The organism is Chryseobacterium sp. SIMBA_029, from assembly GCF_046535275.1.
Classification (GTDB): domain Bacteria; phylum Bacteroidota; class Bacteroidia; order Flavobacteriales; family Weeksellaceae; genus Chryseobacterium.
Window position 1 is genome coordinate 1 of the sequence record NZ_JAWRXA010000010.1, and the last position, 200,167, is coordinate 200,167.

The window sequence follows — 200,167 nt, forward strand, 5'->3', positions numbered from 1 at the left end:
CATCCCTTTTTATTCTAAATTTACCGGAGAGACCGGGAAGATTATAATAGTAGAGGTCATCAAATTCATTCTTTTGATAAAACACTGCTCCCGCATTATCATAGCATTCATCCAGCCCCATAATAATCTTTTTGTATATTACTCCTGCACCGAAAAATGACCAACCACTTCCCACATCACTAGCAAGCTCTTCATCATCAGCAAGTTCTGAAGCATTTCTTATATTATAACTCAAATTAAGTGGCCAGCTGATTCCACCGTCTGAAATAGGAGCATTTAAGAGTGAGATTCCAATATCAGGAAGACCTGTGGCCAACGATATTGGAACATCGGAATACTGGGACATCGAAGCCATAGAAGGCGAGGCTATCGGAGTAGTTACCACATCTCCCACGCTCGATTGTGCATATGCTTCCTGTATTCCAAGAATCAGAAAAAGGGAAAGTAGACCAATTTTTATATTATTTATTTTCATTATTTATTTCTTAATCAATTTTGCACTAGCGGTTTTGTTTGTATCCGTCTTTATCACCACCAGATAAGCTCCCTGAATCAAATTCTGCGTATTGATTTTGGTGATTTTGTTTCTGGTGTTTAGTGTTTGGAGCTGTCTACCGCCCATATCATACAGGGTGATATCCGCTTCTTTGAAATCAAAGCCTGTTTCTACATAGGCATAATCGGAAACCGGATTCGGGTAGATTTTGATTTCCTGTTTTTCGATCAACTTGTCGATCTGACTGTCACCAAGCTTTACAATTTTCCAGTTCTCTTTTCCGAGTTCCTCGGCACTCGTTCCTGCCAGTATAATGGAACCGTCTCTGTTGAGTTTGAGATCAGATAATCTTTCTTCTTTCTTTCTGGATTCTCCTTTTACATATTTTCTCCACTGCTCATTGCCATCCTGATTTAAGTACAGCATCCAGAAGGTCTCATCATCACCTTCTATTCTGCCTTCTGCCTGAGTGTACCCACCGAGTAGAATTCCTTTTGAAGATTTATCATCAGATGAATGCAGGACACTCATTCCCATCAGCACATCTCGATTTTTGAAATTATAGGATTTTTGCCATATCTCTTCACCTCTTTCATTCAGTGAAATCAACCACAAATCGGTTCCTTCTTCAATTCCAACAGATTTGTTACCTGATCTTTCGGATCTGGATTCTCCACCGATAATGTATCCGTTTGGGGTCAGGGCTAAAGTTCTCAAATGATCATCTCCTTTTCCACCATAATTCTTTTCCCATTCAACTTTCCCATCTTTATTGAATTTGATGATCCAGTAATCTCCTTCACCAAAGTTTTCGGTCTTCTTTGAACCTCCGATATTGCTTCTGGAGTAAATCCCTAACAATGCACCTCCGTCTTTCGTTGGAATCATCTTTTCAACTTCATCAAGCCCTTTCCCGCCTAAAATTAATTGTGACAGTTCTTTTCCGTTTTTGTCGAGTTTTATAATCAAAACATCTTTTGAGCCATATCCTTTAGCCGAATTTTGTACATTTCCGGTAACAAAAAATCCTAAATCTGTGGTTTGAATCACGGATCTTGCTTCTTCATCAGAAGAACTTCCCAATGTTTTTTGCCAAAGCTCATCTCCGAATTCATTGATGCGAATCAGCCAGATATCAGAACCACCTTTGGAATCATCTTTTTTATCTAAACCCCTGTTTGAATATGAAGTTCCTGAGAGTAAAAACCCTCCCTCCTGAGTCGCAACGGTTGAGGATAAAAAGTCATGGTTATTTCCTGAAAAATATTTTTCCCAAACCTGATCACCTTGCTGATTCAGTTTTACTAAATGAAAATCGTAGCCGTTGTTTTGCTTGTTGTCTTGTAGTTTATTGCTCTGAATCGAACTTCCTGTAATAAGGTATTGCTGATCGATGGTGGTGGTAACCTGGCTTAGAAAATCCTGTGTCGAGGATTTAATGTCCTTCTGCCACAATACTTCCTGGGCAGATATACCCAAGACCGTGCACATTGAAAGTACACTCGTGTAGAGTTTTCTCATCTATTTTGTGTTTTGAATTTAATGATAGTTTTTATTATTATAATCTTGCAAATTTAACACTTTTTAGTAATTATTCTGATTGTACTTAAAAGATTTAATGTAATTGTATCACTATTTGATCTAAATTGTTATAATACAAAGGTATTTCAGCAAAGCGACAGATCTTGTCGTGTTATAAATAGTTCTTGAATCATTAAGATTTTTCTTTGTTAAAGTACTTTTTCAATCTATCTGTAATAGAAAAGTTAATGTAGTAGAAGAGACGTTTAGAGATTATTGTGATGTCGCATTGAGTGGACTGTTTTGGCTGCCGATGGCGTTTAGTCACTGGTCGTTTAGAATAGTTATTATTATCTACAGTAATAAAATTGACGCTGTAGTTATTTTATTGCTAAAACAGTACAATATGAATACTCTCCTAAAAAAAGCAAGAATGCCCTTTTTATTACTCCTACTTCTATTTTTTGGGAATTTCCTGGCACAAAGTACCGCTGACAGCATCGATATCTTCTGGAGGGGAAATGAGGTTACGGACTATAGGGAGAAGATTGCTACCTTTACAAACCTGAGCAGGTAGATTGGGAGGGTAGTAGAGAAGATAGGTTTAAGTAGGGATAAGCTCAGGGAGATGGGTGCTTTGGAGCCGATGCTTAAAGGCTATGGTAGATGGAGAAGTTAAAGGCAGGGGAGACGATGTATATTCATGGGCTTATGGATAGGAATGGGAAGACATATCAGAGGAATATTAGTCGTGATTAGGGTATTGAAGACAAAACAAGATCATATCATTAGCCTTTTTTTCGTAACATCTCCTTTTTTCGATTAACTAATGAACTGAAGGAGCATAATGAGAGTTTTGAAATATCGATATCCCATGACGTTTTATTTTGATTATCAATAACCAGCGTTCTGTCATTCATATCAAATTTCTCTACAAAACAATAATAAAGCAAACGGGAAATCATTAGCAGAGTTCTTTTCTTCTTTCGATTGAGCCTTATATAAAGATACTGGGTATCATCTTTACCCATTAAATTAAGAGACATTATCTGTTCTTCACCGTAAAAAATGTTATGATCAGAAGTCCAGCCACTCAATCGTTTTATTCTTCCTTTATCGGAAATCATATACCGATGTTCAAATCCAGGTATGGGCTTCCAATGTTCCTCCGGAAGATTTTTGAGTGAAAGATTCAGACACGCTGGAGGATTGTCTTTATCAATGGAAGGCTTGCCTAACTTTTCCCACAGAGAATGGTTCAGTATAGGGTCTGGATTAAGTACTTGATTTAATGTCTTCCATAGAAAATCTTCTTTTTGGGGAGGATAGTCTTTTAAAAACCACCGAAAGCCACCTGCAGTAAAACTTTTCTTTTGCAGGACATATAAAATATTTCTGCAACCAAGACCAAGAGCCTTATCTGCGGCGTAAATACTTTCGAAAGTCTTTACCCAATCACCTTGGACCGTATATTGACTGACCGGTTTCTGGTATTCAATATTTCGGTTTTTTACGCGGTTTCTTTCAACTGCCTTAACAGATTTTTCTCTGCTTGACAGCAGTTGCAAATTTTTATAATGCAGATGAACACTATTACCGTCTTTATAGGAAATAGCAACGGAAGTGTTTTTTAGATTGAACTTTTCCACAAAATAATAGTAGACCAGGCGGGCTACAGACTTATTATAATGGATACCTTTTAATGAAAAACTGCATTGTACACGATAAAAAGATTGATTAAGATATTTATTAAAATACTTTTTGAATGACGGCTTTTTAATCAGTTCATATTCTTTCCGGAAACTGCCATTGGGGAACTCTGTCCAACGCTCAAGACTTTTCACACGTCCGAAATTGGAAATGGCATAACTATCAAAATCCTGAATAATCTTCCATTCTTCTCCGGGAAGATTTTTTAGGGAAGTATTGTAAAGAACTTCATTTAAGTAGGGGTCTTCTATGTCTGGCAGTGTCTTCATAGATTGAAAAATTTCTTTTATAACTGTTTCTTTTCTGTAAGCTAAAGTTTTGATAGAACAAAAATAAAAATTACGTTCCGGAAAAACAGGGAATGTGGTAGTGTGGAAAGTTACGTTAATTGAGAGTTTAATCGTATAACTTACTGAATGGAGTTTTTGGAACCATTATTTGGGAGTATTAAAGATTAGTCTTTTCTAATGTTTTTTACTAACTTTCTTTGTCTATTGTAACATCAAAAGGAATTCTGGTTGGTGGATTCTTGATGAAATAATCTTTAATACAGGCATTTTTGAAATATTTATTTATAAATTTTAGGTTGCTATATAATACGACAGATTTTGTCGTTGTGCGGGTATACCTTATATTATTGGGGAGAAGCATAAAAAACTCAGGTAAGTGATAAAATTTATATTTAATCTTATAGTAGAGACTTGCAGGTGTGTTCTTAAGTCGGGTGACGACTACTATAGATCAGCAGTATCTTATTACAGGAAGTAGTATTCAAAGCAGTAAGCTGTTTTTGTCATATAAAGCATAATCTATTCAGATATCCTCCATAGTCCTTGTTTGGAATAGATACGGCTCTTTCTGAACGATTTGAAGCTATTTGTATGTATTATAATATGGCTTGTTATGCAATATATATATGTACAATTCATGAATTAATTATGAATCTATATAAATAAGACATTCGAGATATCATAAGTGTTACATCGTGAGCCAGATAGTACTGTAGATATCTTGAATTATAATGAGAAAAGCTATAAACAGAAGTCAGCTCAAATAGAGCGATATACTAAATATGTTTATACAATCAGCCCGGATAGATTGTCTGTTTATCCGGGCAGGCTGAAGTTTAAATAAAAATTAATCCTTAAGCAGGACAGATAGGATATCCTCCGTTTGGACATTTTAATGTACAGTCCCTTAGGACATAGCCACCATTGGAAAGTCTGCAAACTCCCTGTACATTACCTCCGGCAATACTTTTCAATTGTTCTCTGGAAAGGCTTTTTTGATTTCTTAAATTTTTCATTGTACTATTTTTTGGTTAATAAATATGTTAATTATTGTGGGCATACCACTGCCGGGCATGCACTAAGGGTTGGACACCGGGGGATCCCGGCAGGAGGGCAGCATTCATATGAACATTCTTTGACAGTGATATTCATTCCATTGCCCATAACATTTTTTAAATACTCTCTTGAGAGTACTTTTCTGTTTTCTGATTTTTTCATTTTAAGATTTTTAGGTTAGTTATGATTTACGGATAATTACTTATTTTTCTATCATGTATTTTGATCTTTTTGGAGATTTGATTCGAATGAATAATCAGTACTGTTGGAGTAAAGATCATATTATAATTGATTAATAATGCTTTACTTTCTAAAGAATAAAGACTGAAAAACCTTTGAATCAAATTTTTTACTACCAGATTTATGAAGCTCAGTCAGTATACTTTATAACATCAGCTTTCTCATAAGCAGAAGCCGTTTTTTCTTCGGTAAAATAAACACCGGAAAAGATAACAGCATCGGCACCTACTGATTTTGCCTTTTCCATGATTTTTTCTTTTGCCTTATTGTCTTTGTTTCTTGCAATTGTAATAATCCTTCCAACTGTTTTATACGGATGGGCAACATCTTTTTCCTTATAATAAACATCAATTTTGTCTGAAGGTTTATTCGTTTCTCCGGTATAAGAAATGGTGCTGCAGGATATCAGTACTGAAAGCAAAGTAAAAGTGAGAATGTGATTGATTTTCATATCTTTATTTTTAAAATTATTTTTGTCCAACCGAACGAGACGGGATCAACAAAATCTGTCTTTTTTTGAATATGCCTAAGGCTTTTATCAGAAAAATAAGTTGAAAGTATCTTTTGCATTAAGTAATGCAACTACTTTTGGAGACCATGTGTTGAGAAGTATGCATACCGTTACTTTTTGCTTTGGAAAATAATAGGATTTACCGCCAAAGCCAAATACGTGTCCGTCATGACCCAGGGCCACTCCTTGGTTGGTATCCAGTTTCATTAATCCCAACCCATACTGTTTATTGTATTTTAAGTCTGGTTCAAGGCGATCAGGATCATTATCCACAAAAGTCTGAAGCTGCTACATTGAAGCAGGAGAAAGTATTTTATTCGTTAACAGGTTCTCCAAAAATTGAGCTACATCAGAAGATGTTGAAATCATTCCGCCGTCAATTGCTCCTTCACCTCCGATTCCGTTATTATCTATATGAGTTACTTCAGTCACTGGCTCAGCAGCGGTTTCAGCATAATAGGATCGGGTGAGCTGATCCGGAAGCAGAGTACTTGCTGTCGTATTTTTCAACCCTAAGGGGGTAATTATTTTCTCGGTAATTACCTGATAGGGAGGTTTTCCCGTTACTTTTTTTATAACCAGAGAAAGCAGAAGATAATTGGAATTGCTATAATATCCCTTTCCAACCGGATCATCGGCAGGTTTATCATAGATCAGCTGAAGAGTCTGCTCTGCGGAATAATTGACAATACTTCCATCAAAAACACCGGGGGCGATATCCTGTAAATAATTCCGGATTCCTGCTCTGTGATTAAGGCACTGCTCAATGGTTACCTCATTAGCATTGGCAATACGGTCCGTAATAGTGTGGGGGAGATATTTATTGATTTTATCCTTGATATTCAGGAGACCTTCTTCCTGTAATTTCAGAATAGTTGTGGAGGCAAACATTTTCGTCATGCTCCCGATGCGGAGCCTGTTATTGGCAGACATCCTGATACCTTTTTCCCTGTCGGCCAGTCCGCCTGAACCGCTCCATGTTCCTTCGGGGGAAGTTACTGTAATGTTGACGCCCACAGCGCCGGCCGCTATAAACTGATCAACGATACGCTGATATTTTTTTGAATTTGGGTGCTCGGTGGGCACATCAATAGATTGATCATCCCTGCAGGAATTCATTGTAACAAAAGCAACAGTCAGAACTGTTAGAAACCATAGTTTTTTCATAGGAAAATTGTAAAGAGTTAGTATTAAATTAAACTGAAACAGATAAATTTCTCTTTTATGGTATTCTTTTATATTTTCTTAAAATATCGATCACAGGCTGACGGGGAAGGGCATACGATTTATTTCCATTGACACCTTCCATCGTTTCAGCCGCTAACATTGCGTTAATGATTGATTCTTCAGTGGCCTGTACAGTGGCTTCAAAAAGAGGATCCATTAAGTCATTGGGAAGTGATTCTACTCGTGAAAGGTTCTTTCTCTGGAAAGCAGTAGGATTAGCTGTTGAAAAAGCAATAAAAATATCTCCTGAGCTATTCATTCCATATCCACCTACTTTACCAATCCCCAGAGGAACTCTTGAGGCAAGACGTTTTAGCTGGTGCGGCAGCAATGGCGCATCTGTAGCGATAACTACGATAATAGAGCCATCACCCTCTTTCCTATAAGATTGAGAAGGCAGTTTTAATTCGCTGCCCACTGTATTCTCCAGTTCTTTTCCTACTGGTACACCAGCAATAGTCAATGATTCCTTCCTGCCAAAATTGGTCTGCACCAGGGCACCGACGGTATAGGCAGAATTTCCAATTTTCACAATCCTTGATGAAGTTCCTGTTCCTCCTTTGAAACCAAGACACATCATCCCGGTACCACCGCCTACATTTCCTTCTTCAATTTTACCGGATTTTGCAGTATTCAACGCCTCGTAAACATTGCTTTCTTTTACCTGAAAACCATAAATGTCGTTTAAAAAGCCATCATACGTTTCTGCAACAACAGGATACGTATACCACCAGTCTTCTTTATACCAATGCTTTTCAATAAACCATTTGAGAACAGCATCGCGCACAAGACCTACACTGTTGGTATTGGTAATCATAATAGGCGTTTCTAAAAATCCGGATTCTGTTATCCAGGTTGTTCCTGTCATTTCACCATTTCCGTTAAGTGAATACCAGTTGGCAAAAACAGGATTATTATTCCTTCCTCTGGGTAAAATGGCGGTAACACCTGTTCTCACTGGTCCTTTACCTATGTTATTTTTACCTTGTCCTGAAATAATAGTACTATAACCGACTTCAACTCCCTTTACATCTGTTATTGCATTAAATTCACCTGCTGTTCCGCCCAACGGAATTCCCATATCCCTGGCTCTTAATTTCTGGCCAAATGTTAAATTTTGCATATATATTAATAAAAGAAATAATGTTATTTTTTTCATAAAACGAATTTATATAAGATCTAAATCACTAAAAATATAGGAGAATCTATATGTGATTTTTTTTAATTTGTTAATTTTATTTGAAGATCGAATGATGATCGCTCTTAGCTGAGAAACTGTAAAAGTTCTTTTATAAATACCTCTGGATTTTCTTCAACGACCCAATGTGCTGTTTTAGGAATGCGTACTGACGTAACATTTTCTGCTACTTCTTCCATCATTTCTTTCATAAAAGGTCCGCTTGTGCTTATCATCCCACCAACAGCCAGAACGGGAATGGAGAGTTTACCATTTTTTGCCATGCTTTCTTTATTGTCCAGTATGTCTTGGTCAAATGAACGATAAACTTCCAGGCCGGCTTTCATAGCCCCAACTGAAGAATAAGCCTTACTAAAAATATCTATATCTGTTTCAGTAATGGCAGCGGTATTATAAATACGATAGTTGAAAAAGTATTGTAAATATTGCCGTTCACGACCAGCAATCAACATTTCAGGCAGGTCACATACATTATGGAATGCAAAATGCCACACTCTGTGATCTGTTCTTATTTTGTCAAATATTTTGGTGCCGGGTAAAGGAGCGTCTATTACCACCAGGTGAGATACGGATGTTCGGTATTGCTGTGCATAAGCATATGCAACCATTAATCCTATATCGTGTCCTATAAGGACTACCGGAACATCTATCTTCAGATGTTCCTTTAACAGCTGGTGAATATCACTGGCCATAGTGCGTTTATCATATCCGCCCGCAGGTTTCCAGGAATCTCCGGCTCCGCGATAATCCAAGGCAATAACACGAAATCCCTGATTAACCAATACAGGTATTACAAATCGCCATTCCCACCATGTTTGCGGAAAACCATGTATCAGAACAATTATATTCTCTCCATTTCCTGCTTCTGCATAATGTATACGTAATATACTGCTGATAACTGCCATCCCATGATTCAAGCTAACATCACCAGGTAATTCTTTATCTTTCATATTCTTATAGGTATGTTTCATCATTAAATTTTTATCTTTACAAAGATCTGGTGAGGACATTTAAATCAGACTATCATTTCGATAGAAGTAGCTGCTTCAAACTTTCGAATCAATGTTTTTTAATTATTTTATTTCGATATGCAATTAGATAAACTACACTACGCAATTTTAAACGAACTACAATTAAACGCCAGAGCGAGTAATGCTGAAATAGGCAGAAAAATAGGACTCACAGCTCCGGCTGTTGCAGAACGAATCAGAAAGTTACAGGAAGCAGGAATAATAAAAGGGTTCTCTGTTGTTATGGAGTATTCTAAACTTGAATACTTACAAAATGTATTGATTACAGTAAAGCTACAACCCAATATGGTCCCGTCTTTTTTAAAAGAGACTGAAAAAATAGAAGGGATTATAAAAATGTTTCATACCACGGGGGATTACTGTTTCTTTTTACATATGTTTCTGAAATCTACACAACAGCTTACTTTAGCTCTGGATCAGTTAGGTAAATTTAGTGAAACAACCACTTATTCTATTCTGTCGGTGCCTATTGATCACAAACCAATTACTTTTAAGTAGTGTTGACCCCATCAAAGAAATAAGACTAAATGAGGAGTAGAAATTTTTTTCTTATCAGTGATTTACAATAATTATTTAATTACAACAAAACTTTCTTTAACAAGAGTTTTGTAATAGTGGTGCGAAACTGCAACGTTCAACGGTATTTTTCAATAAAAAAACGAATCCTAAAGAATTGCTTGAAATAGATTTGTCAAATATTGATTATTCCCAAGTTTATAGAGACAGCAATACTATATTATTGAAAATGTATTGGGAAATTGGTCAGCTTACAATTATATGTTACATAGTAAGACTAAGCTGTGTTATATTTTTATTACAGGAAACATGTTTTCTTTTATTATAGATTAGATCCTGTGTATTAGTTTAAGTTTTCTGAAACACGATAACGCCGATCATTGTCAAGTAATGCCCTGGCTTACCGAATAATTGATGGATGACTATTGCTCTATAACTTGGTTTGCTTATACAGTATAGTTATGGAAAAGGAAAATAATAATGAACTGAGTGCGGTAGAAAAACGACGGGATACGCTACTTGTATTACATCACACTAGTAATACCATTGGAATGGTTGAGGGAGTGGATCAAAATGGAGAATTGAAAGACAGTAGTCTTAAAGAGGTACGTTCTGATCAGATAGTTCATTTGGATACAGAAGATAGGCCCTTTGCTCAAATGTTTAGTGAATTCTATCATCAGCTGAAAGACCCTGCTGATTTTTCATTTTTTAAGGTAACTGAGTATGAAGCTCATCAGACAGCTGTAGACTTGCAGCAGTATGTGGATCAGGCTTCAAAGGAGGAGAAACAACTGCTTAAGGAGTATGAAGTTTCTATTGATGCTGTAGAGGCTCATAGGGATCTTCTGGACGGAAATGAGGCTATGGACCATAGGGTAGAAGATCGCTACCTGTACAATCCTGAGCAGTTGGATTGGGCGATGATGGAGAAGGTTGGTTTGAGTAGGGATAAGCTCAGGGAGATGGATGCTTTGGAGCCGATGCTCAAAGGATATAAAACACCTATGCTCATTCCGGTGAAAATTAATATAGGCTCAGTAGCAACCCAGATGGAGGCTCGGCTTTCACTTCGGGTGACTCATGCAGGGAATTTAGAAGTCAGGTTTTATCCGGTTAGAAAAGTTCCTGATTTCACTGAGACTTTTTTAGGGCATGAGTTTACTGGCGAAGACCAAAGAAACCTGATGGAGAGTGGGAATATGGGACGGGTAGTGGATTTGGTATATCCTATCACGGGAGAAAAGATTCCTTCACTGATTTCCAGAGACAGGCTGACAAATGACCTGATAGCAGTTAGAACAAATGAGATGAGAATTCCACTGGTGATTAAGGGAGTGACTTTGAATGAAGAGCAGAAAAAGGTTCTTAGGGAAGGGAAGGTCCTGTTTATTGAAAATATGCTTTCCTCTAGGGGAACGCTCTTTAATGCAGCAGTTCAGTATAATGCGGATAAGCGGTACGTGGAGTTTTTGTTTAAGAAAAATAGTAGGAGTCTTAACGTCGGAGAGTTGAAGAGTGGTTTTAAGGTGGAGGTTCCGGGGATATTCAGAGGGAAGAAACTTAAAGTATGGCAGATGGAGAAATTGAAGGCAGGGGATACGGCGTATGTTGATGGGCTGGTGGATAGGAATGGAAAGAAATATCAGGGGTATTTGAGGTTTGATAGAAAGGTGGGGAAGTTTGAGTTTTCGTTTAGGAATGTTTGGAAGAAGGAGGAAGACTTTAAGAAGGCTTCCGGAAAATCGAAAGGGAGGAGGTTGTGAGGGGAAACTTTTCAATTTATATTTTATTTTACGACACGTTCTGTCGCATTACCGTTATAGCTTTGAAAAAATAGATTATGAAACTTAAAGCTACTATAAGGGAAGAAATTCATCCTGATGATAAAAGTATCATCGTAGAATTTCAGGGTGATGAAAATAAACGGCATTTCGAGTTGCAGTGTACATTCAATCCGTATCAACAAGGACTTCGTAAATGGGATACCTGGGAATTTAAAATACGCCTTGAATCAGAAATATTTATAGATCCTAAGACAGAGGATAAATCATATTTTACCCACTTATTTTGTGATCAGGCTACTGAAGTAAACTCACCATACATAAAGAGCCTATCTGTGGGTAGATAGGCTCTAAAACATAAATAGTTGAAGTAAAATTCAACTCTATAAATTTTACAGATTTTTCTTTATAATGGGAAAGGTATAAGTGTATGGAGGGCTTGATAGGAAGATAGTGAAGTTGAAGTAAGCTATCATATTATTGTGTTTGACCACACGTAAGGCATATTCCGTCCATGTCTATCACATTACCTTGACAATTTTTTTTGTTGCAATCTGATCTTTCTATTTCATTATCAAAATTGCAGTTTATACAGTAAACAATTGTTGAAAAAGGTTTATTGGGGTGAAGAAATGCCCATTTACTATATAAATTTCCATCTTTTGATTTTACTTCATGCAAGCAAGTAGGACAAAAATATCTTCTTCCGATTATATTAAAATTGACAAACTTTTTTAGTTGTTTAATACCAATAGTAGAATCAAGGAAATCCAAATATTTATATGATTGGATACTCTCAAAATTCCAATCATAATATCCAAAAAGAGGATTTGACTGAACCCAAGTTTTTATATCATTAAACCATTGATCCTTTCCAAAAAAATAAGTATAAGCTTTTAGGATATCATGTATAATATTACTGGGGTCACTTAAAATAGGGCTAGTTCCATGAATTGCTTTATTTCTAGTTTGCCTGATATCTTCAATAAATTGTATTGTTTCTAACTCTATTATATCACTACTTACAGCACAAAATGTATGCAGTAGATTTTCTCCGGCTATCGTAAACATTGTATTAAAATCTTTATTAATACTATCGGGCAGAGTTGGCCAATCAGATCTCTTTTGCTCCAGAAGCAAGTATGGGGAATTTTTAACAATAACACCTTTCATATATGCTTCAATTCCTTGATGTAATAAGATGAGTGACATTTTTAAAGTTACTTTGTTATGCTCCCAAACTTCATTTAGTGGGACTTCCTCGTATCTATTTTCATCGTCATATTCTTTATAGGAACTATAAATTTGAAAAACCAATTCAAATGCTTGAATAAGGCATTCTTTTGTAACTTTTTCAAAGTCCTCATAACTCGGTACATTGCTAATCATGATCTTAGAATTTTAAATATGTATCCGCTAAAAATGTATTAGTGAAATACTTCCTTTATGGGTAGTTTAAGAACTGCTGGCTTGAATTTTATGATCATACACGAGAAATTTTGAAAGTATTCCCGAAGGTGTTTTAGCTTTGTTATTAAGTATCCCGGTATTTGCAAAGACTATAAAATTATCCTTGGCTCTTGAAACTGCTACATTAAGCATATTGGGTTTGTTATTTCTATCAAAAAACATAGTGCCTTTATCCTCATCTCCATATACCATTGAAAATAAAACCAGAGGCCTTTCTGCTCCTTGTAGAGCATGAACAGTCCCAATTTTAAAATCATCTGTTTTAAACCCTGCCTGTTTTAGCGCAGTTTTTAAATTGTTTTTTTGTCCGGTAAAGGGAGTTATAATGCCGACAGCCTCTTCAACCGGTCCATATTTTTCTTGAATGTCTTGTTTATTTTTTATTAACCAATCCACAATTTCTCTGACCTCATTGGTGTTAAATCTGCTGCCATTTTCATTCTTTGTAGACTGGCCATCTACATGAATGCAGTACATAGGCGGAAACAGCAGATCCTTTTTTGCTTTGCCTCTCAGGGGGATGAGCTGCCCGTCATAAGCCAGTACGTTGCAGTAGTTAATGATTTCGTCATAGCATCTTCTATGTTCAGTAAGAAGAACTCCTTTTTCATGTACATTAGGCTCCTTAAACCCGCAGGCGTTTTGAGCCATTTTCATAATACTTCCAGTTGAAGAAAGAAAGCCTTTAGGATCAAATTCTTTCTCATAGATGGTATCATCATAGTCCTGAATGATTCCATTCTTTTTTAGGTTGCCAATATCAATTTTATGGGTTACATTCCATACGGGCTCTATCTGCTTTATATCTCCTACAATAACAGCCTGTTTGGCCAAAGCAAATGTTGCGATGCCAACTTCTGGAGAAACCTGGCCCGCTTCATCAACAATTAAAAGGTCAATAAAATCGAAAAGTGGGGGATTATCATACAGATTCTTACCATCATCGGCTTTTTTGAAAAACTTATAAAAGCTGAAAAACTTAGGTGCCATGTAAAAGGTACTTACAAAACAAGGGGTAAGCATGGCATGCCTTTGCCATCTCATCATCATGGGATCTTTTCCTTTTCCCTCAAATGATGAGTCTAAAAGACTGCTTTCAAGTTCTAAAAGATATCTTCCCTCCCAATAATGCAAAGCCAGCTGAAAGGCTTTATGACGCAATGAAATGTCGAGTTCATCGTAAAAGCAGTTGGCACTTACTTTTTTGTTTATTTTTAAGAACTCAAAATCCCAGTATTCCTCTTCTGTTCTTGGAGGGTTACCTTTAATCTGATTTTTGTTTTTCCATTCTTTCCAATTCTCTATGGAGCTGACAATACTCTTAGCCAATTTGATTTTGGAATCTATTTTTTCAAGAAGTAAGTCTTTCTTGAATACAAAAGCTTCAGGGAGTACAATCAGGAAGTCTCTCAGAATTATTTTTATCTCAGAAGCCCGGCTTTTTAATGCGGATTTTATTCCCAAAAAGCAAAAGAATTTTCTTAAGAATGGTTCATTGTTAAAATATGAAATAATGTCCTGTTCATTTTTCATGAGATCTTGGATGTCATTCTTGAGAATATTGTCATTTAATATCCCTTCCTTATAGTAATTTGAAAGTTTCGGGTTACTGAGAAGATAGTCGAATGTAAAAATATTTTCAGATTGTAAGTAGGCTTTCCACTTAATTCGAGAGTCTTTAAGGCTCTGTTCGATTGTAGAAATCTCTGATCGTAGTTTCTGTGTTACAGTACTGATGTTAAGGATAGACGAATTAAAATAAGCCTTACTTTTGTCTAAAAAATATTCTTTAGCCTTTTGCAGAAACTCTACATTTTCTATAGCATCAAAAAGGCCGTCTCCGCTTAACTTTTTGTAATTGATTCCTTTTAACTCAGCTTCCTTTTTTCTTGTAGAAGGTAAATAAGTAGCATAGCCATCAACATCCGGAATCCATCTGCCCTGTAGTTTTCCTTCTCTGGTATTGGACCTGGAAAAGCTGTCTATAATATTGGTGACCGCCTGGTTGTTGGTAGAGCAGGCAAGAATAACCGGAGCTTCTTTTTCTCGGAGTGCACTTTCAACCATTTTATTGGCAACAATGCTTTGCAGTAAGGTTGTTTTTCCTGTGCCTGGCGGGCCATTGACTGCAAAAACTGTATCGCTGGTGATTAACAGCGTATTGAGACTTTTTCTTTGTGAAATTGAGATCGGGAAGTCAAAACCCATCTGTCCGAGATGGAGCTCATTGGAGTCAATTAAATCAGGAACTGCAACAGGAGGCTTTTGATGATCGTTTTTTAAGGTAATAAGCGATTGTAAAAGCTGTGGAATATTCTTTTGACTGAGAATCTTCTCATAGAGTTCTATGATTCCTATAGCTGCATTCATTTCGTCTTGTGGAAGAAGTACTATGGCATTGAAAATTGCTTCATAAGATTCTGTGCGGTATTCAGAGAGATTCTGATGGATGACACTTTTAAATATATCTTTTACGTAATCGATATACTCAGTATATTTTGTGTAGTTCTCTTTTCCTAAAGTTGTCGCCAGATCAACATCTTCAACAGTACCAAATATAAATTCAGTTCTTTCATCAGCAAGGGGTTCAAGATATTTCCTTTGAAATAAGGGAAACATTTCATCAGGAATGTAAAGCTTACCATTTCTGTCCAGGTATGCGGAAAACCAAAAAGGAAATTTAGGCTTATTATCTTTTAAATGGACCAGATGATCGGATACAGGTTTAAGTTTGAAAGGAGCAATTACCACGAATAAATGATTTATAGCTATCCACTCTTCACTATCTTTACTTTTAATTCCTTTCTTTTCATTGATCCTTTTTTCTTCAAAATCAATGAGTGCATTGACTTTTTGAAGATCAGTAATAGATTCTTGTTCTATTTTAAAATCTTCGATTTCAAAATGTTGGTTGCCGTCAATTTCAATATGGGTAGTAAGAGAGTCTGATAAATTCTTTTTCCAGTAGGTCAGCCATTTAATATATTCCTGATTCATTTGTGATGGGTTGGTTATTAATAATCATATCCAACTAAATTAAAACATTTATATTAAATGGTTTTATGGGATTCCGTAAAAATGCACTTCATGATAAATAAGACTGGAACTGTGATAGATTAAAAACTTTTATTCTGAAAAGGTAGAAGAAACCGGAAATGTCGAAACACTTCGTTTAACTTTCTTAGAAAATCACAAAATGATGATGTAAAGAAAAATGCCCCGAAGATAGTCGAGGCTCTAAATGTTTTCACAACGGAATAATCCTTATTGTGAATTGCTTTTCAAAATTATTGATACAAATATAGACGAAAAATTCTTTAGTTGATTTACGGGAAACCTCATTTTTAATAAATTTTTTCTTTCTATTTTTATGTATTAGGAAAAACAAGATAACTATGATTAAAAATATACTTGGATTAGACTTGGGTGTTTCATCAATTGGATGGGCTGTTGTTCAGGAAGATTCTAAAAATCCTGAAAATAACAAAATTATCAAACTAGGTGTTCGTGTAAATCCATTGACCGTTGATGAGCAGTTAAATTTTGAAAAAGGAAAACCAATTACAACCAACGCTGGACGAACTTTAGCAAGAGGAGCAAGAAGAAACCTTCAAAGATTTAAATTAAGAAGGTATAATCTGATTGAGGTTTTAAAGAAAAATAATATCCTTAAAGAAACCGATTTGCTTACTGAAATTGGAAAAAACTCGACATTTCAAACTCAGGAAATGAGAGCTATATCGGCAAAGAAAAAAATAGAACTTTCTGAATTTGCAAGAGTTTTGCTTTTAATCAATAAAAAAAGAGGTTATAAAAGCAGTCGTAAATCTAAAAATGAAGAAGAAGGACAGATTATCGATGGAATGGCTGTTGCAAAAAAGCTATCTGAAGAAAATTTAACACCGGGAGAATATTCTTACAAAATTTTACAAGAAGGTAAAAAACAATTACCGGATTTTTATCGTTCGGACTTACAGTCAGAATTTGAGAAAGTATGGAATTTTCAAAAACAATTCTATCCGGAAATTATCAATAATGATCTTTATAAAGAATTACAAGGAAAGAATAAAAATGCGACTTGGGCAATTTTAAAAGAACCATTTTCTCTTGTTGGCATTAAGCAAATCGGAACGATGCAGGAGAAAAAAATAGAAAAATATCTTTGGAGAAGTGAAGCTGTGAAAAAACAATTAGATTTTGAAAGTCTAGCCCTTGTTTTTCAGGAGGTTAATAGTAATCTGAATAATTCAAGTGGTTATCTCGGCGCTATCAGTGACAGGAGCAAAGAATTGTATTTCAGTAATCAGACTGTTGGCGAATATTTATACCAACAATTGAAAATAAACCCACATACAAAACTTAAAAATCAGGTTTTCTACAGACAAGATTATTTGGATGAATTCGAAAAAATATGGGAAACTCAATCAGAATATTATAATGAATTAACCAAAGAATTAAAGGAAGAAATTCGCGATATTGTTATTTTTTATCAAAGGAAACTTAAATCTCAAAAAGGATTAATCAGTATTTGTGAGTTTGAAAACAGAGATATTGAAATAACAGAAAATGGAAAAACAAAAAAGAAAACAGTTGGTTTAAAAGTAGCCCCCAAGTCTTCTCCATTATTCCAAGAGTTTAAAATTTGGCAGGTTCTTAATAATTTAGAGTTTCAAAATATAGAATCTAAGGAAATTTTCCCTCTTGATTTAGATTTTAAACGATCGATTTTTGATGAAGTTAATATCAAGGGAAAGCTTTCAGCAAAGGATGTTTTAGATATTGTTGGATATTCTGGTAAAGAATGGAAAACTAATTGTAAAGATATTGAAGGTAATAATACCAATGAGAATTTATACAATGCTTTCCTGAGAATTATAGCGAACGAGGGAATTGAATTTCCAAAAGAATTTAAATTAACTATTGATGATGAAATTAAAGTTTCTAAGATAAACTCTTCTGCGGAAATCATAAAATTATTCGTCAAAGAAAAATTATCACAATTAGGAATCAATATTTCTATTTTGGATTTTAACCCTGAATTGGACGGAAATGATTTTGAAAAACAAACTTCCTATCAACTTTGGCATTTGTTGTATTCTTATGAAGGAGATGATTCTCCTTCCGGAAACGAAAAACTGTATGAACTTTTAGAGAAGAAATTTGGTTTCAAAAAAGAACATTCCATAGCATTAGCTGAAATTGGTTTCCCTAAAGATTATGGGAGCTTAAGTTCTAAGGCGATGCGAAAGATTTTTCCTTACATCAAAGAGCATAACTATAGCGATGCTAGTAATTATGCGGGTTATAATCATTCTAAAAATTCATTGACCAAAGAACAATTAGAAAACAGAGTTTTAAAAAAGGAATTGGAAATTCTTCCAAAAAATTCTTTAAGAAATCCTGTGGTTGAAAAGATTTTGAATCAAATGATAAATATTGTAAATGAAGTATCTAAAGAATATGGAAGACTTGATGAAATAAGAATAGAGCTTGCAAGAGAGCTCAAAAATAATGCGGACGAACGTGCTAATATGACTTCAGAAATCAATAAGGCAACAACACAACACCAGAAATATGCGGAGATTTTGAAACGAGAGTTTGGTATAAAAGCTCCTTCAAGAAATGATATAATTCGTTACAAGCTATACTTAGAGCTGGCAAATAATGGCTTTAAAGATTTGTATACTGATGTGAAAATTGAAAGAGAAAACTTATTTACGGATAAATACGATATAGACCACATTATTCCGCAATCTCGATTCTTTGATGATAGTTTCTCCAATAAAGTTTTAGTTCCACGAGGAGCCAATCTTAAGAAGGGAAATTTTACAGCTTTTGATTATCTTGAAATTGAAGGTAAAGAGAGATTAGAAAAATTCCTCAATATTATCAAAGAACTTTATGACAAGGGAGTTATTACCAAAGCTAAATATGCAAAACTTCAGAAAAAAGGTGCTGAAATAGGAGATGGTTTTATCGAAAGAGATTTACGAAACACCCAATATATAGCCAAAAAAGCCAAAGAAATACTTTTTGGAATAACTAATTCTGTAGTTTCCACTTCGGGAAGAATAACGGATAAACTTCGGGAAGATTGGAATCTTGTAAACACAATGAAAGAACTTAATTTGGAAAAATATAGAAAATTAGGTCTAACGGAAACGATTATTAATTCAAAAGGAGAGGAGAAACAAAGAATCATAGACTGGACCAAAAGAAACGACCACCGGCACCATGCAATGGATGCTCTGACAGTTGCTTTTACAACGCATAATCACATTCAATATTTGAATTATTTAAACGCGAGAAAAGATGAAAAACATAAGGAACATCAAAATATTTTTGCTATCGAAAATTTAATTACTAAAGTTTTTGAAAAGAAAAGTGGTTCAAAGGAAAGAAGGCTTATTGAACCCATTAAAAATTTTAGAATTAATGCTAAAAAACATTTGGATGAAGTATTGATTTCTCATAAAGCTAAAAATAAAGTCGTTACCAAAAATATCAATAAAGTTAAGAAAAAAGGAAGTGTAGTTTTAAAAACAGAACTTACGCCAAGAGGGCAGCTTCATAAAGAAACTATTTATGGAAGTTCAAAGTTCCTTAAAACCAGAGAAGAAAAAATTTCGGGAAAATTCGATTTAGAAACTATTAATAAAGTTCAGAATGAAAAAGTTAGAAATCTATTATTAATGAGATTTCATGAATTCAGCGGAGATCCTAAAAAGGCATTTACAGGGAAAAATATGATTTCAAAAAATCCAATATTTCTTGATGAAGAGAAGACTGAGCAATTATCTGAAACGGTCACTTTAGCTTGGTATGAAACAGGTTATACTATCAGAAAAGTTATTAATCCGGATAATTTTAAAGATTATAAAAATATTGAAAAGGTTACTGATAAACGAGTTCGTGATATTTTAACAGAAAGATTAAAAGAGTTTAACGGAAATTCTAAAGAAGCTTTTTCAGATTTGGATAAGAATCCAATTTGGCTTAATAAGACTAAAGGGATTATTCTGAAAACAGTTACGATAAACGGAATTAATAATGCTGAAGCTTTACATTATAAAAAGGATCATTTAGGAAAAGATATTTTAGATGAGAGTGGAAAGAGAATAGCTGTTGATTTTGTAAGTACGGGAAATAATCATCATGTAGCTATTTATGAAGATGTAGAAGGAAACTTCCAGGAAAGAGTAGTAAGTTTCTATGAAGCTGTTGAAAGAGTAAATCAAGGTCTTACCATTATTGATAAATATTATAACCAAGATTTAGGATGGAAGTTTCTTTTTACAATGAAACAGAATGAAATGTTTTTATTTCCTTCTGAAGATTTCAATCCAAAAGAAATTGATTTGTTTGATGAAAAGAATCTGGGTTTGATTTCTAAGAATTTGTTTAGAGTACAGAAGTTTACAATAAGAGATTACTTCTTTAGACATCATTTAGAAACTACTGTGGAAGATAGTTCTAAACTAAAAGGAATTACTTGGAGAAGAGAAGGGTTGAGCGGGCTAAAAGGAATTTTAAAAGTACGACTGAATCATTTGGGTAAAATAGTTCAAGTAGGAGAATATTAAAATTTTAAAAATATGATTACCCGCTCAATCTATATAGGCAATCCTGCATATCTAAAGCTTAAAGATGAGCAGATGAAAATTTTTTGCCCAGAAACAAAAGCTGAGAAGGGGAGCGTTCCTGTCGAAGATCTGGGATTATTGATGTTGGATCATTTTCAGATTACCATTTCACATAATTTAATTCAGAAAATGATGGGAAATAATGTTGTTCTGATTAGCTGTGATAATCATCATTTGCCACACGGAATGATGTTGCCAATTTATGGACATACAGAACATTCCGATAGGGTAAAAGATCAACTGGAAGCAAGTGAGCCTTTAAAAAAACAACTTTGGAAACAAACCATAGAATGTAAAATTGAAAATCAGAAAAATGTCTTAGTAAAATTAGGGAATTATTACGAACCAATGATTGGGTATCAAAATAATGTGAAGTCCGGCGATATTACTAATATGGAAGGAATTGCTGCTCAACATTATTGGAAATATTTGATTAGTTTGGATTTTCTTAGAGAGCGTTTTGGTGATTTTCCCAATCAGTTTTTCAATTTTGGGTATTCTGTTTTGAGGAGTATTGTGGCAAGAGCAATTGTTGAGACGGGTTTATTACCTGTTCTTGGCATTTTTCATAAAAATAAATATAATCCTTACTGTCTTGCCGATGATATAATGGAACCTTATCGTCCGTTTGTTGATTTATTGGTAATGCAGTGGTTGGTGACAAATCCTACAACAGAAGAATTGAATAAAGAATTTAAAGCTCATATTCTTCAAATCGCCACAAAAGATATAAAAATTGATGATAAAATTAGACCATTATTAGTGGCAGTAAAAACAACTGTAACTTCACTTTATAAGTGTTATACAGGAGAAAAACGTCTTATTTCTTATCCTGAATTACTATGAATGCCGAAAGGTTTAATGCTTACCGAATTATGTGGGTTTTAGTATTATATGATTTACCAACAGAGACTAAAGCCAATATGAAGGATGCGAATCGCTTTCGGAAAGCTTTAATCGATGATGGATTTACATTATTTCAGTTTTCTATGTATGTTAGGCATTGTCCAAGTCGTGAAAATGCTGAAGTTCATATTAAAAGGGTAAAATTTATGTTGCCAAAAGCGGGGAAAGTCGCTATAATGTCCATTACCGATAAGCAATTTGGTGACATTGAAATTTTCTTTGCTAGAAATAAAGAAGAACCACCTCCAACTTTTCAACAGCTTGAATTATTCTAAATTTTGAATCCTAAAAACAAAAACAATCTATTGAAAATCAGTAGATTGTTTTTTGAGGCTGTGACTAATCACGAAGATAATAATTTTTGAAAGCAATTCACAACATAATACAGATTACACTAAAACACCAAATTGCTGTGACTAATCACGAAGATAATAATTTTTGAAAGCAATTCACAACGGGACATCTAATACAATAAAATCATCATAGGCTGTGACTAATCACGAAGATAATAATTTTTGAAAGCAATTCACAACTAACTGGATGATGTATGGCGGCATTTTATCGCTGTGACTAATCACGAAGATAATAATTTTTGAAAGCAATTCACAACCGAACAGGAATTACACTATCTCAATAAATGGCTGTGACTAATCACGAAGATAATAATTTTTGAAAGCAATTCACAACACAATGACCAATAGCTCATCAGCTCCGTTGGCTGTGACTAATCACGAAGATAATAATTTTTGAAAGCAATTCACAACATCCTATAGAGAATTAAGATTATTAAAACGGCTGTGACTAATCACGAAGATAATAATTTTTGAAAGCAATTCACAACCCGTATTCTCTCCATTGGCTTCCGCTTTTGGCTGTGACTAATCACGAAGATAATAATTTTTGAAAGCAATTCACAACACCTAAAACCTGATTAAATGTTTTGATTTCGCTGTGACTAATCACGAAGATAATAATTTTTGAAAGCAATTCACAACTATCCCTTCGTGTATGATTAGTTCGTTTGCGCTGTGACTAATCACGAAGATAATAATTTTTGAAAGCAATTCACAACTCTATGGGCTTCGTTGTATACTCGCCCGTCAGCTGTGACTAATCACGAAGATAATAATTTTTGAAAGCAATTCACAACACGCCAGCGCCAACGCCGATATATACAATAGCTGTGACTAATCACGAAGATAATAATTTTTGAAAGCAATTCACAACGCACGCGCTTTGCATTATATGTAACGTAAAGCTGTGACTAATCACGAAGATAATAATTTTTGAAAGCAATTCACAACGGGAATGTACAAGCGGATGTTTGAGTTTCCGCTGTGACTAATCACGAAGATAATAATTTTTGAAAGCAATTCACAACAATGAGGGTGGTTGTAGCACTTCAGGAACTGCTGTGACTAATCACGAAGATAATAATTTTTGAAAGCAATTCACAACAGACTTAATGTTTCACCCGTAAATATAGGCGCTGTGACTAATCACGAAGATAATAATTTTTGAAAGCAATTCACAACAATAGCTGTATTAGAGTTATTAACACTAATGCTGTGACTAATCACGAAGATAATAATTTTTGAAAGCAATTCACAACAAAATTGGAAGTATGGCCACAATGACGATTGCTGTGACTAATCACGAAGATAATAATTTTTGAAAGCAATTCACAACCAGGCACAAATTATCCAAATGCAGGAAGCCGCTGTGACTAATCACGAAGATAATAATTTTTGAAAGCAATTCACAACCGGAAGCTTCACCTCTAGCTCTGGCGGCAAGCTGTGACTAATCACGAAGATAATAATTTTTGAAAGCAATTCACAACCCGGGCATCTATTAACATATCCTTTATAAAGCTGTGACTAATCACGAAGATAATAATTTTTGAAAGCAATTCACAACAGTTTAAGAATTCACTTTCGTATTTGCTTGGCTGTGACTAATCACGAAGATAATAATTTTTGAAAGCAATTCACAACTATATCTTTTTGCATCTGAACACTTAACCAGCTGTGACTAATCACGAAGATAATAATTTTTGAAAGCAATTCACAACCACATCAATAATTGACATATTGAGTTTTATGCTGTGACTAATCACGAAGATAATAATTTTTGAAAGCAATTCACAACAATTAGTTAATAACTGTTGAATTATTTTGAGCTGTGACTAATCACGAAGATAATAATTTTTGAAAGCAATTCACAACCATGTCGGCGGACGTTAACGAAGTATTAATGCTGTGACTAATCACGAAGATAATAATTTTTGAAAGCAATTCACAACATAATTATCTTTTACAGCAATCGGCCTATTGCTGTGACTAATCACGAAGATAATAATTTTTGAAAGCAATTCACAACTTGTCGAACCATTTACCGGGGCGCTTCCGGGCTGTGACTAATCACGAAGATAATAATTTTTGAAAGCAATTCACAACACATTTGTACAACAAAACAACAACGAATTAGCTGTGACTAATCACGAAGATAATAATTTTTGAAAGCAATTCACAACAATGGAAACTATAATCTCACTAACAACAAGGCTGTGACTAATCACGAAGATAATAATTTTTGAAAGCAATTCACAACAGATAATCTATACTTTAATTTCGGCACTTGGCTGTGACTAATCACGAAGATAATAATTTTTGAAAGCAATTCACAACGACCTGCGAAACATAATTGGCAACCCCATAGCTGTGACTAATCACGAAGATAATAATTTTTGAAAGCAATTCACAACATAATTTCTATTCTTTTATGATTTCTGTTTGCTGTGACTAATCACGAAGATAATAATTTTTGAAAGCAATTCACAACGGAGTGTAGGTTTTACCTTTCATCACCAGAGCTGTGACTAATCACGAAGATAATAATTTTCGAAAGCAATTCACAACCACCGTTTCAACGCAGGCAAAAAACTAAAAGCTGTGACTAATCATGAAGATAATAATTTTTGAAAACAATTCAAAACTATTTGTTGTCTTACACCTTTTTAATATAAAAGGATGCTACCAGCCTTATAAAGTCCATTCAAAGAATACTTTATGCTTGGGATAAATCATTATGATTTCTATTCCCATTTTAAAATATTTATTTTTTAAAACGGTGGTATTTTGAGATTTTACAAGATTTGAAAATCATATCTTATTTTTTAAATTTATTTTCTCAAAATCTCGTATCATTAATCAAAGTTTCATAAATTTACTTCACATGAGTTTTATGTAACAAAATATGAAAATAGGATATGCCCGAGTCTCAACGAGAGACCAAAATCTGGATTTGCAAATTGAGGCTTTAGAAACAGCAGGCTGTGAGAAAATTTATCAAGAGAAAATTTCGGGTGCAACGAAAAGTCGTCCAGAACTTGATAAAATGATTGAACAGTTTAGAGAAGGAGATGAACTTTACGTTTGGCGATTAGACCGATTAGGAAGAAGTTTAAAACATATAATTGATATGGTTTTAAGTTTAAATGAGAAAGGAATAATTATAAAAGGTCTTGTTGATGGTGTAGATACTTCTACAATTAATGGACGCCTTTTTCTAAATTTAATGGCTTCTTTAGCTGAATATGAAAGAGAATTAATAAGAGAAAGAACCAATGCAGGTTTGCAATCTGCTAGGGCAAGAGGAAGAACTGGAGGAAGACCAAAGGGTTATACAAAAGAAACAATCTCGAAACTTTTGATTATGCGTATTTTTTATAAAGATCCAACCAAAACTCCAGAAGAAATTTATAAACCACTTGGACTAACAAGGGCAACATTTTATCGGTATGCTAAAGTTCTTGATAATCATACTGATGAAGAAATAAAAAAAATGGCAATTAAAAAATAATGGAAATGAAGTCATTTAACCCCAAAAAGATTGTAGATAAAAGACCAAATATTGAGGAACTAATTGAGGAATCTTACAACAACGTTTTTGGAATAGATTTAAAGAAAATTCACCGTTCAAAAAAGCCTCATTACGATAATGAAAAGCAACTTATCCAAGAGATAAATGAAAATGGGCGGATTCTCTTCGAAGATGGGATTAGTGAAAGATTTGAATTAATAAATTATAATGGACTTAATTATTTAGTTGGCGATAAAACAGCATATCCATGTTCAGATATCATAAGGACTGGAAATGGTAAGAATTGGGTTATTTGTTTTGCATTACCAAATAAGCAGAAAATCCACGGAGAAACGGATATTAGAAAGTCAGGAATAATTCTTAATTACTTTTCTGAAATTACAACAAAATTTAAAAGTGAAGAAGAGTTTAGATCCTTCCTTCAGGCAGTTGAATTTACATTTTCTGAAAATGATTGGTTTAATAAAAATACCTTTGTTCTAAATCATTACCGGAATGTAAAATTTTGGAACAAAAGAGAAAAGATTGATAATATTTTTGGTGAAGGTTTGGTCTCACCTAGAAAATATTTGACATATGTTATTTATAAGAAAGAGAACTTAAAGACAGAAAAGATTATTCATTCGCTTTTGCGTAGTTTATCTTCTAGTACTAAAACAGTAATTAATAGTGAAGAGTTTATAACTTTTCTAAATCAATTGAACCTAGAAGAAATTGAAGAATTTTTTTGCTTAGATTATTTACGTAACCATGCTAAAGTTGATGAAATTTCCTATACTTTGTTGGGAGATATGTTAGTCATTAATTCTGGTTATAAAAGAAATTTTATAGATTGGGACAAGAAAATTTATAGCTCTGACGATGTTAAAAAAACTTTTTACTCTCGGCTAATGAATAATTACAGGAGCTTAGAAAATCATATCCGCCAAGAAAAAGGCTTTGACGAAGTTGGAAGTTATGTTATGGAAAAGCATTTGCTAAATCTGCTTACCATCGAATTTCCTACTTACAGATTCATTAGCCAACATTCTCCGGAATGGTTAAATGGGCAGAGGTTCGACATATTTATAAAAGAACTAAATATTGCAATAGAATATAATGGTATTCAACATTTTCAACCTATAGATTTTTTTGGAGGAAAAGAAGGTCTAGCCAAAACACAATTTTTAGATAATCAAAAACGTGAAAAATCTTTAAAAAAAGGAGTAAAAATCTTTAATATAGATTATAATCAGGACTTTAATAATAGTTTTTCAAAGCTCATTATTTTACTTAAAGAACTTTAAAACGAAAACCGTATCAAACATTAAATTTATAATATGAAGAAAAATGAACTGCTTAAGGATTTAAAATTTTTTTTAGAACCACACCCAGTCTTTGAAGGTTCTGACGAAGACATTTACTCTGTCAAAAAAAATTTAAAGATCAAATTGTTGATGGATGGAGGATTCATTTTTGATTTACACCCTTTGAATTTTGAAATTAATTTTAATACTATTAAAACTGGAATTTTAGTGATTGCTGATAGAAATAACGGGAGCGTGCTTAGAGTTTTAACGAAAAATATTATTGGTTTTGAATTACTTAGAGAATCTGATTTTAAAGGTGATTTAAATGAATTATTTGCACTAAAGGATCACCAAAAAAATTAAATCTCAAAAAACGATAAATAACCTTACTTTTCAAAAAGTAATATTACTCAAATAAATGGAATTAAAACATTACGCAACAACTACACCAGAGTTACTTGAAATTTATAAATCCTTATCAAGGAAAACACTGATTTCATTTACATCAATAAATCACTATTTGTATGTTGAGAATGACTGTAGAACTCATTTCTATAATTGTATTACCTCTGAAATTGAAACCGCAGTACTTCTAGTTGATTTATTAGTTGAAAATTATCCTAACATCCCAGTTTTACAAAAACTTAATTTTCAAACTGAAGAAGAAATGAATAATTTTTTAAATAATAAATTAAGCGTCATTGCTAATAATATTAGAGAAAATCTATTTCACCGTATATTTTTAAGATTTGAAAGCTTTGCGAGAATTATAGCGAAAGATCAAAGAAAAGAAGAATACTCACTACTCGAAACTCTTAAAAAATTAACTACACATCTAAATATTGATTCAAAGTATCAAGACTTTGCAACATTATTGATTTACACTAGAAACACAGTTCACTTTGAGGGATATCACACAAAAGTCAGTACTAATGTAGATTATAATGGTGTAGAATATCAATTTTTACAAGGCAAACCTCTAGCGTTTTTTAATATTAAGTTTGTAGTCTATCTAATTGAAGAGATAGATCGTTTTGTATTAGCAATTATTAATTCCGATATAATTAGTAAGAAAGTTTTTATCGAGCACATTTCAACAGGAATAACCAATAACTTTATTGATTAGCAAAGTAACTAATCTCAAAAAAGGATTGTAATAAATTAAAAGTCTGATAAACAATGAAATCTACAAAATTTATTTTTTTATTTACCGGGATTCTATTTCTAATAGTTATGTCTTTTAAATCTATAACTTCAACAATAGTTCGAGATGATTTTAAAAAGTTTTATGATAAATATGAAGTAGAAGGATCATTTATAATGTATGACCAAAAGAATGATCGGTATACCATATATAATCAAGATCAAATGTCTAAACCGTTTACACCTGCTTCTACATTTAAAATATGTAATTCACTAGTTTCATTAGAGACAGGGGTTGTAAAAGATGAAAACGTTATTCTTAAATGGGATGGAGAAAAAAGAGCACTTGAGGCATGGAATAAGGATACTGATATGAGGAATGCCTTTAAGAATTCTACAGTATGGTATTATCAGGAATTAGCAAGAAGAGTCGGTGAAGACCGGATGAAGAAGTGGCTCAAAAAAGCTAATTATGGTAATACTGATATTACGGGGCAAATTGATGCTTTCTGGTTATCCGGAAACCTTCGAATAACACCTGGTCAACAGATTGATTTTTTACGCAGGCTTCATGATAATAATCTTCCCTTCTCACAACGTTCTATGAATATTGTGAAAGATATCATGATTGTAAGCGATACGCTGAACACAGTTACCAGGGCAAAACCCGGCGCCGGCAAACAGGGAGCGCAATATGTGGGATGGTACGTAGGTTACGTTACAACTCAGGATAATGTATATTATTTTTCAAATTGTATACAGTCAATGGAAAAAAGATCAGACTTTGGAAAAGCAAGATTTGAAATTCTTAATGATATTCTTAATGAACTGAAAGTTTACCAACACAAATAAAATATAATATTTATCTCTCCAATACTTTAGGATAAAGTCTAAATGAAGTCTCAAAAAACGATGAAAAAATATATTTTTTTATTAATTGTAAATGTTTTATTTAACTGTAGTAAGGAAAAAATTAACCAAACTGAGAAATTGCCAACTTCTAAATCAGTTAACACTGTAACGGATTTTTATTCCTTTAAAAATATAATTCCGGAAAGTGATTTTGCTTATGATATTAAAATCACGGATATTAATTTTAAGTCAGTTCCTAAAGTCTTTGAAATTACTAAAGAAAAATATGGTATTACTAAAAATGAAGATGGTTTATTACTTAGTATTAGTTTTGATATTACTAATCCATACGATAGGGAAATGAATACTCCATTTCCTAATTATTTTGAAATTACTGCACCTGAATTTGAAAGTTTAGATAAGTTCATTTATGGTAAAAGTTGTCGTTGTCATATTAATAACAGTTTTTCTATTACAGACAATAATAAAAAACCTTTAAGTGAGTTTTCAAAATACACAGATGCATCAATTGGAAGACAACTATTAGTTAACTTTAAAGCTAAAGAAACAAAACATTTAATTATTAATTTCGAAGAGCCATTTCCTAAAACTATCAATGAAGTTACATTAATTGGTTTCAATAAACATTTTAGAGTTGAAAAAGACTATTATAATTTAACAGATGAAGAGAAAGAAATTTTCTTGGCAGACAAAAATTTAAGTTATGGTTTAAAAATTAATGTCAAGGAAAAAAAGATTGTGGATTTACTTGAATTTTAATAGTCTCAAAAAACGATATAAAAAGTAAAACAAAGTTTATTAACAGAGTATTGTCTTCATGAATTTTGGATTACTCCAATTTTTTTTGACTTCTTTGTACATAATTAAAATCTCAAGAAACGATAAAATCAGATGTTATGGAAAAGAGTTTGGATTTGTTAATGCAGGATATTGTTTTCTTAATTAAAAGAAGTTTAGAAAATTCATTCTATTGTGAAAGTTTAGACCTTTGCCAATCTATACACGTAAATATCTCAAGGGAAGCTTTAATTCAAAACTATTCAGATAATGAAATTAAAGAAGCATTTGAAAATCTGTATAGACTGTTTTTTAATGAGGTTAAATGTAATTGTAAGCCTACAACAATAGCAATGTTAAGGTTGATTGATATGATTTCTTTTTCAGAAACAACAATTTATTTTACTACCTACCAATTTTATGTAAATAAGCTTTTTAAAGTTGATTTTTGTCTAAAAAAGATTATAGATTGATAAACTTTCCTGTTTTTCAGTTAATTAAAAATTAAAATTATTTTCTTATTTCAATTCTTTGAGAAGTATTATTTGAATGCACATAGCGCCATAAATATAGAACTCCTATAATAATAAAAACGTAAGAAAGCCATTTTAGTAAATGTTCGAAAAACCTGATAAGAATTGATTTTTCGAAACTTGAAAAACCCTCAACTCCTGAAGCATTTCTTCTATAAAATTTTCTACGATAAATCCAATATTGAAATAGCAGTCCGAGCAGTAAAGCAATTAGTCCAATGATTAAAAGAGTATTCATACTTTAGAATGGTTTTATATTTCATCAGGATAAGTAATATAATAAATATAAGAATTTTATACTAGAATTACGATATTATAAAAAGCAAATTCGCTAACACAATAAAATCTACATTATTATAGGTATAGCATTATCAATAGTCTTTATGTAACTATGAAGATTATAATGAAACCAAAGAAGGATACAAAGAAACAGAGACAGTTCTGTTACAATGTTCAGATTGATATTATAAAGTAATTAGTAAATAAAAGAAAGCTCTGACTATAGTCAGGATTGAATTTTTAATATATTTTTTTCGAATTCTAAAATATCCTTGTCAGAAATTCTATTGTATTGTTCACCAAAATCTTTCATAGTGAAACCCATTGATTCAACAATTAAAATTATTGTAATCATTGTTGATTTTTTCTTGCCACTAAAGGCATTGGTAACTGTTGCCTTTCTAATATCTGCACTTGAGTTTGTAGCAATTTTTTCATAGCTATTAACTAAGTCTTCATTTTCTACATTTAAATCAGTGAAATTTTTATTACGCCTCAGCAGTAGGCGCAACGTAATTGCTACTTTGATCATAATGATTTTTTCAGATTCCTTATACATAGCTGCAATTAAGAAATAATCATAATTTTATTCGGTACGCTTTTGTTTACCAATTTTATTTTTATTATATTTGTAAAATAGGTTACAATAAATGTAGCTTTGCGATACTTCAACGAATATTAGAAGCTATTGCTTAGAACCTCGGTTTGGAAACTGGTAATTTTTAGCATACGAGAGGATAAGCAGGAAGCTCACGACCTAGGCGTGGGCTCTCTTATCTGTATGCAGGGTATACCAGTACCTCAAACCGGATATTGTAGAGTTCCACGCCGTTTTATTTCCAATGCAGTCCGCTTTTCTCTACAATTAATTCTAAGCCGCTTCCACAAAATATAGTATCAAACTGCATGATACAATAGGAATGTACAACCTATTGCGGCTTTACAGCTTTCACGGGAACACAAATTTCATTCATATTTCAATTGATGGGCTTAGGGCAGGAGGTGATGCCGTGTGCTTAGACTTCCTCCCAAGCCTTCATCAATCAGAGATTTTAAAACTAAGTAAAACAATAGATTTTTAAGAAACAGAAATTGTAGAGTAGAGGTAACCATAGAAACATAAAAAGAGAAAAAGCCCTTTCCGCACCAGAGTTTATTCGAATTTACGCTGTGCAGGAAAGAGCCTAAGTGCTTAATTAAATTAAACTTTTCAAAAGTATGAAAAAAAACTTTTGCAGCCTAGGCCATATTCAGTTGGCTTTTGGCTTCACATTGCTGGCCTTTGGGGTAGTAATAGGACAGGTGCGCGAGATTTCGGGTACGGTCACAGAGAATAATCTGCCTGTTCAAGGAGTCTCCGTATTTCAGCAGGGGAGTGATGCAGTAGCATTGACCGGGGCTTCCGGGAAGTATGTGGTGCGGGTTTCAGGAGAAAATCCGGTGCTTATATTCCGTCATCCGGAGTATGGGGAGCGGAGAATGTCTGTTGGAGTGGGGACGGTGCTGAATGTTTCGTTGTCTTCAGCTGAGAAAACAACAGCGACAAGTGTAGGGGAGGTGGTGCTTAATGCGGGCTACTATAAAGTGAAAGACCGGGAGAGTACAGGGAGTATTGCCAAGGTTTCGGCCAAGGATATTTCCAATCAGCCAGTAGGGAATGTTTTGTCCGCAGTGCAGGGTAGAATGGCCGGAGTCAGCATTACGCAGGGAGGGGGAATACCCGGAGGAGGGTTTGATATACAGATCAGGGGAAGGAATAGTCTGCGGACCACGGCCAATAGTGAAATAGACGGTAATCAGCCTCTGTATGTGATTGACGGGGTTCCTGTGGGTGGGGATATGAAGTCGGAGTTTTCAACCCTGGTGATTCCGCTTCGGAGTATTAATCCTTTGAACTCTATTAATCCTAATGATATAGAGAGTATTGAGATCTTAAAAGATGCAGATGCTACGGCCATTTATGGTTCCAGAGGAGCTAATGGGGTGATACTGGTGACCACTAAAAGTGGGAAATCAGGGAAAACGGAACTGAGTCTGAATACTAATTATGGACTCAGTAGAGCCATGATCGGGCTTAAAATGATGGATACCCGGCAGTATATAGGAATGCGGAGGCAGGCCTATGCGAGTGACGGGATTACTTCGTATCCCGCTTCGGCCTATGATATCAATGGAAAATGGTCTTTGGATCGGTATACCAACTGGCCTGAAAAGCTGATTGGCAATGTGGCTGCCTCTTCCTCGGTACAGCTGTCGCTTAAAGGAGGAAGTGAGACCACAAGCTTCTTACTGAGCCTGGGACGCAATGAACAGGCTACGGTCTTTGCGAAAGATTTTAGCTATACCAGCCATACGGTATCAGGTAATATCTCCCACCGGTCTGAGGACAGGAAATTACAGATGATGCTTTCCAATCAGTTCTCGCTTCAGAAAAGTAATGTACTTAATGAAGACAGTACCCAGAAGTCTCTGGTGCTGGCTCCCAATGCGCCCGAACTGTATAAGCCGGATGGAAGCCTGAACTGGGAGAATAATACCTTTACCAATCCTGTAGCGGTATATAACAGTACCTATACCAATGAAAACATGCAGTTCCTGAGCAACCTTAACGCTCAGTATGAACTGCTTCCCCATACATTCATAAAGCTTAATGGAGGGATTAATTATACAGCTTTTGAAGAGTGGTCTCTGCGGCCCAATACAATTTATAATCCGGCCTTTGTGACGGGACAGTCAAGCTTTTATTCCAGTGCTTCTAAGAGCAATAACAACCGGTTTTCCTATATAGTGGAACCGCAGTTGGAATGGAATTTTAAAAGAACAAGGCATGAGCTCACGGCGCTTTTGGGAGCCAGCATACAGATGGAGGAGAATGCAAGGGAGTCCATGAGGGGGAGTGGATTTGAGAGCAATGCGTTTCTACATAATATCGGCGCGGCGCAGACCAAAACCATTGCTGATCAAATAACTACGCAGTACCGGTATGCGGCTGTATTTGGAAGGTTTAATTATCAGTATAAAAACAGGTATATTCTCAATATCACAGGTAGGCGTGACGGAAGCAGCCGCTTTGGAGAAAACCGTAAGGTGGCCTCATTCGGAGCCGTAGGAGGGGCGTGGCTGTTTTCTAAAGAGAGCTTCTTTAAGAGCAGATCATGGCTGAGCTTTGGGAAACTGAGAGGAAGTTACGGGATTACGGGAAGTGACAATATAGGGGATTATCAGTATCTGGATAACTATTTAGTTTCTGAGTATATCTACAATTCAGTGACAGGGCTGGTGCCTTCAAGGCTCTACAATCCGGAGTACAGTTGGGAAAAGACCCGTAAACTGGAAACAGCTCTGGAGATGGGATTCTTTAAAGACCGGGTGAATCTTAATGCATCATGGTACCGGAATATAAGTTCCAATCAGCTGGTAGGCTATCAGCTTCCTTCCATTACCGGATTTACTTCTGTTTTGGCCAATATGGATGCTGTAGTGGAAAATAAAGGCTGGGAATTTGAACTCAGTGCAAGGCCTTTTTCAGGGAAGTCTTTGAAATGGTCTTCAGGTTTTAATATCAGCTTTCCAAAAAATACGCTGTTGTCATTTCCGGGTCTGGAGGGATCACCCTATGAAAACAAGCTGGTGGTGGGGATGCCTGTGTCGGTAGTAAGGCTTTTTGAGCTGGAGGGTATAGATCCCAAGACAGGGCTGTACCGGTTTAAGGATGTTAACGGGGATGGGAAGATCACAGCTCCTGAAGATAATAAAGTGATGGAGAATATAGGGGTTCGTTACTTTGGGGGCTGGAGCAATACGCTTCAGTACCGTAACTGGGATCTTTCCGTGCTGTTTCAGTTTGTGAAGCAGCGGAATCTTAATTATAACAGTTCCATGCCTCTGCCGGGAGGTATGTTTAATCAGCCGGTAGAAGTGCTGGATGTATGGTCACCTGATCATCCTTCAGGATATTATATGCCTTACAGTACCGGAACCGTAGGAAATCAGAATACGGCTCAGGACAATTTCAGGAACAGTACGGCAAGCGTTTCGGATGCATCGTTTATCCGTCTTAAAAATATTCAGCTGACCTATACATTGCCGCTACAGAGCAGGGTGGTGAAGAATGTGAAAATATATGTTCAGGGTCAGAATCTCCTCACGTGGACGAAATACTTCGGGATGGACCCTGAGTTTACAGCAGGGGGCTTCCTGCCTCCTTTAAGAACCTTTTCTTTTGGCACACAGATTAATTTTTAAAACCGGAAATCATGAAATTATATAGAATCATTGATATCATCAATATGCTTGTTGTAGGTATAGTACTGTACCTGCTGACGGGCTGTGAAAATATGCTGGAGGTGGATACGCCTTCGAATCAGCTGGATGCAGGCCAGGTGTTTGAGAACGTGCAGACGGCCAATGCAGCCTTGGCAGGGCTTTATGCCAATATATGGGATAACTCTCCGCTCTCGGGGGGATCGCAGGGAAGTGGAGTACTGCTGGGCAGCTATACGGATGATCTGGTCTGTTATTATTCCTCAGGAGAAACCAGCGGAGCGCTGGATCTGTATAACAATCTTCAGATTGCATCCAATTCGGCAGTCTATATGTACTGGTCTTCGGCCTACAAAGAAGTGTATATGGCCAATGCCATAATAGAAGGGGCTGAGAAGTCAAAGTCACTTCCTGAGGCTGAAAAAAACAGGATTAAAGGGGAGGCACTGCTTATGAGATCCATTCTGTTTTTCTATCTCCAGAACGTTTTTGGAGATATTCCGATGCCTCTAACCACAGATTATAAGATCAATCAGTCTTTATCTAAAACACCATCGGTGGAGGTTCTCTCCAGACTTGAATCCGACTTTAGAGAGTCTGCTGATCTTTTGTCTGATCAGTATAGAAGTGCAGAAAGGATCTTTCCCAACCGAAAGGTCGCGCAGTTCATGCTGGGGAAGACCTATATGCTGGAAGGAAAATGGAATGAGGCTGAAGGTGTTTTACAAACCATTGTGTCAAGTCCGCTCTACACTTTTGAACAGGACATTACAAAGGTTTTTCAAAAATCTGGAACGCATATTCTGTGGCAGCTTAAACCTAAAAATACGAACGATCCTACCTTAGAGGTGCAGACCTATTATTTTTCCGGTGCAGCGCCTGGCTTATATGCTTTAAATAATGATTTGGTAGGTTCTTTTTCAGCCGTTGACAAGCGTAGACAAAACTGGGTCGCCCCAGTAACAGTCGGCCAGGATACATGGTACCGTGCTGATAAGTATAAGAACCGAGCCGCCAATCCTACTGAATATTCTGTGGTGTTTAGAATTGAGGAGGTTTATCTTCATCTTGCAGAGGTATTGACGAGGCAGAATAAACTTTCTCAGGCGCTTCCTTACATCAACTATACCAGAATTCGTGCAGGCCTTTCTGCTTTAACGGGAATGGTATCACAGCAGGCAGTGCTGGAAGAGGTCCTTTTAGAAAACCGCAGAGAATTCTTTTGTGAAATGGGGCACCGCTTTACGGATCTTAAAAGATTTGGGCGTCTAAGTACACTCACTTCAGTTAAACCCAATTGGAAGGAATACCATCATCAGTGGCCCATCCCTCAGAAAGAACTGCTTCTGAATCCTAATCTTAAACCTCAGAATAATGGATATTAAAAGGGCCGGGAAGGGATGCTTTTTTATTTTTCTTTCTGTTTTTGGAATTATTTTAAAGGGACAGGAAAGACTTGGAGTTTCAAAAGACACCATGGATCAGTGGATCGCAAAATTCTACGAAACAGATAATATTTCCATGTCTCCGGATGGGAGATGGATATCGGTGAAGAAGAGGTATACTGATCAGGACAGCATCCTGGTTTTTGATGCCTACAGTAGAGAAAGAGATCAGCCCATAGCTGTTAAGGCTTCGGTGGTTCAATGGTGCCAGGGAAACTATGCTATGCTGAGTGAGCCGGGTAAAGCGTTATGGTGGAACCTCAAAACCAGGAAGGAGATCACCTACAGGGATATTAGGCTGTCCGGACTATGGTCTCCCCGGGGGTATTGTATATTAAATAAGCGAGACCAATTGCAGGTCATGGATTTAGAGGGGAATGTTTTAGATGAGATCTCTGATGTGATGTATTATATTACCGATAAAAAGGGAAATCTTTTTGCGCAGCGAAAAACTGAAACAAGTACTGAAATTCTGAAATTTAAGGAATCAGGTTTTAAAAAGCTGGTGGAATTAAATGATCTGGAACGCATGGAGCTTTCGGATTCAGGAAAATATCTGGTCCTGTACCAACACTCAACGGGGGGCTTGCGGAGTCTTATGCTGATGGATACCGGAACGGGAACCTGGTCTTATCCTTTAGGGGAGAATGGTATCAGGGCTGATTTCTTTATCCTAAGGGAAATTGGTAATGGATCAGCTTTCCTGATTCATGCAGTTAATTACGTGCCGTACCCTGAAAAAGAAGTTGAAATCTGGTATGGAAATGACCGGGATTTGGAACGCAGAGAGCAGGGAAGAAAAATGCTTGCTAAATATTGGATTTGGAGGGCAGGCACTGATCAAGCGGTTTTAGTACATACTCAGGAAAATGAAACGGTAAGTCCCATAGGCAGTGACCGTTATGTTCTGGTCTTTCGCGGAGATGAGCTTCAGGATTACATCCACTATATTCCTGATGTAAATCTTTACCTGCAGGATACCCATACCGGTCAAAAATCCAATATAGGAAGATTCAGTTCCGGATTCATAAACTCGGAAGACGGCAGTCTGTTAGTATTGAAGACCCCGCATGGTATATGGCAGCTGCTGAATGTTAAGACCTTAAAAAAGCAGAAAATAGATGGGGAAGGACTTAAAAAACCTTATTTCAGCAAGGATTCTAAAATGGTTTACTTTGAAAGCGAAACGGGCTTATGGATCTACTCCGTAGAGTCGGGGAAACTGCTCAGAATGAGCACTGGTCAGGGAAAACCGGTTCAGATCGCCGGAGCCGGGGAACAATCACTGAGTACCGGGAACAATTCTTTGCAAAGGGTTATAGATGATAAAGGCTTACTGCTGAAAGTGAATGAGAAGGATGGAGATGCTGTATCGTATTACCGTTTTAAGAATAAAAAAGGGATGCTCCTGTATTCTTCGTCCAATAATGTAAAATCAGCCGTGTTTAACAATGATTATACAAAAATGGCTGTTTTGGAAGAAAACTTTAACGTCTCGCCACGGCTCTGGGTCGTAGACACCAGGGTACAGCAAAAGAAGCTTCTATTCGACAGCGGATTGTCGGATCAGAAAGCCGCTCTGCTCCGGCAGCAGATTATCCCTTATACAACATCCTTAGGAACACCGTTAAAAGGGATTTTATATTATCCTGCTAATTATAACCCCTTACAGGAATATCCTGTCATTGTTCATATTTATCAGAAGCAGTCAGACCAGGCTAAGAAGTACCTACTGCCCAGATATGATGAGATAGGTTTTAATATCAGAACCCTGGTAGAAAGAGGATACTTTGTCTATCTCCCGGATGTGGTGACAGAAAACGGTTCTCCGGGAACCTCCGGCCTTGATGCCGTGGAGCGTTCTTTGGAAGCATTACATAAATATCCTTTGAAGCTCAAAAGATATGGGCTCATAGGGCACTCGTTCGGAAGTTACTTAACGAATTTTATTGCCACTCATTCTGATTATTTTGCAGCCTATATTTCGGGTTCGGGAGTAAGTGACCTGGTAAGTTCTTACTTCTCATATAACAGGAATTATTCCAGTCCTCATTACTGGCAGTTGGAAACCGGACAATATGAAATAGGCAGCTCTTTTTTTGAGAATAAAGAATTGTATATGAAAAATAATCCCATTCTTAATGCGGACCGGGTAAATGCTCCCATCTTATTATGGACAGGCCTTAAAGACCGCAACGTTGTACCTGAACAGACCATGGAGTTTTATATTGCGCTTAAAAGAAGCGGCAAACGGGTGGTGGCATTACAGTATCCTTATCATGGACATGACCTGGGAATTGGTACGCCTGAGGCTAAAGATCTGACCCGAAGGAGTATAGATTGGTGGGACTACTTTTTAAAAGGAAAGTCAGATAGTCAATGGATTGATAAAGAAATGCAGGAGGATGCCAATTAACATACTTTTCACTGCTAATGTTGAATAAACACGATTACCATATAGCATAATAGATGTAATGATATTATGAGGAGTGTCATAATCCATAAAAGACAGTAGTCATACCTTTGGCTTTATATCCTATTTACTTTTTGCATTTTGAGTAAGCTCCTCTATTGTAGAGGGGCTTTTTATTTCCGGTAATTGTGATTTACCTCATAAATTTTTAGCTTTTTGATTGATAATTTTGATCTAACCAAACCTAATTATTATGAAAAACTTAGCACTATCGGTATTTTTATTATACAGTCTTACAGCATGTACAAAATCCGAAACCCAGTACATTAATAAGGATAACAAAAAAGAAACGGTGAACGACAAAGCTTCCGATACGATTCAGACGCTTGATGAAATGTCAGATACCATGAAACAGGAAAGAGACAGTGCCCATGTTAAAACCGAAAACCAGTAATTTATGACTCCTAAAGGCAGAATCGTCGTCATTCGTAGTACAGATACTAACGGTGAAGCATTGTATGGATCGGTTTCAGATCAGTTCTCTTCTGAAATTTCCGGGCTATTATCAGAACAAAAAAATGACCGGATTGAAATAATGACAACCGTAAGGAATTTACGGCATCGTTGTAGCGATTCCTATTTTAAACTATTAAAGGAAGGTCACTACAATAATATTGGATGTATTGTCATAGGTGAAAAGCAGGATCTCAATAAGTATTTCTTAAGAATATCGGAAGCTGGAGTCGTTGTTTTTGTTGGCAACACTTCTCAAATCTGTAATGCTTTACGAGGCTCGGCAATACTGGAGCTTTTAAACAAAAAATATCAGTATGAAGATAATTTTACCCTCGTCGGTATCAATACAGCAGCAATGTGCATTTCGGGGCTGATAGTAGATGAGACTGGAGTGACCAATGAAGGTCTGGGATTTATAAACAATTGTATTATTGATACAAAATTTATGCACGGAGAAAGATGTAAAAATTTAGTAAAAGCAGTTATTAGCCATAATCAATATGTGGGACTCGGGCTAAAAAGTGGAATGGCAGTACTCATTGAGAAAGGTTATAAAGCATCATGTATAGGAAGTGGATCGGTGATGGTTGTGAATGCCAAAAATGTTGAAAATAGATTTTTAAAAAAAGACACTTCCGTGTATGCGAAAAACTTAAAAGGACATATTCTTACTCCGGGCTCGGTTTTTAATCTATTCAGCGGAAATCTGATAAAAAATGATGTGTTTGAGTACAGCTTAAATTTTATAAACAGAAATACCATTCAATAATGCAACTAAAATATGTAACAATGACACCAAAAGGACAATTATTAATTATTGGCGGGAAAGAAGATAAGGCGGGAAAGAATCCTGAAATGAAAGAAGATAACAATAACTTTTCACCCCACGAAATTCTTAAGCTTTTAGCAAAATCAAAAGATGATCGTATTGAAGTTATTACGGCAGCAACTACTGATCCAGAGAGTATGCGCAAGACGTATACAAAGACATTTGAAGAGATAGGATATACTAATTTTGACTTTCTGGATATTTGCGATGACCAGACTCACACAGACTATCATCTTAAAAGAGTTGAGGCTGCTCAGACCGTATTTTTTACGGGAGGAGATCAAAATAGGATATGTAATACACTGCAGCAATCTGTTTTAACAGATCTTTTGAAAGAAAAATATTGGAATGAGGAAAATTTTATGATCGCCGGAACCAGTGCCGGAGCCATGTGCATGCCTAAAATTGTAATTATCGATGCCATCAATGGGGAAGCCATTCTTGAACATGATATCGAACTGAACTTAGGATTGGGATTAATTCATAACTGTATTATTGATACGCATTTTGTGCACCGGGCCAGATTCGGCAGGCTTGCGCATGCTGTGATTCTGAATCAGGATTGCTGGGGAGTCGGCCTGGGAGAGGATACAGCTCTTCTGATCGAGCAGGGATCCAAGGCAACCTGCCGAGGGTCCGGTATGGTATGGATGCTCAGTGCAACAGAAATTGGCAAGACCAATACTAAGAATGTAAAAAAAGGGTTTCCTATTTATGCGGAAAATCTTAAAGTTCACATCTTAACTGATCAATGTAAAATTGATTTGAATAGTAACCAATTTGAAGGTAGCTGTTCAGGAGAAGTATAAAAAAAGGAAACCAAACTGTGGCTCCTTTTTCATTCGTCACATTTGGCATATGAAATCAGTCATAAGATATTGCATTCTTCTGGCTGTATTTTTAATGAGCAAATCAAATAGATTATGGATAGTCACAAAAAATTAAATCTGAATTTGAAGATCTGGAGACAGAAAAACGCAAAAACAAAAGGGAAATTCGAACTCTACAAAGTTTCAGATATTTCTACAGGCGCATCTTTTCTGGAAATGCTGGATATTCTTAATGAGCAGTTAATCAGGGAAAATAAAGAACCTGTAGCGTTCGATCATGATTGCCGTGAAGGAATTTGCGGAATGTGTTCTTTGTACATTAACGGCAGGGCCCACGGTCCTGATACAGGTATTACAACCTGCCAGCTGCATATGAGGATGTTTAAGGATGGTGAAACGATTGTTATAGAGCCATGGAGAAGCATTGCATTCCCAGTTATTAAAGACCTGATAACAGACCGTAGCGCTTTTGACAGGATCATGGCAGCAGGCGGATTTATTTCGGTCAATACTTCAGGAAATACTCTGGATGCTAATGCTGTTGCCATTCCCAAAGATGATGCCGATAAAGCAATGGATGCTGCTGCCTGTATCAGTTGCGGAGCCTGTGTTGCCTGCTGTCCCAATGGCGCAGCAATGCTTTTTGTGGGGGCGAAGGTTTCTCATTTTGCTTTACTGCCGCAGGGAAGGATTGAGGCGAAACGACGGGTTCTAAATATGGTAAAAGCTATGGATGAAGAAGGCTTTGGAAATTGTTCGGTCATTGGAGCCTGCGAGGTTGAATGTCCTAAAAATATTTCTTTGGATAATATTGCAAGGATGAACAGAGAATATATGTCAGCATGGATAAGCACAGAATAAAATTATATGCATCAATGCTAAATTTAAAATGGTATGACAGTGATTTTAGTGACTGGAGCTACCGGAATTCTTGGTAGAGTATTAGTTTTGAAGCTTTTGAAAAAAGGTAAAACAGTTCGTGCTACAAAAAGAAATTCAAGTGATCTGGATGAGGTGAGAAGATCACTGCAATATTATACCGCAGACGCTGACCTTTTTTTTAATCAAATACAATGGATAGATGCGGATCTCAATGATAAAAGAGCTTTGCAAAAAGCATTAGAAGATGTGGTGGAAGTTTATCATTGCGCTGCAAAAGTGAGTTACGACCCCGAAGAACAAAAGAAAGTTGACAAAATAAATATTCAGGGGACTAAAAATATCATCGAATGCTGTAAATATTCGCAGGTGAAAAAGTTTCTCTATGTAAGTTCAGCAGTTATTTTTGATAATGGAAAAAAGGGGAGGCCAATCGATGAGAATTCTAGCTTTATAATCCAGACAGAAAGTACGGTATATGCGGCTTCAAAATATAAGGCTGATACCGTTGTCTGCAATGCTTTTAATCAAGGGTTAAATACGATTATTATCAATCCGGGAATGATTATCGGAAGTGGAAACTGGAAAAAAAGCAGTGGAGAATTTTTACAGACTTTTATCAATAAATTCTATACTTTCTCCGGAGGATCGGGATGTGTAGATGTGAGAGATGTAGCAGAAATAGCAATTGAACTTATGGATAAAAATCTTTTTGGAGAACGCTTTTTGGTTGTCTCAGAAAATCAAAAATACAGTAGTCTTGCTCAAATGGCAAGAGAAAAGTTTCATAAAAAAAGACCTGTTATTTTATCAAGAAAATTATTAAATTTTGGAAAAGCTCTGAATATTCTGACGGCAGGACAGATTCCCAAATTAAGATTGCTGACCAAACCCAATATAGAATTCTTAACATCTTTTCAAAAGATGTCTAATGATAAAGTAGTAAAAGCACTGGATTATAAATTCATTCCGGTAAAAGAAAGCCTTTTTTTTCATATTGATAATTTTCTAAAGGAAAACAAATGATATCACTTCACTGATAACGAGCGATGTAGAAAGTCCAGTAGGTAAAAAATAGAAGTTGGAAACAACCGTCAATAAGGTAAACCCACTTAATAATATTCCTGAAATAATAATAAAGGTCCACAAATAATAATCCAAGACAACCTAGCATTAACGTTAATACCCATGACAAAGTTCTTTTTGGAGCTAAATGTCAGATATATTAATAGCAGACAATAAGGTAAGAGTATAATACCCACTGTTTTAACCAGCCAGATATCTGTCTTTTTTCCTGTTACTGTTAAGAAACTCTCAATATGAATTAACGGCCATAAAGCAGTAAGGAAATAATAAAGCAGTTGGCAAAAAGGAAAAATTTTGAAGGTAGTCATAGGTTTTCTTAATAAATCGTATGTTATATTGCTTAATATTCTTGTTGAATCAAATTAATTGATACCCCGTACAGATGTATGGACTTCAAGCTGGTGATGTGAAAAAAGCATTTTTTATTTCTTCGGTTGAAAGTGTGATATTATATTCTGCTGTGTTTTTGCTTATATTTTATTGTTTCTGCTATAGTGGTACGTGTTTAAGCAAAAATGATTACCTCTTCTGTATACAAAAAAAGAGGTAATCTAAAAATCAATTATAAATTAAGAATTACGGCCGCTTCCTGACCCTGACCTTCCTCCTCCATGAGAGGCCTGTCCACCCATTCGGGCAATTCTGGTACGCTCAGCTTTGCTCATCGATGCAAAGCCTCTTCTTGAGGTTCCGTTCCCCGAACCAGAGCCACGGCTTGAACCTGAATTGCTGTTATTTCGTGAACTGGAGCCTCCTGATCCTCTATTAGAGCCTGATCTTCCTGAGTTTGAATTAGAAGATCTTCCACCGCCATGGGAAGCCTCACCTCCCATACGGGCAATTCTGGTGCGCTCCGCCTTGCTCATTGAGGCAAAACCTCTTTTTGAAGTTCCGTTTCCGGAACCAGAAGAAGATCGTCCCCTTCCTGAAGAACCTGAGCCTGATCTCAATCTGGAACCACCGTTGCTTCCCGAGCTCCTTCCATCTCTGTTGTCATTTTGATTATTATCCGCTTCATCATCATAGTCTTCATTATCATCATAGTCTTGATCATCATCGTCATTATCATACTCGTTTTCATAGTAATCCTCATAGTCTGAGAAATCGTCATCATAATCTTCATCTTGAGATGCATCATTAAAGCCATGATCATAACCTAATTGGTATACATCTTCAAAAGCAGATCGGTCTGAGCTGGATGTTTTGTTTTCTGAATTTCGATTGTTTGAATTTCGATTGTTCATAACTATATTTTTAAATTAATATTTGGAGATACCCAGCAGATTTCTAACTAGTATTGAAACTGCAAAAGTTTTTTAATATTTTTATTCAGCTTGTAATCAGCTTATTGTGTGTTCTCATGCGCTAAATTATAACTTTATTAGAGTGAAGGTTATGACTGAAATCACATCAAATGAAAATTATAAGGTCTGGACTTCATAATTGTATTTTTCAATAATTTCAACTAAGGTCATTGTCTGTTAAAAGAAAATTTTTATGATTTATATAACAAATGAAGAGGATGCTCAAAAGCATCCTCTTCGTTGTTAAGGTTTAAATAAGACACTTCCACACTCGGTAGGGCTTATCGGAGCACTATGAAGAGGTGTTACTCCGTCTGCTGTCCACCTGCAGACTACATTTTGAATGGTACTGCATTCCTGTCCAACCTGCACGCAGAGTCCCGATTCAGGATCCATACGATAGGTTGGGATGACGGCACTTTTGGTGCTGTTTGCTGCTTTGGTTGCAAAAGCAGCGCCTGTGCCCAGTAATACTAAAGCAGCAGGGATCATTAGCTTTTTCATAATAAAAAAATATTAAGTGATGCCTACTCTGTTGTAAGGTTTTCGGCTTCCCCTTTTAATGGCTTTCTAAAGTGATATCTGAGTAATTTTTCCCCTGAAATGATATACAGACCTTCATGGGTAATGATCATATCTTCGATCTTCTGTTTTGGGAGATAAAAGCTTCCTACGTATTCATTGCGGTCGGTTCTGTAAATGTCCACCGCTTTTCTTCCCTTTCGCAGTCTGGCAGGTTCGAATTTTCCAGGCAGTCCCGAAATATTGTAGACGAAGTTTCCATAAAATGCAGAAAGAATATTGACCCTTACCGGAGGAGCGTTCATAATGTGGGTACCGTTTGATAACTGTGCGATATTCATTTGGGCTTTAGAGATAGGATCAATGGTAGATTGTCTTTTTACACGAGGTAAGCTATCATTAATCATGATGAGTTGGTTTCTGTAGAAATAGGTGTAAAGAAACTCTCCCATCTGCTGCTGGTTTTCGGTCAGTTTGCCATCGCAGTCAAAAATACCGTCGATCTGTTTTTCTAAAACCGAAGGAAATAAATTGATATTAGCTTTCGGTCCTGTACGCAGTCGGGCGATGGTATACTCATGCGTTCTGCTGTTCTGGGTTCGAAGAATAAAGTGAGACGAATCTATTACCGCCAACTGGGAGAAGAACGCATCCCCTTTACTGATTGTTTTAGCGGCAGAATTGTTTAATATACCCCGATAAATGACAGGCACAGTTCCGTCATAAAGATAATAGTACGGGGGCTTCACTTTAATCTGTAAACTTTTGAAAGGATAATCTGAATGGTCGGGGATGATCTTGAGTGATTCCGTTGTTTTGAGGCTGTAATCGATTTTCATCAGAATTAAAGGAGTATTTCGGCTTGCTAAATAAAGACCTTTATTATCTTTACCGGCAAAATAATAGCCATCATGGCCAAGACCGGTATTTTCTCCTTCTATGATAAAATTCGGCAGAAACTTTCTTGTAAAGTTATTTTCCTTTTTGATAATATGTTCGGATTGTAGAAAGAGGGTGACCACCAGTAAGCACGATAGTATGATTACAATACCAGACGAAATGATATATTTTGTTTTCCTGGTTTGTTTACGCTTTTCAATGATAATAACAGCGGTCAATGAAAGTAAGATACAGGCAACATTGAATATCAGATGTTCAGTCCAGCCCATTTTCTCCAGGATGCCACCGCAGGAACAGGGAACAAAATCACTGTAATTCAAAATAAGATAGATATAAAGAGTAAAGGCAGTCATCATGCCTAGCGAAGCATACAGCCCCAATAACCGAAGTTTTGGAATAAGTAAAAGACCAACAATGATGAGTTCTATGAGAATGACACTGTATGATACAGGTCCTGCAAATGCGCTGAGCAAAGGTGACTGGGCAATCTGTACCTGAAAATTTTCAAAATCCAATACTTTGCTGATGCCAGCATAACAGAACAGCATAACAAAGAAGTAGGCTATGAGTAATGATATAATGTAGGTAATATTTTTCATAATAATAGCGGGTGTATGATGATTTATCCTATCTGAATGAGTTTCCAGCTGACCTTTTTACCACAATAATCCGGCATTTTGCTGCCTTTGGCGATGGGGCAGGTGGTTTTAAAATTCCCCATACTCTCCCAGATACCGCTGGCAGGACAGGGTAACCCGGTAGAACAGGTAATAATGGAAGTACAAGGAATCACTTTTTATAGATTAAGCTTGATTGAGTTATAAAACCGCCAGTCCTGTCCGTCCTTTATGGGGGGATCTTTTTCCTGCTCAGTGGTGTCAGTTTTTGAGCTTTTCTCAATATGATATGGGCTCAAAGAAATTGGGTCTTTTTGATCTTCTTCAATGCTGTCCGTTTGACGACAGCTTAATGATATTAGCAGGATTATACTGCCGATGATGGGAATGAACTTTTTCATGATTATTTTTTTTAAGATTAAAAGTTTTCCCGGCCGGGATCTGATTGAATTCATATTCCAAAATTATCTCAGTTAAAGACATGAAAAAACTGATCTGTGACAGGCTTTAAAAATTAAGACGTCCCAATTTTTAAATTTTGACAGCTATATTTTCCGAAGGACCTAACTGTTAAGCGCAAAATCTTCAATTGGAGATGAAAATCCTAAAATGAGTTTTTATTTCACATATGATTGATATAAAATGTTTAAATTTGGAAGTCATGTTTATAATATTTTTTTATGACAGCTGCTCGATTTCTTTTATTTGCTCTTTTGATTTGTTTTGTGAATTTTTTTCCGCAATCCGGAAATGAGAACTACCTGAGTATTAGAAAAAAGTATGAAAATCTGGAAAAGAATAATTCCAATGCTTTACCCCATGTGGGTGAGTATATTAAAAAAGCCAAAAAAGGAAAGGATTATTCCCGTCTGGTTCAGGGATATAAGGATGGTGTATTTTTTTCTTCCTCAGATAAACACAAAATACTATATGCTGACAGTACTATTCTGGCTGCATTAAAATCTGAGGACAAAGATTTAATAAGCAGTGCCTATCTTGGTAAAGGGATTATTTACTATTTTAATTTTAAGAAATTTGAACCCGCTCTGGATGAATACCTCAAGGCCTACCAGTATGCAAAATATTCCAGAGACAATTATCTGAAATACAAGGTGAAATACCATTTGGGAGTGGTCAAAAGTTACCTGGGATATTATCAGGATGCTTTGGAACTTTTTAATGACTGCAACCGCTTCTTTGAAACAAAATCCAAAGAACAACTCCACCCTAATGAAATTTATAACAATACAAGGGGATATTATAATACCCTGCATCAGATGATTGTATGTTATCGAAATCTAAAACAATTTAAAGTTTCGGATAGTCTGGTGAATGTGGCGCTCTCCAGAACATATGATATGGATGAATTTTCTTTGGAGCGTGGATATTTTTTTAAATGCAAAGGGCTTTTGGAATACAATCATAAAAATTATAAAACAGCCATAGCTGATCTGGGGCAATCACTGGATCCGATTTTGAAGGCGAAAGACTTTGCCTGGGCCTCTGTGGTATACTATTATCTGGGAAAAAGCTACAGTAGTTTTGATGAAGCGAAAAGTCTGAAATATCTGATGAAGGTGGATTCAATTTTTAATACCCATCATTTCATATTACCTGAAGTTAGGGCAAGTTATGAGGATTTGATTAAGAGTAGTAAAAAAGGGAAGAGTTTGGAAAAGGAGCTGTACTACACCAAACAGCTGCTAAAAGTTGACAGTGTCTTAGTTAGGGATTTTAGTTATTTGTCTCCCCGGATTCATAAAGAATATGATACCAGATTACTCATGGATAAGAAAGAGCAGCTTGAAAGGAAAAGTAAGGGAAGATTGATTTCAATGATTGTATGTATTGCTTTGGCGTTATTTTTCTTAGGAATGTTCATTTTCCGATATTATAGGGAGCAAAAGGTGCAGCGGAAATATACTGAACTCCAATACAAATTAAGTGAAAAAGGATTGAAAGCTAGTCACCATACAGACGAAAAGAAAGAAAAGCTGAAAGCGGAAGGGGAGCAGAGGAAAAGTGTCCTTACTGCTGAACAGATCCATGATTTATCGTCCAAACTTAGCCTGTTTGAAAGCAGTAATGGGTTTGTCAAAAAAGGACTGACCCAAAATAAGCTCGCCTTGCAGTTAAACACCAATACGTCGTATTTATCCATCTATATCAATGAACAAAAGAAAATGAATTTTAACCGGTATATAGGGGAGCTGCGAATTTCATATATTACCCAACTTTTAAATTCCAACAGAAAATACCTGAACTATACCATTGAAGCGCTGGCAGAAGAATGCGGGATTTCTTCGAGACAAAATTTTTCAGATCTTTTTTATGAAATCAATGGAATCAGACCAAAGGATTTTATCAGGAAAAGAAAAGAAGAACTGGAAGAAAACTGATTTGAATTCGATCAATCTATATTCATTATAATGTAGTTATGGGCTCAATAAGTAACCTGCTGACTATTTATAGTAAAAGTGAGCCCCTACAAGACATAAATGTGATTGAGAACTTTAGTAAATTCCTTATATGCTAAAGGAGGTCAACCATCAGAAGTAAAAGAGCCTCCCGGGGCACGAGAGGCAAAGTGTAATAATAGATAGAAATAAGTATGTATTAATCTGATGTAAAATTAATAGCCTTTTTTAGTAGAAACTATGATTGAGGTCATAAACGAAAAATCAATGGATATTTCGGCGGATCAAATTTAAAAAACAAAACTGAATCGGTTCTGTCACTCTAAATCTTTGTAATTTTCTGAAAAAAGAGATGGTAACAAAGACATTTTTTAGAAAAGTAGTTCAACTTCAACAAGATTTACAGCAGCAGATTGTAATGGTAACAAATGAGCATGACAATATCATCACTTTATGTGAGGTTATACTCCTGGAAATTGATCAAAGTATTAGAGAGCTTAAAAAGCTGGTGAAAATTTTCACCTTTGAATCCACTGCTGATGAGGTTATTTTTTTTAAAGAGCATAAACCGTATTTTATTTCTAGATACATCTATTATTCTAGATTATTAGATCTTGAAACATCAAAACCAATAGCCGGAGACAAAGTACTGAGGAAATTTTATGAAGCTGAACTTCTGAAATTGAAAAAGTATTACTCTGAGCAGGCAAATTTTTACACTTATTACCGACGAAAAGCAATGTACCTTGACCATAAATATTTTACCAGAGGATCTTATGATTTAAAAATGAGACTCTCCTCAAGTATGTATAATCTTGATGAAGATTTTACGACGCCACATGATCACAAAATAGCACTCATATTGGCTAATGAATTGATGGAGGTTTATTTGAGACAATGTATCCGAAATATTGGACAGAATACCAGACACAATAATGTTGTCATACCAAAACTATCATGGACTTCTTCTAAAGTTTCATTAATTGAGCTGATGTATGCACTTCACAGGACGGGTTGTTTTAATGGGGGTAATGTTGATTTTAGTGAATTGATAAGATTTGCAGAACGGTCATTGGAAATTGATTTAGGCAATTTCTACAAGACCATTGGTGAAATTAAAAGCAGAAAATATACAAAAACTAAATTCTTGGAGCTGTTGAAAGAAAACCTTGAAAAAGCTATAATGGAAGGAGAGGATTAATGTCCCATGTCAATTTTTCATTACCAACAGGTTTAACATTTTGACCGGTTCAATTTTAAAGCCTTCCATATCGGAAGGCTTTTATTTATCTGATTATCTGAATATACTTTAGCCTTATTGATAATGGTTTGATTTAGTGTGTTGTGTTTCATTTTTGACCTTAGGATAATTTCGAAACCCGTCCGGATGTTTTTTTTAATGCAGTATTGAAAGCCTCTGGAGAAGAATCATACGGTAGTACCGATAGGCTACCGAAGGAAATTCATGACATTTGCTAAACTTTGTAACAGCCATTAAAAACAAAGTATCATGAATATTGACAGAATAGAATTCATTTCCTGGATGGAAAGAATTATGACAAGATTTGACATTCTGAGTGAGAAGTTAAAAGAGAATAAAAACGAATTAAACAGCATTGACGGGGAACAGCTGCTGGATAATCAGGATGTTTTACAGCTGCTTAAAATAAGTTCCAGATCTCTGCAGCGTTACCGTTCTGATAAAAAATTACCCTATTATACCATAAGCGGTAAGTTGTATTATAAACTCTCTGATGTCCATCAGTTAATCAGAGACAGTTTTAGCATAGGTTCGCGAAAAACTTTTCCCAGAGATGCCTGAAGAATATGATGTAATAAATATTGTAATAATTTCTTTAAAAATTGAATTAAATAATTCAGTTAATTTGGTATTGTAAATTATCCACCATTAGTTTCTTCTTTTTCTGCCTTTAAACAAATCTTACATATTGATTGTAATTTTAATAAGTTAAAATTACCTGAGGACTACATCACAGAGGTAATCCCAAAGATATGGTCAAAATCTATAATCTTTTGATTGGAAAGATTTATTACATATTATTCTTATTGTAAATCATGTCTTAATATTTTATTAATTTTAAATATATTTTGAGAGCTTCTGTGATTAAGTAAATCCTGCCGAAGTATTTTTCGGGACAGATCTTTTATGCATGTTATCTTATTAGTACAAGTGTCCCCATCAAAACTTAAAACTGATCAAAGAAGTCATCTACAGACCGGGCTAAAAAGAAATAAAATAAAAATAAGGATATGAAAACCACACCTCAGCATGATGAGCGTATTGCGAAAATGATATTTGGATCTGTTTATCCGCACTATATTAAAAAAGTGGAAAGCAAGGGCAGATCTGTAGAAGAACTAGATCAGGTTATAGAATGGCTGACAGGGTTTGATAGCAAAAAACTGCAGGAATTAATCGAAGAGAAAGTGACTTTTGACACATTTTTCAAAAGAGCTGAACTGAATCCCAATGCACATTTAATAACCGGTATTATTTGTGGCTACCGTATTGAGGAGATTGAAAACCCCCTCACTAAACAGGCAAGGTATATGGATAAATTAATTGATGAACTGGCGAAAGGCAGAAAAATGGAAAAGATTTTAAGACAGTAATCAAAGACCGGAGCCATAATAAAGATCAAAATCAAATACAGTGGAGTAGATATAAGGAATCTTATAAATTGAGAACAAAACACTCAACTAATCATATAAAATAAAATGTGTAATTTGAAAAGTGTAGTTGTTGACAGTAAAGAAATTAGTGTTGTTTTTTAAGAAAAAAATCTGGTAAGAAGATTGAGACCGTACTATTGGGCAAATACATATTTTTTCGAAGGTAATGTCCGATTGTCCGTTTTAAAAATATAAGGGCTTTAAGAGAAAGCTATAACCTTTAAATCAATTTAAATCATGGAAAAAAGTAAATTACTGCGAATGGACAATGTAGGAATTGTTGTCGAATCACTTGATGAAGCCATTGCTTTCTTTAGTGAAATCGGACTAAAGCTTGAAGGACGTGCTAATGTCGAAGGCGAGTGGGCCGGTCGTGTTACAGGGCTGGGCTCACAAAATGTGGAGATTGCTATGATGGTTACCCCGGATGGACACAGTAGATTGGAGATTTCTGAATTTATCAATCCTCCTACCATCTCAGACCATCGGAATGCTCCCGTAAACTCGCTTGGCTATCTTCGGGCGATGTTTACGGTAGAGAATATTGATGAACTGGTATCCAGACTTCTCAAACAAGGTGCGAAGCTGGTCGGTGAGGTGGTTCAGTATGAAAATTCCTATCGTTTATGTTATATCCGGGCTAAAGATGGCCTCCTGGTTGGACTGGCTCAGCAGCTTACCAGTACAGGAAAGGATTTTTAATCGATAAAAGCCTTAACATCTTGTGTTAAGGCCTATTCCTTTTTGTACTCTATTAAAGCTCTGACAGTGTTCAATCTTATCTGAAAATAAGGATTAAAGAAGTTATATCTTATCAGACATTATTGAAAATCTGCTCACCAAAAAAATGCTTTATTTGACGACAATACTGATCTCACCGTTTCTCTCAATATAGATTGCCTTAATGGTATTCAAATCATCTGTCATAGCTCTCTTTCTCAATTCCTGCATCACGTCTTCTGTATGCAGCTGTGTCCTCTCCATGTTTTCAGTGATAAACTTGCCTTCTTTAAAAAGCATAATTTTATCTCCTTCAACCAATGAATAAATCGGCTGCTTTTTCCTTTGTACCAGCTGAAAAACCTGTGCAGCAGAACAATTACCGTACAGGTTAACATGACCGGAATAAAAGGGAGGTACCCACTACGGCTCGACTTAGAATGGCCCCGAGCAGCATGACAATAATATTATCAAGTGGTGAGCCGATTCCAAATGATCTTCTGCCGGAGATACGGATTAAAATCAGGGCTAGGATAAAAACGGTTATGCCACGACATATCATTTGTACTGTATTCAATGATTTTCCACTTCCCCAGAGTTCTGTTATAAAATCCATAAGCTTTCGTTAAGTAAAAATATTAAAAACAATCACTATGCCTATTTTAATAGTTTCAAAAATACTGAAACTGAGAAAATTTTTGATTTATGACCTCAGTCATAATGGCTTGAGAAAATACAAGTTAGATTTGTATATGATTAATACAGACATCATTTTGTCTGAATTGCCATCAGGCCTTCCGGAATCGGGAGGTCTTTTTAATGGAATGAAATAATGATATTTTAGTAGTAAACTCTGCCTTTAATTATTTTAATCAACTTTTCGTGCTCCATTTTTTTAAAAGTCCTGATGACGGTTTCAATCCTTAAACCGGTTAAAAAAGCAAGCTCTTTTCTTGTGTAAGGAATTTTATAGGAATAGTGCTCACCATGATTCCCCTTAATATGATTAAGTACCGTAAGCAATTGATGAGTGGCGTCTTCTGATGTTAAACTGTTTAAAAAAATACAGCTGTGATATGATCTATCTGCCAGATAATAAAGAAACTTCATCTGAATCTCAAAATCAGATTCCAGTAATTTCAATAGTTTGGAATGTTCTAATCGAAGTACTGTAGAATCCTCCATTAAAACGGCATGGACAGGATACTGATATTTCGAAAATAAAAATATTTCGCCCACTGAGTCACCCTCCTGATGAATACTTTGTATGAATTCTCTCTTTTCAGTTTGAAAATTCGTAAGTTTTACTTTACCCGTTTTGATCTGAAAATAGTAGGCAGGTGCGGTGTTCTCTTCAAAGAGGAGTTCGGATTTTTGTAATTGAATAATGTCTGCTCCAAAAGTAATGAGCAAGTCTTCTTGTATGACCATAACTCCTAATTAAACAACCTTCACATAGCTTGCCTGTGAAATAACGTACTACAAATATATTAATTAAATATTTCTTTGAATATGATTCAGATCAAAAAGGTTTCTAAATTGGCCTTATTGTACGCTTGCTAATTCCTGAAACAACGGCAACTGACCGTTAAAATGACTGGTTGTTTTTAAAGCGCAAAACGACTAACCATAATCATTTTTTTTTTGTCAGTCGTTTTAAATTATTGAAAATCAAATAAAAACAGCTAATACCGATTTAAATCACTATCTTTTTAAAAGATTTTCAAATATGACCTATGTCATATTTTATGCTTCACTGATAGGCTACCTTTGAAATATCTCATTTAATAAAAAATATGAATGCAACCCTTAGGCAAGTCGTGAAATCTAAACTTTTGGATATGAAATTTTCTTATAAAGCAAATATCTCAATGGATCTTTAGCTTGATTAGAAATTTTGTTTTTGAACTTTAAAAAGCTAAGTATTGTATAAATACTATCATATGTTGCCAGTTAGAGCGGCAAATAAATTCAGACGTTCAAAAATGCCCAAGTTTTCTACAACGGTAACGTAGAATAAAGCAAACCATAAAATTTACATTATGTCTATCCAAAACGGTCTTTTGCATTCAGTACAGGCAATTGAAGAGCACTACAGTGCTGGTGATTATATTTTTCGTGAAGAATCCACTCCGCTTTTTTATTATCAAATAGTAACAGGCGAAGTGAAACTTAACAGCTATAAGGAAGACGGTAAAGAATTTATTCAGGACATCCTTTCAGATAATTCGTGTTTCGGAGAATCAATGCTTATCCTGGGGAAACCGTATACCGTTAATGCGGTTGCCCTTACAAAATGTACTGTTCTTAAAATCAGCAGAGACCAGTTCTTTCAATTACTGCAGGAGCATCCGGATAATTTCCTCAATATGTATACGGCTCTATCAGAGAAAACCACTGAAAAATTAGTATTAATGCAGAAAATTTCAAGCCAGAATGCCGAAGAACGTTTAGTGGAACTGATGAACCAGATGAAAGAATCAAAAGAAAATAAAGAAAGATATTCATTCGAAATTCCCCATACCAGGCAGCAGCTGGCTTCACTTACCGGCTTGTCTCTGGAAACAACCATCAGAGTAATTAAAAGAATGGAGAAAGATGAAATTCTTATAATAAAGAATGGGAAAATATTTTACTAAAAAATATTTGTTTATCGTTTTTTATATATCCTGATTATTTATAGGTATTCCTTCAAATTTAAGATGAAATACTGTTCGTATACTAGAAATAAATTTTACGGTTTCTAATCTTAAGTACCTTCTCAGTTTCCATTTTCTTTACGGTTCGTATCACCGTTTCAATACGCAGACCGGTAATAGATGCCAACTGCTGCCTGGTCAGGGGAAGCTCATAGGAATACGGGTTCTGATCTTCACTTAAGCTCTTGAAATATTTTAAAATACCTTCAATTCTGACATGAGAATATTTAGAGGCGTTGTTCTGCATCAAAATAAATTTGTGATACAGACGCTCCGCAGCAAATTGCCGGACTGCTACTGCAGGCTGATGGTGTTCATTAAGAAGTTTCAGAAATTTGGCTTTAGGTACTTTTACAACAGCACCCGATGAAATGGCTATTGCACTGACCGGATAGGGTTTTTCAATCATACACAATAACTCACAAACACTTTGTCCTTTATTTAAAATACTTTGGATAAGTTCTTTACCTTCTTCTGTATGGCTTAGCTTAACAGATCCGGTAATAAGCTGGTAGTAAAACTCGGGAATATCTCCTTCTTCAAAAATGATATCAGAGGGACCGAAAGTTTCTGTAAATCCACCGTACATGGAGAGTAATTCAATATTAATAAGCATAATAAATTATTATAATACGCATCCTCAGGATACGTCGTGAAAAATATTAATCTTTTATACGGATAAACGGTAACAGATATATTTACAATATTTTAGTCATTCTAAATAGGTTCTTTTCCAAACAAAAAGCAAAAAATGTTTTGAAATTGATGTACGTACTTGCAGTTGACATTATTTCCATATATCTTAAGACCTGTCATAGGATGAACACTATGTAGGTCAATATCATACTTTAAAAATTCCTGTCCTCTTTCAAATCTTATCCTGTACTTAGAGTCATAGGTTTTAATAAATCCAAATTTTAAAAGCCAGAATTCATCTATTTCCACTGGTTTAATTAGCTTAACGGGGACTGATATTGACTGTTCTGAATTTTTTAATTTAACATGATATTCTTCATTCTCATCTTGGTATACCTCTGTAAGTGAATAGACCTTACCTCTGTATCTGACAAGATTCCGTATTGTTAATTCCGTGATTTTCATGGTGTTTTAAATTGGCTGTTTATGGTTTTTCGTACTGTACTAAAGGAAACTAAGATGTATCTTGACAAGAAGGCCTTTCAATACTCCGATGACTTACTTCAAAATTAGTCAGAACATCAATTACGTCAATATGATCAGGATCATATAGATATGCTATATGCTGTTTTTTTTAACCTGTCAGGTTTGTTTGTTTAAGGATGATCCCTAAGATGTTGTAAAATAGCTGCTGTCTTTGTATCAGGTGATCTTTCGCAATTTATGGGAAGTTTAATGAATAATAATAACCGTGATCTCACGGTTCAGCTGGTCGTAGAATTAACAGATGTTTACATGCAGAAAGAAAATGGAATTGGAGAGACTTCGGCAGATCAGTGCGGAAGCACAGATCATCAGATATGCGGATGTTAGAGATAATTCAATTGAGGTTCCCCGGAATGACCCCTCATTTTCAAGGTGTTACGTGAGAGAATGCGTGATATACTTTTTGTTTTGGATAAAGGCAATTTTGCATTACATAACAGAGCTTTAGCTCTCGTTGTTGAAAAACTCAGAGGCAATCCTGAAATCGCTGGAAAGAATTTGAAAAACTTATTTTAAAGCAATTCTTTTACAAAATATTTTGACAGGGTAATGAATGCTCCCGATAGAAAAGTATGATAGTTAGGAAAGGAAAAGTAGGTGTCCTTGTGGTACCTATTATGACCTATATCATAAATTTCAGATTCCTGTTTTTTTTAGTTTTGGCCTTTAAATAAGATAGATTTTGATATTTAGTGAACAAATACTTTTTTCGTTAGGAGCTGAGGTATTACAATATGAAGTGAATGAATTGATATTCTCAGACGGCCAAAGACCCAATTATTATTATCAGGTTAGCATGGGGGCTGTTAAACTGACAAAGGACAGAGAGAACGGAACAGAAACCATCTTAAGTATTTTCCTCAGCGGAGAATGCTTTGCTGAAACATTTCTTTTTGATAACAAGGCTTATCCATTTAATGCTGTAGCAATGGAATTATATAAAATTTTCAGGGTTCCTGGTGAAAGGTTTGTTTATTTTGCCAAAAATACTCAGGAATCGCTCTTGAAACTTTATTGTTATAATGCTGATAAACTGTCTTTCTATTAATGATTCAATGTTGAGACTCACTGAACTTTTTAGGGTTCTTAAAGCATACTATTCAAAATCTGAACCTTTTTCCTTTCAAATACCTTTTACCAGACAGCAGCTTTCATCAATTACAGCTTTACGGTTGGAAACGGTGATACGCACGGTGAAAAAAATGGAGAAAAATAAAATGGTCCGGATTATAAATGGTAAAATTTTTTACTGAAGGTTTAGTCTTGCCACACGGCAAAGAGTTAATAATAAATTTTTCTATCCCTTATCTGAAGTTTACTGAGCTTCTCGAGATTTTTTATAGTTCTTATCACTGTTTCCACCCTTAGCCCGGTCATAGACGCAAGCTGTTGCCTGGTAAGTGGAACCTCAAAGGAGTATTCGGACTGATCATTACTGAAGCTTTTATGATAATTGAGCACTCCGAGTATCCTCACATCTGCATGGGTAGAGGTATTGTTCTCCAGCATAATAATTTTATGATATAACCTTTCAGATAAAAATTTGTTGATATTCCTGGAAATCATCACATTTTCATCAAGCATTCTTTCAAAATCAACTTTAGAAAGCCTTAAAAGAGTACTGGGTTCTAAAACTACAGCATTGACAGGATACGTTTTATCCATAAAAAGTAAAAGTTCACATACACTGAGTCCTGAAGTGAGAATGGCTAGAATAGTTTCCTTGCCATCTTCATTGTAATGATTGAGCTTTATCCGACCTTTTACAATCTGGTAATAGTATTTAGGAGTACTGCCTTCATCAAATATGATGTCTGCCGGATAAAAATTTTCTATTGTTGCTCCGAAGGATAAAAGAAGGTCCTGTGAGATCAGCATTTTGATAAGGTTTAGTTGAAAATGCAATATAGTTTTAATTTTTAAATAATGGGTAAAAAGCAGGATGTTGACAACAATGAGTAGAAGTAAATATTATTTTTTATCTTAAAAACACATATTATGATCTCACTCATAAAATGAAGTGGTTGATATGAATAATTTTGGTATTAGAATTTTACAACTACTTATTTTCTAGTTAAATGATATAATATGAAAAATTCAATATTTATTATTCTTGGTATATTAATGATCAGCTGTAAAAACCAAGAGACTAAAAATGACACGCAGGCTGATTTGACCGTAACATCTTCATATGATTCGGTAAGAGTTGCTCCTACACCCCCCGCTAATCAAAACGATTCGACAACTTATCGAAAAGGTGCCGATACATTAAAGCAACCTATAAAACAGAATGATTCAATAATCCATTGACACTTTTTTTAGACCCCCATATATTCTTGGCCTTCCTATTTTGGAAGGCTTTTTTATGGTATAATACTTATCAATTCTTAATTTTTTCAGGTAATATCTGTAAACTACGAGTCGTCTGGCTCATATTAGGATTCACTCTTTCAGAAATATAGAACTACTTCTTACAGCTTATTGCCAGTACGCTTGTAACAGAATATTCAGCAGGTATTCAATGAGTGAAAGAGATTTAGTGCGTTGGATGCTGTAGTTGATTCCAGTATTAACAGCTATGCTTTTTCTGGTAATGCCTTACACACTTATTTAATGGTTATTTTTCTATAACATTAGACAAATTATGAGCCATTATGATGTAAGTCATAAAAACCAAAGTACCTGTTTTCATACTTTTGTTACTACACACCACAAAATTTAATGTTATGAAATCACGCGTCTTAATAGCCCTGATTCTGGGCTTATTTACCACTAGTTGTAAAAGAGAACAACAACCCCAACCTTCAAATATTGACAGTATGAATACAGGAGATAGTATGGTTGAGGGAACCGCTCAAATCACACCAGATTCCCTGGATAATACACTTCCTATGGACAGTACTGCCTACGATGTAGATTCTATTAAAAATAGTAAGTAATGTAAGCTCATTAGTGCATATTCATCTTTTGAAAACTGAATAGCCATATTTCCTTTCTTTGGAAATGGTTTATGCAGACTCTTATTGATTCATTTTCCACTGTATTTCAGTGGACAAAGTTCTTATATGTTAAATCCTAAAATTCTATTATGGGAGAATCATCACTACTAAACCAAACTGGAATACAGATAACATTATTACTTATGTTAATGGTGATTATTGCCAGCTTAATTATCCTGATTTTTAAATTCTTAGCTATTTATTCAAGAATACTAAGGAATAGGGAGCTTTCCGAGATCAGGAAAAAAATCGAAAATATATCTTCGGAAGAGTTAAGAGAATATGAGCAGAGAGAAAAAGAACTTAATTTTCAGCCGGCAGAAAACCAGCTATCGGGCTGCTTGCCGCCGTCTGATGAAAAAGGAATTATTAAAAATATCAACTTGGTCGAGGAACTCAGGGTATTTCCAACTAAAAGAAGAACTTCTTCATTTTTGCAATATATAAGTCCCGGACTCAGTAAACTTATTCTTTATTTCTTAGGAACGGCAATTTTTTGGCTGATCATTGGGACAACCTTTGGCCTCTATGCCGGTATCAAATACGTTGCGCCGGATGTTGAACATACCAGCTGGCTGAGTTTTGGAAGACTGCGTCCAGCCCATACAAATGCTGTATTCTGGGGCTGGGCATCTTTAGCTATGGTCGGACTATCATATTATGTTGTTACAAGGGTGAGTAACGTGGAGGTTTATAATATAAAGCAGGGTTACATTTCTTTAATACTGATCAATACTGCAGTACTGGCCGGAACAATATCTTTATTGGCGGGAGTCAATAACGGAGGGGGGGAATACAGAGAATATATATGGCCTATTATGATTACCTTTGGAGCCGGAGTGGCACTTTCTGCCCATAATCTCTTCAAGCCCGTTGTCAAAAGAATTGTCAAAGAAATTTATATCTCAAACTGGTATATCATTTCGGGATTTATGTTCATTGTCATTGTCATTGTCGTGGGTTATGTACCTATATGGCAGGATGGAGTGGGAGAAACAATTACCCAGGGGTATTATATGCATCAGGCCATTGGTATGTGGTTTATGATGATTAATCTAGGACTGATGTATTATTTCCTTCCCCAGCAGCTTAATAAGCCTATTTATTCCTACAGCCTGGGAGCGCTGGCTTTCTGGACTCATATATTATTTTATACACTCATCGGAACCCATCACTTTATTTTTAGTGCGATCCCTTGGAGGCTTCAGACTACAGCCATTGTTGCCAGTGTGGGGATGTTGATTCCCGTGGCAGCAGGAACGACTAATTTTCTTTTAACATTTAACGGAGCATGGTACCAACTTAAAAATAGTTATACACTTCCGTTTTATTTTATGTCGATTATTTTTTATTTTACCGGGTCTTTTCAGGGAACGGTAGAAGCTTTCAGATATACCAATCTGCTCTGGCACTTCACTGATTTTACAGTTTCCCATTCTCATCTGACCATGTACGGAATAATCACCTTTATGCTTTGGGCATTTTCTTACACTCTTATTCCGCGCCTCACCGGCAAGGAGCCTCCAAAGTTATGGGTAGGAATACACTTTTGGCTGGCTTTAATCGGTTTACTTTTTTATGTAATAGCATTAATGATAGGAGGAACACAGACAGGATTGATGTGGATGAAAAAAAAACCTTTCATAGATGGTGTTATTAATATGTTCCCGTTCTGGCTATGGAGAGCAATAGGGGGTACCATGATGTGGGTGGCTCATCTTATTTTTGCCTATAATTTTTATATAATGATTACCAAAGATAATGATGTGAGAATCCCACAAACTCCTGCTGAAATACTGGCAGCAAAAAAACAGCACAGCCATACTGAGATTAACACTTAAAAGAAGAATTATGTTACTATTAAATAACCATAAAATACTTTTCGGCTCAGCCCTTTTTCTCTTTGTTTTTCTTACACTTTACATCGCTGTGCTGCCTGCTCTTGATAACCAGAAAATTAATAAGCCTTTACCAAGACAGGCGAAAATATTGACAGAGCAGGAAAGGGCTGGCAAAATGGTATATATTGAAAACGGATGTGTGGCATGCTATACACAGCAGGTAAGAAATGTTGAAATGGATAACGTTTTTGGTAAAAGACCAAGTATTCCGGCTGATTTTGCGATTAACAAAAGAATGGATTTTTGGAGGAATACAGCTAATCTGATGGGAACGCAAAGGGCCGGGCCTGATCTTACCAGTGTAGGGGAAAGGCAGCCAAGTGCCGAATGGCATTTGATTCACCTTTACCAGCCAAGAGCTGCTGTAGAAGCTTCCATAATGCCGTCCTATGAATTTCTTTTTATGGAAAGGGATTATCTGCAGCCTGGCGACGTTGAAGTGAAAGTTCCTGAGAAATTCCTTAAAAATAAAAGAAAGAAAATAGTAGCTACACAAAAGGCTCTTCAGTTGGTTGCTTATCTGAAATCACTTAAACAGACCGATTACACGGATAAATCTATTGTGCCCCCATTCCTTTATAAGCAAACCAAAAAGGAAAATGGAAAGCAGTCCGGTTCATCTGATCTGCCAGATGGTGCAGAGCTTTTCACTGCCAACTGTGCTTCCTGCCATCAGGCAAATGGTGAAGGGGTGCCGGGTGCGTTCCCCCCACTAAAAGGAAGCCCCGTAGTAAACGGTGGAGATCTGGAACTTTACGTAACAATTATCATGAAAGGCTATGATCCCAGACCCGAGTTCGCTACAATGCCGGCGGTGGGAACCAATGCTAATTTTACCGCTGAAGATGTAACAGCTATCATTAATCACGAAAGAACGAGCTGGGGAAATAATTCGAAAAAAGTGACTTTGGAAGAAATAAAAGTAATCTTTGACAAAATAAAGTAACAATGAAAAATTTAATGAAAAATGTACTCAATGTGATTTTAATTTTATGGGCCAGCTATGCCATGGGATGTGATGCATGCCAGCTTCGTCAGCCGAAAGTCACTAAGGATCTTACGCACGGAACAGGACCGGAAAGCAGCTGGGACTGGTTTATTGTGGGAATTGTTATTCTGATAACAGTTTTAGCCTTTATATTTTCAGTTAAATATTTGATCAAACCGGATGAAAAAGATATAAAGCATATTAAATACTCGGTTTTCTCAGATGAAAATACGATACTATGACAAAAGATAGCAGTAAGGTATTTCTTTTTATAGATAATGACCCGCATCCCATTGCTGAATTGGAAACTCCTATTGTTTTCGATCTGGATACAAAAAAGCTTACAGATGGAGATCATCTATTAAAAATTGTAAGTCACTCTCCATCAGGAAATGAAGGCGTAAGAACAATAAATTTTACAGTTGCCAATGGTCCCTCCATAAGAATTGAAGGGTTGAAGAATAAAGATGTGGTGGATGGTACTTTATCATTGATGATCAATGCTTATGACAAAGGAAACCAGAAAAGTTTTCTCATTACCGGGAGTGAAACCCCTCAAACCATACCTTTCTGGATATGGATTATCGTAATTATTTTTGCAGGATGGGCTGTGTATTATGAAATAACGAGCGCAGCAGTGCAGTAACGTATAGAATGATGTTGCTAAGATGATCGTAAAAGTAAAAGAATTATAACATAATTATAAAAAAAATCATATGGTTATTAATGAAAAATTTTTGTTCTCAGCTGGTGCTGAAGTAAAACAATACAAGCCCGGTGATACTATTTTTCACTACGGAGCGACTCCCTACTTTTATTACCAAATCATTAAAGGAAAAGTAAAACTCAATAATTATAATAAAGATGGAAAGGAGCTTATTCAGAAAATAGTCACGGATGGCGAGAGCCTCGGTGAATCTTTACTATTTATTGGTAAACCTTACCCTATGGATGCTGTGGCATTGGAACCCTGTTCAATTATAAAGTTATGCCAAAATAATTTCTTCAGTATGCTCAATGTCTATCCGCAGTTATATTTTGACTTATGTAAAGAATTGTCAGACTGTCTGTATTATCAGTACATTATGCTTCAGGCCAATTCTTCACAGAATCCTTCAGAGAGAATAATGGGGGTGCTGGATTATCTTAAAACTTCCAAAAAGGATTATCCCCCGTTTTCTTTAAAAATACCATTTACCAGGCAGCAGATCGCAAGTCTCACAGGTCTTTGTGTTGAAACGGCCATAAGGACTATTAAGGACTTGGAAAAAAGAAAACTGATAATGATTAAAGACAGGAAAATATATTTTTAAGGATACTACTCCCAAAATTTTACGAAATATTTAACGTTTAAAGAGAATTATATGATCTAGGTCATGTTTTAAATGATATTTTAAATCTAATTTTGACATAAATTATTTAATATAATTACATTATGATTGTATAATTTGTTTTTTTTTATTTCAAAGCACACCAAAATTTAATATTATGAAATATATTACGTTACCACAAAATCCGATAGATATTTTTGCTGTTAAGTGCAGGCACTTATCTTATTGCAGATCACAAGAAAAAATCAAAAAGTCTTTTTCGAACTTTAGCTTTGTTTAAGACCAGTCTACTTCATGACAGCTCCGTATGTCAAGATAACTGTGCACTATTTAAAAAGCAGGGCTATAATAATAAATTCGTAATTCGAATTGAACAGAGTACCCAATAGCTCAACAATATCTATACAATAATGTTTGTAAAAGGTGATTCTGATCCTTTGAGAAAGCATTTCGTGTTTTTTACAGATAAATTTTTATTAAGATGACCTTTAAAATTTATTAACAGTAAAAAAAAAAATTATGATTATTAACGAAAAAATTTTAAACGCAGCTGGCGCTGGGTTAAGGCAGTACATTCCTGATGAATCTATTTTTTATGAAGGAACGGTTCCTGCATATTACTATCAAATCATTGATGGTGAAGTAAAAACAAATAGTTATAATGCAGATGGAAAAGAATTTATTCAGAATGTATTTTTTCAGGGACAAAGTTTTGGTGAATCACTGCTCTTTGGTGAGAAACTATATCCCATGAATGCAGTTGCTGTTTCCCAATGCAGTATTCTAAGATTAGCTAAGCATGATTTCTTTGATATACTCGAAAAAAATCCGGAGCTGTATCTTGATTTCTGTAAAAGCCTCTCCGATGCATTATATTACAAATATATCATGCATCAGAAAAATTCTCTGGAAAGCCCCGAAGAAAGAATTATAGGAGTAATGGACTATTTAAAAAGCTTTCAAAAAAAACAATGCTTGTTTTCCTATATGGTGCCTCTAACCAGGCAGCAGTTAGCCAGCCTGACAGGAATTCGCGTTGAAACTGCCATCAAAACCATTAAACGCATGGAGAAAGATAAAATAGTCAAGATCATTAACAGAAAAATTTTATATTAATTTATGTCAATATGATGTCAGTCATAAAAGAGAGAATTATTCCTTTGTAATTTTGACTTAACAATCTGATAGCAGATGTACGAATCTTTCTCTTATGGAAGATATATAAGCCTTTCCGGCTTAATGAAAACATCACCAATAAACCAAAACCATTGCTTTTCTGATACTAGTAAGGAACGGCAATACATCACTTATATATTAATTTTTAAAAACATTCAGTTATGAACACTAGAAATTCAAACAATCGTAGTTCAAGAAGTAATTCTTCAAACAGTGAAAAATCTACTTTAGAGGAAGTTTATCAGTTAGGGTATGACCATGGTTTTAATGATGCATCCCAGGATGAAGAGTATGATGATGATTTCTCTGATTATGAGGACGAGTTCGATGATTATGAAAACAGTTATGATGATGACGAAGACTATGATGACGACGAAGACTATGATGATGACGAAGACTATGATGATGACGATGATTATGATGATGACGACCAAGATAACAACAGAGGTGGAAGAAGCTCTGGAGGAAGAGGCGGTTCCCGTGACGGTAATCAGCAGAGAGACAGTCAGGGAAGGTTTACTTCCGGAGGTAGAAGAGGATCCAGGTCAGGATCGGGATCTGGTTCTTCGGGAAGAGGAAGATCTTCTTCTTCCGGTTCAGGAAATGGAACATCAAGAAGAGGTTTTGCATCAATGAGTAAGGCGGAACGTACCAGAATTGCCCGTATGGGAGGCGAGGCTTCTCATGGAGGCGGAAGATCTTCTAATTCAAATACAGGAAGAGGAAGATCTAGTTCAAATAGCAGTTCGAGAGGTTCCAACTCAAGATCAGGAAATAACAGCAATTCTGGTTCAAGCCGTGGTTCAAATTCAGGAAACGGAAGCTCAGGAAGAGGTTTTGCATCCATGAGTAAATCAGAACGTACCAGAATTGCCCGTATGGGAGGTCAGGCTTCTCATGGAGGAGGAAGGTCTTCAGGATCTGGAAGATCAGGATTTGGCGGAAGACGTAATAATTCATAATTTTTTTAGATTACCTCTTTACCTTATAAAGAGGTAATCTTTTAACTCAAACACCACATCATATCATGGCAACAAAAACAACAGAAAATAGCAATACAACAGCATCTGCATCAGCTTCAACATCAGCAGCCTCCACAGCAGATAAGAAAATGAAAGTAGGCAATGCTTTGGTAGACAAGGATGAAATGAAAAATTCTTCTCTGCACAAATTCTTTGTAAGTTCTCTTAAAGATATTTATTTCGCAGAAAATGCGATTGTAGAGGCATTGGAAAAAATGCAGGAAGCAGCTACTACAGAAGAACTGAAAGACGCGTTTGAAGATCATCAGCTTCAGACTAAAAAACATATAAGCCGTCTGGAAAAAGTATTTAAACTAATCGATGAAAGTCCTGAAAAAAAGGAATGTGAAGCCATAAAAGGGATTATAAAAGAAGGAGAAGAGATTATAAAATCTACTGAAGAAGGATCTATGACAAGGGATGCAGCTCTGATTATTGCTGCACAGAAAGTGGAGCATTATGAGATTGCCACTTATGGTGGTCTAGCTCAACTTGCCATTACCATGGGGCATGATAAAGTAGCAGATCTGCTAGAAAAAACACTCCAGGAAGAAGAAGATACAGATTATAATCTTACTGAAATAGCGGAGACCTTCATCAATTTTGATGCTGAGCAAGAAGATTAGAATAATTTAAAGATATGCCATATAGAGCTACAGGTCTATATGGCATCTTTAATCAGGAATCTATCATATGGACCGGCAGAAAATAATAAAAATGCTCCGTCTTAGCCAATTCATCAGGGTTAATAATAAAGGAGAATGGTTTGAAGATGGGGATGTAATCTATGCGAAGGAAATTAAAACAAATATTTTCTTAGTATTTATTTTTCTCAATACTTCAAAAAAAGAACATACAAGAGCTTTAATTGCAGAGTTTACGGATCTCAAAAGTATCGGGAAAATTAAACCATTACGAACCATGTTCTACCTGATTATGAATGAAAATAAAGATTTCCATTGCTTTGAACACTTGATAAAAACTTCTGATTTTTAATTTCTTTTGACAGATGCCCAGTAGAGCTTATGGAGTCATTACTCCCATACCAATTTTAACTATTTTGATATGAAAGAAGATATAAATCATAATGCAAAAATAAATCAGCTGGAATCCCTAAATACATCCAACGAAGATCAAAAGCTGACAACCAATCAAGGGATACGTATCAATAACAACCAGAATGGTAGGGCAGTTGGTTATATTGATATGAATCTTGCTTCAGTGGGTGCTGGAAAATTAGGGGTTGAAGTAACAAAACTACTGCAGCCCAACCACAGTATTCCTGGAGATGCTGATCCGGCAGTTCTGCAAAGTGAAGAAAGGGAACCTGGGATTGAAATATCAGCAGCTATCAGTATGCAGGATACCATAAAAAGTACTATGAAAGCTGCAAAATAGGATGTATGATCTACAATGAAGCTGATGCAGAAATGCTTAATGATTTAAAAAACAGGCTTGAAAATGAAGGAGCGAAAATTGAAATAATAGCTCCAAGTATGGCTCCTGTAAAAATAAGTGACGGAACAATACTGCTTCCCCATCATTCACTTATGCTTCGATTCATTATGTATTATTTCAGGAAATAATGCTGATAATGAGTTCATGCTCCCCGAAAACAAACAGCATGTCCTGAATTTCCTTAATGAAGCTTATAAACATTGTAAAGCTATTTATTTCGGTTCAGGAACAGACGATATATATATAACAGCAGCCATATCAGTCAGAAAAAGCATATAGATCCAGCTATCATTACTGCTTCGGACATGGATGCAGCAGACAAATTTATTAAAGCGATTGCCCAGCATAGAGTATGGCATCTTGAAACAGAAAGAAACTTAACTGTTTGATTTAATTAAACCCTTCACACCACTAAATATTAAAATTATGAAAGCAGCAGTTTTTCACTCTCCAGGAAAGATCACCTATGATACCGTTGATGATCCGATGATTCAGGATTCAACGGATATTATTCTCAAAGTAACCTCAACCGCTATTTGCGGAAGCGATCTGCATATGTATTCCGGAGGTATTCCCCAGCTTCGCCCTATGGTGATGGGACATGAATTTATGGGTATCGTTGAAGAAACAGGAAAAAATATTACCCATTTAAAAGTTGGAGACCGCGTGGTAGTTCCATTTCCTGTTGCCTGCGGAGGATGCTATTTTTGTCAGCATAACCTCCCCACAGCTTGCGAACACAGCAACCCCGAAAACTATGGACCTGAAGGAGGCATTATGACAGAAAAAGGAGGAGCCCTTTTTGGATACACCGATCTGTATGGAGGATATGACGGAGGACAGGCTCAATATGTGAGAGTTCCGTATGCACACTTCGGTCCGCGGAAAGTAGCGGAAGGTTTAACCGATGAGCAGGTTTTATTTCTAACCGATATTTTTCCTACCGGATATACCGGAGTCATGTGGGGAGAATTAAAAGGTGGAGAAACAATAGCGGTTTTTGGAGCGGGGCCGGTAGGGTCAATGTCTGTAAAAAGCGCCATTCTTCATAATGCAAAAAAAGTTATCGTAATTGATACCCTTCAGTACAGGCTTGATCAGATAAAAAGGCTCACAGGCTGCGAAACTATTTTATGGGAAGACCCTAAAGAAGTTATTGAACAAATACGGGCAATGACTAATGGCAGAGGTGCAGATTTATGTATTGACGCTGTAGGTTTCGAGCCCGATCGAAATCTTTTAGATAGGGCAAAAGCAGTTTTGAATTTTGAAAAAGGATCTATAAAGGTATTAGAAGCCTGTATGAGTGCCGTAAGACGCGGAGGAATAGTTTCAATTCTGGGGGTATATCCGGTTAACTATGATAATTTTAAGCTGGGGCAGCTTTTTGATAAAGGAATTACCATAAAATCAGGGCAGTGTAATGTGCATTCGATTATTGATATGCTGATGGACCATGTACAAAGCGGTCGCGTTCAGCTTGATGACATTATCACGCACCGTCTTTCTCTGGAAGATGTTGCGACAGGATATGAAATTTTTGATAAAAAACAGGACGGATGTGTTAAAGTCGTTCTTGATCCCTGGAAATTATCAGAGTACAAAGCATAATAAAACACATAGAACGTTATGGAATTTCAAAAAGATATTCTGGAATATATCAGCCAGGCTTTAATTACCACAGGTGAAACAATTTCGGTGGCAGAAAGTGTTACATCAGGATCGTTACAATTAGCCTTTTCACAAATGCCTAATGCCTCACTTTTTTACAAAGGAGGAGTGACTGCTTATACTTTACCCATAAAAGTAAAGATGCTGCATGTCAATAAAAATGAGGCTGAGCACTGCGACTGTGTTTCTGAAAATATTGCACAGACCATGGCGTTAGAAATTGCAAAACTTTATGGAACGGATTGGTCTATTGCCACCACGGGATTTTGTACACCGATCAGAAGTTCAGCGTACAAAATTTTTGCCTATTTCTCATTTGTCTATAAAGGAGAAATCGTCCTGACAAAAAAATTAGAGCTGCATCCTAAAACCGAGGCTTTAAATGCCCAGCTATATTATACTGAATTCATTTTGGGTTGTTTTAAAAATGAAGTCAGCCAACTGTTAATCTAATTACTATACTATGGAAAGAAAATATCAATATGCTCTGATCACAGGAGCAACCAGCGGAATCGGTTATGAACTGGCTAAACAATTTGCAAAAAACGGTTATGATCTGGTGATCGTTGCCCGAAATCATGAAACGCTAAAGAAGAAAGCTGAAGAATTCAAAGCTTTAGGTGTTAACGTTATTGCCATTTCAAAAAATTTATTTATTCAGGATGAGGTATATTCGCTGTATTCGGAATTGCAGCTCAATGGGATTAGCCCTGAAATTCTTGTCAATGATGCTGGCCAGGGAGTGTATGGTAAATTTCAGGATACTGATATTCACCGGGAAATAAACATCGTAAATCTTAACATTATATCAGTTATTCTTTTAACCAAGCTCTTTTTAAAAGACCGCCTGGCTAAAGGATCCGGAAAAATATTAAATCTTGCATCTATAGCCAGTAAGGCACCCGGGCCATGGCACTCTGTTTACCATGGTACGAAAGCCTTTATTCTGTCGTGGTCAGAAGCCATCCGTGAAGAATTAAAGGATTCAGGCATTAGTGTGACTGCCCTTTTGCCGGGACCTACCGATACAGACTTTTTTAATAAAGCGGATATGAACAGAAGTAAGATACTGGAGGACAGAGAAAATCTGGCCAGCCCTGAAGAAGTAGCAATAGATGGATACAACGCTCTGATGAATGGCGATGATAAAGTAATTTCAGGATTTAAAAATAAGCTTACCGTAGCGATGACTAACCTGGCAACAGATGATATGGCCGCCCACAGGATGGGAGAAATGCAAAAACCAGTAACTGAAAATAATCTATGAGGAGACTTCAATTAAAAAATAAATGTGTTCTGATTACCGGTGCCGATAGTGGTATAGGTAAAGCTGTAGCCCTTCTTTTTGCTGAAGAAGGAGCTGATATTGCCATTATCTATCATCATGAAGATAAAGATGCTGATAAAATAAAACATGAAATACTGGCTTTAGGCAGGAGGTGTATTATTTTTCCGGGAGATATTAATGAGTATGAATTCTGTGAAGATACCGTTAAAAAGGTCATTGCCAAATTTGGAAGGATAGATGTGTTGGTGAATAATGCAGGTGTACAGTATCCTTCTGATAAAATAGAAAATTTAGAAGAGAGAAATATCAGGAAAACATTTGATTCCAATATTATAGGCATGATCTTACTGACAAAAGTTGTGTTTCCCTATTTAAAGCAAGGCGCAAGCGTTATTAATACAACATCTGCAGTGGCATATCAGGGACATGAAGAGCTCATAGATTATTCAGCCACCAAAGGGGCCATCGTTTCTTTTACCAGATCTCTAGCGCTTCAGGTAAAGCCAAAAGGTATCAGAGTCAATGCTGTTGCTCCAGGCCCTGTTGCAACACCGCTTACTGAAAAAACTTTCGGAGAGAAAGAAGAAGATATGAGCAAGCCTCCTTTTGAAAGGAATGCCAGCCCGGAAGAAATAGCAGATAGCTTTTTATTTTTGGCAGGCCCCGGATCTGCCCAGATAACAGGACAAGTTCTTCACCCAAACGGCGGCATAATAATCAATGGATAATATGACATAATATTATAAAATAGTATGAAAACAATCATTTTACTCGCACTTTGTACAGTGAATTTCACATCTTGTCGTTGTGATTTGCCTGATGATGAGGATAAAAATAAAAGTGAGACAAAGATAAAGACAGACACCTTAAAAATGGACTAGTATGAACAGGGATGGAGCTAGAAAAAGTATATGGCAGGAAGAAATTAAAAAATTTTCTTCAGAACCGGATTTTGGCAAAATATATGACGTTGCCATTGTAGGCGCAGGTATTACGGGGATTTCTACTGCAGTAAGACTGCAGAAAGAAGGGCAGAAGTGTATCGTTCTCGAGGCTTCAAACATAGGGTTTGGAACAACCGGCGGAACGACAGCCCATTTAAATGATTTCTTTGACACTACTTACGACCAGGCTATTAAAGATTTTGGTTTACAGAATGCCAAACTTTTAAAATACGTCGGAATAGAGGCAAAAAATATAATCAGAAACTATATACGGGAATTTAATATTTCCTGTGATTTTGAAACCAGACCCGCTTATCTGTTTGCTTTAGATGAAAAGCAGGAAAAAAGATTGGATGATATTCTCAAAGGAGCCTCTCAGGTAGGACATTCTATGACAGTTACCGATGATATTCCTTTTCCTTTTGCCTTTAAAAAAGCAGCTATTATTCCTGATCAGGGGCAGTTTCATCCTATAAAATATATCCGAAATCTGGCAGAAGCATTTATCACTCTTGGCGGGGTATTGGTAGAAGACTGCCTTTGCCTGAGCCATGAAGAACTTGATGATTTAATCGTGTTGCAATCTGGAAAAGGAAGTGTCAAAGCCCGGTCTGTAATTTATGCTACCCACATCCCTCCGGGTATAAATGTACTTCATCTGATGAACGCCCCTTACCGCAGTTATGCCATTGCATTCACGCTGAATGGTGACGATCATCCTCAGGAACTTGGTTATGATCTTACCGAGCCATATCATTACTACAGAACACAGAAAATAAACGGTGAGAATCTTTTGATTGCCGGAGGTGAAGATCATAAAACCGGACATGCCGGTGATACCGGAGAATGCTTTTCAAAACTGGAGAATTATGTAAGGGAACATTTCGATGTTGATACAGCTGTTTACAGTTGGTCAAGCCAATACTACGAGCCAGCCGATGGTCTTCCCTATATTGGGGTATTGCCGGGAAGCAATGGTAAAATCTATACGGCGACAGGGTTCCGAGGAAATGGGATGATCTTTGGAACCATCACATCACAGATTCTCGGTGATCTGATTCTAACCGGTTCCAGTAAGTATAAAGAACTTTTCGAACCGGGAAGAATAAAACCAATGGCCGGGTTCACTAATTTTGTAAAAGAGCAAGCCAATGTGGTATTTGATTTTGTAAAGGATAAACTGTTTGCAGAAAAAATAAATTCACTTACAGAACTTACCGCAGGGGAAGCAAAAGTAGTGAAATTTGAAGGAGAATCGTATGCAGTATACAAAGAAGCTGAGGGAAAATTACATCTTTTAAAAAGCACTTGTCCGCATGCCAAATGTGAGGTGCGCTGGAATAGTGCAGAACTAAGCTGGGACTGTCCGTGTCATGGATCGAGGTTTAATGTGAATGGTAAAATGCTGACAGGGCCTACGGTAAAAGATCTTCAGAGAATTGAACTTTAAGCAGGCACAAGTATGCATCCTAATGATCATACAGTCATTAGCAGGACAAATAAGAACTAGAACTATTATAACAGAAATTGAATTACAGAATTACAAAATGAATGGAGTTATTATTCAATTTTTTCATTGGTACCACGATGGTAATCTCTGGAATGAGTTTGTAGAAAAATGCAGCTATCTGAAAAGTTTGGGATGTACTGCAGTATGGTTTCCCCCTGCAACAAAGTGCGTTTTGGGAAAGGAGGGCCGGGGTTATGATGTGTATGATTTGTATGATTTGGGAGAATTTAATCAGAAAGGGGGTATTCCGACAAGATATGGAACCAAAAGCGAATATCTGCATGCTATTGATAAAGCCCATGAATTAGGTATGTCGGTTTACGCCGACATTGTAATGAATCATAGGATGGGAGGAGACGAAATGGAGACTGTGACTGTACATCAAGTAAAAGATGAGAACCGGAATGATATGATTGGTGAACCTTTTATTGCAAAAGCTTTTACGAAATTTGTTTTTCCGGAAAGGAATGGAAAATATTCTGATTTTATATGGGATCATACTTGTTTTAACGGGGTAGATTACATTTGGAAAGACGACGAGGAACTGAAAGGTATTTTCAGAATCCATAATGAATATGGAACAAAATGGAACGAGACTGTAAGCCATGAATTCGGAAATTATGATTATTTGATGGGAGTGAATGTAGATTACCATAATCCTTATGTGGTAAAAGAGATGAAAAGTTGGATAAAATGGTATTTGCAAACCACCCATGCAGACGGATTGCGTTTGGATGCTGTAAAACATATTTCAGTTGATTTCTTACAGGAATGGATCACTTATGTAAAGACAGAGCTGAATCCGGACTGTTATATATTGGGTGAATTCTGGAAGGATGAAGCCGAAAAGATTGCTCATTTTTCTGATCAGATAAAAGAAATGATTTCTTGTTTTGATGTACCCCTGCATTACAATTTTTTCACAGCATCACAGCAAGGAAGGGAGTATGATCTCACCCAGATTTTAAAAGGTAGTTTTCTTGAAAAAAAGCCTGTTTTCTCCGTTTCATTTGTAGAGAATCATGATACGCAGCAATTGCAGTCCCTGGAATCGACCGTGTTGGATTGGTTCAAGCCGTTGGCTTATGCCGTTATTTTATTAATGGAAAAAGCATATCCGTGTGTATTCTATCCTGATCTTTTCGGTGTAGAATATATGGATGTAAAAGATGACCAGGAGATTAAGGTTATCATGCCAAAGGTAGAAGTTCTTCCTCAACTTCTTGAAGCAAGGCAGCTTTTTGCTTATGGAGAACAGATCAATTATTTTGATCATCCTAACTGTATTGCATGGGTAAGAAAAGGAAATGCTGACCATGCAGGCTGTATTGTGATAATATCTAACAGTGAAGAAGGCTATAAAGAAATTGATCTGGGAAAAGAAAATGCAAATTCTGTGTATATTGATTATATGCGGAACAGAGATGAAAAGATCTGTACAGATGACAATGGGAAAGCCAGACTAACAGTTGATGCACAATCTGTAAGCGTATGGATTAAAGTACAATGCCAGTCTACAGTTGAATAATAACATCGATATATCAAAGTAAAAGCCACGCTAGCGTGGCTTTTACTTTACTTCAGTTTTCAATTTGAAGGCTAAGGTTGCCCACTTCCGCCCGCTGCACCATATATCTGGCCGGTTGCAAAGCTGGCATCATTCGCTGCAAGCTGAACAAATATTGATGCCAACTCAGCAGGCTGGCCTGGTCTTCCTAGTGGAGTATCTTTACCAAATTTTTCAACTTTTTCCTGGGTTTGCCCGCCACTGATCTGTAGAGGAGTCCAAATTGGTCCTGGAGCTACCCCATTGACCCTTATTCCTTTCGGACCCAATTGTTTGGCGAGTGATTTTACATAGTTTGTGGTAGCTGCTTTTGTCAGAGCATAATCATACAGATCGGCAGAAGGATCATACGCCTGCACCGAAGATAAGCCTATAATACATGAGCCGGGCTTTAAATGGGGCAATGCTGCTTTTATGATCCAGAAAGGAGCATACAGATTGGTTTTCATCGTTCTTTCAAATTCTTCAGTACTAATATCAAGGATGGACTCGTGAGTTTTCTGATGTCCCGCATTGTTCACCAGAATATCGAGCCCGCCAAGCTGCTGTACAGCTTGGGCAACCAGTTTGTTACAAAAGGACTCGTCCCGCAGATCGCTGGGAATAGCTGCTGCTTTTTGCCCCGCTTGTTTTATAAGCGCAATAACCTGTGCAGCATCCTCTTCTTCTTCCGGAAGGTAATTAATGGCTACATCAGCTCCTTCCCGTGCATAAGCAATAGCAGCAGCACTGCCGATTCCTGAATCACCTCCTGTAACCAATGCTTTTCTGCCGGTCAGTCTTCCTGAACCTACATAACTTTCCTCGCCATGATCAGGAACAGGATTCATTTTACCTGCCAACCCGGGGAAAGGCTGAAATTGTCTTTTGAAAGGTGGTTTAAAGTGCTTTTTTGTAGGGTCAGTAAGATCTAGCCCCATATTATTTTTTGTTTTTTTATGTGACTGAGCAAAAGCACCGGGAGCAACAGCTGCCATAGCAATAGTTGTTGCTATTTTTCCAATAGCATTTCTTCGTGTGATTTCCTTTTCCATATTATTTTAGATTTGTGTGATGTTGAAACTTGATGTCCTTATTCTTTCTTTTTGTATTCTTCAATTTTTTTAAACTGATGATAGGATACTTTCAGGCTATGTAATTGTTCTGAAATAATATTTGCGCTTTTTTCACAAAGATCTCCACTGTCAAGAGCTTTTTGATATGCTTCTATCGCGGCCTTCTCGCCAAAAACAACATTCTCTAAAGTAGATTCTTCGATATTACCTACGGTAAATGAATTTTTAATATCAATCCATGTTCTGTGGAGTGCTCCTGCTACGGAAGTGGAATCGTTTGGAATCCCATTTTTCTCAGTAATCAGATTGATGAGTTCATTTTTCATGATTTTTGATTGAGAAATCATTCGGTCATATTCATTTTTTATATCAGGATACATTTCCCAGACTTTCCCCTCTACTTTTCCAAATCCTTTAATTCGATCGTTCGTGATTTGTAGTAAATCATTTAATAGGGATACTGTTTGTTCTGTTTTCATAAGATAATTTTTGTGGTGGTTTTTTTATTGTAAGCAGAGATATATGCTTGTTTTACAAATTTTCAAAACAATAAAATTTCATAGTATGCTTTAAGGAGATAATCGTTATTGTTTATTTGTATTCCTTTTAGGATAGAGAATTAAACGGATAGATGGATTGTTGGTGATAAATAACCTGAACCAATCTAATGAAAGCCTTATTTTGCTTCTGAAGCTTACCAACGGAATGATATGGATGAACAGCCATGTAAGCCATGCTGCAAAGCCTTTAAAAGAAAATTTAGGAAGGTCTACCACAGCATTGAATTTTGAAATAATCGCCATACTCCCTTTATCATTATACTTAAAAGGAATGATCTCTTTCTTTTCCTGAATTCTGATCAGGTTTTTAGCCAGATTTTTAGCCTGCTGTATGGCAACCTGAGCAAGTTGCGGATGTCCTTTGGGAAATTGTGTATCAGTTAGCTGGAGGCAGATATCTCCTACAGCATATATATTTTTATATCCTTCAACCCTGTTATATTCGTCTACCAGAATTCGCCTTCCTTTGCCTATCTTTTCTTTTGGAATTCCCGGGACTTCACGCCCTATTACTCCCGAAGTCCAGATCAGTGTTTCAGTGTCTATCGCTGTCCCATCTGATAGCAGTACTTGGTTATCTACATAATCTTTAACAGAAACATTAAGCAGAATTTTTACACCAAGTTGTTGTAAAGTCTCATACGAAGTCTGCTGTGCCATTTTACTCATCGGTGAAAGTAAAGTGGGTAAGGCATCAATCAGATACAGATTGGACAGACTCAGTTTTATTTCCGGATATTCTTTTTCTGCAATATATCTTCCCATTTCTGCAAGCATGCCTGCCAGTTCTACACCGGTAGGGCCGCCACCGGCGATCACTATATTCTGCAATCTTTCTGCTATTTTCAGATCTTTATTTCTGGCCGCCTCTTCGAGGTTGAGCAGCATGTGATTCCGTAAATAAAGAGCCTCTTCAATATTTTTCATGGGAAGGGCACATTTCTGTACATTCTCCATTCCAAAAAAGTTAGATTCAGTACCTAATGCCAGCACTAAGTAATCATATTTTAGATTTCCTGTATCTGTTTCTATTACGTTGCTTTCATGATCAACTTTAAGAAGGCTTCCCATGTGAAAATTCACATTTTTATACTTCGAAAACAATCTTCGGAACGGATAGCTGATATTGGACGCCTGAATGAAAGAGGTAGCAACCTGATAGATCAGAGGAGGGAAAAAATGATAATTATTCTTATCGACGAGTGTAATAAGAAATCTGCTGTCATTTCTTAATGACCTGATAAGGTTGATTCCTGCGAATCCACCACCAACAATAATTATTTGCTGTTTCATATTAATTAATATTTGGAATGTGATTATCCACCATAATAATGCAAAAACTGGGTAATCTTTGGTGCGGTTCATTTTTTCTATTAAAAGCAGATAATATTTAATAAAATTAACAAACATTTATTTTTTATATTATTATTTCGATCATAAAGAGATTGGTTTTTTTTTAATTGATTGTTGATAACAATAAATAAATATGGCTTACTTTTTGATATTTGAAAAACACCAATTTTTACTACGATGTTCATTACTTAACTATAAAATTTTTAAGATATGATAATCACTGAAGACCTTTTGTTAACCTATGGAGGCGAATATGAAACTTATTGTCCTAATGAAATTATTTTTAGTGAAGGAAGCTTTCCCAAATTTTATTTTCAGATTGTTAAGGGTGTTGTAGAACTTAACAATTACCATGAGGATGGCAAAGAATTTACGCAGAACATTTTGTGTGATGGCCAAAGCATTGGAGAATCATTACTTTTTAATGAAAAATCTTACCCTATGAACGCTATTGCTAAAACAGAGTGTACACTGCTGAAAGTACTGCGGGAGGATTTCTTTTCTCTCATTTACCAAAACAGAAACGTAATGATGGACATGTTTAAATGCATGGCAGATCGTCTTTATTACAAATATTTAATGCTTTTTAATATTTCGTCTGCAGACCCCCAACTCAAGATTAAAACGATCATTGATTATTTAAAGTCAACACAGTCCAGCGATAATAGCCAGACTTTTCAGGTTCCATATACCAGACAGCAGATTGCAAATCTTACAGGGCTTCGTGTAGAAACGGTAATAAGAACCATAAAAAAAATGGAGCGCGAGAATATGGTTAGAATTGAAGGGCGAAAAATACTGTATTAAGTTTAAATGTTATGATAAACTTTTTGAATGTAAGTATTATAAAACAATAAGTTTGGGATGCAAACACTCAATGTAAACCCTACCAATAAAATGTATTGGTGTTTTTTTATTGTAAGCAGAGATATATGGTTGTTTTACAAATTTTCAAAGTAATTTATTTTGTACAAGTATCTCCTCCCTGTCCGCTATATGTCCAGCAGGTTCCAATAGGCCAAACTTTTGGCATTCCACAAATAAATTGCTTCCTATTCATTTTAGAGAAAAATTTGATAAATTAACTGCTACACCACCCAACGTATTTGATCTAAACCATGAAATGGGAGCTTATATGCGCTACCCAATACCGCTCATTTGTAGATATAGACCTACCTCCCTGTGTTACTGACGGCAGTCTGCCAAATTTTGAGAAGGGAATGCCTATAAAAGTTCCTTCCCCTACAGATGTACAAACATTTGTCAATACATTACTACGGGAATCAATGCAATATACAAATTCAATTGACAAATAAAAATTGCTTTTAGCGTGGTTGCGCATATGAGTAATACTATTGTGATAAAAAAAATTCAAAACTTATGAAAGTAGACTATTGATCTACTCTCTTATTTGTTTTCAAGCCTCTTTTTTCAGGGGCTTTTTTAATTATTGATCCTCCACTGTCTACAAATATCATTGATTTATCTAAAAATTAATTTTAGCTTATTTATTATTCTGAATAATGGTTTTGTTTGATAGTTTACAAGTTTATAGATTTCTTCTGCATTTGTATACTGATCAGGAACATCTTTATAATGTATCTTTTTTAGTCTTCTTCTTTTCATAGCTTCATGGATCACTTTAGCAAACGATTCTTTTGCACTCTGCTTTGAACTTTGCTGAGAAATACCTGTAGAATGAAGTCTGTATTTATACAAATCTTCATTGATAAATGAGACTTTTCCAAATTCAAGAATTTTGAGGTATAGATCCTGATCTACTGCGTTTTTCAAATTAGGATCAATTCCTTTTGTTTTAAAGTATACTTCTCTTTTAAAAGTAAAAAAATGGACTAGTTGTATTGGGCAATTGAAAAAGTATCTATCATTAACAATTTTTTTTGCAGTGCTGAAGGTTTTCTGTAACCTCAGATTTTCGTCACACATCATCATTTTGGAATGGGTTGCTACAAGTTCGTTATCGGATAGGTACTGTTTTACTGAAATTTCTAATGCGATAGGAAATAAGGCGTCATCTGGATCTAAATAAGCGCAAATTTCACCTGTAGCATAATTCATGCATTCTTTTTTTGTAAAACCACAGCCTTTATTTGATGAGTTTTTATACAATTTAAATCGGTCATCTTTATTTATGATTTTTTCAATGATTTTTATTGAGTTATCTGTTGAAGCATCATCTACAATTATAACCTCCCAATTTTTATACGTTTGATTTATGATTGAATTATAGCATTCTAGAAAATATTTTCCGTTGTTATAATGTGCTATAAGTATTGATAGTTTATTCATAGTTTATTGATATTTAAATATCCTTTGCTCTGATAATTGGAAGAGCAATTTTCTTTATCTTAAGAAAGTAAAAACCTAATTCCCTGATCTATTTCTAATTTCATCTAAGATATATATTGGATTATTTTCTGAAATCAGACCTTTATATTTTTAGTAATTGTATATCTTTTGATTTTATCTGATATAACCCGGAATCTAAAATGTACGCATAGAAAATAATAATGACAGAAGATTATAAGATCAAACATGCCAATTGAACAATAAAATAGTCTCTACAAAATAAATAATAGAGACTATTTGTTTAAACCTAAAGAAAATAAATTTCAGTATTCACTTGATGAAATGATTTTATAATCTTTATTTGACTCAAATTTCCTCCTAATACGAACTGCATAAAATTAAAACATATTCATTTGTGTATTTAGAATAAAAATACTAGAGCCTAGAGTAAGTGAGTTTTTACTTATTCTTATTTATCCTTTTACTTTAATTATGGTAATAAAATGAATCTGAAAAAGGTGGAAACTCCAATTTTGAAAAACAGAGGTAATTTATTTCAAACTAACTCTATTTCCAGTATTCATAACTTTATTATCAATTGGCCAATGCTCTGGATTGATTATCAAAAAAAAGCTGACCAAGAGCAGTATTTGTTATAACTTCTAATTTGGTGGATATGAATAGTTACTAGCATAATGATGACTGGCGCAACTCCAGCCATTTTTATGAAAAGTACAATAAGATAAATAATCGACATAGGATTCAGAATAGCCCCATAATCCCATATTGAATCAAGCGAGTTTAATGAAATCTAAGAATTTAATTTTCAAAACAAATCTATTCAAAACTATAAAGTATCTATCCATTTGTAAAGGTCTATATCCGCAGATATTCCGAATGATTTCCTGAGCCTGCTTTTCCTTGTCTGAACTGTCCGCACTGAAATATTGTGGTATTCCGCTATATCTTTTGTAGTAAATCCCAGCTTGAGAAGAGCACATAATTTAAATTCGTCGGATGTAATAACTGGATTTATTTCCATGAGGTTATCAAATAAATTAGGAAATGAAAATTTTATTTTGGGTATAAAAGCCGCATCGTCATTCATGGCTAGTTTTACTAGATTTTCCAAATCCAGATCGTCTTTTCTGTTAAGCTTTATACGCATATCAGAGATTATTTTTTCACTCCTAAGAACCTTCTGGTATAGTTCGAAAACTGTAAAATGCTTTAACAGAATAAAGTATCCGAGAATTGAAAACCATATAAACACCTCTATAAAAGTAACAAGTCTCTGATTTCTCGAAAACTTTAAATTTCCAGTCTCTACAATCCTAAATATCTTAAAATCATAATAATGACTTATGAGAAAAAGAATAAATACAGTAGCAAAAACGACTATATTATACTTTGATGTTTTCCTAGTATTAAAAATAAACAGGGAAGTAATAAGCAACAAAAAATAATATAATGACAAGCCATTTTCAAAACCTGTAGTGGAGGAAAAAAAGAAAACTAACAACATGCAAATCTCTATACCAATAAGGCACATCAGTACATTTTGCCGTGCCTTTGTAAAAAAGAAAAAAATAAGAGAAATAAGCCCCAATGCGAACAAAACCAAAAAATTACCCTCAAAACCAAACAGCAAATCTCTAATTCCGCTCAATAATAAAATAATTCCGAAAGAAAATGCGAAAAAATTTAATATTCGGGCATCAAGACGCTTAAATCTGTTGGCATTGGGATCAATATGCAGGTTCTGTATATAATTCCATATTTTTTGTAGCATTGTTGAAAAATATTTTTAAAAAGATAATACTTATTTACAAATAAATTTTATGCTTTTAAAATTAAAGGGATATTGTAATTTGTAACATTCATATAACCGTAAAATATTTAGGGAATTTTCTTGAATAACTTCAAATAATATTCCCTAAATATTTTTCCATGAAATGGAAAAACACATGCCTTTTATACGACAAAGCGTTTTTTCCATTTGGTTACCGAGTTACGGCTTAATTTAAAATGGATGGCAAGCTGGCTATTGTTGAGCTGATTTTTTTTCTGGTAATCAAGTATTTTAAGAATGTCTGTTTTTCTATATGAACGGTGCCGCTGGTTGGCTGCAAAAGTTTCTTTGTCCGGGAAACCAAAAATTTTTTCGTTCAGTTTTATAATATCTACAACAGATAAGCTTTCTTTCTGTAATAATCGCATACAGCAATCTCTTTTTTCCGGAAAATCTTTTATAATGATGTCATTATAGATTCTCTTATAATCAGGGGTTAATTTCTCCATAAGTATTTTTTATTTTAGCTTCATATACCTTTCCTTCTTTGAAATACAGCAATAATACTTTGCTTCTTCCCAACCAACTCTTTGACAAAATATAGAACCAGAAATCGGCGGGGTAGTAGTTAAAGTCTAGTTCAAGAAGTTCTGTTATCTCTTTCTTGGATTTTCCTATCAGATAACTATATTTATTTTTTTTCATCTTTATACTTGCTCATCCACTTATAAAGAGTTGTTTTTGGGATTTTATAATCTTCTATTACTTCAAGTTTTGACATTTCTTCTGACTGGATTTGCCTCAGAATGAAATTAATAACTTCTTTTGTATACATGTTTTTTCGGAACTGAGGTAAGATTGATTTTTTGTATTTCTTGCTTTCTCTAATTTTGTTTACCGGAGCATACAAGATCAAATGCTGTGAATAGAGCCTGAAAAAATCATATTCTAATAGCTTGCTCCATTTCAACAGATTTTCGGTTTCTATACTTGTTACTTTGTACATTTCTTTTATTTCCTGTTCCGTACATTTCATAAAATTACAGATACGGGAAAGTTCCATCCCGCACGCCATAACTTCTTTTTCAATCAATGGTCCTATTGGAATCTCTTTAAAATTCATTTGTTTGTGTTTAAAATTTCACAGATTTTTTAATTTATGTTTATGTTATAGATTTATGTTTAACCGGCAGACGAACTCATCTGCCAGCTAAAATAAATTTAAGGTGCTTAAATCTGTTCAATTACTTTCCTATCAGTAGAGGATAACTAAATAATAACAAGGGTTTTAATAAAGCTTAAAAATTATTACTTAGACATTCTTTGTGCGGTCATAAAGACACGTCGGATGTTATTAGTAGCATCAGTGTCATTTAGGTTATCTACAGAAACATAAACGACTATTCTGTACCAAATTCCGTCTACAAGTAAATCTATTGTTTCTATCTCCTGAGAATTATCAAATCCAGTTCTATCGCCAGACATTGCCGTAATCGCTGTTGAAGTACTGTTCATATTGTCTCCCCAGTTAAGATAAAGTCCGTCATCTGTTTGTAAGTAACCTCCTGGAGCGAGTAAAACATTAGCACGACGATAATTATTTACACTCGATAATGCTGAATACCAAACTTTAATATTAGAACTAAAAACATTTACCAAAAGAGGAGCATAGGTAACTCCTCCGGAACCTAGATTGGAAGAAAAGGTAAAATTAAGATCCAATCTTACCTTTTGTCCTAAAATAGCATCATAACTACCGCCAATATATGTACTCAATAATCCAACGTACGTCGCTGGTAATGTATAGGTAAAGAACTGGTATTCTCCCGGAGCAAGTACCTTTCCAAGGCCAACTGTTGCACTACAGCTTTGTCCTCCGACTAAAAGGGGAAATGTTGTTGTATTAGGAGTGGATACCGTTGGTGTCCCAGAAATATTATAGTTTAAAGTACCGGATCCTTGCGCAAAATTACCCTGTGGAAGTGTTGCTGTAAGTCCGTTTACGGGCCCTATAGTTTGTGCAGCGTATATTCCTGCGTTTCCTCCTGTATAGGGAATCGACATTGTACCTTGATAAGGAGTGCCTGCAGTATAGGAGATCGGAAACAGAGAAGCACTTGTACAGTCCAAACCGCCTATCGTACCCGCCTGTAATGAACGCCCGTCCAAAGGTCTCCATTGGGTTCCCCCCCAGTAGACATATCCCTGAAAGGTAAGGGCAGCTGTTCCTAAGTTGTATACCATTAAGCCAGTTGCAGGACTAGGAATTGTAGCCGCGTCGTTATATGCTGTTAAAGCTACTCTTGGACCTAAAAATCCTTTTTGACTTCCCGATGCAAGCTGGCTTACATTAAGCTCCAGAATAGCAGATGCGTCGGGAGTTGCTCCGATACCTGTAGATCCTGACGCAGTTACAATAAAGTCATCTTTTAACTGTGCCGCAGTGGGAGTTCCTGTGGTCGCATTATTTTTGGCACCATCTATATTGAAAATTCCTTGTGGATTTTGGGTATTAATCCCCACCTGCCCGAAAGCTAACGAACCGATTGCTAATGTAAAGATTGAATAAAATTTATTTCTCATTTTGTGTAATAATTTTATAAGAATGGAAAAGAGTTTTACAATTACTCATTTCCGGAGTTGATATATTTGAATTTATGTTTTTTTATTATATAGTACATTTAAAAGAAGGAGGAGGGCGGATCTGTATTCCTAGCAGAAAAGTCCTTTCGAATAATCCTGTTTTAAAACATTGTTTTGTAAAAACTTTATTTTCGTGTACAGTAAACATCTTGTATTTATTCTGTAATACTCCTTGTTTCTCCTTAAAAGGATTGGTTGTGATAATGGCAATATTTACTGATTTCTCGTTAGAAACTATAACAGAGTTTCTATTTTCAGATATATAAACTTCCCGTTTGGAAGCGAATTTTAAAGTTGTCTTTTCTATTGTTAGATTTTTAGATCTTCTTATGGTTTTAGCAAAAGAGGTCGGTGATGATTTTTGTAGAGCAGGTGAAGATTTTAAATACATTTTTACCTCTTAATAATTAAGCTGCAAGATTAGTCTTATTCTAACTTTTAATAAAGAAATTAGATACGCTACAGATACTTTGTTGGCATACTTAAACGTACTACATAGATACTATAAAAAAACAACCTAAGTTTAAGTGTCTCATTATTAGTAACTTGTCTTTATTTGGCGTATTTTGATTTTGAATTTATAATGATGATCTCAAAATGCTAATCTGGTCCAGAGACCAAGATTACATCCTTTTTACGATAACAACGACTAAAATTTATGGGTAAATGGAAATATAATTTCAATAATATTGTCCTCACCGAAGAGATCGCAATTGATTTAATACCATTCTTTACATTAAATTCAGGTTTTTCCGGTTTTACTTTGTATGAAATGTAGGTAAGCAGTAAATGCTGATATTAAAAGCCTTGCAGTAATGATTATCTGAAACTTATTACTGAGACAAACCGAACAAGGGCTTTTCTTTAAAAGAAACAACTTTTGGTGCTTTACAAATAATGAATGAAATAGTGCCCATTGTGATTGCATTTATGGGACGTGTTCAAAAGATGCTAAAATACTTGAGAGTTCAACTTATTAGGTTTGTTATTTACTACTAGCAAGAATTTTATTGTTTTAAATGTTAAATATACCTAAATTTGAAATAATTCAAATATTTTCCTACTAACTAAAACGTTTTTTCGACGTACTAAAAATGAATGAGAAATAAAATTATACTCCTCCTTTTTTTTATTCTTCCTTTTAACGATACTTTTTCTCAGAGCAGTGAAAATATTCATTCTATTGACAGTTTATTGACAATTGTAAATAGTAATAATGCCTTTGCGGAAAAAGGAAGTAAAGAAATGCTGAGATTATGTACTGAAATCTATTACCAATCTAAAAATATAGGCTATAAAGAAGGGCAGCTGAGATCTATTGTAAAGTCATCTGGAATTTACATGAATGAGCAAAATTATGGAGAAGCTTTAAAGAGAATATCGGAAGGTATTAAGCTGGCTGAAGAATCTAACAGCTTTTTAAACTGGACAAATTTATTAAGAATTCAGGGACGGATCAACTCTCAATTAGGTTATTTTCAAAAAGCAAGAATAATCTTTAAAAAAGCCTTACTAATTGCCAATAAAGCTCCTGAAAGTGATGAGAAATATGCTACTATAGCAATTATCTATTATGAATTAGGGCATATTAATTATAATAATGAGAGTGAAAACTCAATAAAAAATGATAAAATAAAGTATGACAGCGTTATATTTTATTGTTATAAAGCTTATGAAGAATCAAAGAAAATAAGTAACGTTTATCCTAAAAAAGCGGGTTTTATTGCTTCATATGCTCTTGCTTTAGCACAGGGGTATTTTTACCTAAATAACATTCCTAAAGTGGAAAAATATTTAAATGAATTTTATATTCTTACGGAAGATGAAAAATACAAAGGTAGATCTATTCCTTACTATACACTCAGGGGAGAAATTGAAAATAGAAGGAAAAATTATCCCAAAGCCATTAAATATTTTACTCAAGGCATAAAACTTTATAAAGAATATAAAGTGCTTCCCTCAGAATTAATGGGATGTTACTCGGGTATTGCAGAAGCTTACAAAGGCAGTAATGATTATGAAAATCAGGCAATTTATCTTGAAAAAGCCCAAAGAATGTCGGATAGCCTTTCGCTTGCTGACAAGAAAATTGTAGAAAAAGTTTCAGTAGCAGAGGATAAGGAAAGACAATCACCGGAAAATAATTTAATAATTATTGCAGTAGTAATTTTTGTTATACTTATTATCGCCTTCTTACGATATTATTTTTTGTCCTTCAAAAGAGGAAAGTAATAGAAAAAGAAGCAGCATCTGATGAAGACAAAACGGACGGAGTAATTTCGAGAGAAACTGAGATTCTACATTCTTTAGAAAACAAAGGTTTGAAGCAGCTAGAACCTCAGGATTTGAGCAATATTATTGAACTGGCTAAAAGCAATGATAAATCGTTTTATCTGAAATTTTCAGAACTGTATCCTAAATTTAATCAACAGCTATTAGCACTAAATCAGCAATTAACCCCTCGTGATTTGGAATACTGCGCACTGATAAAATTAAACTTTGATACCAAAGAAATAGCACAGATTAAAAACATGTCTATAGGTTCTGTGGAAAGCCGAAAGTATAGAATTAGGAAAAAACTTGATATAGGCACACAGGAAAATATGTATGTTTGGTTTATAAATTTGTGACAATTATTACTTCCTTCTTTTCATGCCACGAGCTAATAGGTGTATTTATTTTTAGTGTATGAAATTGATTATCAGTTAAATATATTTTTTTGTTAGTTTTTGATAGATAATGTTATTCTTTGATTTTGCGAACTATTAGGTTTCTGTACTACTTTCGCCACCTAATTTTAAAGCAAAAATTCAAATTAATGAAAAATTATTTATTTTTAAGTTTATTCCTTGTGACAGCAAGTATTCAGGCTCAAGTTGGGATAAACACACAGACACCAGATGCTACATTGGATGTAGAGGGCAAAGCTGCCACAACCACAATTGCTGATGGTATTATCCCACCAAGAATTACGAAGCAGGAATTAGCTGCAAAATCATCAGGTATTTATGGATTCTATCAGACAGGAGCATTAGTATATGTGACTAATACTACTACACCAACAGGGACAATTCCCAGTATTGCCCAAGTGGCCGGAATCACAAATATAGGCTACTATTATTTTAACGGAAGTGCCTGGATTGCAGTAGGGGATTCTACCAGTGATGCTTTTGTAAATAATGTTGCTAATACTAAAGTAGAATTGGGAACTAAATCTGATGGGTCAACAGCAAGAACAGCAGGTACAGAATTTTCAATACAGGATAATGGTGCAGTTGTCGTTGGAACGTCTGCAGCAGCCGATGCTTCTTCTGTTTTAGATATGTCCGCAATTACCAACAAAGGAATTCTAATACCTCAAGTTGCATTAGTATCTAATACAGATCAGGTAACTGTGGCTTCTCCAAAAATAGGTTTGTTGGTTTATAATACAGGTTTGGGATCATTAAAAACTGTTGGATATTTTTTCTGGAACGGATCAGAATGGAGAACACTTTATAATACCTCTTCAATTAATGCTGCCATTGTAGCATTGGATTGTGTAAATGCAAAAGCAAATCCTGTTTCTTTTAGCTCAACGACGCCATATAGTGGAACATTGAGTGTACCTTATGTTGGCGGTAACGGTGGGAGTTATACAGGCGGAACCTCATTTTCGTCTAATGGGCTAACGTTTATTTTGCAGCCTGGTGTTTTAGCTAACGGTACAGGATCTTTTACTTATTCAATTTCAGGTACTCCAAGCTTCAGTTCGCCAAGTACGGTAAGCGTTGCAATTCCAGCATTATTGGGTGCCACAGGATGTTCGGTCTCTATTGGAGATACGGGAATTGTAAAAACATTACAATTTGCAAAAAACAGTATTTCTCCTATTGATGGAACTACAGTAGCTAAATCCGTTACCACAATTGGTAATATTTCTGTAAGACTTAACGCTAATGCAGGAACAGCAAGTGGAACTATTTTTGAATACCGATTGAACAACGGAATTACAAGCTGGGTTACAGACAATGCCAATTGGGGAGGACAAGGAGGAAGAACTATTAATTATCACCAATTCAATGGCCCAGATTCCAGGGCCACAAATACATGGTTTCCAATGGCTCCATCTGTAAATATTGGAAATAGCGATTCTTTTGTTACATATATTTCTCTACTTAATACGAAAGAAATTTATAGAGTGTCTGCTGTTATGAATAATAATATTGCAGCTGCTCCGACAACAGGAGGTAGTGGCGTTACCATATTTATTGAAAAATTAGATTAAAAAGGAGTTCATACATTTTTTAGCTGATGTCTAGTAATATTCGTATGGAAAAAATAGACACCGATACTTATAAAATTGTAGATATTATAAATTGATCAAGCTACTGACCGGATCAGTAAAATAAATCTAAACACAAATTCTATTATATATTGCCGGGGTAGAATGCATTTATCTCGGTTATCTTTCGGACTAACTAGATCTTACAAAAAATTAGATTCAATAGTACTTTTGCAAAACCATGACAACTAAATACAACAAGCTGACGGGGAAAACTAAAGAAGAGGTTTTGGAACTTATCAGTGAAAATAAAATTAATAATATCAATTCAGATCTATGGGTATTGTATATAGAAAAAAGATATTTCTGGCAAAAAAAATTTTTACATCTTTTTTTTGAAGAAGGTAAAGTGGTTTTGTATAGAATCGTTTTCAAAAATTTTTGGAATAAAGGTATTACTCATGATTGATTTTAAAGATATACATATCGGGATACTGATTGAAACTAAATGGAAAGAATCAGGTATTTCTGAGTAGAACTGTTAATTTTTTTAGGTGTTCTGAAAAAGAGATCTTAAACATGTTTCAACTAAAAGTGATGACTACAGATGATTTGCTCAAATGGTCAAAGCTATTGGAGTATGATTTTTTTAGATTGTATTCACAACATCTTATTCTGTATTCTCCGTCATCATTAAAGGGGTATAAAAATGAAAAATACAAAACACCTACACTTCCTCATTTTAGAAAAAACTTGTATACACAGGAGATTATTCATTTTATATTGGAATTGTTGAGTAAAGAAGAAAAAACAAAACAACAAATTATAGACGAATATAAGATTCCTAAAACAACTCTATATAAATGGATAGACAAATATGGACATGATTGAAATAATTAAGAGTTCTCGTTTACTTTGGACTGTGTAGGCCCTTACAATATTTATACTATAACAATGAGTACACACATCATCCAGCGAAATCGATATAAAAAATGGTTCACCTATTTAAAACTGATTATGTTGCGTAAAACAATAAAATAAAGAATGAAAACCTTACGGCCCGATTATAAGAAAATTTATGATGATATTTTATCTATGAAATATCCTGAGAAAAGAGAAAGATGTCAACATATACTGACAAAAAAAGCATTATCTCAATTGGATGTTATAGACCTTAACACATTGATATTTGAGATTAGTGAAAAAGATTTCTCGTTAAATGCTAAACATCGATTTTACAACAAATCTACTATTTTAGAAATATTAGATTTTCAGAAAAAAAACCATCTAAATAACACACAATTAGCTAAGCACTTCAAACTGAGTAGAAATTCTGTAGCTAAATGGAAGAAAATATTTGTGATATAAACATATCTGAAAAGTGTGGATAAGGGTAGATTTGTATGTTTTAAAGAAGTTTTTATAGCTTATACCAAATAAATGAATGTTAATATATTTTGACAAATCCATTTTCTTAGTTAGAATATATCTCACACTTTTTTTCATAATGATTTTTGTAAGTTTTTAAGAATTCTCTTTGATTAAAATATTGTGTAAACTATTAAAAAATATACTGCAAAAAAAATTGTTTAATTATAAGAACAGTCCGGTGATAATGTATTTTTAATTTTCCAAAATAGACTAGTACAAATAGAGTATTTAAGGGAGTCAACTCCCTTGCTCGCCATTTAAAAAAGTAATTTGAACAATAGATTTTGCAATTGGACTTTAGATAGAGGTTATGGCAATATTATGATATCAATAATTTTGAAAGGCGAAAATGAATACTAACATGGTTTTAAATGAGTAGGTTCAAATCTCTCTCTCCGCTGAAAAGTAAGAGTAAAACTCAAAAAATGCTTTAAAAGCTATTAAAGCCTGCAATTTTAGCTAATTGCAGGCTTTTTTGTTTTTTTGCATTATAGCCATAATTTTCAAAAACACTCAAAAAGCATATAGTAACTTCGTGGCTTTTAAAACTCCAAAATAATTGCCATAGAAACTAGTATTATATGTTGTAAATCAAATGATTAAATTGATTAACGACTTGACTTAAGTACTTTTAATTCGACATTTACAAACATTTAAAAGTTGTTTAATTATGCTGGAAAATAGTTATGGGTTGACCTTCTTTTTGAAGAGCCCAAAAAGAAAATCTGATAGGATCAGATATGTGTACTTGAGAGTTACTGTTGATGGAGTACCTAAGGTGACTTCCACAAAAAGGGAAATGGGATTCTAAAAGATGGGATCAAACAGCAGAAAAGGCTCTGGGAACAAAGGAGGACACAAGAAGTTTGATTTTTTTTCTTAATTCATGGGTAACTAACATCAATTATGGTGACAATATACTTTATATGTACAAATTTTATTCTGCTTTTAGGCAAAAAATGTGAGGGTTTAATCCGAAAAAGGAGCTTCACAGTAATTTCATAAACATCAATTGCTACTACATTAGACCTGCAATATACTGGAGTACCTTTATTGCTAAGTTGTGCTTCATATATTCTCTGCAAAACAAAAAATGAAAAATATCAGGAGAGGTAAATTTTAACCAGTTTTTTCTATAAATATTTAGATAAGAAAATACGGCCGCTAATTCTCCCGAAAATATTCCTACTTTTGTTTTCAATGAAATGTTTCAGATACTTATTGCAATTCATCATTACTGTTGGTTTTTTTTTCCCATCAGTAAGTGTCTTTTCCCAAAAACTGACTTCTAAACAATTTGATTCCCTTTTAATAGAAGTTAACAAATTTATGATCAGTGAAAAGTCTTTTGAAGAAATGATTAGTTGGAATAAGATGATGCTGGAAAAAGCAAAAAAACAAAATTATCCTAAAGGAGTTGCCTGGGCGAACATCAACTTAGCTAACAGGTATTGTAGTCGGGGCAATACGGAATTAAGCATTCTGCATTTGAATGTTGTAAATAAAATGATGAAGAATGGTAGCTTATCAGATAACTTTGCTATCGCCAAAATGTATCAGGAATACTCGCAGAATTATTATACGATGAAGATGTATGACTTTGCATTGAAAAATAATACAAAAGCGGTGCAATATGGTAAGGATATTGAAGAAAATGAAGGCTCTTGTTTTGTTGCCGATAGGTTTTTAAGCTATGCTTATTCTTGCCGAGCCAATATATTTTATGAATTAAAAGAGCTGGATTCGGCTGCGCTTTACCTTCATAAATCAAATCATCATTTTGAAACACCTTTAGGCTTTGCCGCTATCGGCAGTCATTATACGGATTATAAGCTTAATCTTGATTCCGCTAAGATTTATTTGGACAAAGCGCTCCACCTTGTAGAAATTAAAGCCAGAAATGTTACACCTTACAATAGTTCGGTCATATATTTCTATTATGGAAATTATTATATAAAGCAGAAAGACTATCAACAAGCTTTACATTATTTGGAAAAATCCCGTTCTCTTGCCGAGGAAACGGGAAATGTAGGTCATCTTGAAAATGTTTACCGGACTTTGGCCGAAACCTATAAAAAGTTTGGTGATGCAAAAAAGGAAACAGAAAATCTTGCTAAATATGCTTTGCTCAAGGATAGCACTGAAGTTGCACAAGCCAAAGGCGCTGAGTTGTCTATCCGGACGATTGAAAAAGATAAAAATGAGCAAACGCAAGGAGTTAAGAAAAAGTCCGTCGTTTATGGAAGTTTGATCGTATTAATTAGCAGTTTGATTTTGACTTATTTCTATTTTGAAGATAAGAAAAAGAAAAGGAAAATTATAGAAAAAGAAAACCTGATTGTTAAAAAAGAAGAAGAAACGAAGGGGCTGAAAAGAAAACTTTCAACCGCTCACGAAGAGGTAATGCAACTTGCCAAGTCCAACGATATAGGTTTTCTTACAAGATTTCAGGAAATTTATCCCGATGTTTCGAAAAAACTTTTGGAGCTCAATCCGGATTTAACCCAGGACAACCTTACTTTTTGTGCATTGATTTGGTTGGGATTTTCTTCTAAAGATATAGCTGAATTTACATTTATGCAGCACAAATCAGTACAAATAAAGAAAAACCGTTTGAGAAAAAAACTCAACCTTGAATCCGAAGTGGATCTCTATCATTTTCTTAAATCATTATCGGAGGTAGAAAATATTTAGATAAGAAAATACGGTCGCTAATTCTCCCGAAAATATTCCTACTTTTGTCTTCAATGATATTTTTCAAATACTTATTCCAATTCATCATTACTGTTGGGATTTTTTTCTCGTCAGGAATGTTATTTTCCCAAAACCTTAAGCATAAAGAATACGATTCAATTCTTCTCAATAAACCCAGAGAAATGATTATGAACAATATTCCCAGAGAAAAAATCATTCTTTGGAATAAGGAAATGCTGGAAAAAATGAAAAAAGAAAATTATGCAAGAGGAATAATCTGGGCACATATCAATATCGCCACCCAATATTCTTATTTGGGAAATGGGGAAGAAAGCATCAAAAACCTGAATATTGCCGAAAAAATATCGGATAAGAACGAGACCGATTTTTTTACGGTTGCTAAGATTTATCAGGAATATTCGCTGGCTTATTATTTATTGAATTTGGATGAAACAGGTCTGAAGTATAATGCTAAAGCTGTTTATTATGGAAATAAAATTGAAAATAGCAATAAAAAGAACAAATTTTTATCTTCTGTCTATTCTTTAAGGGCAAATTTTCTTTATAAAACAAAAGATTTAGATTCTGCTTTACATTATTTGCAGCGGTCGTGTGTTTCGTATGAAAGTCCTGTCATTATTTCTCAAATTGCCTATCATTTCATAGAATTCAAACCTAACCAGGATTCTGCCAAAATTTATCTGGATAAGGCCATAAAAGTAATGGACAAAAGAAAAAATGAAACAAGCAAGTATCAAATGTCTGTCTTTTATTACTATAATGCCCAATATTTTTTTAAAGAAAAAGACTATAAAAATGCAATTTTTTACTTAGACAAAGCCCTCGATTACAGTAGGAATTTAAAAAATAGCGTTCATACTCAAAACTTATACAGACTTTTGTCAGCAAGCTATAAAAATCTCGGAAATACAGAAAAGGAAAAAGAATATCTGGAGTATTATGTAAAATTAAAAGACAGTTTGGAAGAGCCAAATTCTAAAGGTGTGGATTTATCCATAAAAAACATAGAACAGGAAAAAACCGAAGAAAAGAATACCCTTAAAAAGAAAACATTTTTATATGCTGGTATTGCAGGTTTTTTGAGTTTACTGGTGCTTTCTTATTTATATTATCAGAACAAGAAAAAAAAGAAAGTGATATCAGAAAAGCAAGAACTCATTCTGCAAAAAGAAGATGAAACTTTGGTGTTGAAAAGCAGGATTGCAGATGCACACGAAGAAATAATGCAATTGGCAAAAAATAACGATATCGGGTTTTTATCAAAATTTCAGGAAGTGTATCCTGATGTTTCCAAAAAACTTCTGGAGCTCAACCCGGACCTAACCCAAGACAACCTTATTTTTTGTGCTTTAATCTGGTTGGGATTTTCTTCCAAGGACATTGCGGAGTTTACTTTTATGCAGCACAAATCTGTACAGATAAAGAAAAACCGGTTGAGAAAAAAACTCAACCTCGATTCGGAGGTAGACCTCTATCATTTTCTTAAATATTTTGAAGAATACTAGTATTCTTTAACCCCATTTCTAAAACAAATTTTGTAATTCTATTCTAAATTTTAATTTAGAATAGAATTTTTTATAGCATTGAAAATCTGTTTGTTACATGCATGTTATGCCTATGCTATATGTGTTTTTGCTGTTTGTGAGTGGTAGATAGTATAATTTCGCCACCGAAATATAAAACACAGATGTATTATAAAAGCAAATATTTTCTTGTAAATACGAAGACTATCTTTCGTATGTATTTGCTTAGTATATTTTTGCTTCCTTTTTTCTTTTCAGCACAAATAACACAAATTCAAAATTCTGAAATATATATTTCAGAGGGTGCTGTTGTTGTCGACCAAAATTCTGCAGCTGCAGAAACTCCGAAAGCTTCAATTTACATTTCCGCTGGTGCAACTTTGTATGCAGCAGAAAATATCAGCAATGCCGAATTGATTGTGCAGGCAGAAACTCCGGACAAAAATATTCCCCAAAAACGCACTGAGCAGATTGCCAAAAAAAATACGAAAAAAGAAACCAAAAAGCAGGAATATATTGCTAAAACCGGCACGGAAATAAAAATAAATCCTGCTTCTGAAGATAGAAATTTTACCCATTTTCAAACAACTGCAGGAAATGGTGTCATAACCACTGTAAGCTCTTTTTCCAAGTTCATTGCCGGGACCTTTATTGAATATACAACAGATTCAAATAATTTTAAGCATAAAAATTCCAAAGTATTTTACCAAAGCATCGCTTTTTCCGATTCGTACCGTTTCTATATTTACGTGCGTCCTCCTCCCGGGAATATTTAATCCATAAAAACAAACATTCTACAGCCCTCGATTTCGTAATAAAATATACGAAACCATTTCCTGTATTGTTATTCTTAAACTATTAATTGCAACATAAATTGATGAAAAACAAAATATTAACTATTTTAGCTATTACATTTTACAGCTTTGCCTTCGGACAGGTTGGTATTAATGAAAACAGCCCTTCTGCGACATTAGATATCAAATCTAAAGGCAATACCGCCACAACAAAAGCATTGGAAATCAATAACTCCAACGGAACTGAGATGGTTACTGTTCTGGATAACGGAAACGTCGGGATCAATGTTCCTACTCCTACTGCAAAGCTGCATACCAACGGAACAGTAAGATATGAGAACTTACCTGTTCTGCTTGCAGGAATTTCTTTGGGTATAGATGCTAACGGGTATCTGGGAACTTATATACCAACTCCGCTTTTTTCTTACCTAACCATTAACGATACGCAGGCTACATCGACTTTCTCACTCGACAGCGCCACGGAGTTTTACAGTTTGCCTTTTATTGCTGCAGGTATTCTCAGCAATTCTCTCGGCGTTTCTTTGGGTACGGATGCCACTGCTACATTAGGCGGAACCGCTGCCACCAATGTTATATATTTTACAATTCCTAACCCGGGTGTTTATAAAATAAATTTAGGTTATTATACCAGCTGTACCGGAGCACCATCGGCTAGTGTAGGTGGGGCGAACTTCTTAGGAATCGGAACAGGAATCTATCTGGCTGCTTCCGGCAGCACTACCTATTCGCTTCAAACGAATATCCGTAATAATACTTTCCCGCTAAGGAATACTGCAGGCGATTTGATTACTAATCAATATAGTTTTCCTTCTCCAGCCAATATTTTCTCAATTATAGAAACTACTTCGGCAAATCAAAAAGTAGCTTTAACAGTAAGCTGGGGAACCGCCGATCAGTATAGTTCTACGGCTGCTTGTTCTCTTGCAGTACCTTCCGGACTGGATAAAAAAGTAACACTGACTGTTTCCAAACTATAGCCGTAAAAAGAGAAATATTATGAAAAAAACACTTTTTTTACCGTTTGCTTTGGTTTCCTTCTTTTTATCTGCTCAACAGAATAAAGTCGGAATCAATACAGAAACACCATCTGCAATGTTGGATGTGGTGTCCAAAGACAATACCAATGCTACTAAAGCCCTGGAAGTCAATAATTCATCCGGAACGGAGCTGATGAAAGTAATGAATGACGGTTCTGTAGGAATTAATATAGGAACTTCTGCACCTGCAGTTTTGCTTAACGTGAATGCGGCCGGAACTCTGAATATTCGCCACGAAAACCTCCCTGCATTGTCTTCTCCTGCTTATACGCGCCCATTCAACACTTTAGGTCTGGATGGTACAGGCAGCAGCAGCGCCATAGCTCCACCTGCCATTAAATATTTGTATTATCAGAAAAGTTCTCAGTATCCGTCTACCTATACCAATAATTCGGGAGGGTTTTCAATGTTTGACACGACTCAATATGTTAATATTCCGATTGTGAATGATGCGGATCTCCGGGGTAATACCTTAGGTTTTACTTTCGGAACAGATGCATCGGCTACTGTAAACGGACAGGCAACGAGCAATGTAAGTTATCTTATAATTCAGGAACCCGGCGTGTATGTTTTTGAGTTATGGGCATCACTCCGCTGCAACAGATATCAATCTACACAAAACTATACTTTAGCTGGACAAATGCAAGTGAATACCGTATTTGCAACTGCATCGGGTACAACTTATACAGTTAATACCGTTTCAAGAGGTCTGGTAAATTCTCAAAGAGCTGATAACGGAGATACATTTAATGGAAGTTATGCTATTTCAAATCCCCAAACGCTTACCCAGACATTACAGACCACCGTTCCTAATCAGAAAATAGCTTTATTTTTAAATTATGCCAGTGGAGAGCCAAACCAGTTTGATAACGGTGAGTGCTTGTTAAACATTCCTTCAGGAAGCAATACAAGCTATTATCTCATTGTGACAAAAATGTAAATGATTAAGAACTTTACTTTTTTAATAATATCAAAATACAAATATTTACCATAATTTCTTTTTCATTTCTATTTTTTTATGTTTTTAATCCTAAAGAACGATGAGAACGAATTAATAATACAGACGATACATTTGATATCGAAATCCGGGAAAAAGTAACACTGAAAGTATGAAAACAGAAATAAAATATTTTCTTTTGGAATTAATAGACACTGGACAGAAAACAATTTCACAGGTTGCAAAAGAAAGCAATGTCCCCAAAATAACTATTTATAGATGGCTTGTTTACAGATGGCTAAAGAGAAAACTGATAAAACCTGATTGTCAGTAAAAATTAAAAACAAAAAAAATGATGAATAAAATTAAATTACTCTTATTTTACACTTTCCTGACCTTTAGTTTTAGTGTAAACAGTCTGCAGGCACAGGATACTGACGGAGACGGAATCGCCAATTCCACAGACCTGGATGATGATAATGACGGGATACCGGACACGGTAGAATGTCCTTCCATCACCAATCATCCGGTGTATCATTTGTATGATGACAATTATATTTCATCTACTAACTTTTTAGATCTTTATAAGCAATTAAATGGGATAGGCTCTACATTTGTCTGCCCGATAATTAACTGTAGTGTAAATCCTGCGGGTGCTTTATAACAGAAAAAGCGGGAGCCAAAGTATCGATCGGAACGCCTTCTGCCGTTCCAGGAATTTTAATTTTGGAAGACACCAACAAAGCAATGATATTGCCTAAAGTAGCCAGCCCACATCTTGCTATTATCAATCCTGCTCCCGGCATGATGTTTTATGATACTACAGCAAAACAACTGGCAGTATTCAATGGCAACGTATGGAGCTTTTGGAAACCATAATATTTTTCCCTTCGGCTTGAAACCATCCTAAAACATAAATGACTCTATAGAGTCGGAGGGATTTTAGCGTTATAAATTTAAAATTAAAACAAATGAAAAACATATTAATTATTTTTCTAGCATTCCTGTTTTCCTGTAAGACAAATACCCGCAAATCAGAGCCAATAGCCTTCAGGGTGGCTCAAAACTACTTTGTGAAAAATACCCAAACGGTAAACATACCTGCCGAAAAAGTAATTACTTCCAAAGAACAGTTTGATGAAATTTTTGGAACGGCTGCCCATATGGGGAAAAACGGAATGCCAACAGCCATTGATTTTTCCAGAGAACAGGTTATCGCTATTTTGCTTCCTGTAACCAACACTTCTACCGAAATTTCTCCGGTAAAATTAATAAACACCGACTCTGATAAAGCTGAATTCTACTACAAAATCAAATCCGCAGAGAAATTAAGCTATGGTATTAAACCCAGCTTATTGCTGATTATTAGTAAAGAATACAAAATGATACATTTTAATAAAGAAAATTAATCTGGCATCAAATACAAATTTGAACTTAAATAACTTAAATGATTTCTTGTGGAGTTTGATAAATTATTGGATAGTTTTGAACGACTATGCCTCAAAGTTTTAACGGATTTACTGCTTCTTCCAGGGACAATTTTTACGTTGTTCAGAAATCCGGAATTATGTTACGATCTTGCAGAGAAAGAGGTAAATGAAGATTCAGAGTTGCTAAATGATGATATATTATCTCCTGTACGGTTCAGTATCTATACTTCAGTGGCAACAAGTTTAATTATTTATGAAAATAACCAAGCCGATTTTCCGATTGCAAAATTGCTTGGATCATTAAATTTTACGGAAAAAGCCATTACCATATTTTTTGTTAATAATATGACGGCTATTATAATGAGTCTGATTATAACACTCCTTAATAAAGAAAGAATTTCAGGACCAGGATTTAAAAAATATCTGTTTGCATTTTTATATACTTCTATATACATTTTATTGCCAGTTGTTCTCTTGTTCTTTGGAATGGCCGCCACCGGTGGAAGTTTGAATTTAAATACTATCGTATTTGACGACAGTAATTTGTCTGCCATAGAGGTTTTATCAATTCTTATAATTTCACTCATTTTATTTATAGTGGGTTTTTACAAACTGATAAAAGCCAATTATCACATTATAAAAGAATCACTTATCTCCCAGAGAAACCTGATTGCTATAAATATATTAGCAATAATCCTGGAAATAGGATGCATTTTCTTTCTACAATAATACAATCTTTTAAAAATATAATATTAAATATCAAACAAATGAGAAACAAAGAAACAGTAACAGTTTTCCTATTTTTATTAGGATTTACAAGTGCGTCGGCACAAGTAGGTGTTAATACGACCAATCCGAAAGCGACACTTGATGTAGTTGGAAATCCTTCGGACATCACTAAAATTGACGGATTGATAGCCCCGAGATTAACCGGCGACGAACTGGCGGCAAAAGATGCTCTGTATGCCGCCCCGCAAACCGGAACCCAGGTATATGCCACTGCCCCAGCAGGAACACCTACTGCCAAAACAATTAATGTTACCACTCCCGGATATTATTATTTCGATGGTGCAGTCTGGCAGAAATTCGCTGGTGGAGCTGCTTCATCGGAACCTTGGTATAACCAGGCAACCGATACCGAAGCCACCGACAATACTCAGAACATTTATCAATCAGGGAATGTAGCGATTGGTAAAACGGATAATTATACAGATACAGCTTTAGATGTACAAGGTTCAGTTCGCGGCGGTAGTGGTCAGATGGGTACAGTAGGAAATAATTCTTTTGCATTTGGTTTTGGAAATGAAGCCAGTGGACAATATTCTGCAGCGCTTGGTTACCAATCCGTCGCCAGTGGTAATTACGGTGCTTTTGCGGTAGGAAATACCAATACGGCCAGCGGACAAAGTGCAGTAGCATTAGGAAACAATACATTATCCAGTGGAGCCGGCTCAATTTCTATGGGACAGACAACCAATGCTCAGGGAACTGGTTCTGTTGCCATAGGTCAAGGGACATCAGCAAGTTCATTAGGAGAGGTATCACTTGGTATTGCCAATTCTGTTACGACAGGCTCGGCATTTACCAGTGTAAGTACGGATGCATTGTTTCAGCTAGGGAATGGAAGTTCTAACGGAACTACTGTCTTTTCCCGTAATAATGCCGTTACAGTACTCAAAAACGCCCATACTGCAATAGGAGTAGACGGCGCAGAAGCTGTCGCAAAACCGACCGAGCTGTTGGATTTAGGCGGGACAGCCAGTACAGGTAACGGCGGTCTCAGGATAAGAAATATAAACTCACCCGCTTATACTGGTAATATGACTACCGATAAAGTAGTGGTAGCCGATACCAATGGTGTGTTGAAAGCCGTAGCGCCTTCAAGCATTACAGGAACAAACATTTACAATTCAGATGGAACTCTGTTGACCAACAGAATTGTAACCATGGGAACCAATACATTGCAGTTTAAAAATGGTTCAAATTCCATTACATTTAGTAATGTTGGTACACAAAGTTTTCTGACAGCATCGGGTTCCTCAAGAGGTGCATTCCGGGCGCAGGGTGGTTCAGCCATATTAGATATGTTTGTAGATAATGCCAATTCTGCACAGTTGGTGACGTCTGGTAATGCAACCAGCTTAAATTTAGGTACGCAGTCTGCAACACCTGTTAACTTTTTTACCAATAATACACAACGGGCTACGGTTAACCCGGTTGGTAATTTTGGGATTAACACAATCAATCCTACCCATAAACTTCATGTGGTGCCTTCTGCGGGGGATGATCCGGTAAGAATAGAAGGATTAAATACGGCTTCCGGAGCAGAAAACAATGTAGTGGTAGATTTATCAACCGGAATATTAAAATATTCACCTACCGTTGCACAGCCCCTTTTCCACGCGAAGCTGGCGGCCAACCAAACCAGCCTTACGGGCACCAATACCATATTACTGGGAACCCCGGAGGCTACCTCTTCCTTATATAGCTATAATATCACTACCGGGGTGATGACATTTAACAGTGCCGGAAATTATCTGGTACAGATGCAGATGAGCTTCAGAAATGTAGGGGCCAATGAACAGGTTATTATTGGCATACGGGATGCGGGCGGAAATTTTATAGGTAGGGGATCAACCCGGATTGCGACAAGTATTGCTGCTTCAGCAACTGTTGGGCAAATTCACAATTACAACACTGTTATCAGCGTTACAGCTGGCCAGCAGATTACCTTTGCTGCAAATGGTGCCAATACTTATGCGCTTCTGAGAGACGAAACGGGTGCTATTGGGACTGGAAATGTAAGCAATATAACGATTATCAAATTATAATCCCTGATACAGGACAAGGCGATCTTGTATGAACTTTTTCATATTGGGTATCATCAACTGGATGTATAAGATGATACCCTTTTAATTAATGCATATGAATTTAAATTTTAAAGAAATACACATTGGGGAAATGGTCCGGTTGCGAATTGAGGAACTGAATATTAAAGAAGAAAGAATTCTCAGTTTTCTTAGATGTGATCACAAGTTCCTTTTGAATATACTGTCTTCAGAAGATATATCAACAGCTACATTGCTAAGATTATCTAAACTGCTAGAGTATGATTTTTTCAGATTATACTCACATCATTTAATTCTGTTTTCTCCTCCGTCTTCCGCTGAAAAGTATAAGGAAAGCGAAAAAAATAAGCTTCCTAGATTCCGAAAGAATATTTATACAAAAGACATGATTGATTTTATTGTGGAATTAATAGAAAATGGAGAAAAAACCACATTGCAAATTATAGAAGAATATAAAATCCCTAAAACTACTTTATATAAATGGATCGTAAAGTACAAAAAGTAGGCACAAAACCTGATTACCGCAAAATTTATTCAGATATCATTGGATTAAGGCATCCGGAAAAAAGCAAGTATTGTCGAGCTATTCTTTCTAAAGAGCATATTTCTGACTTGGATGTTATCAGGTTGAATGATATTATTTTTTCTCAACAAAATAGAGAAAATGAGATCTTTAACCAGAAGCATAGAGCTTACAATGAAGAGGCGATTTTGCAGATGTTAAATTATCAGGAAGAGAATAGTTTAAATAATACCCAATTGGCTGCCAATTTTAAGCTCAGTAGAAATACAGTGGCCAAATGGAAAAAAATATATTCAAAAAGTAATAATAAGGGAAAATAAATTTAAATCATCAAAATTCAGTTATGCCCATTTATAACATTTAGCTGTTAAATTGTGTTGGTCTTTTCTGTTGTTTTCCAATTTCGGTTTTGTAGAGACCTATACATAACTTTAGTTTTTTTTCTAATGGAATTTGATTCTAAAGCTGCATTTAATGATATCTTTACTTGTATTTTTATTGATATAACAATTTTTTTGTACAAGGAGGTGTTTTTAAGTAATTAGAATGTTTTTCAGTTATTGTATTTATGTAGTATTTATTTGTATAAATAGTATTTTTATTAAATTATATTTGTAGTAATTGCTATGTTTACTGTAAATGATAAAATAATAGCCAAATGAATAATGTATTATTTATTTTCCTTATTCCTATTTCTATATTATATCGGAAAGCAAATTTTTACAATTTATAAAGAAATAGAATTAATATTGATAATTAAAAAAGACAGATTCTTCTGTCTTTTTTAATTTATACTTGAACATCTTACATACCTGCAGGTCTTGATGTTTTCGGAAAGATTTTCTTTAATATATTAGTTTTTTTCTTAGTCTATATTTTCTCATCTGCCCGGTTTTAGATGTGACAAAATAGAATTTGCAATCTCTTTGGTTGTAAAATTAATCGAATAATATAAATTCAGAATTTTAGGATAGATTTCAACGATTTTATCGCAAAAACTAGGGTGAACTTCTTTAAAACTGTTAAGTTAGGAGAGTTACTTTTTGCTAAAGAAATAATTTCTTCATAAGCAAGCATTAACTTTAATGCTAAATTTTAATTTCAACGTCTTTTTCAACGATGATATTTTTTTTTATTGTCTTTCTTTTTAAAATAGCCTTTTATAAAATAGCCTCCACAGCTCAAGGTCGAAACAATTAAAATAATAATAATTGATAAATATCTTGAATAGGTAATTTCCTCTCTTATCCGTTTTTTTTCCCTGGAGATCCTTATCAAATATTTTGTTGATATTATTTTTATCAATTCTATTGATACTATCATTTACTTCAACTTATTTTTTTTAATATTTATAAGCCTGCCTGCTTGAACCTGTCTCATCTGATATTTCAGAATTTAATTTATAGGCAATTTTATGTCGTATAAAATTTTATTTTTTCTGAATTTTCAGTGTATACATCAACATATTTTTTTGCCTTGGCGAATTTCACCTGACTAACATAGACTGATACTAAAGGCCAAATAGATTAGATGTTTAGAGTTTGCGGTGAATGTTGACTTATTCATGTATAATCCGCTGAATCTTTTTTCCCTTTCGACTTATTGATGAGTGATAAAGGAGCGGTTGCTATTGCTAAAAGAATATTTAGTTTTTCATCCAGGTCATGATGATCATATAAATTATTATATATTTTCAGCGTAATAATAAGCGGAATCTTCGTTCTTTTTATTCAAGTAATAAATAGGTTCGATCATTATAAGCAATATTTTCATTATAAATTAATTTAATCTTGTCAGGAATTGCATTGGATGAGATGATCATTTTTCTGTAATATCTTATTGCTTTTTCATTTAATTCTAGTTCAAATTGACCGTCTGTTCTTAGGTTTGTATTTGATATAAAACACTATTAATTTTTCATGTTGTTAGCGTCATACATTCGTTAAAAAAAATGCGAAGTTGCATTATAAATCGAGTATTGAAAGCATCAATTTTGATGGATACGAAATCTTAACCTTAAACAAGTATTTTGGTTGGATGAGTGTGAGTTTGTAGGGAAAATAAAAATATTTAATCACTGGAAGTACAGGTGTAGGTGAAAGCTACTTAGGAAATAGCATTAGGCTATCAAGTCTGTATAAAAGACTTTAGCACAAGTCGGTATTTTACTGGAGATCGGAATATAAGTCGATAATTATTGACACATTGTTATTATAGTTTTAAATTAGTTTAACACTATAATAACAATTCGCGTATCTTTCGGCTCTTGTAACACATTAAAAATTTATGCGATATAAATTTATTTCATTTCTGTCTCTTTTTCATTTTGCTCTTTCTTTTTCTCAAAATAATAAAGAGATATCCTCTATTGACAGCTTATGGACAATAGTTAACCATAAAAATGCATATGCAGAAAAGGGAAGCAAAGAAATGCTGAGATTGTGCACAGAAATGTATTATCAGTCTAAAAATACAGGTTACGATAAAGGGCACCTGAAATCTATTGTAAAGTTATCTGAAATTTATGCGAATGAGCAGAATTACAGTGAAGCTTTAAAGAAAATACCTGAAGGTATGGAACTGGCAGAAAAAATCAAAGATTATATAAGCTGGTCTAATTTACTGATGATTCAGGGAAATATCAATACTTCATTGGGATATTTTCAAAAAGGGAAGATCAGCCTTGAAAAAGCTTTATTAATTGCTGATAAAATTCCTTTAAACGACAAAAAACATGATAACAAATCATCTATTTATTGCCAGCTAGGTATAAATGCTAATCGTAGCGATGGAATAGAAAATAATAAGATCATGCATGACAGCATTCTCTTTTATTTTCGTAAAGCTTATGAGGAATCTAAGAAAACAAGCCGTGCTTTTCCCACAAGAAATAAGTCTATTGCCAGATATGCTATAAATTTGGGAGCTGAATATTTCTCTCAAGATAATATTCCTGAAGCGGAAAAATATTTGAATGAATTTCCGCTTCTTATGAAAGATGAAAAAAACCGATCCGACTTTCTTCCTTATTATAGGCTTCGGGGAAATATTGAAAATAAAAAGAAAAATTATCCTAAAGCCATTGAATACTTTAATCAGGGCATTGCAATTTATAAAGAATATAAGCTGCTTCCGTCAGAATTAGCAGAATGCTACTCAGGTATTGCAGAAGCGTATGATGGTAGTAAAGATTATAAAAATCAGGCAGATTATCTTGAAAAGGCTAAAAGAATAACAGACAGCATTTCTCTTTCCAACAAAAACACTGTAGAAAAGGTGTCATCAGAACCTAAGGAGAAAGAACAGCCAGTATATCATTTCATTATAATTGCAGGCGTAATATCTGCTGCAGTATTGGCCTGTTATTTCTTTTTCTTTCAAAAGAAAAAAACAGCAGAAAAGGAAACCATCGCTGTTGATATAAATGAACACAATCAAATTACTAATCATCATTACACCGAGATTATTGATTTTCCAGAAACAAATAACAATCTTCAGGATTTAAACGATATTATCGAACTGGCTAAAAATAACAGCCATACTTTTTACCTTAAATTTTCAGAAATGTTTCCTGCTTTCAACCGGAAGCTTCTTGAAATAACCCCCCAGCTCACTCCTTCAGATTTAGAATATTGTGCACTCATGAAACTGAATTTTGATACAAAACAGATTGCGGTATTAAAAAAAGCTTCGATAGGATCGGTAGAAACCAGAAAGTCCAGAATAAGAAAGAAACTCAATATCAGTAATTCCGAAAATATCTATACCTGGCTGATGAAAATCCAATAACTATAACTTATTAGTAATGAGAGTGTTATACTCAATCATACACTACTGTAATATTTTGTAATAAAATGTAAGCTGTTATTATATGAGTAGTCTGCACTCACCTAATACCTTTGTGTTCTAACGTTCTTAAACAACAAAGGAATGAAAAAACAATTATTTATTGCTGCTTTACTATTTGTGGCAGCAAATACACAAGCACAGGTAGGTATTAATACACAAGTTCCGGATGCAACATTAGATGTAAAAGGTAAAGCCGCTATTATTACGACTGCTGACGGTATTATTGCACCCAGAATCACTAAGCAGGAACTAGCTGCTAAAGCATCCGGAACTTATGGACTTCCCCAGACCGGAGCTTTAATCTATGTAAGTAGTATTACGGCACCTACAGGAACAATTCCCAGCATTGCACAGACAGCTGAAGTTACCAATACCGGGTACTTATTTTAATGGAAGTATTTGGAAAAGTGCAGGCGGCAGTATAGATACCAATACCAATATATATACAGACAATGGTACTTTATTGACAAATAGAACGGTTGATCAGGGAGGTAAAACCCTAGCCTTCACCGGAGCAACTACTGCTAATGCATTTTCTGTTGACGGAACCACTTTATCTGTAGATGCTGCCGGCGACAAGGTAGGAATAGGATCAACAACCCCCGATGCTACTCTAGACGTAGAAGGTAAAGCCAGCACTATAACGAGTGCTGACGGAATTATCGCGCCTAGAATCACCAAGCAGGAATTAGCCGCTAAAACAGCCGGTACTTATGCATTTTATCAAACAGGCGCATTGGTTTATGTAAGTGATATTACTGCTCCTACGGGTGCCATTCCTAGTTCAGGACAAGTGGCAGAAGTGACCACTATTGGATATTACTTCTTTAATGGAAGTATATGGAAGTCAATAAGTGGTGCATCAGCTACCATTGATACAAGTATCTATGCTGGTAATGGTATTTTATCCGGAAACAGAATTGTAGATCAGTCAGGTAAAACTTTAGCCTTCAATGGGGGAACTACTGTTAATTCATTTTCAGTAGACGGAACCACTCTTTCTATAGATGCTGCCAATCATAGAGTTGGGATCGGTACAGCAGCACCACAAAAGCAGCTTCATATAGTAAATGCAACAGCTGGCTCACCTGATATGAGGTTTGAAAACCTTCCGAACCTTCCGGCCAATACATCCTCTACAGGATTGGTGATAGATACCAATGGAGATGTTTATAGAAATAATACAACATCCGTTGAAGGACAGATTTTGAGAATCGGGCTTAATGGTACAACGTATACAACATTAGCCGGACAAGCTGCTCTTAGATTTAATACAAACGATGATGCGACAGAAATGGGGAATGCCCCAAATGCAGCTCCTAACTTCATCAATACAATTGTTGGAGCGACAATATCGGACGGGGTTTCTCCAGGAGCAGGCACAAATGGTTCTTTCGCCAGAACAACAGATCAAATAAACCTCCCGCCCGGAGTATATAAGGTACAGGTAAGGCTTGTTGGAAGTTTTACATCAGCGTCTGCCAATAATAATATTTTTATAAAAGCAATAGTTAACAATAATGAATACTCTATAATAAATGGCTCCAACAATTCTAGCCAAGCCTCAGTATATTATTTTGATGATTATATTAACATTACAGGTGCTACTTCACAGACATTAGATTTCTCAATACAGCCAGGAAATAGTAGTTTTACGGTTTCATCATCAGCTTCTCCAGGTACAGGAAACTCTTACAGAAGTTTGATTTTGATACAGAGATTACGATAAATTAAACTTGTGACTGCGGGGTTTGAAATCCTATGATACATGCCCAAAAACAACACTATAAGATACTTGATATAACTTTTTTTGGTAAATAGAAATAAATATTTTACCTATAAAAAAATTGGAAAAGAGAACTGAAAAAAGCTCTTCTTGCCCATCTTCAATTTAAGCTTATAAAAAGGTTAAAAAATAATTAAATGCTCAACAAAGCAAGTCTTTCCAATATCAGCCAGTTTACTATTTGATGTTTTTAAAACATACATTGAAGTGAGATTAGAGCCTTCAAAGACGATTAAAAAAATAAAGACGATTAATGAAATTTGACTTTAAAAATATTCATATTGGCAGGTGTATCAAAAATAGAGTTGAAGAAGAAGGAATTTCTATCAGTCGCATTTGTAATTTCCATAAAACTACTTTAAATGAAATATATAAAATGTATGAAGAGGAAAGTATGGATGTAGAAGTTCTTCTTCAATGGTGTAAGCTCTTGAAATATGACTTTTTCAGAATGTACAGCCAACACCTTATTTTGTTTTCGCCAGAGATCCGATCAGATTCTAATACCAGAACAAAAGCTGAAACCATTCATCTTCCACAGTTCCGTAAAAATATATATACCAAACAGGTGGTGGAATTCATTTTGGAATTAATAAACACCGGAGAAAAAACAACGCTTCAGATAGCCGAAGAATATAAAATTCCCAAAACAACCCTTTATAAATGGATTACTAAATATAGCAATAATGAAAGGTAAATTTTTTAAGCTTTATTTTTCTAAAAAACATCATCAAAAAAACATATGGCTACAATAACACCTGATTATAAAAAAATATACCATGATATCATTTTAAAAAAGTATCCCGAAAAATATAATCTTTGCAGCTCTTTGTTAGAAAAGAAAACCTTGTCACAATTAGATATTATTAAATTAAATCAGTTGGTTTTCACTCATGAAGATAAGAAAACATTTGAATTCAATCAAAAACACAGAGCATATGATGAACCTACGATTTTTGAAATTTTAACATATCAACAAAAGGAAAGATATAGTAACACACGAATAGCAAAAGAATTTAACATAAGCAGAAATACGATTGCAAAATGGAAAAAAATATTTAATCACCAGGAGAAATTCAGTATGATTCTATAAACACATCAAAAAGTCTATTTTTCATTTTAGATTATGCCAAATAAAGAAAAGAAGAGAAAGTAATATTATCAAGAGCTGATTCAAAAACTGCTGGAATAAAATAGGACAATGATGTATTTCTATGTACCAGAAGTTTTAATTTCACTGTCAAATATGATATATCACCATATTGCTTGGATTATCATACAATAAAATATTCCAAAGAAATCTCTATGTAGTAGTACATTCTAGTATATCATTACCTTAATTTTTCAATTAAAAAATTACTTGCTCTAAAACATTTTTTTATATCAAATTAAACACTCAGAAATTAAAACACGAATGATGAAAAAAAATTACATCTTAATTGTCCTTGCTTTTTCTGCTCATATAGTATATGCTCAAAATAAATCAGTTGGGATAAATACGACTAATCCAGAAACCGAACTTCATATCAATGGGAGTGTGAAAACGTTGGGAATCATATGTTGGGAATCATACTAAAGGATGAGATAGAAAGTCTAGGAGCAACAGAAAATTATACATATCTTATAAAATCACCAAGTCCTGAAAATAAAATCACAACATATAATAACAGTTTTTTGCCTGTAAATCCTGCTCCCATAAACCAGATCCAATTTCAAATTACATGTGATGTAGATGACAAAGACTGGATCAATGAATATGATACTAAAATCAATTCGAATAAATTTCTTGTAGTGATCTCCTCATTTGGATTCACTCAGCCTATACTACAAGGTAATTTGCCGGACTGGGTTACTCCGCTTCCGCAGATTTATGCTTATAATTCAAATAATACATGGAAACTGAAAGCAGACTTTCAAGGATTTCATCCCCCTTCTACATCAGCTGCAGGTGTTTGGACTATCAATTTATTGGTTTTCGACAAAGCATACGCCAAAGAATTTAATGTCTCCCAAAATCTGGGAGGTTCTGCAACAGGAGCTGCAGCTTCAGCATTAATTCAATTTTAAACTTACACGAATGAAAATAAAAATATTAGTAGCTGTCTTAATTTTTCTTGTGATAAACTTTAAAGCACAAGTAGGAATTAACACCTCAAATCCGCAGGGAACATTAGATGTAAACGGAAGAACCCTTGGCGATTCTTATCTAATAGATGGTGTAAATTCCATTTCAACTGACAATTATTACCTTTTGACCAGATCTACAGATACGACACCAGTAGGGAAAGTTAAAAAACTTGATGTTTCATTACGAAATGTGGCACCTGTAAATATGTATAATATAACAATTCAAAATGTACAGCAGGATGAAGTCGTTAATCTCAATACCAATTTGGAAACGGGTAAATATGTAGTGGCAATTGTAGGTGCTGTGTTCAGTGGAGCGGCTTTAAATCGAAATTCAGATGGATCATTTGGTGCTTACTATAATGAAATTACCAAAGTTACAGTAGGTTCGAATACTTATCATGCAATTAATCTTGATTTTAAAGGTGGAGAAACGACTTCTTTGCAAAAAGGAACATGGAATCTATCGTTAGTTGTTTATGAAAAGGTATTAGTGAAAGATTGGGGAAATTATGCAGGATCTGTATCTTCTGCATCTTCTTATAAAGGGGCTTCTACTACTACACCTGCGGGACTTCAATAAATCAAAAATATAAACTGATGAAAACTAAATTTTTTACAATATTTCTTTCTTTTTCGTTCTTGACAGTATTTGTTGCTCAAAGCGGAAATGTGGGTATTAATACCAGTAATCCTGTGGAGAAACTCGATGTCAATGGAAAAACATACACTAATTCTTTGTATCTAAGAAACCCCGGAGAACCTACAACTACGGGAGGTCATTTTTTGGTTACTTCCGATAATGTGTCTAATACGTCTTTGCAACTTTATGATCCGACCATAGGCAATAGTGCTCTTTTTAATTATATGAAATTGATACTGACAGGAGTTCCAAAGTCAGGAATTACAGATTATGATACAAAGATAGACGCCAATAATTTTCTTGCTGTTATCCATAATTACTCATTCAGTCTTGCTAATGGAGATAATTATGTAACATTAGACTATGTAGGTACTCAGGGAGCAAATGATTCGAAGCAGGGGTCACCGGATATAAGGATGTATAAAAATAATGGTACTTGGCATATTAAAGCCATCTTCGCAAATAGTACTTTGATTGATTACACAAACAACACTAACCTTTCAACAACATACAATAACTTCACTCTGATGTTTTATATTATGGTCTATAAAAGATTAATTACAAAACAAAATATTACTGATATAAATATTGATCTTAACGGGGCAAATGGAAGTTCTCAAAGTATTCCTAAACCTTCTGGATTTTAATTTCTCTGAGAGCTAGTTCTATTATATTTTTAGGCATTTAAAATGTACCCACTGGATGAATTATCAATATAGTGTTCAACGTAATATTCAAAAAATAAAAGTAGGGAATAATGGCTTCAATTGCCACGCTATATATATGGATAATGAAGTACAAGGCTAAATAGACTTAACTCTTAAAAAAGACAAGATATCGGTTTCAGAAAAATTGACCAAAGTGAATCGATGGAGGAAGAAAGCAGATGAAATAAAATCAACCTAAAGTAAGAACTATTTTATATTTTTAATACATCTTCTATTAGACGCCGTTTCTGCCTTCATCCTTAGTGATCAATTATATGTAGAATTTGATGGTCATTTTATCCGGAATATGCATTCTGAATAAAGATTAACCTTTTCTCATAAATTATTATCCTTTTCTCAAATCTTTTATGGACGCGGTATTGCACTTTTGCCTAAATTAAAAAAGATGAGTGAAAATACAAATGTAAATACAATGGTAGAATATGGCACAAGACATTATGCAATACTGAACTTTCAGATATAACAATAGTTAATGTTATATTAAATGATTTACAAGGGACCTTTGGAGTGACTTTATCTGTAGTTAACTGATATGGGACAGATAATGTTAATTATTTCAACCTTGATGCACTGGATAGAGCCTTATTGGTTTGTCATTAACCAGTAAGTTATACCTCCATTTTAGTTCATCTAAACTGAAAATTTTGCTAAAACCTCCCAGAATACACTGTTTACCATTGAGTAGGTCTACTTGCTCAATAAAGCAAACTATGATTACAGCAGGCAAATCATTACTTGTGAAAATGAGCATTATTTACAAGGTTTTGTTAGAAAGACGCATCTTGAATATACCAAGTAATTATAGACACTCAAGTTCTGCAAGCTTTATTAAATCTTCTATAAAATTATTCGAAAACTGTACGTTTGGGGTCACAAAAAGCTCCTATTTTAGGGGCTTTTTTGTTTTTTGCCCCGGGAATACCCCCGATTATATAATTTGCTATGGGAAACTTAGCCTTTTATTTTTTAAGGTAGATCAGATTAATCGAACAATGCTTTCTAGTTAAATAGAGCATGCAATGTTTTTAACGAAACACTAACGGGATAAAGAATCTGAATAATTGTTTCCAATAAAGATCTCCATGCTAATAATATAATAAAGTGATATTTTATTAAATTCGCCACTACGCACAAGCTATTTAATTGTATCTTACCCTCCATGACAAAAAAAACTGATGTTTAGATATGATGAATATTATGTTCCAAATTCATTATCTTTTTTGATTAAAAAACTTTGGACACTTAATAACCAAGACAATCCTCAGTGTATTAATAATAAGTCTGCATTACCAAATGGTTGCTTTAATATTGCTTTTATAATAGGAAGAGGTGTTACGATCAAGAATAAGAATGGTAAAACACATCTAACAGAAGGAGTCTACTTTTGTGGACAGATGACTGAATTACTTGAGATTGACATTTATCCTCATAGTAAAGCAACGATGGTGCAGTTATATCCGTGGACACCTGTACATTTTTCTGCAGAGGATATGAGTATGCATCTTGATAGGTTTATTAAAATGGATCAATTTGACATAAGCTCGTTAATCCAGCTTGGGAATACTGAAAATTCACATATATGTCGGGCGGTAGTAGCTGCTTTTAGTCCGTTGTTTCATATAAATTTAACGGTCTCTTTGCTTACAAAAGCTACACAAATGATCATAAGCTCTAATGGAAGTCTGAATATCTCAAAATTATCTGCCAATTTAGGCTGTTCACAGCGGCATTTGCAAAAGATATTTAGAAAACACATTGGCTTAAGCCCAAAAAGATTTGCAAATATAATAAAGTTAAGAGAGGCTGTGGACGACTTAGCTTTTCGGGATAAAAAGAATGGAACTTTAACGACACTTGCCTTGACCAATAACTTTTATGACCAACCGCATTTTAATAATTCATTTCAGGCGATTGTAAAAACGTCCCCTAATGAATTTGATGGGACTGATTGTTTTTTATCGTTTAAGAAATGAAATGTAAGGTTCGTATTTTTACAATTTTAGTTTAGTGTGTAATATTAGTTTTGTCTTTGCTTAGCAGTATTTAGATTACTGGGATGCGGGTGTATATATCAAAAACGTAAAATGATTAAATTAATGCATCTTGCAAAGTATAAATGTTTAAAAATTAAAAAATGAACCTTAAAATTATCGGCTTGACACTTTTCGTATGTCTGCATGCAAATACGCTTTTCGCTCAAAAAAAGATCCCCGCTTCGGCTGACCAACTTTACAAAGATGTGGCTAAAGCGGACAGTCTGTTATTTAGTGCTTTTAATAATTGTGACAGCGTGGCTTATCGTAAATTTTTAAAAGACGACATAGAATTTTATCATGACTTGGGCGGTTTAAACGTTGGTGCGGATTATGAAATGCGATCTATCAAGGAAATGTGTGCCAGAGGAAATCATATCAGGAGAGAATTAATCAAAAGCAGTTTAGAGATATATCCAATTAAAGGGTATGGTGCTGTTGAAATGGGAGTGCATACATTTTATCACACGAACAAAGGTCAGACACAGGAAAAAGTCAGTGGAACCTACAAATTTGTTCAACTTTGGCAGTTCATAGACGAAACCTGGAAATTAGCTAAAGTAATCAGTTATAGTCATAATGAGATGCATAATGATTAAAAAGCTCATTTCTGCTCTGGTTTTGGTCTTACTGGTATCAGCTGTGCATGCTCAAATTAAAACCCTAAATGGAAAGACAATCTCCCAGACAGCTCTTGATCAATTTCTAGCATCCCAAGTAGGCCCAGCTGGTTTGCCTGGCTTGTCCTTAGCGATCATTAATAACGGAAAGATTGTTTACCACCGGGCTTTGGGAACAGCAAATCTAGAGACTCAATTACCTTTGAATAACCAGTCCGTTTTTGAGGCTGCTTCTTTATCAAAAACGGTTTTTGCTTATTTTGTATTGCGGCTCGTTGATCAGGGCGTTTTGAATCTGGATACACCATTGTATAAGTACATGCCTTATGAAGATATAGCCGATGACGAACGGTATAAATTAATCACCGCAAGGATGGTTTTGGACCATACCTCTGGTCTTCCAAACTGGCGCACATCAGATTTTGCAGATAGTACCAGACATATCGCCAAAGGAGCACTATACCTTAAATTTAAACCAGGGACAGATTACGCTTATTCCGGTGAGGGTTATTATTATCTGTCGAAGGTAATTGCAAATCTCACAAAAAACAACCTAACCACTTTAGACTCTTTTTTTCAAAAAGAGGTCTCAATACCATTGGGTCTATCTAATGTTTGGTTCAGTAGTAATCCATTTATTACTAATCATAAAGTTACTGGATACGTGAATGGTAAAGCGATTCACCGCTGGCCTGGTTCCTTGCCAAAGCAGGATTCAACTTGGTTTGGAGCAGCGGGAGGCCTCCATACTGAAGCTGTAGGCTACGCTAATTTTTTAATAGCACTGATGAAAGGTAAAGGACTAAGAAAAAAGACGGCCAACGAATTATTCAAGGTACAGATAACACTTCCGGCCGGAGGAGACTTTGATGGTGACACTGGATGGGGATTAGGGATTGGTATCAGACCGGGGTTTCAAGGAAACGACTATAATCACAGAGGAAACAATGGAAATTTTCAGTCCTATTACCGTATTAACCGAGAGCAGCAAAGCGGCTACGTTTTTTTTACCAATTGTAACAAAGGCGGTGATTTTAATGAACGGCTTGAAAAATTCTTTCTGACAGGCAAGTAATTTAGAAGTTTAATCTAACGAAGATTGCTGATTACGTTTTAGGAACAAAGGAATAGCTGAAAAATGCAATGAAGATATATCCAAATCCTACTACAGGAACTATTAATCTTACCACTCATTCAATTCCGGAGAAAATTGAAGTATATAAGGCTTTGAGGCAAAAGGTTAAAGTGTTCCAGAATGATCCTGTCAAGCTCACAAAAAGTTTCTATTTTAGGGACTTTTTGTTTTTTTACCACTGAATATTATCGCTGCTGCACGATTGTATCGTGTGTCTTTGGCTTTTAGATGATAGTATTAGAATGTTTGATGTATAATACTTAAACCACGAAAGGATTTGTACGGTAGCAGGGTAATTTGGATGGTTTATTTCCGTCTATTATATCCTATATCCCTTTACCCCGTTCCATAATCCTCTTCAGGGAGTATAATAAGTATCTACACAGACTTGGATAACCGTCGGAAGGCCGTTCGGAAGTTCTCATACCCCCTTATCTAAGGGGGTAGAAATGGTAGGGTAAGGGGTGGGCGACCGTATATCAACGGTCTTTAGGCCGTTCGGAAGACCCGCCAGAGGGTTGGGAAAGTACCTGGAGACTCTTCGGAAGGGCCTAAAGGCTTTCTGGTGGGGTTTTGTTGGGCTTTAGGATGTTTTTAATGCTTAAACCACACGAAAGGATTTGTACGGGAGCGGGGAAAAATAAAAAGTTTGTGAAGTCATCTTAATCCATTATTTTTGCGGTTATTAAAACTAGTAATTAATGAAAGATATAAAGGAAAATTGGCTCAGTAAATTTGTATTTCCTGTTTTTATAGGATTTTTAACTGTTTATTTCAGAGAAGCTTTAGACTTTAAGGTTATAACTGAATTTTTAGGAAATAACTCTAGTAAATTCGCAAACTTCTTTAATTCACAATTGTATTTGTGGCAAATAATATTGTACGGTTCATTAATATATTTTTTAGCAAAGTTATATTCAAAAATATTTAATTCAAGAAGCAAAGAAGAAAGGAGAAAAGCAAATGCTATAAAAAGTTATCCTCCTGTGTTTAAAGTAAAAACGGTAGATAATGAAAATTACCATATTAAGTTTAAGTTGAATGTGAGAGATGAAGATTATGTTTTTGACAAATTCATTCCATATTGCGAAAATTGCCAAAGCGAACCCATGCGTATGACAAGATATAATTTGACGGAGTTTAGATGTAGTTGTAGAAGACAGTTAGATCATACAATTGTTAGAGATATCAAAAGCCATATTAAAACTGAAGTTGAAAAATATGAAATAAACTAGATGACTCAAACCGAACACACCGAGTACGACCGCCTCACTCACGAAATGGAGCTACACTTTATAGCTCTTTATAGGATCTATTTGATAATTTGATGTATTTCTATGTCAAAGTCAAATAATTCTTTTGCTGTTACTTCTAACCCCCTTGCTAATTCCAGAACAGTAGACATTTGAATGTTTCTTAATCCTTTCTCAATCTTACTAATGTCACTATAATCAATGTCGCAGTTTTGTGATAATTGTCTCAGACTTAAATTTTTTTTATTTCTTAATGTCTCAATTCTCTTTCCAAAACTTTTTAAAAACTCGATTTTTTCAGGTGTTAAAGTCATGTAAATATTAAATAAATAGCAAGTTCAATAGAAATGCATAAAAAATAGTGGGTACAATTACCCACTTTAAATCTTTTTTACTACATTTGTAAAATAAGCTACAATAAATGTAGCTTTGCGATACTTCAAAGAATATTAGAAGCTATTGCTTAGAATCTCGTATCAGAAAACTGGTAATTTTTAGCACACGGGAAGATAGGCAGGAAGCTCACGACCTAGGCGTGGGTTCTCTTATCTGTGTGCACGGTATACCAGTACCTCTGATTCAGATATTGTAGAGTCCCATGCCGTTTTTATTTTATGCAGTTCTGCTTTTCTACAATCATCCTTTTTCTAAGCCAGCTTTATCATATACAGTATCATGATCTGTTACAATGGGGTGTACAGTCCATTGAGGCTTTTAAGCTTTAGAAAAAACACAAATTCTATCATATTTTTTTGGTAAGAATATACAATGCTGCACCAAACTATATGGTCTGCTGTCATTCAGAATGTAACGAAGTGAAATGAAGAATCTAATCTATAAACGAGATTCCTCCTTCGTCGGAATGACAGCAGGTGTACAATTGTATACAATACCCTTTATTTTTTGTCTTGTATGGGCAGGAAGTTCAGCATTGTCCGGACTTCCTCCTTTACAGGCAGTAAAAACATACACCCATGAAAAAAATTAAAACAGACTTTGAAACCCATCTTTGGGCAGACAGCAGGAAGCGCTCCGGACTCCAGCTGATGGAAACCTTTTTTCAACTCAATGACTTGGCTGCTTCTAAGAAGACATTACATAACATTATGAACCACGCGGTCAAAAAGAACAGTTGGATCAAAGAAGATCCGTCCATTCTTTTTCACTTTCGGCAGTCGATGCAGTCGTTTGTCCGTGCGGGGTATCTCATCACGCTGAAGGAAAAGAAATGGATTATCAATACGAAGCTGGAAGATGTTTCTCCTTTGGTGTTGGGCTTGCTTTCGGAGAAAGAATACCAAAATCCGATGCTGGTATTTAAAAAAGCATTCAAAGAGTACAACATCAAGGAATTTGATTATTTCATGTCCGGAATGGTCTATTTCTCACTCGGAATCTACGATCACCTCCCGGAAAGGAATATCGTCAATCCCTACATTCATCTGATTAAAATGCTGGATGCAGCACACCTCATTTTGGAAAGGAGAGAGAAGAAATACCATTAACCTGAGTTGGGGTAAGGAAGTTAGGATTGAAGGGTAAATGCTTAATAAAAAAACACCTCTCTATTATGGAAGGTGTTTTTTGTTTTGATGATCTCAGTTTATTGCTAATAAATTATCTTAACCGATTTTATTTTTTTGGCTTCAAAGAAAAATTATCTACATATACTGCCTGATGCACTCCGTTCAGCATCACTTTCAATCCCAGATTTGAATCTTTTTTCAACGAAATATTAACTACTTTTTTACCTCCTGCTATTTTGGTGGGTTTAGCTATTGAAACATAAGATTTTGGATCAGAAGTATTATTGATTGAAAATAGCTCTAGTGTGGTTTCTCCACCATTGTCTGAAATATCAAGGCTCAGGGTATATGCTCCTGCTTTAATTTTTGGAGTTATTAAATACATATTTTCTCCGGGGCTGTTCATTGAATAAAAGGTAATCTTTTTTTCACTGGCATACAGCATCGCTTTTCCTTGTTGAGCAGTCCAACATTTATTGATGTCTTTCCAGGTATCAAAATTTTCAGTAAGTGTAGATACCGTTTTACACTGTGCGTTTACTGTTGCAAATCCTCCTAAAGCTACGATTCCAGCAAATACGATTTTTCTCATATGTCTATAATATTATGAAGTAAAAATAAGTAAAAAAGCTTGTATTGTAAACCTGTTGTTTGATAATGTAGGATAATTTTAATCTTCTTTTGTAGGTTACAGATCATTTTGTTGAAAAGGTAAAAAAGTTTTGAGACTTTTTAGGTTGAATCACCAATTTTATCAGATTATTACTATAGTTAAAGTCATTAAAAAAGCCTTTCAATACTCTTGAAAGGCTTTTTAATTTGTTAAAATATATTATTTCAATATTTTTTTATCATAAAGCAGATTGTCGTCTTCATCAAAGCTTATGATAAGTACTTTGAATTGTTTTGCACTGTCGTTATTATAAAATTTAATTCTCGGTGGAACATAATCACTATCAAATAAATTAGGATTCCAATAGAGTGTTTCCCGGGTGTCATTTTCTATTTTCGTTGGTGCATCATCATCTAACATTTCAATAGGAAATTCTGAAGGCTTATCATAACCTTTTATGACAGATAGGTTGGTATTGGGTGCTTGTTTTTCATTACTTTTCGGTTTCATATTACCTTTCATGGTATAGATTGCTACGGCATTATCTATTAATCCTGATTCTTTGATGATTTTCACCATAGCAATATTGCTTGTAGGAAGGCTTGCAATCATACTGGCATCAGTAAGTACTTCATCTAAATACAGCTTAGCTTGACTACCACGAATGTAGGGAACATTCACCCCTGAATTATCTCTTTGAAATGTTAAGCCGGCGACTCTTCCCTGCAGCCAGTCTAATATATTGTTTGATCCGGCGGTATTTTGGTCTTCATTTACAAAGTCAAATATCGTAGAATTGATAGAACTGAACATTCCACTGGCCAGCTGTTTGTTTAACTCTTCTTTTGGGTCTTGTTTTTTTCCGACTAATTTTACTTCTTCAATTTGTACATCAGCATCCGCCGTTTTTTTTATGTTTTTCTGAGTGTTGATGGCTCTGGAAATTGCCGGAGACATTTTTTTATTGCCAGTGGCTTTTACCAGTTTGTATTTTGTACTGGGGAAACTGCCGTTAAATTGTGTGGGATTTACCAATGGTTCTACTGTAACGAATAAATTATCAGTATTTGATTCCTTATTATTTTCTGAATTTACAAATAAGGAAACATTCAAAGGTTCATCGTTGCTAAGATTGTTTAAGTAAATGTATCCATTTTGATCTGTTTTAAATGGATTTAGAACGGGATCATTTTTACCTAATTTCAATACTAAATTTACACTGGTGTTGATCAACAGAGCATTATTTTTAATAGGTTTTACTCTATAAGAAAGGAATTTTTGAGAATTGGGTTTAATGGCTGGTACAGCTCCGCTAAGTAAGGAATTCCAGTCAAATCTTTTCCAGTTTTCAGAAATAAGCAGCGCGTCCAAAGCTTCAGTATTGGTATTTGTAGAAAAATATTGTGCCGGTGCGTCTATTTTTGAAGTAAAATCTCCTGTTAGCCAAAGACTGCTCAATATATTTTCTTCTTCAGGATTGTTGCTTCCGTCATCTTCACTTACCAAAACAGTATAGTTTTTAAAAACGGACTCCGGAGAAAGATCAATGCTATTGAATGATCTTGGCGTTGGCTTTAGATTCTGACCTATAATTTCTGCTTTTTCAATCTTTAAATTATTGGGTTTTATAAAGCAAAGTCGTTTTGCAACCAAATTTTCCTGTTCATCAAAAATAGCTAACTGTAAAACACCATTATTTCCATTGCTGATTTTTGTAGGGATGAGACTTGAAATTTCATTAGTTAATTTACTGATATTTGCTTTATAGACAAGGTGGTTGTTAAGCGTTCCAACAATTTTATAATTTTGAAGCTGTTGTTTTAAATTGGCTCCTTTTAAACTGTATTTGATCCCGTCCTTAGAACTGGAAACTTCTACATTCACACCACTATCTGCAACGGGTGGCAGATCTATTGTTTGGCTTTTTCCAGTTTTATCTTGAATGATAGCCTGGTATTTTTTTCCTGAAGCTGGAGTTATTTTAAAAGACGCAACATTTTTATCAAAAGAGGTAAATGTAGTGATAGAAACGTTTGGGTTTTGTTTGTCTATGATTTTTCCGGTCCAGTTTTCCGGCAAAGAAGTATCGCTTGATAATCGTACGGCAAATTTCGTAGGCATACCGTTAATGAAAGTTCCGCCTTCCGGAAAAACTTTAGCAGACCAATCAGAATTTTTAGCAATCTCTAATGTTTCAGCTGTGTTGGGATTATAAATAGGAATCGTTTTAACAATCTGAAAATCTTCACTGAAATTGGTCATGTAAGGAGTATAGGCTCTTACGAAATAAATTTGCTCAGGAAGGTCTTCTTTCAGTTTAAAATCTCCGCTGCCTTCACCGTTGGTTAGGAGTACCGTTTTCCAGTCTATCAGTTTTTTATCAGAATTGTACAATTCAACAAATAGAGTGGTAGATAATGCAGAACGGTTATAACCATCAAATACAAAGCTTTTAAACCAGATTTGGTCACCAGCTGCATATTGTGATTTGTCGGTAAGCAGATATACTTTTTCCTGTTCGTAATTATCCTCAAGATTGGTAATTGCTTTTTCTAGTTTAGTTTGTGATAGTAAAGGTTGCACACTTGAAATAAGCAATAAAAAGAATATATTTTTCATAGAGACCTTAGCGCATTTTTAATCAAATGCTAAATTACTCATTTAAAGATTTCAAAAACTGATATTGACCTTCTAATTTAAAAAATTAAGGAGATTTTAATTCTTTTACCTGTTTATTTCTCATTTTTTCACTTAATAAACATTTCCAGTCGCAGAATGACGCCTTACAAACCTCTACTGGTGGCGGATATTTCATCGATGAACAATTTCTGAAATGATAAGATGGGAAGCGTAGAAACTACGGAGATAAGTTATGGTAGTATGGATGTTTTCCCGCATTTCAATCTGGATACTTTCTCAATTAAAAATATCTCTTCCAAAATTAATTGAAAGAGATATTAAAGTTGTTTTAAACAAACATTGCAGAAGTGAACACTCTTATGGAACTGTATTTATTATTTATTCCAGGGACCTTAATCCGTAATTCTATTCCGTCCAAAAGGTTCCGGTAGAATATGTTTTTGCTCGTCCGCTGATGATAACCCGGTCTCCTTTGTCTTCACAAAATAATGTTCCTATCCTGTCAGAAACCTGAAGGGCATGAAGCTCTTTTTTATGAAGCCGTTCCGCCCAAAATGGAATTAAAGAACAATGGGCTGAACCTGTTACAGGATCTTCCAGAATAGATGCTTGCGGAGTGAAAAATCTTGAAACAAAGTCACAATGGTCGCCTATAGCTGTTACAATTACTCCGCCTGGATCAAGATTGATCTGGTCAAACAGCTGCCTGTCAATAGTAATATTCTTAATATCAGTTTCACTATCATATACCAAAACATAATCTCTGGACTTTAAAACTTCTTTTGGTTTAATATTCAGTGAGCGTTCAATATTTTCAGGTAAGGTATCGGGTGATGGCATCCTCGAAGGAAAATCCATTTTGTACAGCCCGTTATCAGCCAAAACCGTTAAGTCGCCGCTTAAGATTTCAAAAATAATTGTATTGCTTTTGTAATTAAGAAGTGTTTTTAAACAGTGTGCGGTGGCAAGAGTTGCATGACCGCATAGATCCATTTCAATTTCGGGGGTAAACCAGCGTAAATGTATTTTGTCGCCCTTATCTACTAAAAAAGCTGTTTCTGCAACCGCATTTTCTTTAGCTATTTTCAATAAAATGTCATCTGCTAACCATTGGTCAAGAGGTACCACACACGCCGGATTTCCACCAAAAACTTTGTCTGTAAATGCATCAATTTGATAAAGATTATGTTTCATTTATTGTTTTTTAATTAGTACGGATAGATAGATTTACATTGTCTCTTTAACCTTGTTTCTGTGCTGTTCGCCCCAAGCACTTAATTCTGATAAAACATTTTTTAAGGTATGGGTATATGCTGTCGCTTCGTAAATGATCGTAACAGGAGTCGTAGGAAAGACTTTACGTTCTATAAAGAAATTAAGCTCCAGGTCTTTGAGCTCATTGGATAATACCTTTGGAGAGATGCCTGTCATTTCTTTTTGAATCTCGTTAAAGCGCTTTGAAGACTGTACCAGGCAAAGTATTAATGCCAGCTTCCATCTTCCATTGAGAACGTACATGGCATCAAGCACATTCTTGAGGGCATGATTACATTCCGAAGTGGTTGGAAGTAATTTGTTTTCAGCTGTTTCCATGATAGCAAAGATAAGGACTTTCCTGAAGGTAAGCGCTATCCTTTGGGTAACTGCTAACTTATGTAAAGTGAACGGTTATACATTTGTCTAGTTAAAATCATTAAACAAATACAATTTTATGACACGTATTCTTCATTTGAAATCAAGCCTGATGGGCAAAGAATCATACAGCATTAAACTGGGTAATGCGATCGTTGAACAAATACAGAAAAAGTATCCTGAAAATCAATTGGAAGAACTGGATCTGGTGGAAACAGAAATGCCGCATCTGAGCCCGGCAGTGCTGCGTACTTTTTTCACACCTGCTGATCAGCTTACAGAAAAAGACAGAGAATCGATTGGCCTTTCTGATCAACTGGTACAACAATTACTGTCTGCTGATAGTATCGTGATAGGTGCACCCCTTATCAATTTTACGATCCACAGCTCATTAAAAGCATGGATTGATCATATCACCAGAGCCGGAATCACTTTTGGTTATGGTGAAGATGGCCGCCCTGTCGGCAAAGTGACAGGCAAGAAAGTATATATTGCAATGTCTTCCGGTGGAGTATATTCTGAAGGTCCGGGAAAAGAAAATGATTTTGTTGTCCCTTATCTGAAAGCTTTTCTTGGATTTTTAGGAATGACGGATGTGACTGTAATCCGGGCTGAAGGACTGAAAGTTCCTGGTCTGAAGGAATATGCCTTAGAAAATGCAATAGAAAGTATCCAGGTCAATTGATAAGGATTTTAATCGTAAATGCAGTAAGAATATATTTTTAAACCTTGGTACTCCGCCAAGGTTTTTTAATATTCCAATCGATAGTCAAATTACGAAATGGAATTTACTTAAATAAATCAATGTGTCTATTTAATAATTATCTTTATAGTATGAAGCAGCAGGGACAGATTGTTATTGATAAAATAGTGCTATGGGATTAATCAAATTATAGAAGAGGCAGATATTGCAAAGCTTCCTTATATAAAAACACTTTGAAACAAAAAATGATGCTGAAAGACGCTGTTATAGCTTCTTCTGTATGTAAAAACCAGGACGCAACCCAATCTGCAAAAGAAATAATCCGAAAGCTGATCTGAGATAAAGCCCATAGGGGATTATTACAATTTTTAAAAGTATAATGATAGAAGATCACAAAAAATTACGATACAAAGATGTTCATTCTCCGGTGGGGCTGATCAGGCTTATTACTTCTGATAGAGGGCTCGTGGCGGTTTTATGGGAAGGAGAAGATTATAAAAGAACAAAACTCTCCGTTCCTGTAAGAGAAGATGACGATCCAATCCTGTTACAGGCTGAAAAACAATTAACAGAATATTTTGAAAACAAAAGAAAGACTTTTGATATCCCTCTGGATTTCAAAGGCACAGATTTTCAGGTTAAAGTTTGGGAAGCATTATTAGAAATACCTTATGGCGTAACAAAAACGTATGGAGATTTGGCCCGGATTCTCGGTGATATAAAAGTGGTACGTGCCGTGGGAGGGGCTTTGAATAAAAATCCGGTATCCATTATTGTTCCCTGCCATAGAGTGGTAGGTGCCTCGGGTAAGCTTGTCGGGTTTGCAGGAGGTTTGGGAAACAAATCTATCTTGCTTGATCTTGAGAAAGGCTTTACCATGCCCACATTATTTTAAGCTAAAATATACTTATGAAGAAAAAGACAGTTCCTGCCATTCCAATAGAAGAAACAACCATTTTCAATACTGAAAATTTTCATCAGCTCTGTGAATACCTGGCCAGTCAGGATGATGATCTGAAAACCATTTTAATCACGCACGGATATCCTCCGATGTGGACCCGTGAAAATACTTTTGAGACCCTTGTTCATATTATCCTGGAACAGCAGGTTTCCCTGGCTTCAGCATTGGCTGCTTTGAATAAATTAAAAGAAAAAACAAAGGAAATCACTCCGGAAAGTATTCTTACATTGACTGACGAAGAAATGAGAGAATGCTATGTCAGCCGTCAAAAAAATATCTATATAAGAGGATTGGCAATAGCTATTATAAATGGTAATCTTGATCTTGAAAAACTACCGGAAATGTCCAATGATGAAGTTCGTGAAAAATTGGTGAGCTTAAAAGGGATTGGAAACTGGACTGTAGATGTATATCTGATGTTTACCCTGCAAAGAACCGATATATTTCCTGTTGGAGATCTCGCAGCGGTGAATGCATTAAAAAAATTGAAACAGCTTCCCCCGGAAATTACAAAAGAAGACATTCTTCAGATAGGCGAACAATGGAAGCCATTCAGGTCGGTAGCCTCCATGATACTCTGGCATTATTATCTTTCGGCGGCTGGAAAAAAGAACACTTAATGAATATTATGACAATTTTAAACTAGAACATGTGTCAACCGGTTTTTATGTCTATTGATCATAACACAATGCTTGATTGAATAAAGATTATTCAAAATAGAGAAATTCCTATTGTAAGCATAAATCCTTACATTACACTACTTTTTTTAAAACGAATTCAATGCAGTACTTAAAAATAATAACTTCCATTATTGGTTTATGTTCATCTATGGTATTTTCCCAACATTATACAACCTCCTCAACCGCATTGGAAGGAAAGGAATTTCCAAAGGTTGATACTGAAAGAAATGTTCAGCTTAAAGTATATTTTCCGGATGCGAAATCTGTTGTATTAGAGGGGGGAGACGGAATGAAAAATCTACAATCCTCCGCTACTAAAGATAAAGATGGCTTTTGGAATATTACTACCTCGCCAATGGAAATTGGGTTTCATTATTACTGGTTTAATGTGGATGGCAAACGTACCAATGATCCCAATACAGAGCTTTATTTTGGATATGGCCAGCCCACAAGCGGAATTGAGGTTCCTTCCGGTGAAGATTTTTTCTTTGAGAAAAATGTAAAACACGGGAAAATTGTTGATCATACTTTATATTCAGAAGTTACCCGCGGAAAACGAAATTTCAAAGTCTATCTTCCTCCAAATTACGGGACTGAAAAACTCCCGGTTTTATATCTTTATCACGGGACTGGAGAAGATATCACGGGTTGGGAAAAACAAGGCTATATCAGGAATATTTTAGATAATCTTTTTGCTGAAAAAAAAGCTAAAGAAATGATTGTCGTGATGGATTACGGAGTTGCACTGAATCCTGAACAAGAAAAAAAGCCGGACGATTATCCAAGGACGGTGGTTTCTGCCAAAAATCTTGATAAAATTGTCGTTCAGGAGTTGATTCCCTACATCGAAAACACGTATAAAACCAATGGTAAAAAAGCTATTGCAGGGCTTTCCCGCGGGAGTTATCAGGCGATGTTGATCGGAGCCAATCATCCCGGCTTATTTTCAGCAATCGGTTCTTTCAGCCCCGTTATTTATGAAGGAACAGAAAGCGAGCCTTTTAAAGAGCTTCCTATCAGTGCATTATTGAAATCAAAACAAAAGCCTTTCTTTTTTATCGGAATCGGGGAAAAAGAGGAAGCCCGGTTTTTTGAATTTAATCAAGCCATCATTACGTATTTTAATCAAAATAAATATCCGTATTCTCAATATACATCTCCCCAAACTTACCATGAATGGCTCACCTGGAGAAGATGTCTTTATCGGTTTGCACAAAATATTTTTAAATAGTTTGGGTAATTATGATGGGATAAAAAGGTCTATTATTTTAGGAAAAGAATCATGAGTTTGTGATTTATAAAAGCAATAATTATTTATTTGTATTAATATTTCACTTATAATATGATTATTATTCAGTTGAGTTGTAGTATTATGGTGATGTGGCTTGTTTTTTGATAAAGAAAAAACACCAATTCTTATGAAAAAAACGCATTACTTAACTATAAACTTTAGGATATGATAATCAATGAAGATCTTTTATTAGCTTATGGGGGCGAATATGTAAACTACTTAGCAAATGAAGTTATTTTCAGTGAGGGAAGCCTTCCAAAATTTTATTTTCAGATTGTAAATGGTGTTGTAGAATTGAACAATTACCATGAAGACGGTAAAGAATTTACGCAGAGTATTCTTTCTGACGGACAAAGTATTGGTGAATCATTATTGTTTAACGAAAAAATGTACCCGATGAATGCTGTGGCAAAAACCCAATGTACCCTGGTAAAGCTTCCGCAGGCAGATTTTTTTTCGCTTATCCAGCAAAATAAGGAGGTAATGATGAACATGTTTAAATGCATGGCAGACAGGCTGTACTATAAATATTTAATGCTTTTCAATATTTCGTCTGCTGATCCTCAGTTGAAAATCAAAACGATCATGGATTATTTAAAATCAACGTCCAATGATAGTACCCAAACTTTTCAGGTGCCTTACACAAGACAGCAACTTGCTAATCTTACCGGACTGCGTGTTGAAACTGTAATCAGAGTAGTAAAAAAAATGGAAAGTGAAAATATTGTTAAAATAGAAGACCGGAAAATATTTTATTAAACTAAAATTTCTTCGGTTTAAAATAACAGCCTCAATAACCTCAAATTATTGAGGCTTTTTCGTTAGTTATCATTTTTGATGTATTTTTATGAATACAAAATAATTTAATATTTTATTACGGTATAATTTATTAGTAACAGAGCTATTTTCAACAGGTTTCTCTGTGATTATTTCCGAAATTATTACCTGTACTATTTTGATTATTTAATTAAAAAATGTAATGTTGCAATCAGTATAGTGCTATTTGTCAATGAATTAGGTTTACTATTTTTTATTAAAAAGTAATAATGATCTATTAAGTTTCTAATAAAACGAAAAAAAAATTGATTTTAATTCAATAATGGCATCTATATCTTAGAAAAAACAAAACAACAAATGATCGAAAAAAGTATTCTATTATCTAATGGTGGGATAATTGAACGCCCAAATAGGGATTCATATCAATTCCATAGACTATCAGTAGGACCACAATTCAGTCCGAATGTAAAAGGACAATGCGATGTACAACAATATCAGTCTTGGTCCTACATATCTTTCCAGAGAAAAATTAGCCTATTTATATAGTAACAGTTCAGCTTCATAATTGTATTCAACAGATTATGACACTTTTGAACTTTTCTGCGAGCCTTTATATAAAAACGTAATTAAATATAAATAAATGAAAAAAAAGATGCAATTGCTTTTGCTGTCAGGTTTATCGTTAATTTCTGCCAGTATAAAAATCAAAAAGAGAAATTCTGAAAGAATCCGTAATGCAGTAGGAGTCGATTTCTTATTAAACCCTCATAATAGAGTACAATTATCTTCTGAATTCAGAATATTGGCCATAATTTAAAATTTTAATTTCCTATAATGATGAATAAAAACACACAAAAATTATTACTCTTGTTACTCCTCAATTGGTATATGAGTATCACGTATGCGCAAAATGGGATTGGTACTTCAAATCCACAAGGAGCCTTACATGTAGACGGTGCTAAAGATAATGCTGCTACAGGAACACCTACGGCAGTACAGGCGGCCAATGACGTGATTGTTAGCAAAACGACTGGTTTTATTGGAGTAGGGGTGATCAATCCACAGGTAAAGCTGGATATGAGATCAGTAAGTACCGAAAATGCTTTAGGATTAGGAACTACGACAATGACTGCGGTGGCGGCCGGTGCCGGAGCAGTTCGATATGATGTGGCAAATACTCCGGTCGGAGCCAAAATTGAAGTTTCAGATGGCTCTGTATGGAGCAAAGCGTATGTTGCCCCTCAAAAAGCAGTGGTCGTTGTACGTAAAATTTCAAGCCAGTCAATACCACAAAGTACAGCGACTACCATTGTAAATTGGAGTGTAGTACGTGATATGAGCAGCAGTTTTACTGCCAGTACAGGTGAGTTTACTGCCCCTCGCGATGGTACCTATACTTTTTTATTAACCTTTAATTTTAATGGGGCTGTCATTGCTGATGGTACCAGAGTCGAATCACAGTTCTATAATCCTGTAACCAGTACTGTTTTGGCCAGTGTTTATAAAACATTTGGCCAGTCAATGACCGGAACCTCTGATGATGCTGGTTCTACGCGGTCAACACAGGCCGGAGGCTCAAGTACCGTTACTCTTACCTTAACTGCCGGGACGAAAGTGGTAGCAAGGCTATACCAAAACCTTATTGCGGGTGCTGTTGCATTAAGAGTTACCACTGACGCTTCAGACCCGACAAATCCGGATGACGGGTTTAATAATTTAACCATTATAGAACATTAAAACATAGATCATGATAAAGAAATTTAACAGTATATATAAACTCCTGCCTGGTATTTTAATTTTTTCTGTGAGTACTGCAGCAGCACAAACAGGTTTTTTTACCCCAAATCCAGTACATCCTCTACAGATTGATGCTGCAAAGGATAATGGGGCAGCTCCGGATGCCACAAAACTTTCTAATGATGTAGTTGCAACAATAGATGGTAAACTTGGTGTTGGTGTTTTAAATCCTGTCACTAAAGTAGATCTTCGTTCCCCGGACAATAAAGGGATCGTTGGTCTTGGGACCAGTACTCAAACTCCTGCTGTAGCCGGTGCCGGTGCTATACGATATAATGCGGGTGGATTTTTAGAATATTCTGATGGTGAACAATGGATTGCTTTGCCACTGGCTCCTCCCACCAAAGCTCTTGTAAATGCAAGTAACAGTACTTCCCAAAACATAACAACCGGTACTTCTACCTATATCACCGGTTGGACCGAAACCGTGGATGTAGGCAATAATTTCAACAATAATGACACTTTTACAGCGCCACGTGACGGGTTCTACCTCGTGTCTTTCAGTATTACCTTAGCCAGTGGAAACATCCCTAAAAATACCTTTATAGAAACGGCCATAGAAAGCAGCCAGGTTACTGACAATATTCCAATTTATAAAACAGTTAATTCCTATCCTGCATTTCAGGCTGGCGCTGTAAGTAACTATATAAGCGGCAATTGTAATGCTATCTTTAACCTTAAAAAGGATGACACCATAAAATTTAGTGTAAAACATAATATAGGAAGTACAAGAAGTATTTTAAATGACGGGAAACTAAATAATTTAAGCATTAGCGAATTGTAAAAACATAACAATGATGATAAGACACAATACAATAAAAAAATGGGCAGGTACCTTTATACCTATGTTATTTATAGTTACACAGGCCAATGCTCAAATTGGTTTTGGGGTACAAAGCCCTGTAAATCCTGTTGAAATTAAAACTGATGCCGGAAATGTAATTGTAGATAATACAGGAAAAGTGGGGGTAATGGTTGCTACTCCCAAAGTAGCAATAGATTTGCGAAGCGGTACCAATGGTTCTATGGCATTGGGAAATACGGATAAAACGGCCGATCAGGCAGGAGCAGGAGCATTACGGTACGTGGCAAGTCCGGCAATCGGGGTAAAAGGATATCTGGAATTTTCTGATGGTACCAACTGGGTTAGTTTTTACCCAAAAGGAAAACCGCGTATTCTGGTGATGGCCAAAAAAACGACACAAGATACCTATCTATTTGAAAGTACAGTACCGTCGGAAATCGGGACTAAATCAGGAATCGTTCAGCGTAGATCATCGTATTTAACGAATTGGACGGAAGTATTTGACTCTGACTCGGGAGTTCCAACCTCTAATTTCACTCCAGCTACGGGGGAGTTTGTGGCACCGCGTGCAGGGGTATATTTTGCAACCTTTACGTTTGCATTGCAGGCTAGCCAGGTAAATACGGGCGGAAATAACCAGACTGAAGCTATCTGGGAGGTAAGAAACCCGGCAGGTACAATTACACAAAGGGTAAAGACAAATAACGGATACGCTTCAGATACCGGAGGGAATACAGTTCCTGTAGGTTCAGCCTGTACAGTAAGTGTTTATTTGAATAAAGGAGATAAATTAAGACCTTTCACCTGGATTACAGTAGGATTTGACGGTACAGTAAGTCTGTTTGATGTTTCAGGAAGCGGAGTTTACAATGCACTCACCATTGTCGAGCAATAAAACAGATCAAACACTACATTATTTAATAAAGTACTGTTATAAAATCTTTATTAAATACCATAATGTAGCCTTAATTGAAAATAATAAAAGCCTTTACATATGTAAAGGCTTTTGTATTTACTGACATCCGACAAGGAATTTTCCAGGGTTACAGATCACATGTTTATAAATCTTGTTCTTTTACAAAAATGCTGTGCGGAATCACAATATCATCTCCTTCTCTGGCATATTTAGGAACAATGAATGCTTTAGATTCATATCTTTTAGTCCCGGAATTATAATACCAGTTTGCGCAACCGCTAATCTGCAGCTTAATGTGATACACATGATTATAGGCAACCTCTTGGAAATCTCCAAAATCAGGAAGAGATTGATGCAGATCATCCAGCTCCTGGCAGTATTCATCATGCAGCCTCATGGCCTCCGTACAGGCTTCCTGATAAGAAAGTTTATATTGATTTCTCAGGATGAAAATAATATTCAGGCTTTCATTTTCTATTTCGAGCTCTTTGATCAACGAAGCAAAGTCATTCTGGATCACAATTACCAGAGATAGCAACTCTCTGCAACGCTGTATCACGGGATGATTATAAATATGAACAGGTAGGGCAAAATTAACGGCAGGATCTATCAGATCACCATATGGCCACATTCCGATTGAGTATTTCCGGAAACTAAAGTAATGTGCAAGTAAAGGATATGTTCGTTTTTCTGCCTGTTTGAAAGGTATTTCTTCCATCATACCGTACATGATGAATTCATAAAAATTAATTGCAACACGGTCTATCCAAAAACGGGGCATAAACGTTTCCCATTCTTTTCTTGCCTGTGCCATCTGCCGCAGGATGCCAATTTCGTCTTCACGTGGATCTTCACCCATCATTACTTCATATACCCGGTTTGCGATGGTTTCCAGTTCTTTTGCCGGTGTCATCCCGAAAAAATCATCAAAAATAGTGATGTAGATCATCAGTCGGGCACAGGGGCGCATGCGTTCCATGCTGTCGCAGGTTGGATTCATGTACGTGGCAACTCGTGATAAAAACTGGGGCTTACATCTTTTTATTCCCTCTTCAGAAATAAAAGTATAATCATTATCATACCACACTTTTTCTTCATCATCAAAAGCATTGGCAATAGGACTGTTAATGGTTACCCAGGGGTAACGGCATTGTGGAAGTATAAGTTCTTCTCTCATGGGTATTCTTTTAGTTATTGTATTGTCGGAAATTCCCAGACAGGACCGGATGGTTTAAACCAACATCTTCAAATGATCCTTGCAATGGGAACTTCCGGCGGTTTTGTTATGTATACGTTTGAAAATGCACTATTCTTGTTGAAGAACCTAACGCACTTGTTTCAGTTTATCTTTTAATTCCGCTGCTCCGGGAAATTCATCTTTGGTATAGCGGTCCAGTTTTGTAGATATATTCTTCCATCCGCTCAGTACCATACTCATATAATGTACCCAATTGACCACTGCATCCTGCCATATTCCAAAATCGGGAAGAGAGGACTGCAGCTCTACGAATTCTTTCAGATCTTCATTATGAAGTCTAAGGTCTTCAAGACAGGCTTCTTTCAGGGATATCTGGCGTTCGTGCTGGATAACTTTTACAATATTGTAATAAATGCTGTCGGTAGCTTCATCTTTCAGTACCGACTGTACTTCATTGAAAAAAGTAACCAGATGACAGGCTAACGTTTGCAGGCGGATAATTACAGGATGTTCATGGATTTCCTGTGGGAGGATAATCCCGGTTTCCAGTTCTGTAAGCTGCAGGAAAGGGTAGAGGCAGATAGAGTTTTCACGCAGCGCAATACATTCCTTTATACTGGGATAGGATTTGTTTTTCTTGTATTTTAACTCGGTTTCTAAACCTGTAAAGTACCGGCTGATCATTTGTGTAAAGCGGGAAACGGATTCCTGTGGGATAAACTCTAACAGTTCCAGTCTCAAGGTGGACAGCATGGATCCTAAAGGAATTCCCGAATCTTCAGCACTGATCTCGCCGTTGAGTATGGCAATGGATTGGGCGTGAACGTATCCAATATCATTAGGATCACATTCTTCATAAAGATCATCGTTGTATAAGGTCCACAGCATCAGTCTGCAGATAGGCTTAAACCGTTCCGGGGATGCAGTAGGGAACCATTGCGCGGCGATATGCGCTGTTTTGGTTTTTTTGTACTTCTTCCGAAGATCAGGATTCTGCTCATAGAGCCATAAATATTCCCCGTCGATCCAAAACTTTTCAGTAAGCTCCTGGAGCTGTTCGGCATGTGGGTTTTTCAATGTGGGGAATGGGTACCTGAACTGTTTACGGAGAAGTTCAAGGGTGTTGAAATTTTCAGTGTTCATTTTGTGAAGTTTTTAGGTGTTTTAGTTTTGATCTAATATATACTTATATTTTATTATGGCGAAATATTATATCACATAATGATGATATTTAACATTTTAATACTAATATATGATAGTATTAATCAGTATTTTAGAATGAGAAAAAATGATTGATTAATATGTGGAACTCAAAATATCTTTGTCTGTTTTCAATATTTCAGCCATGTTTTTTTCTCGATTTTAACATAAGAAACCTTCAGAATAAAAAATTGAAGCAAAAAAAAGTATAAGTACATGTGCTTTTTGGATTAGTTCGAAAAGCGTAGTGGCAACTCATGGCCTGTCCCTTTAGATTATAGATAAAAAGGCATATCCATTGAGTAGAGACTAACATCAATGATGATTTTATTTACTGTGAAATATTCTGAATTTATTACATAATGTATTATGAACAGACCAATTAAATCTATAACGTTACAGATATTTTTTTGATTACGCTTAATCTCTATGACCTATGAAGCCCAAAATAGGGAAACCTATTTCTAATGTATAATTATAAATGATTTTATTAAATAGAATGAATATAAAACACGATGGAAAAACAGTACCGGATTATAAAAAAATTTATACCGATCTGGTTAATGAAAAATATCCTGAGAAAAAAGAAGAATATAAGGCTATTTTGTCTAAAGAAAACTTTTCAATATTAGATGTCATTGAGTGTAATAAAATTCTTTTTACAAAAGAAGATAAAAATACCTTCAATTTTAATCAAAAACACAGGACATACGATCGGGATACGATACTTGAAATATTAGACTATCAGAAAAAGTACCGATGCAATAACAGTCAGCTGGCCAGACATTTTAAACTCAGCAGAAATACGGTAGCAAAGTGGAAAAGAAATTTCCAGGTATAAACAATACCTGCTTTTAGGCAGACAGATTAAAACTTTGAGCTTGTAAGCAATATAATATTGAACTTTCTACCAATATCAGGTCTCCTCAGATATTTGAACTTTGCAGCAATACTTAATATATAAAAAACAAAAAATGAGTAAAACAATTTTAATTACAGGTGCAGCAAGCGGATTTGGAAAAATCGCTGCATTTGATCTTGCAAAAAAAGGACATAAAGTAATTGCTACTGCGCAGGTATATCCTCAGATGAGCGACCTGATAAGAGAAGCCAAAGAGCAGGGAATAGAACTTACCGTAGATAAATTAGATGTTACCAATGCCCGTGATATCGCCTATATTCACGGGAAATACGATATCGATATTTTAATCAGCAATGCGGGAATCATGGAGGGCGGTCCTATTGCGGAACAGCCGATTGATCTTATCCGTTCTATGTTTGATGTGAATGTTTTCGGTGCACTGGATTTAGCCCAGGGTTTCATTAAAAAATTTATCGGTCAGAAGAAACCGGGAAAAATCGTATTTACGACTTCAATGGGTGGATTGTGGACCGTGCCGTATGTTGCAGCTTACTGTGCATCAAAACATGCGATGGAATCTATTGCCGAAGGGTTAAAGACAGAATTGGCGGAATTCAATATCAAGATTGCAACGTGTAATCCTGGTGTATTTGGTACCGGCTTTAATGATCGTGGTGTGGATACGATTTCACGTTGGTACAATCCTGAAACTAATTTTACTCCGCCTTCAGTGTTTGATGGTACGGCTGAATCACTGGCACACCAGCTGGATCCTCAATCTATGGCAGACGTTATTGTGAATGTAGCATTGGATGACAACAGCAATTTCAGAAACCTGCATCCTAAAGAAACAGAAGATTTTGTAAAACAATTGCAGATAGATGCCTGGACTGTAAAAAGCTAGGTTATGAGATTTCAGAATGCGCACATATTCTTTATTATTTGCGCATTTTTTCTAACATTAACATTAAAAAATACGATGAATATTACCTACAATGAAGCAACAAAATCTTTACATGCTTCCATAGAAAAAGCGAAGTCATTACAAATTCCTGTGAGTCTGGCAGTAGTAGATACAGGCGGACATCTGGTTGCGTTTGCCCGGGTGGACAGCGTATACGGAGTGATTGATTTTGCCATTAAAAAAGCAAGAACAGCAATAATGTTTGGGGTAGAGAGTGATAGTATGGGAACCATCATTGCTGGTGCAGCGATCCACGGATATGGAATGCTGAACTCTAACGGAGGACTTTTAACGATTACTGGCGGGATAATAATCAGGAATAAAGATGGAGATATCATCGGAGCGATTGCTTCCTCCGGAGGAACTCCGGCGCAGGATAAAGAAATTGCTGGTGCCGGTGCAGATATATTTTCTTAGATTTAAGCTCTAATATGGAAAAGAGCCTTGAAATAATATTTGATAAACTGGTGTACTCGTGTGCATTTGAACAATACAGAGGTGATGAGGAATTTGTTCCTGATCACTTTTTAGGTTTTCAGATATCTGGAGCAACCCATACATTCCACGATCAAGGGACTACGGTTATTAAAGAAAATACCGTTGTATTCGTTAGAAAAAACCAGCTGATAAGAACGATCAAGCATCCCTCTAAGAAGGAAAAGTATCAATTTATTTCCATTACTTTAGACCGGGAAATATTACAGAAATATGCGTTGGAAAACGAAATCAGTACGGATGCATCATTTTCTGACCATGAAAAACTTTTTTTTAAATCTGATGAGTTTTTCACTTCTTATTTTGCTTCTCTTCAACCTTATATTGATAAAACAAAAGAAGGTACTCCCAGACTTGCAGACCTGAAGATCAGAGAAGCGATAGAACTTCTGCTGCAAAGCAACCCTGACTTCAAAAACCTGCTGTTTGATTTTTCTGAACCTTATAAAATAGACCTGCAGGAATTTATGAATAAGAATTTTATGTTTAATGTATCACTGGAGACTTTTGCGACACTTACGGGGCGCAGCCTTTCGGGTTTTAAACGTGATTTTAAGAAAATATTTGATATAACACCTAAACAGTGGCTTCGGGAAAAAAGGCTGGAAGAAGCCTATTATCTGATCAAACATACCAACAGAAAAGCCGCTGACATTTATCTGGATTTAGGATTTGAAAACCTGTCACATTTTTATTATTCTTTTAAACAGAAGTTCGGAGTCAGTACAACAGAAGTTTAAATAATATTGAAGATTTTATTATTCATATCTGCTGCAGATTATATAACGTGTCTGATTTTATACTGTTTCTTGTTTTTTATCGTCTTTTTTGAGTTGATTGATAAAGTAAGAAGGGGTAACGCCGGTTTCTTTTTTGAAGATCACCGCAAATACTTCTCTGGAAGAAAATCCGCAGGCTTCCGCCAGATAGCTGATCTTGTATTCCCTGAAAATAGGGGTGTCGTATAACTTGTTGATAATGTATTGTATACGAAGTCCGTTAAGATAATTATTGAAGTTTTTATCTTTGTGCTGCTTGATGATTTCCGAAAGGTACCTGGGATTGGTGTTCAGTGAGTTAGACAGAGCAGTGAGATTCATATCTTTTTTCAAAAACTTCTCGGATTTTTCAAATTTGGAAAGTTTATGTAAAAGGGAAGCTGTGGTATCCTGAGAGATCATCATGTTGTTTTCGTTGATTTTATCCTCTGTTTTTACTAAAACGGGTTCAGGCTGAACTGTTTTTGCTTCATTCTTAAGATGATCAATAATAGTTTCATATCTTTTATGAAGCTTATTTTGATTTCTTTTCCAGAAAAACCATCCACCCAGTAAAAGAGCAATAATAATCGCTGATACTGTGATTAGTATTTCTTTTATGGTATTTGAATGTTGTTCCCCTTGTTTTTCCATCATATTCTGTACAGGAGTGTTGATGGTTTTCTTCTCTGCGTTCACAAGGCTGTCATTCAGCTTAGTATAGAGGTTCATGTATTTCTTGGACTGCTCCTTATCTCCAAGTTCCACAAAGGATTTAAAGTATACCTCATAAATATCCCTGCGGATATAAGGCAGACCTACACTTTTTTCCAGGTTTTCAGCCTGTTCTGCATAATAGATTGCTTTTTCATATTTTTTCTGATCATGATACAGCCATGCAAATTCGTTCAGGGTAGTTATTTCGAGATCTTTATTAATGAGATATTTTTTATTCTGACAGATTTCCAGCGCTTTTGAAAAATAGGTTTCAGCATCTTTTATATGCTGTGTGGCAACGCTTGTTTTACCTAAATTGATATAAGACAGGGCAAGTGTATAATATTTTTTATTCATAAACTCCTTGTTGTCTTCCAGTAAAATGGCAGCTTCTAAACATTTTTTCTGGTAGTGTATCACGGAATCTATCGGAGCGTTGATATGGGCGAAATAACTCGCTAAGCCGGTATATATTAAAGCTTTTTGATAATTTTTGGAATTTTTAGAAGGTATTTTTTCTGCTATCGTTAAAGCTTCTTTAAATTCTTTAAAACTCTGATCATTAAAGCCCAGTTCTGTATAGGAAGCGGCTCTGAGTCTGTAGGTGTTAGATAATGACGTATTATCACTTGCTTCAGCTGCTAATTGTTCAGCGTCTTTGCTCAGATCTATCACTTTTTTAAAATTTCCTGCTTCAAAATATTTAGCCATCAATATAGTGGCGCTTTCCAACATTCCTTTCTTGTAGCCTGCACTTTTAGAAATACTATAGATATTTTGAGAAAGTTCTATAGCTTTATTAGGCTCGGATGCGGACAATAGTTTTGCTTTTTCTATTTCGGTATCAATCTGTAATGGAGTATGCAATTGTGCATGAGCAAAACCGAATATAAGGGCCAGAAAGAAGAAGATATTTCTTTTCATTGCAAGTGTTTTTTTTGAGCGTGCAAAGTAAGTGTTAATTTAAGTATTTATCCTTGAATATGGTGTTGTTTTTTCGGAATTTATCATATGAATTAAAATATTTAATCTATTGAACAGTAATGTGTTATTAATTTTTTTTTGAATTAAAAAAGAAAGGCTCAAAAGAGGAGATAAACTTGGTACTATCCGTACATATTCTGAATTCATTACACCCTATCCTTTTATGTACTCCAATAAACCCATAATGTTGCATTAATATTTTTTAGGTTATGTTTTTTAGATGGTTGATAGAATACTTCTGAAAACACAAATTATGGAAGCAATATTTTGGTCGGAATTCCTGATCCCCTCAATTGGGAGTTTTGACCACATTGCTTTTATTAGCTATTCTTCTTATTTATAATCAGGTATACATTATTTAAAAAACAAATATGGATTTGAAAAAGATCAATATCGGGCTGTCGATACAAGAAGGGGTTGCCGAAAAGGAAATAGAAATGGAGCGTATCTGTAAGTTCTTAAACTGTTCCGAAGAAGAGGTTTTGCAGATGTATGCATCTGCTGATCTGGATACGGAAGTTTTACTGCGTTGGTCTAAACTCCTGGAATATGATTTTTTCAGACTTTATTCCCAACACTTGATTCTATACTCCCCATCCTCCTCAAGGAATTATGTTGTAGCGACAGAGAAAAAGGAAAATTCTTTCTTACCCCAGTTCCGGAAAAATATTTATACAAAAGAAATTATTGAATTTATAATAGGGAAATTTCTAAAAGGCGAAATGACCAAATCACAAATCACAAAAGAATATAGAATACCCAAAACTACCCTCTACAAATGGCTGCATAAGTATAAGGAAATTTATAATGATGATAAAGATTGATGATCTGAATAATTTTAAGATTAGCAATATAAAAAATTGATATTCTATTCAATAACCACTCCATTTATTTTAATATTTTTTCCGGTTTCTTTCAAAACCTTATCCTTTAAAAAATATCGGTCAGAAATATCGCAAAAAAAAGTCTCTTGCTATTAGATTGGAAATGAGCGATATGTGAATGTGTGTTTTTTTTTACAGCCATTTATTTTTTTCCTCCTGGGCATTTCCGTAAATTTATTCTCTGTATAACAGAATTTATATTACTAAGTAAATGGAAAGATATAATTACGGGATGATTGGCCTCGGAGTAATGGGGCGGAATCTTCTTTATAATATTGCCGATAACGGTTTTTCAATCGCAGGATTTGATCTTGACGAAAATAAAATAAAAGAATTACAGGACGGCGCTACTGCAGCAATGAAGGTAAAAGGTACAGGAACTCTGGAAGACTTTGTATCCGCATTGGAAACTCCAAGAAAAATTATTCTTATGGTTCCTGCAGGAAAACCTGTAGATGCCGTGCTGGAAAGCATTACACCGCTTTTAACCAAAGGCGATATTGTGATTGATGCAGGAAATTCTTATTTCAAAGACACCAACAGACGTATTGCTGATTTAGCCTCAAAAAATCTTCATTTCATGGGTATGGGAGTATCCGGAGGCGAACAAGGGGCAAGAAGAGGGCCTAGTATTATGCCGGGAGGCGATCTGGAAGCGTTCCATCTTATTAAACCTATGCTGGAAGCCATTTCTGCAAAAGTAAATAATGAAGCCTGTACAGCTTATATGGGAAAAGATTCCGCAGGAAACTATGTGAAGATGGTACACAACGGAATTGAATATGCCATTATGCAGCTCATCAGCGAAGCATATGATTTGCTGAAAAGAGGAGGCAACCTAAATAATGATCAGCTGTACGAAGTTTTCAAAGAATGGAATAACGGCGAAATGAACTCATTTTTAATTGAAATCACAAGAGATATTTTTCAACAGAAAGATTCTTTAACCGACGGTTATCTTGTGGATCAGATTTTAGATAAAGCAGGGGCAAAAGGAACCGGAAAATGGACTTCCGAGCAAGCCATGGAAATTGGCGTTTCGATTCCAACCATTGATATTGCTGTTACTTCAAGAATTTTATCCGCGTATAAAGAAGAAAGAGTTCAGGCTTCCCAACTCTATGCTGAGAAAGAAATTACAAGTCCGGAAAATACAGATGCATTCATTAAGGAAGTAGGAGATGCTTTGTATCTTGCTACATTAATCAGCTATGCACAAGGATTGGCGCTGCTGGTAAAAGCATCTGAAGAATATAATTTCCAGATTCCGTTGAAGGATGTTGTGAAAATCTGGAGAGGAGGTTGTATCATCCGTTCCGTATTGCTGGAAAAATTCTATGCTGCCTATAGCAAAGATCAGAATCTGTCTAATATTTTACTGGATACAGATATTTCTGTAATCGTGAAAGAAAAAATCAAATCATTACGAAAAACAGCTGCCTTTGCTGCTTCCAACGGGATTTCAAGTTTAGGAATTCAGACTGCATTAGGGTATTTCGATGCCTATACCACAGAATCACTGCCTGTGAATCTTATTCAGGCTCAGCGTGATTATTTTGGAGCCCATACATATCAGAGAATCGACAGAGAAGGTATTTTCCATACTTCTTGGAAAAGTGAAAATCAATAAAATTCGGAAAAATGAATGAAAATAAAGTCTTGAAGCCAACGACAATCATAATTTTTGGTGCTACAGGAGATTTGGCAAAAAGAAAACTTTTTCCGGCGTTTTATAATTTATATATCGATGGCAGGATGCCCAAAGGATTTAATATCCTGGCACTGGGAAGAGCAGATAATACCAACGAGTATTTTAAAAATTACATAAAAGAAAATCTTGAAAATTTCTCAAGAAAAAAGATAACTTCAGAAGATTGGGCAGGTTTTCAAGCCCATATTACCTATTTTCAGCATCAGCTGGATGAAGAAAATTCTTACAAAAATCTACATCAGAAACTGGAGGATTTTGATACCGTTTACGGAACAAGAGGGAACAGATTATTTTATTTGTCCATCGGACCTGATTTCGTTTCCATTATTTCCAACCATATTAAAAATACAGCATTAGCTTCTGACGCTAAAAAAGACCGGATTATTATCGAAAAACCCTTTGGTCATGATAAACAGTCTGCTATAGAACTGAACAGTTTACTCGCTGAAACCTTCGAAGAAGAACAGATCTACCGCATTGATCATTACCTTGGAAAAGAAACGGTACAGAACATATTGGCATTCAGATTTGGAAACTCTATTTTTGAGCCGTTATGGGACCGCAAACACATCGAATCAGTGCAGGTTACTGTAGCTGAAGAAGTTGGCGTTGAGACAAGGGGAGCATTCTATGAAAAAACAGGAGCGCTGAAGGATATGATTCAGAATCACTTACTTCAGATCCTTTGTATGATTGCGATGGAACCACCCGCTTCGTTGGAATCAGGTGAGATCAGAGACCGTAAAGTAGATGTTCTTAAATCAATTCGCAGAATTTCAGCAGATCAGGTTGATCATTATGCAGTAAGAGGTCAATATGGAAAAGGAAATATCAATGGAGTAGAGGCTAAAGGCTATCGTCAGGAAGATGGGATTGCTTCAGATTCCAATACAGAAACTTTTGCCGCAGTAAAATTCTATCTGGATAATGAAAGGTGGCAGGATGTTCCTTTCTACGTTCGTACCGGAAAGAAAATGAAAGAAAAGCATTCCTACATTACCATTCAGTTTAAACCGCTTCCACATTCCACATTTTCAGAAAGCTCACAGCTTTTATCGGCTAACAGACTTATCATTAATATTCAGCCGCTGATGGATATCAGGCTGCAGTTTATGGCCAAAAAGCCGGGTCTTTCATTGGTTCTGAAACCGGTGGAGATGATCTTTGATAATTTTGCCTGTCAGGAAGATACACCTGAAGCATACGAAACCTTATTATTGGATGCGCTTATAGGCGATCTTACGTTATTTATGCGTTCCGATCAGGTAGAAGAAGCATGGGACGTGGTGAAAACCATACAGGAAGCCTGGGAAGGTGATAAAAATTCATCTTTTCCCAATTACGAAGCAGGAAGCTGGGGACCGAAAGAAAGTATTGCTTTGGTTGAAAGACAAGGCCATACCTGGGTGTAACATGGTATCAATTTAAATAAAAGAAAAAATGAGTATTACCGTATTTGATAATTTAGATACATTATATAAAAAAGCAGCGGATACCTTCGTTGATCTTTCCAAAAAATCTATCCTGAAACATAACCGTTTTGTGGTAGCATTAAGCGGAGGTTCTTCTCCTAAGGCGATTTTTAATTTGCTGGCTACCCAGGAATATGCCGAAAAAATTGAATGGAATAAGATTTACTTTTTTTGGGTTGATGAAAGATGGGTGGCGTTAGATGACGAGAAAAGTAATGCTAAAATGACATTTGAAGCACTTTTCGATAAAGTTCCTGTGAATAAAGAGTACATTTTCCCAATGTATAAAGAGGGAATTTCTCCTGAAGAATATGCTAAAGAATATGAGCAGGAGATTAAAAATATTCTGGGAAACGAAGGTGTTTTTGATTTTATCCTTCTAGGAATGGGCGATGACGGTCATACGGCTTCACTGTTCCCAAGTGAAAAGGTCTTAGACGAACATGAAAAATGGGTGGATGCTTATTATCTGAAACCTCAGGAAATGTTCAGGATTACTTTGACGGCACCTATAATCAATAAGGCTGAAAATATACTGGTTGTGGCATTTGGTGAATCCAAAAAACATGCATTGAATGAAGTATTAAACGGAGAATATAACCCTAAGTTATATCCACTGCAGCTTATTGACAGAAAAGAAGGTTTTCAGTTGTTTACCGATGAGAAAGCAAGAGGGTAAAACAGATTGCATAAGATAGGCTAACTATTTCAAAATGATAAAATTCCACGGTCAATATACCGTGGAATTTCTTTATGCAGTTTTCTCTATGTTTTTAATTATATTAGAAACATAATTATGAATATTCAATATGAGGAAATTATTTGTACTGCTTGGAATCTGCAGTGTATCATTTCATATCAATGCACAGAAAATAACAACATCACAGGATAGTATAAAAGTATTCTACGATAAATTACTGGGTATGCTGCAATCTGACTATCTCCATACAAAGAAAGTAGACTGGAAAGCCGTAGGAAATGAAACGCTTCAGAATATAAAAAAATATAATGATTTTAAAAGCTCATTAAAAGAGACTGAAACATTGTTTGGTGCAATTGGTGCAACACATTGTAAAATCATTTATGAGAAAAAGGTGTATGGAGTAACCCTGAAAGCATCCACAGATAATCTAAGCGAACAATGGAAAGAAAAATATGCTGCAAAACCCGGTTTTGAGGTGAAAATACTGGACGGAAAATTAGGATATATTCTCATGCCAGGGATTAAATCTTTCGATTTTAGTGCTGAAAATACTCGTAAAACAGCTCAGTCTATGTATGATCAGATAGCGGAGGTTAAAGCCAAAAATAAGCTGGAAGGCTGGGTTATTGATTTACGTTTTAATACAGGTGGAAATTCTGCACCTATGCTGCTTGCTTTATATGATTTCCTGGGAGATAATGATATCTGGGGAACTGTTGGTCCCAATAAAAAACAGAAAAGTAAAGTCAGATTGGAGAAGGGAAACTATCTGAGTAATGATAAAAAAACTTCTTTTATACATCCTGTAGGCGAATTACTTGATAAAACGAAAGTAGCAGTTATTACAGGCCCGCTAACTGGCAGCTCCGGAGAAGTCACCGCATTAGCTTTTAAAGGAAGAGATAATACCATTTTTATAGGTGAAAAGACATTTGGAATGACTACTGCCAATGTGGATGTAGTATTACCTTTTGGCTCTACTTTAATTGTAAGTGTTGCCTTTGATACGGATAGAAATGGAAATTATTTTGAGCAGATTATTCCTGATATTGCGGTTTCAAAGCAGGATAATTTTACTAATTTGCTTGCAGACAAAAATATTCAGGAGGCGATCGGTTTTATTTCAAAAAAATAATCAGAGGCTTGCTTTTTAGAGGTGGCTTTACATAAAAACTAAGGTGAGCGGATAGCTCACCTTAGTTTTTATATAGTAATCAAGATTAAATCAGGTACTTTTTCAATCCTTCCATAATTCCCTGCCACAGAGTATTGAAGAAACTTTTGTTGGAATCGCGTTTTACATCAACTTCTACATGGCTGGGCTCACCTTTGGAATCATTTTTAACAAAAATATTGGCAATAGCACTCAGAACCTTTTTCTCTTTCCCTGTATTTTTATTTAAAAAGTTAACCCGCATATCCGTGTAATTAAAATAAAAATTCCCGCCAATTTTGTTACTGTTACCCTTGTAATCAAATTTCAAATAATGAATTTGTCCATCGAGGCTGACATTAAGATAAGGCCTTACAAAAAGGTTGGCGTTGTCTACTGAAAGATTTTTAATCGTTCCGTTGATTGCATAATCATCATTTTTATTAGCGACATCAAACTGCCAATGCACATCGGTAGGAGCATCTCCAAAAAAATTAAAATTTGAATCCACTGTTATCAATGTCGGTTTCCCTTTCATTTTTGCACTGTTGACATTTTTAATTGCTGCGTTAAAATCTCCAAAGGTAATTTTACCGGGAATATTTGCTTTTTCGGCCACTTCTTCATACGATAGTTTGGAATTTTTAATGTCTACCTGCTTGATATACAGTGGAAATTTCACATCACGAAGCTTTTTACTGAACATATACCGTACACCAATATCATCCGGTGGGGCAAGATCATGGTAAATATTACAATCGATACCGTCAAAAATGACGTGATCCAGATCAATACTTGTTTTTGACCCCAATGTTGAGTTTTTATCAGTAATCATAATAGATTTAGCCTTTATCGTGTAAAGGTCCTCTTCAACTGCGATCATGCGGTTAAACTGAGCTCTCGAATATTTCGGAAGAAAAGCAAAATTAGTAATAGCGGTCAGCGGGCCTGTATTTTTGATATAATCAACTTTCAGGCGGTAGTATTTTCCGGCATCTACATCTATCTTTTTAGCGGTAATTAATTGATTTTTAACGTGAAAAGGAATTGATTCTTTAAGAATGTCTTTGTTGGTAATCACCGAATTGAGCTGTGCATTAAAATTTTCAACCTTTAATTGCTCATGCCCTTCTTTTTTCTGAACAAATGTTCCGTCAATAATATGGAATGCACTAAGATGGGCCAGTATATCCGGGGTTGCACCAGTATTTTTTTTCTGAGCTTTTACTTTATGGGTTGCCGTAATAATTTCTATACTTGGGCGGTAAACATTGATTTTGTCAAGTTGAAGCTGCAATTGCTGGCCTACAAATTTCGAGGTATTATTTAGGATTTCAACTTTCTCGGTTTTGATATTTAAAAGGTCTTTTGCGGTGCTTTTCCCAATGGCTTTATATTCTACATTATTAATCAGAATATTAGAATCGTTCGAAGTGATTTTTTTAATGGTAATGGCCTGCAGCGGATCAGACTTGAAATAGATGTTTTCAAATTCGATATTGTGAGTGGAAAATGCAAAAGGTATTTTTTCTTTCACTTTTTTTTTATCAAAAACAATATTCTTTAAATTCAAATGAAAATTATCTACAGAAGCCACTTTTGTTTTATCCCGTTGTTGAACGAGAACGGACCCCTGCCCAAAATCAAGATTCTTGATCCCGATCTTCAGGTTAACTTCTTTAGGATTTTCTTGTACCTCTTTTTTGTTAGTTGAAGTAACGATCAATTGAGGTTTTACGAACTTTGCATTCTCAATGATGAGAGAATCCTGGTTAACACTAAAGTTGTCTGCGGAAAGCTGACTGATCTTCAAGTCAAAAACGTTTTTAGCATTATAAAGTGAAGGACTTTCAATCGGTTTTAGATGGAATTCTGAAATATTGAGCTGTTTATTTTTTGCATTAATAGAAGTTGCATAAATCTGATAGAAATCGTTAACCGTGATAAGTATATCCTGAGCATTAATTTTAAAATCTTTAAACTGAATAGGAAGTTTTGAGGCATTTTGGCTCAGTTTAATTTCCGTAAGGTTAATGTTTACATTTTTTCCGGTAATGAGATCTTTTTTGTCTTTTCCTTTAACCGAGATGTTTCCGTTAGTTATCAGAATATTTTCAACTCCAAAATTCACTTTCTTTTTGGGAGAATCTTTTTTCTCTTTTGGATTGCCCAGCATAACTTTTATATCAGGATCAATGAGCTGTATATTTTTGATATGATAAGATGTATTGAAAATAGCATTCCAGATCCCAAAATTTTCTATATGCAGACTTTTAACGGTTCCATTAATTTGAGTAACCGAAGGATCTTTCGTTGGCTTAGTTACAATGCGCATTGAATTTGCCGAAATATCACCTTTAAAAAGATTAAGGTTGAAATCTTTAAGACTGATTTGGTACGGTGTTTTTTCATTGACCAGTTGCGGCAATTTATTTTTGAGATAAAGATTCAGTCCAAACGGAAAAATAAGGGCTACAAGAAAGAGAATCCCAATAATAATCAATATCCCTCTTTTTCCTTTTCCGGCTTTTCTGTTATTAGGGTTTTTCTCCATTTGATGTTTTTTTGAGTATTAGTTTGAAAAGTAAATATGTTAATTTAAAAATAATGATATTGCAAATTGCTTTCCAATGTATTTCAATATACATTATTATTGAAATTATTTTGTAATTTTTAAATGGTTATATTTTTCCATTAATAGAAATAGCAGATGATTGGGTCATGAAAATCTAAAAAACCCGATATCATCTGCATGAATATTCTTTAGTTTACGAAATGTATTGATCAAAATGAAATGTTAAGGACAGCATATCGGTACCGCTTTCATTCTCAAATAAAAAATTCATCAAATGTACTCTCAATAAAAACTGAAAACCTCAACATATGTTGACGCTTTTAGAAATTTTGAAATCTACATTTGCTCTAATAATTCAATACAAAATATCATGAAACGTATAGTATGTAGCCTGTTTGCGCTCTGCATAGGATTTTCTGCCTTCTCACAAAAGCATGACAATACAAAGACAAAACAAACTGATAGGGGCACTGTCATTCATAAAAACCCAAAAACTCTTTTTGATCCTACACCATTTGCTTTTGCTCATTCTACAATCGGTGAAGGAGATGGAAAATATGTATTTGTATCCGGACAAAGCGGAGGTGAAGGTCTGGAACATCATCTTTCTAAAGATTTTAGAACGCAGGTTAAGTTATCTCTGAAGAATTTGGAAACCGTTCTTGCTGAGTATCAATTAGGAGTTAACGACGTTCTTAAAATCACCATCTTAATTGTTGATCATGATCAGGAGAAACTTAAAATATGGTCCGAAGAAGTACATAAAGTATGGAAAAATAACGAATTTCCGGCAAGTACGCTAATTCCTGTTTCAAAATTGGCACTGGATGGTATGATGATAGAAGTAGATGCAGTTGCTTTTATGAAAAAGTCCAAATAGGATTGAACTATTTTTCTATCACATTAGAAAGAAAATTTAACTCTTATGATCCAAATCATACATTAGTGAAATAGGGAAGGGTATATTTGAAGTGATAATCTTTTAATAATTATTCTCTTTATGTATCTTTAGTCTTGAAGGTTTAATTATAACTTCCCCCTCAGGGAAGTTTTTCTTTTTAGATGCTTGTTACAGCATACAATAGAAAGAAGCCACGAGCTACATAGCTGTAATAAAAGTAATTAATCCGAATATAATTCCAGGGAAGTTGGCAATCATAACGGGCCAGTCCCGTTTCGGTTTTTTCATAAATCCGTAAGTGACCCACAGGCTGCAGTTTATCATAGCGACAAGAGGCTGCAGCCAGTCTCCCTTTCTTCCATTAAGGTTATTGTTGATTTGTGGAATATAAGAAACATACATGGCAATGGCCGTACATGAGGCTACTATTCCTAAGATGGTAAAAAACTTGTTATTCTGCATAGGCGTTATATCTTATACTCTACAATATAAAGAAATATAAATAAAGGAACATAGATGAGCATGCAATACATGTAGTTAATCAGTTTCAAATCAGACAGAATATTTGAGGTGTATTTTTTTTAAATAATTAAACCATAATATGTTATAATAAAAATCACCGGGTATTGAATAAATGAGTACATTTGGTATACATCAAAAAACAATTCATATGAAAACAACAGTAAAAGGCTTAAAATCGCTGGATAGAAGCGAACTGAAATCAATTAACGGAGGATATATGAGGTGTCCCGAAAATCTTGAATGTGGAAACGACTGGTGCTGTATCGGCGGAGCGTGCAAACCTATATCGCAAGCTGGAGGTCCTAGTGGATACTGCATGGTAATACCAGTTGAATAATATTTTAAAATCCCATAGAAAGGGCCAAAGGACTCAGAATTCTTTGGCCTTTTTTATTTGCGCATCATCTTATGTTTTTTTAATACTTCAGTCAGAGAAAGTTGATCTTTACTGTACACAAGGATTGTTCTGGGGACACTGATGTTGTTTTTCTCATCTTCGGTCCTCCAAAATACACTGTTTTTTATCTCCGGAATGTTGGCTTCAGGCAGGCATTGTTTAATCATGGAAAGTAATTTTTCAGCATCATGATCATAGTACGCTCTTTTTATCTCATAAGGGTTATTATTGTGATTGCAAATGGCACAAATAATTTTATTAATCCAGCCTTTATTGGGCTCATACTGTACAGACTGCGTGAAAAACAGGTAGAATTTATATTTCCGGGTAGGAAATTCATGCGAGATGATTATGTCGTCAAAAGACCTTATATCAATCTTTTCCAGCATGAAAGTGTCTTCAATAATTAAATAATGATCTTTTAAATACATATTGGTAGAATCCATCATAAGTAACGAATTAAATAAAGCAATTCCCCACTGTAGGGATATTGGCAAATTGTTCAAATAAAGATAAGCAATATAAATAGATGATACGTGGAAATTCCCCAAGAACGGGACTTTAGAGGTTTGTTTAAAGTTGATTGTAATTTTTAATCCATAGATTTGCTACCGTAAATTCTTGGATGTACACCATACAACTTTACACCATAAAAAAAACTAAAGTAAATAACCAATTATGACAAAAATGAGATGGGGTCTGTTCATCATTACCATTGCTGCATCATTTGTAAGCAATACGGTATGTGGGCAAATAAGCTCTAAAGAAGTAGATGTGATCGTTGCCAATGCAATGGGAAAATTCAATGTGGCAGGAGTAGCTGTTGCCATTGTAAAAGATGGTAAAATAATTCACGAAAAAGGATATGGCGTGAAATCAATTGATGCAAAATCTCCTGTTGATGAACATACTAATTTCGAAATCGGTTCCAATAGCAAAGCGTTTACAACGGCTGCTTTATCAATTTTAGTTGATGAAGGAAAAATCTCATGGAATGATCCTGTTAAAAAATATATTCCGGAATTTAAAATGTACAACGACTATGTGACCGAAAATTTTACCATAGAAGATTTGCTATGCCACCGCAGCGGTCTTGGTTTAGGAGTAGGTGATTTAATGATGTTTCCGGATGGGACAGATTTTACGATTAAAGATGTGGTAAAATCTTTCCAGTATTTTGCTCCGGTTTCAGGGTTCCGGACTCAGTTTAATTATGACAATCAGCTGTATCTGGTAGCAGGTGAAGTTATTGCAAGGGTTAGTGGTGTGAGCTGGGAAACCTTTGTTCAAAAACGGATTATGACTCCTTTGCAAATGCAAAATTCATTCAGTTCCATCAATCAGGTAAAAGATACGGGTTCAATGGCTTTTCCACATTCATCAGAATCAGGAACAATAAAAAAAATACCATTCTACGGAGCGATGGTGAATGGAGCTGCTGGCGGAATTATATCGAATGTTAATGATATGTCAAAATGGATGCTTGCCCAGTTAAACAAAGGTAAATATGGCTCCAATAGGGATAAAGAACTTTTTACCAAAGAAAGACAAGCTGAAATGTGGACCATCCATACGGTGGATACAGTAGACCCTAACCCTAGATATAATCAGCATTTCAATGGATATGGCCTGGGTTGGAATTTATCCGATATCAAAGGCAATTTAAGTGTTTCGCACACTGGCGGTTTACCGGGAATGCTTTCCATGGTTACCATGATCCCTGATCTCAATTTAGGCATTGTGGTTTTAACCAATACAGAAAATGGAGGAGCAGGAGTGTTCTCTTCCGTTAGCCAAACTATTGTTGACAGCTATTTAGGATTAAATGATTTCGGCTGGGTAGATAAGTATGCTGCTTTTTTTCAGGCGCAAAAAAATTCAGGAGATGAAGTCACTCAAAAAGTTTGGGAAACAGTAAGTAAGGCAAAAAATACAACCATCAAAAATGAATCTATCACAGGAGTTTACGAAGACAAATGGTTTGGGAAAATTGAAATCTTCTTAAAAGGAAATCAGTTATGGTTTAAATCATACCGTTCTCCAAAATTAACCGGACCTATGAGTTTTTATAAAGCCAATACTTTTGCCATCAAGTGGGAGTATAGAGATATGAACTGTGATGCATTTGCCATGTTTAATTTAGATGAAGAAGGGAAAGCACAAAGCATAAAAATGAAAGGTATTTCACCGAATATCGATTTTAGCTTTGATTTTCAGGATCTGGATTTACAAAGAGTGAAAAATTAAACTGTACTAAAGAATAAGTCAATTAAAACGAATTAATCCTGAATACGTTGATTTCTTTAAACGACGCGAGCGGAACGCTCGCGTCGTTTAATTATAGTTATCGCTTGGTTTTATGATGTGCATCACTTAATTAAGCTTGGCATACCTCATCATAATATGGGCATCCACATCTTCAATTTCGCTGGTAACGGTTTCAAATCCTATTTTCTTGTACAGTCCATAGGCTTTTACATTGTGAGGAGTCACTTCTAAAAAAATATCAACCTGACTAAACCTGTGCCTGGCTTCATTGATGGTCGCCTGGATCAGCCCGGCCCCAATATTCTTTCCCTGATAATTTTCTTTAACATACATCTGATAAATGCTACCAGTAGCATTTTCTTCTTTTACAAAGACACAAATTCCCACTAATAACTGATCATCAAAGGCTCCGATAACAAATCTGTCCGGAGTTTGATGTTCTATATCACTTTCCAGTCTGAATTTTTCAATTTGTAACGCTTCATCGTATTGAGCTCCAAAAGAAGCCGGAAATTTTTCCAGACTTTCTAAACGGATGGTTCTATAGATGCTGCTTTCGTGGGGTAAAAGGTTTCGGTATTCAATATTCATAAGGCCTGCTTCTTAATTTTTTGTAAGATAATAAAAAAAGCCCTGAAATACATCAGGGCTGGTAATTAATAGAATGAGTCTTTAGAATGGTAATAATCACCAATAAAGAATATTCAGATGAATGTAATAACCTTAATTCAAATGATTAATACTTTTACTGATGTCTTTGATATCAGCAATTTTAGCAAACGTTTTAAAAGGGGCATCATATTGAATTTTGATAGAATCAATAATTGTATCATCCACGTTATCGTCAAATTTTCTGGCAAAAAGATAACTTCCTGTTTGAAGAAATGCTAAATCGGTTTCGGTGAAAGTTTTGGGACGCAGTTTGATATCACCATCCGGAATCCAGATAATCGCCCTCTTATCATCATTAATTAGTGTCCCTTCAAAAGAAGTATTCATTAATACCGTTTGAAAGAATGATTCATCAGCAATTAAAGTATTCAGATAATAATCTTCAAACTTTTTCACCTCACTGCTGTTGCAGATAAATTCACAACAATTTCTCGTTAAGATCATCCACTGTCCGCCAATATAAGGAATTACATCCTTCATAAAGCCTCTCGTATGGGTTTTATCCGAAACGCGGTCTTCCAGTTCCTCAAAATAATTTTCAATCCTGTTCATTGTCTCAGGCCTGCTTTTCTCCTGATCAGCAATTTTTATATAGTTTTTCCCATTGTTTTTAGATAAAAACTCTTTGATGATTTTTTGGGATTTTAAAGGATAATCCTGGCCGCTTAGATTAATGAAATAATCCCATTTTTTATTCATATTGAGAAGGTATTCCATTCCGTCCAGCTCAGCCTGCACCATACTGTATCCTCCCCAGATTACATTCTCACTGTTAAGAATATGCACATTGGTATATTTTTCCAGAAAAGAGGAAACTTCTTCCCCGATTTCATGGCTTGCTTTTTTGTCAATATGGATAAGATAAAAATGATCGGGTTCGTAGATCGCCTGAAAAAGTTTTTTGAATTGATTAGGTAAGCGGTGTACCAAAATTAAGTACGCAATGCTAATAGGTTTCATTGGAATATCGCCAATGCTATGTCCGTCGCTTTCGCTTATGTAAACATTTCTCATTTTAATAATATTAAAAAATTATGAATGCTTACAACTTATTTTATAAAGTATTAATAGACATTTTTATCAATGTGCGAAAATTAAACAACTTTTTTTGATAAATCTTTAATAATGAAAGAGGGAGTGAGACGTCTTTCTATTTTAAAACCGTACTACGGCAGAGATATTATGGATTTTTGGTCATGATTGTATTTAGCTATCAGTCTCCTCGGGTTTATTAGTGGTAGTCTTTCCTCCACGTGTTCCTCCTTTTTGAGAGGTTTTAGGTAAGTCTGCATCCTTATTGGGAAGTGACGGTTTTTCTTTTTCCTGGTCTTCGTTCATATGAATATACTAAGATTAATAAAATACCATGTAATGATATTCTATACGGCCAATATACATACAAATACAATACAATTGGTTATTTTTTACTACTCAGTGTAAAGTTCACTTTTCATTAAGATTATTTCTCTGCTCCAGTTTTTAAATTGGTGAGCAATGATTGTACATCCTAAAAAAGCAGAGATTAATTCTCTGCTTTTTCTTTTCTTAAAACCTTATTCATAATGACGATAATGCCCAGCAATAAAAGGGCAATAATCAAATAGCGCCAGGCGAGATCCTTTTGCTCGGTAACATTTCCGCTTACAGAAATAATAAAACTCGTAAGAGACGTAATAATATACACCAATCCACCCATTAATCCGCCTGCTGTCCCTGCATTCTTAGGGAAATACAACATACTGGTCGTGAAAAATGAAGTAAAGAGAATCCCAGAACAGATATGGATAAAGAAAGCAAAAGGAACCATGATGAACAGGCTCTCTGAGAAATAACTGATCACAATCAGACACGCAATCATAAAAAGCTGGAAAACGATAGGCTGTATAATCCGTGCTTTAAAATCCAGGGCAATTCTGCGTTTTCCAATAAATCCGCCGATCATCCATGAAAAACCTAAAATCAAGGTACAGTATCCGATCACAACCGGAGTAAAATGAAAGGTATTTTCAATAATAAAAGGGCCTGTAATATTAAACAGCATCACAATAGAATAACTCAGTCCCAGAATGAAAATTCCAAGCATGAAAATTCTGTTTTTGAGCATCATTTTGTATAAACTTATATTCTCTGAAAAATTGAGTTTCTTTTTCTCCGGAAGACTTTCACCACTGAAAAACCATTCAAACAGAAAAATTCCTCCCGCATAAAAAGCAAGGAAATAAAAATTGGCGTGCCAGTTAAACAGTTTCTCAAGATAACCTCCAAGGAAAGGAGCGAGGATAGGACCTAAAGACCAGACAATCGTAAAATAACTCAGATAATGTTTTACCTTCTCAGAATCGTAGATATCCACAAAAATAGCACGCGTAGCAACTACCAGAACGGAAACTGCGGCTCCCTGAAGGATACGGAGCAGACATATCAAAAGGATGCTGTCGGTCATCGTAATCAGAATACTGCTAATCACCAGCAGGAATAAAGCCACCAGCTTCGGGCGGTAACGTCCGATACTGTCGAGTATCCCACCCACAAATAACTGACAGATTCCATAGCTCAGCAAATAAGAGGTCAGAGTGATCTGGATGTCTTTTTCTGAAACCTGCATTCCCTTAGCCATAGAAGGAAATGACGGCAGATAAATATCCGTTACGAATCCCGATAGCGGGATCGATATGAAAGCCATAATGGTTATTAATCTGATGCGTTTTTCAGAAGCTTCTTTCAACATAGTTCATTCTTTTTTTACGATACAAAAGTAAGATAAGAATCGGGATAATGAATTTTAAAAGACAAAGTAAAAATTACAAAATTCAAAGAATTAAAAACTATGCTTAAATTTAAGCGGAGAAGTGCTGGCATGTTTTTTAAAGAAGTTATTGAAATGAGAAGGCTGCTCAAATCCCAGAGTATAACCAATCTCAGCAATATCCCAGTTCGTATACTTCAGCAGGTTTTTCGATTCTTCAAACATCCTTTCTTTAATGATATGAGTGGTGGTAAGGTTGGTGACTGATTTTACGGAGGAATTCAAATGATTAACATGAACGTTGAGGTGTTCAGCAAAGTCTGAGGCCGTTTTTAAAACCAATGGGTAAGCCGGAGAATCCAGTGGAAACTGTTTGTTCAACAGCTCATCAAACAAACGGTAAAGACGGATGCTTGCCGGAAGCTCATTGAGATCAATGTCTTCAACCTTATTTTCTAAGGCAAGATGCAGGACAGACGCCAGATGGCTTTTTATACTGCTGCATCGGAAAGGATACGCTGAATTGTTCAGTTTGTACATCTGTTCAAAATAAAGATTGGCCAAATGGGTCTGTTCTTCTGTTAAAAATACAAGAGGCACACTCCATTCTTTAAAGAGAGAAGTCTTTTTAAACACCTTAAATTCTGAATTTCCATTAAAAAACTCCTGATTGAAGAGACAGAAATATCCTTCCTGGAGATCACCGTCACATTCCCACGAATAAGGAATATTCGGTGAAGGAAAAAATAAGGCAGGACGGTCGATATACAGCTTCTGATGGCCATACTGAAACGTTCCTTTACCTAAAATAAAGCTGATTTTATAATAGTCACGGCGGTTGTACGGACTTCTGAAACTGCAGTATTTCCGCATAGAAATATTGAAATGCGATTTTCCAGTCTCAAAATCATCCGAGTCAAACATTCTTATTTTATTTTCCCGGATGCGTTTGTAATAATCTTCTATGGTTTCCAGCTGATCACTCATCGTTTAAAATTATAAAAATCAAAGATAAGTAAATTGATGGTAATGAAAGCAAATAGAATAGGATTGAAGTTGCTGACTTTTATTACCCTTTCGTAATGTCCATCGTCAAGAGATAAGAAGGAAGCTGGAAAGGCCCCGAATGGGTTTCTTCCACAATAGAAAATCCAGATTCCTTGAGAAATTCTAATAAAGGATCATTGATGAGCATATTGATCCAAATAATATCGGTAAATGCAACAGCAGCCCTGCACTTTTTCCAATGGGATTGCCTTACTTCAGGGGAATTGTATTCCTGAAGAATGACAAAGCTTAATTCTGTAGCTCTTTTTTCTTCCGATAATCCCGGATAGCGGGAACCGCTTTTCAAAATGCTGTACCCGATGGGCTGTTCATCCAGATAGGTCATAATAAGCTGGTTAGAGAGGTCGTTGAGCTCATTGATTACCTTTCTTCGATCCAGGTGCTGGATATAATTTTTAATATCTTCTTTTGGAACCAATTCTTTATACAGACTGCTTACAGAAGGTCTGATCACGTCGAAAAGATTGTCGATGCCTTCATCAGAACCTACGGTAAATTTTGAGACAATATTCATGCGATTTTTCTTCAAAATTAGGAAGTTATTCCGTACAAAAGGGGTACAGTACGCTGAATTTTAATCGGTACAGTTGTATATTTTGTAAATTTACCCGGTACGATTTAACAAAACACTATGCAGACTTATAAATATGAACTTTTTACGGCGGGGATTGAAGAGCAGATTAAAGAAGGTATTTTAGAGTCGGGAGACCGGCTGCCTTCCATTCGGGAGATCAAAAAAAGGTTTCATCTGAGCACGAGCTCTGTGCAGAGTGGGTATGAATATCTCATGATCAGAGGGTTGGCTGAAAGTATTCCCGGCTCAGGACATTTTGTTGCAGTTATTCACAGAGAAGATATTCCGGATGTTAAAACAGCTCTTCTTCCGGTAGTGAAAGATGCTGCATTCACAAATAACGTCATGCTTACTTCTGCAAGAATAAAGCCTTCGGAATCCAGTTCTTTTAACGCAGCAGCACCCGGTGATTTGCTGGTGCCGCAAAAACTGATACTCAGAACCCTACAGGAAGTGATCCGGGAAAAAGGAACCTCACTGTTGCGTTATTACCCTTCAAATGGCCTTCAGACGCTGAGAATGGAAATTGCAAAGCGTATAGGGGGCAACGGTAGTTATGTGAACCCTGATGAGTTGATCATTACAGATGGTGCATTGCAGTCGCTGACAATTGCACTGGGAACGATAACAAATCCGGGAGATATTGTCGCCGTTGAAAGTCCGTGTGTTTTTTCCGTGTTGGAAGCAGTAGTCAATCTTGGGCTTAAAGTAATTGAAGTACCGGTTCATTACCGTAATGGTTTTGATACGGTATATTTTGATACGGTTTGTAAGGAGAATGATATCCGGGCTTTGGTCGTAACACCCAATTTTCATAATCCTACAGGGATTGTCATGAGTGACGAAGCGAAAAAAGAACTGCTGAAAACAGCATTGTATTATCAGATACCAATTATAGAAAATGATATCTACGGAGACCTTTATTTTGGAGAAAAAAGGCCCAGCTGCATGAAAAGCTTTGATGATACAGGGCTGGTTATGACCTTTTCTTCATTTTCAAAGACTCTTGCGCCGGGCATACGGCTGGGTTGGCTGTATGCAGGAAAATTTTATGCTCAGGCAGAAAAAAACAGGTTTGGATTAGGAAGAACCGTTTCGCCAATTTATCAGGAACTGATGCTGAAACTTCTTCAGGGAGCCGCTTATGAAAGGCATTTGCGGTCATTCCGTAAAAAGCTGAGCCAGCAGGCATTTCAGGTGCTGGATGTGGTAAGAAAAGCTTTTCCGGAAGGTTCCTATTTTCACAGGCCGGAAGGTGGATACAGCATCTGGGGGCAACTGCCGGAAGAAACAGATATGAAGGCTTTTTATGAGTATTGTGAAACGAATCGTATCTTATTTACCCCAGGAAATACATTTTCCCTGTCTGACCAATACGGTCATCATTTCAGGATTGTATTTGCAGACCGGATGACTTCGGAAAGCTTTGTTTTGTTAGAAAATGCGGGGAAGAAGGTAAAAGAGCTTCAATTAAAATAAAAATCAACTTTTGAAAATATTTCAATGTCTTGAAAGAAGCTTCTGAAGCTGTTATAATAGAGAATATATCACAAAAATAGAAATTTGGAATAAAAATAAATATTACAATGATAATGTAATTATTCAACAATTAATTAGGGTAAAAAGGTCGTAATTAATTATGTAAAGCACCATATTAGCTATTATAATCACATGAAATATGCTGATTTTAAATAAAATGCGAAAAAAATGACGATTTAATGCAAACTTTTTTCTTTGCAGTTAGGCTGGAATCACCATAAAACCTATATTTGCACCCTAAATTTTAAAATAAATGAAAGAACTAATTGAAAAAATCAACGCGGAATTTGAAGCATTCGCAACTGAAGCAGGGCAACAATCAGAAAAAGGTAACAAAGCAGCTGGGACAAGAGCTCGTAAGTCAGCTTTGGAATTAAGCAAATTGTTCAAGGAATTCAGAAAAGTTTCCGTTGAAGAAGCAAAAAAATAATTATTCTGAACCGGTTTCCCAGGAAACCGGTTTTTTTATGCTTTATATTCTGCTGGTTTAGCAGTGAATAGATAACCGGTAGTTGGGACTGCCCGGTTTTTGTTTTTTTATATGGTATATCGCCTGATTTTTCGGGGTATTCTTTCCTGTTTTCCCGAATTCCTTTATCTTTAAAGCAATCAATTTGAATTATGAAGATAAATACTTTTTTTGCAGTACCTGCAGTACTACTGGCTGCTCAGTTTTCTTGGGCTCAGGGACCGGTAAATTCAAAAGAAAAGCTTAATCCTATTATCGAAAATTTCGTGAATGAAATCAACCGCAGCTCCCAGCTTGAAGATATGGCGCACGAGCTTCTGGATGGTATCGGACCACGTCTGGTAGGCACCCCGGAAATGCTTGCTGCCAATAACTGGACAGCAGATAAGCTGCGCTCATGGGGCGTAGAGGCCAATCTCCAGCAGTTTGGAACCTGGAAAGGCTGGCAACGCGGAATTACCCATGTAGACATGGTCTATCCAAGAGTGAAATCATTATCTGCCACACAACTGGCATGGAGCCCAGCGACGAAAAGAGCAATTGAAGCAGAGGTGGTGATACTTCCAAAAGCATCCTCTAAAACAGAGTTTGATCAATGGCTTCCATCTGTAAAAGGAAAGATCGTGCTGATGGCACAATATCAGAAGATCGGCCGTTCAGATGAACAGATCAAAGAATTTGCAACACCGGAACTGTATGAAAAACTGAAAGCTCAAAAAGAACAGGATTCAAAAGACTTCCGTGATTATGTAAAAAATATCGGCTACGATAATAATACGCTTCCTGAAGCATTGGAAAAAGCTGGTGCTGCCGGAATTGCCATTTCCAATTGGACCGGAATCATGGGTGCTAACAGGATTTTCGGTGCTAAAACATCTAAAATCCCAATGATCGACATCGATGTAGAGGATTACGGAATGCTTTTCAGAATGGCTGAAAAAGGAAGCAAGCCTAAAATTAAAGTAGAAGCTCAGTCAACCGTTCTTCCTGATGCAAAAACCTTCAATACAGTCGGAATCATTAAAGGGAAAGAAAAACCGAATGAATATGTTGTCCTTTCTGCTCACCTGGATTCATGGGACGGAGCGCAGGGAGCTACAGACAACGGAACAGGCGTTCTTACAATGCTTGAAACCATGAGGATCTTAAAGAAGTATTATCCTAACAACAAAAGAACCATTGTCGTGGGATTATGGGGGAGTGAAGAACAGGGACTGAATGGTTCCAGAGGTTTTGTAGCTGATAACCCTGAAATAGTGAAAGGAGTTCAGGCAGTATTCAATCAGGATAACGGAACCGGCCGTGTAGTGAATATCAGTGGTCAGGGGTTTGTACATGCCTATGATTATATCGGTAGATGGCTGAACGGAGTTCCTAAGAATGTAAGAGATCAGATCAAAACCGATTTTCCGGGAATGCCAGGTGGGGGAGGCTCTGATCATGCATCGTTTGTTGCAGCAGGCGTACCGGGCTTTTCTCTAAGTTCGCTTAACTGGGGATATTTTGGATATACGTGGCATACGACGAAAGATACGTATGATAAGATTGTTTTTGATGAGGTGAAAAATAATGTCATCTTAACGGCATCATTAGCGTATATGGCCTCAGAAGATCCCGAATTTACGAACAGAGAGAAAAGAGAAATGCCTTTGGATGATAAAGGACAGGTCACAAAATGGCCAGAAGTAAAGCAACCGAGGAGAGATTCCAAGGATTTTAAATAAAAAAGAAAGTAGCTTAATTTTAAGCTACTTTTTTTCTTCTAACAGTTTTTTGATTTTCAACAACTGAATTTCTTTGATAATATATGTTTTGCACAGTTTGTTGTTCATGTGCATACTTAAATCCGTTCTAAAATGTGTTTGAGTTCCAAATGCGACATCTTTGGTGGTGTATTCTGAAAAGGAAGGATAGAAGTTGGATAAGCACAAAAAATTCCTTTTTAATGATGTAGAAAAATTGGGGAAATTTCCAAAATCGTTAATAACAATCATTCTAAAAATCCTTTTTCCTAAGGTTGTTCCCCAAACTGTTTCGGTAACACTTCCAAGAATAACTACTGATGGGATTGAAAACAAGAAAGATAGAATTGGAGCCTGTTTAAAAATGAAAAGAAAAATAAGAAAGAAAGGGATCATATCAATTATTTTCGCCCATTCTCTTTGTTTTTCACTACCTGAAAAATCAGCTTTGAAAGGTAAATCATATTCAAATTCATTATAAATACGGTTACCTCCTAAATCAAAATTTCGGGTCGCTCGGCGGACTATTTTTCTTTCTTTTAATTCTGAAATTCTCATAAATTTTTAATTACAGAATCATACTTAACTGAATCCTTTTTCTTGCTTCATCCACTTCGGTTACTTTTACCTGAACATGCTGGTGAAGCTTTACTACTTCATTCACATCAGAAACAAATCCGTCTTTAAGCTGGGAAATATGAACAAGGCCGCTTTCTTTGATTCCAAGATCCACAAAACATCCAAATGCAGTAATATTATTCACAATTCCCGGGAGGATCATTCCTATCTTTAAATCTGTGATCTTTTTTACGCTAGGATCAAATTCAAATACTTTTGCAGCTTTTCTGGGATCTAATCCGGGTTTTTCAAGCTCTTTTAAAATATCTTTGATTCCCAGAATTCCAATGACTTCCGTAATGTAATTTTCGGGTTTAATAAGTGCTATTTTTTCTTTGTTGGCGATAAGTTCAGGGGTTTTAATGCCGAGGTCTTTAGCCATTTTTTCTACAATTCCATAGGCTTCCGGATGTACGGCAGAATTGTCTAAAGGATTTTTTGCATGCGCAATTCTCACAAACGCAGCTGCCTGCTGATAAGCTTTTTCACCCAGCCTTGGAACCTTTTTCAGTTGTTTTCTGTCTTCAAAAGCACCATTTTCTGTTCTGTAATTGACAATGTTTTCGGCCATTTTCTCACCGATTCCGGAGACATAGCTTAACAGTGATTTACTGGCTGTATTCAGATTGATTCCTACCGAGTTTACACATTTCATGACCGTAGAATCCAGTTCGTTTTTTAACTGAGTCTGATCTACATCATGCTGGTATTGCCCCACACCGATAGATTTGGCATCAATTTTAACCAGTTCCGCCAAAGGATCAGCCAATCTTCGGCCGATGGAAACCGCACCACGTACCGTGACATCATAGCTTGGAAACTCTTCTCTGGCAATTTTACTGGCAGAGTATACAGACGCGCCTGCTTCTGAAACCACAAAAACCTGCAGCGGTTTGTCAAAAGCAATTTTTTTAATGAAAAACTCTGTTTCACGGCTGGCTGTTCCGTTTCCGATGGAGATCGCTTCGATATTGTAGGCATTCACCATAGACCGGATTTTTTTCATCGCCATTCCGGATTCATTCTGCGGAGCATGTGGATAAAGGGTTTCATTATGAAGAAGATCTCCTTTTTCGTCAATACATACCACTTTACAGCCACTTTTGTAGCCGGGATCAATTGCTAAAATCCTTTTTTCTCCTAAAGGCGGAGCAAGCAGCAACTGGCTTAGATTTTCAGAGAATATTTCAATGGCTTTCTTATCTGCTTTTTCTTTGGCTTCCTGCAGGGCTTCGTTGGATATGGCAGGCTCAAGAAGTCTTTTATAGCTGTCTTTAATGGCAATGGAAATCTGTTCCGAAGCTTCGTTATTGGATTTAATCACTGCATTTTCGATAAACTCAACGGCTTCTGCTTTATCAACTCCTATATTCACTTTTACAAAACCTTCAGTCTCGGCTCTGAGCATTGCCAATAGCCTGTGAGAGGGCGTTCTGCTTAAGTTTTCATCCCATTCGAAATATTGTGAGAATTTCTGGGCACCTTCTTCATCTTTTTTAGCCTTCACTACTTTGGACGTAACCGCTGCTTTACGCTGAAACAGGCGGCGCAGGTTTTTACGGACATACATGTTTTCATTGATCCATTCTGCCATAATATCTCTTGCACCCTGTAATGCCTCTTCTTCGGAAGAAACCTGATCATTGATATATTTTGATGCCAGAGTCATCAGGTCACCGGTTTTCTGGCTCATAATGATCTTGGCTAAAGGTTCTAGTCCTTTTTCTTTTGCGGTATCGGCTTTTGTTTTTTTACGTTTTTTAAAAGGAAGGTAAAGGTCCTCAAGCTCCTGAATATCGAAACTTTCTTCTATTCTCTGTTTGAATTCCGGAGTCAGTGCATTCTGCTCTTCGATTGATTTTAAAATAGTTTCTTTTCGTTTTACAATCTCGTCAAACTGTTTACTGATCTTTGAGATCTGCTCAATCTGAACTTCATCCAGATTTCCGGTCTTATCTTTTCTGTAACGGGAAATAAAAGGAATGGTACAGTCTTCAGATAATAACTGAAGGGTTGCATTGATGCTTTTTTCGGATATATTGAGCTGCTTTTGTATAAATTCTACGGTCGTCATTGTTCTGTTTTCGGATGGCTAAAATAGCATTTTTGGAATGAAAAAAGGAGAGTTTTCCTGTAATGCCTATTTTTTATACCTGTTCAGCTCTGGAATAATTTTCATTATAAACTGAGTGTTAAAGAAGTAAAGTTTAGGTTTTGATCCTTCTGTAGTCACTGTGAAATTTTTTACTTGTTTTCAAAAATAAAAAATGATTAATATTTTAAATTGAAATAAATAATTTAACAATTTTTAATAATTAAAATAACTATAACGGCATTATTTTTTCTTTTAAACTTACATATAACACCATTAAAATATAAAAATATGTCTAAGAAAATTGCCATACTGGCTACTCACGGATTTGAAGAAAGTGAATTGAAATCTCCTAAAGAGCATTTAGAACAGCAGGGCTGGACCGCTCATATTATCAGCCCGGAATCAGGTACAATAAAGGCTTGGGCAGAAAAAGAATGGGGGAAAGAATATCCGGTAGATAAAACCTTGGCTGAAGCCTCTGCATCGGATTATGATGCATTGGTATTGCCGGGAGGGGTAATTAATCCTGATCAGCTGAGAACAAATGACCAGGCACTGGCGTTTGTTAAGGATTTTTTTCATCAGAAAAAGCCAGTGGCGGCAATTTGTCATGGCCCTCAGATTTTAATTAATGCTGAAGTCGTAGACGGGAGAAATATGACTTCTGTGAATTCGATTAGTAAAGATTTAAAAAATGCAGGCGCTTTATGGGAAGACAAAGAAGTTATCGTAGACAATGGACTGGTAACGAGCAGAACACTTAAAGACTTACCTGCTTTTAATGCTAAAATGGTAGAAGAAATTAATGAAGGAAAGCATTAAACATAACACTCATTCTTTTTAAAATTTTACAATAAAAAATGATTTTCAGCATCCTGGAAATCATTTTTTATTAACAACTATAGCTCGACAACCTCAGCCATCACCATGATTTTAAACTAGAGTGATACTCATTTTAATTTTATCATACATTTGCAGATATGATAGCTATAGTTTTGATTTTTATCAATGTAGTATGTTTTGCAATATTCGGGTTAGATAAAAGAAAAGCGGTGAAACATCAACAAAGAATCTCTGAGAACACACTCTTAATTCTTACCTTTTTTGGAGGTACAATAGGCGCCGCAACAGGAATGCTTGTTTTCAGGCATAAGATTTCAAAAAAGTCATTTTTGTTAAAATGGGGATTGGTTGTTCTTATTCAAATCGTTTTCATTTATGGATGGAGTGTTTACTACTAAAGAAAGACAGCCCAAAAGAGCTGTCTTCAAAAAATTAAGGTTCCATTGTAATGGTCTTCCATGTTCCGCCTAAATAGATCTGCGAAACATTGTTGGTTTCATCATAAAAAATATGTCCGTTGGGTGGAGCTGCATTTCTAAAAGTAAGCGGAGCACTCTCTCTCAGCCAATGGAAGTTCCAGTTATATAAACCATCAAAATGATTATTGGTGAATGTATTTGTATTTTCTTCGGTATTATAAGAAGGTGCCATGACGATCGTATATCCGGAAGAATTGATGAATTTGTTACGTTCAAAAATAATTTCTGAAGAAACCCCTCTGATGAAATAGAAAAAGAAGTTGTTGACAGTGTTTCCCTCAGAAACTCCTCTTAATTCATTGTTTTTAAACTGGAAGTTCTTAATATTAAAGCAACTGAAACTTACTTGTTCTGTAAGACCTAGTTTTTGAAATAAATTCCGCTCCATATAAAGATCGGAAACGTAAGACTTTTCTGCAATATTATCGGGTTCTTCATAAGAAATAATACATGAACGATCAAAATTACTAAACTTATTATCAAAGATTTTCACATTCTTTGATGCGGTTATCGTCATTGCCCGGTTATCAAAACCTGGAGTACCTTCGAAAATATTATTCTGTACTGTTACCATACAGTCATTTAACTCTTCAAATGATGTAGCTCCTCTGGAAGTAGAGATACAAATGGCGTTTGCGTTGGTGCATTCAGAAATGTAATTATTCTCAATGACAATATTGCCACAGTTTGTAGTAATTTTATTGATGACAATAGAGATTACCCCAGGGCTTCCGCCGACATTTTTGAATGTGTTATTCCTGATAGTGATATTTTTAACAATATGGAAAGCATGTATATCAGGTTCAATGTCAATAGCACCAGGCATTCTAGGGATTACTTTATCATTTCCTATGGGAATGGGTTCATCTAAGCTACAATTTGCAAATGTACAGTCTTCAATAGCTGCAACATTACAGTCTATAATAGAAATTCCGTTTCTATTGGCATGATTAACGCCGTCGAAGTGACAGTTTCTAACAAATACTCTTTCATTATGCCGCTCTAAACCTTCTATATTAGAACTTCCGATGTAAATGCCATCTCCTCTGAATTGGGTAAAGTAGCAGCCTTCAATGATCACGTCACTCACCGCATTAAGATTCATAAGATATTTAAATTCAGAAAACTGATTGTTTACACTTTTAAAATGAATATTTTTAACGGTAATGTTTTTTATATTATCACTAATATTAGTGGTTCCGCCATTACCGCTGTTTGCGGATATACACCAATCAGCATTGTCGTCCATTTCGAAAACAGTACTTTTTCCTATTCCCAACAGATTGGAATTGTTTAATAAATTCAATCCAGATCCCGTAATTTTATATCTGCCTTCCGGAAAAAATAAGATTCCATTGATCGCAGCAGATTTAGTAATCGCTTCATTGATTTTAGTCGTATCATCAGTCGTTCCATTACCGGTTACTCCAAACCATATCGCGTTAACGATATTTTCAATCAGGATTCTGCGGTAATACTTACCAGTCACTTTTTTGTAAATAATATCATCACATAAAGCATCGGTAATAGCGCTGCCTTCATAGGTGAAATCTGTTTCTAAAAAGCTTGTCCATTCTCCAGTGAATGGATCATTTAATTCAATTGTTGTCATGTGTTGGTTGATTTGTTAATTAATGATTATATACATTCCTGCAGGAAATCTATAAGTAAAAGTAGGGATGCATAACGACAGAACTCGTCGTATTATTTATTGTTTCAAAGAGTATTGAGAGGATGCTTGAAGAGAGATTATAGACCACAGAAAAACAAAAAAAAACACCTCCAAAAGGAGATGTTTTAGCACAAGCCAGATGTAAAAGTTTTAAGCAGTTATAATTCCAAACGGTTTCCAGGTGTTTGTTCCGTCGGTGGTATTTACCCATCCGATAGGTGCATCTACAGCAGGTCCTACATTTAAAATAATATCACCGCGTTTCCACTCAGAAGAGGATGTAGTAGGATAAGCATCCGCATACGTTATTTTTACTTTTCCTAAATGAAGAGAATCATTTACATTCTGATAATACACGGTTCCTAAATTATCATTGGTGATAAAGTTGCTGACAATATTAGGTTCAATTTCCGATAGACATTTGTTGTTGCTGATAGTGGTTTTTAATCCTTCAAGAGCTCTAATGTCGTAGGCTTTAAAGTTTTTTATAGAATTGCCTCTTACGTCATCATATAATGATTCTAAGCCAACTATATTCACGCCAATTGATATGTTATTATTTTTTACAGTATTATAACTAAGTATATCATTATCAATGATTTTATGCCCTCTAACCATTGAAGGATTGACAATGCTATTTGTTAATGATATTCCATATCCAGGTTGATCAAGAGCAATGTAATTGCTGTTTATATTCCAGTTAAAGCAACTATTTAACAGAACAATACCTATATGCTGGCAGAAATCAATCATACTGTTCATGAAATTTACGTGAGATGTTTTCTCTGCGTAAATGGCATCATAAGCTCCATAAATTAATGTGTCAATAATTCTCCAGCCTTCTTTTTCCGTCTCTTCTTCCTTTTCTCCTAAAAACCAGATTCCTTTACTATCGGCAGTGGCGAAATCAAATGAAAGCGAAGTATTACTGGATATTTCATTGTTAACTGATTTTCCTTTAACAAGAATTCCTACCTGGCAATTACCAGTTTTAAGAGTCTGAATTTGTGAAGACCACAGATAATTGACTTCTAATCCTGTTTTGTATCCGAGAATTGATAGATCTCTTACAATCATATCATAAGCTGGAGCACCTTTGCTTCCATTGATTTTAATTCCGGTAAAATTATTAGGAGTTTCTGCGTATGATTTTATATTGTAGATTCCGAATCCTTCTAGAACAACTCCTCTAGCATTCACTACAATGCCATCGTTATTATGGGTGATAAGAAAAGGAGGGGTTTCTTTATCTTTGGTGGCAGAACCCATAATCTTAATAGATTTATTGATCTGTAAAGTATTAAAAAGCATATATCTTTTATGTTCAAGATACAAAACCTGTCCGGTTTCCATTTCGTCAAGAAGCTTTTGGATTTCGCAGTAATCATTTGTATTTCCATCACCGGAAGCCCCACTGATTCTGACAGAAATATTTCCCGTATGCATTCTTCTGTAATTAGCAGGGTTGCTATCTGTATTTGTTTTTGTAAAATACAAATATTTTCCATCAGCAGGAATCGTGTTGTCGTTTTTGAAATTGACAAGCTCTCCCGTAAAATCATCTATTAATGTTACGATGTCCTTATCTAAAGAAGGATCATGAGTACCAATAAATTCTGAAATCGTTAATAAATTTAAATTGTTTGACATTTTTTTTTGTGATAAAGGTTAATAATTAATTATATACATTCCTGCAGGAAATCTATACAACAAAAGTAGGGGCGCACAACGACAGAACTCGTCGTATTATTTATTGTTTCAAAAAATATGGAGATGATTACTCATTTAAACTTAATCTTATATTTTTAATTTATCATTCGGAAAATATCATAAATGATTCTATTTTAGGGCTTTAACGGGTGGTTTGATTTAACGCTCTCATTATGAATTTGTTAAATAATTAATCTTGTTATCAATTAATTCATTAAAAAACACTATTTTTGCACCCGTAAAAATCATTCATGCAAAACATTAGAAATATTGCGATTATCGCACACGTTGACCACGGGAAGACGACTTTGGTTGATAAGATTATTCATGCTACTAACATTTTCAGAGAAAATCAGGAAAGTGGAGAATTAATAATGGATAACAACGATCTTGAAAGAGAAAGGGGAATTACCATTTTATCTAAAAATATTTCTGTTACTTATAAAGACGTTAAAATTAACGTAATCGACACTCCTGGTCACGCCGATTTTGGTGGTGAAGTAGAGAGAGTTCTTAAAATGGCAGATGGGGTAATTCTATTAGTAGATGCTTTTGAAGGGCCAATGCCTCAAACAAGATTCGTATTGCAAAAAGCATTAGAATTAGGGTTAAGACCATTAGTTGTTATTAATAAAGTTGACAAACCAAACTGTCGTCCTGACGAAGTTCATGATAAAGTATTTGATCTATTCTTTGCTCTTGAAGCTACTGAGGAACAATTGGATTTCCCAACGTTCTACGGTTCTTCAAAACAAGGTTGGTTCAATACATCATTAGAGCAAACAGAAAATATTTTCCCATTATTAGATGGTATCTTACAATACGTTCCAGAACCGAAAGTTGAAGAAGGGAATCTTCAGATGCAGATCGTTTCTTTAGATTTTTCTTCTTTCTTAGGAAGAATTGCTATTGGAAAAGTAATCAGAGGAGAGATCAAGGAATCTCAGTGGATTGGTTTAGCCCAGGCAGACGGTAAAGTATTGAAAGGAAAAGTAAAAGAACTTTACGTTTTTGAAGGATTAGGTAAGAAAAAAGTTACAGAAGTAAAGGCCGGAGATATCTGTGCTGTTGTAGGTTTTGACGCTTTCCAAATCGGTGATTCTTTCGTAGATCTTGAAAATCCTGAACCATTACCAAGAACTTCTATTGATGAGCCAACGTTGAACATGACGTTCTCTATCAACAATTCACCTTTCTTTGGAAAAGATGGAAAGTATGTAACTTCTAATCACCTGAAAGAAAGATTAACTAAAGAATTAGAGAAAAACTTAGCATTAAGAGTTGAACAAACTGGAGATGCAAACACTTTCTTGGTTTTCGGTAGAGGTATTCTTCACTTGTCAGTTTTAATTGAAACAATGAGAAGAGAAGGATATGAAATGACCATTGGCCAGCCACAGGTTATCTTGAGAGAAATCGATGGAGAAAAATGTGAGCCTTATGAATCTTTGGTAGTAGACGTACCGGATGAATATGCTTCTAAGGTAATCGACTTAGCTACTCAGAGAAAAGGTGACCTTCACGTAATGGAAACTAAAGGGGAAATGCAGCATATGGAATTCGAAATTCCTTCAAGAGGTTTGATCGGATTGCGTTCTCAGATGTTGACAGCTACTGCTGGTGAGGCTATTATGGCACACCGTTTCACAGAATACAAGCCTTTCAAAGGTGCTATTCCTGGAAGAAGTAATGGAGTATTGGTTAGTAAAACCCAAGGTCCGGCTACAGAATATTCTATCGCTAAACTACAGGATAGAGGTAAGTTTTATGTTGATCCGGGTGAGGAAATCTATGCAGGTATGATCATCGGTGAACAAAACAAGCCTGGTGACCTAGTGATAAACATAGTGGAAGCAAAACAGCTTAACAATATGAGAGCTTCAGGAAAAGATAAAGATACTGGTGTTGCACCAAAAATCTTATTCTCTCTTGAAGAATGTATGGAATACATCCAATCTGACGAAGCGATTGAAGTTACACCAAACTTTATCCGTATGAGAAAGAAAGTCCTTTCTGAAGAAGAAAGAAAAAGAATGGAAAGATCTGGGAAAGCTTAATAAAACCCATATTTATACATATAGAGCCCCGAATTTCGGGGCTTTTTTTATTTAAAAATTAAATGATAATTCATTTTATTATGATATTTTTAAAAGATTAAAAAAAATATTTAATGTAGTTTTGCAGCCTATGAAAATGAATCAATTAAAGCTTGTTTTTTTATTAGGTATTTTTGCGTCATACAGCAGTTCTTGCTCTGTGCAAAGCAATACCGTAAAAACAGTTCCCAATAAAACTCCGACGAAGCCAGCTAAAACTCCTACAAAGCCACCAGTACCTGTGGTTACCAAGCCGGTTCCGACTGTTGCTCCCTCAGACGAAATTTTTAAAGTAAACCTTCCTGCCATCAACCGGGAATTCCGTGGGGCATGGGTTGCAAGTGTGGCGAACATCAACTGGCCTTCAAGAAATAATCTTTCCGTAGAACAGCAGAAAGCAGAAGCGATAAGTATGCTGGAAACTTTGAAAAATAATAATTTCAATGCCGTAATTTTTCAGGTACGTCCATCTGCGGATGCCTTATATACAAGCTCTATTGAGCCCTGGTCTTACTTCCTGACCGGTGAAACAGGAACTCCTCCTTATCCGAATTATGATCCTCTTCAATTCTGGATTGATGAAGCCCATAAAAGAGGGTTGGAGCTTCATGTTTGGTTAAATCCTTACAGAGCCCACCACACCAATGGAGGAGCTGTTAATGAGCTGTCAATGGCCAATAAACTATCTGATATTGTTGTAAGATTAAAAAACGGAATGTATTGGTTTGATCCTTCCAATCCTAAAACACAGGGGCATGTTTCCAATGTGGTGAAAGATATTGTGAAAAGATATGACATCGATGCAGTGCATTTTGATGATTACTTTTATCCGTATGCCACTTACAATAAAGGAGCAGACTTTCCGGATAATGCTACATGGAATGCTTATGTACAAAGTGGCGGCACCTTATCCAGAGCAGATTGGAGGAGAGATAATGTAAATAAATTTGTAGAACGTATCTATAAAGAAATCCATGCAGAGAAAAATTACGTACGATTCGGAATCAGTCCGTTTGGAATCTGGAAACCTGGATATCCTGCAGGTGTTGTAGGTTCTTCCCAGTATGACGAATTGTATGCTGATGCAAAATTATGGCTGAACAAAGGATGGGTAGACTATTTTTCGCCGCAATTGTATTGGCCGATCGAATCAAAAGGTCAGCCTTTTGAAGGTTTGCTCAATTGGTGGAAATCCGAAAACACCATGAACCGCCACTTATGGCCGGGATTGAATACGGTAGAAATAAAAGTTTCAGACCGACCTACGGAAATCAAAAATCAGATTGAAATTTCTAGGCAAGTATTAAAAAGTGATGCCGGAGAAATTCATTGGAGCATTGCAGGGCTGACAAAAAATTCAAATATGCTTCCGACGTTGAAAAACGGACCGTATCAGGAAAAAGCGCTCGTTCCAAAAAGTCCGTGGATAAAAGCATTGCCGCTGCAAACGCCTACGTTATTCATCAATGACAATGGAAATGTCATACAGGCAAGCTGGAGCAATAAAAAGATCGGTGATGTTTTTCAGTGGGTACTTTTCACCCAATACAACGGAGTTTGGGAAACAGATATTCTGACATTAGATACTCTTTCAAAAGAAATTCCTAAAAATAAAGACGGAAAAACGCTAAATGCCGTTGCGATAAAAGCTATTGACCGATTAGGAAACGAAAGTGATTATATGGCAAAAAAAATAAAGTAAAAGACCTACTTTAAAAAATAAAATAGAACCAGTTCTTGAATAGGACTGGTTTTTAGTATAAAATTATACAGAATCAAGATTGTTTCTTTTTCGGATAAACCTCTTGCGTCCATAGAAAGTTATTGTTGACTGGATTTTATTAGTAAATTTATTTGTTCATTATAGTTTTGGGATATATACTGTATCAGATCTGTTTGATTATATTGAACGTACATTTTAATTATTTTTTCTTATGAAAAACTGCTGTATTGCTTTGTTTTTATTTTTGTTCATGAATATTCATGCTCAGAATCCTATTGATGATTTCAAAAAAATGTCTGAAACGAATCCGAATCAGGCCTTACAGAGCTGGGAAAAAGTATATCAAAATGCTGATAGTAAAGATAAAATTAATACTTTATTATATGTTTCGCAAGCTTACCTATTGACCGGAGACCATAAAAAAGGAATGGTATTCATTAACAGGGCAGAAAATGAATCCGGGAGTATAAATGATCCGGCTGTTACAAGTGATGTGCTGCTTCATAAGTCGGGAACGTACGCTGTGATGGGATTATTTGCCGAAGCAGAGCAATATGCAAGGGAAGGGCTGGAAACTGCCGGAAAAATAGAAGATCCTAAAATTAAAAACAAAATGACCGGAGATCTTTATTATCAGCTGGCTCTTTATGATATTCTACAGAAAAAAACAGAAAAACCTGCTGCACTTTTAAATAAAGCTTTTAAATTTTACAAAGAATCAGGTTTGTCAGAAAGAGAAAAACTATTGAGATACAGTACAGGATATTATAATTTGGGAAGTATCTATCTGGATACCAAAAAAGATTCGGCCTATTATTATTTTGAGAAAACAATACAGCTTCCTGATATCAGTTCAAATCCCTTTATTTTAAATCTGTCTTATAATAACTTGGGAGTTCTTGAATATCAAAAAAATAATTTAAACCGTGCTTTAGATTATCTTAATAAAGCCACCTCATATCTCCAGAAAGTAAAAGACCCCAACCTGAGTACAAACTATGCGTTATTGTCCAGCATATATGATAAAAACGGCAATCAGGATAAGGCTTTATTCTATAAAAAGAAGCAGGAAGAATTTGAGAAAACACTGAACGGCTCCCAAAAAGAAGCGGTGAAATATGCCTTTTCCTCCCTTGAAAAGAGCAGACAAGAAACCGAGGCTAAAGCGGTACGTTTTAAAATGATATTAATTGGAGCATGTGTTCTTTTTACCATATTGCTGTGTATTGTTTTATATTATAACCGTCAAAAAAATAAAAAGCAAAAGTTTCTTTATGAAAGTATTATTAAGAAACTGGAAACTAAGGCTATTTCAGATGATCAAGGACCCAATTTTCCCTCAAAACAAGTAAAAGAAATGAATATTCCGGAAGTCAGGGAAAAAGATATTCTGGAAAAACTTAGAAAATTTGAAGAGACGGAAAAATTCATCAACCCAAAACTTAGCCTTTCACTTTTGGCGTCACAGTTTAATACCAATACAAATTATCTTTCCGAAGTCATTAACAGCAGTAAGGGGAAAAATTATAATACTTACATTAATGAATTGAGAATCGATTTTATATGTTCAAAAATCATTAATGATCCTGCATATAGAAACTATAAAATCAGTTACCTGGCAGAAGCCTGTGGATTCTCTTCCCATAGTGTTTTTGCTACGAATTTTAAAAATATAACCGGAATTTCGCCTTCAGATTTTATTAAGCAGACTAAAGAGAAAAAAGAATTAATTTATTGATTTTCAATTGTTTGATTGGTTTTTTTTCTTTATTTATTCATGATTTCTAAAACACTTTTGTTGTAAAGTAAGATATTCACGCTTAGGTTTGCAGCATAAAAATACTTTTAGAATGAAAAAAATGACAATGCTTTTATGCTGTTTCAGTTTGAAGATTTTATTTTCACAGGTAGGAATTAATACCAGCAACCCGCAAAAAACTTTAGATGTTAATGGAAACTTTACTTCCAAATATCAGGATACTTCTACAGGGTTATTTTATGAGCTGACTAATTATAAAAATGATTTGACGGGCAGCCCGATTACAAGCATGACGATTGCAAACAATAGTAATCTTTCTGCTGCAACAGAATATTCTTTACTGGGAGTTGGGAAAGGAACAGGTAATTTTGCCGTAAAAGATGCAAATGGTTTGTCAGTTCTACAGTTTAATTCAGGAGTTACAGCTTTTGTAAGCCAGACTACTACTGCCTCTACTAGTTTTTGGGGAAGCAGTACCGGCTCAAACCCCTATTCGAGAATGGAAGTCAGTAAAACTTCAGGTGCTGTGGCCAGGGTAGAGGCAAATACAACAAATGGTATACAGTTTACGGCTAACAGTATATCCGGGACAGCACAATCTACCTATAGTTTCCCGGCTGAGACCGGAACTAACGGCCAGATTATGGCTTTAAACGGTAATACAACATCACTGTCAGGAAAGCTTCAGTGGAAAAACCTCTCTGATATTATGATCCTAAAATCGCCTAACGGAAGCTGTTACAAAATAACAGTAAGCGATACCGGCGTATTATCAACATCATCTATTGCCTGCAATTAATTTGAATTTCAAAGATATACACGTCGGAAGATTAATACATTGCCGTTTCCAGGAAGTGGCTATGGACATTGACCGGGCATGTCGTTTTTTTAATTGTTTTGAATCAGAGTTGAAAGAAATGTTTGCTCAGGAAAACCTTTCCACATATATACTTTTGAAATGGAGCAAATTATTAGAATATGATTTCTTTAGGGTTTACTCCCACCACTTAGTTCTATATTCTCCTCAGAGAAGAAGAAATGGGGATATTAAGCATGAAAAGATACCACAGCAGTCTGTAGTGCCACAGTTCAGAAAGAGTTTATATACTAAAGAAATAATAGCATTTATATTAGAACTCATTTCCTCCGGAGAAAAATCTAAAAAAGAGATTATTGAAGAATATAACATTCCAAAAACGACACTATATAAATGGCTCCATAAATATAAGTGATTGATAATAATTGTAAACCAAGAGTGGAATCAAAAAAAATAACAGAAAACAGCCGGACGCCCAACTATAAAAGAATTTATCTGGATATGATCAATACCCGTTATCCGGATAAAAGAACAGCATGTCATTATATTCTTTCCAAAACGGAGCTTACTATGCTGGATGTTATTACTGTTAATGAAATTCTTTTTGGTAAAGACATAAATGGGAAAAGAGCACCAAGCCAAAAACACCGTTCTTATGATAAAGTGGCAGTACTGCAGATATTAGATTTTCAGAAAAAACACAAACTCAATAATACAGAATTAGCAGGTCACTTTAAAATGAGCCGGAATACGATCCATAAATGGAGGAAATTGTTTCCGGCTTAGTTTATTGTTCTTTTAAACTTTTATGATGCTTAGACCATTGGTTATTTAAAATCGGATTTATTATTTTAGAATAACTATAAATTATCAATTCAAATTAATGAATATCAGTTTATTATAAACTATGTTTTGTTGTTTAATTAAAATTAATAATCTTCTCGGAATCATTTTTGCATCATATTATTCATAATCACACAAAAATATACTTTTATGAATACGAACAGACTTTCCCCAACCCTGGAAAAAGCATTAAGTGACCAAATGAACAAAGAAATTCTTGCCTCTCATACTTTCTTATCTTATGGAATATGGGCAGACGACAAAGGTTATCAGGGAATCGCCAATTTCCTTTACAGGCATTCACAGGAAGAAAGAAATCACTCCATTAAATTCATGGAATACGTACTCAACAGAGGCGGAAAACCTAAAGTAGATGCCATTCCGGCTCCTCCGAAAGATCCTGAATCCCTTACAGAATGTTTTGACGGGGTCTTCAAGCATGAAGTGGATAATACCACTTCTATTTATCAGATCGTAGATATGTCGCTTGCAGAAAAAGACTGGGCAACCTGGAATTTTATGCAGTGGTTCGTTCAGGAACAGATCGAAGAAGAAACATTAGCGTCCAATTTGATTGATAAGTTAAAAATTGCAGGCGGAGACAGAGCCACAGATGAATCTTTATTTACATTAGATAAAACATTGCAGGAAGCTCCTGATGACGCTCCGTTAGCACAAGAGGCTACAGGAGCCAATCCTTAGAACATACAACTAAAATAAATAAAATCTGCCACAGCAACGGCAGATTTTTTTTATTATGAAACTCCCTTTAAAATCACTATCTTTGCGGACCTTTAAAAATTAAATAGTTTCATTATGAAATGTGGAATCGTAGGCTTGCCAAATGTAGGTAAATCAACTCTTTTTAACTGTTTGAGCAACGCAAAAGCTCAATCAGCAAACTATCCTTTCTGTACAATCGAACCTAACTTGGGAACGGTATCTGTTCCTGATCAAAGATTGTTTGAATTAGAAAAATTAGTAAACCCAGAGAGAGTATTACCGGCTGTGGTTGAAATCGTGGATATTGCAGGTCTTGTAAAAGGAGCCAGCAAAGGAGAAGGATTGGGAAACCAGTTCCTGGCCAATATCCGGGAGTGTGAAGCGATCATCCATGTATTGAGATGTTTCGACAACGGAAATATCATCCACGTAGAAGGTTCTGTAGATCCGATACGTGATAAAGAAATTATTGATATTGAACTGCAGTTGAAAGACCTTGAAACGGTAGGAAAAGCAGTTGATAAAGCTAAAAAATTCATTAAATCCGGAAAGAAGGACGATCTTTTGACGTACGAAATTCTTCAGAATCTTGAAAAATTTTTAGAAGACGGTAAAAACGCAAGAGAATTTCCAATGGACGACTTTGCAAAGTCGCTTATCGGAGATGTTCAGCTTTTAACCAATAAGCCGGTACTTTACGTTTGTAATGTAGACGAAAATTCAATCAAAAATGGAAACGAGTGGATCGGAAAGATTGAAGAAATGGCTAAAAAAGAAGGTGCTGAGGTAGTGGTATTAGCTGCTCAGATTGAAGCAGACATCAACGAGTTAGACTCTTTCGAAGAAAGACAGATCTTCCTTGAAGAATTAGGTCTTGAAGAACCGGGAGTCAACCGTTTGATCAGAAAAGCATATGACTTATTGAAACTTCAGACGTATTTTACGGCAGGAGTGAAAGAAGTAAGAGCATGGACAATCGGACAGGGATGGACCGCTCCTCAGGCAGCAGGTGTTATTCACACTGATTTTGAAAAAGGATTTATCCGTGCAGAAGTTATTAAATATGCAGACTATGTAACCTATGGTTCTGAAATAAAGATCAAAGAAGCTGGAAAACTGTCTGTAGAAGGTAAAGAATATATCGTTCAGGATGGTGACATCATGCACTTCAGATTCAACGTATAAGAAATATTAAAGTTCGTATATAAAAAAACGCTTCCATCTTTTTGGGAGCGTTTTTTGCATTCACAAGAAAAATTGTAACGATGAAAAAACTGTATCTCTTTGCTGTTTTGACAACCCTTTCATGTTCAAAGACAATTGAAGACCGATGCTTTAGTAAGGAAGAAGAAAAGAATAATTATATAGAAAAGAAACCTTATACGGCAAAACAGATTCTTGAGGAAAAAGCGGATTATTTGACGATCACTACCCTTAAAAAATTCAGAAGTTTTGAACAGGATAGTGTATATGCCCATGAGACTAAATGGAAAATGTATGAGAAAGGAACAAATACTTATGATATAGACTATAAACTTTTTAAAGATAAATTTTCCGGGGAGTTTCTATGTTTTGGAAAACAGGAATTAGGGAATACTCAGTATGCGCTAGGGAGAAATAATTTAGGATATTGGCTGCTGAAGATTGAAAATAATCAGTCTTTTGCTTATTTTTTAGGATTAAGTTTTAGTCATTATTATCTTAATGAAATTCAGACAACACCTATTATTAAAGATGGATTCCTGCAGGTGGAAGGAAGCCTGGTGCAAATTATAAAAGTTCCCGGCCTTCCCGGATATGATGATTATTCAGCTCTTGAGGATGGTAAACTGTTTAAAATCAGTTTGAAAGATCTGACACAAGATTCTGATCATGATGGGTATAATGATATTTTTGAAGAAAGTTTTGGACTAAACCCAAACAATAAAGATACAGATGGAGACGGGACAGATGATTTTAGCGACCTGAATCCTATGTTTACATCTGAAAAAAATAAATTCAGTGAACTGTATCAGATGTTGTTACCAACTTATGCAACGACATTTGATTTTAAAAAAATGCCTTATTATTTTGAAGTTTTTGAAAGCGACTGCGATTATTTTCACCAGATAAATCCTACTGAATATAAGGTGCTGTTTTCTACAGAAGATGAAAATCGTCAAACCGGTTATATTAAAATTACAGATGTTTTCGATTTCGGAATTTCAAAAATTAAAAAAGATAAAAAAGATCCGAATAAATTTTATATTAATAAATGGAGCAGTAGTTCCTCCAGTGATTTTACTGTAGAATACAAAAACGGAAAATGGGAAGTAGAACTTGTTGGCCAGACAGTTGTCTGAAAAGACAATACCATTCTACATAAGAATGGTATTGTTAGACGTTTTATGATACTGAAATTATTGAGGTCTGCATATTTTCTGAGCACATCCCGAAGAAATAAGCGTACATGCTCTGGGATCATCCGGAGGGTATGTTTCGCAAGGATAATCGGGAGTACATAGAACAGGTTGCATACAATCCAGCATTCCTCCTGCAATCGTTTTTAATTCTTTTTTACTCAGTTTTTTCCCGCTTTGTAAAAGTAAATTTTTCATTGTTTTGATTTTTAGTGAGTTAGTATACACTAAAGTAGTGAAAATAATTAATGTTATATCACTTTGCTAGGATAAATATGTAAATAAATAATGATAAAGCACTTTTTTAATAAATAATTTCATTCAAAAATCAGGTTGGTACTACAATGCACAACCATTACTTAAAAATTATTTCCCTAATGATAGCAGACTAAATTTTCGATAATGAAAAACTAATAATAATCATTTATCATCCTGACTAAAGATGCAGAATTAGTTATAATTTTGTCTTACAACAATTTCAATCTCTTAAGATGAATAATTCAACAATCAATTGGAAAAATCAGGTGACCACTCTGTTGGAAACCCAATATCCGGTGATCCAGGCACCCATGTTTGGAGTGAGTACTCCGTCGATGGCCGCTGCTGCATCGAAAGCAGGCTGTCTCGGTTCTTTACCGTTAGGAGATCTGTCTGTTGATGATTGTATAGCCACAATCCGTGGAACAAAGCAGCTCACTGATACAAAATTTGCGGTCAATATTTTTGTCAATGAAATTCCTGAAATCACAGATTCGTTAAGAGCTCAATATGCTGAAACTAAAAGGTTCATAGAACAACTGGCAGCAGATTATCACATGAGTATTGATCTCCCTGAAATAGATACCCTGAAAATCCGCAGCTATCATGATCAGATAGATGTTCTTATTTCAGAAAACTGCAAGATAGTAAGTTTCACATTTGGTAATCTGGATCATCAAAGCATTGAGAAGTTAAAAAATAATGATACCATTCTTATCGGAACCTGTACATCTGTTGAAGAAGCCGTAATATTAGAAAAATCCGGAATCGATATTATTTGTGTTCAGGGAATTGAAGCAGGAGGACACAGAGGGAGTTTTACCAATGAAAATATTCCTCAAATTGGAGGGTTTTCCCTGCTGTCACAAGTGTATGATACGGTAAATGTTCCTCTTTTGTATGCAGGTGGAATTTATGACGCTAAAACCCTACTTGCAGCTAAAACTCTGGGAGCACAGGGATTTCAGGTAGGAAGTTTATTGTTAGGATCTGCAGAAAGCGCATTGAAGGAATTTGAAAAAGAAAGATTGAGAAGCGCAAAAGAGAATGACATCATTTTAACCAAAAGTTTTTCGGGAAGATATGCGAGAGGAGTTCAGAATGCATTTATGAAAGCCATTGATTCCACACAGTACATCCTTCCTTATCCCTATCAGAATAAGCTCACTGCCGGACTTCTGAAAGCAGCCAAACTCAAGGAAAATGCTGATTTTGTCAGCATTTGGGCAGGACAATCGCTCCATTCTTTCAGTCAGGAATCTACAGAAAATATTCTTCTCAATCTGATTAAAGAAGCAGAACATTTTCCTTTGAAATAATATAATAAATAAAAATACCATTCTGTCAGGAATGGTATTTTCTATAATAAGGGTGTTGTCCTTATGGAATTAAATCCGGTCTGCATTGAGGATCAGCGCAGCCTTTGGATATAATCCTGCATCCGTTAGTTTTAGGATCAATGCACATCATTAATCCGCCATTCACTGATCTTAATTGTTTTTTGTTTAATTTTTTACCGTTTTGTAAGTCTGTAATTTGCATATTTTTAATAGTTTGGTGATTAGTATTCATAAGTATTTAATAAAAGATGACTATTAAAAAGGATCCAGGATCGGAGGAGTAGGCTGACATTGAATTTGAGCACAACCCTTTGATATTTGCTTACAGTTTCCTGTCATAGGATCGATGCAGTCTAATCTTCCGCCGGTAATTACCCGCAGTTCTTTTTTGTTTAGTTTCTTTCCTTTTTGTACATTTTGATTTTTCATGATAATGATTTTTAGTGAGTTAGCTAATAACTAAGGTAAATAAAATAATTGATTATATCACTACGCGAAGATAAAATCGATAGAAAATTATTTTTCTGTCATATATCTGAAGCTTCGTATATTTGAATTGTACAAATCATCATTCATGGAAAATATAACCCGTACATCTCTCGAAGATTTCTACCGGGAGATGGCTGCCAAGCTGGGAAAAGATCTCGAAAGTATTTTTCCTACAGGACTTCATAAAGATATCGGGCATTTTAATGTTTTTGATATTGCCCAGACTATTGAAAAAGCCAGAACAACTTCTGAAATGCCTTATAACAGAAGGAAATATTATAAAATAAGCCTTATCAGAGGCAGAAACAGGGCAGAATATGCAGATAAAATAGTACAGATCAAACAGAATGCTTTGTTATTTGCAACGCCAAAAGTTCCTTATCATTGGGTTCCTGAAGATCCCAATCAGTCGGGAAGTTTCTGTGTATTTACAGAAGATTTTTTTATTAAATCCCAGTCCCAGGCGTCTCTTGAAGAATTACCTATATTTCAGCCGGGAAATATTCCTTTATTTGAGATTGATGATGAACTCGCTGTGGAGATCGAACAGCTTTTTGCGAAAATTAAAAAAGAGATTGCTTCCGATTATCTGTTTAAATATGATCTCATCAGAAATTATGTGCTGGAACTTATCCATTACGGACAGAAGCTACAGCCTGCAGCCAAGCTTTCCACTTCGAATGATGCATCACTCAGGGTGGTTTCTTTATTTATAGAACTGTTGGAAAGACAGTTTCCGATTGAATCCTCTGAACAGAGACTGCAGCTGAAAACTGCAAAAGATTATGCCGGAAGATTGGCTGTACATGTAAATTATTTAAATAAAAAACTCAAAGAAAACACAGGAAAAACGACTACAGAACTGATTGCAGACCGTCTGATTCAGGAAGCAAAAATTCTTCTGAGACAGACAAAATGGAATGTTTCTGAAATTTCCTATGCGTTAGGATTTGAAGAAATTGCCCATTTTTCCAATTTCTTTAAAAGAAAAACGTCATTCACCCCGCTTGAATTCCGTTCATGATTTGAATTTTGCAAATTTCAGATTGATTCAAGCAAACAGGTTACCTTTGAAATTGTTCAACTTTGTATCATTAAATTAATCAAAAAAAATGGAAACAAAAACAAAAATAGCATTGATAACAGGCGGAAGCCGCGGATTAGGAAAAAATGCAGCCTTAAAGGTGGCACACAAAGGTCTTGATGTTATCATTACCTATAAAAGCAGTAAAGAAGAAGCAGATGCAGTGGTAGAGGAGATAAAGGCATTGGGAAGAAAAGCTGTTGCTTTTCAGTTAGACACCAAAGATACCAAAAGCTTTGATGCATTTGTAAAAAACGTAACCAGTCACTTACAGGAAAATACAGGCAGTACAAATATTGATTTTCTTGTGAATAATGCAGGTACGGCATTATATTCACCTATTACCGAAACAACAGAAGAACAGCTTGATGATATCGTAGATATTCACTTTAAAGGCGTATTCTTCCTGACTCAAAAACTGTTGCCTTTCATCAATGACGGCGGGGGAATTATTAATATCTCTTCAGGATTGGCAAGATTTGCATTGCCTGGTTCCTCGGTGTATGGATCTATCAAGGCTGGCGTTGAAATGCTGACCAAATATATGGCGAAAGAGTTAGGACCGAGAAGAATAAAAGCCAATGTGATCGCTCCAGGAGCTATCGAAACTGATTTTGGTGGCGGAAGAACAAGAGATGATGAGCACGTTAATTCAATGATTTCAACTATTACAGCACTGGGAAGAGCTGGACTTCCGGATGATATCGGAGGGATTGTTGCATTTTTATGTACCGATGATGCAGGCTGGATTAATGGTCAGAGAATAGAAGCTTCAGGCGGTATGTTTTTATAATACAATAAAACATAGTTAACCCATACAAGCAGTAGAATTTCTACTGCTTTTTTTATTACCTTTAAAAGAACAGATCCGAAATACATTTTTAAAAGGATTCTACACTATGATTAAAGAATTTCTCAGTCAGTTTCCATACATCTTGCCGGGTCTTGAGATCCTGTATCTCATTGGAGTGTTTTTCCTTGCGGGAAGGATCATTATGGATACCAAAACGACCAGTAAGACGCTGGCTTATCTGATGCTGATCATCTTTCTGCCTGTTGCCGGAATTATTATTTATTTTGTTTTCGGTGTCAATTACCGGAAGAAAAAATTTTACACCTTTAAGATAGAGCAGAATAAAGAAGTCTATGCTGCAGTAAAGAAATACATTCAGAAAACACATTATACTACCTTAGAAGAAAGAGCAGATGAAGTAGAGAACTTTACAACAACCATCAATTACTTATACAATGCCGGTAATTCACCGGTGTCTCAAAGAAACGATGTAGAACTTCTTATCAATGGGGAGGGAAAATTTGCAAAAGTTTTTGAGGTGCTTCAACGGGCAAAACATCATATCCATCTTGAATATTACATCTATGACAACGATGAAATAGGAAACAGGCTGGCGGATCTGCTAATAGAAAAAGCCAGAGAAGGTGTTACAGTTCGTTTTCTCTATGACGACATGGGAAGCGGAAAAATCGGTAAAAAATTACTGAAAAGATTAAAGGCAGCCGGAATTGAGGTATTGCCCGTCAATAAAATTACATTCAGGATCCTTGCAAACCGAGTGAATTACAGGGATCACAGAAAGATCATTATTGTAGATGGGGCAGAGGTTTTCACAGGAGGAATCAATGTTTCTGATAAATATATCAATCCTAATCCGAAGCAGTACTGGCGGGATATGCATCTGTATATAAAAGGGGAAGCTGCTTTTTATTTCCAGTTTTTATTTTTGAGCAACTGGACTTTTGCAGCAGAAAAGCTTCCTGAGCTCTCAGAGAAATATTTTGATTTTAAAGATAAAGATTTTGGAAGAACAATCGTTCAGACGGCAGCCAGCGGACCAGATACCCAGCCATCAATCATGCTGAGCACCAATGCCGCGATTCTTTCTGCCAAAGAAAAAGTGTATCTGGTAACGCCTTACTTTATTCCTGTTGAAACGGTTTTGAATGCGATCAAACAGGTTGCTCTTTCTGGATTGGATGTAAGGCTGATGGTTCCCAAATCCGGTGATTCTGTAGTAGTCAATGCCGCCGCGTATTCTTATTATGAAGAACTTTTAGAAAATAAAGTACGGATTTTCTTTTACAAAAAAGGATTTATTCATGCTAAAACAATGATCGTAGATCACAATTTTTCCTGTGTAGGAACCGCCAATATGGATGCCCGAAGCCAGGAACTGAATTTTGAGGTCAATGCTCTGATTTTTGATACTCAAATCAATCAGCAGCTCAATAATGTATTCATAGAAGATATGGAAGACTGTGAAGAAATTTTTCTTGAAGACTGGAGAAAAAGGCCTGGTTACAAAGTGTTTTTCGAACATTTGGCCAGACTTCTTTCCCCGTTGATATAAAATGTATTAGATTTTTGATAAATTCTCAATAGCCCTTTCCAGCGTTTCCTGTTTCTTTGCAAAACATAAACGGATCACATGTTCATTCAATTTATTCTTATAAAAAGATGAAAAAGGAACACTGGCTACTTTGTGGGTGATAGTGAGCTCGCTGGCGAAATCAAAATCATTTTTATCTGATATTTTATCATATTTCAAAGCCTGGAAATAAGTTCCTTCACAATCCAGAAGTTCAAAAGAAGTTCCGGCAAGGCCTTTTCTTAAAAAATCTCTTTTTTCCTGAAAGAACTGGCTCAGATGATTGTAATGATCCTCATTTTTCATGTAGGCCGCCAACGCCAATTGCATAGGAGTATTAACAGAAAATACATTGAACTGATGGATTTTTCTGAACTCATCTGTCAGCACTTTAGGAGCAGCACAATAACCGATTTTCCAGCCGGTGACATGAAAAAGTTTTCCAAATGAAGCTACCAGAAGGCTTCTTTCCTTCAATTCCGGATATTTGGCGATGCTTAAGTGCTGTTTTCTGTCAAAAACAATATTTTCATAGACTTCGTCGCTTAAAATAAGGATGGAAGTTCCTTTCACAATGGAAATAAGCTCCTGAATATCTTGCTCAGTTAAAATTTTCCCCGATGGATTATTAGGATTGTTCAGAATGATCATTTTGGTTTTATCGGTTACCAGATTTTTTACGGCTGTCCAGTCGATGGTATAATCCGGAGCTTTCATTTCAAAACGCTTTACAATCCCCCCGAACAATTCTACCGTAGGCTCATAACAGTCGTAGGCCGGTTCAAAAATGATCACTTCATCATCTTTTTTAACGAACGTGGCTACCGCAGTGAAAATAGCTTGGGTACCACCCGCAGTTACTGTAATTTCTGAGTCCGGATGATAAATAGCCTGGTGGCTGTTTTCAATTTTTCTGGCAATTTCTTCCTTTAAAGTAATCATTCCGCCCATGGGAGCATACTGGTTAAACCCTTTTTTAATGAAATAATCTACATGATCCAGCAGTTCAGGATCCGGCATGAAATCCGGGAATCCCTGTGAGAGATTAATGGCCTCATTTTCGTTGGCCAGTTGGGTCATCTGACTGAATATGGTAGTTCCTATGTTGGAAAGTTTGGATAAAGGAAGTTGTATCATTAAAGGATTTTTTACTTACTTCGAATTTAATTCATTTTTTGTAATCAAAGGCAGAAATTCCATAAAAAAGACTGCCCTTGTTTGGACAGCCTTTGAAGTTGTATCATTCTGTGAGAATTTATTTTGAAATCAGCAGTTTCTGAGAACTGGTGGTACGGTTAGATGTAACTTCAACGATGTAAGTACCCTGTACCAGCTTTTCAGTATCTAAGGTAAGGGTCTGAGGACCGCTATTGAGGATTTCAGATTTTTCAAGTACTACTTTTCCTGAAAGATCCATCAGCCTTACCGATACCGGTTCTCTTTTAGAAAGGTTGATCTGCAGGTCTACATGGCTTTTAGCAGGATTGGGAACCAGGGTAATTCCTTTTTGTTCCCCTGCCTGAAGTTCTGTTTTAGCAATACTTTCTAGATCGGAAAGTGGAGATTTCAATGCGATTGCTCCACCGTCTTTTGTTGGTAAAGTGTCTCTTTTTGAGTAGCAGAATGTAAAGCATCTTGTACACATGATCATTTTATCTTTCTTTTCAGTCACGCAGATCGTATATGTTCCCGGAGTCGTATAGGTATGGCTTAGAGTAGATACAATGTAAGGTGAAGAAGTTCCGTCACCCCATGCTACGGTATACGTACTTCCCGGATTGTTAGGTGTAGAAACCAGAATAGGATTCATCAGGGTTAAGTTAGCGGTAGCTGTATTGGTTACGGTACTGAATGAAGTGTCAAGTTTAAAATCCGCAGTACATCCGTCACATGATTTCACGCAGATATTATCATACCATACTCTTTCACTTGGGCTTGAAGTATAATCCGGAGATACCATAACAGCGGTGGAATTGTTCATAATATTATTAAAATCAGCAGTCGTGGTTACTGAACCCATCGTCCAGGTTCCATCCGAATTACTCGGAAGGGTAGTCCCCGTACTATTAGCGATCGGTGCGCGTACACGAACCCATCCACTTCCCGGAGTTACGGTGACGTTGGCGACAAAAGTAATGTACTGATTGCCGGACATGATATAGATGGTAGGGTGAATCGGAGCACCATAGCCGCCATCTTTTTCAAGATAGAAATCAAAATAAAGACACTGGCCTAAAAATCTTTGTCCTAAATTTTTAAAATCAGAAGGATTGATATACCATGATCCACCTGACTTATCGTCCAGAATAATATACTGGGAACCGTCCAACGTATTCGGGGTACCGGCAGAAACGCCTACATTTCCGTTAGGATAAGGAGCAGGAGTCCAAAGTCCGGGAGGATTATTGGGATCATTAAAATCCGAACATGGTGCCTGGGCATTCACCATAAGGCATCCTAAAAGCAAATAGATGGTTAAAAAATACATTCTTATCATAATATTACATTGATTTTATACATCAAAAATCAAGAAAAACTTTAGTGATTAATATTTTGTTTAATAATGATGGTTTCTGCTTTTTCTTTGATTTCAAAGAGTACTTTGAGGTTGATATGATAAAAGTATTGTGATATTTAACATCACGTTATTGTGAATTAGTAAGTGATATGCTTCGCCTAATAAGTGTAAACTGATTCCTTTTAAATGTAATTTTATTGGCAGTTTTATGTAAAGAATAGGAGAGAAGAATTGAATTTAAATGGTTGAATGAAACGAAGAATATTCAGCAATTTAAAATGTAATATAGGGAGTATTTAAAGACAGAGAAAGTGATTACTGTGTCTGTTGTAGAATAGGCAAAAAGAAGAAAATGCCGAAAGAAATTGAGCATTTGAATGGTATGAAAATGATTTCAGCAGTAAACGAAAATGTCTTCGAATACTGTTTGCAAGGAAAGTTATTCCATGATGTTACAATCTGTTATTCCATGATCCGTTTACTCTAAATTTTCAATTTTAGATAAGAAGTCATTTTTTTTACGAACAGAAACGTCCAGTACGGAATGATCTGCCATAATCACCTGTCCGCCTTTTCCTTTGATGTATTCTTTGAGATGGGAAAGGTTGATCAGATGTTTGTGATGGATTCTGAAAAAATTATGCTCATAAAGATATTCTTCAAATTCATGCAATGTTTTGGAGACAATAATCTTGCTTTTATCAGTAAGATGAAATGTGGTATAGCTGGAATCAGCTTCACAACGGATGATATCATTGATATCCGTAAGTTTAAAGCCCTGAAGCGTCGGAAGGCTGATTTTATTTTTATGTAAAGAGGCAGGCGCTGAAGATTTATTTTTTTTGATATTTTCTAACGCTTTATTCACGGCAATAATGAAATCTATTTTTTTGATAGGTTTCAAGAGATAATCGGCAGCTCCATTTTTAATGGCCTGAATGGCAAAATGTTCAAAGGCAGTGATGAAAATGATCTGAGCCTCCATCTCTTTGAATTTCGAAAGCAGATCGAAAGCAGTACCATCAGTGAGCTGAACATCCAGAAAAAGAATATCCGGTGAATTTTTAGAGAGATAAATGTAAGCTTTCTCTACACTCGATGCCTGGAATACGGACTCTATTTCAGGAAATTCGTTTTCTAGCAGAAGCGAAATGTAATCTCTTCCATCTTGTTCGTCATCAATGATGCAGGCTTGTATTTTGGTTTTCATAAGGTGTGATATAAAGTATTATTTGTGTTCCCGGTCGTTGTTCTTTTTCACTGAGGTTATTGATCTCTAAAATGATATGAGTATCAAAAAGCTGCCTAAATGTTTCAATTCTTTTTTGTGATAATTTTACTCCAAAAGAATCAGCCTTGTACAGAGACTGATTTTTATTGCCGATACCCACACCGTTGTCTTCAATCGTGATGCACAATGCGGTACCGGTGTAATCAAATATAATTTCTATTTTTCCTTTTCTGTCTTCTACGTTTGCAATTCCGTGTTTTATCGCATTTTCTACAAAGGGTTGTATCAGCAGGGAAGGAATGATCCAGTTCTCATTCGTTGCTTCAGACACGTGTATGGTATAATCAAACCGATCTTTTAAACGGAGCTGTTCCATATGAAGATATAGTGACAGATATTCGATTTCCTCTTTTATCGGCATAAAGGTTTTCACAGAATAATGGAGGGTTTTTCTGATCATTTGAGCGAAAATTTCTAAATAATTTTCTGTCTCTGCATAATTTTTTTTGTATAGCAAAAACTGGATAGAATTGAGGCAGTTGTAAATAAAATGAGGATTAATCTGTGCTTTAATAGCCTGTAACTCCAGCTCTGCAATCTTCTTTTCATAGTAAAGAGTTTCCAGTTTTTTATTTCTCTTTTTTTGAAAATATAAAGTGATAAGGATAAATAAAACGGCAGATCCCAAAATAATGAGCAACAGTTTAAACCACCATGTCTGCCAGAATTTAGGTTTAATTTCAAAGCTTAAATTTGTAGAAACAAAAGACTGTTTTCCGTTATAGCCCAATCCAAAAACTTTAAAAGTATACGTTCCGGGCGGAATAGCATTAAAGATAATTTTTGAAGAACTGCTGGTCTGCCAGCCGTCACTGAGTCCTTCAATGGTATATCGGTAGCTGATCTTCCCCTGAGACGTATAATCCGGGAAACTTACATTAAAAGTGATGTCATTGTTAGGTGTTTTTCCTATAAGTACTGTATTTAAATTGAAGAACTCTTTTTTTCCGATTACCACAGAATTGATAATGACTTTTTTATCAATGAACTTTTGTTGTGACAGTAAATTTTTGATGGAAAGAATTCCTAATCCTTTCGAAGTTCCTGCATAAAGAGTATCTCCTTTTATTACACATCCTGCGATGACATTTGATGGTAATCCATCCGTTTGGGTGAAATTGTTGATCCTCAAACCCTGACTTTTGATTTCAATTCTGCTTAGCCCGGAATTGGTGCTGGCCCAAAATACATTTTCGTTTTCTATTTCTATCTTTTTGATATGACTTGTTGCCAACCCATTGTTTTCGGTAATCTTCCGAAGGATCTTTTTGTTATTAAAAAGAATAATTCCGCTGAGGTTGGTCGCTCCTACATAGAGATTATGTCTTAGTTTTTTGATATCCGTAAAATAATACCCTTCCAGAAAAAGAGCCTTCTTTTTTGTCTTGGTATTAAGTTTATAAAGATCTTTGAAGCTTCCCGTAAAAAGACTGTCTTTATCATAAAGCAGAGCGGTGTACATCCGTTCTTTTTCTACCAGTTCTTCATAAGTTCGGGTTTGATAATTGTAGGCTGTAAGTCCTTCACTCGAACAGATCAACACGGAACCCGGAGTATAAGGAAGTATATTCTTTAAACTATATTCTTTTAAAAGAAACTTTTTTTTCGTTGCAGTATTATAATGAATAAGACTTCCTGTTAAACCGAAAATAGTGGTGTTTCCTTCAGAGAAAATGGCTTTATGTTCTATTTTTCTATCCTTTTCAAAGACGAGATCTGTTATGGTATTAGCGTGATAAATCCCACTTTTTGCTTCATTATATCCTAAAAATATAGTATTGCCATTTTTTTCGATTGCAGTGATGTAATTGGTGTTGTTAGAGACCGGCAGATGAATATAATTGTTTAAAGCCTTTTCCGTAATAAAATAAATGCCGTTATTTCGGGTAGAAAACCAGGTGTTGTTGTCTCGGTCCACCATAATATCATTGATGATATACTTATCCAGAAATTTGATAGGATTGGAAAGATTCACATTATCCAGTAAAGAGTCCTTAAAGTACAGCGCTCCTCCCTGTTCAAGACACAGCCATACTCTGTAATTTTTATCAATGATAATCTGATGGATATTTTCACGGACAGAAAAAGACTGTATCTTTTTAAAATAAAATGAATTGTATAATTTATAAACTTCAACTTTATTATTATGTCTGAATATATAAAAATTACCTTTACTGTAAGCCGGGGTATTTTTTTCTAAGCTGATATTGCATACCGTTCTCTTGTGGGTAATAATATTATATGCTTCGATATTTTTTTTTGCATTTTCATCCACAAAATACATCAGGTTGCTGGCAAGATCAAGGGTAAATGCATAATACATTCTGGAAGGATTGTCGTCTTTGATAAACAATGGAATAGTGCTTATCTTTCCATTGCTATAAACATAAATAGCCTTCGGATTGTATGAAGTATATAGATAGAGATTATTATTTTGGATATAAACGTTGGGGTTATAATTAAAATGTATTTTTTTAAGCTCTTTATTAACATCGGAATTGATGATCTTTCCATCTTTTAGAAATGCATAATCGCTTAAAAAAGGACTGATGAAAATTTCTCCGTTGGATAAAGGAAAACATGACAGGACTTCAATATTTTTCAGTCCATTTTTTTTATTATACTGCTTAAATTCCTTTCCGTCAAACCGGAATAAACCATTATCACTTCCTATCCAGATCAATCCGTTATTATCCTGGCTGAATCGGTAGGTATATGAACTGTTTAAGCCGTCCTCTTCATTATAATTTACCAATCCGGGAATTTGTGCAGAAAAAAGAGAACAGAAAAATATTATACATAAAAATGAAAGAAATAATTTATTTTTTTTCACCTGGTGTTGAATAGTTTTGTAAATATATCATTTGATTGATAATAATACAATACATTAGCAGGAATATTAAAAAAAACGGATACAAAAAATTCGGATAATTTTGTACAATTTCGTACTTTTGTATGTTTGCTGAAATTATATATGTCACAAGAAATAAATCCAATCTACTCCGAAGATAATATCAGAACGCTCGACTGGCAAGAGCACATCCGTTTGCGCCCCGGTATGTACATCGGGAAGCTGGGAGACGGCTCATCTGCCGACGACGGTATTTATATTTTGCTTAAGGAAATTCTCGATAACTCTATCGATGAGTTTAGAATGAAGTCGGGTAAAAGAATTGAAATAAAAGTGGACGACGGTAAAGTTACAGTTCGTGACTTTGGACGTGGAATTCCACTGGGAAAAGTAGTTGATGCTGTTTCCAAAATGAATACCGGTGGTAAGTATGACAGTAATGCCTTCAAAAAATCGGTAGGTCTAAACGGGGTCGGTACCAAAGCCGTAAACGCACTTTCCGATTACTTCCGTGTACGATCTTTCCGTGAAGGAAAAATGAAAATGGCCGAATTTTCTCGCGGATTGATGACGGAAAATTATGATGAAAAAGAAACTTCTGACAGAAACGGAACCGAAATCTCTTTCATTCCTGATGCCGATATTTTCCTGAACTTCAAATACCGGAAAGAATACATCGAAAGAATGCTGCGCAATTATGCGTATCTGAATCCCGGATTGAAAATTTTCTTTAACGGAGAAACATTTTATTCTGAAAACGGACTTAAAGACTTACTGGAAGAAGAGCTGGAAAGCGAAATTCTTTATCCTATTGTCCATTTAAAGGATACCGATATCGAATTAGCCATTACCCATTCTGATAAGTCGCAGACAGAGACGTATTTCTCCTTCGTAAACGGACAGAATACAACGCAGGGTGGAACGCACCTTAATGCTTTTCGTGAGGCGTATGTGAAAACCATTCGTGAATTTTTTAATAAAAATTTCGAGGCTTCCGATATCAGAAAATCAATTATTGCAGCGATTTCCATCAATGTGGAGGAACCCGTTTTTGAATCTCAGACAAAAACGAAATTAGGATCCAATGATATGGGGCCGGAAGGTCCTACGGTAAGAATTTTTATCATTGATTTCTTAAAAAGCAAGTTAGACAACTTCCTGCACAAGAATCCTGAGATTGCAGAAGCGATTCAGAGAAAAATATTAATTTCAGAAAGAGAAAGAAAAGAACTTTCAGGAATCCAGAAGCTTGCGAGAGAAAGAGCTAAAAAAGTATCACTTCACAACAAAAAACTTCGGGATTGCAGACAACATTATAACGATCAGAAAGCTGAAAGAAAAGGAGATACACAGATTTTTATTACCGAGGGAGATTCTGCATCAGGATCTATCACAAAGTCCAGGGATGTAGAAACGCAGGCTGTATTTTCTTTGAAAGGAAAACCGTTGAACTGTTATGGACTTACCAAGAAAGTGGTTTATGAAAATGAAGAATTTAACTTACTTCAGGCCGCTTTAAATATTGAAGACAGTCTTGAAGACCTTAGATATAATCATGTCATCATCGCAACAGATGCCGATGTCGATGGAATGCACATCCGCCTTTTGATGATTACATTCTTCCTTCAGTTTTTCCCTGATCTGATTAAAAACGGACATCTTTATATCCTGCAGACACCTTTATTCAGGGTGAGAAATAAAAAAGAAACGAGGTACTGTTATTCAGAAATAGAAAGAGTAAAAGCATTGAATGAACTGGGGAAAAATCCTGAAATTACCCGATTCAAAGGACTTGGAGAGATTTCACCAGACGAATTTAAACATTTCATCGGAAAAGATATACGTTTAGAACCTGTAGTGGTAGGAAAAGACCAAACGATAGAACAGCTTCTGGAATTTTATATGGGGAAAAATACACCAGACAGACAGGTTTTTATTCTTGAAAATCTTGTCGTGGAAGATACCGACATTGACAAAAAAGAAATTTTAGACGATGCGGAGGTATAATTAATGTAAAAACTAAACAAACTAATATCATTTATTGAAACACCGAAATTATGAGATTAAGTAACCGTAACAAAGCTCCGGTCTATAACTTTGTGAATACCCTGTTGATGATGTTTGTAACGGCAGGAATTGCTGCATTCTTACTGAATGAATACAGGTTTAATATATTGGGAGTTGAAAGCTATTTGTTCCTTTTGGTTCCTGTTATTATGCTGATTGTTTTTCACCTCAATGGAAGACAGATCTTTGAATATGACAGTGATGGAGAAGCTCTTAATTTTAAAAACAGGAATATTATTCCTTTTTTAGATAAGCCTCTTCACGATGAATTCCCGAAATATAAACTGATAAAATACGATGTGATCAACATCTTTTTTATAAAAAGATTGTATGTTACGATTTCAAGTAAGAACAGTGGCTCAACCATGTTAAAATATGAAATTTCTTATTTAACAAGAAAAGAAGTAAACGATTTACAACTCTCTCTGAATAAAGTGGTAAAAGCAAATAAAGAGAAAAACGAATTAAAATAAATGATGACAGAAGAAAACTCGCATGAAGGTGAAAGCCTGAAAAAGGTTTCAGGATTGTATAAAGACTGGTTTCTTGATTACGCTTCCTATGTTATTTTGGATAGAGCCATTCCGTCCGTATACGATGGGTTGAAGCCTGTGCAGAGAAGAATTATGCACTCTATGCGGGAGCTTGAAGACGGCCGTTACAACAAAGTGGCCAATATCGTAGGAAATACCATGAAATATCACCCTCATGGTGATGCTTCTATTACCGATGCGATGGTACAAATCGGGCAAAAAGAACTCTTGATCGATACTCAGGGAAACTGGGGAAATATTTATACGGGAGATTCAGCTGCTGCCGCGAGATATATTGAAGCTAGGCTGACTCCTTTGGCACTGGAAGTCGTATTTAACCCTAAAACGACAGAATGGGCGAAATCCTATGACGGAAGAAACAATGAACCGGTAGACCTTCCCGTAAAGTTTCCGCTGCTTCTTGCACAAGGAGTAGAAGGAATTGGGGTAGGACTTTCAACCAAAATACTTCCGCATAACTTTAACGAGTTGATTAATGCTTCTGTAGCGTATTTAAAAGGGAAAAAATTTGAATTGTTTCCCGATTTTCTCACCGCAGGTTTCCTGGATGTTTCTGAATACAATGACGGCCACAGAGGCGGAAAAGTAAGAGCCAGAGCCAAAATTTCCCAGTTTGATAAGAATACCTTAATCATCTCGGAACTTCCTTTTTCTAAAAATACAGGTGATCTGATCGATTCTGTGTTGAAAGCCAATGAAAAAGGAAAAATTAAAATTAAAAAGATAGAAGATAATACCTCCGACAAGGTAGAAATTCTTATACATCTTCATAATGAAGTTTCACCCGACAAGACGATCGATGCGCTGTATGCTTTCACGGACTGCCAGGTGACGATTTCACCCAACGCCTGCGTTATTGTCGGTGATAAACCGATGTTCCTGAATGTTTCTGAAATTCTGAGAAGAAATACAGATCATACCGTTTCCCTGCTTAAAAAAGAGCTGGAAATCGAACTTCATGAATTGCAGGAAAGCTGGCACTTCTCATCTTTGGAGAGAATCTTCATCGAAAACAGAATTTATCACGACATTGAAGAAGTAGAAACCTGGGAAGATGTGATAAAAACAATTGATAAAGGCTTAAAACCTCATACAAAACACTTGTTAAGAGCGGTAACAGAAGAAGATATCCTTAAATTAACAGAGATTCGTATCAAAAGAATTTCAAGGTTTGATTTAGATAAATTCAAGGAAAATATTGCTGCTCTTGAAGGAAAAATAGAAATGGTAAAACACCATTTGGGTAACCTTATTGCATATGCCATTGATTATTACCTGAATATCCAGAAGAAATACGGAAAAGGAAGAGAAAGAAAAACAGAACTGAGAATCTTTGATACGATTGATGCTACCAAAGTAGCCGTAGCCAATGAGAAGTTCTATGTAAACTGGGAAGAAGGATTCGTAGGAACCTCTCTGAAAAGAGATGAATACTTATTCGACTGTTCAGATATTGATGATATCATTACCTTCAGAAAAGACGGAAGCATGAAGGTAGTAAAGGTAGAAGCAAAAACTTTTATCGGAAAAGATCTTCTGCATGTTGCTATCTGGAAGAAGAATGACAAAAGAACGGTCTACAATATGATCTACCGTGAAGGAAGAGAAGGGCCTTACTATATGAAACGTTTTTCTGTAACCGGAGTAACACGAAATACCGATTATCCGCTGGCGTCAGATAAAAAAGGATCAGAAATGCTTTATTTCTCGGCAAATCCTAACGGTGAAGCTGAAACGGTAAGTGTTCTTCTAAAACCGAATCCAAGAATCAGGAAAAATAAAATGGATGTAGATTTCTCTGAACTTGCCATTAAAGGCCGGGATTCCAAAGGAAATCTGGTGACCAAATATTCCGTTAAAAAAGTTGACCTTAAAGAAGAAGGCGTTTCTACATTAGCTCCTAGGAAAATATGGTTTGACGATACTGTAAGAAGACTTAATGCTGATGGAAGAGGAGTCCTGCTGGGAAGCTTTAAAGGGGATGACAAGATTCTAACGATCAATACAAACGGAGACGTAAAACTCGTGTCTTTCGATCTTGGAAACCGTTTCGATGATGAATATCTGGTATTGGAAAAATGGCGTCCGCGACAGCCTATCACCTGTATTTACTATGACGGCGAAAAGGATATCTATTTTATCAAAAGATTCCTGCTGGAAAACGCGGCTAATGTACAAACCTTTATGCCATCGGATCATCCGAAGTCATTCATCGAGAATATCATCGTTGCTGACGGTTCTACCGCAGAAATAGTTTTCGCGAAAGATAAAGGAAAAGAACGTGATTCTGAAACCGTAAATATTGATGAATTCATTGCTGTGAAAGGGATAAAAGCGATTGGAAATCAATTTACCAAATTCAAAGTAAAAGCAATTAATATAACCATTCCTGAACCTGAGGAAGAAGAACCGGAAGTTTATGAAGAACCCGAAATCGGGGACGGTATTGTGGATGATGACCGAAGTGTAATCGGTGATCTGTTTGAAGGCGGAGAACCTGAAAATTAAATATTGAAATTATGAATGCAGTTGTTTTAATCATTATTGCCGCTACCTGTGTCATCAGCTACATGGGCTTCAACAATATTGCTTTATTTGAAAAATATAAATTTAATGTGAATGCCATCAGTAACCGGAAAGAATATATCCGACTGGTGAGTTCCGCATTTTTGCATGCTGATTTTATGCACCTGTTTTTCAATATGCTTTCGCTGTACTTTTTTCAGGGAGCAATACTCAATTATTTTGGGCCGGTAGGCTTTTTAGTTATTTATTTTGGTTCAATGATTCTGGGGAACCTGTTTAGCCTTTTGATTTATCAAAAACAGCCGTGGTATTCAGCGATTGGAGCATCCGGAGCCGTATCCGGGATTATTTTTGCAGCCATTGCGATGGCTCCCAATGATATTAGTGTTAATTTCTTGCCGGGCTGGCTTTTTGGAACATTGTATTTCGGCTATTCAGTATATATGATGCTGAATCCTAAACAATGGGATAACTTAGGACATTCTGCTCACCTGGGAGGTGCTTTTTTTGGGCTGGTGTATTCTATCATCATGCATCCGGAACTTGCTCTTCATAACATCTATTTCCTGGGTATTATGTCCCTTCCGTTAATCTATTTAAGCTATCAGATTTTTGTGAAGAAGAAAATAGGCTAATAAGCTAAGGGAGGCAACTCACCTATATCAAAACCAATGAACTTCAGGATAGAAAACGTTTTATCGTTCTATTGACTGCAGTTCATTGGTTTTACTGTTTTTATTAATAAAACTTCAGTTGCTTAATCATAAAAAAACCGCCTCAAATATGAGGCGGTTCCTGTTATTAGTTTTTACCCGGCACTATGATTATTTTTTTATGATTTTTTGAACCGTAATGCCTTTACTGGTCTTCACCTGAAGTACATACACTCCACTTGATAATCCCGTCATGTCAACTGAGGATACACTTCCTGTGTGATTGAAGACTGTCGTACCTGTCATATTAGTCAGGATTAGCTGTTCTATCAGACTGCGTTCAGGATTGGAAATGGTGAATGTTTTTTCTACCGGATTAGGATAAATAATCATTTTTCCGGCCTTAGTTTCCTGTAGAGCCAATACCGCAGAAGAGGAATACTGGGTTTTAATGTAGAAAAGATTGGTAACGCTTCCTTTCGTAATCGAGTGGGAGCCTGCCGCGATATTAGGGATCGTTACCACTCCTGAAGAAACCGTATACGATATTCCGTCTACTTTTATCGTCCCGCTGAAAGTTGGATCAAAAACCAATGTCAATGAGGAAGGAGCTGCTGTAGTATACTGTATCGCTGTTGCAGATTCTATTTTTAAGCGTTTTGTCAGCGTTAATCCGTCATATACAGCATTACCGTCCGTAGAATTGATATTCGCTGAAACAAACGTATAAAAAGAGCTTATGAATCCCGTTGCGGTAAAATTATGAATCTCATCTCCCTGCGGCATGGTTGTAGAAGTAACTGTGATACTTCCCGTTCCTGAAACCGGAGTACCCGATGTTCCTGTCGTTGTTACCGTAAAATCCACATCAGCGGTAGGGGTCCCGGATACCATAATCGTTTTATTCGCTGTATTTTTCACAAAACTGATTCCGGAAGCCGGGATTCCTGTTACGATGGCATCACTAGCTGTTCCGCCCCAGGTAAATACCATTGGAGCAATAGCCGTTCCAGTCACTACGGTTTGATCATTATTGGCAGCAATCGTTAAAGTCTGAGGATTGGCAATTACTGGAGTTTCACCCTGTACAAAGACCAGCGAAGAAGTGTATCCCTGCAAAAGGGCCATTAATCCTGTATTTACATCAGAAGAACTGTCATCAACAGCATTGTTAAATGTCCAGGCGATATCCCCACCGGAAACCCTTCCGGAATATTGCATGACTTTATCCCTTGCGGTAACCGGCGAATCAGGAACCAACGAATGGATATAAAGAGAAGGATCCGTATCAAAATTATTATAAGTTCCATTGCCTTGTAAAGCTTTAATTCCGCTTCCTAAGACTTCGTTTCTGGTCGATGCAACATAAGCATCAAATTGAGTAGGCGCTGTAGAGGGATGGTAAGCGACAAAAGCATTCTGATTGATCATATAATTGTCGAAAGCCTTTACAACACCTCCATTTTCATTGGAGAAAGTTCCCGGAGAACCATTCGCAATATCAGTTCCCTGTCTGGACGTAAGAATAGGATATTTACAGTTTCTGAAGTAATTGCCCTCCACGAAAACAGAAGAACTTAAAGTAGAACCCGCCCCATATTTGGAATTTCCATCGTAGTAATTATTATACACGTGGGCAGAGTAGTAGCGGATCCGCGGGTGCCTTGAGTCTGAATGATCAAACCAGTTGTGATGGTAAGTGATGTATAATCCTGTGTTCGTTCCTTCGCTAAGCCCTAAAAGACAACTCTTTCCGTTATCCCAAAAGTGGTTGTAAGAAAAAGTAACATAGGTGGATTTTTTGGCATCCAGTGCACCGTCACCCTTTACCTGATCCGCATCTGAACCCGGTTTTCCGTAAAATAAATCGCAGTGATGAGCCCAAATGTAGCTGTTATCCTGCTGTAAGCTTAAATTATCACCTTCCGCAGCATCCGTAAGCATATACCCCAGATTACGGACCTCTACATTGGTTGCGTTTTTAATTCTTATTCCCCAGCCGTTAACTACCGCATCCGAACCCACGCCTTCAACTGTGATAGAACTTAAGGGATTCTTTTTATTTTCCACTACCACATCACCGTTCAGCAGATAGTTGGGATCGGTAATATTCCCAATTAATCTTATAGCCAACGGACGAGTATCATTTCCTTTTTTAAAACCATCCAGAATAGTCTGTAGCCCGACACATGGATTCGTGGTAGCTCCTGTTACATTCAATGATACTGTGTTTTTTGTTGCCTGTGTGATGTACAGAACCACAGCATTAGGTTTCAATGTTCCGTCGAGATTATAAGCTCCCGGGACTTTGCCGTTGCTGTGTGCGAATCCCGATCTGTCGTGCGAAAGTACTGTAACCTGGTTGGAAACGGCTGCCGGACCTTCAACAGAATTGGTGACAGGAACAATTTTCACGGTATAGTTCCCAGGACTTAACCCTAAAATATCTGCCCTGAAATAAGAACCATAACTTCTGATCAGCTGATTGTCAATGATTTTATTGGTGAATCCACCTCCGGTATAATAGACTCTGTAGCTGTCTGCTCCGCTGACGGGAGTCCATTTTACATATGCTGATTCCAGCCATCCTGTGGCCTGTGTAATCGTAACCTGTGCATGCGCCAGAATGGAACTGACGAACAGTACAAAGTAGGTGAAGAGTTTTTTCATGATTGATAGTTTTGGTTTAGTTTTACAATTGATTGTATAAAGTGTAATCGATTACACACAAATATATATAAATAATCATTATAAATCATTTTGATGTGAAATTTATTATCAATCATGAATTAAATTGCTTATAATAAAGGATTTATAGGTTTTATTTAGCAATGTATTAATAGAGTGTTGGTGTGAATTCCTGGATGTTCTGTTTCCGGAATCATGAATGATTGGAAGGAAAATTTGCCTAATTAGTAAAAAGATGATTGAAGGGATAAAAAAAGAACCGATTACCTTAATAACCGATTCTTTATATTATCCGGAGAGTTTTTCTAATGCCTCTTCCAGGGTTTTAACAAAGTTGATATGCCGGGTTGTATTACTTTCGAAAATAAAATCTTTCATGCTTTTACTTTCATAAGTATTAAAATCTCCTACAATAGCCAATCGTACCCGGTAGTTGGAAAATTTTTGAAGAATATCGCCTGCCATTTTCGTCTTCAAATCAAAAAATAGGGGCGTAATATTTTTTTCATAAATTACCATTTTATCAATGTCCTGATAATAAATATTTCCCAGCAGATCCAGCCCATCCTGGAAAGTTTGGATGACCATCTCATCGGAAAGTATTTCAGCAACCTTAGTATTGTTGATGGAATGTATTTTAATTTCCATGCTAGCTTTATTTAATTCCGACTATAAACCGGTCATTTCCCGATAGATCTTTGACCAGCTCAACCTTTGAAAATAAGTCTTTGTAGAGTTCCAGCGTTTCAGGACCTAATTTTTGATTGATTTCTAAAAATAATAATCCATTTTTATTCAGATGTTTTTTAGAATCTTCAGCAATTTTCCTGTAAAAGATTAACGCATCCGCAGTAGGAGAGAAGAGTGCCATCATAGGTTCAAATTCCTTCACCGAATCAGCGATTTCAGATTCTTCTTCAATTCCGATATAAGGAGGATTGGAAATAATGACATCATACGTTTCACTAAGTTCAATATTCAGATAATCACTATGAATAAAATGAATATCAAGCTCATGAAACGCTGCATTTTTTCTTGCCGTTTCCAATGCTTTTTCAGAAAAATCAATTGAAGAAACAACTGCTTGCGGGAAGTGCTTTTTTAAAACAAGAGGAATAATTCCGCTTCCGGTTCCGATGTCGAGAATTTTCAACTCAGAAGTCTGAGTGGGTAAATTCCGGATTTCACGGATCGCAATTTCCAGCAGTTCTTCCGTTTCGGGACGTGGAATAAGTACATTTTCATCTACAAAAAAGGTCATTCCATAAAAATCAGTTTCTCCCAATATATGTTGATAAGGCATATTGGTTTGCAATGCGGCAATTACTTCCAGCAGCTGTTTTTCATCATCAATCAATAATTCCTGATGTGAAAACCTTCTTTGCTGAAAAGAATCAAGCCCAACAATTTTCTCAATAAAAATAGAGTATAAAAAAGTACTTTCCGATTCGGTATAAAAATCCGAAACAGAAGTAATAAAATGCTGTTTGAATGCTGAAATCGTCATTTATCTTGTGAAAACCAGTTTAGTATCCGTGGATTTATCTTCATCAATCAGGTACCCTTCATAATTGAACGTTTTTACATCATTTAAAGTCTGTGCATTGTTTTCCGCACAGAATCTCACAACCATTCCTCTCGCATGTTTTGTGTACACGACGATGGTTTTCAGTTTCCCTTCCCTCAGTTCATAGAACTCAAAATCAATGACGGTGTGGTTCAGCTTTTTTCTATCAATTACTTTTCCGTATTCGTTACTTGCCAGATGAAGAAGAAGTTCGCCTTTTTTCATTTCAGTATTGAGCTGTTCTGTGATTTTTTCTCTCCAGAACTCATACAAATTCTTATAGCTATCGAATGAAAAAGGACGTCCCATTTCAAGTCTGTATAGCATTACTTTGTCAGAAGGCTTTAAGAGACCATACAACCCGGAAAGCATCCTGTAATTTTTCTGTAAATAATCTACCGCACTTTTATCCAGCGTTTTAGCGTCCAGACCTCTGTAGACTTCACCGGTGAAAGCAAACATAGCCGGAGCAGATTCTTTTGCCGTAGGTTTCGCCTTCCATTTCTGATTTCTTTCCCAGTTCTCATCAGCCAGTTTCGGGGAAATTTCCATGAGTTCGGAAAGATATTTTGGAGATTTTTGTTTTAAATGAGCGTGTATAAATGCTGCTTCTTCAATGAATTTAGGAGTGGTAGATTTCAATAGATCCGTTGAATTTTCTACGTTCATTAATTTTGCAGGAGATGTTATAATTTTCATAGTGGTAAAAAAGCAGATAAATGTTTAATATCAATAAAATTCATCATCATTAAAGACACAAAATCATACAGAAAGTGACACATAATAATGATTTTAATGTTGGAATATCGTTTGTAAAATACAGCAAAAACAATCCCGATAAAGAGAGGTCCAACAACCTGCACGATAGTTCCATAGGTGCTGTGGAGGATGCCGAATAAAACAGAAGAAACTGCAATTCCTAAAAAAGGACTCTTGTAGATCTTTTCTATCCTGGTCTGGATGTATCCCCGCATCAGAAATTCTTCAATAACACCGGCCGTTAAGCAGGTAAAAATAATCAAAAAATAATTATTCTTAAAGATAGAATGCATCTGGATAAGTTTTTCGCTGATCTTTTCCTGTGTAGCCGTTTTGATTAAAAGGTTAAGAAAGCCACTGCCAAATGCACAAATGAAGTACAGACAGATAACAGATCCTACATAAAAAGCAACTGAATACTTTTTATCTTTCCAGAGAGTAATGGAACTCTTTTCAATGTAATGACTGTACAAAATAACCAGTCCCAGAACAATCCAGAAAACCATTCTTGTGTAAAAAAAACTAACTGCTGTCAGTGATTTTATTCCTGTAATAAAACCAATCAAAGGAAAGGTATACATCATCACGACGGCAAGAAGCACAAAAGTGAGCAGAATTCCTAAAGAATATTTCCCGTTAAGACTCATAGATTACAATTCATACCTTAAGGTTGATAACTTTTCAACCATTACAACCTTAAACGATTCCTTTTCCTTGTCTGATAATTTCCGGTTCGCCGGAAGTAAGGTCTATAATAGTTGAAGCTACATTGTCGCCATACCCTGAATCAATCACGATATCTACCAGATGATCATATTTTTCTGCAATCAGTTCCGGATCGGTAGAATATTCAATAATCTCATCGTCGTCTCTGATGGAAGTTGATGCGATCGGATGGCCCAGTTTTTCAACAATAAGCTGAGGAATCGGATGGTCAGGGACACGTATACCGATCGTTTTATGGTTTTTATATGCCAGTGGAACACTCTTGTTGGCATCCAGAATAAAGGTAAAAGGTCCCGGAAGATGACTTTTCAAAAACCTGAACACCGAAGTATCGATAGGTCTTGTAAAATCGGAAAGATGGCTTAAATCATTACAGATGATAGAGAATTTTGCTTTGTCAAGCTTGGTTTTCTTAATCTGAGCCAGCTTTTCCATGGCTTTAATATCAAAAATATTACAGCCTAAAGCATATATCGTATCCGAAGGATAGATGATCAATCCACCATTATTCAACGTTTTAATTACCTCATTAATAAGATTTTCCTGAGGATTATTGGGGTAAATTTTTAATATCTTTGCCATAAAACAAAGATACAAATAATAAGATAGTTTTTATAAAAGTCCTTTATTTAAAAGAAAAATTAGGATTTTCATAAAAAATTCGTACATTTGCAGTCCAATAACGCGGGATGGAGCAGTAGGTAGCTCGTCGGGCTCATAACCCGAAGGTCATCGGTTCGAGTCCGGTTCCCGCTACTAA

General features: G+C 35.6%; 192 protein-coding genes, 1 tRNA gene and 1 CRISPR repeat array. Of the genes, 128 read left to right on the forward strand and 65 right to left on the reverse strand.

Annotated features, from left to right (window positions below; genetic code table 11):
- Both SB679_RS17705 and SB679_RS17710 read right to left on the reverse strand, forming a co-directional pair.
- Nucleotides 1–475: hypothetical protein (locus SB679_RS17705; RefSeq protein ID WP_410703609.1), on the reverse strand; the 475-nt coding region annotated here is incomplete at its 3' end.
- A gap of 3 nt (nucleotides 476–478) precedes the next feature.
- On the reverse strand, nucleotides 479–2,017 hold the full coding sequence (locus tag SB679_RS17710; protein WP_410703610.1) for a T9SS type A sorting domain-containing protein: 1,539 nt from the start codon (nucleotides 2,015–2,017) through the stop codon (nucleotides 479–481).
- Nucleotides 2,018–2,423: 406 nt separating this feature from the next.
- Between SB679_RS17710 and SB679_RS17715 the strand changes: the two genes are divergently transcribed.
- Entirely contained in the window at nucleotides 2,424–2,594 is a 171-nt protein-coding gene (locus tag SB679_RS17715) for a hypothetical protein (RefSeq protein ID WP_410703611.1), read from the forward strand.
- 211 nt (nucleotides 2,595–2,805) lie between these two features.
- Here the strand turns inward: SB679_RS17715 and SB679_RS17720 are convergent, their stop codons facing one another.
- From SB679_RS17720 to SB679_RS17755, 8 genes are all read right to left on the reverse strand, one after another.
- On the reverse strand, nucleotides 2,806–3,996 hold the full coding sequence (locus SB679_RS17720; RefSeq protein ID WP_410703612.1) for an NUMOD4 domain-containing protein: 1,191 nt from the start codon (nucleotides 3,994–3,996) through the stop codon (nucleotides 2,806–2,808).
- Between the two features lie 875 nt (nucleotides 3,997–4,871).
- Nucleotides 4,872–5,033 (reverse strand): hypothetical protein, encoded by a 162-nt coding sequence (locus tag SB679_RS17725; protein WP_156118350.1) that lies wholly within the window; start codon nucleotides 5,031–5,033, stop codon nucleotides 4,872–4,874.
- Between the two features lie 31 nt (nucleotides 5,034–5,064).
- Nucleotides 5,065–5,235: a hypothetical protein gene (locus SB679_RS17730; RefSeq protein WP_410703613.1), complete on the reverse strand. Its 171-nt coding sequence runs from the start codon at nucleotides 5,233–5,235 to the stop codon at nucleotides 5,065–5,067.
- A gap of 208 nt (nucleotides 5,236–5,443) precedes the next feature.
- Nucleotides 5,444–5,764: a hypothetical protein gene (locus tag SB679_RS17735; protein WP_410703614.1), complete on the reverse strand. Its 321-nt coding sequence runs from the start codon at nucleotides 5,762–5,764 to the stop codon at nucleotides 5,444–5,446.
- Nucleotides 5,765–5,851: 87 nt separating this feature from the next.
- The gene (locus SB679_RS17740; protein WP_410703615.1) at nucleotides 5,852–6,040 is read right to left on the reverse strand and encodes a hypothetical protein; all 189 of its coding nucleotides are present in this window, start codon (nucleotides 6,038–6,040) and stop codon (nucleotides 5,852–5,854) included.
- A 72-nt stretch (nucleotides 6,041–6,112) separates the two neighbouring features.
- Nucleotides 6,113–6,991 (reverse strand): serine hydrolase domain-containing protein, encoded by an 879-nt coding sequence (locus SB679_RS17745; protein ID WP_410703616.1) that lies wholly within the window; start codon nucleotides 6,989–6,991, stop codon nucleotides 6,113–6,115.
- A 55-nt stretch (nucleotides 6,992–7,046) separates the two neighbouring features.
- Nucleotides 7,047–8,210, reverse strand: a complete 1,164-nt coding sequence (locus SB679_RS17750) for a P1 family peptidase (RefSeq protein ID WP_410703617.1) — start codon at nucleotides 8,208–8,210, stop codon at nucleotides 7,047–7,049.
- A 104-nt stretch (nucleotides 8,211–8,314) separates the two neighbouring features.
- Nucleotides 8,315–9,223, reverse strand: coding sequence for an alpha/beta fold hydrolase (locus SB679_RS17755; RefSeq protein WP_410703618.1), 909 nt, complete (start codon nucleotides 9,221–9,223; stop codon nucleotides 8,315–8,317).
- 114 nt (nucleotides 9,224–9,337) lie between these two features.
- On the opposite strand from SB679_RS17755, the gene SB679_RS17760 reads away from it, so the two are divergent.
- From SB679_RS17760 to SB679_RS17770, 3 genes are all read left to right on the forward strand, one after another.
- A complete protein-coding gene (locus SB679_RS17760; protein ID WP_410703619.1) occupies nucleotides 9,338–9,778 on the forward strand; it encodes an Lrp/AsnC family transcriptional regulator in 441 nt (146 codons plus the stop codon).
- A 479-nt stretch (nucleotides 9,779–10,257) separates the two neighbouring features.
- Entirely contained in the window at nucleotides 10,258–11,562 is a 1,305-nt protein-coding gene (locus SB679_RS17765) for a DUF3945 domain-containing protein (RefSeq protein WP_410703620.1), read from the forward strand.
- A 77-nt stretch (nucleotides 11,563–11,639) separates the two neighbouring features.
- Complete coding sequence (locus tag SB679_RS17770; protein ID WP_410703621.1) at nucleotides 11,640–11,927, forward strand: hypothetical protein; 288 nt, start codon at nucleotides 11,640–11,642, stop codon at nucleotides 11,925–11,927.
- 130 nt (nucleotides 11,928–12,057) lie between these two features.
- Here the strand turns inward: SB679_RS17770 and SB679_RS17775 are convergent, their stop codons facing one another.
- Nucleotides 12,058–12,969, reverse strand: a complete 912-nt coding sequence (locus SB679_RS17775) for a hypothetical protein (protein ID WP_410703622.1) — start codon at nucleotides 12,967–12,969, stop codon at nucleotides 12,058–12,060.
- Between the two features lie 66 nt (nucleotides 12,970–13,035).
- Nucleotides 13,036–16,047 carry an AAA domain-containing protein gene (locus SB679_RS17780; RefSeq protein ID WP_410703623.1) on the reverse strand — a complete coding sequence of 1,004 codons (3,012 nt, stop codon included), beginning with the start codon at nucleotides 16,045–16,047 and terminating at the stop codon, nucleotides 13,036–13,038.
- Between the two features lie 401 nt (nucleotides 16,048–16,448).
- Here SB679_RS17780 and cas9 point away from each other — a divergent pair, with 401 nt between their 5' ends.
- The 10 genes from cas9 (at nucleotide 16,449) to SB679_RS17830 (ending at nucleotide 30,039) form a co-directional block, all read left to right on the forward strand.
- On the forward strand, nucleotides 16,449–20,633 hold the full coding sequence (cas9, locus tag SB679_RS17785) for a type II CRISPR RNA-guided endonuclease Cas9 (RefSeq protein WP_410703817.1): 4,185 nt from the start codon (nucleotides 16,449–16,451) through the stop codon (nucleotides 20,631–20,633).
- 12 nt (nucleotides 20,634–20,645) lie between these two features.
- A complete protein-coding gene (gene cas1 / locus SB679_RS17790; protein ID WP_410703625.1) occupies nucleotides 20,646–21,539 on the forward strand; it encodes a type II CRISPR-associated endonuclease Cas1 in 894 nt (297 codons plus the stop codon).
- Entirely contained in the window at nucleotides 21,536–21,874 is a 339-nt protein-coding gene (gene cas2, locus SB679_RS17795; RefSeq protein ID WP_123880394.1) for a CRISPR-associated endonuclease Cas2, read from the forward strand. The genes cas1 and cas2 overlap by 4 nt, the downstream gene beginning before the upstream one ends.
- Nucleotides 21,875–21,931: 57 nt before the next feature.
- Nucleotides 21,932–24,597: a CRISPR direct-repeat array (repeat unit 47 nt; unit sequence GCTGTGACTAATCACGAAGATAATAATTTTTGAAAGCAATTCACAAC).
- 260 nt (nucleotides 24,598–24,857) lie between these two features.
- Entirely contained in the window at nucleotides 24,858–25,463 is a 606-nt protein-coding gene (locus SB679_RS17800) for a recombinase family protein (RefSeq protein ID WP_410703626.1), read from the forward strand.
- Nucleotides 25,464–25,468: 5 nt separating this feature from the next.
- Nucleotides 25,469–26,770: a hypothetical protein gene (locus SB679_RS17805; RefSeq protein ID WP_410703628.1), complete on the forward strand. Its 1,302-nt coding sequence runs from the start codon at nucleotides 25,469–25,471 to the stop codon at nucleotides 26,768–26,770.
- 33 nt (nucleotides 26,771–26,803) lie between these two features.
- Nucleotides 26,804–27,136, forward strand: a complete 333-nt coding sequence (locus SB679_RS17810) for a hypothetical protein (RefSeq protein ID WP_410703629.1) — start codon at nucleotides 26,804–26,806, stop codon at nucleotides 27,134–27,136.
- Between the two features lie 55 nt (nucleotides 27,137–27,191).
- Nucleotides 27,192–27,899: a hypothetical protein gene (locus tag SB679_RS17815; protein WP_410703630.1), complete on the forward strand. Its 708-nt coding sequence runs from the start codon at nucleotides 27,192–27,194 to the stop codon at nucleotides 27,897–27,899.
- Nucleotides 27,900–28,006: 107 nt separating this feature from the next.
- Nucleotides 28,007–28,768 carry a class D beta-lactamase gene (blaOXA, locus tag SB679_RS17820; protein WP_410703818.1) on the forward strand — a complete coding sequence of 254 codons (762 nt, stop codon included), beginning with the start codon at nucleotides 28,007–28,009 and terminating at the stop codon, nucleotides 28,766–28,768.
- Nucleotides 28,769–28,828: 60 nt separating this feature from the next.
- Entirely contained in the window at nucleotides 28,829–29,548 is a 720-nt protein-coding gene (locus SB679_RS17825) for a hypothetical protein (RefSeq protein ID WP_410703631.1), read from the forward strand.
- 137 nt (nucleotides 29,549–29,685) lie between these two features.
- Nucleotides 29,686–30,039, forward strand: a complete 354-nt coding sequence (locus SB679_RS17830; RefSeq protein ID WP_410703632.1) for a hypothetical protein — start codon at nucleotides 29,686–29,688, stop codon at nucleotides 30,037–30,039.
- Nucleotides 30,040–30,604: 565 nt separating this feature from the next.
- Here SB679_RS17830 and SB679_RS17835 read toward each other — a convergent pair.
- Entirely contained in the window at nucleotides 30,605–30,910 is a 306-nt protein-coding gene (locus tag SB679_RS17835) for a hypothetical protein (RefSeq protein WP_410703633.1), read from the reverse strand.
- Between the two features lie 686 nt (nucleotides 30,911–31,596).
- On the opposite strand from SB679_RS17835, the gene SB679_RS17840 reads away from it, so the two are divergent.
- From SB679_RS17840 to SB679_RS17875, 8 genes are all read left to right on the forward strand, one after another.
- Nucleotides 31,597–34,623 carry a SusC/RagA family TonB-linked outer membrane protein gene (locus SB679_RS17840; RefSeq protein ID WP_410703634.1) on the forward strand — a complete coding sequence of 1,009 codons (3,027 nt, stop codon included), beginning with the start codon at nucleotides 31,597–31,599 and terminating at the stop codon, nucleotides 34,621–34,623.
- Nucleotides 34,624–34,634: 11 nt separating this feature from the next.
- Nucleotides 34,635–36,026 carry a RagB/SusD family nutrient uptake outer membrane protein gene (locus tag SB679_RS17845; RefSeq protein ID WP_410703635.1) on the forward strand — a complete coding sequence of 464 codons (1,392 nt, stop codon included), beginning with the start codon at nucleotides 34,635–34,637 and terminating at the stop codon, nucleotides 36,024–36,026.
- A complete protein-coding gene (locus SB679_RS17850) occupies nucleotides 36,016–38,502 on the forward strand; it encodes a prolyl oligopeptidase family serine peptidase (RefSeq protein WP_410703636.1) in 2,487 nt (828 codons plus the stop codon). The genes SB679_RS17845 and SB679_RS17850 overlap by 11 nt, the downstream gene beginning before the upstream one ends.
- A 250-nt stretch (nucleotides 38,503–38,752) precedes the next feature.
- Nucleotides 38,753–38,953, forward strand: coding sequence for a hypothetical protein (locus SB679_RS17855; protein WP_410703637.1), 201 nt, complete (start codon nucleotides 38,753–38,755; stop codon nucleotides 38,951–38,953).
- Between the two features lie 3 nt (nucleotides 38,954–38,956).
- Entirely contained in the window at nucleotides 38,957–39,784 is an 828-nt protein-coding gene (locus SB679_RS17860) for a hypothetical protein (protein WP_410703638.1), read from the forward strand.
- A 20-nt stretch (nucleotides 39,785–39,804) separates the two neighbouring features.
- The gene (locus SB679_RS17865; protein WP_410703639.1) at nucleotides 39,805–40,653 is read left to right on the forward strand and encodes a cyanophycinase; all 849 of its coding nucleotides are present in this window, start codon (nucleotides 39,805–39,807) and stop codon (nucleotides 40,651–40,653) included.
- 114 nt (nucleotides 40,654–40,767) lie between these two features.
- Nucleotides 40,768–41,535 (forward strand): succinate dehydrogenase/fumarate reductase iron-sulfur subunit, encoded by a 768-nt coding sequence (locus SB679_RS17870; RefSeq protein ID WP_410703640.1) that lies wholly within the window; start codon nucleotides 40,768–40,770, stop codon nucleotides 41,533–41,535.
- 33 nt (nucleotides 41,536–41,568) lie between these two features.
- Nucleotides 41,569–42,579 (forward strand): SDR family NAD(P)-dependent oxidoreductase, encoded by a 1,011-nt coding sequence (locus SB679_RS17875; RefSeq protein WP_410703641.1) that lies wholly within the window; start codon nucleotides 41,569–41,571, stop codon nucleotides 42,577–42,579.
- A 629-nt stretch (nucleotides 42,580–43,208) separates the two neighbouring features.
- Here the strand turns inward: SB679_RS17875 and SB679_RS17880 are convergent.
- The 4 genes from SB679_RS17880 to SB679_RS17895 all read right to left on the reverse strand — a co-directional run bounded on the left by SB679_RS17880 (nucleotide 43,209) and on the right by SB679_RS17895 (nucleotide 46,383).
- Nucleotides 43,209–43,883: a KGG domain-containing protein gene (locus tag SB679_RS17880; RefSeq protein WP_410703642.1), complete on the reverse strand. Its 675-nt coding sequence runs from the start codon at nucleotides 43,881–43,883 to the stop codon at nucleotides 43,209–43,211.
- A 303-nt stretch (nucleotides 43,884–44,186) separates the two neighbouring features.
- The gene (locus SB679_RS17885) at nucleotides 44,187–44,447 is read right to left on the reverse strand and encodes a DUF6520 family protein (protein WP_410703643.1); all 261 of its coding nucleotides are present in this window, start codon (nucleotides 44,445–44,447) and stop codon (nucleotides 44,187–44,189) included.
- Nucleotides 44,448–44,470: 23 nt separating this feature from the next.
- Nucleotides 44,471–45,964 (reverse strand): MauE/DoxX family redox-associated membrane protein, encoded by a 1,494-nt coding sequence (locus tag SB679_RS17890; protein WP_410703644.1) that lies wholly within the window; start codon nucleotides 45,962–45,964, stop codon nucleotides 44,471–44,473.
- A gap of 197 nt (nucleotides 45,965–46,161) precedes the next feature.
- Nucleotides 46,162–46,383 carry a hypothetical protein gene (locus SB679_RS17895; RefSeq protein ID WP_410703645.1) on the reverse strand — a complete coding sequence of 74 codons (222 nt, stop codon included), beginning with the start codon at nucleotides 46,381–46,383 and terminating at the stop codon, nucleotides 46,162–46,164.
- A gap of 279 nt (nucleotides 46,384–46,662) precedes the next feature.
- On the opposite strand from SB679_RS17895, the gene SB679_RS17900 reads away from it, so the two are divergent.
- From SB679_RS17900 to SB679_RS17920, 5 genes are all read left to right on the forward strand, one after another.
- Complete coding sequence (locus SB679_RS17900; RefSeq protein ID WP_410703646.1) at nucleotides 46,663–48,381, forward strand: helix-turn-helix domain-containing protein; 1,719 nt, start codon at nucleotides 46,663–46,665, stop codon at nucleotides 48,379–48,381.
- A 370-nt stretch (nucleotides 48,382–48,751) separates the two neighbouring features.
- Nucleotides 48,752–49,600, forward strand: coding sequence for an RteC domain-containing protein (locus SB679_RS17905; RefSeq protein WP_410703647.1), 849 nt, complete (start codon nucleotides 48,752–48,754; stop codon nucleotides 49,598–49,600).
- A gap of 309 nt (nucleotides 49,601–49,909) precedes the next feature.
- On the forward strand, nucleotides 49,910–50,221 hold the full coding sequence (locus SB679_RS17910) for a helix-turn-helix domain-containing protein (RefSeq protein WP_410703648.1): 312 nt from the start codon (nucleotides 49,910–49,912) through the stop codon (nucleotides 50,219–50,221).
- A gap of 449 nt (nucleotides 50,222–50,670) precedes the next feature.
- A complete protein-coding gene (locus SB679_RS17915) occupies nucleotides 50,671–51,033 on the forward strand; it encodes a DUF2200 domain-containing protein (protein WP_410703649.1) in 363 nt (120 codons plus the stop codon).
- 297 nt (nucleotides 51,034–51,330) lie between these two features.
- Nucleotides 51,331–51,795: a VOC family protein gene (locus tag SB679_RS17920; RefSeq protein ID WP_410703650.1), complete on the forward strand. Its 465-nt coding sequence runs from the start codon at nucleotides 51,331–51,333 to the stop codon at nucleotides 51,793–51,795.
- A 150-nt stretch (nucleotides 51,796–51,945) separates the two neighbouring features.
- Here the strand turns inward: SB679_RS17920 and SB679_RS17925 are convergent, their stop codons facing one another.
- Nucleotides 51,946–52,203, reverse strand: coding sequence for a YetF domain-containing protein (locus SB679_RS17925; protein ID WP_410703819.1), 258 nt, complete (start codon nucleotides 52,201–52,203; stop codon nucleotides 51,946–51,948).
- 263 nt (nucleotides 52,204–52,466) lie between these two features.
- Between SB679_RS17925 and SB679_RS17930 the strand changes: the two genes are divergently transcribed.
- Entirely contained in the window at nucleotides 52,467–52,646 is a 180-nt protein-coding gene (locus SB679_RS17930; protein ID WP_410703651.1) for a hypothetical protein, read from the forward strand.
- A gap of 7 nt (nucleotides 52,647–52,653) precedes the next feature.
- Here SB679_RS17930 and SB679_RS17935 read toward each other — a convergent pair whose 3' ends face one another.
- Entirely contained in the window at nucleotides 52,654–53,244 is a 591-nt protein-coding gene (locus SB679_RS17935) for a Crp/Fnr family transcriptional regulator (RefSeq protein WP_410703652.1), read from the reverse strand.
- Between the two features lie 611 nt (nucleotides 53,245–53,855).
- Here SB679_RS17935 and SB679_RS17940 point away from each other — a divergent pair.
- Nucleotides 53,856–54,452: a Crp/Fnr family transcriptional regulator gene (locus tag SB679_RS17940; RefSeq protein WP_410703653.1), complete on the forward strand. Its 597-nt coding sequence runs from the start codon at nucleotides 53,856–53,858 to the stop codon at nucleotides 54,450–54,452.
- An 82-nt stretch (nucleotides 54,453–54,534) separates the two neighbouring features.
- On the opposite strand, the gene SB679_RS17945 is transcribed toward SB679_RS17940, so the two are convergent.
- Together SB679_RS17945 and SB679_RS17950 are read right to left on the reverse strand one after the other, a co-directional pair.
- Entirely contained in the window at nucleotides 54,535–55,128 is a 594-nt protein-coding gene (locus tag SB679_RS17945) for a Crp/Fnr family transcriptional regulator (RefSeq protein ID WP_410703654.1), read from the reverse strand.
- 101 nt (nucleotides 55,129–55,229) lie between these two features.
- Nucleotides 55,230–55,613 (reverse strand): hypothetical protein, encoded by a 384-nt coding sequence (locus SB679_RS17950; protein ID WP_410703655.1) that lies wholly within the window; start codon nucleotides 55,611–55,613, stop codon nucleotides 55,230–55,232.
- Nucleotides 55,614–55,883: 270 nt separating this feature from the next.
- Between SB679_RS17950 and SB679_RS17955 the strand changes: the two genes are divergently transcribed.
- The 3 genes from SB679_RS17955 (at nucleotide 55,884) to SB679_RS17965 (ending at nucleotide 56,947) form a co-directional block, all read left to right on the forward strand.
- A complete protein-coding gene (locus SB679_RS17955; protein ID WP_410703656.1) occupies nucleotides 55,884–56,021 on the forward strand; it encodes a hypothetical protein in 138 nt (45 codons plus the stop codon).
- Between the two features lie 355 nt (nucleotides 56,022–56,376).
- On the forward strand, nucleotides 56,377–56,742 hold the full coding sequence (locus tag SB679_RS17960; protein ID WP_410703657.1) for a Crp/Fnr family transcriptional regulator: 366 nt from the start codon (nucleotides 56,377–56,379) through the stop codon (nucleotides 56,740–56,742).
- 7 nt (nucleotides 56,743–56,749) lie between these two features.
- Nucleotides 56,750–56,947: a helix-turn-helix domain-containing protein gene (locus SB679_RS17965; RefSeq protein WP_410703659.1), complete on the forward strand. Its 198-nt coding sequence runs from the start codon at nucleotides 56,750–56,752 to the stop codon at nucleotides 56,945–56,947.
- 28 nt (nucleotides 56,948–56,975) lie between these two features.
- On the opposite strand, the gene SB679_RS17970 is transcribed toward SB679_RS17965, so the two are convergent.
- On the reverse strand, nucleotides 56,976–57,572 hold the full coding sequence (locus SB679_RS17970) for a Crp/Fnr family transcriptional regulator (RefSeq protein ID WP_410703660.1): 597 nt from the start codon (nucleotides 57,570–57,572) through the stop codon (nucleotides 56,976–56,978).
- Nucleotides 57,573–57,782: 210 nt separating this feature from the next.
- Between SB679_RS17970 and SB679_RS17975 the strand changes: the two genes are divergently transcribed.
- From SB679_RS17975 to SB679_RS18065, 19 genes are all read left to right on the forward strand, one after another.
- Nucleotides 57,783–58,004, forward strand: a complete 222-nt coding sequence (locus SB679_RS17975; protein WP_410703661.1) for a hypothetical protein — start codon at nucleotides 57,783–57,785, stop codon at nucleotides 58,002–58,004.
- A 416-nt stretch (nucleotides 58,005–58,420) separates the two neighbouring features.
- A complete protein-coding gene (locus SB679_RS17980) occupies nucleotides 58,421–58,633 on the forward strand; it encodes a hypothetical protein (RefSeq protein ID WP_410703662.1) in 213 nt (70 codons plus the stop codon).
- Between the two features lie 149 nt (nucleotides 58,634–58,782).
- On the forward strand, nucleotides 58,783–60,534 hold the full coding sequence (locus SB679_RS17985) for a cbb3-type cytochrome c oxidase subunit I (protein WP_410703663.1): 1,752 nt from the start codon (nucleotides 58,783–58,785) through the stop codon (nucleotides 60,532–60,534).
- Between the two features lie 10 nt (nucleotides 60,535–60,544).
- Nucleotides 60,545–61,540, forward strand: coding sequence for a cbb3-type cytochrome c oxidase subunit II (locus tag SB679_RS17990; protein WP_410703664.1), 996 nt, complete (start codon nucleotides 60,545–60,547; stop codon nucleotides 61,538–61,540).
- A 2-nt stretch (nucleotides 61,541–61,542) separates the two neighbouring features.
- Nucleotides 61,543–61,824 (forward strand): hypothetical protein, encoded by a 282-nt coding sequence (locus SB679_RS17995; protein ID WP_410703665.1) that lies wholly within the window; start codon nucleotides 61,543–61,545, stop codon nucleotides 61,822–61,824.
- Entirely contained in the window at nucleotides 61,821–62,228 is a 408-nt protein-coding gene (locus SB679_RS18000; RefSeq protein ID WP_410703666.1) for a cytochrome C, read from the forward strand. Before SB679_RS17995 ends, SB679_RS18000 begins: the two co-directional genes overlap by 4 nt.
- A gap of 70 nt (nucleotides 62,229–62,298) precedes the next feature.
- Complete coding sequence (locus tag SB679_RS18005) at nucleotides 62,299–62,895, forward strand: Crp/Fnr family transcriptional regulator (RefSeq protein WP_410703667.1); 597 nt, start codon at nucleotides 62,299–62,301, stop codon at nucleotides 62,893–62,895.
- A gap of 537 nt (nucleotides 62,896–63,432) precedes the next feature.
- A complete protein-coding gene (locus SB679_RS18010) occupies nucleotides 63,433–64,029 on the forward strand; it encodes a Crp/Fnr family transcriptional regulator (RefSeq protein ID WP_410703668.1) in 597 nt (198 codons plus the stop codon).
- A 221-nt stretch (nucleotides 64,030–64,250) separates the two neighbouring features.
- Complete coding sequence (locus tag SB679_RS18015) at nucleotides 64,251–65,051, forward strand: KGG domain-containing protein (protein ID WP_410703669.1); 801 nt, start codon at nucleotides 64,251–64,253, stop codon at nucleotides 65,049–65,051.
- Nucleotides 65,052–65,116: 65 nt separating this feature from the next.
- Entirely contained in the window at nucleotides 65,117–65,737 is a 621-nt protein-coding gene (locus SB679_RS18020) for a ferritin-like domain-containing protein (RefSeq protein WP_410703670.1), read from the forward strand.
- Between the two features lie 91 nt (nucleotides 65,738–65,828).
- Nucleotides 65,829–66,107: a hypothetical protein gene (locus SB679_RS18025; protein WP_410703671.1), complete on the forward strand. Its 279-nt coding sequence runs from the start codon at nucleotides 65,829–65,831 to the stop codon at nucleotides 66,105–66,107.
- Between the two features lie 69 nt (nucleotides 66,108–66,176).
- Nucleotides 66,177–66,509, forward strand: coding sequence for a hypothetical protein (locus tag SB679_RS18030; protein WP_410703672.1), 333 nt, complete (start codon nucleotides 66,177–66,179; stop codon nucleotides 66,507–66,509).
- A 5-nt stretch (nucleotides 66,510–66,514) separates the two neighbouring features.
- The gene (locus SB679_RS18035; protein WP_410703674.1) at nucleotides 66,515–66,697 is read left to right on the forward strand and encodes a hypothetical protein; all 183 of its coding nucleotides are present in this window, start codon (nucleotides 66,515–66,517) and stop codon (nucleotides 66,695–66,697) included.
- 298 nt (nucleotides 66,698–66,995) lie between these two features.
- Nucleotides 66,996–68,180, forward strand: a complete 1,185-nt coding sequence (locus SB679_RS18040) for a zinc-dependent alcohol dehydrogenase (RefSeq protein ID WP_410703676.1) — start codon at nucleotides 66,996–66,998, stop codon at nucleotides 68,178–68,180.
- Between the two features lie 18 nt (nucleotides 68,181–68,198).
- Complete coding sequence (locus SB679_RS18045; protein WP_410703678.1) at nucleotides 68,199–68,693, forward strand: CinA family protein; 495 nt, start codon at nucleotides 68,199–68,201, stop codon at nucleotides 68,691–68,693.
- Between the two features lie 10 nt (nucleotides 68,694–68,703).
- Nucleotides 68,704–69,507: an SDR family NAD(P)-dependent oxidoreductase gene (locus SB679_RS18050; RefSeq protein ID WP_410703679.1), complete on the forward strand. Its 804-nt coding sequence runs from the start codon at nucleotides 68,704–68,706 to the stop codon at nucleotides 69,505–69,507.
- Nucleotides 69,504–70,256 (forward strand): SDR family oxidoreductase, encoded by a 753-nt coding sequence (locus SB679_RS18055; protein ID WP_410703680.1) that lies wholly within the window; start codon nucleotides 69,504–69,506, stop codon nucleotides 70,254–70,256. The genes SB679_RS18050 and SB679_RS18055 overlap by 4 nt, the downstream gene beginning before the upstream one ends.
- A gap of 154 nt (nucleotides 70,257–70,410) precedes the next feature.
- On the forward strand, nucleotides 70,411–71,922 hold the full coding sequence (locus SB679_RS18060) for an FAD-dependent oxidoreductase (RefSeq protein WP_410703682.1): 1,512 nt from the start codon (nucleotides 70,411–70,413) through the stop codon (nucleotides 71,920–71,922).
- Nucleotides 71,912–73,510: an alpha-amylase gene (locus SB679_RS18065; protein ID WP_410703684.1), complete on the forward strand. Its 1,599-nt coding sequence runs from the start codon at nucleotides 71,912–71,914 to the stop codon at nucleotides 73,508–73,510. The genes SB679_RS18060 and SB679_RS18065 overlap by 11 nt, the downstream gene beginning before the upstream one ends.
- 71 nt (nucleotides 73,511–73,581) lie before the next feature.
- Here SB679_RS18065 and SB679_RS18070 read toward each other — a convergent pair whose 3' ends face one another.
- The 3 genes from SB679_RS18070 to SB679_RS18080 all read right to left on the reverse strand — a co-directional run bounded on the left by SB679_RS18070 (nucleotide 73,582) and on the right by SB679_RS18080 (nucleotide 76,457).
- Complete coding sequence (locus tag SB679_RS18070; RefSeq protein WP_410703685.1) at nucleotides 73,582–74,583, reverse strand: SDR family oxidoreductase; 1,002 nt, start codon at nucleotides 74,581–74,583, stop codon at nucleotides 73,582–73,584.
- 38 nt (nucleotides 74,584–74,621) lie between these two features.
- A complete protein-coding gene (locus SB679_RS18075) occupies nucleotides 74,622–75,083 on the reverse strand; it encodes a PA2169 family four-helix-bundle protein (protein ID WP_410703687.1) in 462 nt (153 codons plus the stop codon).
- A 105-nt stretch (nucleotides 75,084–75,188) separates the two neighbouring features.
- Nucleotides 75,189–76,457 (reverse strand): NAD(P)/FAD-dependent oxidoreductase, encoded by a 1,269-nt coding sequence (locus tag SB679_RS18080; RefSeq protein ID WP_410703689.1) that lies wholly within the window; start codon nucleotides 76,455–76,457, stop codon nucleotides 75,189–75,191.
- 270 nt (nucleotides 76,458–76,727) lie between these two features.
- On the opposite strand from SB679_RS18080, the gene SB679_RS18085 reads away from it, so the two are divergent.
- Nucleotides 76,728–77,324 (forward strand): Crp/Fnr family transcriptional regulator, encoded by a 597-nt coding sequence (locus SB679_RS18085; protein WP_410703690.1) that lies wholly within the window; start codon nucleotides 76,728–76,730, stop codon nucleotides 77,322–77,324.
- 675 nt (nucleotides 77,325–77,999) lie between these two features.
- On the opposite strand, the gene SB679_RS18090 is transcribed toward SB679_RS18085, so the two are convergent.
- The 6 genes from SB679_RS18090 to SB679_RS18115 form a co-directional block, all read right to left on the reverse strand.
- Nucleotides 78,000–78,827: a glycosyltransferase family 2 protein gene (locus tag SB679_RS18090; RefSeq protein WP_410703691.1), complete on the reverse strand. Its 828-nt coding sequence runs from the start codon at nucleotides 78,825–78,827 to the stop codon at nucleotides 78,000–78,002.
- Between the two features lie 847 nt (nucleotides 78,828–79,674).
- Nucleotides 79,675–80,619: a helix-turn-helix transcriptional regulator gene (locus tag SB679_RS18095; RefSeq protein ID WP_410703692.1), complete on the reverse strand. Its 945-nt coding sequence runs from the start codon at nucleotides 80,617–80,619 to the stop codon at nucleotides 79,675–79,677.
- A gap of 182 nt (nucleotides 80,620–80,801) precedes the next feature.
- The gene (locus SB679_RS18100; RefSeq protein WP_410703694.1) at nucleotides 80,802–81,128 is read right to left on the reverse strand and encodes a helix-turn-helix domain-containing protein; all 327 of its coding nucleotides are present in this window, start codon (nucleotides 81,126–81,128) and stop codon (nucleotides 80,802–80,804) included.
- 182 nt (nucleotides 81,129–81,310) lie between these two features.
- On the reverse strand, nucleotides 81,311–81,742 hold the full coding sequence (locus SB679_RS18105; RefSeq protein ID WP_410703696.1) for a transposase: 432 nt from the start codon (nucleotides 81,740–81,742) through the stop codon (nucleotides 81,311–81,313).
- 185 nt (nucleotides 81,743–81,927) lie between these two features.
- A complete protein-coding gene (locus tag SB679_RS18110; protein ID WP_410703697.1) occupies nucleotides 81,928–83,202 on the reverse strand; it encodes a hypothetical protein in 1,275 nt (424 codons plus the stop codon).
- 85 nt (nucleotides 83,203–83,287) lie between these two features.
- Nucleotides 83,288–83,653: a hypothetical protein gene (locus SB679_RS18115; RefSeq protein ID WP_410703699.1), complete on the reverse strand. Its 366-nt coding sequence runs from the start codon at nucleotides 83,651–83,653 to the stop codon at nucleotides 83,288–83,290.
- 707 nt (nucleotides 83,654–84,360) lie between these two features.
- Here SB679_RS18115 and SB679_RS18120 point away from each other — a divergent pair.
- The 30 genes from SB679_RS18120 (at nucleotide 84,361) to SB679_RS18265 (ending at nucleotide 114,942) form a co-directional block, all read left to right on the forward strand.
- On the forward strand, nucleotides 84,361–85,494 hold the full coding sequence (locus SB679_RS18120; protein WP_410703700.1) for a tetratricopeptide repeat protein: 1,134 nt from the start codon (nucleotides 84,361–84,363) through the stop codon (nucleotides 85,492–85,494).
- Nucleotides 85,495–85,583: 89 nt separating this feature from the next.
- Nucleotides 85,584–85,892 (forward strand): helix-turn-helix transcriptional regulator, encoded by a 309-nt coding sequence (locus SB679_RS18125; RefSeq protein WP_410703701.1) that lies wholly within the window; start codon nucleotides 85,584–85,586, stop codon nucleotides 85,890–85,892.
- A 188-nt stretch (nucleotides 85,893–86,080) separates the two neighbouring features.
- Nucleotides 86,081–87,529 carry a hypothetical protein gene (locus tag SB679_RS18130; RefSeq protein WP_410703702.1) on the forward strand — a complete coding sequence of 483 codons (1,449 nt, stop codon included), beginning with the start codon at nucleotides 86,081–86,083 and terminating at the stop codon, nucleotides 87,527–87,529.
- 238 nt (nucleotides 87,530–87,767) lie between these two features.
- Nucleotides 87,768–87,995 carry a hypothetical protein gene (locus SB679_RS18135; protein ID WP_410703703.1) on the forward strand — a complete coding sequence of 76 codons (228 nt, stop codon included), beginning with the start codon at nucleotides 87,768–87,770 and terminating at the stop codon, nucleotides 87,993–87,995.
- Nucleotides 87,996–88,105: 110 nt separating this feature from the next.
- A complete protein-coding gene (locus SB679_RS18140; RefSeq protein WP_410703704.1) occupies nucleotides 88,106–88,417 on the forward strand; it encodes a hypothetical protein in 312 nt (103 codons plus the stop codon).
- Nucleotides 88,418–90,562: 2,145 nt separating this feature from the next.
- Nucleotides 90,563–91,651: a transcriptional regulator gene (locus SB679_RS18145; RefSeq protein WP_410703705.1), complete on the forward strand. Its 1,089-nt coding sequence runs from the start codon at nucleotides 90,563–90,565 to the stop codon at nucleotides 91,649–91,651.
- Nucleotides 91,652–91,833: 182 nt separating this feature from the next.
- A complete protein-coding gene (locus SB679_RS18150) occupies nucleotides 91,834–93,177 on the forward strand; it encodes a tetratricopeptide repeat protein (RefSeq protein ID WP_410703706.1) in 1,344 nt (447 codons plus the stop codon).
- Between the two features lie 233 nt (nucleotides 93,178–93,410).
- Complete coding sequence (locus SB679_RS18155) at nucleotides 93,411–93,971, forward strand: hypothetical protein (protein ID WP_410703707.1); 561 nt, start codon at nucleotides 93,411–93,413, stop codon at nucleotides 93,969–93,971.
- A gap of 101 nt (nucleotides 93,972–94,072) precedes the next feature.
- Nucleotides 94,073–94,987: a hypothetical protein gene (locus tag SB679_RS18160; RefSeq protein ID WP_410703708.1), complete on the forward strand. Its 915-nt coding sequence runs from the start codon at nucleotides 94,073–94,075 to the stop codon at nucleotides 94,985–94,987.
- Nucleotides 94,988–95,006: 19 nt separating this feature from the next.
- Entirely contained in the window at nucleotides 95,007–95,987 is a 981-nt protein-coding gene (locus SB679_RS18165) for a hypothetical protein (RefSeq protein ID WP_410703709.1), read from the forward strand.
- Nucleotides 95,988–96,156: 169 nt separating this feature from the next.
- Nucleotides 96,157–96,318, forward strand: a complete 162-nt coding sequence (locus SB679_RS18170) for a helix-turn-helix domain-containing protein (protein WP_410703710.1) — start codon at nucleotides 96,157–96,159, stop codon at nucleotides 96,316–96,318.
- 18 nt (nucleotides 96,319–96,336) lie between these two features.
- Nucleotides 96,337–96,648 carry a thrombospondin type 3 repeat-containing protein gene (locus tag SB679_RS18175; protein ID WP_410703712.1) on the forward strand — a complete coding sequence of 104 codons (312 nt, stop codon included), beginning with the start codon at nucleotides 96,337–96,339 and terminating at the stop codon, nucleotides 96,646–96,648.
- Nucleotides 96,649–96,710: 62 nt separating this feature from the next.
- Entirely contained in the window at nucleotides 96,711–96,863 is a 153-nt protein-coding gene (locus SB679_RS18180; RefSeq protein ID WP_410703713.1) for a hypothetical protein, read from the forward strand.
- Nucleotides 96,864–96,955: 92 nt separating this feature from the next.
- Complete coding sequence (locus SB679_RS18185) at nucleotides 96,956–97,393, forward strand: hypothetical protein (RefSeq protein WP_410703714.1); 438 nt, start codon at nucleotides 96,956–96,958, stop codon at nucleotides 97,391–97,393.
- Nucleotides 97,394–97,441: 48 nt separating this feature from the next.
- Nucleotides 97,442–98,143 (forward strand): hypothetical protein, encoded by a 702-nt coding sequence (locus tag SB679_RS18190; RefSeq protein ID WP_410703715.1) that lies wholly within the window; start codon nucleotides 97,442–97,444, stop codon nucleotides 98,141–98,143.
- Between the two features lie 38 nt (nucleotides 98,144–98,181).
- Nucleotides 98,182–100,245 (forward strand): hypothetical protein, encoded by a 2,064-nt coding sequence (locus SB679_RS18195; RefSeq protein ID WP_410703716.1) that lies wholly within the window; start codon nucleotides 98,182–98,184, stop codon nucleotides 100,243–100,245.
- Between the two features lie 94 nt (nucleotides 100,246–100,339).
- Complete coding sequence (locus SB679_RS18200) at nucleotides 100,340–100,768, forward strand: transposase (RefSeq protein WP_410703718.1); 429 nt, start codon at nucleotides 100,340–100,342, stop codon at nucleotides 100,766–100,768.
- Entirely contained in the window at nucleotides 100,744–101,106 is a 363-nt protein-coding gene (locus SB679_RS18205) for a helix-turn-helix domain-containing protein (RefSeq protein WP_410703719.1), read from the forward strand. Before SB679_RS18200 ends, SB679_RS18205 begins: the two co-directional genes overlap by 25 nt.
- A gap of 1,966 nt (nucleotides 101,107–103,072) precedes the next feature.
- Nucleotides 103,073–104,575 carry a tetratricopeptide repeat protein gene (locus SB679_RS18210; protein ID WP_410703720.1) on the forward strand — a complete coding sequence of 501 codons (1,503 nt, stop codon included), beginning with the start codon at nucleotides 103,073–103,075 and terminating at the stop codon, nucleotides 104,573–104,575.
- A gap of 141 nt (nucleotides 104,576–104,716) precedes the next feature.
- Nucleotides 104,717–105,025: a hypothetical protein gene (locus tag SB679_RS18215; protein ID WP_410703721.1), complete on the forward strand. Its 309-nt coding sequence runs from the start codon at nucleotides 104,717–104,719 to the stop codon at nucleotides 105,023–105,025.
- Nucleotides 104,982–106,364 carry a hypothetical protein gene (locus SB679_RS18220; protein ID WP_410703722.1) on the forward strand — a complete coding sequence of 461 codons (1,383 nt, stop codon included), beginning with the start codon at nucleotides 104,982–104,984 and terminating at the stop codon, nucleotides 106,362–106,364. The genes SB679_RS18215 and SB679_RS18220 overlap by 44 nt, the downstream gene beginning before the upstream one ends.
- A gap of 310 nt (nucleotides 106,365–106,674) precedes the next feature.
- Nucleotides 106,675–107,118 (forward strand): transposase, encoded by a 444-nt coding sequence (locus tag SB679_RS18225; RefSeq protein WP_410703723.1) that lies wholly within the window; start codon nucleotides 106,675–106,677, stop codon nucleotides 107,116–107,118.
- 45 nt (nucleotides 107,119–107,163) lie between these two features.
- Nucleotides 107,164–107,514 (forward strand): helix-turn-helix domain-containing protein, encoded by a 351-nt coding sequence (locus tag SB679_RS18230; RefSeq protein ID WP_410703724.1) that lies wholly within the window; start codon nucleotides 107,164–107,166, stop codon nucleotides 107,512–107,514.
- Nucleotides 107,515–107,978: 464 nt separating this feature from the next.
- Entirely contained in the window at nucleotides 107,979–108,488 is a 510-nt protein-coding gene (locus SB679_RS18235) for a hypothetical protein (protein ID WP_410703725.1), read from the forward strand.
- Nucleotides 108,489–108,537: 49 nt separating this feature from the next.
- Nucleotides 108,538–109,131: a hypothetical protein gene (locus SB679_RS18240; RefSeq protein ID WP_410703726.1), complete on the forward strand. Its 594-nt coding sequence runs from the start codon at nucleotides 108,538–108,540 to the stop codon at nucleotides 109,129–109,131.
- 17 nt (nucleotides 109,132–109,148) lie between these two features.
- Entirely contained in the window at nucleotides 109,149–109,838 is a 690-nt protein-coding gene (locus tag SB679_RS18245; protein ID WP_410703727.1) for a hypothetical protein, read from the forward strand.
- A gap of 1,256 nt (nucleotides 109,839–111,094) precedes the next feature.
- Nucleotides 111,095–111,892, forward strand: a complete 798-nt coding sequence (locus tag SB679_RS18250) for a helix-turn-helix domain-containing protein (RefSeq protein ID WP_410703728.1) — start codon at nucleotides 111,095–111,097, stop codon at nucleotides 111,890–111,892.
- A gap of 161 nt (nucleotides 111,893–112,053) precedes the next feature.
- On the forward strand, nucleotides 112,054–112,551 hold the full coding sequence (locus SB679_RS18255; RefSeq protein WP_410703729.1) for a nuclear transport factor 2 family protein: 498 nt from the start codon (nucleotides 112,054–112,056) through the stop codon (nucleotides 112,549–112,551).
- Nucleotides 112,544–113,647 carry a serine hydrolase domain-containing protein gene (locus SB679_RS18260; protein ID WP_410703730.1) on the forward strand — a complete coding sequence of 368 codons (1,104 nt, stop codon included), beginning with the start codon at nucleotides 112,544–112,546 and terminating at the stop codon, nucleotides 113,645–113,647. The genes SB679_RS18255 and SB679_RS18260 overlap by 8 nt, the downstream gene beginning before the upstream one ends.
- Nucleotides 113,648–114,408: 761 nt before the next feature.
- On the forward strand, nucleotides 114,409–114,942 hold the full coding sequence (locus SB679_RS18265) for a hypothetical protein (RefSeq protein ID WP_410703731.1): 534 nt from the start codon (nucleotides 114,409–114,411) through the stop codon (nucleotides 114,940–114,942).
- Between the two features lie 77 nt (nucleotides 114,943–115,019).
- On the opposite strand, the gene SB679_RS18270 is transcribed toward SB679_RS18265, so the two are convergent.
- Nucleotides 115,020–115,274: a helix-turn-helix domain-containing protein gene (locus SB679_RS18270; protein ID WP_410703732.1), complete on the reverse strand. Its 255-nt coding sequence runs from the start codon at nucleotides 115,272–115,274 to the stop codon at nucleotides 115,020–115,022.
- Between the two features lie 506 nt (nucleotides 115,275–115,780).
- Between SB679_RS18270 and SB679_RS18275 the strand changes: the two genes are divergently transcribed.
- Nucleotides 115,781–115,948 carry a hypothetical protein gene (locus SB679_RS18275; RefSeq protein ID WP_410703733.1) on the forward strand — a complete coding sequence of 56 codons (168 nt, stop codon included), beginning with the start codon at nucleotides 115,781–115,783 and terminating at the stop codon, nucleotides 115,946–115,948.
- Nucleotides 115,935–116,465, forward strand: coding sequence for a hypothetical protein (locus tag SB679_RS18280; RefSeq protein ID WP_410703734.1), 531 nt, complete (start codon nucleotides 115,935–115,937; stop codon nucleotides 116,463–116,465). Before SB679_RS18275 ends, SB679_RS18280 begins: the two co-directional genes overlap by 14 nt.
- Before the next feature lie 127 nt (nucleotides 116,466–116,592).
- On the opposite strand, the gene SB679_RS18285 is transcribed toward SB679_RS18280, so the two are convergent.
- The 4 genes from SB679_RS18285 to SB679_RS18300 all read right to left on the reverse strand — a co-directional run bounded on the left by SB679_RS18285 (nucleotide 116,593) and on the right by SB679_RS18300 (nucleotide 121,332).
- Complete coding sequence (locus SB679_RS18285; RefSeq protein WP_410703735.1) at nucleotides 116,593–117,078, reverse strand: hypothetical protein; 486 nt, start codon at nucleotides 117,076–117,078, stop codon at nucleotides 116,593–116,595.
- Nucleotides 117,079–117,318: 240 nt separating this feature from the next.
- Nucleotides 117,319–119,718 (reverse strand): hypothetical protein, encoded by a 2,400-nt coding sequence (locus SB679_RS18290; RefSeq protein ID WP_410703736.1) that lies wholly within the window; start codon nucleotides 119,716–119,718, stop codon nucleotides 117,319–117,321.
- Between the two features lie 426 nt (nucleotides 119,719–120,144).
- Nucleotides 120,145–120,933 carry a PhzF family phenazine biosynthesis protein gene (locus SB679_RS18295; protein ID WP_410703737.1) on the reverse strand — a complete coding sequence of 263 codons (789 nt, stop codon included), beginning with the start codon at nucleotides 120,931–120,933 and terminating at the stop codon, nucleotides 120,145–120,147.
- Between the two features lie 33 nt (nucleotides 120,934–120,966).
- Entirely contained in the window at nucleotides 120,967–121,332 is a 366-nt protein-coding gene (locus tag SB679_RS18300) for a winged helix-turn-helix transcriptional regulator (RefSeq protein ID WP_410703738.1), read from the reverse strand.
- A 118-nt stretch (nucleotides 121,333–121,450) separates the two neighbouring features.
- Between SB679_RS18300 and SB679_RS18305 the strand changes: the two genes are divergently transcribed.
- The 9 genes from SB679_RS18305 (at nucleotide 121,451) to SB679_RS18345 (ending at nucleotide 129,280) form a co-directional block, all read left to right on the forward strand.
- Nucleotides 121,451–122,056 (forward strand): FMN-dependent NADH-azoreductase, encoded by a 606-nt coding sequence (locus tag SB679_RS18305; protein WP_410703740.1) that lies wholly within the window; start codon nucleotides 121,451–121,453, stop codon nucleotides 122,054–122,056.
- Nucleotides 122,057–122,453: 397 nt separating this feature from the next.
- Nucleotides 122,454–122,969, forward strand: coding sequence for a methylated-DNA--[protein]-cysteine S-methyltransferase (locus tag SB679_RS18310; protein ID WP_410703741.1), 516 nt, complete (start codon nucleotides 122,454–122,456; stop codon nucleotides 122,967–122,969).
- A 14-nt stretch (nucleotides 122,970–122,983) separates the two neighbouring features.
- Entirely contained in the window at nucleotides 122,984–123,655 is a 672-nt protein-coding gene (locus SB679_RS18315; RefSeq protein ID WP_410703742.1) for a DNA-3-methyladenine glycosylase family protein, read from the forward strand.
- 160 nt (nucleotides 123,656–123,815) lie between these two features.
- Nucleotides 123,816–124,946 carry an alpha/beta hydrolase-fold protein gene (locus SB679_RS18320; RefSeq protein WP_410703743.1) on the forward strand — a complete coding sequence of 377 codons (1,131 nt, stop codon included), beginning with the start codon at nucleotides 123,816–123,818 and terminating at the stop codon, nucleotides 124,944–124,946.
- A 225-nt stretch (nucleotides 124,947–125,171) separates the two neighbouring features.
- Nucleotides 125,172–125,765: a Crp/Fnr family transcriptional regulator gene (locus SB679_RS18325; protein WP_410703744.1), complete on the forward strand. Its 594-nt coding sequence runs from the start codon at nucleotides 125,172–125,174 to the stop codon at nucleotides 125,763–125,765.
- A gap of 658 nt (nucleotides 125,766–126,423) precedes the next feature.
- The gene (locus tag SB679_RS18330) at nucleotides 126,424–126,600 is read left to right on the forward strand and encodes a hypothetical protein (RefSeq protein WP_410703745.1); all 177 of its coding nucleotides are present in this window, start codon (nucleotides 126,424–126,426) and stop codon (nucleotides 126,598–126,600) included.
- Nucleotides 126,601–126,650: 50 nt separating this feature from the next.
- The gene (locus SB679_RS18335; protein WP_410703746.1) at nucleotides 126,651–127,520 is read left to right on the forward strand and encodes a hypothetical protein; all 870 of its coding nucleotides are present in this window, start codon (nucleotides 126,651–126,653) and stop codon (nucleotides 127,518–127,520) included.
- Nucleotides 127,521–127,530: 10 nt separating this feature from the next.
- Nucleotides 127,531–128,364 carry a hypothetical protein gene (locus SB679_RS18340; protein WP_410703747.1) on the forward strand — a complete coding sequence of 278 codons (834 nt, stop codon included), beginning with the start codon at nucleotides 127,531–127,533 and terminating at the stop codon, nucleotides 128,362–128,364.
- Between the two features lie 10 nt (nucleotides 128,365–128,374).
- The gene (locus SB679_RS18345; RefSeq protein ID WP_410703749.1) at nucleotides 128,375–129,280 is read left to right on the forward strand and encodes a hypothetical protein; all 906 of its coding nucleotides are present in this window, start codon (nucleotides 128,375–128,377) and stop codon (nucleotides 129,278–129,280) included.
- Nucleotides 129,281–129,443: 163 nt separating this feature from the next.
- Here SB679_RS18345 and SB679_RS18350 read toward each other — a convergent pair whose 3' ends face one another.
- Together SB679_RS18350 and SB679_RS18355 are read right to left on the reverse strand one after the other, a co-directional pair.
- A complete protein-coding gene (locus SB679_RS18350; protein WP_410703750.1) occupies nucleotides 129,444–130,478 on the reverse strand; it encodes a terpene synthase family protein in 1,035 nt (344 codons plus the stop codon).
- Between the two features lie 147 nt (nucleotides 130,479–130,625).
- Entirely contained in the window at nucleotides 130,626–131,642 is a 1,017-nt protein-coding gene (locus SB679_RS18355) for a terpene synthase family protein (protein WP_410703751.1), read from the reverse strand.
- A 556-nt stretch (nucleotides 131,643–132,198) separates the two neighbouring features.
- On the opposite strand from SB679_RS18355, the gene SB679_RS18360 reads away from it, so the two are divergent.
- From SB679_RS18360 to SB679_RS18375, 4 genes are all read left to right on the forward strand, one after another.
- A complete protein-coding gene (locus SB679_RS18360; protein ID WP_410703752.1) occupies nucleotides 132,199–132,540 on the forward strand; it encodes a helix-turn-helix domain-containing protein in 342 nt (113 codons plus the stop codon).
- Nucleotides 132,541–132,673: 133 nt separating this feature from the next.
- On the forward strand, nucleotides 132,674–133,465 hold the full coding sequence (locus SB679_RS18365; protein WP_410703753.1) for an SDR family oxidoreductase: 792 nt from the start codon (nucleotides 132,674–132,676) through the stop codon (nucleotides 133,463–133,465).
- Between the two features lie 75 nt (nucleotides 133,466–133,540).
- The gene (locus SB679_RS18370) at nucleotides 133,541–133,942 is read left to right on the forward strand and encodes a GlcG/HbpS family heme-binding protein (protein WP_410703754.1); all 402 of its coding nucleotides are present in this window, start codon (nucleotides 133,541–133,543) and stop codon (nucleotides 133,940–133,942) included.
- A 14-nt stretch (nucleotides 133,943–133,956) separates the two neighbouring features.
- Nucleotides 133,957–134,760, forward strand: a complete 804-nt coding sequence (locus SB679_RS18375; RefSeq protein WP_410703756.1) for a helix-turn-helix domain-containing protein — start codon at nucleotides 133,957–133,959, stop codon at nucleotides 134,758–134,760.
- Between the two features lie 57 nt (nucleotides 134,761–134,817).
- On the opposite strand, the gene SB679_RS18380 is transcribed toward SB679_RS18375, so the two are convergent.
- Complete coding sequence (locus SB679_RS18380; RefSeq protein ID WP_410703757.1) at nucleotides 134,818–136,419, reverse strand: tetratricopeptide repeat protein; 1,602 nt, start codon at nucleotides 136,417–136,419, stop codon at nucleotides 134,818–134,820.
- Between the two features lie 431 nt (nucleotides 136,420–136,850).
- Here SB679_RS18380 and SB679_RS18385 point away from each other — a divergent pair, with 431 nt between their 5' ends.
- From SB679_RS18385 to SB679_RS18405, 5 genes are all read left to right on the forward strand, one after another.
- Nucleotides 136,851–137,303: a transposase gene (locus tag SB679_RS18385; protein WP_410703758.1), complete on the forward strand. Its 453-nt coding sequence runs from the start codon at nucleotides 136,851–136,853 to the stop codon at nucleotides 137,301–137,303.
- 271 nt (nucleotides 137,304–137,574) lie between these two features.
- Nucleotides 137,575–138,993 (forward strand): NADP-dependent phosphogluconate dehydrogenase, encoded by a 1,419-nt coding sequence (gndA, locus tag SB679_RS18390; RefSeq protein ID WP_410703759.1) that lies wholly within the window; start codon nucleotides 137,575–137,577, stop codon nucleotides 138,991–138,993.
- 11 nt (nucleotides 138,994–139,004) lie between these two features.
- Complete coding sequence (gene zwf, locus SB679_RS18395; protein ID WP_410703760.1) at nucleotides 139,005–140,486, forward strand: glucose-6-phosphate dehydrogenase; 1,482 nt, start codon at nucleotides 139,005–139,007, stop codon at nucleotides 140,484–140,486.
- A 28-nt stretch (nucleotides 140,487–140,514) separates the two neighbouring features.
- On the forward strand, nucleotides 140,515–141,225 hold the full coding sequence (gene pgl / locus SB679_RS18400; protein ID WP_410703762.1) for a 6-phosphogluconolactonase: 711 nt from the start codon (nucleotides 140,515–140,517) through the stop codon (nucleotides 141,223–141,225).
- Between the two features lie 130 nt (nucleotides 141,226–141,355).
- A complete protein-coding gene (locus SB679_RS18405) occupies nucleotides 141,356–142,384 on the forward strand; it encodes a S41 family peptidase (protein ID WP_410703763.1) in 1,029 nt (342 codons plus the stop codon).
- A gap of 85 nt (nucleotides 142,385–142,469) precedes the next feature.
- Here SB679_RS18405 and SB679_RS18410 read toward each other — a convergent pair whose 3' ends face one another.
- Entirely contained in the window at nucleotides 142,470–144,956 is a 2,487-nt protein-coding gene (locus SB679_RS18410) for a hypothetical protein (RefSeq protein ID WP_410703764.1), read from the reverse strand.
- A 391-nt stretch (nucleotides 144,957–145,347) separates the two neighbouring features.
- Here SB679_RS18410 and SB679_RS18415 point away from each other — a divergent pair, with 391 nt between their 5' ends.
- On the forward strand, nucleotides 145,348–145,857 hold the full coding sequence (locus SB679_RS18415; protein WP_410703765.1) for a RidA family protein: 510 nt from the start codon (nucleotides 145,348–145,350) through the stop codon (nucleotides 145,855–145,857).
- Nucleotides 145,858–146,076: 219 nt separating this feature from the next.
- Here the strand turns inward: SB679_RS18415 and SB679_RS18420 are convergent, their stop codons facing one another.
- Nucleotides 146,077–146,340, reverse strand: coding sequence for a SemiSWEET family transporter (locus SB679_RS18420; RefSeq protein WP_410703766.1), 264 nt, complete (start codon nucleotides 146,338–146,340; stop codon nucleotides 146,077–146,079).
- A 208-nt stretch (nucleotides 146,341–146,548) separates the two neighbouring features.
- On the opposite strand from SB679_RS18420, the gene SB679_RS18425 reads away from it, so the two are divergent.
- Entirely contained in the window at nucleotides 146,549–146,737 is a 189-nt protein-coding gene (locus SB679_RS18425) for a hypothetical protein (RefSeq protein ID WP_410703767.1), read from the forward strand.
- A 53-nt stretch (nucleotides 146,738–146,790) separates the two neighbouring features.
- Here the strand turns inward: SB679_RS18425 and SB679_RS18430 are convergent, their stop codons facing one another.
- A complete protein-coding gene (locus SB679_RS18430; RefSeq protein ID WP_410703768.1) occupies nucleotides 146,791–147,246 on the reverse strand; it encodes a hypothetical protein in 456 nt (151 codons plus the stop codon).
- 229 nt (nucleotides 147,247–147,475) lie between these two features.
- Between SB679_RS18430 and SB679_RS18435 the strand changes: the two genes are divergently transcribed.
- The gene (locus SB679_RS18435) at nucleotides 147,476–149,044 is read left to right on the forward strand and encodes a serine hydrolase (RefSeq protein WP_410703769.1); all 1,569 of its coding nucleotides are present in this window, start codon (nucleotides 147,476–147,478) and stop codon (nucleotides 149,042–149,044) included.
- A gap of 126 nt (nucleotides 149,045–149,170) precedes the next feature.
- On the opposite strand, the gene SB679_RS18440 is transcribed toward SB679_RS18435, so the two are convergent.
- The 6 genes from SB679_RS18440 to SB679_RS18465 form a co-directional block, all read right to left on the reverse strand.
- Complete coding sequence (locus tag SB679_RS18440; RefSeq protein ID WP_410703771.1) at nucleotides 149,171–149,656, reverse strand: GNAT family N-acetyltransferase; 486 nt, start codon at nucleotides 149,654–149,656, stop codon at nucleotides 149,171–149,173.
- A 132-nt stretch (nucleotides 149,657–149,788) separates the two neighbouring features.
- Complete coding sequence (locus SB679_RS18445; RefSeq protein WP_410703773.1) at nucleotides 149,789–150,751, reverse strand: beta-1,6-N-acetylglucosaminyltransferase; 963 nt, start codon at nucleotides 150,749–150,751, stop codon at nucleotides 149,789–149,791.
- A 192-nt stretch (nucleotides 150,752–150,943) separates the two neighbouring features.
- Nucleotides 150,944–151,075, reverse strand: a complete 132-nt coding sequence (locus tag SB679_RS18450; protein ID WP_410703774.1) for a hypothetical protein — start codon at nucleotides 151,073–151,075, stop codon at nucleotides 150,944–150,946.
- A gap of 184 nt (nucleotides 151,076–151,259) precedes the next feature.
- Nucleotides 151,260–152,465 carry an MFS transporter gene (locus tag SB679_RS18455; RefSeq protein WP_410703775.1) on the reverse strand — a complete coding sequence of 402 codons (1,206 nt, stop codon included), beginning with the start codon at nucleotides 152,463–152,465 and terminating at the stop codon, nucleotides 151,260–151,262.
- Between the two features lie 90 nt (nucleotides 152,466–152,555).
- On the reverse strand, nucleotides 152,556–153,470 hold the full coding sequence (locus tag SB679_RS18460; protein WP_410703776.1) for a helix-turn-helix domain-containing protein: 915 nt from the start codon (nucleotides 153,468–153,470) through the stop codon (nucleotides 152,556–152,558).
- A gap of 82 nt (nucleotides 153,471–153,552) precedes the next feature.
- Nucleotides 153,553–154,065 (reverse strand): hypothetical protein, encoded by a 513-nt coding sequence (locus tag SB679_RS18465; protein ID WP_410703777.1) that lies wholly within the window; start codon nucleotides 154,063–154,065, stop codon nucleotides 153,553–153,555.
- A gap of 117 nt (nucleotides 154,066–154,182) precedes the next feature.
- Here SB679_RS18465 and SB679_RS18470 point away from each other — a divergent pair, with 117 nt between their 5' ends.
- The 3 genes from SB679_RS18470 (at nucleotide 154,183) to SB679_RS18480 (ending at nucleotide 157,857) form a co-directional block, all read left to right on the forward strand.
- Nucleotides 154,183–155,604 carry a PLP-dependent aminotransferase family protein gene (locus SB679_RS18470; RefSeq protein WP_410703778.1) on the forward strand — a complete coding sequence of 474 codons (1,422 nt, stop codon included), beginning with the start codon at nucleotides 154,183–154,185 and terminating at the stop codon, nucleotides 155,602–155,604.
- Between the two features lie 313 nt (nucleotides 155,605–155,917).
- Complete coding sequence (locus SB679_RS18475; RefSeq protein ID WP_034711616.1) at nucleotides 155,918–156,094, forward strand: histone H1; 177 nt, start codon at nucleotides 155,918–155,920, stop codon at nucleotides 156,092–156,094.
- A 191-nt stretch (nucleotides 156,095–156,285) separates the two neighbouring features.
- Nucleotides 156,286–157,857: a M20/M25/M40 family metallo-hydrolase gene (locus tag SB679_RS18480; protein WP_410703779.1), complete on the forward strand. Its 1,572-nt coding sequence runs from the start codon at nucleotides 156,286–156,288 to the stop codon at nucleotides 157,855–157,857.
- Nucleotides 157,858–157,881: 24 nt separating this feature from the next.
- Here SB679_RS18480 and SB679_RS18485 read toward each other — a convergent pair whose 3' ends face one another.
- Nucleotides 157,882–158,433, reverse strand: a complete 552-nt coding sequence (locus tag SB679_RS18485; protein ID WP_410703780.1) for an RDD family protein — start codon at nucleotides 158,431–158,433, stop codon at nucleotides 157,882–157,884.
- A 10-nt stretch (nucleotides 158,434–158,443) separates the two neighbouring features.
- The gene (locus tag SB679_RS18490; protein ID WP_410703781.1) at nucleotides 158,444–160,567 is read right to left on the reverse strand and encodes a Tex family protein; all 2,124 of its coding nucleotides are present in this window, start codon (nucleotides 160,565–160,567) and stop codon (nucleotides 158,444–158,446) included.
- A gap of 309 nt (nucleotides 160,568–160,876) precedes the next feature.
- Between SB679_RS18490 and SB679_RS18495 the strand changes: the two genes are divergently transcribed.
- Entirely contained in the window at nucleotides 160,877–161,410 is a 534-nt protein-coding gene (locus tag SB679_RS18495) for a type 1 glutamine amidotransferase domain-containing protein (protein WP_410703782.1), read from the forward strand.
- A gap of 158 nt (nucleotides 161,411–161,568) precedes the next feature.
- On the forward strand, nucleotides 161,569–161,829 hold the full coding sequence (locus SB679_RS18500) for a DUF1294 domain-containing protein (protein WP_410703783.1): 261 nt from the start codon (nucleotides 161,569–161,571) through the stop codon (nucleotides 161,827–161,829).
- Between the two features lie 34 nt (nucleotides 161,830–161,863).
- On the opposite strand, the gene SB679_RS18505 is transcribed toward SB679_RS18500, so the two are convergent.
- On the reverse strand, nucleotides 161,864–163,522 hold the full coding sequence (locus tag SB679_RS18505) for a glycosyl hydrolase family 28-related protein (RefSeq protein ID WP_410703784.1): 1,659 nt from the start codon (nucleotides 163,520–163,522) through the stop codon (nucleotides 161,864–161,866).
- Between the two features lie 210 nt (nucleotides 163,523–163,732).
- Nucleotides 163,733–165,232, reverse strand: a complete 1,500-nt coding sequence (locus SB679_RS18510; protein ID WP_410703785.1) for a hypothetical protein — start codon at nucleotides 165,230–165,232, stop codon at nucleotides 163,733–163,735.
- Between the two features lie 311 nt (nucleotides 165,233–165,543).
- Here SB679_RS18510 and typA point away from each other — a divergent pair, with 311 nt between their 5' ends.
- The 9 genes from typA to SB679_RS18555 all read left to right on the forward strand — a co-directional run bounded on the left by typA (nucleotide 165,544) and on the right by SB679_RS18555 (nucleotide 175,595).
- Nucleotides 165,544–167,349, forward strand: a complete 1,806-nt coding sequence (gene typA / locus SB679_RS18515) for a translational GTPase TypA (RefSeq protein ID WP_034711603.1) — start codon at nucleotides 165,544–165,546, stop codon at nucleotides 167,347–167,349.
- A 130-nt stretch (nucleotides 167,350–167,479) separates the two neighbouring features.
- The gene (locus SB679_RS18520; protein WP_410703786.1) at nucleotides 167,480–169,090 is read left to right on the forward strand and encodes a glycoside hydrolase family 10 protein; all 1,611 of its coding nucleotides are present in this window, start codon (nucleotides 167,480–167,482) and stop codon (nucleotides 169,088–169,090) included.
- A gap of 232 nt (nucleotides 169,091–169,322) precedes the next feature.
- Nucleotides 169,323–170,849 carry a helix-turn-helix domain-containing protein gene (locus SB679_RS18525; RefSeq protein WP_410703787.1) on the forward strand — a complete coding sequence of 509 codons (1,527 nt, stop codon included), beginning with the start codon at nucleotides 169,323–169,325 and terminating at the stop codon, nucleotides 170,847–170,849.
- Between the two features lie 112 nt (nucleotides 170,850–170,961).
- A complete protein-coding gene (locus SB679_RS18530; RefSeq protein ID WP_410703788.1) occupies nucleotides 170,962–171,669 on the forward strand; it encodes a hypothetical protein in 708 nt (235 codons plus the stop codon).
- Nucleotides 171,670–171,787: 118 nt separating this feature from the next.
- Nucleotides 171,788–172,102, forward strand: a complete 315-nt coding sequence (locus SB679_RS18535; RefSeq protein WP_410703789.1) for a helix-turn-helix domain-containing protein — start codon at nucleotides 171,788–171,790, stop codon at nucleotides 172,100–172,102.
- Between the two features lie 23 nt (nucleotides 172,103–172,125).
- A complete protein-coding gene (locus SB679_RS18540) occupies nucleotides 172,126–172,473 on the forward strand; it encodes a helix-turn-helix domain-containing protein (RefSeq protein WP_410703790.1) in 348 nt (115 codons plus the stop codon).
- Nucleotides 172,474–172,680: 207 nt separating this feature from the next.
- On the forward strand, nucleotides 172,681–173,232 hold the full coding sequence (locus tag SB679_RS18545; RefSeq protein WP_034711598.1) for a ferritin: 552 nt from the start codon (nucleotides 172,681–172,683) through the stop codon (nucleotides 173,230–173,232).
- Between the two features lie 114 nt (nucleotides 173,233–173,346).
- Complete coding sequence (gene ychF, locus SB679_RS18550; protein WP_317742471.1) at nucleotides 173,347–174,438, forward strand: redox-regulated ATPase YchF; 1,092 nt, start codon at nucleotides 173,347–173,349, stop codon at nucleotides 174,436–174,438.
- Between the two features lie 80 nt (nucleotides 174,439–174,518).
- On the forward strand, nucleotides 174,519–175,595 hold the full coding sequence (locus tag SB679_RS18555; protein WP_410703791.1) for a hypothetical protein: 1,077 nt from the start codon (nucleotides 174,519–174,521) through the stop codon (nucleotides 175,593–175,595).
- 57 nt (nucleotides 175,596–175,652) lie between these two features.
- Here the strand turns inward: SB679_RS18555 and SB679_RS18560 are convergent, their stop codons facing one another.
- Complete coding sequence (locus SB679_RS18560; protein ID WP_410703792.1) at nucleotides 175,653–175,850, reverse strand: bacteriocin; 198 nt, start codon at nucleotides 175,848–175,850, stop codon at nucleotides 175,653–175,655.
- Nucleotides 175,851–176,101: 251 nt separating this feature from the next.
- On the opposite strand from SB679_RS18560, the gene SB679_RS18565 reads away from it, so the two are divergent.
- Nucleotides 176,102–177,229, forward strand: a complete 1,128-nt coding sequence (locus tag SB679_RS18565; protein WP_410703820.1) for an NAD(P)H-dependent flavin oxidoreductase — start codon at nucleotides 176,102–176,104, stop codon at nucleotides 177,227–177,229.
- A 61-nt stretch (nucleotides 177,230–177,290) separates the two neighbouring features.
- Here the strand turns inward: SB679_RS18565 and SB679_RS18570 are convergent, their stop codons facing one another.
- Both SB679_RS18570 and SB679_RS18575 read right to left on the reverse strand, forming a co-directional pair.
- On the reverse strand, nucleotides 177,291–177,482 hold the full coding sequence (locus SB679_RS18570; RefSeq protein WP_410703793.1) for a hypothetical protein: 192 nt from the start codon (nucleotides 177,480–177,482) through the stop codon (nucleotides 177,291–177,293).
- Between the two features lie 23 nt (nucleotides 177,483–177,505).
- Entirely contained in the window at nucleotides 177,506–177,679 is a 174-nt protein-coding gene (locus SB679_RS18575) for a hypothetical protein (RefSeq protein WP_410703794.1), read from the reverse strand.
- Between the two features lie 145 nt (nucleotides 177,680–177,824).
- Here SB679_RS18575 and SB679_RS18580 point away from each other — a divergent pair, with 145 nt between their 5' ends.
- The 3 genes from SB679_RS18580 (at nucleotide 177,825) to cls (ending at nucleotide 181,189) form a co-directional block, all read left to right on the forward strand.
- Complete coding sequence (locus tag SB679_RS18580; RefSeq protein ID WP_410703795.1) at nucleotides 177,825–178,763, forward strand: helix-turn-helix domain-containing protein; 939 nt, start codon at nucleotides 177,825–177,827, stop codon at nucleotides 178,761–178,763.
- Between the two features lie 88 nt (nucleotides 178,764–178,851).
- Nucleotides 178,852–179,616, forward strand: coding sequence for an SDR family NAD(P)-dependent oxidoreductase (locus SB679_RS18585; RefSeq protein ID WP_410703796.1), 765 nt, complete (start codon nucleotides 178,852–178,854; stop codon nucleotides 179,614–179,616).
- Between the two features lie 106 nt (nucleotides 179,617–179,722).
- Nucleotides 179,723–181,189 (forward strand): cardiolipin synthase, encoded by a 1,467-nt coding sequence (gene cls / locus SB679_RS18590; RefSeq protein WP_410703797.1) that lies wholly within the window; start codon nucleotides 179,723–179,725, stop codon nucleotides 181,187–181,189.
- Between the two features lie 6 nt (nucleotides 181,190–181,195).
- Here the strand turns inward: cls and SB679_RS18595 are convergent, their stop codons facing one another.
- The 4 genes from SB679_RS18595 to SB679_RS18610 form a co-directional block, all read right to left on the reverse strand.
- On the reverse strand, nucleotides 181,196–182,344 hold the full coding sequence (locus SB679_RS18595) for a methionine aminotransferase (RefSeq protein ID WP_410703798.1): 1,149 nt from the start codon (nucleotides 182,342–182,344) through the stop codon (nucleotides 181,196–181,198).
- A gap of 118 nt (nucleotides 182,345–182,462) precedes the next feature.
- On the reverse strand, nucleotides 182,463–183,704 hold the full coding sequence (locus tag SB679_RS18600) for a T9SS type A sorting domain-containing protein (protein ID WP_410703800.1): 1,242 nt from the start codon (nucleotides 183,702–183,704) through the stop codon (nucleotides 182,463–182,465).
- 499 nt (nucleotides 183,705–184,203) lie between these two features.
- A complete protein-coding gene (locus SB679_RS18605; protein ID WP_410703801.1) occupies nucleotides 184,204–184,935 on the reverse strand; it encodes a LytR/AlgR family response regulator transcription factor in 732 nt (243 codons plus the stop codon).
- Nucleotides 184,904–187,771: a histidine kinase gene (locus tag SB679_RS18610; protein ID WP_410703802.1), complete on the reverse strand. Its 2,868-nt coding sequence runs from the start codon at nucleotides 187,769–187,771 to the stop codon at nucleotides 184,904–184,906. Before SB679_RS18610 ends, SB679_RS18605 begins: the two co-directional genes overlap by 32 nt.
- Before the next feature lie 219 nt (nucleotides 187,772–187,990).
- Here SB679_RS18610 and SB679_RS18615 point away from each other — a divergent pair, with 219 nt between their 5' ends.
- From SB679_RS18615 to SB679_RS18630, 4 genes are read left to right on the forward strand one after another with little or no spacing between them, the layout of a single operon-like run.
- The gene (locus tag SB679_RS18615; protein WP_410703804.1) at nucleotides 187,991–189,874 is read left to right on the forward strand and encodes a DNA topoisomerase IV subunit B; all 1,884 of its coding nucleotides are present in this window, start codon (nucleotides 187,991–187,993) and stop codon (nucleotides 189,872–189,874) included.
- 50 nt (nucleotides 189,875–189,924) lie between these two features.
- Entirely contained in the window at nucleotides 189,925–190,407 is a 483-nt protein-coding gene (locus SB679_RS18620) for a hypothetical protein (RefSeq protein ID WP_410703806.1), read from the forward strand.
- Nucleotides 190,408–192,996, forward strand: coding sequence for a DNA gyrase/topoisomerase IV subunit A (locus SB679_RS18625; protein WP_410703807.1), 2,589 nt, complete (start codon nucleotides 190,408–190,410; stop codon nucleotides 192,994–192,996).
- A gap of 11 nt (nucleotides 192,997–193,007) precedes the next feature.
- Entirely contained in the window at nucleotides 193,008–193,649 is a 642-nt protein-coding gene (locus SB679_RS18630; protein WP_410703808.1) for a rhomboid family intramembrane serine protease, read from the forward strand.
- A 189-nt stretch (nucleotides 193,650–193,838) separates the two neighbouring features.
- On the opposite strand, the gene SB679_RS18635 is transcribed toward SB679_RS18630, so the two are convergent.
- From SB679_RS18635 to SB679_RS18660, 6 genes are all read right to left on the reverse strand, one after another.
- On the reverse strand, nucleotides 193,839–196,337 hold the full coding sequence (locus tag SB679_RS18635; RefSeq protein ID WP_410703809.1) for a T9SS type A sorting domain-containing protein: 2,499 nt from the start codon (nucleotides 196,335–196,337) through the stop codon (nucleotides 193,839–193,841).
- A gap of 306 nt (nucleotides 196,338–196,643) precedes the next feature.
- A complete protein-coding gene (locus tag SB679_RS18640) occupies nucleotides 196,644–197,003 on the reverse strand; it encodes a DUF4180 domain-containing protein (RefSeq protein ID WP_410703811.1) in 360 nt (119 codons plus the stop codon).
- A gap of 7 nt (nucleotides 197,004–197,010) precedes the next feature.
- Entirely contained in the window at nucleotides 197,011–197,862 is an 852-nt protein-coding gene (prmC, locus tag SB679_RS18645) for a peptide chain release factor N(5)-glutamine methyltransferase (RefSeq protein WP_410703812.1), read from the reverse strand.
- On the reverse strand, nucleotides 197,863–198,621 hold the full coding sequence (yaaA, locus tag SB679_RS18650; RefSeq protein WP_410703813.1) for a peroxide stress protein YaaA: 759 nt from the start codon (nucleotides 198,619–198,621) through the stop codon (nucleotides 197,863–197,865).
- Nucleotides 198,618–199,328 carry a CPBP family intramembrane glutamic endopeptidase gene (locus SB679_RS18655; protein ID WP_410703814.1) on the reverse strand — a complete coding sequence of 237 codons (711 nt, stop codon included), beginning with the start codon at nucleotides 199,326–199,328 and terminating at the stop codon, nucleotides 198,618–198,620. Before SB679_RS18655 ends, yaaA begins: the two co-directional genes overlap by 4 nt.
- Nucleotides 199,329–199,377: 49 nt before the next feature.
- Nucleotides 199,378–199,989 (reverse strand): L-threonylcarbamoyladenylate synthase, encoded by a 612-nt coding sequence (locus tag SB679_RS18660; protein WP_410703815.1) that lies wholly within the window; start codon nucleotides 199,987–199,989, stop codon nucleotides 199,378–199,380.
- Nucleotides 199,990–200,090: 101 nt separating this feature from the next.
- Between SB679_RS18660 and SB679_RS18665 the strand changes: the two genes are divergently transcribed.
- Nucleotides 200,091–200,163: transfer RNA gene (locus SB679_RS18665), tRNA-Met, on the forward strand.
- Nucleotides 200,164–200,167: the final 4 nt, after the last annotated feature.

Excerpts from the sequence above, each read along its gene's own strand:
- SB679_RS18040 (WP_410703676.1), top strand. The coding sequence starts at position 66,996 with ATGAAAGCAGCAGTTTTTCACTCTCCAGGAAAGATCACCTATGATACC.
- SB679_RS18015 (WP_410703669.1), top strand. The coding sequence starts at position 64,251 with ATGAACACTAGAAATTCAAACAATCGTAGTTCAAGAAGTAATTCTTCA.
- SB679_RS18110 (WP_410703697.1), bottom strand. The coding sequence starts at position 83,202 with ATGAGAAATAAATTTTATTCAATCTTTACATTAGCAATCGGTTCGTTA.
- SB679_RS18130 (WP_410703702.1), top strand. The coding sequence starts at position 86,081 with ATGAAAAATTATTTATTTTTAAGTTTATTCCTTGTGACAGCAAGTATT.
- SB679_RS17940 (WP_410703653.1), top strand. The coding sequence starts at position 53,856 with ATGTCTATCCAAAACGGTCTTTTGCATTCAGTACAGGCAATTGAAGAG.
- SB679_RS18330 (WP_410703745.1), top strand. The coding sequence starts at position 126,424 with ATGAAAAAAAAGATGCAATTGCTTTTGCTGTCAGGTTTATCGTTAATT.
- SB679_RS18340 (WP_410703747.1), top strand. The coding sequence starts at position 127,531 with ATGATAAAGAAATTTAACAGTATATATAAACTCCTGCCTGGTATTTTA.
- SB679_RS18510 (WP_410703785.1), bottom strand. The coding sequence starts at position 165,232 with ATGTCAAACAATTTAAATTTATTAACGATTTCAGAATTTATTGGTACT.
- SB679_RS18025 (WP_410703671.1), top strand. The coding sequence starts at position 65,829 with ATGCTCCGTCTTAGCCAATTCATCAGGGTTAATAATAAAGGAGAATGG.
- SB679_RS18585 (WP_410703796.1), top strand. The coding sequence starts at position 178,852 with ATGGAAACAAAAACAAAAATAGCATTGATAACAGGCGGAAGCCGCGGA.
- SB679_RS17840 (WP_410703634.1), top strand. The coding sequence starts at position 31,597 with ATGAAAAAAAACTTTTGCAGCCTAGGCCATATTCAGTTGGCTTTTGGC.
- SB679_RS18105 (WP_410703696.1), bottom strand. The coding sequence starts at position 81,742 with ATGAATTTTAAAGAGATTCCAATAGGACCATTGATTGAAAAAGAAGTT.
- SB679_RS18005 (WP_410703667.1), top strand. The coding sequence starts at position 62,299 with ATGGTTATTAATGAAAAATTTTTGTTCTCAGCTGGTGCTGAAGTAAAA.
- SB679_RS17760 (WP_410703619.1), top strand. The coding sequence starts at position 9,338 with ATGCAATTAGATAAACTACACTACGCAATTTTAAACGAACTACAATTA.
- SB679_RS18445 (WP_410703773.1), bottom strand. The coding sequence starts at position 150,751 with ATGAGAAATGTTTACATAAGCGAAAGCGACGGACATAGCATTGGCGAT.
- SB679_RS18305 (WP_410703740.1), top strand. The coding sequence starts at position 121,451 with ATGACACGTATTCTTCATTTGAAATCAAGCCTGATGGGCAAAGAATCA.
- SB679_RS17765 (WP_410703620.1), top strand. The coding sequence starts at position 10,258 with ATGGAAAAGGAAAATAATAATGAACTGAGTGCGGTAGAAAAACGACGG.
- SB679_RS18230 (WP_410703724.1), top strand. The coding sequence starts at position 107,164 with ATGGCTACAATAACACCTGATTATAAAAAAATATACCATGATATCATT.
- SB679_RS18235 (WP_410703725.1), top strand. The coding sequence starts at position 107,979 with ATGTTGGGAATCATACTAAAGGATGAGATAGAAAGTCTAGGAGCAACA.
- SB679_RS17905 (WP_410703647.1), top strand. The coding sequence starts at position 48,752 with ATGGTAACAAAGACATTTTTTAGAAAAGTAGTTCAACTTCAACAAGAT.
- SB679_RS18210 (WP_410703720.1), top strand. The coding sequence starts at position 103,073 with ATGCGATATAAATTTATTTCATTTCTGTCTCTTTTTCATTTTGCTCTT.
- SB679_RS18325 (WP_410703744.1), top strand. The coding sequence starts at position 125,172 with ATGATAATCAATGAAGATCTTTTATTAGCTTATGGGGGCGAATATGTA.
- SB679_RS18195 (WP_410703716.1), top strand. The coding sequence starts at position 98,182 with ATGAGAAACAAAGAAACAGTAACAGTTTTCCTATTTTTATTAGGATTT.
- SB679_RS18280 (WP_410703734.1), top strand. The coding sequence starts at position 115,935 with ATGAAAAAAATTAAAACAGACTTTGAAACCCATCTTTGGGCAGACAGC.
- SB679_RS18215 (WP_410703721.1), top strand. The coding sequence starts at position 104,717 with ATGAAAAAACAATTATTTATTGCTGCTTTACTATTTGTGGCAGCAAAT.
- SB679_RS18600 (WP_410703800.1), bottom strand. The coding sequence starts at position 183,704 with ATGATAAGAATGTATTTTTTAACCATCTATTTGCTTTTAGGATGCCTT.
- SB679_RS18000 (WP_410703666.1), top strand. The coding sequence starts at position 61,821 with ATGACAAAAGATAGCAGTAAGGTATTTCTTTTTATAGATAATGACCCG.
- SB679_RS18255 (WP_410703729.1), top strand. The coding sequence starts at position 112,054 with ATGAACCTTAAAATTATCGGCTTGACACTTTTCGTATGTCTGCATGCA.
- SB679_RS17845 (WP_410703635.1), top strand. The coding sequence starts at position 34,635 with ATGAAATTATATAGAATCATTGATATCATCAATATGCTTGTTGTAGGT.
- SB679_RS18135 (WP_410703703.1), top strand. The coding sequence starts at position 87,768 with ATGACAACTAAATACAACAAGCTGACGGGGAAAACTAAAGAAGAGGTT.
- SB679_RS18520 (WP_410703786.1), top strand. The coding sequence starts at position 167,480 with ATGAAAATGAATCAATTAAAGCTTGTTTTTTTATTAGGTATTTTTGCG.
- SB679_RS18405 (WP_410703763.1), top strand. The coding sequence starts at position 141,356 with ATGAGGAAATTATTTGTACTGCTTGGAATCTGCAGTGTATCATTTCAT.
- SB679_RS17965 (WP_410703659.1), top strand. The coding sequence starts at position 56,750 with ATGTTGAGACTCACTGAACTTTTTAGGGTTCTTAAAGCATACTATTCA.
- SB679_RS18250 (WP_410703728.1), top strand. The coding sequence starts at position 111,095 with ATGTTTAGATATGATGAATATTATGTTCCAAATTCATTATCTTTTTTG.
- SB679_RS18525 (WP_410703787.1), top strand. The coding sequence starts at position 169,323 with ATGAAAAACTGCTGTATTGCTTTGTTTTTATTTTTGTTCATGAATATT.
- SB679_RS17745 (WP_410703616.1), bottom strand. The coding sequence starts at position 6,991 with ATGAAAAAACTATGGTTTCTAACAGTTCTGACTGTTGCTTTTGTTACA.
- SB679_RS17990 (WP_410703664.1), top strand. The coding sequence starts at position 60,545 with ATGTTACTATTAAATAACCATAAAATACTTTTCGGCTCAGCCCTTTTT.
- SB679_RS18245 (WP_410703727.1), top strand. The coding sequence starts at position 109,149 with ATGAAAACTAAATTTTTTACAATATTTCTTTCTTTTTCGTTCTTGACA.
- SB679_RS18320 (WP_410703743.1), top strand. The coding sequence starts at position 123,816 with ATGCAGTACTTAAAAATAATAACTTCCATTATTGGTTTATGTTCATCT.
- SB679_RS18440 (WP_410703771.1), bottom strand. The coding sequence starts at position 149,656 with ATGAATATTGAATACCGAAACCTTTTACCCCACGAAAGCAGCATCTAT.
- blaOXA (WP_410703818.1), top strand. The coding sequence starts at position 28,007 with ATGTCTTTTAAATCTATAACTTCAACAATAGTTCGAGATGATTTTAAA.
- SB679_RS18260 (WP_410703730.1), top strand. The coding sequence starts at position 112,544 with ATGATTAAAAAGCTCATTTCTGCTCTGGTTTTGGTCTTACTGGTATCA.
- SB679_RS18435 (WP_410703769.1), top strand. The coding sequence starts at position 147,476 with ATGACAAAAATGAGATGGGGTCTGTTCATCATTACCATTGCTGCATCA.
- SB679_RS17895 (WP_410703645.1), bottom strand. The coding sequence starts at position 46,383 with ATGAAAAAGTTCATTCCCATCATCGGCAGTATAATCCTGCTAATATCA.
- SB679_RS18595 (WP_410703798.1), bottom strand. The coding sequence starts at position 182,344 with ATGATACAACTTCCTTTATCCAAACTTTCCAACATAGGAACTACCATA.
- SB679_RS18155 (WP_410703707.1), top strand. The coding sequence starts at position 93,411 with ATGTATTTGCTTAGTATATTTTTGCTTCCTTTTTTCTTTTCAGCACAA.
- SB679_RS17985 (WP_410703663.1), top strand. The coding sequence starts at position 58,783 with ATGGGAGAATCATCACTACTAAACCAAACTGGAATACAGATAACATTA.
- SB679_RS17910 (WP_410703648.1), top strand. The coding sequence starts at position 49,910 with ATGAATATTGACAGAATAGAATTCATTTCCTGGATGGAAAGAATTATG.
- SB679_RS17860 (WP_410703638.1), top strand. The coding sequence starts at position 38,957 with ATGACTCCTAAAGGCAGAATCGTCGTCATTCGTAGTACAGATACTAAC.
- SB679_RS18470 (WP_410703778.1), top strand. The coding sequence starts at position 154,183 with ATGCAGACTTATAAATATGAACTTTTTACGGCGGGGATTGAAGAGCAG.
- SB679_RS18275 (WP_410703733.1), top strand. The coding sequence starts at position 115,781 with ATGAAGAATCTAATCTATAAACGAGATTCCTCCTTCGTCGGAATGACA.
- SB679_RS18310 (WP_410703741.1), top strand. The coding sequence starts at position 122,454 with ATGATAGAAGATCACAAAAAATTACGATACAAAGATGTTCATTCTCCG.
- SB679_RS18535 (WP_410703789.1), top strand. The coding sequence starts at position 171,788 with ATGTTTGCTCAGGAAAACCTTTCCACATATATACTTTTGAAATGGAGC.
- SB679_RS18050 (WP_410703679.1), top strand. The coding sequence starts at position 68,704 with ATGGAAAGAAAATATCAATATGCTCTGATCACAGGAGCAACCAGCGGA.
- SB679_RS18530 (WP_410703788.1), top strand. The coding sequence starts at position 170,962 with ATGAAAAAAATGACAATGCTTTTATGCTGTTTCAGTTTGAAGATTTTA.
- SB679_RS18090 (WP_410703691.1), bottom strand. The coding sequence starts at position 78,827 with ATGAATAAACTATCAATACTTATAGCACATTATAACAACGGAAAATAT.
- SB679_RS18120 (WP_410703700.1), top strand. The coding sequence starts at position 84,361 with ATGAGAAATAAAATTATACTCCTCCTTTTTTTTATTCTTCCTTTTAAC.
- SB679_RS18545 (WP_034711598.1), top strand. The coding sequence starts at position 172,681 with ATGAATACGAACAGACTTTCCCCAACCCTGGAAAAAGCATTAAGTGAC.
- SB679_RS17995 (WP_410703665.1), top strand. The coding sequence starts at position 61,543 with ATGAAAAATTTAATGAAAAATGTACTCAATGTGATTTTAATTTTATGG.
- SB679_RS18660 (WP_410703815.1), bottom strand. The coding sequence starts at position 199,989 with ATGGCAAAGATATTAAAAATTTACCCCAATAATCCTCAGGAAAATCTT.
- SB679_RS17915 (WP_410703649.1), top strand. The coding sequence starts at position 50,671 with ATGAAAACCACACCTCAGCATGATGAGCGTATTGCGAAAATGATATTT.
- gndA (WP_410703759.1), top strand. The coding sequence starts at position 137,575 with ATGGAAAGATATAATTACGGGATGATTGGCCTCGGAGTAATGGGGCGG.
- SB679_RS18365 (WP_410703753.1), top strand. The coding sequence starts at position 132,674 with ATGAGTAAAACAATTTTAATTACAGGTGCAGCAAGCGGATTTGGAAAA.
- SB679_RS18485 (WP_410703780.1), bottom strand. The coding sequence starts at position 158,433 with ATGAGAATTTCAGAATTAAAAGAAAGAAAAATAGTCCGCCGAGCGACC.
- SB679_RS17815 (WP_410703630.1), top strand. The coding sequence starts at position 27,192 with ATGGAATTAAAACATTACGCAACAACTACACCAGAGTTACTTGAAATT.
- SB679_RS17710 (WP_410703610.1), bottom strand. The coding sequence starts at position 2,017 with ATGAGAAAACTCTACACGAGTGTACTTTCAATGTGCACGGTCTTGGGT.
- SB679_RS18355 (WP_410703751.1), bottom strand. The coding sequence starts at position 131,642 with ATGAACACTGAAAATTTCAACACCCTTGAACTTCTCCGTAAACAGTTC.
- SB679_RS18075 (WP_410703687.1), bottom strand. The coding sequence starts at position 75,083 with ATGAAAACAGAACAAACAGTATCCCTATTAAATGATTTACTACAAATC.
- SB679_RS18630 (WP_410703808.1), top strand. The coding sequence starts at position 193,008 with ATGAATGCAGTTGTTTTAATCATTATTGCCGCTACCTGTGTCATCAGC.
- SB679_RS18500 (WP_410703783.1), top strand. The coding sequence starts at position 161,569 with ATGATAGCTATAGTTTTGATTTTTATCAATGTAGTATGTTTTGCAATA.
- SB679_RS18560 (WP_410703792.1), bottom strand. The coding sequence starts at position 175,850 with ATGAAAAATTTACTTTTACAAAGCGGGAAAAAACTGAGTAAAAAAGAA.
- SB679_RS17730 (WP_410703613.1), bottom strand. The coding sequence starts at position 5,235 with ATGAAAAAATCAGAAAACAGAAAAGTACTCTCAAGAGAGTATTTAAAA.
- SB679_RS17950 (WP_410703655.1), bottom strand. The coding sequence starts at position 55,613 with ATGAAAATCACGGAATTAACAATACGGAATCTTGTCAGATACAGAGGT.
- SB679_RS18490 (WP_410703781.1), bottom strand. The coding sequence starts at position 160,567 with ATGACGACCGTAGAATTTATACAAAAGCAGCTCAATATATCCGAAAAA.
- zwf (WP_410703760.1), top strand. The coding sequence starts at position 139,005 with ATGAATGAAAATAAAGTCTTGAAGCCAACGACAATCATAATTTTTGGT.
- SB679_RS17935 (WP_410703652.1), bottom strand. The coding sequence starts at position 53,244 with ATGGTCATACAAGAAGACTTGCTCATTACTTTTGGAGCAGACATTATT.
- SB679_RS18300 (WP_410703738.1), bottom strand. The coding sequence starts at position 121,332 with ATGGAAACAGCTGAAAACAAATTACTTCCAACCACTTCGGAATGTAAT.
- SB679_RS17750 (WP_410703617.1), bottom strand. The coding sequence starts at position 8,210 with ATGAAAAAAATAACATTATTTCTTTTATTAATATATATGCAAAATTTA.
- SB679_RS18455 (WP_410703775.1), bottom strand. The coding sequence starts at position 152,465 with ATGTTGAAAGAAGCTTCTGAAAAACGCATCAGATTAATAACCATTATG.
- SB679_RS18030 (WP_410703672.1), top strand. The coding sequence starts at position 66,177 with ATGAAAGAAGATATAAATCATAATGCAAAAATAAATCAGCTGGAATCC.
- SB679_RS18175 (WP_410703712.1), top strand. The coding sequence starts at position 96,337 with ATGATGAATAAAATTAAATTACTCTTATTTTACACTTTCCTGACCTTT.
- SB679_RS18265 (WP_410703731.1), top strand. The coding sequence starts at position 114,409 with ATGAAAGATATAAAGGAAAATTGGCTCAGTAAATTTGTATTTCCTGTT.
- SB679_RS18425 (WP_410703767.1), top strand. The coding sequence starts at position 146,549 with ATGAAAACAACAGTAAAAGGCTTAAAATCGCTGGATAGAAGCGAACTG.
- SB679_RS17975 (WP_410703661.1), top strand. The coding sequence starts at position 57,783 with ATGAAAAATTCAATATTTATTATTCTTGGTATATTAATGATCAGCTGT.
- SB679_RS17955 (WP_410703656.1), top strand. The coding sequence starts at position 55,884 with ATGAATAATAATAACCGTGATCTCACGGTTCAGCTGGTCGTAGAATTA.
- SB679_RS18225 (WP_410703723.1), top strand. The coding sequence starts at position 106,675 with ATGAAATTTGACTTTAAAAATATTCATATTGGCAGGTGTATCAAAAAT.
- SB679_RS18570 (WP_410703793.1), bottom strand. The coding sequence starts at position 177,482 with ATGAATACTAATCACCAAACTATTAAAAATATGCAAATTACAGACTTA.
- cas1 (WP_410703625.1), top strand. The coding sequence starts at position 20,646 with ATGATTACCCGCTCAATCTATATAGGCAATCCTGCATATCTAAAGCTT.
- SB679_RS18460 (WP_410703776.1), bottom strand. The coding sequence starts at position 153,470 with ATGAGTGATCAGCTGGAAACCATAGAAGATTATTACAAACGCATCCGG.
- SB679_RS18295 (WP_410703737.1), bottom strand. The coding sequence starts at position 120,933 with ATGAAACATAATCTTTATCAAATTGATGCATTTACAGACAAAGTTTTT.
- SB679_RS18290 (WP_410703736.1), bottom strand. The coding sequence starts at position 119,718 with ATGAAAAATATATTCTTTTTATTGCTTATTTCAAGTGTGCAACCTTTA.
- SB679_RS18415 (WP_410703765.1), top strand. The coding sequence starts at position 145,348 with ATGAAACGTATAGTATGTAGCCTGTTTGCGCTCTGCATAGGATTTTCT.
- SB679_RS18020 (WP_410703670.1), top strand. The coding sequence starts at position 65,117 with ATGGCAACAAAAACAACAGAAAATAGCAATACAACAGCATCTGCATCA.
- SB679_RS18580 (WP_410703795.1), top strand. The coding sequence starts at position 177,825 with ATGGAAAATATAACCCGTACATCTCTCGAAGATTTCTACCGGGAGATG.
- SB679_RS18140 (WP_410703704.1), top strand. The coding sequence starts at position 88,106 with ATGTTTCAACTAAAAGTGATGACTACAGATGATTTGCTCAAATGGTCA.
- SB679_RS18370 (WP_410703754.1), top strand. The coding sequence starts at position 133,541 with ATGAATATTACCTACAATGAAGCAACAAAATCTTTACATGCTTCCATA.
- SB679_RS18150 (WP_410703706.1), top strand. The coding sequence starts at position 91,834 with ATGATTATGAACAATATTCCCAGAGAAAAAATCATTCTTTGGAATAAG.
- SB679_RS17720 (WP_410703612.1), bottom strand. The coding sequence starts at position 3,996 with ATGAAGACACTGCCAGACATAGAAGACCCCTACTTAAATGAAGTTCTT.
- SB679_RS18430 (WP_410703768.1), bottom strand. The coding sequence starts at position 147,246 with ATGATGGATTCTACCAATATGTATTTAAAAGATCATTATTTAATTATT.
- ychF (WP_317742471.1), top strand. The coding sequence starts at position 173,347 with ATGAAATGTGGAATCGTAGGCTTGCCAAATGTAGGTAAATCAACTCTT.
- SB679_RS17810 (WP_410703629.1), top strand. The coding sequence starts at position 26,804 with ATGAAGAAAAATGAACTGCTTAAGGATTTAAAATTTTTTTTAGAACCA.
- SB679_RS18420 (WP_410703766.1), bottom strand. The coding sequence starts at position 146,340 with ATGCAGAATAACAAGTTTTTTACCATCTTAGGAATAGTAGCCTCATGT.
- SB679_RS18620 (WP_410703806.1), top strand. The coding sequence starts at position 189,925 with ATGAGATTAAGTAACCGTAACAAAGCTCCGGTCTATAACTTTGTGAAT.
- SB679_RS18410 (WP_410703764.1), bottom strand. The coding sequence starts at position 144,956 with ATGGAGAAAAACCCTAATAACAGAAAAGCCGGAAAAGGAAAAAGAGGG.
- SB679_RS18640 (WP_410703811.1), bottom strand. The coding sequence starts at position 197,003 with ATGGAAATTAAAATACATTCCATCAACAATACTAAGGTTGCTGAAATA.
- SB679_RS18475 (WP_034711616.1), top strand. The coding sequence starts at position 155,918 with ATGAAAGAACTAATTGAAAAAATCAACGCGGAATTTGAAGCATTCGCA.
- SB679_RS17825 (WP_410703631.1), top strand. The coding sequence starts at position 28,829 with ATGAAAAAATATATTTTTTTATTAATTGTAAATGTTTTATTTAACTGT.
- SB679_RS17885 (WP_410703643.1), bottom strand. The coding sequence starts at position 44,447 with ATGAAAAAGCTAATGATCCCTGCTGCTTTAGTATTACTGGGCACAGGC.
- SB679_RS18165 (WP_410703709.1), top strand. The coding sequence starts at position 95,007 with ATGAAAAAAACACTTTTTTTACCGTTTGCTTTGGTTTCCTTCTTTTTA.
- SB679_RS17980 (WP_410703662.1), top strand. The coding sequence starts at position 58,421 with ATGAAATCACGCGTCTTAATAGCCCTGATTCTGGGCTTATTTACCACT.
- SB679_RS17725 (WP_156118350.1), bottom strand. The coding sequence starts at position 5,033 with ATGAAAAATTTAAGAAATCAAAAAAGCCTTTCCAGAGAACAATTGAAA.
- SB679_RS18160 (WP_410703708.1), top strand. The coding sequence starts at position 94,073 with ATGAAAAACAAAATATTAACTATTTTAGCTATTACATTTTACAGCTTT.
- SB679_RS17870 (WP_410703640.1), top strand. The coding sequence starts at position 40,768 with ATGGATAGTCACAAAAAATTAAATCTGAATTTGAAGATCTGGAGACAG.
- SB679_RS18055 (WP_410703680.1), top strand. The coding sequence starts at position 69,504 with ATGAGGAGACTTCAATTAAAAAATAAATGTGTTCTGATTACCGGTGCC.
- SB679_RS18045 (WP_410703678.1), top strand. The coding sequence starts at position 68,199 with ATGGAATTTCAAAAAGATATTCTGGAATATATCAGCCAGGCTTTAATT.
- SB679_RS18080 (WP_410703689.1), bottom strand. The coding sequence starts at position 76,457 with ATGAAACAGCAAATAATTATTGTTGGTGGTGGATTCGCAGGAATCAAC.
- SB679_RS18465 (WP_410703777.1), bottom strand. The coding sequence starts at position 154,065 with ATGAATATTGTCTCAAAATTTACCGTAGGTTCTGATGAAGGCATCGAC.
- SB679_RS17805 (WP_410703628.1), top strand. The coding sequence starts at position 25,469 with ATGAAGTCATTTAACCCCAAAAAGATTGTAGATAAAAGACCAAATATT.
- SB679_RS18375 (WP_410703756.1), top strand. The coding sequence starts at position 133,957 with ATGGAAAAGAGCCTTGAAATAATATTTGATAAACTGGTGTACTCGTGT.
- SB679_RS18285 (WP_410703735.1), bottom strand. The coding sequence starts at position 117,078 with ATGAGAAAAATCGTATTTGCTGGAATCGTAGCTTTAGGAGGATTTGCA.
- SB679_RS17855 (WP_410703637.1), top strand. The coding sequence starts at position 38,753 with ATGAAAAACTTAGCACTATCGGTATTTTTATTATACAGTCTTACAGCA.
- SB679_RS18350 (WP_410703750.1), bottom strand. The coding sequence starts at position 130,478 with ATGAGAGAAGAACTTATACTTCCACAATGCCGTTACCCCTGGGTAACC.
- SB679_RS18185 (WP_410703714.1), top strand. The coding sequence starts at position 96,956 with ATGAAAAACATATTAATTATTTTTCTAGCATTCCTGTTTTCCTGTAAG.
- SB679_RS18170 (WP_410703710.1), top strand. The coding sequence starts at position 96,157 with ATGAAAACAGAAATAAAATATTTTCTTTTGGAATTAATAGACACTGGA.
- SB679_RS18450 (WP_410703774.1), bottom strand. The coding sequence starts at position 151,075 with ATGAACGAAGACCAGGAAAAAGAAAAACCGTCACTTCCCAATAAGGAT.
- SB679_RS18205 (WP_410703719.1), top strand. The coding sequence starts at position 100,744 with ATGGATCGTAAAGTACAAAAAGTAGGCACAAAACCTGATTACCGCAAA.
- SB679_RS17890 (WP_410703644.1), bottom strand. The coding sequence starts at position 45,964 with ATGAAAAATATTACCTACATTATATCATTACTCATAGCCTACTTCTTT.
- SB679_RS17945 (WP_410703654.1), bottom strand. The coding sequence starts at position 55,128 with ATGCTTATTAATATTGAATTACTCTCCATGTACGGTGGATTTACAGAA.
- SB679_RS18505 (WP_410703784.1), bottom strand. The coding sequence starts at position 163,522 with ATGACAACAATTGAATTAAATGATCCATTCACTGGAGAATGGACAAGC.
- SB679_RS17755 (WP_410703618.1), bottom strand. The coding sequence starts at position 9,223 with ATGATGAAACATACCTATAAGAATATGAAAGATAAAGAATTACCTGGT.
- SB679_RS17775 (WP_410703622.1), bottom strand. The coding sequence starts at position 12,969 with ATGATTAGCAATGTACCGAGTTATGAGGACTTTGAAAAAGTTACAAAA.
- SB679_RS18345 (WP_410703749.1), top strand. The coding sequence starts at position 128,375 with ATGATGATAAGACACAATACAATAAAAAAATGGGCAGGTACCTTTATA.
- SB679_RS18495 (WP_410703782.1), top strand. The coding sequence starts at position 160,877 with ATGTCTAAGAAAATTGCCATACTGGCTACTCACGGATTTGAAGAAAGT.
- SB679_RS18200 (WP_410703718.1), top strand. The coding sequence starts at position 100,340 with ATGAATTTAAATTTTAAAGAAATACACATTGGGGAAATGGTCCGGTTG.
- cas2 (WP_123880394.1), top strand. The coding sequence starts at position 21,536 with ATGAATGCCGAAAGGTTTAATGCTTACCGAATTATGTGGGTTTTAGTA.
- SB679_RS17900 (WP_410703646.1), top strand. The coding sequence starts at position 46,663 with ATGACAGCTGCTCGATTTCTTTTATTTGCTCTTTTGATTTGTTTTGTG.
- SB679_RS17970 (WP_410703660.1), bottom strand. The coding sequence starts at position 57,572 with ATGCTGATCTCACAGGACCTTCTTTTATCCTTCGGAGCAACAATAGAA.
- SB679_RS17920 (WP_410703650.1), top strand. The coding sequence starts at position 51,331 with ATGGAAAAAAGTAAATTACTGCGAATGGACAATGTAGGAATTGTTGTC.
- SB679_RS18655 (WP_410703814.1), bottom strand. The coding sequence starts at position 199,328 with ATGAGTCTTAACGGGAAATATTCTTTAGGAATTCTGCTCACTTTTGTG.
- SB679_RS17735 (WP_410703614.1), bottom strand. The coding sequence starts at position 5,764 with ATGAAAATCAATCACATTCTCACTTTTACTTTGCTTTCAGTACTGATA.
- SB679_RS17715 (WP_410703611.1), top strand. The coding sequence starts at position 2,424 with ATGAATACTCTCCTAAAAAAAGCAAGAATGCCCTTTTTATTACTCCTA.
- SB679_RS18605 (WP_410703801.1), bottom strand. The coding sequence starts at position 184,935 with ATGAAAACCAAAATACAAGCCTGCATCATTGATGACGAACAAGATGGA.
- SB679_RS18380 (WP_410703757.1), bottom strand. The coding sequence starts at position 136,419 with ATGAAAAGAAATATCTTCTTCTTTCTGGCCCTTATATTCGGTTTTGCT.
- SB679_RS18270 (WP_410703732.1), bottom strand. The coding sequence starts at position 115,274 with ATGACTTTAACACCTGAAAAAATCGAGTTTTTAAAAAGTTTTGGAAAG.
- SB679_RS17780 (WP_410703623.1), bottom strand. The coding sequence starts at position 16,047 with ATGAATCAGGAATATATTAAATGGCTGACCTACTGGAAAAAGAATTTA.
- SB679_RS18070 (WP_410703685.1), bottom strand. The coding sequence starts at position 74,583 with ATGGAAAAGGAAATCACACGAAGAAATGCTATTGGAAAAATAGCAACA.
- cls (WP_410703797.1), top strand. The coding sequence starts at position 179,723 with ATGATTAAAGAATTTCTCAGTCAGTTTCCATACATCTTGCCGGGTCTT.
- SB679_RS17830 (WP_410703632.1), top strand. The coding sequence starts at position 29,686 with ATGGAAAAGAGTTTGGATTTGTTAATGCAGGATATTGTTTTCTTAATT.
- SB679_RS18100 (WP_410703694.1), bottom strand. The coding sequence starts at position 81,128 with ATGGAGAAATTAACCCCTGATTATAAGAGAATCTATAATGACATCATT.
- SB679_RS17930 (WP_410703651.1), top strand. The coding sequence starts at position 52,467 with ATGCCTATTTTAATAGTTTCAAAAATACTGAAACTGAGAAAATTTTTG.
- SB679_RS18385 (WP_410703758.1), top strand. The coding sequence starts at position 136,851 with ATGGATTTGAAAAAGATCAATATCGGGCTGTCGATACAAGAAGGGGTT.
- yaaA (WP_410703813.1), bottom strand. The coding sequence starts at position 198,621 with ATGAAAATTATAACATCTCCTGCAAAATTAATGAACGTAGAAAATTCA.
- SB679_RS18095 (WP_410703692.1), bottom strand. The coding sequence starts at position 80,619 with ATGCTACAAAAAATATGGAATTATATACAGAACCTGCATATTGATCCC.
- SB679_RS17835 (WP_410703633.1), bottom strand. The coding sequence starts at position 30,910 with ATGATCAAAGTAGCAATTACGTTGCGCCTACTGCTGAGGCGTAATAAA.
- SB679_RS18625 (WP_410703807.1), top strand. The coding sequence starts at position 190,408 with ATGATGACAGAAGAAAACTCGCATGAAGGTGAAAGCCTGAAAAAGGTT.
- SB679_RS18635 (WP_410703809.1), bottom strand. The coding sequence starts at position 196,337 with ATGAAAAAACTCTTCACCTACTTTGTACTGTTCGTCAGTTCCATTCTG.
- SB679_RS18085 (WP_410703690.1), top strand. The coding sequence starts at position 76,728 with ATGATAATCACTGAAGACCTTTTGTTAACCTATGGAGGCGAATATGAA.
- SB679_RS18480 (WP_410703779.1), top strand. The coding sequence starts at position 156,286 with ATGAAGATAAATACTTTTTTTGCAGTACCTGCAGTACTACTGGCTGCT.
- SB679_RS17770 (WP_410703621.1), top strand. The coding sequence starts at position 11,640 with ATGAAACTTAAAGCTACTATAAGGGAAGAAATTCATCCTGATGATAAA.
- SB679_RS18060 (WP_410703682.1), top strand. The coding sequence starts at position 70,411 with ATGAACAGGGATGGAGCTAGAAAAAGTATATGGCAGGAAGAAATTAAA.
- SB679_RS17880 (WP_410703642.1), bottom strand. The coding sequence starts at position 43,883 with ATGAACAATCGAAATTCAAACAATCGAAATTCAGAAAACAAAACATCC.
- SB679_RS18615 (WP_410703804.1), top strand. The coding sequence starts at position 187,991 with ATGTCACAAGAAATAAATCCAATCTACTCCGAAGATAATATCAGAACG.
- SB679_RS18555 (WP_410703791.1), top strand. The coding sequence starts at position 174,519 with ATGAAAAAACTGTATCTCTTTGCTGTTTTGACAACCCTTTCATGTTCA.
- SB679_RS17850 (WP_410703636.1), top strand. The coding sequence starts at position 36,016 with ATGGATATTAAAAGGGCCGGGAAGGGATGCTTTTTTATTTTTCTTTCT.
- SB679_RS18315 (WP_410703742.1), top strand. The coding sequence starts at position 122,984 with ATGAAGAAAAAGACAGTTCCTGCCATTCCAATAGAAGAAACAACCATT.
- typA (WP_034711603.1), top strand. The coding sequence starts at position 165,544 with ATGCAAAACATTAGAAATATTGCGATTATCGCACACGTTGACCACGGG.
- SB679_RS17875 (WP_410703641.1), top strand. The coding sequence starts at position 41,569 with ATGACAGTGATTTTAGTGACTGGAGCTACCGGAATTCTTGGTAGAGTA.
- SB679_RS18360 (WP_410703752.1), top strand. The coding sequence starts at position 132,199 with ATGAATATAAAACACGATGGAAAAACAGTACCGGATTATAAAAAAATT.
- SB679_RS18035 (WP_410703674.1), top strand. The coding sequence starts at position 66,515 with ATGATCTACAATGAAGCTGATGCAGAAATGCTTAATGATTTAAAAAAC.
- SB679_RS17865 (WP_410703639.1), top strand. The coding sequence starts at position 39,805 with ATGACACCAAAAGGACAATTATTAATTATTGGCGGGAAAGAAGATAAG.
- prmC (WP_410703812.1), bottom strand. The coding sequence starts at position 197,862 with ATGACGATTTCAGCATTCAAACAGCATTTTATTACTTCTGTTTCGGAT.
- SB679_RS18115 (WP_410703699.1), bottom strand. The coding sequence starts at position 83,653 with ATGTATTTAAAATCTTCACCTGCTCTACAAAAATCATCACCGACCTCT.
- pgl (WP_410703762.1), top strand. The coding sequence starts at position 140,515 with ATGAGTATTACCGTATTTGATAATTTAGATACATTATATAAAAAAGCA.
- SB679_RS18575 (WP_410703794.1), bottom strand. The coding sequence starts at position 177,679 with ATGAAAAATCAAAATGTACAAAAAGGAAAGAAACTAAACAAAAAAGAA.
- SB679_RS17800 (WP_410703626.1), top strand. The coding sequence starts at position 24,858 with ATGAAAATAGGATATGCCCGAGTCTCAACGAGAGACCAAAATCTGGAT.
- SB679_RS18010 (WP_410703668.1), top strand. The coding sequence starts at position 63,433 with ATGATTATTAACGAAAAAATTTTAAACGCAGCTGGCGCTGGGTTAAGG.